Raw genomic sequence first — 230,686 nt, forward strand, 5'->3', positions numbered from 1 at the left:
TTTCACCAAGTTGCTCACTCGCAGTTATCTAATAGTGAACTGCCGATCAGCTTAGAGGTGTATCATGCTATTACAGCATCAGATGTAGAAGGGCTTGAAAAGTTATATCAAGAAAATGGTTCTTTTGATTTTAGAGTACAAATACCTGATTTAGCCTCACCAGAAGATAGCTTCTTCACTATCGTAAATGCTGCCCCTTTAGCTGACTATGGACACACACTTGGTGAAAGCTGTGCGATGAAAGAAGCCTTTAATCATATGCTGTTTGATACGCAAACCTTGCAAACACTCAGTTGGCAAGACGGCAATAAGTGGAGTTTGATCTTACCTCGTCCTCAAGAATTTGGGCTGCAAACAGCCATTGGTTTGAGTTTTGAGTTATCGCTATTGCTTGAGGGGTTGTTTAGCCAAGTGTATCAAAATACTCAGCAGCATCTGAGAGTATTAACTGATGAGCGTGTGGTGTTTAACAGTGACTGGCAAGATAATTATCAACTCGCTGATCTAATGCCGAAAGTGTCTAGAGATATTGATTTTAATGGTCGAACTTTAACGTTACAGCTTTATACAAAGAAGCAGTTGAATCCCAATTTCCTAACAAGTAGGCAACTCATTATTATTGGTTTTGTTTTTGTTGCCAGCATTTGTGGGATCTTAGTATGGCTACAACTGAGAGCACTCGCTAACCGAAATCAGACTATCAATAATCTAGTCATAGAGCGCACCGCCAGTTTAGACCAAGCGAACCAAAAGGTGTTACGAGAATCAGACAAACGCTTACAAGCATTACAGCAGCAAGTTATGGCAGAGCGAAAATATAAAAGTTTGTTCGTGAACAGCCGAGAAGGGTTATTTGTACTCAATCATCGAGGTCAGATAATCGAGGCCAACCCTGCCTTTAAGCAGCTGCTCATGGGGGAGTCGGCATCGTTAGAGGGGGTCGCGCTAGAAGACTTTATACTTGATGAAGATGTAAAAGCTTTATGGCAGCAAGTGGTTGTAGATAAACAACAGCATAAAGAGTTAGATTGGTTAGCACGCAGTGATCAGCATGGCACGATTTGGCTAAGACAGAGCGGACATTGGTTACATCACCCTGATGCCGTACTGTACGAAGGCAGGATCACCGATATCACTCAAGATAAGCTATTTAATGAGCAGCTTAAGTATAAAGCGCGTCATGACAGTTTGACCGATCTGCTAAATCGTTTGGCTTTTTTGAAGTTGGTAGATGAAGCCAGAGAAAGTAGAGGAAAGACATTCATCTTACTCTATATCGACTTAGATAGGTTCAAACTCATAAACGATACCTTAGGGCATTTAGCGGGTGATAAATTGCTGGTGGAGTTTGCGGGTCGTATGCATCTATTGCTCGGTAGTTTTGCAGATATCGCTCGTCTTGGTGGTGATGAGTTTGCAGTGTTATTTGATTTAGAAAACTTAGAAAGACCACTCGAAGGCATACTTGAAGATATGCTGTCAGAGATCCGTAAGCCATTTACTTATAAACAGCATACCCATAGCGTAAGCGGCAGTATCGGTGTGCGCACATTCACAACGCCTTGCACTAATGTTAAAGCTGAAAAACTGTTACATGATGCCGATATTGCGATGTATGAGGCGAAGAAACGTGGCAAAAATGCGTTTCATATCTACACCCGAGATATTGCATGCCAGGCTGCGCGCAAAATTGAGATAGAGCGCGCACTTCAAGATATCAATTTAGATCAAGAGTTGTCTTTAAACTTCCAGCCAATCTATTGCCAAAGAGGCAAAATATTAAAAGGCTTTGAAGCTTTACTAAGGTGGCAAAGTCCTAGTTTGGGCTTTGTGAGTCCAGCAGAGTTCATTCCAATTGCAGAAGAGTGCGCCAAGATCACTATGTTAGGTCAATGGGTGTTTGCAAAAGCCATGGCGTTTATGAATCAACATAGTGGCAGCAATATATTTATGAGTGTGAATGTTTCGCCGTTACAATTACAGAGCCCGCAATTTATGGCTTGGTTGACCCAGAAATTTACTCACTCAGCATTGCAGCCTGAGCAGTTTAAAATTGAATTAACTGAGTCTGCGATGATGGCTACCGAAGATAACCTGGTAGAGCCACTCGAAGTACTGCATGAGCAAGGGTTTGGTATTTATATTGATGATTTTGGCACGGGTTACTCAAGCTTAGCACGTTTAAATCATTTACCTGTTGATGGTCTAAAAATAGATAGAGCGTTTATAGAAGGGATAGAAAGTGGTGAAAAACCAAGACAATTAATTGAAGCCATTTGCGCTATCGCCAAAAGTTTTAATTTGGTTGTGACTGCAGAAGGCATTGAACAATCCGAGCAGCTAGATGTGTTGGTGCAACTACACTGTCAACAAACCCAAGGATATTATATGAGTCGCCCATTAAATATTGATGACGCCAGTTCATTGTGTGCTCAGCAAAGGTTAGCCATAGTTAGTTAAACTGGGCATTCAACTTAGGCTGATATATATTTTGCGGTGCAAAGAACGATTTTGAGCGATGAGCTTGGCTAGAATAAAGGGAAGAGAATGAAAGTATCACAGATATCTATCGGGCTGGTGGCAGCGCTGATGCTCTCGGCCTGTACAAGTTTGGTTGAGAAAGGTGACAAGCTGTATGGCAAAGGCATGTACCAACAGGCAGCAGAATTCTACGAAAAAGCGCTTTTAGAGGACCCTGAAGACGTAGAAGCAAAACAGCGTCTTGCAGAAACGCGCAGTAAAATCATCGACCGAGGCTTGATTGAAGTACGCATGTTGCGCTTGGGCGCGAACTATAGAGGTGCAGCGAGTAAACTAGAGTCATTGTTGGCTAGTCAAAACCAATGGCATGTTGAGACTATGGGGGCGCAGGCAGCAACACAGCGTGAAGAAGTGCTAGCCGTAGAAGGGTGGTTAAAAACCGAAGCCAAGCAACTTGCGGGTTTATCGCAACCAGATCCATTTAAGTGGTTTGAGCATGAGTATCGTAATTTAATTGCCAATGCACAGCTTGCAGGTGAATTGCAGCAATACAGAGACACTTTAGATAAAGCCGGTAAACAACAATGTCTAGCTTTGGCAGAGCAAGTACAAGGTCAACGCTTTTATTTACATGAGTTGACGCAGCGATACTGTGCTCTGTGGCAACAACCTGTGAGTTTAACATTAGATAAATCTGATAAATCACGCTTTACTGGTTTGAAAGTGAGTAAGCGAGAACGTTTTAAAACATCCAATGCTCAGGCCCATCGCTATGCGCTGCGTAATACGCAAGCAGAGCTTGAGCAAGCCTTTCAATCTAGTCCTTGGTTTAGTCACGCAGGCACTGCCGCTTTATCTCTCACCTTGGAGGGCAAAGCACAATACCGCAAACAAACGTCTTACCGACAGGTTGAAAAGCGATATGTAGTAACTGAACTAAAGCCAGATCCAAAAGATGCAAATAATAAGTTGGCGACCGATGTCGAAAAGGTATTCGCCTATCAGCTAAAGGAACATCAAGAAACCTACTCAGTGAATGTAAGCTACTCGGGTAACTTGCTAGAACTGCGCTTATCTAACAGTGAATCAGGCTCTTACGATAATCTCACCCGCAGTCATAATATTGAGTTTGCAGAGGCTGATGTCACTCCGCTCAGTGCTGATTATCTCAATCAAATACAAAAGTTTGAACAGCACTTAACGCAATTAAGTACAGACTTTAGTGGAGATCTGAATAAGCTTTGGCAGCAAAAGTATTGCTCTATGGTCAATCAGTCATTTGTCGCTGAGCAAGCTTTACGCTGTGCTCAGATTGAACCAAATAATGACTTTGTGAACCGCTGGGTTAAGCAAACATTTGGGGTGGACTACAAAGCGATGCAGGTGCTGTACGGAATTTAATAGGATTGTTGTCTAATACAACTAAAAAAGCGAAGCCTTGTTACAAGTGCTTCGCTTTTTTATTTAGTTTGTACAAGTTCAGCAAGTACGTTTAAGCCTCTAACCTCGATACAATAAAGTAAGGGTTAAGGTAACTTTCTTTTTGATTGTACGTCAGTGCTGAACCATCAACTTGGGTAATGGTCGCGCCTGCAATTTCAGCCACAGCATGACCCGCACCTGTATCCCACTCAGACGTAGGACCTAAACGCGGGTAAACATCTGCTTCGCCTTCTGCGACAAGGCAAAGCTTTAGAGAGCTGCCTTTCGGTACCATTTCTACTTCATTAAACTGCTCAAGATAAGCGGCTAAATCAGGCGATGGATGTGAGCGAGAGCCCACTACTTTGATAAGACCAGTATTGGCTTTCTTAGTGACTTTGAGTTCTATACGTGCTTCGTCGCATTGCTTGAATGCTCCAACGGCTTCTGCAGCAAGGTAACTGACATTTAAAGCAGGTGCGTGTACCACGCCTAAAATAGGTTTACCAGCTTTGATAAGCGCGATATTAACGGTGAATTCGCCATTCTTTTTAATGAACTCTTTGGTGCCATCAATTGGGTCAACTAGCCAATACTGGTTCCAAGTTTGACGTGTTGCCCAATCAATACCAGCACTTTCTTCACTTAATACCGGAATATCAGGGGTAAGCTGTTGCAAACCAGCCGCAATGACTTTGTGTGCAGCCAGATCCGCATCGGTCACTGGACTTTCATCTTCTTTGTACTCAACGTTAAAGTCTTTCGCATAGATGCCCATAATGGCATCGCCTGCTTCAACGCTCAGTTGTAAAATTTCTTCTAACAGATCCGTTTGATTCATTACTTATCCAATTACTTGCTTGTCTTTCAGATACGCTACCAGTTGTTGTACTGATTGTTCAAGGCTATTCGCGCTGGTATCGATGCGGATCTCAGGATTAACAGGTACTTGGTAGTCTGAGTCTATGCCAGTGAAGTGTTTAATTTCACCTGCGCGGGCTTTCTTGTATAAGCCTTTCGGGTCGCGTTGCTCACAAACATCTAACGGTGTATCTAAAAAGACTTCGATGAATTCACCGTCACCGACAAGGTTACGTACCATGTCGCGCTCAGCTTGGAATGGCGAGATAAACGCGGTGAGTACCACAAGTCCAGCGTCTACCATAAGCTTGCTTAGCTCACCAACACGGCGAATATTTTCGACGCGATCTGCATCGCTGAAGCCTAAGTCTTTGCACAAACCATGGCGCACGTTGTCGCCATCAAGTAGATAAGTGTGTACGCCTTGCTGGTGAAGGGCACTTTCTAGTGCGCCTGCAACGGTACTTTTACCTGAGCCTGAAAAACCGGTGAACCATAAAATCACTGGTTTGTGACCTTTTTGCTCGCTGCGTTGTGACTTATTTACGGCATAGTTATGCCAAACGATATTTTCATCCATTGCATCACCTATTTAAAAAGGGAAAACCAGCGGTATTAAGGTCAACACCGTGATTGAATAAATAATTGAAAGCGGTAAGCCGACCGTAACATAATCTTTAATACGGTAGTTACCTGCACTGTACACCATGAGGTTGGTTTGATAGCCAAATGGTGAAATAAAACTCGCCGATGCGCCAAATGCCACCGCCATTACAAAGGGTAATGGACTCACATCAAAACCAATGGCGAGTGCAAAGGCCACTGGGAAAGAAAGCGCTGCCGCTGCGTTATTGGTAATGAGCTCAGTGAAAATCACGGTCATTACAAAAATAGCGATAAAAGCACCATAAGGACCGAAGTCGCCAAGCAGATAAAACAGCGCATCTGATATTTGTGATGCCAGCCCGGTATCTATCATGAGCTTGGCCAAACCAATGGCGCTTCCGACAATGGCAAGTAGTTCAATTGGGAAGCGACGTTTTAGCTCTGTCACTTTTATCGCGCCCATTGCAAATAGCGCGATTAAGAATACCAGTAACCCCTTAACCAGTGGTACCACATCAAAAATGCTTAACCCGATAACGGCCACAAAACCCGCTAATACCAAATTAGATTTTTTCGACTTAAGATGGGTTTGTAAATCAAGACCAGAAATATAAACGAACTCGCGCTTCAAGTTAGGCAACTGATAGAACTCAGCACCCGGTGCTAATATAAGTGAATCACCTGCTTGCAAGCGCACTTGTCCTAAACCACCTTGCAGTCGGTCATGACCTCGGCGGATAGCAATTACGGCTGCATGTACTTGTTCACGAAAGCGCACTTCTTTGACAGTTTTACCGACAAAGCGAGACGACTGGCTGATCACCACTTCGACTAAATGCTCGACGTCTTTTTCATGCTTGTCATGGACGATTTTTAAACCATCAAAACGTTGTAATAAAGGTACTGATTTGATGTCGCCAACAAACAATAAGATGTCGCCTTGTTGAATAACTTGCTGAGGCGTCACGGCACAAATACGACGGTCACCATGAATGATTTCAGCTAAGAATAAATCTTTTAAATCACGCAGACCGTTTTCTTCTACGGTGCGGCCAATCAGTTTTGAACCAGCTTCGACTTTGCCTTCAAGGTAAAAAGGCACCACTTCTTGGTCTTGTTTACCGTGATCAGGTAAATACTTTAGTAGCACGATAATGGTGATCAGGCCGACACTGAGTGCGCCTAAGCCCACTAAAGTAAAATCAAAAAAGCCCAGTGGTTGCATGCCTGCTTCGACGGCAAAACCATTGACGATTAAATTTGTAGAGGTGCCGATAAGGGTTAAGGTGCCCCCTAAAATGGCGGTATAAGACAGCGGTAATAATAATTTAGAAGGCGAGTGGGTTGGGCTGTCTTTTATCGCTGAAATTAACGACGCCACCACTGCGGTATTATTAGTAAAAGACGATAAAAACGCAGTAGATAAGCCAAGCTTCATCACTGATTTAGAAAGACTGCCTTTTGCTAACGATTGTGCAAGGCCTTGCACTAGGGTTGTTTTCTCGATGGCAATCGACACCAAGATCAACAGAATAAGGGTAATGAGAGATGGGTTAGCATAGTTTGCTAACATCTCTTCTAACTCAATGAGACCAGTTAAATAGCCGGTGCCAATGGCACCGACAAATAACCAAGCTGGATTGAGGCGAGTGCCAAAGAGGCAGCCCACCAATGCCAGCATAATACCTGTTAATATGATCTGTTCGTACATTATTTAAAATTCCACATAACAGGCATAAACAGCTTATTTAAGCTTAGTAATGTCAAGCGCTTGCCAATGCGGGAAGTGCTTGCGAACTAGGGCATTAAACTCAACTTCAAAGTCGCTAAACTCAGAGTTTTGCGTTGCTTGCTCTGAAAGAAGCGCTTCAATCATACCAGCACCAATCGTCAGGTTTGATAAACGGTCGATCAGAATGAATGCGCCAGTTTCGTGGTTGTTGCGGTACACATCAGCAACAATGCTCTCTGTCAGCTCAAGCGTTACAATAGCAATTTCGTTTAACTGTAGGCTGTCAGCTTGACCTTGCTCTAATGTATTTACATCAATAGTGTGGTCAATTTTCTTCACGATAGCGGCGGTGTTTTTGCTACCTAACTTGAAGTTATAGCTCTTACCTAGCACTAATGGTTCTTCGTGCATCCACACAAGCTTTGCTTGCACTTGGTTTGTTACAGCAGCTGTTGAGTCAGCAGGCACGATCACATCACCACGGCTTACATCAACTTCATCGTTTAATGTAATTGTGAATGCTTGACCTGTTTGCGCTTGCTCTAAGTTACCGTCAAAGGTCACTAGCTCTTTGATGCTAGATTGCTTGCCAGATGGTAACACCTTAACCGCTTGACCAACCGTTAATGAACCCGATGTTAATGTGCCTTGGAAGCCGCGGAAATCAAGGTTTGGACGAACCACATACTGAACAGGGAAGCGCGCTTCAAAGTCTGTGTTCGCTTGTGCTGCTGGAGAATCTTCAAGTAGCTCAAGCAGTGGCTTATCTGTGTAATACGGTGTGTGCTCAGAACGCGTTACGACGTTGTCGCCTTTAAGCGCAGACATAGGCACAAACTTGATGTCAGATACATTTAACTGCTCAGCAAACTTTAAGTAGTCAGCTTTGATTTTTTCAAATACGGCTTCGTCAAAGTCCACGATGTCCATCTTGTTGATGGCAACAACGAACTGCTTGATACCTAATGAATCACAGATAAAGCTATGACGCTTAGTTTGAATTTGCACACCGTAGCGCGCATCAACTAAGATGATAGCCAAGTCACTCGTAGACGCACCCGTTACCATGTTACGTGTGTATTGCTCGTGTCCTGGTGTGTCCGCAATGATGAATTTACGCTTAGCAGTCGAGAAATAACGGTAAGCAACATCAATTGTAATACCTTGTTCACGCTCAGCTTGAAGACCGTCAACCAGTAGTGCTAAATCTAGCTCTTCACCTGCGTTACCCACTTTTTCGTTGTCTTTATGAAGTGCTGCCAGCTGATCTTCATAAATCTGGTGGCTGTCGTGTAATAGACGACCGATAAGCGTTGATTTGCCGTCATCTACGCTACCACAAGTCATCATGCGTAAAAGGCTTTTGTCTTGTTGGCGCGCTAGATAAGCGTCGATACCTAATTCTCTTACTTCATTTGCCGTAGACATTAGAAATACCCCTCACGTTTTTTCTTCTCCATCGAGCCTGATGAATCATGGTCAATTACTCGGCCTTCACGCTCAGAAGAGGTAGAAAGCAACATTTCTTCGATGATGCCAGTCAGAGTGTTTGCTTCTGACTCAACCGCACCAGTTAGTGGGTAACAGCCTAACGTACGGAAACGCACTGATTTCATCTCAGGCACTTCGCCTTCGTTTAATGGCATACGCTCATCGTCAACCATGATTAACGTACCGTCGCGCTCAACAACAGGGCGCTTTTCAGAAAGGTACAATGGCACGATTTCGATATTTTCTTGATAGATGTATTGCCAAATGTCTAGCTCAGTCCAGTTAGATAGTGGGAATACACGGATTGATTCGCCTGGGTTAACCTGACCGTTGTAGGTGTTCCAAAGCTCAGGGCGTTGGTTCTTAGGGTCCCAACGGTGGTGCTTATCACGGAATGAGTACACACGCTCTTTCGCACGTGACTTTTCTTCGTCACGACGCGCACCACCAAAAGCAGCATCAAAGCCGTATTTGTCTAATGCTTGTTTTAAGCCTTGTGTTTTCATCACGTCAGTGTGCTTAGCTGAACCGTGCGTAAACGGACCCACGCCCATGGCAATACCTTCTGGGTTTTTGTGGACGATTAAGTCAAAGTTATATTCTTTTGCTAAGCGGTCACGGAATTCGATCATCTCGCGGAATTTCCAATCTGTGTCTACGTGTAGTAGAGGGAAAGGAATTTTCGCTGGGAAGAATGCTTTACGCGCTAAGTGTAAAAGTACCGATGAATCTTTACCGATAGAGTAAAGCATCACTGGGTTTTCAAACTCGGCTGCGACTTCGCGAATAATCTTTATACTTTCAGCTTCTAATTGCTGAAGGTGTGTTAAAGCCATTGTCGTCGTCCTACTTAAAAATTAAAAAATAAAATCGTTACGCCACATCGGTCAGTGGCTGAGCAAAACTGCTGATCTGTGCACTTTGCCCAAACCAAGCTAACTCTTCATGTAAAGCAGCTACCTCTCCGATAATCAGTAGTGCTGGTGAGACAATCTCATGTGCCTCAATTTGTTCGGCCAATTGACCTAATTCGGTTCTAACCACGCGTTGATTCTTACGGGTACCATTTTCAACGATTGCAACTGGGGTGTTAGCACTGCGGCCATGTTCAAGTAATTTAGCCTGAATATGCGGTGATTTGATCACACCCATGTAAATTGCCAGTGTTTGGTTAGGCTTAGCAAGCCCTTGCCAATCTAACTCTTGGCCGTCTTTTTTACAGTGACCTGTTACAAACTGGATTGCTTGTGCATGATCTCTGTGCGTCAAAGGAATACCTGCATAAGCGCTACACCCAGCTGCGGCAGTAATGCCCGGTACGATTTGATAACGTACATCATGGGCTTTCAGTACTTGTACTTCTTCACCACCACGGCCGTAAATAAACGGATCGCCACCTTTGATACGGCAAACTTTTTTGCCTTGTTTCGCAAGGTCGACCAACATTTGATTGGTGTCTTCTTGCTTAACACTGTGGTAGTTAAGGCGTTTACCGACACAAATTAAATCTGCATCGCGACGTACTAGATCCATAATCTCATCAGAGACGAGGTAGTCATACACCACAACATCGGCTTGTTGCATAAGTTGAAGCGCTTTGAGTGTTAGTAGCTCAGGATCGCCTGGGCCTGCACCAATTACATATACTTCACCTTCCGGCTCAGCTTTAGCGTCGAGCATTTCGTGTAGCTGTTCGGTCGCAGCCTCGGTATCGCCTACCTGTACTTTACTCACCACGCTTGAATCGAACACGCTTTCCCAAAACTGGCGGCGATCGGCAAAATGCTTAAAGCGTGCCTTTACCTTATCTCTGAAGCTGCCTACTAAGGTTGCTAATGGGCCAATGTGCTGTGGAATAAGCGTTTCTAACTTCTCACGTAAACGTCGTGCTAAAACTGGCGCAGTGCCTGCGCTTGAAATAGCAATGGTAATAGGGTCACGGTCTACAATAGACGGGAAAATAAACGAGCACTTAGGCTGGTCGTCTACCACGTTGACGAAAATATTATGCTGGTTTGCTAATTCAAATACGGTGTTATTAACAGACTCAACATCAGTAGCGGCAATAACAAGCATTTTGCCTACAAGATGTGACTCATTAAAATAGTCTTGAATGAGTGTTACTTCGCCTTCTAGCTCGGCATCGAGTAATTCATGGCAGAACTCAGGGGCCACAATCGTTACATCCGCACGTGCTTTTAAAAATGCACGCGCCTTACGAAGTGCAACATCACCACCGCCGACAACCAGCACCGGTTTGTTATCAAGTTTGGTAAAGATAGGTAAGTACTGCACCATTTGCCCCTTAGTTATATTCATATTCTGCTATTTTTATCGTGCAGAACATTACAGAGCAGCAGAATATAGCGGCTTTGAAACAGGAAAAAATAATTAAAACCTAGTCTATATAACTAAAAGTTATAGAAGGGGGTTTAATTTGGTTTAAGGCTTTATTTACAAGCCCTTGAGCTAAGTTTCAGCTATTTAATTTAGCTTATTATGTTTGGTTATGAGATATGCTAAACAGATAAATTTGATTTTGAGCAGAGTCTTTAGCGGACATATGCCCTAGGATTGAGAGGATACATTCACTTAACTATGGTGAATGACTGATACATACACGGGAAAGTACCATGACAATACAACAAGATGCAGCACAAGCATTGTCCCTAATGGACCTCACATCTCTAAATGAAAACGATACAGAGCAATCTATATTGGCATTGCTAGATAGTGTGCGCCCTGAGATTGGTCTGCCAGCTGCCATTTGCGTCTATTCACAATTTGTTGGTTTAGTAAAAAAAGAGCTGGCAAGAAGAAACTGGCAGTCAGTTAAAGTTGCAACAGTGACAAACTTTTATGATGGCGAGCAGTCATTAGACTTGGTGCTTAATGAAACAAAACAAGCTTTATTAGACGGGGCTGACGAAATTGATTTAGTGATCCCATATAAAGAAGTGATACAGGGCGAGCTAGAGAATACCAAACTGTATGTTCATAAGAGCAAGCAGTTATGCACAGAGCATGATGCTTGTCTCAAAGTAATCATAGAAAGTGGTGAGCTAAAAGCGCCTGAGCTTATTTGCAAAGCAAGTAGCTTAGTGATAGAAGCGGGTGCAGACTTTATTAAAACTAGCACCGGAAAAGTGCCTGTTAATGCCACTTTAGAAGCAACTGAAATTATGCTTGATGCAATTAATTCATCAGGCCGAGAAGTGGGCTTTAAAGCGGCGGGTGGAGTAAGAACAGTGGGAGATGCGAGTGCTTACTTACGACTTGCTGAACAAAAACTCGAATGCGATAGTTTGACGCCAGCGCAATTCAGATTCGGCGCATCAGGCTTACTAAAAGATATTCATAACACCTTAGATGCATAGATACAGTGAGCAAGAAAAAATAGAACTTGAGCATGAAGCGGCCAAGTTATTTTTAAAATGTTACGAAAAGGCGTATGGCACCCCTATGCGCCATATCTGGCATAATGAACCACGAAAACCCGATGTCAGCTGTTACCAAGGTGATCAGAAACTCGACATTGAAGTGGCGCATTTGTATGCCAGTGAAACCGAAGCTATGGCTGTACTTGGCAGACCGCTATCGTTATCGATGCAACAAGAATTGGCTGTGATGTCTCAGGCACCGTCTGAACAGCAGCTCAAAGTGGCATTAGGACGGTTGTTGAATCAAAAAGCCAAGAAAAGCTATCAATCAGAGCGGACATGGTTGTTGATCCGTAACGCCAGTCCGATTTGGCATTACGATAATTTTAAAAATGTGCAGGCACAATTAAGCTTTCCAGATACCCACCCATTTGAGCAAATCTGGTTATTGTGTGATTTTCATCATGGTGACTTGTTACAGCTGGCATAATCGTTAAAATGCGTGAATGTTTTTGTTTGATTTATAACCATTGCTGGCGTGAGATTAGCGTAAGATTTGACAAAATTAAAATTTGCGCATCTTTTACTCTTGTTTTCGCTTTGTTCGTCAGTATAATGGGCATCCACTTTGCAGGGGCGTAGTTCCAATTGGTAGAACAGCGGTCTCCAAAACCGATGGTTGCGGGTTCGAGTCCTGCCGCCCCTGCCAATTCATACAGCTAGTCTAAACCTAAAATAATGTGGCCGTTCAATGAACCTCTCGCTTATTTGTAGATTTGGATTAATGGATTTACCCTGCCATATGCAGGGTCGTTGTGTCTGTATTTAAGGTAAATTTTTTATGAGCACGAATGTAGAAACTCCGTCAAACTCGATGGATACGGTTAAGTGGCTAGTATCAATTGCATTGCTATTAGGTGCAGTGATAGGTAATTACATGTACGCTGACCTATCTGTGTTAGTGCGTGCGGTAGGTGTTGTTGTTGCAGTAGCAGCTGCTTTAGGTCTACTGGCAACTACTGAAAAAGGTCGTACTTTTATTGCTTTTGCAAAAGAGTCTAGAATTGAAGTACGCAAGGTTGTTTGGCCAACGCGTCAAGAAACAACGCATACAACTTTTATCGTAATGCTAGCAACAGTAGTTATGGCGTTAATCCTTTGGGGTTTAGACGGCATTTTATTCCGTATTGTTGGCTTTTTAACTGGATTGGAGATCTGATCCCATGTCGGATGAGAACAAAGAAAAGAAATTACGCTGGTACGTAATTCAAGCGTTTTCGGGTTTCGAAAAGCGCGTTGCTCAAACAATCATTGAGCACATTAAGATCGAAGGCTTAGAAGATAGCTTTGGTGAAGTACTAGTCCCTACTGAAGAAGTAGTTGAAATGCGTGCTGGTCAAAAGCGCAAATCTGAGCGTAAGTTCTTCCCAGGTTATGTTCTAGTTGAAATGGACATGAACGATGCGAGCTGGCACTTAGTAAACAGCACGCCACGTGTAATGGGCTTCATTGGTGGTACGTCTGATCGTCCAGCACCAATCAGCAAAAAAGAAGCTGACCGTATTCTTAACCGTATTCAAGAAAATGCTGAAGCGCCTAAGCCTGCAACATTATTTGAAGTGGGTGAAGTGGTACGCGTGAACGATGGTCCATTCGCAGACTTCAGTGGTGTAGTTGAAGAGGTTGATTATGAGAAGAGCCGCTTAAAAGTGTCTGTTCTTATCTTCGGTCGTTCTACACCAGTTGACCTAGAATTTGGTCAGGTAGAAAAAGACAAATAATTTCTTTTCGAAGAGATTGAAAAAGGCCGCTGGTTAATCTATAATCAGCGGCCTTTTGTTATCTGGTATAGCAAAAGCACAGATTTTTTTAATTTGGGAAGCCGCTTGAGTACGCGTCCTCGCGCGCACAAGGCAAAGACCCAACTAACGAGGTTATTTAAAATGGCAAAGAAAGTTGAAGCTCTAATCAAGCTACAAGTTGCTGCTGGTATGGCTAATCCTAGTCCTCCAGTAGGTCCTGCACTAGGTCAACACGGTGTAAACATCATGGAATTCTGTAAAGCGTTCAACGCACGTACAGAGTCTATCGAGAAAGGCGCTCCGGTTCCTGTAATCATCTCTGTTTACAACGACCGTTCATTCACTTTCGACATGAAAACTCCACCTGCTTCTTACCTTCTTAAGAAAGCAGCTGGCATCAAGTCTGGTTCTGGCCGTCCTAACACAGAAAAAGTTGGTACAGTAACACGTGCTCAACTAGAAGAGATCGTTGAGACTAAACGTCCTGATCTTACTGCTGCTGATATGGATGCAGCTGTACGCACGATTGCAGGTTCTGCACGTGCAATGGGCTTGAATGTAGAAGGGTAATTGAGAATGGCTAAATTAACTAAGCGTATGCGCGTAATCCGCGAAAAAGTTGACGTAACTAAAGAGTACGAAATCAACGAAGCTGTTGCTCTTCTTAAAGAACTAGCTACTGCTAAATTCACTGAAAGTGTTGACGTTGCTGTTAACCTTGGTATCGATGCACGTAAATCTGACCAAAACGTTCGTGGTGCAACTGTACTTCCAAACGGTACTGGCCGTGAAGTTCGCGTTGCTGTATTCACAGCTGGCGCAAACGCTGAAGCTGCTAAAGAAGCGGGTGCTGATTTAGTAGGTATGGAAGAGCTTGCTGAGCAAGTTAAGAAAGGCGAAATGAACTTTGACGTTGTTGTTGCTTCTCCAGATGCAATGCGCGTTGTTGGTCAACTAGGTCAAATCCTAGGTCCACGTGGTCTTATGCCTAACCCTAAAACTGGTACTGTAACACCTAACGTTGCAGAAGCAGTTAAAAATGCTAAAGCTGGTCAGGTTCGTTACCGTAACGACAAGAACGGTATCGTTCATACGACTATCGGTAAAGTTGACTTCACTGCTGAACAGCTACAACAAAACCTTGAAGCACTACTTGTTGCGCTTAAGAAGGCTAAGCCTTCTCAAGCGAAAGGTACTTACTTGAAGAAAGTAAGCATCTCAACAACTATGGGCGCAGGTGTTGCTGTTGACCAAGCTACTCTAAACACGCAAGTAGCGTAATTTAGAAATTAGCATTTACATGGCGTAAAATTTGAACTATAATTTTGCGCCATTTCGTTGAGAACGTGTTCTCTAACGAAGTAAAGAATTCGGGTTGAAGCGCATAATTTCGTGTATTGTTAACCAGTTGGTCTACAATCAAACGATAAATTGCGTTTCCGTCCAAGACCGTAGGTGGTGAAAGCCTTAATAATTCCTACGTAGACGGTGTGAATCCCAGCTAGATTTTCCTAATCTTCTGGCTCTCGCCGTAAAAAGCACCTCAGCAATTTTGTTGAGGTAAGAGTAGAACTGAAAACCATTAGGTTTTTAATTAACCAGGAGTAACACCCATGGCTTTAAACCTTCAAGACAAGAAAGCAATTGTTGCTGAAGTTAATGAAGTTGCCAAAGGTGCTCTATCTGCAGTAGTTGCAGATTCTCGTGGTGTGACAGTTGATGCTATCACTGCTCTTCGTAAAGAAGCTCGTGAAGCAGGCGTTTGGATGAAGGTTGTTCGTAACACCCTAGCTAAACGTGCTGTTGAAGGTACTGATTATGAGTGTCTTAACGAGTCTCTAGTAGGCCCAAGCCTAATCGCTTTCTCTTCAGAGCACCCAGGTGCTGCTGCGCGTATCTTCTCAGATTTCGCGAAAAAGAATGAGCTATTCGAGCTTAAGTCTGCTGCATTCGAAGGCAATATCGTTGACGTAGATATGCTTGCTAAGCTACCTACTTATGACGAAGCTGTTGCACGCTTAATGAGCGCTATGAAAGAAGCGTCTGCTGGCAAATTGTGTAAAACAATTGAAGCAGTTCGCGTTAAGAAAGAAGAAGAAGCTGCTTAATTTTAAGCCTTTATTCACTTTCTCATTTAAAAATTTTTTTGAACCTCATGGGTTCGTAATTAATTAGGAAATTTACAATGTCTGTAACTAAAGACCAAATCCTTGACGCGATTGCTGAAATGTCAGTAATGGAAGTTGTTGAACTAGTTGAAGCAATGGAAGAAAAGTTCGGCGTAACTGCAGCTGCTGCTGTTGTTGCTGCAGGTCCTGCTGAAGCTGCTGAAGAAAAGACTGAGTTCGACGTAATCCTAGCTGCTGCTGGCGGTAACAAAGTTGCTGCTATCAAAGCTGTACGTGGTGCAACTGGTCTTGGCCTTAAAGAAGCAAAAGCTCTTGTTGAGTCTGCTCCTGCGCCAATCAAAGAAGCTGTTTCTAAAGAAGAAGCTGAAGCACTTAAGAAAGATCTTGAAGAAGCTGGTGCTGAAGTTGAGATCAAGTAATCTAGCTACGGCTAGGTTCGCTGCCTGAGCAATCAGGCAAGGGCTGGTGATTATTTAATCACCGGCCCTTTTGCGCTCTAGTATGATCATATTTACTAGACGTAAAAAACTCTAAATTTCACTTTTATTTCAATAACTTAAGTTTTTGCTAATAGCAGTGGCATTTAGTGCAACAATGAGATGTTGTTATCATGGCTTAGATGCCAGTAATGCTGTTCTTACAAGAACAGGTTGGGTCAAAGATCAGCAAGCTGAGGAACCCCATGGCTTACTCTTATTCTGAAAAGAAACGTATCCGTAAGGATTTTGGTAAACGTCCACAAGTTTTGGATATACCTTTCTTACTGTCTACACAGTTAGAATCGTTCAAAAAATTCTTGAATCCTGACGCTGTAGGCGACTATGGACTGGAAGCTGCATTCCGCTCTGTTTTCCCTATTAAAAGCTACTCGGGTAATTCTGAGCTCCAATACGTAAGTTACCGTATTGGCGAGCCAGTATTCGATGTAAAAGAATGTCAAATTCGCGGCGTGACTTATTCTGCTCCACTTCGCGTGAAATTACGTCTTGTGCTAATGGATAAAGAAGCACCAGGCACAGTTAAAGACATTAAAGAGCAAGAAGTTTACATGGGCGAAATCCCGCTCATGACCGATACCGGTACTTTTGTAATCAATGGTACAGAGCGTGTTATCGTTTCTCAGCTACACCGTTCTCCTGGTGTATTCTTTGATAACGACCGTGGTAAGTCACACTCTTCAGGTAAAGTACTTTATAACGCACGTGTTATTCCTTACCGTGGTTCATGGTTAGACTTTGAATTTGATGTAAAAGATAACCTATATGTACGTATCGACCGCCGTCGTAAGTTACCGGCGTCTATCATTCTACGTGCTTTAGAGTTTACATCTGAAGAGATCTTAGCAATGTTCTTCGAAACGACAACGTTCGAAGTTGCTAACGGTAAAGTATTAATGGAGCTTGTTCCTTCACGTCTTCGTGGTGAAACAGCTGCATTTGATATTAAAGACAAAGACGGTGACGTGATCGTTGAAGCCGGTCGTCGTGTTACTGCTCGTCATATCAAGACTCTTGAAAAGAAAGAAATTACACAACTTGAAGTACCACATGAGTACATCATTGGTCGTGTAGTAGCTAAAAACTACATCGATGAGTCTACTGGTGAAATCATCGCAGAAGCGAATGCTGAACTTTCACTAGAACTAATGGCTGAGCTTGTTAAAGCAGGTCACGCGCAAATCGACACACTTTACATCAATGATGTAGATAGTGGTGCTTACATTTCAGATACATTACGTATCGATTCTTCTACAAACCGCTTAGAAGCGCTTGTAGAAATCTACCGTATGATGCGCCCTGGTGAGCCACCAACGAAAGAAGCTGCAGAAGCTTTATTTGAAAACTTATTCTTCACTGAAGAGCGTTATGACCTATCAACTGTGGGTCGTATGAAGTTCAATAGCCGTGTAGGTTATGATTCAGATACAGGCCCAGGTACACTGAGCAAAGAAGATATCGTATCAGTAATGAAAGTATTGATCGATATTCGTAACGGTAAAGGCGAAGTGGACGATATCGACCACCTAGGCAACCGTCGTATCCGTTCTGTAGGTGAGATGGCTGAAAACCAATTCCGTGTTGGTTTAGTACGTGTTGAACGTGCTGTTCGTGAGCGTTTAAGCTTAGGTGATCTTGACAATGTAATGCCTCAAGACCTAATCAACGCGAAACCTATTTCAGCAGCAGTTAAAGAATTCTTTGGCTCTTCACAGCTGTCACAGTTCATGGACCAAAACAACCCGCTTTCAGAAGTAACGCACAAGCGTCGTATTTCTGCATTAGGTCCGGGTGGTCTTACACGTGAACGTGCAGGCTTCGAAGTTCGAGACGTACACGTAACGCACTACGGTCGTGTTTGTCCTATCGAAACGCCTGAAGGTCCAAACATCGGTCTGATCAACTCACTTTCTACATACGCACGTACTAACGACTATGGTTTTTTAGAAACACCATACCGTAAAGTTGTTGATGGTGTAGTAAGCGACGAAGTTGATTACCTATCAGCTATCGAAGAAGGTCAATTCGTAATCGCTCAGGCGAACACGAACCTGAACGACAGCAATGAATTTATTGATGAGTTAATCCCATGTCGTCACAAAGGTGAATCGACATTTATGGGTCGTGATGACATCCAATATATGGACGTATCACCTCAGCAGGTTATCTCAGTTGCAGCAGCACTAATCCCATTCCTAGAACACGATGATGCTAACCGTGCACTAATGGGATCGAACATGCAACGTCAAGCAGTACCAACACTACGCGCTGATAAGCCGTTAGTAGGTACAGGTATCGAGCGTACACTAGCAAAAGATTCTGGTGTAACAATCGTTGCTAAGCGTGGCGGTGTTGTTAAGTACGCTGACGCAAGCCGTATCGTAGTTAACGTAAATGAAGAAGAGCGCATCCCAGGTGAAGCGGGCATCGACATTTACAACTTAACTAAATACACACGTTCTAACCAAAATACGTGTATCAACCAGAAACCAACTTGTATGGTTGGTGAGCCGGTTGTACGTGGTGACGTATTAGCAGATGGTCCTTCGACTGACTTAGGTGACTTAGCACTAGGTCAAAACCTTCGCGTGGCATTCATGCCATGGAATGGTTACAACTTCGAGGATTCAATCTTACTATCTGAGAACGTTGTAAAAGAAGATCGTCTAACAACAATCCACATTCAAGAACTTCAGTGTATCGCACGTGATACTAAGCTTGGTCCTGAAGAGATCACAGCTGATATTCCAAATGTAGGTGAGTCTGCACTTGGTAAACTGGATGAGTCTGGTGTTGTTTACATCGGTGCTGAAGTAAAAGGTGGCGACATCCTTGTAGGTAAAGTAACACCTAAAGGCGAAACGCAACTTACTCCTGAAGAAAAGCTACTACGTGCTATCTTCGGTGAAAAAGCATCTGATGTTAAAGACAGTTCACTACGCGTACCAAACTCTGTAACTGGTACAGTGATCGACGTACAAGTATTCACTCGCGACGGCGTTGAAAAAGACAAGCGTGCGTTAGAAGTTGAAGAAATGCAGCTTCGTGAAGCGAAGAAAGACTTCAACGAAGAGTTCAGAATCCTTGAAGGCGGTATCTTAACACGCGTACGTACATTACTTGTACAAGCGGGTCTAAGTGAAGAGAAAGTAGCTGAATTAAGCACTGACAAGCTACTAACTCAAAGCCTAGCTGATGAACAGCAACAAGCTGATCTTGAGCAACTTGCTGCACAGTACGATGAGCTTAAAGCTGAGTACGACAAGAAGTTTGAAAACAAACGTCGCAAGATCACTCAAGGTGATGACTTAGCACCAGGCGTACTTAAGATTGTTAAAGTATACCTAGCTGTTAAACGTCGTATCCAACCAGGTGATAAGATGGCTGGTCGTCACGGTAACAAAGGTGTTATCTCGACAATCGTACCAGTAGAAGATATGCCATACGATGACAAAGGTCGTACTGTAGATATCGTACTTAACCCGCTGGGTGTACCATCTCGTATGAACATCGGTCAGATCTTAGAAACACACATGGGTCTGGCTGCACGTGGTATCGGTGAAACGCTAGAAGAGATGATGAAAGAGCAGCGTGAAATTCACGAAATGCGCGATTTCATTGCAAAAGCTTACGCTGTAGGTGATTGCCGTCAGAAAGTTGATATTGCTAGCTTCTCTGATGATGAAGTTCGTCGTCTTGCGAACAACCTGAAAGGTGGTCTACCTATCGCGACTCCTGCATTCGATGGTGCACGCGAATCAGAGATCAAAGACCTTCTTGAGCTAGGTGGTTACCCACGTAGCGGTCAGGTAACGCTATATGATGGTCGTACTGGTGATGCGTTTGAGCGTCAAGTAACCGTTGGTTACATGTACATGCTGAAACTAAACCACTTAGTAGACGACAAGATGCACGCGCGTTCTACTGGTTCTTACAGCCTAGTAACTCAGCAGCCGCTGGGTGGTAAGGCACAGTTCGGTGGTCAGAGATTCGGTGAGATGGAGGTATGGGCATTAGAAGCATACGGTGCTGCTTATACACTTCAAGAGATGCTGACGGTTAAGTCAGATGACGTAAATGGTCGTACTAAGATGTATAAGAACATCGTTGACGGTAACCACAAGATGGAACCGGGTATGCCAGAGTCATTCAACGTATTGTTGAAAGAAATCCGCTCACTAGGTATCAACATCGAGTTGGAAGAAAATTAATCCGACAGCCGCAGCTAAGCTGCGGCTCCCCGGACTGAAAGAATGTAGGGGCAAGCATTGCTTGCCCTCGAGATTAACTCCGACAGGAGAGCTAAGGTGAAAGACTTACTTAAGTTTTTGAAGCAACAAAATAAGACCGAAGAATTTGATGCGATCCGCATCGGTCTTGCTTCACCAGACATGGTACGTTCTTGGTCTTACGGCGAAGTTAAAAAGCCTGAGACAATTAACTATCGTACGTTCAAGCCTGAGCGTGACGGCTTATTCTGTGCCCGTATTTTCGGCCCAGTAAAAGATTATGAGTGTTTATGTGGTAAATATAAGCGCTTAAAGCACCGTGGTGTTATTTGTGAAAAGTGTGGCGTAGAAGTTACTTTAACTAAAGTACGTCGTGACCGTATGGGTCACATTGAGCTAGCTAGCCCAGTTGCACACATTTGGTTCCTTAAGTCATTACCGTCTCGTATCGGCCTAATGCTAGATATGACACTTCGTGACATCGAGCGCGTACTTTACTTCGAATCATTCGTAGTAACTGAGCCAGGTATGACTACGCTAGAGCGCGGTCAGCTATTAGGCGAAGAAGAGTACCTAGATGCACTTGAAGAGCACGGTGATGAGTTCGAAGCTAAGATGGGTGCAGAAGCTGTACTTGATCTACTTAAAGAACTAGACCTAGGTCAGCTTATCGCAGAAATGCGTGAAGAGTTACCAACAATCAACTCTGAGACTAAGCGTAAGAAGATCACTAAGCGTCTTAAGCTGATGGAATCTTTCCACCAGTCAGGTAATAACCCTGAGTGGATGATCATGAGCGTGCTTCCGGTTCTTCCACCAGATCTTCGTCCTCTAGTACCACTAGATGGCGGTCGTTTTGCAACGTCTGATCTGAACGACCTTTACCGTCGTGTTATTAACCGTAACAACCGTCTTAAGCGTCTACTTGACTTAGCTGCACCAGACATCATCGTACGTAACGAAAAACGTATGTTACAAGAAGCGGTTGATGCGCTACTTGATAATGGTCGTCGCGGTCGTGCGATCACAGGTTCTAACAAGCGTCCACTTAAATCGCTTGCAGACATGATCAAAGGTAAGCAAGGTCGTTTCCGTCAAAACCTTCTTGGTAAGCGTGTTGACTACTCAGGCCGTTCTGTAATCACAGTTGGTCCTACGCTTAAACTTCACCAGTGTGGTCTTCCTAAGAAGATGGCACTTGAGCTATTCAAGCCATTCATCTACGGTAAGCTGGAGCGCCGTGGCATGGCGACAACCATCAAAGCTGCGAAGAAGATGGTTGAGCGTGAAGTACCAGAGGTATGGGACGTACTAGACGAAGTAATCCGTGAACACCCGGTTCTACTTAACCGTGCACCAACACTTCACCGTCTTGGTATCCAAGCGTTTGAACCTGTTCTAATCGAAGGTAAAGCAATCCACCTACACCCACTAGTGTGTGCGGCATATAACGCTGACTTCGATGGTGACCAAATGGCGGTACACGTACCGTTAACATTAGAAGCACAGCTAGAAGCACGTGCCCTAATGATGTCAACGAACAACATTCTATCACCAGCGAACGGTGAGCCTATTATCGTTCCTTCACAGGACGTTGTATTAGGTCTTTACTACATGACGCGTGATCGCATCAATGCCAAAGGTGAAGGCATTGTATTTAAAGATGCGAAAGAAGCTGAAAAAGCTTACCGTACAGGTGTTGCTGAACTTCATGCTCGCGTTAAAGTTCGTATTACAGAAACTGTTATCGATGAAGAGACTGGTGATCGTTCACAACAGACTTCTGTAGTAGATACGACTGTTGGTCGTGCGATCCTTTCTCTAAGCACACCTGAAGGCTTACCATTTGAGCTTATCAACCGTGCATTAGGTAAGAAGCAGATTTCTGCACTTCTAAATGAGTGTTACCGTCGTCTAGGTCTTAAAGACACAGTAGTGTTTGCTGACCAAGTGATGTATACAGGTTTCCACTACGCGATGAAGTCAGGTGTATCTATCGGTATTAACGATATGGTAATCCCACCGACGAAAGCAGGCATCATTGAAGCGGCTGAAGCGGAAGTATCTGAAATTAACCAACAGTTCCAATCAGGTCTTGTAACTGCGGGTGAAAAGTACAACAAAGTAATCGATATCTGGTCACGTGTTAACGAAAACCTTTCACGTGAAATGATGGCGAACTTATCAAAAGATACAGTTGTGAATGCTCAGGGTGAAGAAGAAGAGCAACCTTCTTTCAACTCTGTATTTATGATGGCCGACTCAGGCGCACGTGGTAGTGCTGCTCAGATCCGTCAGTTAGCGGGTATGCGTGGTCTAATGGCACGTCCAGATGGTTCAATCATCGAAACGCCAATCACGGCTAACTTCCGTGAAGGTCTAAACGTACTACAGTACTTCATCTCGACGCACGGTGCGCGTAAAGGTCTAGCCGATACGGCACTTAAGACAGCGAACTCGGGTTACCTAACTCGTCGTCTAGTAGACGTTGCACAAGACTTAGTTATCACAAACGACGACTGTGGCACGTTAGACGGTCTAACAATGAAGCCGCTAATCGAAGGTGGTGACGTTGTTGAGCCACTTCGCGAGCGTGTATTAGGTCGTGTTGTTGCTGAAGACATCTTAAAGCCAGGTACTGAAGAAGTACTTGTTGAACGTAACATCATGCTTGACGAAAAACTGTGTGACCTTTTAGAAGAGCACTCAGTGGACGAAGTACGTGTACGTTCTGTTATCACATGTGATAACGATTACGGTGTATGTGCTAAGTGTTATGGTCGTGACCTAGCACGTGGTCATATCATCAACGCAGGTGAATCAGTAGGTGTTATCGCTGCTCAGTCAATCGGTGAGCCGGGTACACAGCTTACGATGCGTACATTCCACATCGGTGGTGCTGCATCAAGAGCGTCAGCAGAAAATAGCGTACAAGTTAAGAATAACGGTAGCCTGAAGTTACATAATGCAAAATATGTATTAAACACTGACGGTAAGATTGTTATCACTTCACGTTCAACTGAGATCACAATCATTGATGATCACGGTCGTGAGAAAGAGCGTTATAAGGTGCCTTACGGTGCTGTACTTTCTGTACAAGATGGTGCAGAAGTTAAAGGTAACGATATCGTTGCAACATGGGATCCGCACAGTCACCCAATCATTCTTGAGCATGAATCAAAAGTGTCATTCTCTGACATTGATGATAGCAACACAGAAGCGCAGACTGATGACCTTACAGGTTTAACACGTGTTGTTGTTAAAGACCTATCTAAGGTTAATGCGAAAGAGCCTAAACTAATCATTGAGAACGAAGAACGTGGTCTTCAAGAGATCCGTCTACCTTCATTCACAACGATTGAAATCACAGATGGCGCAACAGCGGCACCTGGTCAGGTTCTAGCGCGTATTCCGCAGGAAGGTTCGAAGACTCGTGACATCACGGGTGGTCTACCTCGAGTTGCTGACTTATTCGAAGCGCGTAAGCCAAAAGATCCTGCAATCCTTGCAGAAATCACAGGTGTTGTGAGTTTCGGTAAAGAGACAAAAGGCAAGAAACGTCTTGTTATCACTCCTGAAGAGGGTGATGCATACGAAGAGATGATCCCGAAATGGCGTCAGCTTAACGTGTTCGAAGGTGAGATGGTTTCTAAAGGTGAAGTTATCGCCGATGGTCCAGAGTCTCCGCACGACATCCTTCGTCTTCGTGGTGTAACTGACGTATCTAACTACATCGTAAACGAAGTACAAGAAGTTTACCGCTTACAGGGTGTAAAGATTAACGATAAGCACATCGAAACGATCATTCGCCAAATGCTACGTAAGTGCATCATCCTAGACGGTGGTGATACTGAGTTCTTAGCTGGTGAACAAGTTGAAGTGGCGCGCGTTAGTATTGCAAACCGTGATTTAGAGAAGCAAGGTAAGATCCCAGCTAAGTATGAAATTCAGCTGATGGGTATTACTAAAGCGTCTCTTGCAACAGAATCTTTCATTTCTGCAGCATCATTCCAAGAAACAACTCGTGTTCTTACGGAAGCTGCAGTAAATGGTAAGAGCGATGAGCTACGTGGCTTGAAAGAGAACGTAATCGTGGGCCGTCTGATCCCAGCCGGTACAGGTTTCGCGTATCACCAAGAACGTATGAATCGTCGTAAGCAAGCTGAGCTTCCAGTTGAAGAGCAAACAGTAAGCGCTGAAGAGGCAACTCAAGCACTAACTGATGCACTGAACGCTGACCTATTAGGTGGCGAAGAGTAATTCTTCCCACTAAATAGCTAAAGATAATACGGGCAAGTCTGAGAAATCAGGCTTGCCCGTTATTTTTTGGTTGACAGCTCAATCTTTGCTCATTAAAATTCCGCCACCCATTTATTCGTTCGAATAAAAGAATGTTTAAATAGGGCAGATTTTTTCATTTTTCAGTAGTAATTAATCAGGAGCTATTTAATGGCAACTATTAACCAGCTAGTGCGTAAGCCACGTCGTAGCAAGGTTACAAAGAGCAACTCTGCTGCTCTTAAAGCTTGTCCACAGAAACGTGGTGTATGTACTCGTGTATATACAACAACACCTAAGAAACCAAACTCTGCATTACGTAAAGTAGCGCGTGTACGTTTAACTAACGGTTTCGAAGTAACTTCATACATCGGTGGTGAAGGTCACAACCTTCAAGAACACAGTGTTATCCTAATCCGTGGTGGTCGTGTTAAAGACTTACCGGGTGTACGTTTCCACACTGTTCGTGGTGCACTTGACTGTGCAGGCGTAAATGACCGTAAACAAGGTCGTTCTAAGTACGGTGCTAAACGCCCTAAGGGCTAATGGTTCTCCGTTAGTAAGGCCAAGCACTTAAATTTTTAATTTTTATATTTTGTTTTGGGAGTCGCTGAAGTAAAGCGAACCTGAAGATACCGGAGAAATAAAATGCCTAGAAGACGCGTTATAGGTCAACGTAAAATTCTTCCAGATCCTAAGTTCGGATCAGAACTTCTTGCTAAATTCGTTAACGTAGTAATGTTAGACGGCAAGAAATCTACTGCTGAAAAAATCGTTTACGGTGCGTTAGACGTGGCTGCTGAGAAATCAGGCAAGTCGCACCTAGAAATCTTTGAAGCTGCACTTGAAAATGTACGTCCAGCGGTTGAGGTTAAATCTCGCCGTGTTGGTGGTTCTACATACCAAGTTCCAGTTGAAGTACGTCCAGTACGTCGTAACGCATTAGGTATGCGTTGGTTAGTTGACGCTTCTCGTAAGCGTGGCGAAAAGTCAATGGGCCTTCGTCTAGCTCAAGAGATGCTTGATGCAGCTGACAACAAAGGCACTGCGGTTAAGAAACGTGAAGACGTTCACCGTATGGCTGAAGCGAACAAAGCATTCGCTCACTACCGTTGGTAGTCTGCTAACACCTTTTAAGAGGATATTATGGCACGTACAACTCCTATTGAGCGTTACCGTAACATCGGTATTTGTGCTCACGTAGATGCAGGCAAAACCACCACAACAGAACGAGTTCTGTTCTACACGGGTCTTTCTCATAAGATCGGTGAAGTTCATGATGGTGCTGCAACTATGGACTGGATGGAGCAGGAGCAGGAGCGTGGTATTACTATTACTTCTGCTGCCACAACGTGTTTCTGGAAAGGGATGGATGCTCAGTTTGATGAGCATCGTATTAACATCATCGATACGCCAGGACACGTAGATTTCACCATCGAAGTAGAGCGTTCATTACGTGTACTTGATGGTGCAGTCGTGGTTTTATGTGCTTCATCAGGTGTACAACCACAAACGGAAACAGTCTGGCGTCAGGCCAATAAATACGAAGTTCCTCGTATGATCTTCGTAAATAAAATGGACCGTACAGGCGCTGACTTCCTAGCAGTTGTGGATCAGGTGAAGAACCGTTTAGGTGCGACACCTGTGCCAATTCAGTTACCAATTGGTGCTGAAGACGAATTTAAAGGTGTTATCGATCTAATCAAAATGAAAGCAATCAACTGGAACGAATCGGACCAGGGGACGACTTTCACTTATGAAGAGATCCCAGCAGACCTTCAAGACCTAGCAGAAGAATGGCGAGCAGAAATGCTTGAGTCTGCTGCTGAAGCGACTGAAGAGCTAATGGACAAATATCTTGAAGAAGGTGACTTAAGCGAGGCTGAGATTAAAGCTGCGCTACGTCAACGCACACTGGCCAATGAAATCGTGCCAATGACCTGCGGAAGTGCATTCAAGAACAAAGGGGTTCAAGCAGTGCTTGACTCGGTTGTTGAATACATGCCTTCGCCTACAGAAGTAAAAGAGATCCAAGGTATCCTCGAAGACGAAACCGAAGGAACTCGACCAGCTGACGACAATGCACCTTTTTCTGCATTAGCATTTAAGATTGCAACTGACCCGTTTGTTGGTACATTGACTTTCTTTAGAGTTTATTCAGGTACAGTGAAGCAGGGTGATGCAGTTTTTAACCCTGTTAAATCGAAAAAAGAGCGTTTAGGCCGTATTGTACAAATGCATGCTAACTCTCGCGAAGAAATTAAAGAAGTTCGCGCGGGTGACATTGCAGCCGCAATCGGTTTGAAAGATGTGACTACGGGTGACACGCTTTGTTCGAGTGACTCAGTAATTACCTTAGAGCGTATGGAGTTTCCTGAGCCGGTAATTTCTGTAGCGGTTGAACCGAAAACTGTAGCTGACCAAGATAAAATGGGTATTGCACTAGGTAAACTAGCTGCAGAAGATCCATCTTTCCGTGTTGAAACAGATGAAGAGTCTGGCCAAACCATCATCTCTGGTATGGGTGAGCTTCACCTTGATATCATTGTTGACCGTATGAAACGCGAGTTTGGTGTTGTGTGTAACGTGGGCAAACCTCAAGTTGCATACCGCGAAACAATTCGTGCTTCAGTGGAAGCTGAAGGTAAATTTGTACGTCAATCCGGTGGTCGTGGTCAATACGGTCATGTTTGGCTTAAACTTGAACCAATGGAAATTACGGACGACGAATCTCCAACTTACGAATTCGTAAACGAAATCGTAGGTGGCGCTGTTCCGAAAGAATATATTCCAGCGGTTGATAAAGGTATTCAAGAACAGATGCGCCAAGGTGTCTTGGCTGGTTATCCGTTACTTGGTGTTAAAGCAACGTTATTCGATGGTTCTTTCCACGATGTTGACTCTAACGAAATGGCCTTTAAGATCGCAGGTTCTATAGGTTTCCGTGATGGTGCACTGGACGCAGATCCAGTTATCCTAGAACCTGTTATGAAAGTTGAAGTAATCACTCCTGAAGAGAACATGGGTGATGTAGTAGGCGACTTAAACCGTCGTCGTGGTATGATCGAAGGTATGGAAGAAGCGTTTGGCGGCTTGAAGCAAGTTAATGCTCAAGTACCACTTTCTGAAATGTTCGGTTATGCAACTGATCTTCGCTCTGCAACGCAGGGTCGCGCATCATACTCTATGGAATTTTCCAAGTATGCTGAAGCAGCCAAAAACGTTACAGAGGCAATAATTGCAGCTCGCGCTGTAAGATAATTTTAGTTCGGTCCGATTCATACTGGATCGGACTTTAATTTCTTTTATAGGAAATTTTTAAGATGGCAAAAGAAAAGTTTGAACGTTCGAAACCGCACGTAAACGTAGGTACAATCGGCCACGTTGACCACGGTAAAACAACTCTAACTGCAGCAATCACTAACGTACTTGCAAAAGTATACGGTGGTGACGCAAAAGACTTCGCATCAATCGATAACGCTCCAGAAGAGCGTGAGCGTGGTATCACAATCTCAACTTCACACGTTGAGTATGACACACCAACTCGCCACTACGCACACGTAGACTGTCCAGGACACGCTGACTATGTTAAAAACATGATCACTGGTGCTGCACAGATGGACGGCGCGATCCTAGTAGTTGCAGCTACTGACGGTCCTATGCCTCAGACTCGTGAGCACATCCTACTTTCACGTCAGGTTGGTGTACCTTACATCGTTGTATTCATGAACAAATGTGACATGGTTGACGACGAAGAGCTACTAGAGTTAGTAGAGATGGAAGTTCGTGAACTTCTTTCTGAGTACGACTTCCCAGGTGATGACCTACCTCTAATCCAGGGTTCAGCGCTTAAAGCACTAGAAGGCGAGAAAGAGTGGGAAGACAAGATCGTTGAGCTTGCAGAAGCACTAGATTCTTACATCCCAGAGCCAGAGCGTGACATCGATAAGCCATTCATCATGCCTATCGAAGACGTATTCTCAATCCAGGGTCGTGGTACAGTAGTAACTGGCCGTGTTGAAGCTGGTATCATCAACGTGAACGACGAAGTTGAAATCGTAGGTATCAAAGAAACTACGAAGACAACTTGTACGGGTGTTGAAATGTTCCGTAAGCTTCTAGACGAAGGTCGTGCTGGTGAGAACATTGGTGCACTTCTACGTGGTACTAAGCGTGACGAAGTTGAGCGTGGTCAGGTTCTATGTAAGCCTGGTTCAATCAACCCACACACTAAGTTCACTTCAGAAGTATACGTACTTTCTAAAGACGAAGGTGGCCGTCATACTCCATTCTTCAAAGGCTACCGTCCACAGTTCTACTTCCGTACAACTGACGTAACAGGTAACGTTGAGTTACCAGAAGGCGTAGAAATGGTAATGCCTGGTGACAACATCAAGATGACTGTTGAGCTAATCGTTCCAATCGCGATGGACGAAGGTCTACGTTTCGCGATCCGTGAAGGTGGCCGTACAGTTGGTGCTGGTGTTGTAGCTACAATCGTAGAATAATCTACAGATTGCAGTAACACTGTGAAAAAGGTCACTTCGGTGGCCTTTTTTAATGCCTGAGATTTGGTAAAACCAATGAAGATGGCGTACTTTACCAGATAGGTGCTGGTGTTGTAGCAACTATCGTTGAGTAATATCGACTTTAGTTAATGCCACAAAGCATTAAAAAAACCCGAGCTTAGGCTCGGTTTTTTTGTTTTTAGGGGTATAAAACTAGGAAATTTTAGAAGCTGTGAAACTTGCTCCAGGCTAGTTCTAAATTGTAATTCATCCATGAAGCTGGGTTCCATCGCGCATCCATGCACACACCTGTTCCTGCTTCGAAGCTTCACTTCGGTCAGTCATCGCCCTTGCGCAAAAGGAATGAGAGTGCTGCGCACTCTGTCATTAAATATTTTCACTTTAATGTCTGATATTTGCTAAAACCAGTGAAGGTCACGCACTTTACCAGATAGGTGCAGGTGTTATAGCAACTATCGTTGAGTAATATCGACTTTAGTTAATGCCACAAAGCATTAAAAAAACCGAGCTTAGGCTCGGGTTTTTTGTTTTTAGGGATTAGAAAACTTAGAGGCTTAAGTCGTTGTGAAACTTACTTCAATCTAGTTCTGAGTTGTTCTTCAGCCATGAAGCTGGGTTCCTCTAGGCCTCTTATAAATCTGATAGCAGGTTAACTATTGTTAAATTGGCTTGATTCACCTTGCGCAAAAAGACCTCTCAGTTCGTTCGCTGTCGGTAACCTTTTACACCACTCTTGCGTCAAAGGAATAAAGTACAGCTATCAGCATGCCCACAAACCTTAGCTACTAAATTAGTATTCAGAACTCTTTATATAAACTCTTACCACTAGATGCTCTAATAATGCTACCAAACATAAAGTAGATACAGCATGAATGAACAAAATAGAGCTGTAAGCATTCTTCCTTGATAGGTATTAAATCCAAATATGGGTATAAATCGAATTTATTACTCTAAATAGTGCAATAAAGCAGCGTTAAAGTATCAAAAACAGACGTTTCGTTTAAAATGCACGCGAACAGTCAGTTTTTTGCATTTTTCTTTAAAAAAGGGGTTGCGTAATTTTCTGCTCTCCCTATAATGCGACCCCACTGACACGGGGCGAGACGCTGAAAAGCAAATCAAAGCGATGTCGAGTCAAATAAAACTTAATCTTTAAAAACTATTTAAAATTAAGTGTTGACATAAAAAGTGAAGTCGTTATTATGGCGCTCCACTTCGCAGCAAGGCTGCGGTAACTCATCGAGTTACACTGTTCTTTAAAAATATGAAGCAATCATCTGTGTGGGCACTCGTACAGATTGAGTTCTAACAGCTCTTGATTCAGGAGCAAAAAAATTTAGAGTCTCAATTTCTTATGAGTGACTATATAGTCAATTTATACAGAATTCATTGAGCACGAATCTTCGGATTCAAAAACTTTTAATTGAAGAGTTTGATCATGGCTCAGATTGAACGCTGGCGGCAGGCCTAACACATGCAAGTCGAGCGGTAACATTTCTAGCTTGCTAGAAGATGACGAGCGGCGGACGGGTGAGTAATGCTTGGGAATATGCCTTAGGGTGGGGGACAACAGTTGGAAACGACTGCTAATACCGCATAACGTCTACGGACCAAAGGGGGCTTCGGCTCTCGCCCTTAGATTAGCCCAAGTGGGATTAGCTAGTTGGTGAGGTAATGGCTCACCAAGGCGACGATCCCTAGCTGGTTTGAGAGGATGATCAGCCACACTGGAACTGAGACACGGTCCAGACTCCTACGGGAGGCAGCAGTGGGGAATATTGCACAATGGGCGCAAGCCTGATGCAGCCATGCCGCGTGTGTGAAGAAGGCCTTAGGGTTGTAAAGCACTTTCAGTAAGGAGGAAAGGTTAGTAGTTAATACCTGCTAGCTGTGACGTTACTTACAGAAGAAGCACCGGCTAACTCCGTGCCAGCAGCCGCGGTAATACGGAGGGTGCGAGCGTTAATCGGAATTACTGGGCGTAAAGCGTACGCAGGCGGTTTGTTAAGCGAGATGTGAAAGCCCCGGGCTCAACCTGGGAACTGCATTTCGAACTGGCAAACTAGAGTATGATAGAGGGTGGTAGAATTTCAGGTGTAGCGGTGAAATGCGTAGAGATCTGAAGGAATACCGATGGCGAAGGCAGCCACCTGGGTCAATACTGACGCTCATGTACGAAAGCGTGGGGAGCAAACGGGATTAGATACCCCGGTAGTCCACGCCGTAAACGATGTCTACTAGGAGCTGGGGTCTTCGGACAACTTTTCCAAAGCTAACGCATTAAGTAGACCGCCTGGGGAGTACGGCCGCAAGGTTAAAACTCAAATGAATTGACGGGGGCCCGCACAAGCGGTGGAGCATGTGGTTTAATTCGATGCAACGCGAAGAACCTTACCTACACTTGACATACAGAGAACTTACCAGAGATGGTTTGGTGCCTTCGGGAACTCTGATACAGGTGCTGCATGGCTGTCGTCAGCTCGTGTTGTGAGATGTTGGGTTAAGTCCCGCAACGAGCGCAACCCCTATCCTTAGTTGCCAGCGATTCGGTCGGGAACTCTAAGGAGACTGCCGGTGATAAACCGGAGGAAGGTGGGGACGACGTCAAGTCATCATGGCCCTTACGTGTAGGGCTACACACGTGCTACAATGGCGCATACAGAGTGCTGCAAGCTCGCGAGAGTTAGCGAATCACTTAAAGTGCGTCGTAGTCCGGATTGGAGTCTGCAACTCGACTCCATGAAGTCGGAATCGCTAGTAATCGCGGATCAGAATGCCGCGGTGAATACGTTCCCGGGCCTTGTACACACCGCCCGTCACACCATGGGAGTGGGTTGCTCCAGAAGTAGGTAGCTTAACCTTAGGGAGGGCGCTTACCACGGAGTGATTCATGACTGGGGTGAAGTCGTAACAAGGTAGCCCTAGGGGAACCTGGGGCTGGATCACCTCCTTAACGATTTAGAACAGATTTGTTCGTAGTGTCCACACAGATGATTGTTAGTTAGCTTTATAGCTAATTAATATTGCTCTTTAAAAATTTGGAAAAGCTGATAATTAATTCTTTTAGAAGAAATTCTAAAAAGAGTTTTCAAAAGTAAAACAATGCCGATAAACATTCATTTGTTTATTAGCGTCTACTTTAGTATTCAATATTAACTTCTGGCGAAGTTAAAACTGTCTTTGACGATACAAACCATTTTGGGTTGTATGGTTAAGTGACTAAGCGTACACGGTGGATGCCTTGGCAGTTGGAGGCGATGAAGGACGTACTAACTTGCGATAAGCCTAGTCAAGCCAGTAAGAGGCGCTTGAGACTAGGATTTCCGAATGGGGAAACCCACCTGTTTACAGGTATCGTTAACTGAATACATAGGTTAACGAGGCGAACGCGGAGAACTGAAACATCTAAGTACCCGTAGGAAAAGAAATCAACCGAGATTCCGAAAGTAGCGGCGAGCGAAATCGGACTAGCCCTTAAGCTTTAGTGTAGTTAGTGGAACATTCTGGAAAGTTTGACGATACAGGGTGACAGTCCCGTACACAAAAACTTATCTAAAGTGAAATCGAGTAGGTCGGAGCACGTGAAACTTTGACTGAATATAGGTGGACCATCATCTAAGGCTAAATACTCCCAACTGACCGATAGTGAACCAGTACCGTGAGGGAAAGGCGAAAAGAACCCCTGTGAGGGGAGTGAAATAGAACCTGAAACCGTGTACGTACAAGCAGTAGGAGCCCTTCGAGGGTGACTGCGTACCTTTTGTATAATGGGTCAGCGACTTATATTTTGTAGCGAGGTTAACCGTTTAGGGTAGCCGTAGCGAAAGCGAGTCTTAACTGGGCGTTGAGTTGCAAGGTATAGACCCGAAACCCGGTGATCTAGCCATGGGCAGGTTGAAGGTTGAGTAACATCAACTGGAGGACCGAACCCACTAACGTTGAAAAGTTAGGGGATGACCTGTGGCTTGGAGTGAAAGGCTAATCAAACCGGGAGATAGCTGGTTCTCCCCGAAATCTATTTAGGTAGAGCCTCGGACGAATACTTACGGGGGTAGAGCACTGTTAAGGCTAGGGGGTCATCCCGACTTACCAACCCTTTGCAAACTCCGAATACCGTAAAGTAATATCCGGGAGACACACGGTGGGTGCTAACGTCCATCGTGGAGAGGGAAACAACCCAGACCGTCAGCTAAGGTCCCAAAGTGTATGTTAAGTGGGAAACGATGTGGGAAGGCTAAAACAGCTAGGAGGTTGGCTTAGAAGCAGCCATCCTTTAAAGAAAGCGTAATAGCTCACTAGTCGAGTCGGCCTGCGCGGAAGATGTAACGGGGCTAAACATACCACCGAAGCTACGGCTGCATACTTTGTATGCGGGGTAGGGGAGCGTTCTGTAAGCGGCTGAAGCTCAATTGTAAAGTTGGGTGGACGTATCAGAAGTGCGAATGCTGACATGAGTAACGATAATGCGGGTGAAAAACCCGCACGCCGGAAGACCAAGGGTTCCTATCCCATGTTAATCAGGGTAGGGTAAGTCGACCCCTAAGGCGAGGCTGAAGAGCGTAGTCGATGGGAAACGGGTTAATATTCCCGTACTTGGAATAATTGCGATGGGGGGACGGAGCAGGCTAATCAAGCATGGCGTTGGTTGTCCATGTGAAAGGCTGTAGGCTGGTGACTTAGGAAAATCCGGGTCGCTAAGGCTGAGAGTCGAGACGAGCTACTACGGTAGTGAAGTTGATGATGCCCTACTTCCAGGAAAAGCCTCTAAGCTTCAGATTATTTCGAATCGTACCCCAAACCGACACAGGTGGTCAGGTAGAGAATACTAAGGCGCTTGAGAGAACTCGGGTGAAGGAACTAGGCAAAATTGTACCGTAACTTCGGGAGAAGGTACGCTCCTATCTGTGATGAGATTTACTCTCTAAGCGGACGGGAGCCGCAGTGACCAGGTGGCTGGGACTGTTTATTAAAAACACAGCACTGTGCAAAATCGTAAGATGACGTATACGGTGTGACACCTGCCCGGTGCCGGAAGGTTAATTGATGGGGTTAGCTTAGGCGAAGCTCTTGATCGAAGCCCCGGTAAACGGCGGCCGTAACTATAACGGTCCTAAGGTAGCGAAATTCCTTGTCGGGTAAGTTCCGACCTGCACGAATGGTGTAACCATGGCCACGCTGTCTCCACCCGAGACTCAGTGAAATTGAAATCGCAGTGAAGATGCTGTGTACCCGCGGCTAGACGGAAAGACCCCGTGAACCTTTACTACAGCTTGGCACTGAACATTGAGCCTACATGTGTAGGATAGGTGGGAGGCTTTGAAGTGGCGTCGCCAGATGTCATGGAGCCATCCTTGAAATACCACCCTTGTATGTTTGATGTTCTAACATAGGTCCCTAATCGGGATTGTGGACAGTGCCTGGTGGGTAGTTTGACTGGGGCGGTCTCCTCCCAAAGAGTAACGGAGGAGCACGAAGGTTGGCTAAGTACGGTCGGACATCGTACGGTTAGTGTAATGGTAGAAGCCAGCTTAACTGCGAGACAGACACGTCGAGCAGGTACGAAAGTAGGTCATAGTGATCCGGTGGTTCTGAATGGAAGGGCCATCGCTCAACGGATAAAAGGTACTCCGGGGATAACAGGCTGATACCGCCCAAGAGTTCATATCGACGGCGGTGTTTGGCACCTCGATGTCGGCTCATCACATCCTGGGGCTGAAGTCGGTCCCAAGGGTATGGCTGTTCGCCATTTAAAGTGGTACGCGAGCTGGGTTTAGAACGTCGTGAGACAGTTCGGTCCCTATCTGCCGTGGGCGTTTGAGAATTGAGAGGGGCTGCTCCTAGTACGAGAGGACCGGAGTGGACGAACCGCTGGTGTTCGGGTTGTGATGCCAATTGCATTGCCCGGTAGCTACGTTCGGAATCGATAACCGCTGAAAGCATCTAAGCGGGAAGCGAGCCTCGAGATGAGTTCTCACTTTAACTTTAAGTTAACTGAAGGGCCGTTGGAGACTACAACGTTGATAGGCTGGGTGTGGAAGTGTAGTGATACATTAAGCTAACCAGTACTAATTACCCGTGAGGCTTAACCATACAACGCCAAAGTGGTTTTAGCTAAGAAGCTAATATGAACTAGAGTAGAAGTTTTAGAAATTATCAGATTTTTTCCAGATTTTAAGTTAATTGCGAAAGCGATTAGCGCACCGAATTTCCTGGTGACTATAGCGTTTTGGAACCACCTGACCCCATGCCGAACTCAGAAGTGAAACGAAACAGCGTCGATGATAGTGTGGGCTTCCCATGTGAAAGTAGAACATCGCCAGGGCCTAATTAAAGAAACCCGTTGCAGCAATGCAGCGGGTTTTTTGCGTTTATGGTGCTAAATCGTCCTGCACGGTGATGAGGCAAAGCTCGGTGATAAAAAGACGAATTAGCGCAAGGTGAAGTGAGCAACCTTCACCGTACTTAATCTAGGCGCCCTCAACTCCAGCTAAACTAGTTTATCTCACCTTGCGCGAAAAGAATGTAAGCGCTACGCGCTTGTCATAAACCTTTCGCACTATAATTGCGCAAAAGAACCGAACTCACTACGTTCGCCGTCGGTAACCTTTTGCACCTTGCTTCAATATTTAAAAAATTAATTTATAATTCTTTTTTTATTAGCTTTTCATATCTATCTATTTTCAGGAATTTTAATGAGCGATCTCATCCATTGGTTCGACTTACTCGGTGTTATGGTTTTTGCTATTTCTGGGACCCTTATTGCCCATAAAAAGCATTTAGATGGTTTTGGTGTTGTCGTGCTAGCTGCGGTAACAGGTATTGGTGGCGGAACGCTGAGGGATATTATTTTAGATGAGCCTGTTTTTTGGCTGCATGATCCAAGCTATTTTATTGCTATTTTTAGTGCTGTGTTGATCAGTATTGTTGTTTTGAATCAGCAAAAGCAAATACCGAGTAAATTCTTACAGGTGGCAGATGCGTTCGGTTTGGCACTTTTTGCTGTGATGGGCACACAAAAAGCCATGTCTATCGGTATGCCAGCTACAACATCGGTGATTATGGGAGTGCTAACAGGGTGTTTTGGTGGGGTGATCCGTGATGTACTCGCAGGTGAAATCCCCTTGCTTTTAAAAGGTCAGCTCTATGCGATTACCTGTATTTTAGGTGGGATCGTCTATACTCAGTTGATGTCTTTTTCTATAGCGATAGAAGTAAGCATGTTGTTTGGTATGTTAACCACCTTGGTTGTTCGTTTGATGGCGATGCGTTACAACTGGGTGATTCACGTTTTTAAATATTAACTGATAGGGACAAGGATATGTCTTTAGCAAAAATTCTTACCCGTGCGCAAGTGGGTGTCAAAGCACCTAAAGTGACGGTTGAAGTGCATCTAAGCAATGGGCTTCCTGCTTTTATCATTGTTGGTCTTCCTGAAACTTCAGTAAAAGAGTCTAAAGAACGAGTTCGTTCTGCACTTGTTAATTCAGGCTTTCTGTTCCCAGACCAACGTATAACAGTAAACTTAGCGCCTGCAGATTTGCCAAAAGAAGGCGGACGATATGACCTCGCAATTGCCGTTGGGATCTTGGTTGCTTCTGATCAAATACAAAATACAGAGATAAGTAATTTTGAATTTTTTGGGGAGCTTGCATTAAGTGGTGAGCTTTCTTCTATTACTGCGATTTTGCCTTCGGTTATGGCGGCGACTGAAGAAAATCATGTTGCTTATATCCCGAGAGGTAACGATCAGCTTGCAAGTTTAGTATCTCAGTCAAATAGAAAAGCCGTCACCAGCTTGCAAGAAATTTGGCTGGATCTGCATGGGCAGCAATCACTCACTTTAAATATTATTTACGACCAAGTTTCTGAACAGGCTCTTGAGCAATTAGATATGAGTGATGTGAAAGGTCAGAAAATAGCAAAGAGGGTATTAGAAATTGCTGCTGCAGGTGGTCATAACCTGCTTTTCTTGGGGCCGCCTGGTACCGGTAAATCTATGTTAGCTCAACGTATTCCAACAATTATGCCTCAAATGACATCGCAGCAAGCACTTGAAACTGCTGCTGTGTACTCTCTAGTAGGCCAGTCGGTCACACATCAAAACTGGTTGAATCGTCCATTCAGATCTCCGCACCATACTTGCTCAGCAGTCGCATTAGTTGGAGGGTCATCAAACCCTAAGCCAGGAGAAATATCATTGGCGCACAATGGTATTTTGTTTTTAGATGAGCTGCCTGAATTTGATAGAAAGGTGTTAGATTCATTGAGAACGCCGATGGAGACGGGCCAAGTCACTATTTCTCGTGCTGCTAGGCAGGTCGACTTTCCTGCAAACTTTCAGTTGGTTGCGGCACTTAATCCCAGCCCAACTGGGCATCATAGCGATAAACGGGCAACACCTGATCAAGTGTTAAAATACTTATCAAAAGTATCAGGACCATTTCTAGATAGAATAGACCTGCAAGTTGAATTACCAAGGTTAACGACTGAAGAGCTTCAATCTACTCAGCCTGAAGAGTCGAGCACTGACATTCGTATGCGGGTAGAAAAAGCCGTTCAGTTTGCTTATCAACGACAAGAAAAAAACAATGCCGCGTTATCAACCAAAGAGCTGCAATTACATTGTGCATTATCAAAATCGGATGCTATGTTTCTGGGGAAAGCGGCCGAGAAATTGGCTTTGTCACCACGTTCATATCATAAGGTTTTGAAGGTGGCGCGTACTATTGCAGATTTAAACTTGCAGGAGGATATAGATTTAGCCTCTCTAAAGGAGGCACTAAGTTATCGCGCTTTTGAGCGATTACTCGCTCAGCTAACCACGTATTAAGTAGATAGCATGTAGCCTTTACCGCGAACCGTAACGATGCGTTTTTGTTCTTTTTCATCGCCTAGCTTCTTACGCAAGCGGCCAATGAGTACGTCAACAGTTCGGTCACTTGGACTCCAGTCTGGCTGGCCGATATCTTCTGAGATTTTTTCTCGAGAAGTTGCCTTACCTGCATTGGCGATCAAACAAATAAGTACTTTGTGCTCAGCTTCGGTTAATCGTGATTCTTCAGCTGCGCCATTAATCAGAGTGCGGTTATCTGGATGAAGCTTGAAATCTGAGTACTCAATAAACTCTTCAGACTCATCGTCATCATTTGCAATCGTTAAACGCTTACACAAAGCACGCATTCTCAATTCAAGCTCGAGTAGGTCAACTGGCTTACAAACATAGTCATCAGCACCTTGTGCTAAACCTGCGATCCTATCAGCTTGGGAGTCTCTGCTTGATAGCATGATGACGCCAATATCTGTCAAGGTATTGAGTTCTTTCGCTAATGCTAAACCGTCAGTGGCAGGCAAAACAATATCGACGATCGCCAGTACAAATCGTTCTTGAGCTTGCGTTGCTTGTTGTACTTTGGCTAATGCAGTTGCACCGGTACTATCAACTTCGATGCTAAATTCTGTTTCAGCAAAATGGCTTATAATGCGTTTTGCTAAAAGTTCATCATCTTCTACTAATAATACTTTGATACTCATAGGTCAGCTATCTATTCAATAATTATGTATATATTAGCACTGTGAAAACATTGCTGAGAAGGGAATAATGACAATTTGTAACAATTGCATAAACATTTATGCAATTGGTTCTGCTAGGCGTGATTAAAATGGTCCACCTTAGAGTGCTTACCCTAAGGTGGACATAATTTATGCATACTTATTTATAAATATACTGCCACCATTGTGGTTGGTCTTTCAAATGCATATCAAAATAAGCTAGCATAGTATCCCACCAGTGGAAGCGACGGTCACGGGCAAATACTTGGTGATCTGTGCCTTTATACTCAATCAATTCTACGTCTTTGCCAAGTAACTTAAGTGCCGTGTACATGTTGTGGCTTTCACCTGGAGGCACGTTGGTGTCAGCGTCACCATGGATAAGTAATAACGGTGAGTTTACTTTGTCAGCATGGAATACTGGGCTGTGATCAGAGTAAAGTTTTGGGTTATTCCATGGGAAACTGTTTTTCGAAGCTTCACCAGAGTATAGGTAGCCCCACCACCCTTGACCCCAATAAGAAGTAATGTTTGAGATGCCTGCGTGAGAAATCGACGCACTGAATAAATCCGTTTTAGTCGCAAGTAGCATGGTCATAAAGCCGCCGTAAGATGCACCTAAGTTACCTACTTTGTCTTTATTTACATAAGGGTGTGCAGCTAAGAACTTTTTAGTGCCTTCAATAATATCGTTTGCAGTGTACTCGCCCCATGCATTCACGTGCTTAGCAGAGAATTCTTGGCCAAAGCCTGTCGCGCCAGTTGGTTGTAGCACATACACGACATAACCTTGTGCTGCCCATAGGTTAAACGGATAACGACCTGTAAAGCCTCGAGAAACAGGAGATGTACCACCATAATAGTAAACTAGAGCAGGGTACTGCTTACTTTCATCTAGGTTATGAGGCGTGTATACACGACCCTTAATCTCAACGCCTTCTTTATTGGTGAAGTTAAATTCAGATAGGGTTGCGATTTCGCTATTTTCATAAGCCAGAGCTTTTGAATCCCACAGCGTTTTAGCGCGGTTTTTAGAAATATCTAAGCGCTTCAATTGCTGAGGGTGAGATGCTTGTGTGCCAGTCACGAGTAAGTCTGGGTTGCGCTCGTCAGAAATACTGAATCTGCCAACGACATCAAAGCCTGTTTTTAGCTTAGTGAATCGAGATTTACTTTCATCGTATAAATACAGTTGTTGCGTATCACGCTCAGTCACTTTGATGACGACATCATCATTGCGTAATACTTGCATTGAACCAATAGCAGGGTCGAATGATTTACTTAATGCCTGTGCATTTTTCCCCTGACGGTCTAGCTTATAAAGCTGGCCATCGTAATTGTTCGCAAGCATATTCTCAGGAATAGCACGGCCTAACCCATTTGCAAAGTCAGGACCTGCAACCACATAGATGCCGTCATCAGCATATTTTGCTGAGCTAAATGTACGGTATTGACCAAGTACAGTCTGCTGGTTGTCTTTTAAATTAACTTCTACAAGCTCTGTCAGCATGTGAGGCGGTTTAGCATAATCGCTAGGATTACGCGTCACTAAGATTGTGCCTGCTTCATTATCAAAATCGGCCAATGAGTGGCTTAACTTGCCTTCAGTGATTGGGTTAATAAAACCGGAGTTAATGTCTAACATGAAGATTTGGCTGTTATTACGTGCATAAGACCAGCGGTCTTCTAACCCTCTGAAGTGTTTAACTAATGTGTGCTTACTTTTATCTGACTTAGACCAAGCAAATACAAGCGTGTTGTTGTCGAAGTACTGGAAGCCATATGCGCCATCTAGTTGTTCAGCGACCACTTTCTCTTCTAAGTCTTTAAGGTTTAAAACTGTAACGGCTTTATTGCGAACAAATACAACCTGTTTGCTATCTGCACGCCATTTAATTTGATTTGCAGATAAGCCGTCAAAGCGGTAAAGCACTTTACCCTCTTCATCGGTTAACGTTGTTTTGTTAATGGCTTTATTACCATGATTACTCTGGTAATGACGCTCAGTAACAACATAGTATTCGCCGTTTGGAGAAATCGATACAGAACTGATCGTAGGTGCATCAAAAAGTTGCTTAGCTGAAAGCGCACGAGTTTCTTTTGTCGTCAGTGTAATAACATCATGTTCTGCTTTAGGTAGGTATTCTAGCGAGACTTTTTTCCAGTCATCAGCTTGTTCTACCACGATCACAACTTGATGGTCGCCCGTAACCGCATTGATGTTGTATTCTTTGCTGTCAGATAAGGTTTCACCATTTAAAAATACATGGGCTTTTTCGATACCATTAAGCTTTAACTTACCTTGCACAAAACGCTCTGCCGAGAAGTTGAACTTAATCGCTTGCAGGCCTGCAATCGTTAGTTCATTCACGTCACCAAGTGGTTGCCAAGTCACTTTTTTACCTAATACCGACAATGTTTTTGAATCACTTTGTAATTTAGGTAATAAGTTATTAATGATGGCAGCTTGGTAAGGCGTATTATTTGGCTTGATTGTTGCTGTATCAGCAAGGGGTCCAATAAACTTTACTTTATTTGTATCTAGCTCTGCAGCGACAAGTTGCGTAGACAGTGCCGAAAATAGTAAAGTGGCGACCGTTGTTAATTTCATTGATGCACCTATTGTAGGGAAAATAATTGCCCCAATATAGCACATCAAATTAAATCTTCAGCAGAGTTGCGATTAAGTCGCGAGAGTCTGCGAAATTAAGGAGTTTAGGTTGTTTCTGTTATTCAGTTACATGTTTTTGGCCATTGCCATTTCATTTTTATGTTCGGTGATGGAGGCGGTGTTACTCAGTATTACACCAAGTCATGTAGCGATACTAAAAAAAGATAAACCACTACTCGCACAGCGAGTACAGGGTTTAAAAGACAATATTGATAAGCCATTATCAGCGATCTTGACCTTAAACACGGTTGCGCACACTGCGGGGGCTGCGGGTGTTGGTGCACAAGCGGCCGCAGTATTTGGTGATGCTGCTGTGGGTATTGCGTCTGCTGTGATGACGTTATTGGTATTGGTACTTTCAGAAATTATTCCTAAAACGCTAGGTGCAACTTATTGGCGTGCACTAACGCCAATTGTGTCATTGGCTTTAACTTGGATGGTTCGAATTCTAAAACCGTTCGTGTGGTTGTCAGATCAGCTCACTAAACTAATTGGTTCAAAACAAGACGAAGCGCACTTTATTCGCCAAGAAATCGAGGCTATGGCAGAAATGGGCAGCGAAGCGGGTGCACTGCAACAAGAAGAAAGTGAGACTATTCGCAGCTTATTGCAGTTTAGACATGCCAAGCTTGAAAACGTTATGACGCCAAGAACTGTGCTTTTTAAAGTGCACAAAGATATGACGGTAAACGAGTATTTATCTGAGCATGGCTCGGTATCTTTCTCTCGTATTTTGGTCTATTCAGAGAATACCGATGATATTATTGGCTTCGTGCATAAAAACGACATTATGTTGGCCTTCCATCGCTTAGGGGAAGACTACAAAATCGGCAAGCTAGTAAAGCCGATTTATACTGTGCCTGAGACGCTAGGTGCGCCAGTGCTGTTCCAAGCATTATTAGAAAAGCGTATCCATATTGCGCTGATCATCGATGAGTATGGTGATGTGCAAGGTATCGTTACCCTTGAAGATATGATTGAGTCATTAATGGGTATGGATATTGTTGATGAGCGAGAGCAATCGACCAATATGCAGCAAGCCGCAAAACAAAAATGGCGTGATCGTGTCGACGGCCACTCTCATTTAATAGAAGCTGATCCAGAAGAACAGCCTAAGAATTAAAGTTTGTCATTCTAAGCCAAGAGTGGATCCAGCGAATAAGCTCATTCTTGGCTTTTGGGCGACTAATCAAAAAACCTTGCATTAATAAGTCATGTTTGTATCGCTCTAGATACTGTAATTCCTCTATTCTTTCTACCCCTTCAGCCACGACTTTAAAGCCTTCTTTGATTGCTAAATCGACCAAGCTTTTGGTGATAACTTGTGAAAAGTAATCTGTATCTATGTGGGTGATCAAAGAGCGATCTATTTTAATTTCTGTAAATGGCAGAGACTTTAGTTGGTTAATATTGGTAAATCCGGTGCCAAAGTCATCAAGAGAAATTTCAAACCCTTTCATTCTTAAGCGGTTTAGCGTTTCAAGCTGATTGGCACTTGATAGTGGTTTTTGTTCGGTGATTTCTAAAATAATATCACTAGGTTGAAGGTGATTTAACTCAAGTAACAAAGACAGCTTTGCCGGGCAATTCATATCTTCTAACTGGATCGGTGATAAGTTGAATGCCAATTTACATGGGTGAGGTAGCTCTTCTTTCAACGCTTCATATTCAGCCGTGGCTTTTTCAAACAACTGAAATGTCACTAAGTTTATTAAATCTAAATCTTCGGCAACATCAATAAATCTTGCCGGCAAAACCGTAAAACCATGCTGCTCAGAGATAATGCGAGCCAGCACTTCAAGGCTTTCAATCTGTTGGGTTGCACGGTTTACCTTAGGTTGATAGAAAGGGGTGATCTCACTATTACTTAACGCATGTAATAATTCTGCTTCACTGATGAGCTGGCCATCTTCTGTCTGAGGCCGAGAGAGGGTGCTGAGCTTTTTCAGCAGTCTTTCTACTTCAACAAGTTGTATTGGCTTAGCAATATTACCCAAGAGCAATGCGTGATTCTGTCTAGCTAGGTTTGACGCGAGGTCAATAATGCGACGGTCCATTTCTGAGATAATAATCACGCCGCCTTGATAGCCTTTCTGACCGACTTGCCTGATCAATTCCATACCATCCATTTCAGGCATGTTTAAATCTGTAAAAATGGCATCAAAGGCTTTAGGTTGTTGCTCTACGAGTGACAATGCGGCTTGTGCTGACTCGCAACAAGTCACGTGCTCAACGCCGAGCTCGGACAAAATTGCCTGCATGACCATGAGAATGGCCTGTGAATCATCAACAACCAAAATACGCTGTGTTTTAAAGCTCATAAATCACTCCCTGAAATTGGTTAGGATATTTAAGTTTAGAACAGCGAAATAAAAATGACCAAATCGAGATCAAAAAATGATGGTTTGTCACTGTTAGAGTTTGTTGGGATAATAGAAAAAAACTTTAGTTTTAGCGTCATGACTCGGATTGAACTTAACGTGGCTGGACAGCCAATTTCTCTGATTTTTAATCAACAACAAATCATTCAAGTTTTTCATCAACAACAAGCCTTAGTGCTTGAATCGGAATCTGAGCATCTACAAAGTTGTCAGATAAACGAACAGGCAGTGAACTTTAATACTTCACAGCTTGCACAAGGGCTGCTAGGTGTTGCTGTGAATGCACAACCGCCACAGTGGCTCGAAGTGCCTCATCAACAAGCCGAAAGTAAGCGAGGCTGGTTGGGTTTAGCGATGCTTAGCTTTAAAATTTTCAAGAGTGCTAAGGTCGTAAAGGCTGCGCTTGCGGGAGCGTCAGTAGCAGGCTATGCATGGTTATTCTCATTGGAGTTTGCCCTGATGATCATTGCCTGCTTGGTGGTACATGAATATGGTCATGTGCGTGCGATGAAGTACTTTGGTATCAAGACGAAGGGTATCTATTTAATTCCTTTCGTAGGTGGCTTAGCGGTCAGTGATGAAAAAATTACAACCCGTTGGCAAGATGTGGTGATCTCTTTAATGGGGCCTGCATTTGGCTTAATTACCTCCGTGTTGGGAGTGGTGCTGTATTACGCAACAGATATGGAAATCTTTGCCGGTGTCGCCGTGCTTAGTGCACTACTTAACTTATTTAATTTATTACCAATTCTACCTCTGGATGGCGGTCACGTACTAAAAAGTATCAGTTTCTCTATGCGTTCTTGGGTGGGACTATTGGCCTGTTTTGGTGGGGTGTTACTGGGGCTTTATATCAGTTGGACATTTGGTTTGATGCTACTGGTGTTTTTTATCTTTATAGGCAGTTTGGAGATAGTGTTTGAATGGCGTGAGCGTCATATTTCTCATCTGTTACCCCTTGATAGATATGGTCAGATTGTCTCAGCGCTGATGTATGTGGTTGTAGCTGTAGGGCACATTGCAGTGATGATGCACTTTGCAGATTCAGACAATGTGATTTTAAGCTTACCAATGAAGATCTTATCTAATTAATTAAGTATGTATGTCGCCGTTGATGATTTTAACGACGACATATTTTCAATCACTCTGTATTACTTAAGCGAAGGTGAGTATTGCGGCAATGATAATACCACTCACTGCTAACTGGATCAGACAAAAGCCCATGATATCTTTGGCCTTTAAGCCTGCAATTGCTAGCACAGGCAATGCCCAAAATGGTTGAATGAGGTTAGTCCAAGCGTCACCCCAAGCAACAGCCATCGCTACGCGATTTATCTCAGCGCCTAGCTCTATCGCTGCAGGTAAAACAATCGGGGCTTGCACAGCCCATTGACCGCCACCTGAAGGGACAAAAATATTCACCAAGCCGGCACTAATAAAGCTCCAAAATGGCAGTGTGTCAGCGTTACTCATTGAGACAAAGACATTGGAAACTTGTTGAGCGAGACCAGAGTCTTTCATGATTGCCATGATCCCAGCATAAAACGGAAATTGAATAATAATACCGGCACCACCGCTCACTGCTTCTTGCAAGCTTTTAAGTAGATTAGCTGGCGTTTGATGAAGCAAAATAGCTAAAAATAAGAATAAGCCGATCACACTATTTAGATTGAGCCCACCACCGAGCGCAATAAAGTAATAGCCCATATAACCACAGCCCAAGGTGCCAATGAGTATGCCGAGTAACTTACTGTGTTCTAGTTTTTCAGCTGGGGTATCGATATTAACAACCGTAGCCTTTTTTTCTTCAAGCTTTTCTTTATCAACAATGATTTGTTGGTCTTTAGGCGGAAGTAGTAAGGCATTTAGAAGAGGAAGTACAACCAGTAATACGGCCATTAAAATTAAATTAAAATGCGCAAACAGGGTATCTTGCGTTGTAATAACCCCAATACTGTCGATAGAAAAATGGCCTTCTGTTGCAATGGTTAAGGGCACTGAACCCGATAACCCACCATGCCACACAATAAAACCAGAATAGGCACTGGCGACTAATATGCGGTAATCGACTTGTACATGTCGAGCGAGCGCTTTGGCAAATAATGCTCCAACAACCAATCCAAACCCCCAGTTTATCCAACTGGCAAGCATAGATACTAAGGTCACCATGACAATTGCTGTAGAGCCTGAGCTGGCTTTTTGCGCGAGTTTATCAAGCAGAGACTTACAAACAGGCGTACTAGCTAGCATAAAGCCCGCTACGAGTACCATTAACATCTGCATCGCAAAGGTCAGCAATGCCCAAAAGCCTTGGCCCCAAGATGTGACGGCTTGCTCAAATGAAAAAGGAGTTAAGGTAATGCTGAGTGATAAAACAACCAGTGTTAATAAAAGTACGATAACGTAGGGGTCGGGTAAGTAACGTTCGACCAATTTAGTAACGGGCTGAGAGAGTTTAAAAAGCATGATGAAATCCTGTTATTATTCTTTTAGCTATCAAGACATTAATCTTGTGCTTTGTTATCTATTAAGCATAACTAAATATCGAATGGACTGCTTTACTATTTATATCTAAAATTCAGTATGTTAAATGACGCCCAATAAAGTGAGTAAAAAAACCAATAAATGGCTTATTAAACCACTTTTATAACTTTGAAATAGAAAGTGATTTACTTAACTATTTGATTTGTATGGGTTAATATTTTTGGCACGATTACTGTTTAGTTAATAACAGAAATCTTAAATAAGAGAGGTTACCATGGCAGAACAAGGTTCAGGCGGTAATGTAATCGCCGCAATTTGTAATATATTTTTTCCTGGTTTAGGCCAGCTGGTACAAGGTCGTATTATTCCAGCACTTATTTTTGCAATCATTGTGTTTGGTGGTTATGCGCTTTGGTTCTTAGTACTTCCAGCGATTATTGCAGCGGTTGCACACTTATGGGCAATCATAGATGCAGCGAAATACACTAGCTATCGTTCACGGTACGAGCGTTAGCAACCATATACTTAAAGTAAAGACGCTGAGCAGTGTTGAGAGCACAACACTGCTGGCAGCAACATCTTGTTTTACGGTTAATTGCCTTGCGACCAAATAAGCATTCACGCCCAGTGGCGATGCAGCCATCAGCGTGACAACGGCAACATGCGCTGCTGGTAGGTTAAACACCCAAGTCGCAAAAGAAAAGACAGCGGCGGGTAGCAGGCCGAGTTTAATAACGCTGATTATTAATGCGCCCTTCCAAGCTTCTTTCACCGAATATTGATTTAAACTTGCACCTAACACAAATAACGCCCCAGCAATTGCTGGCTCGCTTAGTAAATCTAGCCCATTGATGAGTGTTGTAGGAAGTGGAACTGACATGGCATTTGTCACAATACCTAAGCTTATACTCAGTACGACAGGATTGAGCAGTAAAGGCTTTAATAACTCAACCAAGCTCCCTTTCATATTACTACTTAAAGCAAAGGTCAATGCAAATAAGAGTGCACTATGAAAAGTGATCACCATAAACACTAATGCGCCATAATGCTCACCAAGTGCCATGATTATGATGGGCAAGCCAACTAATACCGTATTTGAATAACACCCAGAAAGCGAAAGAACCGCAGATTCAGCCACTGATAGCTTACCAAACACTTTAAAAGCAATGCATACTGTAAAATACACAAGCACCACAGGCAGATAAAAACTAAGCAGCAGGTTGAGTGACAATGCTTGTTGTAAATCGGCTTTGTACATACTAAGAAAAAGAAAAACGGGAATGGCCAAATTGAAAATAAAGGTGCGCAGCCCTTCAAAATGAGCTGAGGACAAGAATTGTATTTTGGCACAAATAAACCCAGCGGTGACCACGAAGATCAGCGGGAACAGAATATCAATTGGGTTCATATCTACTCTAAGTGGTGTCGGAGCGTGAATTATCCTGTTTACGCTATGAAAGCTCAAGTTGCTGGGCAGTTTATGCCATGCAAAGTATAATATTCTTGGTTTATAAGTTTATTAATTTTGAGAGACAGTCGTATGGAGTATCAATTTATTCGTGACCCAATTAGTGGTTTCAGGGTCAAGATCAGTGACGAGCAAGCTTTGATTGGTCGCTGGTTTAACGAAGAACTGGCTCACAATGAAGTTAAAGACTTACTCGCGCAATGTCGTAATATTAAGTCATTAAACACGCCTTTGATCAGACTGGGCAAAGAAGTACGCTTTAAGTTGTGTGAGCAAGAGGCGTTATTTGAAGCGCATAGCTTATTTCATAACAACGATGACTTAGCGCAATATCAAGATGATGCACTTGAGCTAGATGAGCATGGTCTAATGGCGGTTTGTGGTTTTGAAGATTTTGTTGAGCTGTTAGAAGATTGGAGCGAATTTATAGGAAGAAGCCACTAAGGCTTCTTCCAAGGTCAATCTTACATCGTAGCCTGCTCTGGTGGCACACCGTAGATTTGTTCTGCTCTGTTAAATAGCACCCAAGACGTCAATATATACTTATCGTTAGAAACTGGAATACAGCCTCGGTGTGTATGGGTGAAATAAGCCGGTGCGATAACCATAGCGCCTTTTTTAGGGGCTATTTTTTTATTCTGGTAGTGAAACTCAGTTTCTCCCCCTTCTTCAACATCATTCAAATAAAACATAAATAACAGCACGCGATGAAGTGCTTCATTATGACCGACTTGTGGGTAAACCTCACTGTGCCAGTATGGATAACCGCCTTTTCCTGCTTGATATTTTTGCGCTTGAATGTTGCCTAAACGAAATAGCTGTTGGGTAAGTACATGAATTTGTGGTTTACCAACTTCTTCGAAATTATCAACGGTTAAGTCGACTGGTTGTCCTGTTTTTGGGTGGTACACCTTTAAACCGAACGCACCAATCATCATAAAGAAGTGCTCTTCAATATACTTAAACACATGCTGTGCGGTGACTTGTTGAATGTGTTGTAAAGTCTGTGCGTACTCAGGGTGTGCATTTAAATACAGATCGTGACTAATTTTTTTGCTTAGATCGACACCACCAGACGTGACCCCTTGCTTTAGGTGAGGGCTTTGGTCAAACTGCTGCACAAATGTATCGCAAAAGTCAGTTGAGAGTGCGTTGTCGTAAACGCGAATAAAATCTGTCATCTGAGTACCTACAGGATATTAGAATTATTATGTTGTCAGAAAAACTCATGCCGCGTTTTAGTGAAACCGACGTGCTCGGACACATCAACAATACCGCACTACCGGTTTGGTTTGAAGCCGCGCGTGTGCCTATTTTTAAGATTTTTACCCCAGACCTAGATCCAAAACAATGGAAATTGATTGTTGCCAAGGTCGAAGTGACTTTTAAAGGCGAGTTGTTTTATGGTCAAGAAGTCGAAGTTAAAACTGCCATTGAGCGCATAGGGTCAAGCTCATTTGTGATTTTACAGCAAGCTTGGCAGCACGGAACGTGCTGCGCTGAGGGCAAGACCGTGATGGTACGTTATGATTTTGCGAATAAAAGCTCACAACCATTAAGTGAAGATGAAAAACAGCAGCTTACTGCTTTTCTTCTGTAGGAATTGAAGCCGAAGATTTAAATTGGTGGCCAATGGCCACCGAAATACAAGGTTTGACTTCGTATTTATAGGTACGCTCTTGCTCGGACAGTTGCGTGATCTCTAAAATCTCATAATCATTTAGCTCTACCATGCGGCTCCCCTCAGTGACCTGACAGCGAGAATAGCTATCAGCTTCTAGTTCGTAGATAAAATAAGCCAGAATGGTTTTGATTTTATTATCGTAAGCTTCAGCACGTTCAGAGAGTGAAATGGTTGCCGCGTCACCTTCTCCGATATTCAAAGATAAAATTGGGCTTTGATCTTTTTGAGCTTGAGCAATGGCTTGATCGACTTGCTCCGTATGCGCTTCTTTTGGCTTCGCTGGTTCAGACAGTTCTTTGTCAACCTCTTCGGTTACGTTATTACTTACAGTGGTATTGCTAAAACTTTCGATCACATTCGTGAACATGGTACTCATGCCACCAAACATACCCGACGTAAATGTGAACATAAGTACAAAAACAAAGAGCATGACACACAGTGTCATACGCACAAAGCTGGTGATAATTGGAAAGCGGTATTCAGGTGGGTGCCACATGGTGTGTAAACCAAAAGGGCGCATGAATAACAAAAGTAAGACATAAAAAGGCTGCAACAGTGGCACTAATAGTAAAATACTGAGTGTGCTGATGAAGAACCAAGACGGTAAAGACAGCATTAAACTGAGGTTATGGGTATACGGGAAGTGATCGGCACTGACTCCCGTAATATCATTGATTGCGCCTGCAGCATAAGCCAATGCATAGTTGGCGATAAATGCATAGAAGATCAATATGACGGCTTTGCCAGGCAGACTGTCCCAGAACTTCATTAATTTTGGCCACAGCTCACTCAGTAGTGCGATGATAATGATCGCAACCATTAAAAACGTCGAGGGCGAAAACAAGTCATTTAAAAATTGTTCGTTTTCAGAGACTCCAGGTACAGGCTCAGACTCGCTATTTAATAATAGAAAAAACAACGCAATGGCCGTGAAATATAAGCGTTGGGAAAACGTCAGTGACCGCCAGAACGTGAGCCACCGCGTTTTTAAGCTATAGTAAAAACCTGATAGGTGCTTGGGAGAAGGGAGCTTTTCCATGAGTTGGTCCGTTTTTTTATTATTTATCATTGTTAGCAGATCTTTATTCTTAACTAATATAGCGCTTTAGCTTGGCTAGACAAATGAAGTTTTATGCCGGGTGAAATACACGGCTTCACTTCAAAGTGATAGGCTTTTTCTTTACCTTCTATCGGCCAGATTTCCAAAATATCGTAATCATTGAGCTCTACAACACGTCTTCCTGGTGTGACCTGACATCGAGAGTAGCTATCGGCTTCTAGTTCATAAATAAAGTAAGCAAGAATTTGCTTTATACGGTTGTCGTAGTTATTAGCGCGTTCTTGATAGTTATTATTAGCACTTTCGTGTGCATCTACTTCAACTGTATTGCTTTTTGATTTGGTTACAGTTGTGGATATCGTTAAAGCATCTTCGTTTGATGTTTCATCAGCATCTTTAGATCTGCCATAGGCAAGATTTATAGAAGAGAAGTTACCAATAACTGTACTGAAAATGGTTTGCATACTGCCAGAAACCCCTGATGAAACACTGATTAATAAAAATACTATTGCAATAATGGTACATAAGAACATACGAATAAAGCTGGTAATGATTGGGAAGCGATAATCAGGTTTATGCCAACGGTATTGAAGGCCAAAAGGTCTTAGAAGCAAGAGAAAAACCATATAGGCTGGCTGTAATAAGGGGGTTAGTATAAGTATTATAAAAGTACTGATCATAAACCAAGTTGGAATTGACAACATCAGACTTAGGTTATGCGTATATGGAAAGTGGTCAGCGCTGACCCCAGTGATTTGGTTGATAGTACCAGCTGCATAGGCTAGTGCATAATTTGCTAAAAAAGCATAAAAAATAAAAATGATCGCTTTACCTATGGTGTTTTCCCAAAATTTTATTAATTTAGGCCACAGTTCAATTAGCAGGGCCGTAAGTACACACAGTATGTATAAAGCTCCTCCAACGCCAATTGAATCTGAATCATCAGAATGCTCCATTGAGCCTTGAGTATTTTCTGCGCTAGTGTCATGAAGCGTTTCTGCGACCATCTCAGGAATTGCACTTAAAGAAGCAATAAATGCAATTAAATAAAGTTTTTGTGCGAGGGTTAAAGAGCACCAAAAATGTATGATTCTTTCGGCAAAACGCCTAAAAAAACTTGATACTGCTTTGATGTGGTGAGTAGTAGCTTGCATGAATACATCCGTTATTCGTTTTTTTATTTTTATTCTGGCTTTTCAATCTTTCAAAGATAAGAAAAAGGCTTGCCCCTATTATGAAGGCAAGCCTTAAAAAATTAAATAAAATTTAACACTATGCTAATTAGTGCTGCGCCTCTTAAAGCAAGGGTTTTAAATATCTACCTGTGTGAGATGCGTCACATTCAGCTACCGCTTCAGGTGTGCCCGAGATAAGAATTTGACCACCGCCGGCGCCACCTTCAGGACCTAAGTCGACGATCCAATCAGCTGTTTTTATAACATCGAGATTGTGTTCAATCACTACTATAGTGTTGCCATGGTCGCGCAAGCGATGCAGTACAACCAGTAATTGTTGAATATCGTGGAAGTGTAAGCCTGTGGTCGGCTCATCCAAAATATAAAGGGTTTTACCAGTATCACGCTTAGATAATTCTCTAGCGAGTTTCACACGCTGCGCTTCACCACCAGAAAGTGTAGTAGCTGCTTGCCCTAAACGAATATAGGTTAAGCCAACATCCATTAGTGTTTGCAGTTTACGACTGATCGCTGGAATTTTATCGAAAAACTCACGGGCATCTTCAACTGTCATCTCTAGTACTTCATGGATGTTTTTGCCTTTATAAAGTACTTCTAAGGTTTCACGGTTATAACGTTTACCTGAACACACATCACATGGTACGTATACGTCAGGCAAGAAGTGCATTTCTACTTTGATAACACCGTCACCCTGACATGCTTCACAGCGACCACCTTTTACGTTAAAGCTGAAACGACCCACTTTATAGCCACGTGAACGCGCTTCTTGTGTACCCGCAAACAGTTCACGAATAGCCGTGAAAATACCAGTATAGGTTGCAGGGTTTGAACGCGGTGTACGGCCAATCGGGCTTTGGTCAATGTCGATCACTTTATCGAAATGTTCAAGGCCTTGAATGTCTTTGTGAGGGGCAGGCTCAGCCGTGGTGGCCCCATTTAGTGCTGTGTGAGCCAGCTTAAATAGCGTGTCATTAATAAGGGTTGATTTACCAGAGCCCGACACACCTGTGATACAGGTCATTAAGCCAAATGGAATACGCAGGTCAACATTTTTTAAGTTATTACCTGTGGCGCCAAAGAGCTCTAGCCACTTATCTTCTGGCTGGTGGCGTTGCTCAGGGACAACAATGGCTTTTGCACCACTTAAATACTGACCTGTTAAAGATTCAGGTGAATTAAGAATGTCGTCACGCGAGCCTTGTGCAACAACATGACCGCCATGAACACCCGCACCAGGGCCGATATCGATAATGTGATCAGCTGCGCGAATGGCATCTTCGTCGTGCTCAACCACAATTACGGTATTACCTAAATCGCGTAGGTGAGTTAACGTGCTAAGCAAGCGGTCATTGTCGCGTTGGTGAAGACCGATTGAGGGTTCATCAAGCACATACATAACACCGACGAGTCCGGCACCAATTTGACTGGCAAGACGAATACGCTGCGCTTCACCGCCTGAAAGGGTATCGGCACTACGCTCTAGTGATAAATAGTTCAAGCCAACATTGATTAAGAAAGATAAACGGTCGCGGATCTCTTTTAAGATTTTTTCAGCGATTTGTGCACGTTGACCTGTAAGTTCTAACTCATCGAAGAAAGTCATCGCATCACCGATGCTCATTAATGTCACATCTGGCAGCGTTGTTTTGCCAATAAAAACGTGACGTGCTTCTTCACGCAAACGCGAGCCATTACAGCTAGGGCAGGCTTGATTGGTTTGATATTTGGCAAGCTCTTCGCGCACTGAGCTTGATTCCGTCTCACGGTAGCGGCGACTCATATTATTTAGCACGCCTTCAAATTCGTGATTACGGGTGATCACATCACCGCGATCATTGCGATAGTTAAAAGCAATCTTAGTTTTACCTGAGCCCTCCAGAACAACTTTTTGCGCGTCTTTAGATAACTTCTCAAAAGGTACTTCTAAGTCAAAATCATAATGCTCAGCCACAGATTGCAGCATTTGGAAGTAATAGAAACTGCGTTTGTCCCAGCCTTTAATTGCACCACCGCTTAAACTAAGTTCAGGGTTTTGTACCACGCGACTTGGATCAAAGTATTGTCGTACACCTAAGCCATCACAGCTTTGACAAGCACCAGCCGGGTTGTTGAATGAGAATAAACGCGGCTCTAGCTCAGTCATGGCATAGCCACAAGTTGGGCAGGCAAAGTTAGCAGAGAAAGTAAGCTCTGCTTGTTCTGTGTCGTCCATATTCGCAACAACGGCCACACCACCCGATAATTCTAAGGCGGTCTCGAATGACTCTGCCAAACGTTGTTGCAAGCCATCTTTTACTTTAAAGCGGTCTACAACGACTTCAATAGTATGCTTTTTATGTAATTCGAGGGTTGGTGGATCGCTTAAATCACAGACTTCGCCATCAACACGGGCACGAATGTAGCCTTGAGCACTCAATTGCTCGAATAGTTTGACGTGTTCACCCTTACGATTTTTTACCACAGGCGCTAACAGCATCAGTTTGCTGCCTTCAGGTTGCTCCAAAACAGTATCGACCATTTGGCTGATAGTTTGTGCTGCAAGCGGTAAATCATGGGTCGGGCAGCGAGGCTCACCCACACGTGCGAATAGTAAGCGTAGGTAATCGTAAATCTCGGTAATAGTACCGACAGTAGAGCGAGGGTTGTGAGATGTTGATTTTTGCTCAATAGAAATCGCAGGTGACAGACCTTCAATATGGTCTACATCGGGTTTTTCCATCAAAGATAAAAATTGGCGCGCATAAGCTGAAAGCGACTCGACATAACGGCGTTGGCCTTCTGCATATAAAGTATCAAACGCGAGAGAGGATTTACCTGAACCAGATAACCCAGTGATAACAATTAACTTATCACGTGGAATAGTCAGTGAAATATTCTTCAGGTTATGGGTGCGGGCGCCTCTTACTTCTATATTATCCATGATGCTCCAGTAACTGCTTGAGGGTGTAATCAAACTTCGCCACAGTATCGCACATTTTTGTGAAAATTATCGCTTCTTTGTAAAAGCATCTACACTGAATAGGTGGTAAAAATGTGGCTAATAAATTTTGAAAAGACTATACGTACTCCTTCTCTTTTTGGTTTTCAGTCTCACTGTGCAGGCGCTTACGGGCACGCGCATTAACCCTGATTGTAATTTAGTGGTGCGGTTTGAAAATTTTGCCCGCTACAACAACCAAACTGATGCTTTGAGCTGGCATGGTCTAGATGTTGATTTTGCCAAAGCACTTCTAGAAGAAGCAAACTGTAGCTATAAATTTGTAAGTTTACCTTGGGGTCGTTCAATTAAAATGCTTGAGACGGGTGAGATAGCTATGATGTTGAGTATGTCACCAACCAAGCAACGTGAGCGGTTTGCTTATTTTATTGGCCCTCAACGCAACGAGACCATCGTATTTGTTAGTCATAAATCGCGGCCTTACACATTAAGTAGTTATCAAGATTTATTAACTTTGCCCGCGCCTGTCGCAATTCATCGAGATGCATTTTATGGACATGAGGTCGACGCACTGTTAAAAAACACGCCCAATATAGAAGAACGCTTTACAGTGATCACAAATAACAAATTACGAATTAGCATGTTAAAGCATGGTCGAATATCAGGCTTTTTTGCTGAGAAATATAATATGCTCTACCAATCAGAAAATAATCCTGATTATATGCAAGTAGAAATAAACCCTTTTGTGATAAATCAAGAACCGGTTTATATCGCTTTGAGCAAGCAAAGCGTCTCTCCGAAAATTAAAGTGCGCTTGGAGCAGGCTTTAGAGAGACTAAAGCAAACAGGCAAAATTAGAGAAATCTTAAAAAAATACAAATTAGATTAAGTTTTTTGCAACGGCTATTTTTTTGTTAAACTGTCGCGCGCATTTGCGAGTCAGTTATAACGAGAATTATGTCTAACCAATCATTAAACGCCTTAGAAAAACGCGCTGCTTTTTCGCTAGCCAGTGTATTCGCATTCAGAATGCTCGGTTTATTTATGCTGATGCCTGTACTCGCCATTTATGGTCAGTCACTTGAGCATGTCTCGCCAATGTGGATCGGTTTAGCAATCGGCGCATATGGTTTAACTCAAGCTTTATTGCAGATCCCGATGGGCTGGTTATCCGATAAAGTGGGGAGAAAGCCAGTCATTATTGGTGGCTTAGTCGTGTTTGCTATCGGCTCAGTGATTGCCGCTGTCGCAGATTCAATTTACTGGGTAACGGTTGGCCGAGCTTTACAAGGTATGGGCGCCATTGCCAGTGCTTTGTTGGCTTTAGCTGCAGATTTAAGTCGAGATGAACAACGCCCTAAAGTGATGGCCGTGATAGGTATGTGTATCGGCCTAAGTTTTGCGGTCGCTATGTTACTTGGGCCAATGGTGGCGTCATCATTTGGTATTGCAGGCGTATTCTGGTTAACGGCAGGGTTGGCAATTTTAGGCATTGTGATTGTGTCTTTTGTGGTCCCTAATGCATTAAATCGCGCCCCAAAAGGCGATACAGTCGCGTCAGCTACTGATATAAAACGACTGGCAAAGCATCCGCAGTTACTTCGCTTAGATCTTGGTGTGATGTTACTTCACCTCACACTCACAACTTTATTTGTGGTTTTGCCTGGTCAGTTAATCATTGGCGGCTTAGCGGCTGAAAGCCACTGGCAGCTTTATATTCCCGTTTTATTGGCTGCATTTATTTTAATGGCGCCTTTAATGATCATTGCCATCAAAAAACAAAAAGAAAAACAGGTCTTTTTACTTTCTATTTTCGTGCTAATTTTTAGTGTGTTAGGTCTTATTTTATTGCCAACGTCAATCATGAGTATTGCTTTGTGCATGTTGTTATACTTTATTGCTTTTAACTTCCTTGAAGCGACCATGCCGGCCTTGGTATCGCGCATAGCGCCGGCAAATCAGAAAGGTTCTGCAATGGGCGTTTTCTCATCGGGGCAATTCTTCGGTGCGTTTTTAGGTGGTGTTTTAGGGGGTTATCTAGCGCAAATCGGTGAAGCGAATACAGTGTTTGCGGCTGCAGCAGGAGTTGGGGTAATATGGCTATTTATTGCATGGCAAATGCAGATCCCTCCTAAGAGTAAAGTGATCAGTTTAATGGTTGATTTATCCGACCCACATAGAGCCGAGCAGTTAGCTGAGCAATTGGTGGCGCTACCGGGAGTGATCGAAGCAACAATGGTAAACGATGAGAATCGCAGTTACCTAAAAGTAAATGATAAAGAATTTGATATAAACCAAGCAAAGCAAATACTTGGCTTGAATTAGTGTGAGGAGAGTGCGTCATGGCACGCGGTGTAAACAAAGTAATTTTGGTTGGTAACTTAGGCCAAGACCCAGAAGTTCGTTACATGCCAAATGGTAACGGTGTAGCAAACATCAGCATTGCTACAACAGATAGCTGGAAAGATAAAAACACAGGGCAAATGCAAGAGCGTACTGAGTGGCACCGTGTAGTGTTGTTCGGTAAATTAGCTGAAGTTGCAGGTGAATATTTACGTAAGGGCTCACAAGTTTATATCGAAGGTCGCTTACAGACTCGTAAATGGACAGACCAAAGCGGACAAGAAAAGTATACAACAGAAATCGTTGTAGACATGGGCGGTCAGATGCAAATGCTTGGCGGTCGTGGCGAACAGCAAGGTGGTGGTCAGTATCAAGGTCAGCAGTCTGGTGGTTTTAATAATCAACAGTCTCAGTATAACCAAGCACCACAGCAACAGCAGGCTCCACAACAGCAAGGTGGTTTCGCACCGCAGCAGCCAGCGCAACAACAAGGCGGCTTTGCACCTCAGCAGCAATCGGGCCAACAGCAAGGCGGTTTTGCACCGCAACAGCAGTCGGGTCAACAGCAAGGTGGATTTGCACCTAAACCGCAATCAGCACCACAAGGCGGCGCATCAAACCCGATGGAGCCACCAATTGACTTTGATGATGATATTCCGTTTTAACGAGTAACTCGTTTATAAAACGAAATAGATTTAATAAAACCCTGCTTTTGCGGGGTTTTATTTTTTCTATCAGTTAATATTATTTGCCAGTCACCTAATACTAGGCTTTCCGTGCACTAAACTTGAGTTTTTAAGACTTGTGAACAACACTTAGTCAATGTTGATTGAGGTGTTGTATGGTGATGAAGCCGCTATTTAAACGCGTAACAGACACATTATCTAAGTGGTATTTAGCAATTGCCTCGATATTGCTCGTATGCTTTCTTAATGCATTACTCATTCATTTGTTCCACCTACAGATCCATCAAAAAGGCATGCAGTTTGTTCAGCAAGTGAGTTTACTGTCTGAAGTTGAACGAACAGACGACAAACTAGATATATTGGCGCGACAATTTAGCTTGAAGTTTGTTTCATTCGGCACAAAGCCAAGTTCAAATATAAAAAGCCTAGACACCTTTGAGTTTGCGGGCTCAACAATTTACGTACAACACCCAAAAGTATTGCAGGAGTATGCAAGCACTTTAGTGATGTTTAATTTGTTATTTATAGGTCTAATTGTGTTTGGCTATCGCTGGTGGCTGATATATAGAGTGAGACCAAAACCATTTCTTCGCCAACCACAGAAGTCTTTGCCTGTCGAAAGAGAAAATGTGCTGCCTTCAATCCAGCAACCAAGATGTACAGACGAGAATTTGTTTAGTATTTTTGCGTTGATCAAATGGAGTTATCACTTAGAAGAAGGTATCGACGCACAGCAGCATTTCGCGATTCAATTCCACAAGCACTTTTCTAAATATGCCAAATGCTCAGTTAAATACTTAAACTCAGGTGCTTTGGCGGTCACTATCGAGCAAGTTGCTTGGGGGGATGTCTCAGCTGTCAGTAAAAAAATGCACGAAGTGGTGTATCAGATCCTATTTGCCATTCGCGGCGACCTTTCACGTAAAGTGGTTAAATTAGGTGCTTGTTACTATCAGTCAAAATGTGATCAAACTCAGGTTTATCAGCTTGCACGCTCTGCACTGAGTGTTGCGACTAATAACGTGTGGCAGCATATTCACCTTACGCCACTCAATAAAACGCACGAAATATCTATGCAAAACTCAGAATCAGACTTCATTAAGTATATTGAGAATGGCCAGTTTATTCTCTTTTTCCAACCCTTATTCTGTTTTGCGACTCAAGAAATTACTCAGAGTGAAGCATTATTAAGAGTGAGGCATGAGAAGCTAGGTTTAATTGCGGCCAAGCAATTTGTTCCTCAGTTACATAGCAAGGAAAGCTTGTGGACATTAGACACTTTTATTGTTGAGCACACTTTTAAGGTATTGAGTAAAGATAAAAGCCATTTGTTAGCGAGTGTGAACATTCATACTATTAATTGGTGCGATCCCAAGTTTGCTAATTGGCTTTTGGAAAAGTTAGCACAAAGTCAGTTGGCAAAACGGGTGTTATTTGAAATGACCTTAGATGATTTTTGTCAGCAACGTGTATTACTTGAAGACATAGTGTTCAGACTTGAAACAGTTGGTACGGGGTTAGTACTTGATCAAGTATCAGAATCATTTAACGTAAAAGATTTAAAACAGGTTAAATGTATCAAAGCATTAAAGCTATCTTTTGATCTTGTTCATAACATAGATGAATCACATGCCCAGCAAAAGGTTGTACGTCATATCGTTAGGCAGGGCAAACAGCTTGGCTTACCTGTTTATGCTGTGGGGGTTGAAACACAAACCGAACTACAGTGCTTACAGCGCTTAGGTGTAAAAGGGGCTCAAGGATATTATTTTTCAGAGCCTCTTCAGCAGTTAGAGCTAGCGGGTTATTAAGCCGCGATATCTCAAACCATCAAGACCTTGCAAACCGCCAGTATGTATAGCCATGATACTACTGCCCTGTGGGAAGTAATCTTGGCTTATGAGTTGCCATACAGCAAAGAGCATTTTACCTGTATATATAGGCTCTAAAGGCAGTTGGTATGTTTGCCTCATAAGTTGACAAAATGTCCAAACATCCTCTGTGAATTTACCATACCCACCATAGTGATGATCTGTTAATAACTGCCATGGTGCGCCACTGTGGTTATCTGTCAGTAGTTGCGCGATTTCTTGATTTAGATAGTCAGCTTGCTTTAAGACAGCGATGCCCATAACTTGGGTATTGTGTGCGCACCCTTTGGCAAGCCCCGCGACAGTACCGCCACTACCTGTTGCACAAATCACATAGTCTGATTGAGGTAAACTTTTCGCTAATTCAGCCACACCGCTCAGTGCCGCTTTATTAGTACCACCCTCGGGTATGATGAAGCTGTTAGGAAATTCAGTTTGTAGGCTTTTCAGATAAGCAGAGTCATGGCGCATTCGATACGTTTTGCGGTTTACCGCATATAAGTTCATATCACAAGCACGGGCCATCTTAATGGTTGGGTTATTTTCATCGATGTCTGGCCCTCGAATAATTGCGTGACCAGTTAAGTTGAAAGTTTTACATGCCATTGCACTGGCATATAAATGGTTTGAGAAAGCACCGCCAAAGGTGACGAAAGAGTCATAGCCTTTGCTTTTCATATTGATCAAGTTGTATTTGAGCTTGCGCCATTTATTACCAGAAATGACAGGGTGCAGTAAGTCATCTCGTTTAATTGCGAGCTTGATCTTTTTTTGTTCAAGTAACGGATGTTGAATTTCTTGAACAGGAGATTCAGGCAATACAAACTGATTATTATCCATACTAATGATGATTGAGTGTAAAACCTCAGTCTAACAGCTGAGATCTTGAGATGAAAATATTTCTAGAAAGGTAGCAAGCGGGTGGATAATAGTTGTAAACTCACATATTAGTGTGTTCAAAGCTTGTGTTTTACTGTTTAAGTACATAGCATAAAGCATTAATTATAAAAAATAACAAAGACCAAATAATCGCCGCTTTTGGGAATGGAAAATATGCGAATCGCTCCTTTATCTCTCTTGATATCTGCTACTTTACTGGCAGCCAATGTATTTGCACAAGATACCGCGACCGTCACAGCAATTGAAGCTGAATTGTCAGTCAAGCAAAACGAATTAGAAAACTATACTCAGATTTTAGATAAGCATCTCAGTGAAGAAACACGTTTAGTGTCACAACTAGACTTACTAAGAAACCGTTCTACCGAGCTAGATAAAGAAAAAAACCAAGCGCTCGATGCAATGAACGAGTTATATCGTAGGCTTATCGATGATCCTTCTTTAAACATCTCAGCCGCTCAAACGCGATATCAAGAAGCGGTTGCTTTACATAAACAGAATAAAGAAGATATCACCATGCAATTGGCGGCGATTGCATCACATCGACAAGATATCAAACAGATTCGCATTACCAAACACACCTTAGTTAACACTCTTGAAAGCTTAAAAGACCAATTAAGCACCGCCCGAGTCGAGCGCTTAAGAAACGAATTTAGCCGTGAAGGCACGCTAGAAATCGAACATACCATTAACTGTAAGCGCACAGAAACGCTAGCGGCATGTGAGCAACGTGGTCAGCAGATGGGTCTGCAAAAGTCGACGCAACGTTTTATTGACCAGCTATTTGCAAACTTGACTGAGCAGCGTTTAGTTGAGCCAAAACGCAACTTAGCTGGTGCGCAAGTGAAGGTAGTGAGCAGTCATGTCACCGCAAGCTCTTTCAGTGGTCAAGGTAATTACAGCGTAAACTTGAGTGTAACGATGCGAGGCGATGTGAATGCTAGTCGCTTATGTGGCTTACTGAGCGTCGATAACCGCTTCTGTTCAGAATACGGCACGCCATTATCTGGTGGTATTGGGTATCAAAATAGTTACCCAACAACGTTCTCTGACACCCAGTTTAATTACGCAGAAGATAACACTGTGACGCAGCAACCGCGCACGGTTATGCCTGTGGTAGAGCGAGCGCCAACACCTGTTGCATCAGCGCCAGTTCAGAAACAAACAGATAAGCTGGTTGAGCTAACATTGCGCTCTAACGTTTACGACGATGAAGTATTTATTAATGGTGTGAGCTACGGCTCAACAAAACTGAATTTACAAATCCCGGTTGGCATGCATGAAATTGAAGTGCGTAAGTTGGGGTATGAACCTTATAAAACACGTGTGAACATTCGCCGTGCACAAACTATCCATGCGCAGCTTGTAAAAAAGCCTAGAGCGGCAAAGGTAGCTCAACCTTTGTCGTCGAACCCAAAAGTCGAGACTAAAAAGGTAGAGCAACCTGCAGTAAGTCTAGTTTCAGAGTCGCCAGTTACATCTCAGGCAGTGAGTTTGGTTAATCAGTCAGTGAACAACCAAATCAGTATTATTCCTGCGGGCTCATTTAAGATGGGTGACTTAACAGGCAATGGTTTGGCGAATGAAAGACCCGTTGTTGAAAAGGTGTTGAGCAACTCATACGCGATGCAAAGCAAAGAAGTGACGGTTTCTGAATTTCGACGCTTTGTACAAAGCACTGGGTTTACAACCGATGCTGAAAAAGCAAAAGGGTGCGCTTACTACCGAAACGGCGAACCAGTATGGGAGCTAGATTATAACTGGCAAAACCCAGGTTATGAGCAAAGTGAGAACTTTCCGGTTGTTTGTGTGTCTTATGAAGACGCAAAAGCTTATGCAAACTGGTTATCTGGGGAAGAAGGCAAACAATATCGTTTACCTAATGAGGTTGAGTGGGAGTACGCAGCGCGTGCAGGCACAACGTCAGAATACCCTTGGGGTAATGAGATTGGTAAAAACCTAGCAAACTGTGGTTGGTGTGGCAGTGAATGGTCAAATAAGAGTGCAGCCCCTGTTGGTGAGTTTGCACCTAATAACTATGGCCTATATGACACGGTAGGTAACGTGTGGGAGTGGACACAAAAACGTGCCTCTCAGAATGATGTAACTGTACGCGGTGGCGCTTGGAACTTTGCACCAAGTCTTGCGCGTGTATCGACACGTTTGGCGTTAGCACCCGATTTCAGAGCAAATTATATTGGCTTTCGTTTAGTACGAGAGCGCTAAAAATTATTAGTGGCAGCCTATTTGGCTGCCACTGTGTTTAAAAGAATTCTTTAAGGTTATTCAACCTCATGTTTAAAAAATTACGCGGATTATTCTCTAACGACCTATCAATCGATTTAGGTACGGCAAACACCCTTATTTATGTTAAAGAAGAAGGTATTGTACTAAACGAACCTTCAGTAGTGGCCATTCGTCAAGAACGAGCTGGTGGGCCTAAAAGTGTGGCGTCAGTGGGTACTGCGGCAAAGCAAATGCTCGGTCGTACACCTGGCAACATCAAAGCAATTCGCCCAATGAAAGATGGGGTGATTGCTGATTTCTATGTGACTGAAAAAATGCTACAGCACTTCATCAAGCAAGTGCACAATAATAATTTCATGCGCCCAAGCCCACGCGTACTAATTTGTGTACCTTGTGGTGCAACGCAAGTTGAAAAGCGTGCTATTCGTGAATCTGCAATGGGCGCTGGTGCACGTGAGGTTTACCTAATCGAAGAGCCGATGGCTGCTGCAATTGGTGCTGGCTTACCAGTATCTGAAGCAACGGGTTCTATGGTTGTTGATATCGGTGGTGGTACAACCGAAGTTGCGATTATCTCGTTAAACGGTGTGGTTTATTCATCATCTGTGCGTATTGGTGGTGATAAGTTTGATGAAGCGATCATCAACTATGTTCGTCGTAACTTTGGTAGCTTAATCGGTGAAGCAACGGCAGAGACTATCAAGCATGAAATTGGTTCGGCATTTAAGAGCGAAGAGCCTATTGAAATAGAAGTTCGCGGCCGTAACCTAGCGGAAGGTGTACCACGCTCATTTACTCTAAACTCACACGAAATTTTAGAGGCACTTCAAGAGCCGTTAATGGGTATCGTGAGTGCGGTAATGGTTGCACTAGAGCAATCTCCACCAGAACTTGCTTCTGATATATCTGCGCACGGTATGGTGCTGACTGGTGGTGGCGCGCTACTAAAAGACTTAGATAGACTACTTATGGAAGAAACAGGTATTCCAGTTGTGGTTGCTGACGACCCGCTAACTTGTGTTGCTCGTGGTGGTGGTAAAGCGCTTGAAATGATTGATATGCATGGTGGTGATGTATTTAGTTACGACTAATGAACTTATTATTTGGCCGTACGATATCACTACAATTTAGGCTGACCGTCGCGGTCATTTTAAGTATTTTACTAATACTTGGTGATCGCTATACGAGCGGCGGTACTGTGCTGCGTACCAGCTTGCATACACTGGTAAGTCCCCTGCTGTACTTTGCTAATGTGCCTTATGAGGTGTTGAGCCTAGGTGCGCGCAGCTTACAAACTCGAGATCAACTGCTTGACGAAAACCAAGCGCTCAGAGAAAAGCAGTTACTTCAGAGTGAGCAGCTGCAACAACTACAATTTCTACAAAAAGAAAATCAAGAGTTAAGAGCGTTATTAAATGCCTCTTCGCGTGAGAAAAGCTCGCGTCTTATTGGTCAAGTACTCTCTGTGCATTCAAATCGATATAGTCATCAAGTGGTGATAAACCGAGGCACTATAGATGGTTTGCAAGTAGGGCAAGCGGTTATTGATGAGCTTGGTATTGTAGGTCAAGTGACGCATACCGGTACCACAACTTCTCGCGTCTTACTCGTGACAGACACCACACACGCAACGCCAGTCCGTATTTTAAGAAATGATGTGCGTACGGTCGTTGAGGGTATGGGTAAATTAAATCAGTTAACCCTGTCACATGTACCTCATAGTTTGGATGTCAGAATAGGGGATGTATTGGTGACTTCAGGGCTAGGTGGTACTTTTCCTGAGGGTTACCCAGTTGCAGTTGTAACCTCCATTGATCGTGATGAAAGTGTGCCTTTTGCGAAAGTGTATGCGGAGCCAATTGCACAATTAGACCGAGTCCGCTTATTGGTGGTATTGGGCAAACAACGCTTGGAAAATCGTAATGATTAAGCGTCATTATTTATTGATTTGTTTTTCACTTTTTTTAGCATTAGTCATGGCACTGATGCCGTTACCCTTGTCTACAGATATCTTTCGACCTGACTGGGTACTGCTAGTGCTCATGTATTGGTCGTTGGCTTTACCCCACCGAGTTAACATTGGCTGGGCGTGGGTGACAGGGCTTATTATTGATTTAGCAACCGGCTCGCCGCTGGGGGTTAACTCATTGTGTTACTCGATATGTATTTATATTACCGTGAGTAACTTTCAAAAAATTCGTAACTTTTCGATTTGGCAGCAAGCAGTATTAGTTGGTTTGTTCTTAGCCTTATATCATTTGCTACAATTTTGGTTGAATCACTTCTTACTCGATATTTATTTTAATCCTGAGTATTTATGGCCCGCCCTGACGGGGATGTTTTGTTGGCCGTGGATCTTTTTACTACTGCGTAAATATCGAAGACAATTTAGGATCAGATAATGACCACGCTTTACCTCGCTTCAGCTTCAGCAAGACGTAAACAACTGCTTGCGCAATTGGGCTATGAGTTTACTCAGTTTTCAGTCGACGCAGATGAATCGCAACTCGCTGGAGAAACGCCAATACAATTAGTTGAACGTTTGGCGCGTCTTAAGGCTCAAACAGGTGTGGCTATGAGGTATGATGATAAACCCGTGTTAGGCAGTGATACAGTGGTTGTAGTAGATAATTTAGCGCTGGGTAAACCTGTTGATGAAGCCGATTTTATCGCCATGATGCAGCGTTTATCAGGTCGAACTCATCAAGTTTTAACCGCCATTGCCGTTGCCGATAATCACAAGGTATTGAGTCAAGTTGTGGCGACAGATGTGACGTTTAAAGCGCTTACAGATAAAGAAATTACCGCTTATTGGCAATCAGGCGAGCCGCAAGACAAAGCCGGTGGTTATGGGATCCAAGGTCTTGGAGGTCGTTTTGTTACCCAGATGTCGGGTAGCTATTTTGCCGTAGTCGGCTTACCTTTATATGAGACAGATGAATTAATAAAAGCATTTATAGCGGGGGCGCATGAGTAGTGAATTATTAATTAATGTGACACCAAGTGAGAGTCGTGTTGCATTAATCGAAAATGGCGTGCTGCAAGAAATACAAGTTGAGCGAGTGGGTAACCTAGGTATTGTAGGCAATATTTACTTGGGTAAAGTAAGCCGAGTGCTACCGGGTATGCAGGCCGCCTTTGTAGATATAGGCTTAGAAAAAGCTGCATTTCTACACGCTTCTGATATCGTCAACAGTGCATCTGTTGAGGAAGGCGTGGACGATCAGCCCGTCAAAAAAGTACAAGATATTCGTGAATTGGTTAAGCAAGGCCAATACATCATGGTACAAGTGGTAAAAGATCCACTGGGCACCAAAGGGGCACGTTTAACCACAGACATTACTATTCCTTCGCGTTATTTGGTGTTTATGCCAGATGCCACGCATGTTGGCGTAAGTCAGCGTATTGAAACCGAAGAGGAACGCAGTCGGCTTAAAAAGATTGTGGCGCAATACAATGATGAAAATGGTGGTTTCATCGTTCGTACTGCTGCCGAAGGCGCGACTGAGGCTGAACTGCAACACGATGCTGAGTTTTTGAAAAAACTATGGCAGAAAATCATTGGCCGTCGTCGAAAAACCAGTAAAGCAGCAATTTTGCATGAAGATCTGACTCTGGCATTTAGAACATTACGTGATTATGTTGGTGAAGACATGGAGCGTATCCGTGTTGATTCAAAGCTGACTTATCAAGAGCTTAAAACCTTCACCGAAGAGTTCGTTCCGCTGTTGTCTAATGCCTTAGAGTACTATCCAGGTGAAAGGCCGATTTTCGACTTATTTGACGTTGAGAGTGAAATTCAAAAAGCGCTTCATCGAAAAGTGGAATTAAAATCAGGCGGTTATCTAATCATAGATCAAACCGAAGCGATGACGACGGTTGACGTAAACACAGGAGCGTTTGTTGGTCATCGTAATTTAGAAGAAACCATTTTCAATACCAACGTTGAGGCTACATCTGCAATTGCGCGTCAACTAAGACTGCGTAACCTTGGTGGTATTATTATTATCGACTTCATCGATATGGTCTCAGATGAGCACAAGCGTCGAGTATTACATTCTCTAGAAACAGCACTAGCGAAAGACAGAGCAAAAGCCAATATTAACGGTTTGTCGGCTCTAGGCTTAGTTGAAATGACACGTAAACGAACGCGCGAGAGTTTAGAGCACATCTTATGTGATGTATGTCCATCATGTTCAGGCCGCGGCTCATTGAAAACCGTTGAGACAGTTTGCTATGAGATCCTACGTGAAATTGTGCGAGTAAACCGCGCATATGATGCTGATAAGTTCATGGTTTATGCATCGGCAGCGGTGAGTGAAGCGTTAATTAATGACGAGTATCACAACCTTGCAGAACTTGAACTGTTTATTGGTAAACAAGTTAGCATTCAAACAGAGAACTTGTATAGCCAAGAGCAGTTTGACGTTGTCATGATGTAAGGCGATTAAACACCCATGCAAGTCAAAGCGGTTTGTTTTTTTTGTTTGCGAAAAGTGTGGCAACTGATTGCTGTCACACTGGTTTTGCTTGCCGTTTTGGTTTCTGTTTTTCGCTATAGCTTGCCTTATGCGAATGACTATAAACATGACCTAGAAGTGCTCATTAATGAGCAGTTTAATGTCGACTTACGTATCGGCTCAATCACTGCAAGTTGGGAGGGCGTAGGTCCTGCCTTAGTGCTAGAAGACGTCACCTTTGACGATAACAACAACTCGCCAATTCGACTGCGTATCGATAACACCAGCTTACAAATTAACGTCATTGAGTCTTTGCGCTTTCTGCAGCTGAGATCTGACTATTTTGTTTTAGAAGGCTTTGCTGCAGATGTCGATTTAAATGCACTAGATATCTCAACTCAACAAAGCGATACCGAGTTTGAACAACAGGCCTTAATAGAAAGCTTATTTCTGGGGGAATCAGGGCACTTTGCAATCAAAAATAGTAGCCTTAACCTCACGATGCGCAATGGCAAAGAGCATACCTTGCTGCTTGAGGATGTTATTTGGCAAAACAATGTGTTGGCACACCGAGGCACAGGTGTGGTTGGGATCCCCGGACTTACCGAAGGGCAATTAAGTGCTGACTTACTCTTAACGGGTAAGAGATTGGCTGAATTAGCTGGAGAGGTTTACTTTCATGCATCCCAAGTAGATCTGCAAGATTGGCTATCGCCTTATTTAGACGAAAATAAACAAGACCTACACACCGATATTAATGGTCAAATGTGGATGTCATTGGCACATGGTAAGGTCAAAAACATTCAGTTGAATATGAAGCCGAGCCATATTCATTGGCAACAAGATAATCAGGCGCAGCAACTTAGCTTAATGCAGGCAAAAGGCTTGATGTTGCCAAACAAATCAGGGTGGTCGTTACAAAGTTCAGAGATTAATTTTACCCGTAATAATCTTGCTTACACTGATATTTCGATAGTTGCTGAATTGGCTGAGCGCCAATCTGTATGGTTTAAGGGGCTGGATTTACCACTTATTTCAGAGTTTATACAATTAACCAATTTACCAAATACTGACTTAATTGCTGAGTTAGCACCAGAAGGGGCACTACAAGGCAAGTTAGAATTTGAAACCAATACCGCACCAAAAGTGTGGCTCTACTCTGACAAACTAAACTGGCAATATGCCCGAGGTATTCCTGCTACTGAGCCACTGCGATTAGAAGTGAAAGCGATAGGTGAGCAGGCAGTCATAGAGCTATATTCGCAACAAGGGCAATTACATACTGCGGATATGTTTGCTAAACCGATTGCTTATGCGCAATTAGCAGGGCGTTTTGATATAGATAAGTTTAATGGTCATTGGCGTGTTACCAGTGACTCTATCTGGCTAGATAATCAAGACTTAACCCTCGCAGCAGAAATGCAGTTGCGGTTACTTGAGCAGCCTGAGCTTGATTTATACGTTGAAGTAAAAGGTGGTAACGGGCAAATCGCGAAGAACTATTTTCCACAGACGTTAATGGCTGAATCACTCATCAACTACTTAAACGGTGCCATCAAAGCGGGTCAGCATCTGGGTTCTCAAGTGTTGCTTTCTGGCAAGTTAACAGACTTTCCATATATTAATAAAACAGGTCGATTCGAAGTTTTATCTGAACTCAGCCAGACAGAGTTTGCCTTTGCGCCTGAATGGCCCGCAGTCAAAGAAGCGACTGCGACACTGCATTTTGTCAATGAGCGCATGGACATTTACGTTGAAGAGGGCAAGCTGATCAATCAGTCTATTGACGGTGGTGTGCAAGTGAGTCTGGCAAATTTAGAACAGGCAAATAACCTCATTGTCGATATCAAACAAACAACGCAAGCACAAAGCTTAGGTGCATTTTTTGCCAAAACGCCTTTAAAAGATCCCTTAACAAACGTCTTTGATGTGGTACGAGCACAAGGTGCGGTGACGGGAGATGTGTTACTTGATATTGACCTTAAAAGTCTCGCCGTAAACGCCACAGGTCGAGTGTTATTGGATGATAACTCTGTCTATTTAACTCAACCGGGCATGCAGTTAAATCAGGTAAGCGGGACATTAACATTTGATGATGAGGTTATAGATTTAAAAGCGGCGACCGCGTCTTGGCTAGAGATGCCTCTGACCTTGTCAGTACATGGCGCATCACAGGCGCAAGTTTACAAGGTTGAAATAGATACCTTACTTAAAGCGAGTACAGATAAGTTATTACCTTATGGGCATGGGATCATGGACGGTTACCTAGTAGGAACAACCGACTTAAACACGCAAGTTACATTAGATTTTGCACCACAAGGGTTCACATATAACGCCAAATTTACATCGGACTTAATCGGCTTAGAAAGTTCTCTGCCATTGCCTTACAGCAAAAAAGCTGAAACCAGTTGGCCTTTATCTGGTCAAGTACGTGGTGACGACATTTCAAACCTTATCACGGCGAGTATTCAAGAAAAGCTATTCTTTAATGCCATTTTAGAGAATGAAACAGGTCGCTTTAGCAATACCCATATCATTGCAGCACGACAAGACCGAGGTTTAGCGCAGCAAGATTTTCAGGTGTCTATCGAGCTACCTGAAATAGCATTGGTGCCATGGATAGATTTTATTGATCGATTAATCCAGATCAGCGCCCAGCCTTCAGACAATCCTAGTATGTTACCAAAGCTTCACGAAATTACTGCGCAAATTGATGCGTTAACAATTTCAGGCTTACCGTTTAACGATTTTGAAATGCGTTTAGAGCCAGTTGCAACAGGTACACAAATCCGTCTCAATGCTAAAGAGTTACGTGCGACGGTCGCGGTACCAGAAGGTGGTTCAAGTCGACCTATCCAGATAGACAGTGATTATTTACGTTTAAACGTGCCTGAAGCGGAACCGGATGATGCCCCCTCAAAACCAGACAGTGCTGAGTCGTTACAATGGCTCACCCGTATGCCTGCCATTGAGATGTTGTGTGCTGATTGCAAAGTGAAAACCTACCAACTAGATAAAGTGTCATTGTCTATGTTTGGTGATGGGGAAAAGTTTAATATTTCAGAGTTAGTGGTTGATAAGCAAGATCATGTATTTAGAGGTCAAGGTAGTTGGCAAGACGGCATGACTGAGATCAGCGGTATCATGAATAGTCGTGATATTGGTGAATTGCTTTCAGAGTTCGACTTAACCTCGTCAATTAAAGATTCAAAAGCCAATATGCACTATCAACTGAGCTGGCAAGGCGCGCCTTATAAAGTCCATGTGCCTAGCCTAGCGGGAGACATTCAATGGGAGTTGGGCGAAGGTCATTTATCTGAGATCAGTGACAAAGGCGCACGGGTGTTCTCATTACTGAGTTTAGACTCGCTAGTACGTAAACTAAAACTCGATTTTCGTGATGTCTTCTCAAAAGGCTTCTTTTACAACAGTATGGAAGGCAGCATACAAATCGCAGAAGGGATCGCGTACACCAAGGACACGAAAATGGATGGGGTTCCCGCTGATTTGACCATTCAAGGCTTTGCCAATTTAGACACCCAAGAAATTAACTATGATTTGGCGGTTGCGCCTCAGGTGACGTCGAGTTTGCCTGTGATTGTGGGGTGGATGGTGAACCCAGTAACGGGTATTGCCGCTTTGGCACTCGACCAAGTATTACACTCGGCAAGGGTTATTTCTGAAATTAAGTTTAAAGTCACAGGCACCATGCAAGAGCCTGTGGTGACGGAGATCGACAGAAAGAGTCGCGAAATCGAGATCCCTAAACCTGCACAAAGTGAACCCCCAGCACCGAGTGAGCAACCAGCCTCTCAGCCAGTTGTTGAAGGTGAGGCCGTTAGTGAGCCTTCTTCGAGTGCCACTTCGGTTAAGGCTGAGAAGTTAGAAGCAGGTCAAATCCCAGTAAAAACACAACAAAGCGAACAAAGCAAAAACAAAGATAAAGCGAACGAAGGAGGAAATTAATGCATCCTCAGGCCTTTATTGTGCAGATGTGCTCAACCATGAGCGCAGAGCAAAACTTCAACTATCTGCAACAGCAACTTACCCAAGCAAATTTAAAACAACCGACTTTAGTCTGTTTACCCGAAACTTGGTTATGTTTTAACAAAGACGGCGTAACAACGCTTGAACAGAGTAAAAGCAATTACCTTTGGGTTGAGAAGTTAGCGCAACTGTGTCGCCAATTTGGTATTTGGCTTGCTGCAGGCACCATAGCATTACCCTCTGAAAATACTGGTAAATACCATGCTGCCAGCCTACTCTTTAATGAGCAGGGTGAGGTTGTCGCGCAATACAACAAGATCCATTTATTTGATGCGCAAGTACAAGATGGTAGTGGTGGCTATCGAGAGTCCAAGTTTACCCAAGCGGGCAGTGATGTGGTAGTTGTCGATTCGCCTTTTGGCAGAATTGGTTTAAGTGTATGTTATGATGTGCGTTTTGCAGGCCTTTATCAGCAGATGATGGCACTGGGTGCAGATATTATTTTAGTCCCTAGCGCATTTACCACTGTCACTGGCGAAGCGCATTGGTTGCCTTTACTACAAGCCCGAGCCATAGAAACACAGTGCTATGTATTGGCGGCAGCACAAGTAGGGCAGCATGACAATGGCAGAGCGACTTACGGCCACAGTGTTGCTATCTCACCTTGGGGTGAGGTGTTAGCGAATGCCAAAACTGAGCTGACAAACATAGAGTGTCAGCTAGATTTATCAGAACTCCAACAAGTTCGTGCCAGTTTACCTGTGCACCAACATAACCGATTTAAGAGCACGTTTTATGAATAATGTTGAGCAGAACTTATTAACGGATAGCCAGCTTACCAGAGAGCAACTGGAGCAAACTCTAAGCTATATTCACCAACATCAAGTTGATTACGCAGATTTATACTTTCAATCAAGTTATAACGAGACTTGGGTGTTAGAAGATGGCCTCGTAAAAGAAGGCAGTTATAACATCGAGCGTGGTGTCGGTGTGCGTGCGGTATCAGGAGAAAAAACGGGTTTCTCATACTCAGATGCCATCAACATCGAAGCATTAAATAAAGCGGCAATGGCTGCGCGTAGTATTGCGCAAGCGGGCGAAAGCAAAACTGTACAAGTATTTAGTGATGTCTCAGCTAAGCAGCAATTTGCGCCACTGCAACCAATCACCAGCATGAGTGATAACGATAAGGTTGCACTATTAAAAGAGATTGAAAACTACATTCGTGAGCTTGCGCCTGATGCACAGCAGGTTGTCAGCTCGATGTCAGCGGTCTATGAAGAAGTTCTAGTAGCAGCCAGTGATGGCACCTTTGCAACTGACATTCGTCCGCTGATCCGCCTCAATTGCTCAGTATTACTTGAGAAGAATGGTCGCCGCGAACGTGGCGGTGCGGGTGGCGGTGCACGTCTAGATTATGGCTACTTTAAAGAGCTAGTCGACGGTAAGCCTCGCTGGATGGAATACGCCAAAGAAGCGGTTCGTATGGCAAAGGTAAACTTGGAGGCGATTGACGCGCCAGCAGGTGCTATGCCGGTTGTATTAGGTGCTGGTTGGCCGGGCGTGCTGTTGCATGAAGCCGTAGGTCATGGTTTAGAAGGCGACTTTAACCGTAAAGGCGCATCGGCATTTAGCGGTAAAGTAGGCGAACAAGTAGCTTCTAGCCTATGTACAGTAGTTGATGATGGCACCATGGCTGACCGTCGCGGCTCCTTAAATATTGATGATGAAGGTACGCCAGCGGGTTACAACGTGCTTATTGAGAATGGTATTTTGAAAGGCTACATGCAAGATAAGATGAATGCGCGGCTGATGGGCGTTGCCCCAACCGGTAATGGTCGTCGCGAGTCTTACGCGCACTTACCCATGCCGCGCATGACCAATACCTATATGTTACCGGGTGAGCACAGCCAAGAAGAGATCATCAGTACCGTGAAAAAAGGCGTGTTTGCGTCAAACTTCGGTGGTGGTCAGGTTGATATCACGTCGGGCAAGTTTGTATTCTCAGCCTCTGAAGCGTACTTAATTGAAGATGGCAAGATTACGCAACCGATTAAAGGTGCAACATTGATAGGTAATGGACCAGATGTAATGCATAAGATCTCTATGGTCGGTAACGATTTAGAGCTAGATCGCGGCGTTGGCGTATGTGGCAAAGATGGTCAAAGTGTTCCTGTTGGTGTGGGCCAACCAAGCTTGAAAATCGACGAAATCACAGTCGGCGGAACAGCTTAAGCAATAGTTTAGTTTCGAATTAAAGACGTAAAAAAACCGATATCATTGATATCGGTTTTTTGTAAAAGTAGTGTCTTATTGAAGACCTAGCTTTTTCTCTAGGTAATGAATGTTTGTGCCACCATTTTGGAAATGCTCATCCGCAAGGATGTCTTTATGTAATGGTGTGTTGGTTTTAATACCATCGATCACTAATTCATTTAAAGCATTACGCGCACGCGCGATTGCAACATCACGGTTCTCACCATAAGTGATAAGCTTACCGATCATTGAGTCGTAATGTGGTGGTACAGTGTAGTCAGCATAAATGTGGCTGTCCCAACGAATACCTAAGCCGCCTGCAGGGTGGAAGCGTGTGATTTTACCCGGTGAAGGAATAAAGCTCACAGGATCTTCTGCGTTAATACGACACTCAATTGCGTGGCCTTTAATCACAACGTCATCTTGTGTGATTGATAGAGGTTGACCCGCAGCGATTTTCAGCTGCTCTTTGATTAGGTCAACACCAGTAACCATTTCAGTTACAGGGTGCTCTACCTGAATACGTGTATTCATTTCGATGAAGTAGAATTCGCCATTTTCGTATAGGAATTCGAACGTACCCGCACCGCGATAACCGATTTCGATACATGCACGTGTACAACGATCACCGATGAACTTACGCATTTCAGCTGTGATACCTGGTGCTGGTGCTTCTTCAACAACTTTCTGGTGACGACGCTGCATTGAACAGTCACGCTCACCTAAGTGAATTGCATTACCTTGACCATCAGCTAACACTTGAACTTCGATGTGGCGAGGGTTTTCAAGGAATTTCTCCATGTAAACCATGCCATTACCAAAGAACTGTTTTGCTTCTTGTTGAGTTAATGCGATTGAATCAATTAACTCTTGTTCAGAGCGAACAACACGCATACCACGACCACCGCCGCCGCCAGCTGCTTTGATGATTACCGGGTAACCAATACGCTTAGCGATTTGAACGTTACGCTCGTTGTCTTCAGTCAGTGGACCGTCTGAACCTGGTACACAAGGTACACCCGCTTTACGCATCGCTTCGATGGCTGACACTTTGTCACCCATTAGACGAATTGTGTCGCCTTTAGGACCGATAAATACGAAGCCACTTTGCTCAACTTGATCTGCAAAATCAGCATTTTCAGATAAGAAACCGTAGCCCGGGTGAATTGCAACTGCGTCAGTTACTTCAGCCGCAGCAATAATACGAGGAATATCTAAGTAACTCTCAGCAGCAGCTGGTTTACCGATACAAATCGTTTCGTCTGCAAGTAGCACGTGCTTTAAGTCACGGTCTGCTGTTGAATGCACAGCAACCGTTTTAATACCTAGCTCTTTACAGGCACGCAATACGCGAAGTGCAATTTCACCTCGGTTCGCAATGACTACTTTGTCTAACATAGCATTTGCCTTCTATTGCGTGATTATTCGATGATGAATAGTGGTTGGTCGAACTCTACTGGCTCACCGTTTTCAACTAGGATAGCTTTAACTACACCTGCTTTGTCAGCTTCGATTTGGTTCATCATCTTCATCGCTTCAACGATACATAGTGTGTCGCCAACGTTTACAGACTGACCAACTTCAACGTACTTAGGTGCTTCAGGAGAAGCAGCTGCGTAGAAAGTACCAACCATTGGAGAAAGTACTTTATGACCCGCAGGCTCTGCCGTTGCTGCTGGAGCCGCTTCAGCTGCTGGTGCAGGTGCCGCCGCAGGTGCAGCTACAGGTGCTGGTGCTGCAGCATAATGCTGTGGTTGTGCTGCGATAACTGGAGCGCTGCTGTGACGGTTAATACGTACCGACTCTTCACCTTCAGTGATCTCAAGCTCTGCAATACCTGATTCTTCTACTAATTCGATAAGTTTTTTAATTTTGCGAATGTCCATGATGGCCCGCCTGTTAGTTAATTTGCGTTATTTTTGTTGTGCAGTAGATGATGTGCGGCATTTAATGCTGCTTCATAACCTAGTGCGCCTAATCCACATATCACCCCTTCGGCCACGTCAGAAAAATAAGACTTATGACGAAAAGGTTCGCGTGCATATACATTAGTAATATGCACTTCAAAAAACGGTATGCTGACACTTAACAGCGCATCGCGCAGAGCGATACTGGTATGCGTAAAAGCAGCAGGGTTAATGATAATGGCATCGATAGCTTGCCATGCATCATGAATTGTATTTATTAGCTCTGCTTCACTATTACTTTGAACATGTGTCAGCGTGATATTCAGTTGCTCAGCTTGCTTTTCAAGGTTGTTTACAATGTCAGACAAAGTTTGCGAGCCATATTTCTCAGGCTCTCTACGGCCTAACATATTCAAGTTTGGGCCATTGAGTACTAAAATCTTAAATTTTGCAGACATAATTCGCGAAATTCCTTAAAAGCTATAACAAACTAAAAATTCATTCTATTCAGTTCGTTAAACTAAGCCGTTCGATTGAAAATAGCAACTTTTTCTCACGTTCGCAGACTATTATAGAGAGTTCGTGTTAAATAGCAGCAAAATACTGGTCTAATCAGCAAGGTGATGAGATAGGTCAATAGCCTAGGCTGCTTGCTGAATTTATCAGCTCACAGCCTCAGATTTGTGTGTTTATTGTACCGTTTGGCGTACTTTTTCTAGGTGGGCGGTAAACTCTTCGGCGCTTTGAAAGCCGGTGATCCGCAAATTGCTTAGCTCGTTGCCTTGCGCATCAAAAAATAAGATGGCAGGTAAACCAACCACATTGAAGGTTTGGTAAATCTCTTTACTCACCTCATTGGTCACGGTCAGATCGAGCTTCAACAAAGAGAAGTCTTTAAACGCTTGCTTCACTTTGTCGTCTGAGAAGGTATATTTCTCAAACTCTTTACAGGCGACGCACCAATCAGCGTATAAATCGACCATGACAATTTTGCCTTGTTGGTTAGCTTGGGTGACTTCTTCACGCAGTGCAGCTAAATCAGGCAGCAGTTTAAACTTACCATCAGATGCCGTGGTAACCGCTGTTACTTTGGCTGGTGGCATTAATACATGTTTTGCCGTTAATACACCACCTATCATGAACAACACGGCAGCAGCCCAAAGTGTAGTTTTAAGCTTGCTGGCTTGCTCTTGGCTTTGCCAATGGTGTAAAAATAGTGCGGTAATAACCAGCCATACGCTGCCAAGTAAAAGAATGGTATTCCATTCAAGAATGCGTTCTAGCAAGACTAAAGGCACTACAAGCATCACGAAGCCAAACAGCATTTTCACTTGTTCCATCCAAGCGCCTGCTTTAGGCAGCAATTTACCGCCAGAAGTACCCAATAGTAACAGTGGTAGACCCATGCCAAGACTTAACACATAAAGGGTTAAACCACCTACAAGATAGTCGCCACTTTGCGCAACATACAGTAGTGCAGCAGAGAGCGGAGCCGTGGTACATGGTGAGGCGATTAAACCAGACAGCACACCCATAAAGAAGACGCCCGTGTAGTTACCGCCTTTTTGTTGGTTGCTGACGTTAGTTAAACGCGTCATAAACTTCTCTGGCAGTTTAATTTCGTACCAACCAAACATGGCAAAAGCTAATAAGACGAACAGTAGGCTGAAGCTAATCAGTACCGCAGGGCTTTGTAAGTAACCTTGAATTTGCCCACCAACCGCAGCCACAACCAGACCAAGCGCAGCGTAAGTGACGGCCATGCCTTGTACATACACAAATGACAGTGCGAATGCTTTTTTAGTCGATAGCTTTGATTGGCCAGCAATCAAGCTCGACAAGATAGGGAACATAGGAAACACGCATGGTGTAAATGCCAACAACACACCAACCCCAAAAAACACAGCTAAGTTGGTTAAAAAATCTTGCTCAGCGAGCTTATTGACGAAGTCGTTACTATTATTACCTGCTGATGCAGCCGTATCAGTGGTTTTACTTGGTTTATCTGATGCCTTGTTCAGCATAGAAAGCGGAATAGTGATCACTTCAGGTGGGTAACAGAGTCCAGCTTCGGCGCAGCCTTGGTAGCGAATTTTAACGACGGCATCTTCACCAATGTCACTCAGTCTAGAAACAACAGCCAGCTCATCAAAATACACTTCGGTCTTACCAAAGAACTCATCTTCTATTTCAACACCTGGGTCGAGTTGCGGCACTTTGATTTTGGCATTCTTAGCAATGATCTCGAGCTTATGCTTATATATGTAGTAACCAGGTGCAATTTCCCAGCCGGTGAATAAGATGGTGCCTTGTTGATCGAAATCGAACTGAAAAGCTTCGTTTACCGGTAAGAAGGTTTGTTGTTTTGGGGCTAAAAGGCTATTTAACACCGTGTTGTTCGCTGCCTGTGCGGGAAGCATAAACAGCAAGCAAAGCAAAAATGCCACTATGCGCATTAACTCAGTACCTCATTTATCCAATTAAAATAGTCAGGGTTGCCAGTCGATACATCAAGAACTTGGATCTCAGGCACATCATAGCTGTGGTGGCATTTAATACATGCCATTAATTCTTCCAAGCGTTGTACGTTGGTCTTAATGAAAAGTTTACTTTCGGTTTGCTGTTCAACTTTTCCTTGCCATACATACACAGACTCCACTTCGGGCAAAATGTTTACACAGGCAGCCAATTTTTTTTCAACGAGTATCGCAGCAAGTTTGCGCGCGTCATTTTTAGTCTCACATGAAGTGAGTACAATTTTATAATCGCTTGTCATAAGGTGTTTTTCTCTAAAACCTGTTCACCAAAACCACGTATCATACTAGCGCAATGAATGGGCTAGCCCAAACGCTCGTTTACGCAAACTTACAATATAGTTGCCATATAAAGGTGTATTTTGCGCCAGATTACTTGAAAATAGACCGAACTAGCCATATTTCTCTTTCATTGACTTTAGGAGACCCTATGTTCCGTATTTTATTTTTGCTTTTTATTGTGGTTCCCATTATTGAGATTGCGCTACTTATTCAAGTGAGTGATGTGATTGGTGGGTTTGCAACCATCGCATTAGTCATTATTACCGCCATCATCGGCGCTAAGTGTGTTAAACAACAAGGTTTAGGTGCGTATACCAATGTGCAGCAACAAATGGCACAGGGCCAGTTGCCGGGCGAGCACATTTTTACCGGTCTGTGTGTGATCATCGCAGGTGTTTTACTAATGACACCGGGTATCATGACTGACGTACTTGGTTTTCTTTTATTAACCCCAGCTGTGCGCCGCTCATTATCTAAAGCGTTATTGGCACAAGCATCAGTCAAAGTACAAACTGGCTTTGGTGGTGGTTTTGGCGCTGGTTTTGGACAAAGCGGCCAACAAAGCACGCAGCAAAACAATCCTTTTGAGCAGCAAGCAAATCGTCCATTTGAAGACGCACAATCTCGTCAACCAGAGCGTAACGTTGACGGCTCGAACACCTTTGAAGGTGAATATAAGCGTAAAGATTAAAAATTTTTAATTTTTTCTCTTGGGTTTTGAAAAATACATCCCCATAAAGAGTTGCAACAAAGATTTAAAGTTTTAGCCCAAGGCAATTGGGCTAATTGGTAGAAAATTAACATTCTGTCATTGTTCAAATTGTTAGGAGAACGACACACATGAACATTCGTCCTTTACATGATCGCGTTATTGTTAAGCGTCTAGAAGAAGAAACAAAGTCTGCTGGCGGTATCGTACTAACTGGTTCTGCAGCAGAAAAATCAACTCGTGGTGAAATCGTTGCTGTTGGTAACGGTCGCGTGTTGGACAATGGTGAAGTGAGAGCACTTCAAGTAAAAGCAGGCGACACTGTACTGTTTGGCTCATACATTGAGAAAACAGAGAAGATCGAAGGTCAAGAGTACCTGATCATGCGCGAAGACAATATCTTAGGTATTGTTGAATAAGTCGAACTTACGGTTTTTACATACAGAATTTAGAGGAATATAAGACATGGCAGCTAAAGAAGTATTATTCGCAGGTGACGCACGCACAAAAATGTTAGCGGGCGTAAACGTACTAGCAAACGCAGTAAAAGTAACTTTAGGTCCAAAAGGCCGTAACGTAGTACTAGACAAGTCATTCGGCGCACCAACTATCACGAAAGACGGTGTATCTGTAGCGAAAGAAATCGAACTAGAAGACAAGTTCGAAAACATGGGCGCACAGATGGTTAAAGAAGTTGCGTCTAAAGCAAATGACGCTGCAGGTGACGGTACAACAACTGCAACGGTACTAGCACAAGCTATCGTGAATGAAGGCCTTAAAGCGGTTGCTGCGGGTATGAACCCAATGGACCTTAAGCGAGGTATCGACAAAGCAGTCGTTGCTGCAGTTGAAGAACTAAAAGCGCTTTCGGTTCCTTGTGCAGACGCAACTGCAATCGCACAGGTAGGTACTATTTCAGCTAACTCAGACAAAGAAATCGGCGACATCATTGCAGAAGCAATGGAAAAAGTAGGTCGTGAGTCTGGCGTTATCACAGTTGAAGAAGGTCAATCTCTAGAGAACGAACTAGACGTAGTAGAAGGTATGCAGTTTGACCGCGGTTACCTATCTCCGTACTTCATCAACAACGCTGAAAAAGGCCAAGTTGAACTAGATAACCCACACATTCTTCTAGTAGACAAAAAAGTATCTAACATCCGTGAGCTACTGCCTACACTAGAAGCGGTTGCTAAAACAAGCAAGCCACTACTAATTATTGCTGAAGACCTTGAAGGTGAAGCACTAGCAACGCTAGTAGTTAACAACATGCGTGGCATCGTGAAAGTTGCTGCAGTTAAAGCGCCTGGTTTCGGCGACCGTCGTAAAGCAATGCTACAAGACATCGCAATTCTAACTGGCGGTACAGTTATTTCTGAAGAGATTGGTCTAGAGCTTGAAAAAGCAACGATTGAAGACCTAGGTACAGCTAAGCGCGTTGTTATCACTAAAGATGATACAACAATCATCGATGGTGTTGGCGAGCAAGCTTCAATCGATGGTCGTGTTGAGCAGATCAAAGCACAAATCGCAGAAGCAACCTCTGATTACGACAAAGAAAAGCTACAAGAGCGTATGGCTAAACTAGCTGGCGGCGTAGCAGTAATCAAAGTTGGTGCTGCAACTGAAGTTGAAATGAAAGAGAAGAAAGACCGCGTTGAAGATGCGCTACACGCAACTCGCGCAGCGGTTGAAGAAGGTGTTGTACCAGGTGGTGGTGTTGCACTAGTTCGCGTAGCCAGCAAAATTGCTGAGCTGTCAGGTGACAACGAAGACCAAAATCACGGTGTTAAAGTAGCACTTCGTGCAATGGAAGCACCACTTCGTCAAATCGTTTCAAACGCAGGTGACGAAGCATCAGTTGTTGTAAACAACGTGAAAGGTGGCGAAGGTAACTATGGTTACAACGCGGCAAACGGTACTTACAACGATATGATCGAAATGGGTATCCTAGATCCAACTAAAGTAACGCGTTCAGCACTTCAGTTCGCTGCATCAGTTGCGGGTCTTATGATCACAACAGAAGCAATGGTTTCTGAAATCCCGCAAGAAGCACCAGCTGCACCAGACATGGGTGGCATGGGCGGAATGGGTGGCATGGGCGGTATGATGTAATCACCCCCTAAGCACTAAACGCTTATAAAAAACCTCGCATTTGCGAGGTTTTTTGCGTTTAGAACTATGCTTAGCAACTCGTCGTAATGCGTTGAGTTATTGGAATTAAGTATTTAATCTAAGGCGATTTTAAATTCTAACAGCTGCTGAGAACCGGGCTCAGCACGTAAAGGATATTCTCATGAATAAAAGTGTATTGGTGTTTAGCATATTAGCCAGTTTAAGTGTGGCAGGGTGTTCGTTGAATCATTCAAACACCAATGAGTCGACTAGATTGTCATCTCAAGAAACACAAAGCCAAATACAAACCAGTGATTTGGGTGAGCCTGCCAAGCAAGGTGAGCTTCGAGTTGCGGTTTTTAACGCGTACTTAAATCGCAAAAATGCCGGCGATATTCTGGCCGACGTACAAAGCGGTAACGATACACAAATTAAAAAAGTGGCAGAGATCATCCAACGCGTTCGACCTGAGGTTTTATTACTGGCTGAGTTCGATTATGTGGCTGATGGCAGTGCGGTGAAAGCGCTGCTTAAAAATTACTTAAACGTCAGTCAAAATGGTGTGAAAGGCATTGATTACCCTTATTTTTACCTTGCAGAATCTAACACGGGCATTATCACTGAATTTGATTTAAACAATGACGGCAAAGCGGGTGTCGGCGGTGGGGACGCTTATGGCTTTGGGGTCTTTCCTGGGCAATATGCCATGGTGTTGTTGTCGCAGCATCCAATCATCACAGATGAAGTACGCACCTTCCAAAAGTTCTTATGGAAAGACATGCCCAATGCAACGCTGCCAGTAAACCCAGAGACGGGCGAAGCCTGGTATAGCGAAGAAGAGCTTGAAATATTTAGGTTGTCGTCGAAAAGCCATTGGGATGTGCCAGTTAAAGTGGGTGATGAAGTTATTCATGTCCTTGCCAGTCACCCAACACCACCCGTATTTGACGGTAAAGAAGATAGAAATGGCTTACGTAACCATGATGAAATTCGCTTTTGGTGGGATTATGTGGATCCAAATGCATCAGACTACATTTATGACGATCACGGTCAAAAGGGCGGGCTAGGCAAGAACAAGCGCTTTGTGATCATGGGCGATTTAAATGCCTCTCCTGATGAAGGTAACGGTACGGGCAACCCAATGGCTAAATTATTTGCCAGTGAATATATCAATGGCAAACTCACGCCTGTTAGCGTGGGCGGAGTTGAGAATGCACCCAATAATCAATTTTCTGCGACTCATACTGCCGATTGGAAAATGCGTGCTGATTATGTGATCCCATCAACATTTGGCATTCAGGTTGAGCAAACCGCGGTGTTTTGGCCGAGCAAAACGGATGCAAACTATCATCTAGTCGGGCCGGGTCTGCAAAGCTCAGATCATCGTCTGGTTTGGTCTGATATTACATTAAATAAGCTGGCAACTGATGATACTAAGTAAAGCGGTAAAATAATTTATTACACCGCATTATTTATTTTGAAGCTTTCTTGCAAACCGAAGCTCAAAGGCTTCGGTTTTTTATACCTGAAAACGTAAAATATGGCATCTTAGTTGGTAATTAATTTTTAGAATACAGCCTGTTATTCTCATAAAACTTGAAAAGTCGACTAGTATTAATGTCATGTAATTATAGTGATTTACATCCTGCCCTTTGAAATAACAACTACATCATGGTGATAAGACAATGAAAACAAGACAAACGCTTATGATGGTCGCAACTCTGACGATCATACTCACTGGCTGTTCTGAACCGCAAAGTGATATGGCCAACCAAGAACAACTAAGGCCAGTCAGAACATTGCAACTTGTTAAGCAAACAGAAGGACCATTACAGGAATTTCCGGCTGTTGTGGATGCGGCGAGCACCGCAGACTTGTCGTTTAAAGTGTCAGGCTCTATTACTGATTTATATGTAAAGCAGGGTCAACCGGTACAAGCGGGTGATCTGATTGCGCATATAGATGATACAGATTACAAATTAGCTGTAGACGAAGCACAAGCAAATTTTGATAAGGCCAAAGCCGATTTTGCTCGAGCTGAACAATTGATTGTCTCGGGTACCATTAGTCAGTCAGATTACGATAAATTAAAGTCGCAATTTACTAGCGCTAAAACCAAGTTAGCAAATGCGAAAAACAATCTTGCATATACCACCTTAAAAGCCTCATTTACCGGTGTTGTATCACGAACTCATGTAGAACAATTTGAAGAGATACAAGCCAAACAAGCCATTGCGACATTACAAGATATCGAACACATTAACTTAAAAGTGAATGTGCCTGAAAGCATCATGATCCGCGTCAGTAAAGAAGCGCCAAAACAGGTGTTTGCTGAATTTGCTGCGATAAATGAAGAGCGTTTTCCGCTGGAATTTGTCGAAGTCAGTACACAAGCTGATGAAGCGACAAAAACTTATGAAGTGACTTTTAGTATGTTACCTCCTGAGGGCTACAATATTTTACCTGGTATGACAGCAAAAGTGATGGCAGGTACGCCAAGTCGTACAGCAGCAAACCTGTATTTACCGTTGGCGACTGTATTAAAAGATAGCCAAGGTAATTATGTATGGACGGTCGAATCTCAAGGAGAAAACAAGGGTAAAATAACGAAAACACCAGTCGTCATTGGCGAAATTTCATCACTAGGCTTTCCTGTTATTTCAGGCGTAGAGCAGGGGGATTTTGTTGTTACCGCGGGTATGAGTAAGGTCACCGATGGGCAAATAGTGAAGTTTTCAGGAGGTAAGTAATGAATATTACTCGTCTCGCGCTAGAGAATAATCGCACCACATGGGTGCTGATCCTAGTGCTCTTATTATCGGGGATCACTGCCTTTGACAAAATGCCGAAAGACTATGACCCAGGCTTTATTATCCGTACTGCGCAAGTGGTGACTTACTTTCCTGGTGCTAGTCCGCAGCGTGTTGAAGAGCTGGTGACAGATAAAATCGAGAAAGTGGTACAGCAAATTCCTGAGCTCGACTTTGTCAGTAGTACCTCAAAAACGGGGGTATCGATTGTCAGTGTTAACATTAAAGAAAGTTACAAAGAGATGCGGCCGATATGGGATAACTTGCGCCGTAAAATTCAGTCGATAGAAAAAGATTTACCGAGCGACGCTCAAGCCCCCATCGTCAATGATGAGTTTGGGGATGTGTTTGGCGTTGTGATTGGGTTAACCGCCGAAGGTTACACCTATCGCGAAATGGAAGAAGTGGCAGAGCAAGTGCGAGATCAATTATTGCGCTTACCAGAAGCCGCCAAAGTCGACATTTTTGGGGTGCAAGAGCAGCGTGTCTTTATTGAGTTTGAAAATGCCAAAATGGCGGCATTGGGTATCACCCCGAATCAATTAAAAGATCAACTTGCGGCTCGTAACATCGTAAACCCTGGCGGTTCAATCTACATTGAAGATGAAACTTTGGCGTTAGAGCCTAGTGGTAATTTTGAGTCAGTGGAAGATATTGCCAATACCATCATTAATGTCTCGGGTAGTCAGCAAGTGATCTTGCTCAGTGATATTGCCCGTGTCTATCGCGATTACGTCGATCCTGCGAAGAGCAAGGTAAGAGTTGAGCAGCAAAGTGGCATGACTATCGCCATTTCTATGCGTCAAGGTGGTAACAATCTGCTACTCGGTGAGCAAGTCATTAATGCCCTGCACCATCTTGAATCGGTTTATCCGATTGGGGTTGAGTTTAAGCTGCTGTCATTTTTGCCCAAAGAAGTTGAAAAGAAAGTGTCTGACTTTGTGTCTAACCTTTTACAAGCTGTTTTAGTCGTGACTGTGGTCATGTTGTTTAGTCTTGGTCTAAGAACGGGTTTGATTGTCGCGAGCCTTATTCCAATGAGTATGGTGTTAGGCATTTTGGTGATGTCGTTTTTCAATATCAGCATCGACCAAATCTCTTTAGCTGCATTGATCATCGCATTGGGTATGTTAGTAGACAACGGCATCGTAATGTCTGAGAACATTATGGTTCAGATGGAGCGAGGGAAAGCGGCCATAGACGCAGCAGTTGATTCGGCACAGGAGCTGAAAATTCCATTGCTGGTGTCGTCTCTCACAACGGGCGCAGCGTTTTTACCTATCTTTTTAGCAGAATCGACGACGGGGGAATATACCGCCTCGCTATTTAAAGTGGTGACCATTACCTTACTATGTTCTTGGTTATTGGCGATGACCATGATCCCAATGCTATGTGTGTACTTCACTAAAGTGAAGAAAGAGTCTGCTAATTACGATACTGGTTTTTACCTGTTCTATAAAAACATTTTGGCTGGACTGATTAGGTATCGTTGGTTCACAGTACTCGGCTGTGTGGGTATGTTGTTTATTGCTATCCAAGGTATGCAGTACGTGCCTAAATTGTTCTTTCCTCCGTCAGATCGTGATTATTTTAAAGTTGAATTAGAGCTCCCTATTGGTACGCGCATTACTGCGACAGAGTCAGTTGTGCGTGATGTAGAATCGTTTATTGCTAACAACTTAAAAGTAAACGAACAAACAGAGCAAGGCGTTACTGATTGGGTAAGTTATATCGGTAACGGTGGGCCTAGGTTTTTGTTAACGCATAGCCCTGAGCCAACCAGCTCGAACTATGCCTTAATGATCATCACCACGACGTCGTACAAGCATATTGATAATGTGATGAAGCAAATTGAAGACTATGCGTTGGCACGCCACCCAGATCTGCTCTTAAAGCTGAGAAAAATCGAAAATGGCGCACCGATAGCAAACCCGGTTGAAGTGAGGTTGCTCGGTGATGACATCAATGTACTGATGGGGATTGTTGATGAGTTAAAAGCGAAAATGCGCGAAACAGCGGGCTTAAAGTCAATCAGCGACGATTGGGGCTTACCAATTAAAAAGCTACAAATCAAAATTGACCAAGCACGAGCTCGAAGAGCGGGCTTGTCGAGCCGAGATATCGCAAACTCTTTACAAACTGGCTTGAGCGGCATGGAGCTTACCAAGTACAGAGAAGGCGATGAGCTTATTCCGATTACCTTGCGTTCAATCGCAGGTGACAGACAAGATATTGGTAAGCTTGAAGCTATGGTGGTGTATTCACAAGCAACAGGTCGCTCTGTGCCTCTGAAGCAAGTTGCTGACATCGAAGTTGTTTGGGAAAGCGCACAAATTTTACGTCGTGATCGCCTAAAAGCCGTTAAAGTTGGGGCGCAAATTGAAGGTATTACCGCCAATGAAGGGTTTGCCCAGCTACTTCCTTGGCTTGAGGAGCAAAAAGCAAATTGGCCGTATGGCTATGACTATGAACTCGGTGGTGAAGCTGAATCATCGGGCAAAGCCAACCAGTCAATTGCCGATAAGATGCCGATAGCTGTCTTTATTATTGTGATTCTATTAATAGGCCAATTTAACTCAATTCGTAAGTCAGTCATTGTGCTCACAACGATCCCACTTGGTTTTGTCGGGGTTGTGGCTGCGCTGTTACTCGGTCAGTCATTCTTTGGCTTTATGACACTTCTGGGTGTAATTTCACTGGCGGGTATCGTGATCAACAACGCGATTGTATTACTTGAGCGTATTAAGATGGAGTTAGATGAAGATAGCAGTCATCCTATACAAGCCATTATTTATGCAGCACAACAGCGTATGCGACCGATTTTACTGACAACCGCGACAACAGTTTTGGGATTAATTCCTCTGTACTTAGGTGGCGGCGAAATGTGGGAGCCCATGGCGCTGACTATTATGGGCGGGTTGTTGTTCTCGACCCTTTTAACCCTAGGAGTCGTACCTGTGTTGTATGCGTTGCTATTTGGCATGAAAAAGTAGCAAGCTAGAACAGTTCGTGTCTAAGTGTAAAAGTGTAAAAGTGTGTAATTGTGGCCCTAAAAAGGTTCCCATTACGCATTTTTTTGCTCATTATAGAGACGAAAGTCTTTTAGGAGGTCATCATGAAAAAGTTATGTTTCACCTTACTCGCTTTGAGTATGCCATTTTTAAGTATCGCTGGAGAGGCGAAAGTTACTTGGAAAGACTTTAACGATTACCGCGATGTCTATCCAGGAAAGGAAGTGAAAGGCGCATATCACAAACGCGTCGCTAAGCAGTTTGAAAAGCATATCAGTAAATTGGCTGAACAGTTACCTGAAGGTTACAAATTAAATGTGACTTTTGATGACATAGACCTTGCTGGCGACGCGAGAATGAACATGCAAGATATACGTGTGATAAAGCCAATTTATTTTCCAAGGTTGACTATAAGTTATACCGTACAAGATAAATCAGGCGCGACGGTAAGTAGTGCTGAAAAGCTAGTATTAAAAGATATGAGCTTTATGGATCGCATTAAGAAAGGTCGTGAGACGTCTTTCTATTATGAAAAGAAACTATTGAGTGAGTGGTTTGAAGATAAGGTTTTGGTCAAAACCAGCGCTTAAACTTTTAACGCACTTAAAATTAAATAATAAAGCCTGCAGTTGCAGGCTTTATTATTGTTATGAGTAATTGTTTAATTACTCTGGTTGGTGTTTAACCCCATTTTTGATCCAATCAGCCGCAGGTTTTCCTTTCAGGTGATGATCAAAGTACTCCATCATACGAATTGAGAAATCCACTTGGTTGGGGAATTTCTTCAAGTGATGTGGCTCGCCCTCGTATTGTAAGAAAATGGCATCTTTATTGTGTCTACGAAGTGCTAAGTAGTATTGAATGCCTTCTTGCCATGGTACCGCGCCATCGTCATCACCAAACATGATCAGCACAGGTGTATTTACTTTGTCGGCAAAGAATACAGGCGAGTTTTCAATGTATAAATCGAGTGCTTGTGTCAGCGGTTTACCAATACGGCTCTGACCAGTTTCATACTGGAACTGACGGGCAAGGCCCGACTTTAAACGAATACCACTATATGCCGATGTCATATTCGATACAGGGGCACCTGATACAACCGCTTTAAACATATCTGTTTGCGTGATCATAAAGGCACTTTGGTAGCCTGCCCAAGAGTGACCTTGTAACCCAATCTTATCAGGGTGGGCAACTCCCATATCAATCAGCTTTTGCGCGGCGTTGATCATGGTTTGAGTTGATGATGGGCCCGGCTTACCAATTTCAAAACGAATATCAGGTAAGAACAATGCGTAACCGTTCGAGGTAAACATTGGGAAGTTCGGTCTGTGGTTTAACTCCATTTTCGGGAAGTTATACATACGTTGGCTCATATAGCGGTAGAAATAAATCACCGTAGGTACTTTATCACCTTCTTTATAGCCAGCAGGTTTGATTAGCACACCTTGTAAGTCTTCGCCGTTATAACCTTTATATTGCACTAATTCAGGTTTGCCACCCCATGCAAAGTTCTTCACTTGTGGGTTTAAGTCTGTCACTTTTTTAGTCTTTGCGAATGTGCTGGTGGTTTGCCAAAAATCAGGGAACTGATGATAGCTTTCTGTGGTGAAAATCAGTTTGTCGGCATGTTTAGCTTTAGCGACTAGTGCATAGCGGGCTTCGCCTTTTAGTACTGTTTTTACTTTACCTGTTGCTAGGTCCAGCGTTGCCACGCCCGACTGTTTATTTTCAGTGTTGTGGGTATGCAGCATTAAGGTGTCATTTGTAGCAAAACCAAGCTTATTTTGATCAAGATACTTTACGCGGTATTGGGTGTTTGTTTCGCGGCCCTTTGTTAATCGAGTCGCGTGTTGTGTATTGACGTCGAATGCCCAAATATCAAACTTCGAGTAGACATACACAATTGAACCATTAAGTTGCCAACCTGCAAAACCATAGCCTGGTTGCTCGCTCGGGTAGTCATGCTTGTCGTCGGCGAAAATCGCCTCTTTGATAGCTTTGGTTAGAGGTGACAGAGATTGCGATGATAAGTCTTTTAACCAAACCTGCTGGTCTTTAAAGAATGCAGCATGGCTACCAGTCGGAGACAGGCTTGGTCTAAACGGTGAACCTTCGATGATCTTGGTTTGATCGCCAGTTTTCACATTAATGGCAGCATAATCGTTGAAGAAGCCTTCATACATAATGCGTTCTAAATGTGGCTTATCGTTACTTGCGAGTAAGAAGTTCGCTTCGGTGTTTAAGCGAATATTTGGCGCTTGCTCGTTAGCAAGCTGCACAACTTGCTCACCATTTAGATGATAAACTGCTTGATAGTGGCGGTTTTTATTCGCTTGTTGCCATGTTTTGGCTTCACGGGTTTTAATTTCAGCATCGTTATTGTGCCAAACCTGTAGGCCTTTTTGTGCACGAATAGTGTCGAAGTCAGTGAGTGATGCTTCGTCTTTATACTTCAACTCTTTTTCTTTAGCTTCAAGCAGGGGGCGGTTTTGGAAGTATAAGCGCTCACCTTGCTCAGACCAGGTTAGTTTAGCTGTTTTACCTGTGAACCACCCTGTTGGGTTATCAATCTCTTTTAGGGTATTGGTATCACTGTGCCATAGAGTAATTTGATGGTCGCGACGACGTGTATCATCATTGACATAATTGGCCATGTTAAAAGCAACAATAGGCTTTTTAGGGTGCCAAATTGCTTGGCTTAAGGTGACCCCTGGCTCGTTGAACAAACTGCTTTGCGTTTGCGTGTTTAAATCAAAAAAACCAATGTGGTTTTTTGCGCCGTGTTCATCGTGAACATTAAATAGTACGCCATATTCTTTAGGGCTCAGCGCAAACTTACCAACATGTTCAATGGTCGTTTTGCTCATATCACGCAGGTTTACGATTACCAGTGAATAAAACTTGTCTTTTTTATCTGCCTTAATTTCGCTTTCAGGCTTGTCAGCTTTTTTGTCTTTTTTATCGTCTTGTAGTTTTTCTTTGGTGCGATAAGCAAGCCAGTTACCGTCATCACTGATTTGGTAATCAACTACTTCAGCAAAGGTGGTTTGCTTATGTGTGTTGGTATCAATCAGAATAAGCTGGTTATTTAGTTTTTTCTTATCTTTTTTCTTGGTGGTTTCTTTTTCTAATAGAGTAGGCACCTGCGTGAATGACACCCAGTTTGCAGCCTTATTGATATGTGGTTTAGTGCCTTGTGGAACTCGGGCAATGATTTTATTAGTCTGTAAATCGTAGACTAGGCCTTCGCTATTGCCGCGATAGGGCTTTGCAGAAAAAGTTAGAAATTGGCCGTTTTCAGATAATTGCTGACCTTGTGCATAGCGAAAGTCAAATACATCCTTAAACTCGAGATTTGATTTCGCCGCAACAGGCAAGCTGCACAGCACACTGGCTGCAATAAGAGAGTGGAACGCCTTCATGGTGCAAACCTAATTTTACTTATAAAGGTTTTTTTTATCACGCAGCAGGTAAAGACAAAAGGGCGATGCGGTCAATAACAGTAAGATACCAATCCTCAATAAGACTTAATCATTTTGAGGGATTAAAACTGACGTTAGCTTTGTTGAAAATTTCTTATTTAGAACAACTAAATAGCAAAATTTTCGCCTTGCCTTCATGGAAGTAAGTACCTCAGCGATAGCAGGACGCGTGAGCGGCCCTACCGACAAATTTTACTTGCCTCAAAATAGATCACTTAATTAAGAGGATTGGTATGAGAGGTGAAACAGTGATTTTGGGGCACAAAAAAAGCGACATCTGTCGCTTTTTAGAATTTAATTGGCGATTAAGCTAACCAGATTTTTTGCAACTCTTGCCACTGTGCTTCAAATTGACTGCTTGGGCGAGTTTTAAAATCACTGCGAACAAATTGGTTCATTTTGCCTTCGATGTAAGCCAAGAAGAAATTGGCCAATGCCGCTTCGTCGGTGGTAAAGGCTTTACCTTCACGAAGCTTGCGTTCACGTAGAACTTGTTTGAATTGGGTTTCTAACTTTTCAAACAGGCCTTGAATGCGCTCACGCAAACGCTCTTGTTCACCTTGTAGTGCATCACCCGTTAAAATACGTGTGATCCCAGGGTTCTTTTCTGCAAATGCTAGAATAAGAAGCAAGATATTATAAATACGACCCTGAGTTTCTTTCTCGTTATCTAAAATGATGTTGATACGAGAAAGTAGGGTGTCTTCAATGAATTCAATTAAACCTTCAAACATGCGTGCTTTGCTTGGGAAGTGGCGGTATAACGCCGCTTCAGATACGCCCACTTCAGCTGCTAATTTTGCAGTTGTGATACGTTGACCAGGGCTGGTTTCAAGCATTTGTGCGAGAGATTGTAGTATTTGCTCTTTGCGATTACTGCGCTTAGTCGCTGGCATGAATGGTCCTTTAATTTATCGTTATTATGTTCTATTTATACTTTGTATTATGCGGTGCATAATTTAGTGTAAGCCCCAACAAGCTCACACTTTGTTGGGGTTATGTTAATGGTTTATTCAGCTTGGTGCCAGTGTTTTAAAGTGACTTTCATTCATGTTTTGTACTGAAAAAAATACACCTTTGTAAGCCTTTGTTTTAAGGGTTTTTATAGCTTTTCGGCAAGTGCCTCTAGTAGAGACGTTGCTAGCTCAGCTTTACTATTAACCCCTAAATTGCGCTGATCATCATGCCAGAACAATGTTAACGCATTGTGATCGGAGTTAAAGCCAAGGCCTTCTCGAGAGACATCATTGGCGCAGATCATATTGAGGTTTTTCTTTTCTAATTTGCCTGTGGCGTATTTTTCAACATCTTGTGTTTCAGCTGCAAAACCTACCGTGTAAGGGCGATTATTTTGTAGTGCGGCAACTTCGGCAATAATGTCTGGATTTTTCACCATAGTGAGGGTGATCTCATCGCCTTGTTTTTTGATTTTTTGCTCGGCCACATTGGCTGCACGGTAGTCAGCAACCGCAGCACAACCAATAAAAATATCTGAGTTTTGCGCATGCTCAAGCGCGGCATCTCGCATCTCTAATGCACTACTGACTTTGATGACTTTAGCTCCTGTAGGAGGTGTTAAAGTCACAGGGCCAGAAATAAGGGTCACTTTTGCACCTAATTTAAGGGCTGCTTCTGCAATGGCATAGCCCATCTTGCCTGAACTGTGGTTGCTGATATAACGCACTGGGTCGAGAGCTTCGCGGGTTGGGCCTGCAGTAATTGAAATAGTTTTACCTGCCAGTACGGGTTCAATGTCATCGCGCGTACAAAGCTCAACGAGTTCCATTGGCTCTAGCATCCGACCCGCACCCACATCGCCACATGCTTGTTCGCCTTTACCCGGACCCCAAATATTCACGCCACGATTAGCAAGGGTTTTTAAGTTGGCTTGTGTTGCTGCGTGGGCGTACATTTGTTGGTTCATTGCGGGGGCAATAGCGATTTTAGCTGGCGTGGCAAGTAATAATGTGGTGAGCAAATCATCGGCAATACCTGATGCCATTTTCGCGATGATGTTTGAACTTGCTGGGGCAACGAGAATTAAGTCAGCCCATTTGGCAAACTCAATATGGCCCATGGCCGCTTCAGCACTCGGGTCGAGTAAAGAATCAGAAACAGGTTCTCCAGATACCGCTTGCATAGTCAGTGGAGTAATAAAATGCTTGGCAGAATCGGTCATAACCACTTTGACATTGCAGTTGCGCTCTTTTAATCGTCGAACTAATTCTGCACATTTGTAAGCAGCAATACCGCCACTGATCCCCAAAACAATATTTTTTGCCTGTTTCATAGCTTGTTAAATCCAGTAAAAACTTGCCTAAACTCTATCATAGAGAAGTGACTGAGGGGTAACCTGCTTTTGTCTTTTATGATCCTTTGACTACACTTTAGTGCCTAGGAACAAAGGAATTAAGGAATTAAGGACAAACTATGCAATTGAGTGCATTACCAAAACACACCCTACCAAGAGAAAAGTTATTGAAAAAAGGCCCGCATGCATTGAGTGATGCAGAGCTTTTGGCAATATTTTTAAGAACTGGTATCGCCGGCATGAATGCCATTGAATTGGCAGAATCACTACTAACCCAAAGTAGGTCATTACAAAATTTATTTAATGCCAGTCTAAAAGAGTTCTCAGCGTTGAAGGGGTTGGGGGAGGCCAAATATGTACAATTACAAGCTGTACTTGAATTGAGTAAACGCTATATGCGTGAAGCATGCTTGCGCGACACGGTATTCACTTCGCCTGATGCGGTGAATGACTACCTGTGTTTGCAATTAAAAGGGTTAGAGCACGAAGTGTTTATGGCACTGTATTTAGATAACCAGAACCAACTTATTCATGACGAGATTTTATTTAATGGCACAATAAACGCCGCGAGTGTTTATCCTAGAGAAGTGGTAAAAGCGGCATTGAAGCATAATGCGGCCTCATTAATTTTTGCGCACAATCATCCCAGTGGCATTGCTGAGCCGAGCGAAGCCGATAAGTTAATTACCCAAAAATTACAAAAAGCCCTCGCTTTAGTGGACATTCACGTATTAGATCACCTTATTGTCGCAGGGAATCGCTGCATATCTTTTGCACAGCGAGGCTTGATTTAAGTGATTTATAGAAAGAAAACGTTAAAAAACGCAGCTTTGCTCAAAATATTGCAAATTAGTTTAATTTAAATGCAGTTTTTACTTTCCTAAGCACGATTCGATCATTATAATTGGCCGCTATCAAATTTACATATGAGCTGATTGATAGGACTAGATCCTTGATCTTTGCCTGCTAATGCTGTATAAAGAGCGCCCTCTGATTTACCCCAGGGCAAACAGTTAAGGCCCAAGGGAAAATTAAGCTCGAGCGAAGTTATTGGAGATATATAGACATGTCTAAAGTCTGTCAAGTTACAGGTAAGCGCCCAGTGGTAGGTAACCACCGTTCACACGCGCGCAACGCTACTAAGCGTCGCTTCCTACCTAACCTACAAACGCACCGTTTCTGGGTTGAAAGCGAAAAACGTTTTGTTACTTTACGTACTACTACTAAAGGTATGCGTATTATCGATAAAAAAGGCATCGACGCGGTATTAGTAGATATCCGTGCTCGCGGCGAAAAAGTTTAAGGAGCTGAATCATGCGTGATAAGATCCGTTTAGTTTCAACTGCTGGTACTGGTTATTTCTACACTACCGACAAGAACAAGCGTAACATGCCTGAAAAAATGGAAATCAAAAAGTACGATCCTAAAGTACGTAAGCACGTGATTTTCAAAGAAGCTAAAATCAAGTAATTTTAGTTTTATAGAATTCAAAAACCCAGCCTCGGCTGGGTTTTTTGTTTTTAAATAAAGCGAGTTTCTAGATTAAAAAAGCCATCAATACAAAGTATGATGGCTTTTCTATTTATACCAATTAACTAAAGTTGAATTAGTATTATTTAATTGCTGCGAATGGCGTGCCCATACGAGTTACTGTTTCAGGCTGCTCGCTATCTAAGAAGTCAGCTTGATCTTTACCCCAAGCTAAAATGACCGTTGAGCCTAGCTTAAAGCGGCCCATTTCATCACCTTTCTTTAAATGGATCGCTTTGTCGCCCTCTGCAGGATAATTCCATGTCATGACGTCACGACCAGCCGGTGGTGTAACTGTCCCTGCCCAAATTGTTTCGATGCTTGCCACAATCGTTGCACCGACTAAAGTCATCGCAAGTGGGCCTACTTTGGTATCGAAAATCGCCACGACACGCTCGTTTCGCGCAAACAAGTTAGGTACGTTTCTCGCAGTGAGTGGGTTAACCGAGAATAGGTCGCCTGGTACATAAATCATCTTACGCAACGTGCCGTCAATTGGCATGTGGATACGGTGATAGTCTTTTGGTGCCAAATAAATACAGGCAAACTTACCGCCCATAAACGGGTCTGCATCGTCTTTATCACCACCGTGTAAGTCTTGTACGCTGTAGTTATGACCTTTAGCCTGAATAAGTTGACCATCAACAATATCGCCTAACTGGCTGATAGCGCCATCTACAGGGTGAGTAATGATGCTTTCGTCTTCTGTTAATGGGCGAATGCCTGGTTTTAATGGGCGAGTAAAGAACTCATTAAAGGTTTTATAGTGCGCAGGATCTTCGTAAAGTGCCTCGCTCATATCAATCTTATACTGCTTGATAAATGCCTTAATTAAAGAAGTTGTCACGGAGCCTGCTTCAGCAGCAGCTAACTTACCAACTAGGCGAGAGATCCCATGCTTAGGCATGGCGTATTGCATGGCAATTTTAAATTTATCCATGGGGACTATAAATTCCTAAAAATAATTAGCGCAGATACTAACATATAAACTGTAAATTTTTTAAACTCTTGGCGCACGAGCACCCGCGCGGCCATCAGCCATTGATTCTAGAATACGGTGGTAGCTGTCAAAACGTAGTTCTGTAATTTTTCCCTCATCAACCGCTTCGACCAGAATGCATCCAGGGTCATTGAGGTGCTTACAATCTCTAAAACGGCAGCCGCCTATATACTCGCGGAACTCTTTAAAGCACCAAGTTACGCGTTCAACATCTAGGTGCCATAAACCAAATTCACGGATCCCTGGTGAATCAATCAGATTTCCGCCGCTAGGTAAGTGATGTAATCGTGACACAGTCGTGGTGTGCTGACCGAGACCGCTATTTTCAGAGACTTCTTTGGTAAGAATATCCGCATCAGGGAGTACGGTATTTACCAGTGTTGATTTACCAACCCCTGATTGGCCTACAAAGATGTTATTTTTACCCACTAATACTTGCTTCAGCGCGTCAATACCTTCGCCGGTTTTGGTGCTGACAAGGTGAACTTTGTAACCTAATTCACGATAGATATCTAAAATCTCGTTAATGAACTCGAGACCTTCGTCATCAATCAAGTCGATTTTATTAAGCACTAAAATGGGCTCGATACCCATATCTTCACAAGCCACTAAATATCGGTCGATAATCTGTGGGGTGAACTCAGGTAAAATTGCAGATACCATCAGAATTTGGTCAATGTTTGCTGCAACGACTTTAACGCCATCATAAAAATCGGGTCGAGTAAGCTGTGAACGGCGTTCTTCAATGGCTTCTATAACGCCTGCTAAATCTCCATCACTGACCTTGGCACGACGAAAGAAGACTTCATCACCACATACTAAGCCGCCAACGGTTCTACGAATATTACAGCGTAAAACTTCGCCATCAGACGTTTCTATATCGGCATGTTGGCCGAAACGGCTGATCACCACTGCATTTTCAGTTGGACCTAAATTGTCGGTTTGCCACTGGGTATCTTGTTGCTCGCCATGCTGCTGTTTAGCTTTACGCAAGCGTTTTTGATGGTTGGCACTGATCCGACGGGATTGGCCTTTACTGAGTTTCTTTTGTTTTGCCATAGTTACTTAGCTTGTCACTGATCAAAATTGCAATTAATAAAATTGCCTAAAATCACCCTGTTTACTTTGTGAGCATGGCTTAAATGGGCTATAACTCAATTAAATTAAGCGCTTTTAAAAAAAAAGCTTTAGGTAAACAAGTGAAGCTAATATGATATATCTAATTGCATTGGATCTAAAGGAAGTACCGCTAAGGTAGTTTATGTCTTTTAATGAATCAAATTTGATCTGGCTAGATCTTGAAATGACGGGCTTAGAGCCTAAAACAGATAAAATCTTAGAAATTGCTACGGTTATTACTGACGGCGATTTAAATGTATTAGCTGAAGGCCCTGTTATTGCTATTCATCAAAGTGATGATCTGCTAGACAACATGGACGAGTGGTGCACTAATCAACACGGTCGTTCAGGTTTGACAGCACGCTGTAAGGCCAGCAAGTTCACTGAAGACGATGCCATTGCACAAACTTTAGAGTTTTTAAAAGAGTGGGTACCACCAGGTAGCTCGCCTATGTGTGGTAATTCAATTGGCCAAGACCGCCGCTTTTTAAATAAGTATATGCCTGAACTTGAGGCTTACTTTCACTATCGCAACCTAGATGTGAGTACAGTGAAAGAACTTGCACGTCGTTGGAAGCCTGAGCTACTAGGTCAAGTGAAAAAGAAAAGCTCACACTTGGCACTAGACGACATAAAAGATTCAATAATGGAATTAAAGGTTTATAAAGAAAAGTTCTTTAACCTTTAAAAACTGCTTGCAAAGCCCCTGCATTATTGTAGAATCCTGCCCCGCTTAAGAGAGTAACTCTGCGGGGTTTCTTATTTCTAGAGCAAATATTGTGATGCGGCACTAGCTCAGCTGGTAGAGCGCAACCTTGCCAAGGTTGAGGTCACGAGTTCGAACCTCGTGTGCCGCTCCAATTTCCAAAATTTTGTTTTACACAAGTTAATCATGTGATGCGGCACTAGCTCAGCTGCGTCGGGTAATAGACGCGACCTTTGCGATATTACAAACAAATCAAGAGCTAAATATGGAATGCGGCACTAGCTCAGCTGGTAGAGCGCGACCTTGCCAAGGTCGAGGTCACGAGTTCGAACCTCGTGTGCCGCTCCAATCTTCTGCTTCAAATATACCCTTACTCACTTATAATCTTGATTAATAATTAGTCTTTTCTTGCTTTTTTCATTGCCAAAACTCCCAACTCAACGTAGAATACGCGCTCATTTCGGCTATCACATTTAGTTCCTTGCCTTCCCCCGACTGGCCGAAACGGGACAAGGCTATATTAACCGTAAGGAATATCCATGCGTCATTACGAAATCGTATTCATGGTTCACCCAGATCAAAGTGAGCAAGTACCTGGTATGATCGAGCGTTATACTGGTTCTATCACTGAAGCTGGTGGTCAAATTCACCGTCTAGAAGACTGGGGTCGTCGTCAACTGGCTTACCCAATCGAAAAGCTTCACAAAGCACACTATGTTCTAATGAACGTTGAAGCACCAACTGAAGTAATCAACGAGCTTGAAACTTCTTTCCGCTACAACGATGCAGTGCTACGTAACCTAGTTATGCGTACTAAAAACGCTGTAACTGAAGCGTCTCCTCTTGTTAAAGAAGAGAAAAAAGAAGCAGCTTCTGCTTAATCGTTATTGAATCTGGATTGATTAAATAGGTGACACAGCCTGATCTGTATACAAATCAATATGTGCTCTCGGGTACGGTTTGTAAAACACCCAAATTTAGTCAAAGCCCAGCTGGTATTCCACATTGCACGTTTGTACTTGAGCACAAATCAATGCAAGTCGAAGCCGAACTAAACAGAAATAGTTATGTTCGTCTAAGTGTGGTTGCAAGCGGTGCACAATTACAGAATCAAACACAGCATTTATACGTTGGGCAGGCAATACAAGTACGCGGTTTTTTAAATCGTCACGAAAACCGAAATGGTTTAAGTCAACTTGTCTTACATGCACAACATATTGAAAGAATTAATTGAGGAAATTACTCATGGCACGTTATTTCAGACGTCGTAAGTTCTGCCGTTTCAAAGCGGAAGGCGTACAACAAATCGATTACAAAGATCTAGCTACTCTTAAAAACTATGTAACTGAAAGTGGCAAAATCGTACCTAGCCGTATCACAGGTACTAGCGCTAAATACCAGCGCCAGCTAGCAACTGCTATCAAGCGTGCTCGCTACTTAGCCCTTCTTCCATACACTGACTTACATAAGTAAGCAGCGGATTAACTCGTTTTTAAAAGGTGTAGAAACATGCAAGTTATTCTACTAGACAAGATCGCAAACCTTGGTAACTTAGGTGACCAAGTTGCAGTTAAATCTGGCTTCGCTCGTAACTTCTTATTCCCTAAAGGTAAAGCAGTTCCAGCGACTAAAGCTAACATCGAAACTTTCGAAGCTCGTCGCGCTGAATTAGAAGCGAAGATTGCTGAAGAACTAACAGCTGCTCAAGCACGCGCTGAGAAGCTAGAAGCATTAGCTGAAGTTACTCTAGTATCTAAAGCTGGTGACGAAGGTAAGCTATTCGGTTCTATCGGTACACGTGACATCGCTGACGCTATCTCAGCTGTTGGTGTTGAAGTTGCTAAATCAGAAGTTCGTCTACCTCTAGGTACTATCCGTGAGACTGGCGAATTTGACGTTGCAATCTCTGTACACTCAGACGTAACTGCTACTATCAAAGTAATCGTTATTGCTGAAGCTTAATCTCTGATTAAGTATTGAAAAGCCGCGTGTTATGCACGCGGTTTTTATATAAAAAATAAAAACTATCAAACTCCCTCTTCGTTTAAACATCTCACGGATCTGAGCAAACGGTACATTGTGTAATTACATGTAATCCGTTCCTTTTTCATAAACATATATTATGTGGTATTTTAACTGCGGGTTTTGTCATACCTAATAACAAGTTAAGCTTTTGTTCCTTGTTAGGTTTGTGTTAAAAATGACAGCGCTGTTTTGTTTTGGGTAGAGTATGAATTCTAGAGTAATTACAAAAGGTTTTACGCTAATTGAGCTGTTAATTGTGGTTGCAATTGTTGCGATTACAACGACACTGGCGTATCCATCTTATCAAAGGTATATCCAAGATGGGCATCGTTCAGATGCACAACATGGTATGTTGCAAACTGCGGCAATTTTAGAGCGAATTTACTCAAGAAACGGTGGTTATCCACATAGTAATAGCTTTACGGATTTACCTAAATCAGCAGTTTATACGTTCGAGTATAAACATGACCCAGATTTACCGGCAGGGTCACCTGACTTTAGAAGTTTAAAGTTCACCTTAAAAGCAAAGCCAAAAGCCGGTAGTGTCCAGTCTTCTGACAGGTGTGCCGTTTTAGAGATCGACCAAACTGGTAAAACAACAGCAAGTGGGAATGGCAATGACTGCTGGAAATAAGCAAAAGTCACGCGGCTTTACTATGATTGAGTTATTAATCACGCTTGGTTTAGTGAGTATTTTAGCCATGCTAGCCGCTCCATCATTTGCTCAGTTTATAAAACAAGAACGCCTGACTAAAACAGCCAACCAATTAAACGCTGTGTATCGTTACGCCAGAAGTGAAGCGGTAAAGCGAGCTCAAACAGTTATTCTTACTAAACAAGACACCTCTTGGTTAGTAGAAATTGAAGTCGCAGGTGGCAGGGAGACGTTACGACAGTTCGACTCTAATTACCCAACAGTCAGTGCAGAGCTAGTTGATCGTATGATACGTTCAACGGGTGAATTAAATTTACAAAGCAATATTTTAATCTCTGACAACGATACTAATACCGACGATTATCGTTTATGTATTTTGCGAAGTGGGCAAAGCTGGTTAGGTAAGGCAGAAGAAAATTGCGCGTAAATGCTGGTTTTTCATTGCTAGAAGTATTGGTGTCTATGTTTATTGCGAGCATAGCGCTGATTGGTTTGGGTGTAACACAGCTGAAGTCACTGCAGTTCGCCAATAATAGCTTTGATTATACCGTCTCTCTTGTGCAGGCGCAGAATGCGATCGAACGCATGTGGCCGGAGCTTTGTGAAATACAGCATAACGCGCCATCAAAGTTTACAGAGCAAGCATTTAGAGAGTCGTTACAGCCACCTGATAGCTTATCTTTTAGGTACGCTTTAACATTACCAGCGGCTTATAGTGGTGAGATGCCCATCACTGTGGCATGGCAAGATTTACGTGTGCCAGAGGAGGCTCAAAAGCAACTGCTTAATCAGGTCACATTGAATGCAAGTTTTGTCGAGGTGCCGAATGTGTGTAACCCATAAAGCGAGACAATCAGGATATACATTACTTGAGATGTTGGTGGCGATGGCGGTCGGCTTGTTTCTACTTGCTGGTGTTGCCATGTCTTATTCGGCGATAAAAAGTACAGTAAGAATGACCCAAGAGCTATCGGATGCGCAAGAGGTGATCCGTTATACCAGCCAAGTATTTACGCGTAGTGTTAAGCAAACAAACAGTGAGCCTATTATTAGCGCAGCCCCTTTGACGATTCAATTTCAGCAACTTGCCAATGTATTATCTTGCCAAGGCACGACCCCAGCTGTGGATTACACTGAAACTTATGCACTTGAAAATGGTTATCTAACCTGTGACATTGGCGATGGTAACGGCGCGCTACAACTACTCAAGGGCATAGAGGCCATTAACTTTGCATATAATAATAATCTAGTCAGCGTGACGGTCAAACCGATAAATATGCCAAGTCACTTTGGAGTAGGGCTGCAAATAGATATTGCCACCACGCAATTAATTCTGCTCGAAGCATTTAGGGAAAGCGTATGAAGCAGCAGTCAGGATTCACTTTAATCAAAGTCATGTTAATGAGCACGATGGCCAGTGTCGTGGTGTTTGGTGCACTTAAAGAAACAGTGATCCAAGAGCGTTTAACGGGTAACTTTCAAAAAGATATGAATGCACGTTTACTCGCTGAAAAAGGTATTTTTACGGCGGCTAAAAGTTTGCAAACAGCAGTATCAAATAACACCAACTTGACCGTTGATGAGTTAGTTAACCAATATGGTTTACACGCCGGAAACGGTGATATAGGCGATGACACGGCTTATAAAGCACACTTAAGTAAAAATGCTGATGGGTTACTTGAAATTACGAGTCTAGGTCAGCGCTATTATGGTGATGCGAATCAACAACTTGTTGCTCGTTTTGAATTAAAACCTGGAGATGTTAAATCACCCTTTCAACATGCTGTTACGGGTTGTAAAGGTGTTAATTTATCAGGTAGTGGTGTCGTTGATAGTTATGACTCTAGTAAAGGCCCATACTCTGAAACTAACCGCGATTCTTCTGGTCATGTAAATACTGTGATTGGTGACTCTAGCGTCACAATTACCGGTAACTCGCCGATTAAAGGCGATGTGAAAGCATCGGGAGTGATATATCTTAAAGGCTCTTCACCTATTATCGGAGATGTACACTCAAATACTGGTGTGGAGATCAGTGGAGGGGGCGGTACGGGTTATCGTGTTGAGGGCAATGTCTACTCTGGAGGTTTTTTCACACATCGCGGTGGTGAGGTAAAGGGATATGTTCGAGCGGCGGGCAATGTCGACATGAAATGGGGGAGTAAGATCATTAATGCAAACAATGATCCCTACGACATCATGTATGGGGGGACGGGTAAGTTCCCTGCGAGTTATCACGCACAAGATAGGGTTGAACTCGACGATGGTACAGTAAGGCGAGATGTTCGTTATACAGACGATTACTTCAGAAAAATGCCAGAGATAGAGCCTGTTAAAGTGTATGACCCAAGCTCTCCAGATTATGATCCTGCGAAGCCAAATAAAGAGTGTGACCCCTTTGAATTACCACTGAACATGCCGGACGTGATGGCTCAAAATCCAAAGCGAAGTCAAGATTTCGCTGTTGGAGCGACACAGAACTATCAATTTACACCAGATATAGGCCGCTTGATGACATCTCAAGTTGGCATCAAAAAGGCTGTTGCGTTAGATTCCGAAAAAGCAGAGATCTATTTGTTTGATAACTTAAGTCAACGACATGGCATTACAGGCACGACTGAAGAGCGCGTGTTTGGTATGAAAAACTTTAAGTTATACAGTGATGGGAAAATGACTATCACAGGGGGCGATGTCATCTTTTTAGTCGATGGTGATTTTGTGCTAAGTGGTAATGCCAAGTTAACCATTGAATCTGGCAGTAGTTTAACTGTATTTACTACCGGTAAAGTGATCTTAGGTGCAAGCGGTCAAGTGATCACAGAAAAAGAGGGGCTGACGGTAAGTGGTATCCCCAGTTTGAATTTCTTTTCTTCATATTCTGGCAAAGATGGTTTTCAGGTAAAAGGGGCATCAGATATGTATGCGACAATTTATGCGCCCTTAACACAAGTAAAACTCTCAGGAAGTGGACAACTCTATGGCACCGTTCGTGGCTCAATTATTGACTCTTCTGGTGGCAGTGGTGTGCATTTTGATTCGGCTCTGAAAGATGTGAATTTTGGCTCAGGCGGCGGTAGCAATGAGAAACCTCAGCTTATTTTCAAAGGTTGGTTCTTTGAGCCGGCCAAACCTTTGCCTGCTCTAGAAGAAGACGAAGGAGAGACCTCTAACACTGATAACTAACAGTGCAATATGTAACTAACAGCATTTCATTGCAAAACTAGTTTTGCTTTGTAATGCTGTCCCCTCAATTTTTTTAAATTTCTTTTAAACCTTTTTAAGCCAAGGTGGCGTCTTAGATAATAATAATGAAGCAAAACGCCAAACTGGGTAGAAACCCGATAAAGGAATAACGTCATGTTAATCGATGCCAAACAGGCATTTTCGAATACGAATAAAGATGAGCAAACAGATGACCTTGTATATAGAGTACAACAAGGTGATCAAGCTGCGTTTGCCCAGCTTTACCGTCAGCATGAAAAACCTGTATTTGCGTTATGTTTGAGGCTGCTTGCAGATCAACAGCATGCAGAAGATGTCTCACAAGAAGTGTTTGTACAGTTGTGGCATAAAATCTCACAGTTTCAGGGTCAGTCAAAGTTTTCAACTTGGTTGTATAGTGTAACGAGCAATATTGCCATTAGCTATTTACGCAAACATAAAAACTGGCTGCAAAAAGTCGTGAGCTTTGAACAAAGCGGTATGGATGAACAAAGCCTAGCCATGTGTAATGGCTTAAACGGGCTCGACAAGCTTATTTTGCGTTTACCTGAACGTGCACGTTTGGTGTTTGTACTTCATGCAGTTGAAGGCTATCGCCATGAAGAAATAGGCAATATGTTAGGCATGGCTGTTGGCTCAAGTAAATCGCAATATCATCGCGCAAGACAATTATTACAGGAGTGGTACGAGCATGAGTAAAGTCAACTTTGACGACTTCTTAAAAGAAGAGCTAACAAAACCAAGTGAAGTAGCGCCTAGTCGCGACTTATGGCCGGGTATTGAGCGAGCAATTGCAGAGCCAGCTAAAAGCAGTGTCAATGATAAACAGTATTGGCCCAAAGTGACCGGTATTGCAGCGTGTTTTATTGCGGGTTTACTCGCATGGAATGTCAGTGTAATGGGTCCTGAACAAAACACGATGAGAGATTTAAGTGCATTGTTTGAACAGCAAAAACAAGCATTACTCGTACAATATGAAGCACAGCCGGCTTTGACAAATGACTGGCAACAACAACTTGATGAACTAGAGCAGGCCGAGCAAGCTGTGAAGCTTGCCTTACAAAACGACCCTGAAAATGCAGCGTTGCTTAAGATGCTCGCGCAGGTTTATCAGCAACAATTAGATTTAATCAACCGTGTACATGCACCAAGTTGGCAACAAATTTAGGAGAAGAAAGATGAAAAAATTACTAACAGGACTGCTATTTTTCCCCATTGCTTGTATTGCCGGTGAAGCCATCGATAAGCAAATTTCAGTACCCGCCAATGGTAAGATTGTAATAGAAAACCAACGCGGTGAAGTAGACATTAAATCTTGGGACAAGTCAGAGTTTAAGGTTACGGGTTCACTCGATGATATTGCTAAAGGTTATAAACTTGAGAACAATGGCTCTGTCACCGAGTTTATTGTTGAAATGCCTAAGCGTTATAAAGGCTGGAATAAAGGCGATGGTTCTAAACTGACTATTTATATGCCAAAAAACAGTGAGTTGAGCTTTGAAGGCATAAATGTGAATATCTCTGCGACTGAATTATTAGCCGGTGCCCGTATTAAAACGGTTAACGGTGACATCAAAGCGACGCAGCTTGAAGGTAAAGTAAGCCTTGAAACGGTTAATGGCGATGTTGATGCAAACAATCTATCGGGTGATTTACGCTTTGAAACGGTCAATGGTGACATCAATGATACTAACTCTAAAGGTGAATTGCGATTCAATGCCGTGAATGGTGATATTGAAAGTGACACTGAAGCGACAGATATTCGTCTTGAAAACGTTAATGGCGAAGTAGACTTCAAAGTTGCCTCTTTAAGGGACTTGCGTCTAAATACAGTAAACGGCGAGATTAAAGTACAAGTTAAAGTGCTACAGTCTAATGCTCGCATTAATATGGATACTGTAAGTGGTGATGTTCGCTTGTATTTCCCGAGCGACGTGTCAGCTCGCTTTGATATTGATGCACACTCAGGCGGTCGCATAATCAATGAGTTAAGCAGTGATAAAGTAAAGAAAGCCAAGTATGGCCCGTCACGTGAATTAGAATTTATTCTTAATGGCGGTGATGCCGATGTTGAAATTGATACCGTCAGTGGTCGTATTGAATTAAAGAAAAACTAGGCACATCGTAAAGTTGATAAGAGGTCTCTATGTGAGGCCTCTTTTTATTTCAGCTATTCTAATAATTAGAAAGTCGCTTTACGCTTTTAAGTTGCTTCGCTAGGAGCTAAAATACTCCTCTTAATTCTTTCAGATTGTGTAGTGCTATGGCTAAACCAGATCATCAAGTCGATACCCTCAAAGTTCCTCCTCATTCAATCGAAGCCGAGCAGTCAGTGCTTGGTGGTTTAATGCTTGATAATCAGGCGTTTGACCGTGTTGCTGAGTTGGTTGTATCGCAAGACTTTTACACTCGCACGCATAAATTAATTTTTGAAGCGATGGAAAAGCTGGTTGAGCAAAGTCAACCTATCGACTTAATCACTATCTCTGAAAGCCTAGAAAAGAATAACCAACTGAGTGCAGTGGGTGGTTTTGCCTATTTAGCTGAAATTGCTAAAAATACGCCAAGTGCTGCTAACATCGATGCTTATGCTGCGATTGTACGTGAGCGTGCGGTTGTTCGTGAGATGATCACGGTTGCCAATGAAATTGCTGAAGCGGGCTTTAACCCTGAAGGGCGTGATAGCCATGAACTACTCGATTTAGCTGAAAGTAAAGTATTTAAAATTGCAGAGCAGCGCTCAAAAAGCACTGAAGGCCCACAAAGTATTCACTCAATCTTAGAAAAAACAGTCGATAAGATTGAAGAGCTTTATCAGTCACCGCAGGACGGTGTAACAGGGGTAAGTTCTGGCTATAACGACTTAGACCAAATGACAGCAGGTTTACAGCCGTCAGATTTAATCATCGTAGCGGCACGTCCTTCAATGGGTAAAACCACCTTTGCAATGAACTTGGCTGAGCATGCGGCGATGACCCAAGACAAGCCTGTACTGATTTACTCACTAGAGATGCCCTCAGAACAGATCATGATGAGGATGTTGGCTTCTTTAGGTCGAATTAACCAGACTAAGGTACGTACAGGTCAGTTAGATGACGAAGATTGGGCGCGTTTATCGTCAACCATGGGTCTATTGATGGAAAAAGGCAAGATGTACATTGATGATGCATCAGGCCTAACACCAACCGATGTGCGCTCTCGTGCACGCCGTATTGCTCGTGACCACGGCGGTATCAGCATGATCATGGTCGACTATTTGCAGTTAATGCGTGTACCTAGCTTATCAGATAATCGTACCCTTGAGATTGCCGAAATCTCTCGTTCATTAAAAGCACTAGCAAAAGAGTTACAATGCCCGGTTATCGCGCTGTCTCAGCTTAACCGTACCCTAGAGCAACGTGCTGATAAACGACCGGTAAACTCCGACTTACGTGAATCGGGTTCAATCGAGCAGGATGCCGACTTAATCATGTTCATCTATCGTGATGAAGTGTATAACGAAGACAGCCCAGATAAAGGCGTGGCAGAAATAATCATAGGTAAACAGCGTAATGGTCCAATTGGTAAGGTTAGGTTAACCTTCCAGGGGCAATTCTCTCGTTTTGACAATTACGCAGGCCCTGCATTTGATGATGAGTATTAAGCACTAGCAGCTTAATACTTTTGCAGGTCGCACACGAGAGGCAGTATGAGATTAGCAACCGCAGAAATTAACTTAACCGCGCTGGAACAAAACCTCGCACGTATCAAAAAAATTGCCCCAAACAGCAAAGTGATGGCAGTATTAAAAGCCAATGCATATGGGCATGGCTTGGTGACGATTGCACAGCATTTGCAAGGGGCAGATGCATTTGCTGTGGCCAGAATCGATGAAGCTTTGGCACTTCGAGCAGGTGGCCTGACCAAACCTATCGTCTTATTAGAAGGTTTCTTTGAAGCGAGTGACTTACCTATTTTACTGGCGAATAACTTCGAAACTATCATTCATGACGAGCATCAATTAACTGCACTAGAGCAGGCCAATTTAGATGCACCGATTGCTACTTGGCTTAAAATAGATACCGGTATGCATCGTTTAGGGGTTGAGCCTGAACAACTAGAGCAGTTTTATGCTCGTCTTAAAGCCACTAAAAATGCTAAGCGTAATGTGCGTTTAATGACGCACTTCCCCTGTGCTGACGATACTAATAACGAAAAAACGCTTTCTCAGATCCAACATTTTTCCAAATTAGTCGGTGATAAAGTCGAACAAACTTGTTTGGCCAATTCTGCGGGCATAATTGCTTGGCCAGATAGCCATGGCGACTGGATAAGACCCGGACTTATGCTATATGGCGTTTCACCTATGCTTGACTCAGTCGGCTCAGAGCATGGTTTATCAGCGGTGATGTCTTTAAAAACACGCGTGATAGCAAAGCGTGCTATTCCTGCGGGAGAGCGAGTAGGCTATGGTGGTCGTTGGCAGAGTCAAACAGCTACACAACTTGCTGTAGTTGCAATGGGCTATGGTGATGGTTATCCGCGTCACGCTCAAGAAGGCACACCGGTTGTGATCAATGGCAAACGATATGGTATTGTCGGCAGTGTGTCGATGGATATGATTACGGTAGACATTGGCGCAGAGAATGACTTAGTTCAGGTCGGTGACGAAGTTGAAATGTGGGGTGAAAACTTACCAGTAGAAGAAGTGGCACAGTGTGCTGGTACTATTCCTTATGAACTGCTGTGTAATGTCACGCCGAGAGTGAGTTACCAATACATAAAAGATAAAAAATAAGCGGCCAATGTGCCGCTTATTTTTTGATGTGAAATCAATAAAGTTCGCCAGACAAGGTGGCAATAATACTTCTGCCGCCGGCGCAGTCTCTATGCTCACCTAAATACACACCTTGCCACGTCCCCAACACGAGTCGCCCATGACTAATTGGAATGGTGATCTGGCAGCCAAGCGTGCTTGATTTGATGTGAGCAGGCATATCGTCGTCACCTTCATAGTCATGCTTATAGTAGGGCTGACGTTCAGGCACAAAACGATTAAAGTGGCTTTCCATGTCCATACGCACGGTCGGATCAGCATTTTCATTGATTGTTAAACTGGCCGACGTATGCTGCAAGAATAAATGCAAAAGGCCAACTTGATAGTTATGGATCTCGGGAAGTTGTTTGAGAATGTCATCGGTAATTAGGTGAAAGCCGCGAGACTTCGCGGCTAGGGTGAATTTAGCTTGCTGCCAACTCATAACTTATCGAAGCTCACCTCGATATTGGCATTACCGTCAGCCGAAGTGAATGGCATAATAATTTTAGCGCCTTCACATTTGTGCGTAATGGTGTGACCTGGGCCCGACACTACAATCGGGGTTGCCATATCAAAGTCATAGCCTTTTTCACCGAGTAAGTTTTTTGCGCCGCCAGTTACCATATTGGTGATTTCACCCACCATATCTGTCACTTCTTCATTTATTGCATCTGGGCGCTCGCCAAGCATGCGCTCCATGATTGTTAGCGCTAGTTGCTCATCAAAGGTAATAGAAAAAGAACCCTTAGTCTGTGGGCCTACCATACCGATCAAGCCCGATACATCGCCTTGCGCAACTTCACCTTTTTTGATTTTTGGTTTACCAGGTGTCAGCTCTGTTTGAGCCATGGTTGCTAAGACATTTATTAATGATGATAAAAAAGGGTTTATGAACTCTACTTTCATGTGCTGTTCCCTTGATTCTTAATTATTCAGTTCTAGGTTAAGTGTAGTGGTTTAATTGCATAACTGCACTTAGTCTTTACACTTTTCACACTTGCCATGTGCTTCTATTGTTTGGTTACTTACCTGAAAGCCTCGCTCAGACGCTAAGTTATTCAGTTCATGCGAAATTAAACTTGAATGAAGCTCGTCAACATGCCCACAATCATCACAGATCAACAACTGTACAGGATGAATATGGTCGAAATGATGACACAGCATAAATGCATTGGTGCTTTCAATTTTATGGATAAAACCAAGCTCAGATAAAAAGTCTAAAGCGCGATAAATCGTTGCTGGCTTAGCACCAGGCTCAGAGACTTTTAATTCTTCTAAAAGATCATAGGCACCCACGCCACCTTGCTTAGCAGCAAGTAGACGGAAGACTTTTTCACGGATCGCCGTAAAACGTGCGCCACGGTTATCACAGACTTGTTTTGCTTTATCGACTAATTGTTCAACATTCATACTTTAAAATCCTTACACTGCCAAACAATACTATCACATTCTTTAAAATAGTCTTGTTTTCGTGATGATTTATTCCGATATCTCAGCATGTTTAATCATCTTGAAGTGGTGACAAGAGGGCAAATAAAATACTTAAAGTGTTATTTCACAGTGGGCAAACTCTCAGCCTGCCAAGCATTCATATCACCGCTTAAGTGTAAAAGGTTAAATCTGTCTTTAGACAGCGCACGTTCAAAGATCCCCGCTCTACGACCTGAGCGACAGTATACAACAAGCGTTTTTTGTTTTAGTGAATTGAGTAAATCTTGGTGCTGTTCGATCTTATTAAAAGGAATGTTAATAGCCCCTTTTACATGTCCCGCTGCAAATTCTTCAGGGCTTCTGACATCGATAATTTGATGTGGTGTTGCAGACATTTGATTAATTAGTAGTGCCTGTTGGGATATTTGCTCAGTTTTACCTAAAGCAACGAAACTACATAACAGTATTGAAAGTAGTAGAAAAAAACGCATAGTTATCTCCTATTCATATATTGAGTAATCATACATATAAAATGAAGAAAAGGTTTAGAAGTTCAAGAAGAAAATCTATCAAAATAGGCTCAGTAAAGGGAAATACATTGGAAATGAGAAAGCCCAGTTCTTATATGTGAGCTGGGCTAAAGTATGAAATGAAATTACTTCTTCGCAGGGAAGATGCTGATTTCAACACGTCTGTTACAAGTGCGGCCAGCTTTGGTGCTGTTATCGCAAATAGGCAGAGACTCACCTAGACCTTCGGTGAATAAACGATTTGCTGCAACCTTCTGGCTTTGTAAGTAAGCTTTTACTGAGTTCGCACGCTTTTCAGAGAGAGTTTTATTTAAAGACTCGCTACCTGAGCTGTCAGTATGACCTTCGATTAATAGCTGCGTATCAGGATACTCAACAAGTACTTTCGCAACACCATCTAGTGTCTGATAAATTGAAGTACTTAACTTGTCTGAACCTGAATCAAAGCCGATACCGTTTTGCATAATTAATACGAGTTTATCTTCACCCACCCTTTTTACTTGAACGCCAGAGTTCATTAACTCTTCGCGAAGTGCAGCTTCTTGCTTATCGAAGTAATAGCCAACACCTGCACCGATTGCACCTCCGGTAGTTGCACCAATTAGCGCACGCTTTCTGCGATCATCAGCATCTTTACCGGTCGCTAGACCTACGATGGCACCCGATACTACGCCAATAATGGCGCCTCTTGTTGCTGAGTTTGTTTCGGTCTCACCCGTAGTCGCATTTTGACGCTGCGACATTTGACAACCTGAAACTAAAATTAATGCACTCAGTGCTACTGCTAATTTTTTCACGTAATGTTCTCGACTTGATGCTTAGGTTAAAATAAACGCATAGAGTTAGAAATGAGCTAGTGCCTAGATACTAGACTTTAAGCCATTAAAAACATGTATATTGTAATATGAGTAATGAGTTTAAAAAGCTTTGATTATAAAAAGATGAATTTGAATGAAGTATGAATATAGGAGTAAATGGTGGCCCCACCTGGACTCGAACCAGGGACCTAACGATTATGAGTCGTGTGCTCTAACCAACTGAGCTATAGGGCCATTTAGAAGTGCTTGAAACCGAATGGAATCGTAAAAAGCGCAGGCAGTATAAAAATTTTTATAAGGCTTGTCACCACTTAAAGTCGAAAAAATCTACTTATCTTGTTCAATTGCTTAATAAAGAATCATTTTTTAAAGAGGGGAGAAACTGCGGCTAACTGTTCAACCGCAGCAATCACACTCAGAGATTAAGGCATCATGACTTCTTTAAGATACTGAAATAGATCTTTGTGGCCTTTTGCTGGCTTTTCGGCTTTGGCTTCTTTCGCTGCTTGGCGAACTAATTGGCGAAGTTTTTGTCTTTCCAGCGACGGGTACTGTTCTAAAAGCGCGTTAATTAAGCTGTCACCATTATTGATTAACTCAGTTCTGGTTGATTCAATCTTGTTAAGTAAAACATCGGCTTGATTGTTTTTGTTCAGCATTAACTCAATAGCAGCTTCAATGTCAGCGACATTGTCTGTAAGGCGGAGTGTTTTACTGATGTAGTTAATATGACGGCGATACGCTTCAGATTTCGCTCTGATCTTGTCAGCAACAACCATGGCTTCTATAAGGTCATCACTTAGCGGTAACTTATCACGCTGCTTTTTACTCATAGCTGCTAAATCGATAGCTAGTTGTTGGTACTGCTGTGCGTCACGTTTTAGCTCGCTTTTTGAAACGTAAATAATTTCTTCTTCAATAACGGGTTTCTTTTTTTTAGCCATGGTGCGGAGTTTCTATAAAAATTTTGCGGATTATAACAATTATACGTCATAAATGCTGTGCCTTGATAAGGCGAAGTCGAATATGTGTGTTAGCATTTAGATATTAAAGGTGTTTTTAGAGAGCATAACTATGAAATCTGAGCAGCAAAGTGCGATTTTTACTCAAATAGATGAAGTCAAACAGGCCGTATCAGAGGCGTTGTCCCACGCAACAAAACTTGGTGCAACAGCAGCAGAAGCCGCAATGTCGAGCACTTCAGGCTTGTCTGTGAGTACGCGGATGGGTGAGGTTGAGACCATTGAGTTTAACCAAGATGGTGGTCTTGGGATCAGTGTATATGTGGGCAATCATAAAGGTTCTGCATCAACCGCTGACCTGAGCCCTAAGGCGCTTCGCTCTGTGGTTGAAAAAGCCATTGATATTGCGAAGTTTACTTCGGATGACCCATGTAATGGTGTCGCTGATAAAGCGCTGCTTGAGATGTCTCCGCCAGATTTAGACTTATATCACCCTTGGGAAGTAACGCCAGAGCAGGGTGTTGAGCTGTGTATTGAAGCTGAAAAAGCGGCATTAGAGTTTGATGAGCGTATTGTTAACTCAGATGGTGCGAGCTTCTCTAGTCATGAAGGCTTACGAGTTTATGGTAATACTCATGGTTTTTTAGCGGGCTTCCCGAGAACACGTCATAGCTTAAGCACTATGGTGATTGGTCAAGATGGCGAGCAAATGCAGCGCGATCATGCTTATACTCTCAGTCGTGATCAATCTGGTTTAAAATCGGCACAATCGGTCGGCCTTGAAGCCGCTGAGTCAACCATTGCTCGTTTGAACAGTAGAAAAATTGCCACCATGAAGACGCCTGTGGTGTTTCGAGCGGATATTGCGAATAGCTTGTTTGGGCATTTGGTTTCAGCAATCGGTGGTGGTGCGTTATATCGTAAGTCGAGCTTCTTGTTAGACTCTTTGGGTAAGCAAATTTTTAGTGACAAAGTAAATGTGTCAGAGCGCCCTCATTTATTGAAAGGATTAGCGTCTAGCCCATTTGATAGTGAAGGGGTAAAAACGCTGGATCGTGAAATCATTCATGGTGGCGAGTTGCAAACTTACTTACTCGCGAGTTATGCGGCAAGAAAAATGGGTATGACAGCCACAGGCCATGCTGGCGGTATCCATAATTGGTTAGTGCAGCAGACGCACGATGACCTAAAGGCTGTTCTTAAGGAAATGGGCACAGGGTTGTTAGTGACAGAATTAATGGGCCAAGGTGTGAATACAGTAACAGGAGATTACTCTCGAGGCGCAGCTGGTTTTTGGGTTGAGCAGGGCGAGATCCAATATCCGGTGAGCGAAATCACCATTGCTGGCAATCTAAAAGACATGTTCATGAATGTGCAGGCCATTGGTGGAGATATTGAAGCGCGTGGTAGTGTACAAACAGGGTCGATATTAATTGAGTCAATGCAGGTCGCAGGGGAATAGGCCTTAATTAAAGTAAAAGCCCGCGATATTGAGCGGGCTTTTTTGTGTTTGGAGGGGTCTAAACTAAGAACCAGGTCGCTGTGCCTAAGAAGGCAAAGATACCCACAATATCTGTGACTGTGGTAAGAACCACACTGCCCGCAAGGGCTGGATCTATGTTCATACGCTTTAAGATGATGGGGATACTGGCACCGGCTATACCGGCTGCAAGTAAGTTCATGAACATAGCAAAGGCGATCACGCCACCGAGTACGAAATCCCACTGCCATATGGCGACAACACCTGCGATTAACAGAGACCAAAGCACACCATTTAGTGCCCCGATGGCGAGCTCTTTACCAAGCAAGAACTTCTGGTTGGTGTTGTTGATATGGCCAAGGGCAATACCACGAATAACTAAAGTTAGGGTTTGGCTACCAGCCACCCCACCCATACTAGGTACAATGCCATTAAGTACCGCTAAAATAGGGAGTATATCTAGTGTACTTTCGAAAAAGCTGGCGACAAAGGCGGCAAGCAAAGCCGTTAAAAGGTTAATGCCAAGCCAGATAGAGCGGCGCTGGCTACTTTTCAAAACCGGTGCGAAGGTATCTTCTTCATCATCTAGACCCGCCATGCTTAACAAGCTGTGTTCAGCGTCTTCACGAATAACGTCTACGATGTCATCAATGGTGATTCGACCAAGCAGTTGTAAGTTATCATCAACAACCGCTGCTGAAATCCAGTTATGACGTTCGAAGAGTTGCGCCACGTCACTTTCATCCATTGAAACGGGAATAGTTTCTTTCTCATCATCCATGAGTTCTGCAACCACTTTATCGGGTGAGTTCGTTAAAAGGGTTGCGACAGGCAGCGCCCCGATAAACTGGTTTTCTTTATCGACGACATATAAATCGTCGGTGCCATCGGGTAACTCGCCTCGTAGGCGTAAATAACGCAGTACCACGTCGAGCGTCACATCAGGTCTAATGGTGACCGTATCTGTGCTCATTAATGCACCCGCAGAGCGCTCTTGATAAGAAAGCGCTTGGGTTGCCCTTGCCCTATCTTGTGCGTCCATTGCGCCGACAACGTCTTGATAGACGTCATCAGGTAAGCTTCTTAGTACTTCACCTAAGTCATCGTCATCCATATCCTCAGTTGCGGCTGCAATGAGCTCTGGATCCATTTGGTTGATAATACCAATACGAACGTCTTCAGATAGCTCTTCGAGTACATCACCTTGAATATCAGGGTCAACTAATTGCCATAGCTGTGTACGCACTTTGTGCGGGGAAGATTCAAGTAGTAATGCGGTGTCGCAGGGGGGAGTTTCAGCCAGAATACGCCTAACCTGAACAAACTGACCATTGTTTATTGCGTGCGTTACTTGTTGTAATTGTTGCAACGTATAGTCTTGTTCTAAGGCTTCTGGCATAGGCAATCCATTTATTAGGTGGTGTGCACCGAGAATAAAGGTTTAGGCAGTTACTGTGGGCGCCTAAAAGAGTGCCTTAAGTTTAACGTAATTTTTGCAGAGTTACCAAGTGCTTGGTTACTCATCTTCATGAAATTTTTGTGCAATTAACTCGCCAATGGCTGTGAGTGCAGGCTGGGCATCTGGACCTTCACAGCACACTCGAAGCTGCTTACCATGACTGCTTTCAAGCATGAGCAAAGCGAGTACACTATCACCAGGAGCTTCTTTGTCATCTTGGTAAAGGGTGATCTGCGCATCAAACTGTTGGGCTAATTGTGCAAGTACTGTGGCTGCGCGTGCATGCAGACCACACTTGTTTTGGATTAGAAAAGTATCTTCTGCCTTAACCATACTTTAGTCTACGTCTTGTTCGCGGTGACGTATTTGCACATTGTTATGAGTTTTAGCAAAGCTTTCACCAATGGTTTGTGCTAGGTAAACAGAGCGGTGTTGTCCGCCAGTACAACCAATTGCAATGGTTAAATAGCTGCGATTATTGCGCTCTAGATGAGGTAACCAAGTCTGGACAAAGGTTTGGATCTGCCACGTGAACTTTTGCACTATGCTGTGGCTTGCCAGATAATCTTTAACTGGTTGATCTAAACCTGTCAGTGGTTTTAGTTCAGGCTCCCAATGCGGGTTTGGTAAAAAGCGCGCATCAAATACATAATCGGCTTGTTTAGGGATCCCATGTTTAAAACCAAAAGATAAGAAAGTAATGATAAGTTGCTTATCTTTTTTGCCAAGGATCTGCTCTCGAATGGTTTCAGCTAGCTGGTGTACACTTAAATCTGTCGTATCGAGCAGCACATCTGCGCGTGTGATTAACACATCGAGTAATTTCTTTTCTTCTTTAATTGCTAAATCAAGCGGCAGGTTATTTAAAGAAAGCGGATGCAATCGGCGTGTTTCTGAAAAGCGTTTGATCAGTGCTTGGTCATCACTATCTAAATAGAACAGCGTGGGATTTGCAAAGCCTGGTAAGTATTCAAGAATATCATTAAATTCTTGTTGCTCTTTTGGCAGGTTACGAACATCGATACTGACGGCTATTTTGTCATAGTTATCAGAAACACTTCTAACCAAAGAAGGAAGGAGATTAACTGGAATGTTATCAACACAATAATAACCTAGGTCTTCCAATACCCTTAAGGCAACGGATTTGCCCGACCCTGAGCGACCACTAATGATGATCAGTTCCATGGATTCCTCTCTGTTAATTAATCTTGAAGTGCAATAAGTTGATAGAGTGCCTCATCGTCTTTTGCGTGACGAAGTTGCTTGCAAAACTCTTTGTTGTTTAGTTTATCAGCAATTGCAGCTAAGGTCTTTAGATGTTCTGCATTATTACCTTCAGGTACAAGCATTGCCAAGAGAATATCGACTGGTCGGTTATCTATTGCGTCAAAATCAATACCGTTTTGATTAGTCACTAAAATGGCAAAAATAGTATCAATGCCTGTAAGGCGGCCATGAGGAATAGCAATACCTTTGCCTATGCCTGTGCTGCCTAGTTTTTCCCGCGTTAGGAATGCATCTAATATTTCGTGGGCGTTATGCTCTGGAAGGTGTTGGCTCGCTAATTCACTGATGTACTCTAGCGCACGTTTTTTGCTATTAAAAAGGACCGCAGCTTTACTGCAGTCCTTGTTGATAATCGAGCTAAGTTTCATGGTTAGTGTCGAGTTAATTTCTCTTTGTGTTTGATAACTTGGCGATCGAGTTTATCAACGAGTTTATCAATGGCTGCGTACATATCAGAGTGTTCATCTGAAGCGAAAATTTCACCGCCATTTAAATGAACGGTAGCTTCGGCTTTTTGTACCAGCTTCTCAACATCTAAGATCACGTGAACGTTATTAATGTGATCAAAATGCCTTTCTAGCTTTGCAAACTTCGTGTTTACATAGTCTCTTAATGAATCTGTAATTTCTACGTGACGACCAGTTAAATTTAGTTGCATAAGCATTTTCCTTCTCTTGGTTTACGTCTTAAATCAAGCTCTTACGCTGATTTGACGGTGGAATAGAGAGTGACTCGCGGTATTTCGCAATTGTACGACGTGCCACTTTGATTCCCTGTTCTGCCAATATATCTGCAATTTTGCTGTCGCTCAATGGCTTAGCTGTATTTTCTGCAGCAATTAGCTTTTTGATCAATGCTCTAATCGCAGTCGATGAGCATTCACCTCCGTTTTCAGTGCTTACGTGACTTGAGAAGAAGTACTTCAACTCAAAAATGCCACGGGGTGTATGCATGTACTTCTGAGTGGTGACACGAGAAATGGTAGACTCGTGCATCTCGACCATCTCAGCAACATCATTCAAAACCATAGGCTTCATTGCCTCAGGTCCATGTTCAAAGAATGCCTGTTGTTGTTGCACAATGCAATTGGTAACTTTCATTAAAGTGTCATTACGGCTTTCTAAGCTCTTAATAAACCATTTTGCTTCTTGTAGGTGAGAGCGAATGAATTGGCTGTCAGTGCTTGATTTTACTGAGCGTGACATTGCCGCATAATGATCATTAACCCTAATTTTAGGCATACATTCAGGGTTTAGCTCAACAACCCAGCGGCCTTTTACTTTTTTCACCGACACATCAGGAATAACATACTCAGATTCTTCACGAATAATGCTGGCGGCAGGTTTAGGATTAAGGCTGTGAATGAGTGTCATCACTTCTTTTAACTCAGGCTCTTTGAGCTTGGTCTTTTTCATGATAGTGCGGTAATCACGGCTGGCCAGCAAATCAATATGCTCGCTTAACACCATTTTTGTTTCAGCTATGAAAGGCGTGTCTGCATCAAACTGATTGAGTTGAATACATAAGCATTCTTGTAATGAGCGAGCGGCAATACCTACAGGGTCAAAGAGTTGAATACGCTTTAATACAGCTTCTACTTCATCGAGTTCAATTAACTCTTCGTCATTGCCTTCATTAATACTTTCTAGGAGTTCTTCGGTACTAACAGTAAGTAAGCCTGCATCATCAACGGCTTCAACAATGGCAACGGCAATGGCTTTATCGGTTGGGCTGAATGGCGTGAGTTCTAATTGCCACATTAAATATTCGTGTAATGTTTCAGTGGTCTCACCCTGATAAACCGTTTCGTCTTCAGGCATAGGGCCGCTACTGGTGCTCGGTGCTGCACTCATGTACTCGTCCCATGTCACATCCATCGCGAGATCGTCACTGACAGTGTCTTTACTCAGTGCTGCATCGCTATCGAGTTCGTAATCGCTGGTCGGTTCATCACCGTGACCATCATCAGTAGAGTTAGAGAGTTGCTCGCTAGAGTCAGTGTCTTTGGTCGCTTTGTCTGAATCATTGCCATCAGTACTTGGCTCTAATTCCGACTCATCTACTTCGAGTAAAGGGTTGCTATCCAGCGCTTCTTGGATCTCTTGCTGTAGATCAAGTGTGCTCAATTGCAGCAAGCGAATTGCTTGTTGCAATTGTGGTGTCATGGTTAGTTGCTGCCCCATGCGCAGCTGTAGCGATTGCCTCATGTATTTCTAACAATCCTTTTTGTTATTTGGATTATGTCTTGCTTTAACTATAGACGGAATTGTTCACCTAGGTAGACGTCTCTTACGGTTTGATCAGCTAAAACTGACTCAGGCGTACCTGACGCGATTAATTCACCATGTGAAACAATATAAGCTTTCTCACAAACATCAAGGGTTTCTCTTACATTGTGATCTGTAATGAGGACACCAATGCCGCGGTTTTTTAAATGCTCAACAATTTTCTTTATATCTAACACCGAAATCGGATCAACGCCAGCAAAAGGCTCATCTAAAAGAATAAATTTAGGGTTTGCGGCTAAAGCGCGAGCAATTTCAACTCGGCGACGCTCACCACCTGATAAAGCCATGCCCTGACTGTCCCGAATATGTTGAATATTAAACTCATCCAGTAAGTCGTCTAAAGTTTGCTCTCTTTGTACTTTATTGAGGTCTTTACGGGTCTCTAAAATAGCCATTAAGTTTTGATAAACAGTCAACTTTCTGAAGATTGAAGACTCTTGAGGCAGATAACCAATGCCCATGCGTGCTCTACTGTGCATAGGTAGCAAAGTGATATCTTCATCATCTATGGTGACTTTGCCTTTATCGCTAGGCACAAGACCAACGATCATGTAAAAACTGGTGGTTTTACCTGCGCCATTAGGACCGAGAAGACCAACAATGCTTCCGGCTTCCACGCTTAGGCTGACATTTTTTACGACTTGGCGGCCTTTGTAGCTTTTTGCTAGGGCTGTGGCAGTTAACACACTCATGCTCATTGACCTTGTTCAGGGTTAGACTTTGATGCTTTTTTCTCTGGTATCAATACCGTGTGTACACGTTGCTGATTTTGTTCGTTTCGCTCAGCACTGATCAGTTGCTTCTCGATGTCATAAATAATCGCTTCAGCTTTTGTACTTTGACCTCCCAGGCTTATTTCAGCTTTGCCTTTGATGGTAAGTAGTCTATTGGCAACGTCATACCTAACTTCTTCTGCGCTGGCGCTTAATACTGTGCCATCCGGTTGCTTTTCGATAAAACGAGCTGGTTTGCCTGTTGCGACTAAAAGCTGCTTGTTTTCACCGAGCTCTTCACGCTGATGTACTTCTAATCTATCGGCATAAATTTCACGGTTGCCATGAATGATTTCAACATTTTCTTCAAAGATACCAATGTTTGTCTTTAATTGTGCTTGCTGCTTACCTGCTTTAATTGATACTTGTGACATAGGTGCTGTTTCAGCCAAAGCAAAGTTAGAAAAGCCGAGTAGTAGCAGTGAAAGAAGTAGTTTATTGGTCATAGTAAATGGTTCGCGTATGGTTAATGAGCTCAATAATTTCAGTATTGAGGTCGGCATTGAGGCCTTGCCCTTTTATATTTAAGTGAGGACCCACAATTTCTACGGGTAGATCTGAGCGCATGGCGCGCTGAGTTATATCTACTTGAATATGGTCTGCGCTGATTTGGTTTATCATAGCACCTTCAGTTAGATTTAGGGCTTTAACATCTCCCTCTAAGATCAGCATGTTATTTTCATATAAAGTGGCTTCATTGGCCGAAAGTTGCCAATTTTGTGGGCCATTAAACAGGGTGAATGTCGGTGATGTAAAATGGCTAAACCCGAGCTGCTGATAAAGCTCCATTTTATTCGCTTCAACTAGGTAATTTCGTATGCCGGCTTCAGAATATTTGGTTTGCTTTAGATCTGTAGCAACATAATCAGGGGTGGCGATGCTCTCTTCTTCGCTGGCACTTTGCTTTTTAGGCTGATCAAAATACGGTGACCATATCCAATACATGGTCAGTGCAAAAATAATTAATAATATGACGCGGTTGACCGTCATGCGCTTGTTCCTGATGTGCCGAGTGTATGACCCTGGCACAACATGAGTAAGTCAGTTAGTTCTCTCACTGCGCCAAATCCACCAGGCAGTAAAGTCGTGTAGTGTGAAAGATTGCGAATGATTGGGTGTGCATCATTTACGGCCACTGCAAAACCCACTTGCTCCATGACTGGCAAATCAGGACCGTCGTCACCAATATAAGCAATTTCGATATCTGTCAGGTTTAGGTTGGCTTTCAGCTCTTCGTAAGCTTTCACCTTGTCTTCTTGCCCTTGGTAAATATGTTCTACTGTTAAGCTAGTCATACGTTGCTGAACAATCAGTGAATGGCGACCGGTGATGACGGCAACTTCAACGCCTGAGTTGATCAGTGCTTTTATACCGAAGCCATCTTTGGTGTTAAATGCCTTTAATTCTTCGCCATTATTGCCAAGGTAAATACGGCCGTCAGAGAATACGCCGTCAATATCACAAATAAGTAACTTAATTTGCTTTGCTCTGGTTACTACATCCTGACTAATAGGCTGATATAAGTCGGCAAATTGCATTTAAATGACTCCTGCTTTTAATAAGTCTTGCATGTTCAGAACGCCAATTGGGCGATTAGTTTCATCAACCACGATCAAACCATTAATGCGTTTGTTTTCCATGATGTTTAACGCCTCAGCCGCAAGCATATCAGCTTTTGCGGTTGTACATTTGACTGTCATTGCATCATCAATTTTTGCGCTGTGCAAATCGAGTTTTTGCTCAATAATACGGCGTAAGTCTCCGTCGGTAAAAATACCGGCTAAGATTCCCTTTTCATCGACGATTGCCGTCATACCTAAGCCTTTGCTCGATATTTCGAATAACGCATCTTTGATTAGTTTGCCTGTTTCGATGATTGGCATTTGCTCACCTTGATGCATGATGTCATCTAAGGTCAGTAATAAACGTCTACCAAGTGAACCACCAGGATGCGAAAGTGCAAAATCATCGGCAGTAAAGCCACGTGCTTCTAGTAGGGCAACGGCAAGTGCATCTCCCATTACCAGTGTTGCCGTCGTGCTCGCTGTTGGCGCTAATCCCAATGGGCAGGCTTCTTTTGAGACCGCGATACACAAATGAATATCAGAAAGATTAGCCATTGCAGAGTTAGGGTTACCAGTCATGGCAATGGTTTTAGCTCCAATGCGCTTTATAACAGGAATAATATTGACGACTTCGCTGGTCTCTCCCGAATTTGAGATCAGTAACACCACATCGTCTTTGGTGATCATACCCAGATCACCATGGCTTGCTTCACCTGGGTGAACAAAAAAAGCGGGGGTGCCTGTACTGGCGAGTGTTGCAGCTATTTTGTTGCCTATGTGCCCTGATTTACCCATACCAATGACTATGGTTCTGCCCTGGCAGTCAAAAATAGCTTGGCATGCTTCAACAAAGCTTTCATCAATATATTGTGCAATTTCATCTATGGCTTGTTTTTCAATATCGATGACATTTAAAGCCGTTTTAGTAAATTGTTCAGCAGTCATGTGCACTCCAGCAACTAAATAATGTAATACATATACCCGATGAACGCGGCAAGCAGCAGCCCCCCTTCAACGCGGTTGATGCGGCGAGTGCCTTTGAGGCTTAAGCTCATCGCGATTAAGGTGAACGTTGCACAAAGCATAATGTAAATGTCGCGTTGTGCGATGTTTGCGTCGATATCAGCTGGGTTTAAGATCCCCGCAATAGAAAGCACTGCGAGAATATTAAAAATATTTGAGCCAATGATGTTACCCATTGCTAGGTCATCTTCATTTTTTAATACGCCAGCAATACAGGCAGCTAGTTCAGGAAGACTGGTACCAACTGCAATGATTGTTAGGCCAATTAATAAGTCGCTCATACCAAAATATTTGGCAATATCAACGGCCGCATCAATAAGGTAACCTGAGCTAATAGGGAGCATAATCATACCCACGACTAACCATAAAACAGCTTTACTGGTTGGTACATTATTGGGTACTTCATCACATGCTTCAGTAACTAAAGGATCATCGTCTTGGTTGCCTGAACGTTTGGTTAAAATAAGTAAGGTCGCGAGGAAGGTGATAAAGCCAGCAAATAAAACCAGGCCTTCAGTGCGACTAAAGTGATTGTCACTGACGATGAACCAAGCACCTAAAGACACAATCACAAGCAATGGCATCTCGCGTTTTAAGATACCAGAGCCAACAGAAAGTGGGCGCAACAGTGCGGTAATACCTAATACTAGTAGTATATTGGCGATGTTCGAGCCCACCGCATTACCCACTGCGGTATCTGTTTTATCTGCAAAAGCAGCCTGCGCTGCAACCATCATTTCCGGGGCCGATGAACCCATTGCTACTATAGTTAAACCTACGATTAATGTCGGTACACCGAAATTTCTTGCCAATGCTGCCGCACCAAAGACAAAGCGGTCCGCACTCCAAACTAACGCGGCAAAACCAAGTATCAAAATGATGAAAGATAAAATCATAAAAAGAATATGCCAACAACGAAAACAAAATTGCGGCAAATAGTATCAAAAGCATAAAAAAAAGTATAAACAAAACGCTAGGTAAAAAGCTTTATTCATAGAAGTGAGCTATTACTAAAGCAGAGCTGTATCTACCGCTTACAAAATTTTACGAATTCTCTTTTCACACTAAAACCAAAAAAAAGTATGATATGCAAATTGGTGAACCAGAATGTGGAGCGCGACTTGTCGCAATCAATTATCGAAATCAAGGATGTAACTTTCTCCAGAGGTGATAGGACCATCTATAAGAACATGAGTTTCTCGGTACCAAAGGGGAAGATAACCGCAATTATGGGCCCGAGTGGTATTGGTAAAACTACTATGTTGCGCCTTATTGGCGGTCAATTAAAGCCAGATAGTGGCGACATTACATTTGAAGGGCAAAGTGTACCGGGTATGACCCGTGCTGAGCTTTATGAAGCCCGTACGAAAATGAGCATGCTCTTTCAAAGCGGCGCGCTTTTCACTGATATGTCAGTATTCGATAATATCGCTTTCCCGCTCAGAGAACATACGCAATTAAGTGAAGAGCTAATTCGCCTTGTTGTACTTATGAAGCTTCAGGCTGTTGGCCTTCGTGGTGCCAGAGATTTAATGCCGTCAGAATTATCTGGTGGTATGGCAAGACGTGCAGCACTAGCGCGCTCAATAGCTTTAGATCCTGACCTCATCATGTACGATGAACCGTTTGCTGGACAAGACCCAATTTCAATGGGCGTATTAGTACGTCTGATCAAGTCGCTTAATCAAGTGTTAGGTTTGTCTTCTTTAATCGTAACGCACGATGTAACAGAAGTACTGAGTATTGCGGATCATGTGGTGATTATTGCTGAACAAGGCGTGATTGGCACGGGCACGCCAGAGCAGATGTTGCAACATAGTTCGCCACTAGTGCAGCAATTCTTAAAAGGGTTATCAGACGGTCCAGTGCCTTTCCACTTTAAAGCTGCGCCTTACGAAGATGAATTGTTACTAGGAGCCCAGCAATAATGGATTTTTTACAAGCATTAGGCCATAAAACACTGAGTCGTTTTGCTTCATTAGGGCGTGCAACACGTATGTTATTGGGCGCCTTGCTAAGTATGCCTAATTTCAAAAAAGGCACGCCGTTGTTAATTAAGCAGCTGTACATGGTAGGTCATCAATCGTTATTGATCATCATGGTGTCGGGCTTATTCATCGGCATGGTACTGGCTTTACAAGGTTATACCGTTTTGGTGGGGTACGGAGCTGAAGACAGCTTAGGTCCTTTGGTTGCATTGAGTTTACTTCGTGAGTTGGGCCCGGTTGTAACTGCACTATTATTTGCCGGTCGTGCGGGCAGTGCATTAACTGCCGAGATTGGTTTGATGAAAGCAACCGAGCAGTTATCAAGTCTAGAAATGATGGCAATTGATCCGCTTAAGAGGGTCGTAGCCCCTCGTTTTTGGGCTGGTTTTATTAGTATGCCGCTGTTGGCATTGATATTTTCAGCAGTTGCAATTATTGGTGCGCACTTAGTGGGCGTTGATTGGTTAGGTGTCGATTCAGGCAGCTTCTGGTCAATCATGCAGTCTCAGGTGTCGTTCCAGCAAGATATTTTAAATGGCATGATCAAGAGCTTCGTTTTTGCACTGATCGTGACATGGATTGCGCTTTACAAAGGATACGACTGTGTTCCTACATCCGAAGGGATCAGTAAAGCGACCACTGAAACAGTTGTTCATTCGTCGCTGGCCGTTTTAGGTTTCGACTTTTTATTAACAGCGGTGATGTTTTCAAATTAAGGGTTTTGAGAAATTATGAATACACGGAAAATAGAAATTTTAGTTGGCTTATTTGTCGCACTCGGCGTTGCAGCCTTTGCTATTTTAGCGCTTAAAGTCGCAAACTCAGGGATCAGTGGTAATGGTGATACATACACGCTGAGCGCTAAATTTGAAAATATTGGTTCTTTAAAAACACGTGCGCCGATTAAAGTGGGTGGTGTTGTTATCGGTCGTGTTGAAAGTATTTACATTCACCCACAAGAATTTTTACCTGTTGTGAATATGAGTATTGATGCGAGCTACGAGTGTCAGTTTTCTGATACAACCTCTGTCTCTATTTTAACATCAGGTATTTTAGGTGAGCAGTACCTTGGCCTTTCTCCAGTTATTGCTGCTGAATCAGCGAAGCAAAGTTGTTTAGGAAATGAAGTGACAAGTAATGCAGGCTCTGAATTAGATGACCTATTCGGTGTTGAAAGTGTCGCGCTTAAAAATGGTGACATGTTAACTGATACTAAATCGGCATTGGTGCTTGAAGAGCTAATTGGTCAATTCCTGTTTAACCAAGGTGGGGAATAATCATGTTTAAGAAGTTTTTAATGGTTGCTGTAGGTTTAGTGATGTCTGCTCAGGTGCTCGCCGCATCACAGGTGGATTTAAGCGATCCGTATAAAATGGTTGAGCAGGTTGCTGACAATACATTTAAACGTGTAGCCAAAGATCAAGGCATCATCTCGACTGACAAAGAGCACTTACGTGTTATTGTTGAACAAGAACTGATGCCATATGTAGATTACAAGTATGCGGCTTATCGTGTGCTTGGTAGCTATATTCAAAAAGTACGTACCATGACAGATCCTGCTGAGAAAAAGCAGGCTGTTGAGCATATTAAAACATTCATCGATGTATTCCAGCGCTACTTAGTGGCAACTTATGCTGGCGTGTTTACCCAGTATAAAAACCAAAAGGTGGAGTTTGGAGAAGCCCGCAGTTTTGATGGCGATGATGTTGCAGTTGTAAAAACCCGCATTGTTGAGCCAGGTAAACCTGATATTAAGATTGACTTCAAGGTACGCAAAGGGAAAGGTAATGAGTGGCGTGCATATGACATGATGGCAGAGGGTATTTCATTACTTGATGCGAAACAAACTGAATTGCATGGTGTGCTGCGTCAACAAGGTATCGAACATGTTATCGATCTTCTAGATAAAAAGAGCCGTTTACCAGTTCAATTCAGAGGTGATGATGGCAACTAATTTGCAGTTTTCACCACAACAAGAAGGTGTAGTCGCGATTAAGGGAGAATTAACCCGAAATAGCTTAATAGATGAACGCCTTCTTAACCAACAGCTACAAAGTACGCAGTCAGTCCTATATTTTGACCTTTCTGAGGTTTCTAGGGTTGACACGGCGGGCTTAGCTTGGTTAATTCACTCTTTAGGTCTTTTGCAACGCCAAGGTAAGCGCCTTGAGCTGAAAAATATACCTGAGCAGCTGCATAAATTGATGGAGTTAGGTCAGGTATCTAACTTATTTGAGTGAATCTAATGGAAACAAACCAAGTCGAAGCGGTATTACAAGAAGCATTGTCACTAGAAGAAGTCATAGTTAAAGCCAATGGTAGTCACTATGAGGTGATTGCAGTTGGTGAATGTTTTGACGGGGCGAGTCGAGTTAAGAAGCAACAGCTAGTTTACGGGCCTTTGATGGATGTGATCAAAGACGGCACCATTCACGCTTTAAGCATTAAAGCCTTCACGCCAACAGAGTGGCAGAGAGAACGTAAATTCATCCTTCCTCAATAACGGAGCCACAATGGATCAGTTTGTTATCCAAGGTGGCACCACCCTAGCTGGTGAAGTCACAATTTCGGGCGCTAAAAATGCCGCCCTTCCTATTCTTTTTGCAGCCTTACTTGGGAATGGCAAGAGTATTTTCTCGAATGTACCTCAGCTTCGCGACATAGGCACAACTGAAGCGCTGCTAAAGACGCTTGGCGCAGAAGTTAAATGGCATGGAGATAATCTTGAAGTCGACGGAAGCACCGTTGATAAAGTGCTAGCCCCATATGAACTTGTAAAGCAGATGCGTGCATCTGTATTGGCATTAGGGCCTTTATTAGCCCGTTTTGGTCAAGCTCAAGTTTCTTTGCCGGGTGGTTGTGCCATTGGTGCTCGCCCAGTCGATTTACACATTCGCGGCCTAGAAAAAATGGGCGCAACCATTAATGTAGAAAACGGCTATATTAATGCGACGTCTTCGGGTCGTCTGCAGGGCGCTGACATCTACATGGAAACCGTGAGTGTAGGCGCGACAGAGAACTTACTGATGGCAGCAACGCTTGCTGATGGTAAAACGGTATTAGAAAATGCGGCACGCGAACCAGAAATAGTAAACCTTGCTGAATGCCTAGTGGCAATGGGGGCAAAAATCTCAGGTGCAGGTACTCATCGCATCGAGATTGAAGGGGTTGAACAGCTATCTGGATGCGAGCATAAAATCTTACCAGACCGTATTGAAACAGGTACTTTCTTGGTGGCTGCAGCAATGGCGAAAGGTGAGGTGTTATGTAAAAACACAGATTACCATAGTTTAGAGCCTGTGCTTGAAAAGCTGCGAGACGCCAATGCCTTAGTTGAAGTGCAACAAGACAGCATCTACATCGATATGCGTCAGCGCGAGTTAAAAGCTGTGAACATTAAAACCATGCCTCACCCTGGCTTTCCAACGGATATGCAGGCGCAGTTTACGGCGATGAATGTGGTAGCAAATGGCAGTGCAACAATCACAGAAACGATTTTTGAGAATCGTTTTATGCATGTGCCTGAATTACAGCGTATGGGTGCCAATATTCGTTTAGAAGGCAATACAGCGATTTGTGGCGATACTGATAAGTTATCGGGCGCACAAGTCATGGCGACTGATTTACGTGCGTCAGCGAGCTTAATTTTGACGGGTATTGTTGCACAAGGCGAGACTGTGGTTGATCGTATCTATCATGTTGATAGAGGGTATCAGCGTATCGAAGATAAGCTAAGTAAGTTGGGTGCGAATATTAAACGCCGTCACAATTAATCACGACTTATCTATTCTCATTTTAAAAAGCGACCTAGTTAGAGAGGTCGCTTTTTTGTATATGCTTTGGCTTGAATTAGCTGAGTTCACGAATTGAATTAGTTGGTGTTAATTTCTAGCTCAGCAACAGTCAAAGTAATAGTTCTGTGTTCACCATTTCTCAGCACCTCAAACTCAAGTTCAGTGCCAGGCTTTGTGTTACCAATGAACTGTAATGTTTTTTGTGGGTTAGAAATCGATTGGCCCGCAACTTTAACAATAATATCTCTATCTTGCATACCCGCTTGCCATGCTGGGCCCAACGGGTCCAGTTCGCTGATCAACAAGCCAACAATCGGAGTATATAAGTCGGTTACTTCATTGCCAGAACTATCAACGGCGGTGCCTCTAAAGCCTAAGTAGCCGCGAACCACTCGACCATCCGCGATAAGTCGTTGCATGACTTGTTTGGCTAACTGATAAGGTACAGCGAAAGATATTCCTTGTATGTCTATATTCAGTCGCGTTCTAAATTGTGCTGAGGTAATGCCAACGAGAATACCGTTTGAGTTAACTAAAGCCCCACCAGAATTGCCTACATTCACAGCGGCGTCCATTTGCAGCAAATTGTTATATTGACTATCAGTGAGTGTTTGCTTACCTGTGGCACTGATCACGCCTTGGGTAATGGTTTGACCTAAATTAAGGGGGTTACCAATCGCTAAAACTACATCGCCCACGCGAGGAATAAACTCATCGTCGGTTGGGATAACGGGTAGGTGCTGACCTGGGATTTTTAGCAAAGCGAGATCGGTGATGGTATCAAAACCGATCACTTGTACATCATAGAAGCGTCTACCGTCAGTCAAGATGACCATGATTTGGTCTGCGTCATTAACCACATGGTAGTTTGTCAGAATATAGCCATCGCTCGACATAATCACACCAGACCCGAGTTCTTGTGTGGTGTTACGCCTTTGGTATCGAGGCACGGATGAAATACTTTCAGAAAAAATCGTTACCACGGCAGGTGAGGCTTTAGCGACTGAGTCGGCAAAGCTCATATGGCTACTGGTGTAATGGCTTGGCATAGCGAGCTTTGGCAAAACGACGCTTTTTAGATTGGGTGAGAACCAAATCACTAAAAATGCGATCCCAAGGCCGACAAACAAAGGGGGAAGAATAAATTTAAAAAGTTTTAGCACGCCATCGCTCATTTTTATTCATTACACAACAAACAGTTATTTTATCTTACTGAAAGCAGAATAGTAATGATGGCACAAATAAAAATGCAGCGACAATAAGACGCTGCATTTTATTAGCTAAGACTTAAAACAAGTTATTGAATTAGAATAAACACAGAGTCTCGTCCGCGTTTAATTCCCAATACGATGTTGCCTTGAATGTCTTCGATTAAGTTGCTCATATCGCGAATGTTCTTAACGCGCTGACGGTTTACTTGCATGATCACATCACCTTCTTCAAGACCAACTCGCAGAGCTGGTGAGCGCTCTTCGATACTAGAGACAATGACACCTTGGTTGCCGTTACGCTCGCCACTTTCCAGCACAGCACCGCGTAGCATCGGGTGTACTTTATCTGCTTGAGCTTGCAGCTCGCCTTGGCCTTTAAGTGTCACTTCAATGGTACGTTTTCTACCGTCGCGGAATACACCTAGCTCAATGGTTCTACCTTCACCTATGGTGGCGATTTTGCCTCTAAGCTCTTCGAAGCTTTGGATCTCATCACCATTCAGACTGACAATCACATCATTGGCTTTAATACCGGCTTCGTTTGCCGCTGAGTCTTTTACTATTTGCATAACAAAGGCACCTTGCTGAACTTCTAAATCTTGCGCTTTTGCTAGGCCTGCATCTAGTGTACGGCCAATAATACCTAAAGAGCCTCGGCGTACTTGTCCAAATTCGATTATTTGATCAACGAGGTTCTTCATCATATTAGAAGGGATGGCAAAACCGATACCGACATTACCGCCCGAAGCGCCAAGAATGGCAGTATTAATGCCGATTAGCTCACCGTTTAGATTTACCAAAGCGCCACCTGAGTTACCTTGGTTAATAGCCGCGTCGGTTTGAATGAAGTCTTCATAGCCTTCAATATTTAAACCACTACGACCCAACGCACTGACAATACCTGATGTTACAGTGTGGCTCAGGCCGAACGGGTTACCAATGGCAACTGAGAAGTCACCGACTCGTAGCTTGTCAGAATTAGCCAGTTTCACCTCTGTGAGGTTGTCCGCGTCGATTTCTAGCAATGCGATATCAGATTCTTTATCGCGACCAACCAGTTTGGCATCAAACTCTCTTCCATCTTTCAAAGTAACGATAATTTTATCGGCTTCGTCGATAACATGGCTGTTTGTTACTACGTAACCTTCATTGGCATCAATAATGACACCAGAACCTAACCCACTGAAAGGACGCTTTTGGTTACGAGGTTGAGGATTACCAAAGAAGTAGTCAAAAGGGTCGACACGACGGCGAACCTCTTTTGCGCCTGATACACGAATACTCACAACCCCAGGTGTAACGCGTTCTAGCATTGGCGCAAGGGTAGGTAAAGACTGGCCATCGACCGCGACAGGGAGTTTGGCTTCAACTGCTGTAGGAGAAAGAAAAAGGGCTGTTGAAAAAATAGCAGCAGATAATAACGATAGTTTTAGTTTCATAGTCAATAAGTACTCCGAAAAGTAATAACGCCCATTTTCTTTTAATCATTAAAAAGCGGGCATATATCATTGATGATAGGTAAGTAAACTTTTTGCTTTCTTACCAGTTCGTCATTTTTGGTAACTGTACTTACTGACTATGGGGGCTAAAAAAAGTTCATCAAGAGACTTTTGATTGCTCAACTTCTGAGCTTTCGCCTGAGAAAATACCTGTTTCACCTTCAGCATAATCGCTTGGTTGTGCTGACAATGTATCATTTTTCGCTTCACGGCGGCGCTCAGGGCGACTTTGTAACGAAGCTTGTAGTTGCTCCGTGGTTTCTTTTGAGAAGAAAGGTTCATCAGGCATAGCAGGTTTAACATTTAGCAGTGCTTTATCTGTTTCTTCGACATGGATCAGAAGCTGAGAGTAACTGTCTTGCATTTTAGTCATTAACTTCTTAGTGCTTGCAAGGTGGTCTGCTACTTCTTGGCGGTATTGCTCTAATTCGTGCTTTGCAGATTGTACTTGTTGCTCTAAATCGTCATGCTTAAGTTGTTTCTTGGTGATCATTGAACCTAAGAAAAATGCAGCAATAGCAACTACCACAATTAATCCTAACCAAGCAAATGTTGTCATAGAGAGTCTCCTTAAAAATACGCGCTCTATAAGTGTAGCAATTATTCGGCTACGTAATAAAAAATGTAATTCAAACTATCAGCTAAATATACGCGGAGTTTTGATGCGTGTTAATATATGCCTCAAATAAAAACGTTTAGTTTGTGAAAAATGATGACACCTTGGGAAAAATATCAACAAGACCTACAACGAGATGACTTTCAATATGATGCGGCACAAGAAAACGCAGTAAGGCATTTACAGCGTTTGTACGATGATATCGTGAACCAACCAGAGCAGCCCCAAGGTTTCTTTTCTCGCTTATTTAATCGACAGCCACAGCAAAAAATTACTGGCCTTTACTTTTGGGGCGGCGTAGGACGCGGTAAAACATACTTAGTTGACACCTTTTATGAGGCATTACCAACAGATAGGAAAATGCGAGTGCATTTTCACCGTTTTATGCATCGTGTACATGATGAGCTTAAAAAGCTAAAAGAAGTAAAAGATCCACTGGAGACTGTGGCCGATATTTTTAAAAAAGAAACAGACATCATTTGTTTTGATGAGTTTTTTGTACAAGATATTACCGATGCCATGCTGCTGGGTGGCTTGATGCAGGCGCTCTTTGCACGAGACATTATTTTAGTTGCAACGTCAAATATTGTCCCTGATGAGTTATATCGTAATGGTCTTCAGCGTGCTCGTTTCTTACCAGCCATCGCCCTAGTGAAAGAAAATACCGAAGTCGTCAACGTCGATTCGGGCATTGATTATCGCTTGAGAACGTTAGAGCAAGCAGAGATTTTCCATAGCCCGCTTGACGCACAAGCAGATAAAAACTTGTTTGAATATTTTGATAAGCTCTCACCTGAACCGGGCAAACTTGATGAAGCCATCGAAATCGAAGGGCGCCTGATCAAAACCCGAAAAGTTGCCGATAGTATTGTGATGTTCGATTTCACACAAATTTGTGAAACGGCGCGTTCACAAGTAGACTATATGGAGATCAGTCGTATATACAACACTGTGATCCTTTCTAATGTAAAACAGATGGGGCAGCAGAATGATGATGCTGCCAGACGTTTTATCGCTTTGGTTGATGAATTCTATGAGCGTAATGTAACGCTTATTATCTCAGCCGCCGCACCGATCACAGAGTTATATACCGATGGCACACTTAATTTTGAATTTAGGCGCTGTATCAGTCGTTTACAAGAGATGCAGTCGCACGAATACCTCGCAAGAGAACATCTCGCCTAATAATACTTAATCATGTTTGAGGGACTAAAACTGACGCTAGCTTCGTTGAATAATTTCTTATTTAGAACAACTAAATAGCAAAATTATCGCCTTGCTATCGACAAGTTTTACTTGCCTAAAAATAGATTACTTAATTAAGAGGATTGGTATAAATTTCTCGCTCAAATCAACGCGATTATTTTTTTTGTAGAAAAAACAGTCGCACACTGGAAAAGCCTCTTCTGTGTTGCTATAATCCGCGGCCTGCCACGTTGCGTTCTATAGCCCTCGTCGGCTTAGCCACCGATTTGAGCGGCATAAAAGTCTTAAACTCGAAGGGGTTCAAGCACTCATAGTAAAGCGGTAACTTTTTGTTACCTGTGGTTTTAATTTGAAACATTGGATTTTATTTAATGAAAACGTTTGTTGCTAAGCCAGAATCTGTAAAACGTGACTGGTACGTAGTTGACGCTGAAGGTAAAACTTTAGGTCGTATCGCTACTGAAATCGCTCGTCGCCTACGCGGTAAGCATAAAGCTGAGTACACACCTCATGTTGACACTGGTGATTACATCATCGTAATCAACGCTGAGAAAGTTACTGTTACTGGTAACAAAACAACTGACAAAGTGTACTATGCTCACTCTGGTTTCCCAGGTGGCCTTAAGTCTATCACTTTCGATAAGCTTCAAGCTAAAAAGCCTGAAATGATTATCGAAAAAGCAGTTAAAGGTATGTTACCAAAAGGCCCTCTAGGTCGTGAAATGTACCGCAAACTAAAAGTATACGCAGGTTCTGAGCACGCTCATGCAGCTCAACAGCCTCAAGTACTGGACATTTAAGGAGCTAACTCATGGCAAATCAATACTACGGTACAGGTCGTCGTAAAAGTTCAAGTGCTCGCGTATTCTTACGCCCAGGTACTGGCAACATCGTAATTAATCAACGTTCTATCGAAGAATACTTCGGTCGCGAAACTTCTCGCATGGTTGTTCGTCAGCCTCTAGAGCTAGTTGAAATGACTGAAAAGTTTGACCTATACATCACTGTTGCTGGTGGTGGTTCAACTGGTCAAGCTGGTGCTATCCGTCACGGTATCACTCGTGCGCTTATGGAGTTTGACGAGTCACTACGTCCTACTCTACGTAAAGCTGGCTTTGTTACTCGCGACGCTCGTAAAGTTGAGCGTAAGAAAGTGGGTCTTAAGAAAGCACGTAAGAACACTCAATTCTCGAAGCGTTAATTTTTTACGTTTACAAGAATTCAAAAACCCAGCTTATGCTGGGTTTTTTGTTTTAAAAGTCCAAATATTTTTCATTTCCTATCCCAACCCACGTCAAACAATCTGTGTTCGACTTATTGTTTACCTAATATTTTCAATATTTATTGTAATTAGTGAAGATCTGACGATAAATCAGCGCTTTTTTTTGCTACAATTGCGGGGCAAGTAAAGTGAGTAAGGTTTGATGCCCTTTTGGGTACCCTCGTCTCCTCATAGATGGGGTTGATCTTGGTCAGTATATTGTGGTTATAAAAACGTTATCATAACTAACTAGCTTTCGAGGCTACGACTAAAATGGGTAGTAAAATCCATGCTTTATTAGTCTTGATACGGGTAATAACCTTGTTTTCATCAAGGTAATTATTTATGATCGCGTCTATTTTGTAGTTTCTTAATTTAACCTGCTGTAACTGATGTTCTCAATATAGCAAGTGTTGAGGATCATAGTGGAGATAAGTGGATGAGCAATGCGCCTGTAGACAACAGCCGACGTCGCTTTTTGACCATAGCTACCTCTGTTGTAGGTGGTGTTGGTGCGGCTGGAGCTGCTGTTCCTTTTATTGCGTCTTGGAATCCAAGTGAGCGAGCTAAATCTGCGGGTGCGCCTGTAGAAGTAGATATCAGCAAACTTGAGCCTGGACAATTAATTCGTGTTGAGTGGCGAGGTAAACCTGTATGGGTTATCAATCGTACGCCAAAAATGCTTGAGCAGATGAAAGCTCACGAAGGTCAACTTCGTGATCCGCAGTCTGAAGAGCCTCAACAATTAGATTCAGCTAAGAATGAATACCGTTCTAAGCGCCCTGAAATTTTCGTGGCGGTTGGTATTTGTACTCACCTAGGCTGTTCACCAAGCTTCTTTAATGGTGGCTTCGGTGAGTTCGTTGAAGGTACTGAATCAGGTTTCTTCTGTCCTTGTCACGGTTCTAAGTTCGACATGGCCGGCCGAGTATTCCAAGCGGTGCCTGCACCTCTAAACTTAGAAATCCCACCTTACACCTTTATTGATGATACAACCATTTTGGTTGGTGAAGAAGAGGTTGCATAATGGCTGGTAAACAAGATAACGCTTCAACAGGTGTTGTTGGTAACGTCATCAACTGGATTGATGACCGTATTCCAATGACGCGTGTTTGGAACATGCACATCGCGCAATATCCTGCGCCAAAAAACTTTAACTTCTGGTACTTATTTGGCTCTTTAGCAATTTTAGTACTTGTAAACCAAATTCTAACTGGTATCTGGCTAACAATGAGCTATGTTCCTTCTGCTGAAGGCGCATTTGCTTCAATCGAATACATCATGCGTGATGTTGAATATGGTTGGTTATTGAGATACATGCACTCAACGGGCGCCTCGGCATTTTTCGTGGTCGTGTACTTACACATGTTCCGCGGTATGATCTATGGCTCGTACCAAAAACCACGTGAACTACTATGGCTATTCGGTATGCTAATTTTCTTAGCATTAATGGCTGAAGCGTTCATGGGTTACCTACTACCTTGGGGTCAGATGTCATTCTGGGGTGCTCAGGTAATCATTTCATTATTCGGTGCTATTCCGGTAATTGGTGATGATCTAACTCAGTGGATCCGTGGTGACTACGTAATCTCTGGTGCGACGCTTAACCGCTTCTTTGCACTTCACGTAATCGCATTACCACTTGTACTCGTTATTCTAGTATTCCTACACATTGTTGCGCTTCACGAAGTGGGTTCAAACAACCCTGATGGTGTTGAAATTAAGCGTAAGAAAGGTTCTGTGGCTGAAGAAGATAAGCCTAAGTTCCAATTCCATGAATATTACACAAACAAAAAAGATATTGTTGATGCAATCCCGTTCCACCCTTATTACACAGTTAAAGATGTATTAGGTGTAGCTGGTTTCTTAATTTTCTTCTGTTGGGTTGTGTTCTTTGCACCAGAGATGGGTGGTTTCTTCCTAGAAGCGCCAAACTTTGAAGCAGCTAACCCGCTGAAGACACCAGAGCATATCTTCCCTGTTTGGTACTTTACGCCATTCTACGCAATCCTACGTGCTATCCCTGATAAGCTAATGGGTGTAATTGCAATGGGTGCATCTATCGTACTACTGGCATTACTGCCGTGGTTAGATCGTGGTAAGGTTCGTTCAATTCGTTATCGTAGTAAGTGGCACAAGCTGAACATTGCTCAGTTCGTTGTAACGTTCATCATCCTAGGTTGGGCTGGTGCGACACCTCAGACTGATTTGTCTACAGTTCTATCGAGAATTACGACAGTAACTTACTTCATGTTCTTCGTATTACTATTTGTATACTCGAAGAATGAGCAGACTAAACCATTGCCTGAGAGGTTAACGAAATGATGAAGAAGCTAATTATTGGTTTATTCGCATTGCTGCCTACTTTTGCAATGGCAGCAGGTCCTTCGGTACCACTACTAGAGTCAAACCATGACTTAACTGACAATGCGTCTTTACAGCGCGGTGCTAAGTTGTTCATGAACTACTGTCTTGGTTGTCACCAAATGCAGTATCAGCGTTATGAGCGTACTTTCCGTGACATAGGTATTCCTGTAGAGATCGGTCAAGAAACGCTTATATTTGATGGTTCTAAAGTTGGTAGTCATATCAATAATGCAATCAAGATCGAAGATGCTGCAACTTGGTTCGGTGCTCCACCGCCAGATCTAACACTAGTTGCACGTGTACGTGGCGCTGATTGGATTTACACTTACTTGAAGTCTTTCTATGTAGATGAAAGTCGTCCATTTGGTGTAAACAACTCAGTATTCCCATCAGTGGGTATGCCACACGTACTTCAAGAACTTCAAGGTGTGCCAACTGCACGTTTTGAAGAAGTTGAAGAGCACGGTGTTAAAGTTCAAAAAGTAGTTGAAATCACAACAGATGGTTCTGGTGAGATGAGTGCTGATGAGTACGACCAAGCAGTACGTGACTTAACGAACTTTATGGCTTATGTTGGTGAACCAACTCGCTTAAAATCAGAAGCGCTAGGTTATAAGGTATTAGGATTTTTAGTAATCTTATTTATCTTGGCCTTCTTCTTGAAGAAAGAGTACTGGAGAGATGTTCACTAATACAGTGATACATTCTTAAAGTAATTTTGTAATAGGGGCGCATGCCCCTATTGCTGTTTATAATGATTTATTACTTATTGTAATTTTAATGGAGGTAGGCATGGCCGTAGCTGCCAATAAGCGCCCTGTAATGACGCTTTTCTCAGGTGCTAACTGTATGTATAGCCATCAAGTACGTATCGTTTTAGCCGAAAAAGGTGTGAGTGTAGATATTCACTTAGCAGAAAAAGATAACCTGCCTGAAGCGCTTCACGAAATAAACCCATATGGCACAGTACCGACATTGATCGACCGTGAGCTTGGTTTATATGAAGCGAACATCATCATGGAATATTTAGATGAGCGTTTCCCGCACCCACCATTAATGCCTGTATACCCAGTAATGCGTGGTCGTAGCCGTCTAATGATGCACCGTATCGAAACTGATTGGTATACATTAGCAGCTAAAATCAAGCAAGGTGGCAGTGATGCCGATCAGGCTCGTAAAGAGTTAACTGAAGCCCTGCTTGCAATTGCGCCAATCTTTACTGAAGCTCCTTACTTCATGAGTGAAGAGTTCAGCCTAGTAGATTGTTACCTAGCACCACTATTATGGCGTTTACCTGAAATGGGTATCGACCTTAATGGTGCAGGTGCAAAAGAGCTTAAAGAATACATGCTTCGTTTATTTGAGCGTGATTCATTCCAAGCTTCTTTAACAGAAGCTGAGCGTGAGATTAGAGCATAATGACGCCAAATCGCCCATATTTGCTCAGAGCGTTTTACGATTGGATTGTCGATAATGAATGCACGCCGCACTTGGTCGTGAACGCTGAATATCCAGCGGTTCAAGTACCAACGCAGTTTGTACAAGATGGTCAAATTGTTTTAAACATTAGTCCTAGTGCAGTGACCCACTTTGATATGGATAACCAGCAGCTAAGCTTTAATGCCCGCTTTTCTGGTCAACCTATGCAGGTGTATGTGCCTATGGGCGCTGTACTGGCAATATATGCGCGTGAGAACGGTGAAGGTACCGTTTTTACTCAAGAAACTTTTCCTGAGTATGAAGAAGAGCCGCAGGTTGAACCAGAAGAGGTTGTTGAAACCACTGAAGAGAAGCCCAAAGAGCCTGAAAAGAAAAAAGGCGCTCATCTTCGCGTTGTTAAATAAGTACTTTAAAGTCGCTTATTTGTATTTTAAAAACCCGCTTCGGCGGGTTTTTTATTGCGGTGCAAACTAGCGTGCGAAGCACGCTAGTTTGCGCAAGGTGAGATGAACCATTCTAAAAAATGTTGAGGTCTGGAGTAGTGAGGGTGTTAGCTAATGGAGCTATAGAAGGTAGATATATGCTGATTACAAAGTTCTGAATCATACATTAGGGACACATGTTAAGGTGTTTAGCGTGACTTCATCACGAAATCAATTCACCTTGCGCAAAGGAAATGAGGTGCTTCGCACTTGTCATTAACCCTTTGCACGTAAACTCGCAATCGGAGGTGATTAGTATGACTCCATCACGAAATCAGTTCAAAGAACCGTACTCACTTCGTTCGCGGTCGGTAACCTTTTACACCACTCTAGCGCAAAGGAAATGAAGTGCTACGCACTTGTCATTAACCCTTTGCACGTAAACTCACAATCGGAGGTGATTAGCGTGACTTCACCACGAAATCAGTTCACCTTGCGCAAAAGAACCGTACTCACTTCGTTCGCAGTCGGTAACCTTTTGCACTATAAATATTCAAAAGCTTTTACGACTCTTTCTACACCGTTGACATGACGAGCAATCTCAACCGCCATATCAGCTTCTTCTTCTGATACTAAGCCCATTAAGAAAACTTCGCTGTTCTCTGTGACCACTTTGATGTTATTACCTGTGATGGTCTCGGCAGTAAGAAGTTTGGTTTTAACTTTTGAAGTCAGCCAAGTGTCGTGGGTTTGTGTGGCTATGCCAATGCGCGTACCAATACGAAGTTGGTTATGGATATTCTTGACGGTAACGGCATTTCTGACAGCTTGTGCAGCTTGCGACATTAGATTGTTAGACGGTACTTGGCCAACAAGTAAAATGGTGCCATTGACGCTGACGACACTAATGTTAGCTTGCTCACTTAGGTTAGGTACTTTTTTAAGTGCTAATGTCGCTTTTATCTCAATGTTGTTATCGTCAATTTGCGAGCCTATGGTACGTCTATCATTGGCGGCAGACACAGCACCGGCTGTACCAGCTACAACGGCGGCAGCGCAGCCTTGAAGGAGGATAAGAGCGGTAATAATTATTAGGTGTTTAAATGGCATTACTGATCATCCTGAGGGAACAAGGTGTTATCAATTAATTGACTAAGACAGTGCACATTGAATAAGTGTGACTCAATAATACGACTGGGGCGCTTACTTGGCGTCAATATTTCAACATCATTGGGGCCGAGCAGGCCAATTAACTCACCCCCTTCATCACCCACTAACGCAATGACTTTCATGTCTTTGGTAAGCGCAGCTTCTACTGCAGAAATAATATTCTTTTCATTGCCATCAATAGCGAATACCACCAGTAAATCGCCCTGTTGTGCAAAGGCACGAACTTGACGCGAAAACTTGTCGCTATCATGTTCATTATTGTGCATGTCTAAGTGAATATGATTTTGCGATAAAGCGATAGCAGGAAGGCAAGGTCGCTCTGTCTCATAGTGGTTTATAAGCAGACCAGCAAAGTGCTCAGCAAGCATATTACAGCTAGACTCACCGCAGCAGATTACTTTATTGCCATTAATTAAACCTTGCACGATTGTCATAGCTGCAGCTTCAAGAACATCAGGAAGGACTTCACCTGCAGCGATTTGTGCTTGAATACTCTCAGTGAAAATTGTTTTTATTGATTCTTGCATAATTAATATATGTTTTTAATCCACTTTATATTATCTGAACTCACCCCTTCGATAGCAATAAAGTCTATTCGTATAGGTAAATTCTTTAGTTTTTTGCACTCTAAGTAATGATAAATACTTCTCTGCAGCTTTTGAAGTTTAGACCGGCTTAAAGCTGCAATAGCGCCACCGTAGCTTTGGCTTTTTCTATATTTGACTTCAATAAAAACTAGGGTGCTTTGATCTTCCATGATGAGGTCTATCTCACCATATTTGCAATTATAATTACGAGCAACGGCTCTTAACCCTCGCGCCTGTAAATATTGCTCTGCTAGTTGCTCGTAGTGCATGCCTTTGGCACGCGTATTGGCAAACAATCCTTTTAGCATACAATCCCTTATTTAATATTGAATTAATCCCTTAAGCTTTCTTGGAAGCGATTATGATTTTGCATAAACAGCGGTGTTGGTTTTTGTTCTTCAAGTTGCACCAGTTGAATTTGTTTTTGTTTGTATTGTGCCCAGTTTAATCGCCTTTCAACGGTATTATTATTTTTAATGCTGAGTTTACCTGTTAGGCCAGAGTAAGCTTTACCAGGGATCTTAGCTAATTGTTTCAGTTCAGGGATAAGGTGAACTGCGTCAAAGGCCATGGCAAATAAGCGCTGCTCTATATCTGCTTGTTCAGGCCAGAGTGCATCGTATTGTGCTCTGAGATTAAACTTATCAACTGATTTGTTTAGCATCCAAGGCTGCTCAGTAAAGAATAAGCCTTCAAGGTCGCCTTTGTCAGTGTGATCCATACGCTTAGAGTAGCTTCTGGAGCTTGCGTATAGAGGAATGCGTTTGGCAAAAGTACTGACATTGACGTCAAGATAAGGCTTCAATAAACGTGTTTCGATGGCATCGCCCAGAATGTAGATGACATCAATATCCATGCGAGAACGCGTTTCACTCTCTACCTCTTTCCTGAATAGGCTTTTTACAGCTTTGATCCGCTCTTTAGAAGCGTCTACCTCAAGTAAGTTAGCTACGACTTTCGCCATATCTTTGCTATCTGTATATAGGCCTACTTCTGGTTCTATTAGGCTATAGTTTTGCCATTCATTTTTGAAATGATTAACGAGTCTTAAACCCGATAACGTATCTGGTGCCAATAACATAGGCTTTTGAAATTTCTGCGATAAGAAATGCACCATAGCTTGTTCGACTTCATGCTCAGGATTCAGGGCAAAAAAGTACTGCTCAGCATTTAAATTCGGCGTTTCTGAAGTATTTAAATGAAGCGTTGGTGTGCTTTGAATAGCACTACTAGTACTGACTTTCTCTATATTATCTTTAAGTAATGGACCTATGATGAAGTCAAATTGTTGAGAGGCGAGTTGCCGGTCTATGTCTTCGACACTGAGCTGCTCGTCAATGAAAGTGATTTCTTCAATTTCACTGTGATCCATTGCAGCTAAGAACCCATTTTTTAGGGCGCTACCTAGCCGTTTACTACTACCACTTTGGGGTAGTAGTACAGCGATACGTTTTGCCTGATAGGGGGCAAGATTTACCGCGTTTTGAACTTTCTTAGGCAAGATGTAAGTCGCGGGGTGATTAACAAAGCGACGCTGCCAATTATTAAGTGCTTGATGAAGTTGTATACCAGAACCGATATAAATTTGTTGGTATTTTGCTAATTTTACCCAGCCCCTTTGGACCACTGTACCTCGGTCGAAGCGCTCTAGCGCATAAGATGAAAGCTGTTGCAGTGCTTGCCATATTTCATCATTTAAATTTGCCACTTCTACTTTATCAGTGAAGCTTAAATCGGCCGCTTTAAAATAATAGGTAAGCGCTTTTTTAGGCATACCTTGAGAAGCATAAATACGGCCCATTAGATACTGATGCCACGCTTTATGCTCAGGTAGAGACAGTCGTTCTTTTAAAGTTTTAAGAATGTTGAGTGCTGTGCTGTAATTATTTAGCTCTGTTCTTGCTAGTGCGATATAAAGTTTATTTTGTACATAATCGACAGTTTCGTTTCGTTCTAGTGCGAGGCAGGCTTGTTCTAAAATAGGCCAGTTTTGCTCTTTTATGGCATTTTCTCGGGCACTATAAAGTAACTGAATACGAGAAGCTCCTTGCTTGGCTCGAGCTTTGTTCAGTAGTCCTTCTGCATTGAGGAGCTCAGGTGCTTGAGTTTGCGGCTGATTCTGCACAGCACGGGGTTGAGCTGGTGATTTTTCGGTTGTACTACACGCCGATAAACCCGACAATACACCTATTACAAGACAAATTACTTTCAGTCGCACCGCAACTTCCTAACGATAAACATTCCTCAAAGGGATATCTTACTGACTGAAACTGGAGAGCTCAATGACAAAAGCACAGAATACAGACAAAATTGGTACCCTTTACGTGGTCGCAACGCCGATCGGCAACTTGGCCGATATCAGTGAGCGTGCTTTAACAACTTTAGCAGAGGTTGACTTAATTGCCGCTGAAGATACCCGTCATACGGGTAAGTTATTGAGTCATTTCAATATCAAAGCAAAAACTTTTGCGCTGCATGATCATAACGAAAAACAAAAAGCACAGCAGATTTTAGATTGGCTAAATGAAGGGCTTGATATTGCATTAGTGTCAGATGCGGGCACACCGCTTATTAGCGACCCCGGTTATGCGGTTGTGAACTTATGCCGTAACGAGGGGGCAGATGTCACACCTGTGCCTGGCGCGTGTGCAGCGATCACGGCATTGTGTTGTTCGGGATTGCCGACAGATAGATTCCAGTTTATTGGCTTTACACCAGCAAAAAGCCAAGCCCGTCAGCAATTCTTTGTCGATGCATTTGAAAGCGGCATTACCAGCATCATGTATGAAAGCACTCACCGCATCATGGCTAGTCTTGAAGACATGCAAACTGCGTTAGGTGCAGAGCAACATGTGGTGTTTGCGAAAGAGCTGACTAAAACATACGAAACCTTCTTTAGTGGCTCGGTGGGCGAGTTAATTGAGTATTTGACCAATGAACCAGAGAAGCAGCGTGGCGAGCTCGTGTTAATGCTACCAGGCAAGGCCAAACAACAAGACGAAATACCAGCCGATGCTCGTAAAATGCTGAGTTTACTGGAGCCTGAAATGCCACTGAAAAAAGCTTGTGGTGTGGTTGCTGAGTACTTTGGTCTGAAGAAAAATGCGCTATATAAAGCAGTAATTGCTGATAAAGAAGATTAACCGCAAAAAAGCGTGTGATTTTACTGCATCTTGCGTATAATCGCCCGCCTGAGTCAGCCGGATAATCGCTGCCTGTGACGAAAATGATCAGGGGGAGGAAAGTCCGGGCTCCACAGGGCAGGGTGCCAGCTAACGGCTGGGAGGCGTGAGCCTACGACAAGTGCAGCAGAGAGGAGACCGCCAACTTCGGTTGGTAAGGGTGAAAGGGTGCGGTAAGAGCGCACCGGGCCACTGGTAACAGTTGGTTGCAAGGTAAACTCCACCCGGAGCAAGACCAAATAGGGTTCCTTATGGTGTGGCCCACATCGGAACCGGGTAGGTTGCTTGAGCCTAAGAGCGATTTTAGGCCTAGACGAATGATTATCACCTCGCAAGAGGGACAGAACCCGGCTTATGGCTGACTCACACTCATCATTTAAGCTAGCGTTTGTTTTTACAAGCGCTAGCTAATCCAAAACATTATTCTTCATAATACTTTTTGTGTTTTAGTGTGCTAATCACCGCATAGAAAGCTTGCTTCTCAATTATCTAATTATCCCAATTAGTTAAACTATATTTTTTGAGCGCATTCAAATATCGCAGCATTTTGTAGTGCTATTGGGAAATGCTTCAACTTCCACATTGTATCCATATTTAAATCTCATTTTCGTGTGATAAATGCCCCTCTTGGGCTGTATTTGCCGATTATCAAAGGGGTATGAATACTATGATGCGGAACAAACTGTACCTAGCATTGCTGACTCTGGGGGCTAGTTTCCCCAGTATTGCTCAGTCAAGCTTGGCGCCATTAACGATACATGTTGATGAAAATACCAAAACGAATACGACCATTGGCCGTGTTAATTTTCTTGATGGTGTATCGGATAAAACGGTGCGCTTAGAGGTTGGCACGACTGATATAAAAAACTGGATAACAAACGGTGAAGCGTTTGAACCTATTTCATTTGCTTCAACCTTTACACAAACGCCAATTGTGTTTGGTCAAATTCAGTCAAACAGTGACTATCAGGTAGAGTATGAAGTAAGTACTTATTCTTATTCTGGCTTAACAAGCAAGAATAATAACCGCTTGTTAATGCGTCATCGTCTAGACAATGTAACAGCCCTTGGTTTTGAAGCAGTATTAGAGTCAGAGTTAGACAAAAAAGGCACTAGTGTTATCCAAAGCTTCCTCGACACAGGCGAAGGTGAAACGCTAGGTTGGATTGCGTTTGCTGAGCCTATTTCAGCTTTCTGGAACGACAAGCCTATCGACGTGTCAAGCACAGGCATTTCGGTAACACACAATACTCACGGTCACGCGTTTAGTGTGCCGATGACAGACACTCCGAATATTTTAACTTCTTTATCGACCTACAACGGCACTTCGCAAAGTGGCGTGGCAGTTGATGAATTGTCTGCAAATAAAGTAAAAGTTCATATTGATAATCTTGATGATGCTTCACATGCTGCGGAAAACGTAAACGTATTTGCATTACAAGGGTCAGGTTTATTGTTTACTGAGACGATGGCTGTTGTTGGTGAAACAGGTGTTATCACGGTTGATGATACTGACATCGAAAATCCATTCTCAATTACTTTCTCAAAGGCGTATAACAACCCAGTTGTTTTTGTACAAGCAGTTGGTAAAGACAAACAGATCTTTGACGCTGCGGTGCGCTTAAATTTCGTTGCACCTATGATGCTAGAAGGTTACTTGCATGCAGATAATGAAAACCTTCTACCAAACCGTTTTGGTGAGTTTGAGCTGCATTATCAAATCTTCGAAGCTGGTCGTTGGGATATCCCCCTTGAGCATTACACCTATTCAATCGTGTCTGGTAATGACGCGGGTGTATTCTCAGTTGATCCGGTGAAAGGTGAAATTAAAGTTGCTGACCAAACGCAATTAGATTATGAACTTGGTAACAACCAGTATTCATTAACAGTTCGCGTTACAGATGGTGCGGGAAATCAGTACGACACCTTAGTGACAATTAATGTGAACGACATCAATGATTCATTAAATAATAACGCGCAATCCATTGATGGTCTTGCTGCGGATGACTGGGCTGGTTGGTCAGTAGCCCCTGCTGGTGACGTAAATGGTGACGGTTTCGACGATATCATTGTGGGCTCTCCTCAAGCAGATGTTTATAGAAATGATGGCACCTTCATGTACGAAAATAATGGTGCTGCTTACGTTCTTTTCAGTGATGCAACAGGTACATTCCCATCATTAACAGAAGTGATCGGTGGTACACGTGGTTTTGGTATCATGGGTGCTGCATCTGGCGACAACGCAGGTTTTGCTGTTGCTGGAGGCGTTGATATTAACGGCGACGGATTATCAGACGTTGTAGTCGGTGCACCTTATGCTGATATAAACGGCAAGAATTCAGGTTCCACTTACGTCATCTTTGGTAAAACTGGTACTAACTATGTGCCATTGTCTGATATGAATGCTGGCGGGAGCGATTATGGTTTTGCGATTCATGGTGCATACACAGAAGATTACGCAGGTGGTACGTTAGTCGTTGGTGACGTTAACGGTGACGGTCTGGGTGATATCGTTATTGGTGAAACGGTCACTCGCTTCTTAGCGGGCACGGGCTCTTTTGCATTAAGAAATTTACTTGAAGATGGTACGGCTGATCCAAACCTAGCGTATGTTGTTTACGGTAAAAAAGACAACAACGTTGTTCAGTTAGCTAACGTTGCGACTGACTACAACGAGCAAGGTTTTGCGATTACTCGTCCAAGCAGAAAGTTATTTAGCGACTGGTATTATGGCGCACAAGTTTTACCAACGGGCGACTTTAATAGCGATGGCTTAACAGACTTTATTGTTAGCCACGGTTTATTTGTTGATACCTCTGGTACAAGTTATGTTGTTCATGGCCGTATCGGCGGTGAAGCGATTAAATACAACAATATTTACAAAGACGAACATGGTATTAAGATCACGCCTGAAGGCAGCGGCAATTATGGTTTTGATTTTGGAAAATCAACCTTAAATGCACTTCCTTCTTTTACCACGTCTCACGTAGGTGATGTGAACGCTGACGGCGTTGACGATATCGCATTATTATTGACAGACACAGGGTGTTGCTCTGGTATTGATCACCCTCGAGCATACATCTTATTTGGCGGTGTTGACGTTGCTGACGAAATCAACCTAGCGGATATTGCCAATGGCAATGGCGGTTTTGTAATTCACAACGACGCTTCAAATATCGACCACAGTGACTTACAAGTTATTTTAGGGTCAATCGGTGGTGCTGGTGACTTAAATGGCGACGGCTTTGACGACATCATCATCGGTGATCCGTTTGCAGAGGACAACAAGGGTCGCGTATACGCTGTTTATGGCCGCGCAGGTACAGAGCCTGTTTATCTTAGTGAGATCATTGAAACTCAACAAGGTTTTTACTCAGAAGGTAATGGTGGTGAGCAACTGGGGCAATTCATAGCAAGCGCTGGTGACATTAATGGCGACGGTATCAAAGACATTCAATTTGGTACGCCTTCTGCGAACAAAAACAATTTAAACAACACAGGTGCTGTGTATGTTCTAAATGGTGACGGCAAGTTAGTAACGCTTTGGGGGACTGACGGTAACGACACAATCACAGGTACTGCGTCTGCAGATAATATTGCCACTGGTACAGGTGACGACGTCATTCGAACTAACGGTGGTACTGATGCCGTTTACGCAGGTCCAGGCCAAGATACCATTTATATTTCTGACAACACCTTCACTCGTATTGATGCAGGCGGTAACACAGATACATTAGTATTTGACGGTTCAGGTATCAATCTAGACCTTGCAACACAAGCTTCTCGTGTTCGTAACGTTGAAGTATTTGATATCCGTGGTTCAGGTGCTAACTCAATTACGCTTAATAAGAGTGTGAGTAGTAACTCAAACTTACGTATTCTAGGTGACAACGACGACTATGTTGGTGCCGCAAATAACCAATGGGTTGACTCTGAAACAACGCAGGTTATCGATAATATCACTTATAAAGTGTTCACATCTGGCTCAGCGACTATGTTAGTGCAAGATGGGTTAACAATTACGGTTAATAACGCCCCAACGATTGAAGACCAAACGTTTACAGTCAGTGAAATTGCTACCAGTGGCACAGGAATTGGCATACTTGCAGCCGATGCAAATGATGTTGGTGACTTCGTTACGTTCCAAATCTTGAGCGGTAATGAAGATGGTGATCTCGTATTGGATGCACAAACAGGTGTATTAAGTATTAGCCCGACTATCTCCCGTTTAGATTTTGAAAATACTGCAACTTACACATTACAAGTGATTGTGTATGACCAATACAATACGACAGACACTGCACAGATTACGGTTGATGTATTAGACATGGACTCAATGGAAATTACCTTAGCAGGTGATGTAAGTGGTGAAGGGAGTTACTGGGGCGAAAATACAGTACTTGAATTATTAGGTATGAGCTCTCCGCAATGGGCGTCAACTGAAACGAAGCATACTTGGACTGTGCCAGAAGAAAATCTGCCTGATGATCCTGCGATTATTCGAATTGAATCACACGGTAAAATCCATTACGTGGGTGGCATGGACCTATTCGGTGGATGGGTTGAAGCTGAGATCCCTCTTGAGATGGATTTACGGTTCCCAGATGAAATTGCAGCAGGCCAGCCGGTTAATTTAGCAACCAAGTTTACTGTAGGCGAAAACGCAAACTTCATTGCGTCGTCTCCTGGTGTACAAATCTCTGCTGAGTTAATTTTTGAGGACTATTTAATTAAATATGAATCAGCGCTGTTTGAAAAACTAAATGGTCAAACCAAAATCGATTATGCATCTTATGAGAAAGTCGTCGGCTCAGAATCGTTTGGTGTATACGGTGACAACTGTGCCAATGCACTTAACCGCTCTAAGTGTTACAAGTTAGATGACGGTGTCGAAGTTTACGATTTAACGCGTGAGTTGACCGATGAGAAATTAACTTCATTAATTGAAAATAACTTCTACGAGTTATCAGTTGTTACCGCTGAAGACCACGCAAGAGATGTGAGTGATAACATTACTCACGGCACCAGCATGGTTAATGGTGTGTATCTTATTGACGTTGTATACGCTCATAAAGGTGCCGTTGATGGTATTGAAATTATTAGTACTGATGTCTCAGACCCAACAGCCACAACAATCTCTTTCATTCCTGCAAACATGACGAATGAACAGATCATCTATTTCATTAAGAATCTAACACGTGATTCGTTAGCAGAGTTGCCTTCAAATGCGAGAAAGGCGATTGAAAAAGCGATTAACTTAGACGTAGACAAGTTGCGTTTCTTAGCTGGTCACGATTTAACTGACTGGGTATCTGAAGAAATTTACTGGGGTTCTAACTGGACAAAGTGGCATGCACAGGCAGGCATGGAGTCAATGGAAGGCACGTCTGAGCAATGTATTGAAGATTATTTCGCCCCTGCTGGCGATGACTTATATCGTAGATACAAATTCAGCACGTTAGATACTTTTGTAAGTGCAACGCTTGATTTGCATCAAGACTTTGAGTTGAACATTGAATCTACTGCTATTTTAGTTCTTGAAGATGGCACCGAGGTTTACTTTAACCCGGAAGAAGACATTACCTTCACTCCAGAGCTTGCACATGACGTAAATAATGACGGCATGATTGACGCAACGTTAACGGTTAATGCAGCGTCAAACTTTGTTAACAATACTAAAATGAACGCATTCTTTAGAATGCCATTCAAATTGCTTGAGTTTGAATACAATGTCCAAGAGGCCGTTTGTACCGCAAGTAATATCTACACTAAGGGCAATCAAGGCTTGATGTTTGAAAAAGGTTCTTATGGACCCTTGTTAGACAGCATGAAAGAGATCCAGTATGACACCACAGATTTCGGTGGGCCTACCGAAATCACAATCGCTCAAAACTCGTTCACGACTCAATTATCTTTTGACTTATGCAGTAACAGTGCAGCATGTGGTGAACCGGTACTGTCATACGGCAACAACGCTCCAGTGGCTTCTGAGGTAATATTAGCTGGCGATTTTATCGGTAAATCTACCTTAACAGCATCTTACACTTATACTGATAATGAAGGCGATATCGAAGAGGCAACAAATTACCAATGGTATCGCTCTGCGACAGGCAGCAACGGTGATGCGCAAGTTATTGCTGGTGGCTTATCTCAATCATATACCTTGTCGCTTGAAGACATTGATAGCTATGTTGCGTTCTGTGTAACACCACATGATGGCACGTTATTCGGTGCCCCTGAATGCTCTGAGTGGACGTATGTTGAAAGTCCGTTCCATCAAGATATGTCTATTTTGGGTGGTTTTGGTCAATCAATTGTGTTGAACGGTACAGATCAGAGCATGATTCAAACTATGGATTCAGGCTTTAATCCAAACAGTTCATACACGATTGAAGCGTGGGTAAAAGTGAACTCGTTGAATCCAGAAGAAAACTCTAATTTATTCACTTTTTCAGAAGACGCAAACTCTTCAAAAGCTGCGGTGAGAATATTCTCGGATGGTCGCTTACGTGTGAAAGCAACAAACACCACGTTTAAGTCAACTGAGACAATCACTGTTGGTCAGTGGCAGCACTACGCTGTGAGTTATGACCAGCCGACTCAACAGTTGTCTGTTTACTTAGATGGTGAGCTAATCATCTCTAAAGTGGATGCTGCACAAGATAGCAATGTTTACTTTGTGTGGGGTTCTGGCAACGACGGCGTGAGCAAAAAGTTAGATGCCAATATTGACGAGATCCGTGTGTGGAATTATGCGAAATCGCAAGATTCTATTGCTGCACAGCGAAATTTAAGTGCGTCGTTAAGTGAGTCAAGTTTGGTGTCTTATTATAGCTTCGACAATGAAGTAAACGGTGAAACTTCAGACTTAACAGGTGCAAGCACTATGGTACTTGTTAACACGCCAACGTTCGAAAAACACAATACTTATTTAACATTCGATGGTAATGGCGACTATGTAAATGTGCCCTATGAAGATCTAGACCTTAACTTCGGTAGTGAGAGCTTCACGATTAAAGCTAAGATTTATATTGAGCCGGGCACCAAAGGTGTAGATCGTTTAATTGCAACTAAAAAAGCATCAAATAATGAAGCTCATAAAGGTTGGCGATTCTTAGTAAACCATAATAACCGCTTGCAGTTTAACTACAGCACCTATAATGATGGTAAGCGAGAAATTGTCGCTTATGGTAATGGTCAAGACCTTCAAACAGGTCGATGGTATGACGTTGCAGCCATTGTAGAATGGGAAACTAAGGCGTTCAAATTGTTCATTGACGGTGTTAAAGCTAAGCAGATTAACTTAGGGAACCAGAAAAACATGAACAATACGTTGCCGCTTCGTATTGGTGCATACAGTTCAGGCGATACATCAACCAGCGCCTTCCAAGGACATATCGATGACGTAGCAGTTTGGAGACGTGCGTTAACGGATACTGAAGTTGCTGATTGTACTAGTGATATGGTGGTAGGGTGTGAGCAAGACCTATTCTTATATTATAACTTCGAACAAGACAGTGCGAAGAACTTAGCAAAGGATGAGTTTCACGGAACTATTCATGGCGCGGTTGAAGTAGATAACAGCCTTGATATTAAATTTACTACGACTGAGTATGCTGCTTTTGCTGGTAAGCTGCCAGGCGGTACTGGAGTCACATTCGGATTAGCAGATGAGCCTGCCTTCGGCGACGTAGCGATCAGCGAATACTCAGGTGAATTTATTTATACTCCAAATGGCAGTGCAAATGGCGCAAGCGATTCATTTAGTTATTACATTTATAGTAGTGACAATGGTCAAAGTCTGAAGCAGATTGTTACCGTTGAGTTTGAATAAGTTTATTCGTCAATAAAAATAAAAGCCGCGATACTTTTTGAGTATCGCGGCTTTTTAATAAATATGTTCAAAATAGCAATTGGCTATCAGTAAAGTTATCAACGTAGTTTTTTAAACGTCTTATTTAGAAGTTTTACTTTTATAATTAACCAAGCTTCAAAACGCGAGCTATCCACTATACTTAAAATACTTTTAGTATTTAAGGTGTGATCAGTGCTTATAAATTTGCTCAGTTTTGGTTTATTGACAAGCGTATTCAGTACCGATTCTGCCAATATTCAGTGGTATACTGAAGATTACCCACCTTTCAACTATCAAAGCCAAGGTCAGTTACATGGCCTAGCTTTTAATGTGCTCCGCACAGCGTATCAAAACCTTGATTGGCATATGGATGCGTCAAATATCATGCTAACCCCATGGCCGCGTGCTTATAAGGCGGTACAGCAACAAGAAAACAGCTGTGTATTTTCGATGACTTATACAGAATCACGAGCAAAGTTATTTAATTTTGTCGGTTTGGTGATACCTAATACAGTTGCTGTGATTGCACATAAAAATAGTGGCATCTCGATTGAACAGTTAAAACGAGATAAAACATTAACTTTTGGTGTTGTTAAAAACGATATTGGTCATCAGTCTTTATTGGATTTTGGCATCCCTGAATCTCAATTTGTTTATTTGAAAACAGGCCTTGAGCTAGTAAGAATGGTTGATTACAAGCGGGTTGATTTGATTGCATATGGTGATGCGATTGCGCGTTACCAATTTAAGCGCGCAAAAATAGACCCACAGAATTATCGTTTGTTACTCCCTTTACTCGAATCAAAGCTTGGGTATGCATGTAATAAGAGTGTGCCGAAAACACTTCTTCAGCAATTAGATAAAGCCATCAAAGCTGCTGTTTTAGCGCAACCTGAGTTATTGCAATATCATGATGTCGGTGAATGAAGAGGGAAGTTAAAAACCGTTTAACCTCTGAATACGACCACTTAATTATTTACATTAATAAAATATTTGCATCTGGTCAGTGATGTTGGCATATTCTAACAAGGTTACAAAGTTATAATGGAAGCATCTACCTTTACGGATTAAGGCCCACATAAATCGGAACACATGTGTCATTTCTTTGTGTCATTTTTTATTAGGATATGAATTAGGGTTCTAATTATGCTAAAGATGCCACACACTCTTCTTTCTATTTTTGCGCTTTCAGCAACATCGTTGGCTACTCAAGTCGAGGCTAATAGCTGCGAAGGCGAACTATTTTCTATTAACTCTGGTCGCGGTGCACCTGGGGTTTTATTTAGCCTACAAGAGCAAGATAAAACAGCTAAAGCGCTTTCAATGGCTGAATTTAGCTCAGCCGCTATGGCGTATGATTCTGCATTAAACCGCATGTACTATGCGTCTTCGCCAATCCCTTTTGAGTATAAAGTGGACCTGAGTGAGCTTAATGCACCCGAAGAAGTACTTGCGCAAATTCCGGTTCAAGGCGATCGCTTTAAATACAGCCGTCTGGCTTATTATGACTTTGCAACACAAACACACCACAGAGTTGAGGGCAAAACGAAGTCGGTTATTGGCATGGCGTATGATGCTGAAAACGATCAACTTATCGCGAATAGTTATAGTAAGTTGTATCGTATTGATAAATCAAATGGTAACGCGACAACGCTCATGCACTTTGATGACGTTGACGGGCAATATCGTGGCGACTTAGTGTTTAAAGATGGTGAGCTTTACCTAGTTACATCGAGCTCAACTTACCTAATTGATCGTTCAGATCCAGAAAACTACAGCATGAGTAAGTTATCTGATCACAACCTTATCGCTGTGACAGGTGCGACGCTGGCACAAAATGGTGATATGTTGATCAGTCGTACAGTTATTAACGACCATGGTCATAAAAACCAATCTGAATTGTATAAGTTGAACCCAGAAACAGGGGGCACCTGCTTAGTCGCTGCATTACCACTACGTATTAATGACTTAGCAACGAAAACAGATAGCGCAGTAGCATGTTACACGCAAGACCCTTGTGCATTAGACAACACGATTACGCTATTATCGAATACGATAGTGAACGACTTAGATCACACTTGGCGTACCTATGGTTTTGCTGATACGAACTTTTACGAGCCAGCAGTATTCACATCTGCACCAACGTTTAATGGCGGTCATGGCGGTGTGAATCGTCTGCAGAATGTTACGCCAACAAGCTTTGAAGTTGCTTTTAAAGAGTGGAATTACTTAGACCAAGTGCATCCAAATAAAGAGTCATTTGATTACATGGCCCTTGAGCAAGGTCGTTATACGATGGCTGACGGTACCATTCTAGAGGTGGGAAGCTTTGAACTAGATGGTACGAAAAAATTCAAAGACATCAGCTTTGCAGAAGGTTTCGCGAATAATCCATATGTCTTCTTGCAAGTACAAACTTATGAGGGTGGTCACACGATTGCGACTCGTGTGAAAGACATCTCAAATACCGGCTTTAAAGCTGCATTTTTCGAACAAGATACACTGAACGAAGGGCATACTACAGAAGTTGTGTCGTACATTGCCATTGTGCCAGGTACAGGTTCGACGGGGTCACTTGAAACGCAATCTGGCAGCAAAGCTTATAGTTTATTCAGTGCGGATATAGATCATAACGGTGGTCAAATTGGTGAACACTTCTATGTGTTAGCTGAAGAGACATCTAAAGATTCTGAAACAGCACATACCATGGAAACACTCCATGTTCTGGATGTTGCAGGCGTTAGCCTAGTTCAGCAAGTCAGTAGTAATGGTGGTGATAACTTAAGTATACGTCGTATTCAGCAGTAATAATCTCTCGTAACTTAAATGAAAAGCCAGTGTTTACACTGGCTTTTTTGTGTGCGCTTGTTAACTAAATAAATAAAGGGTTAGTCACTACGATGCTTGAAGCTAAAACTTTGCTCTTTTACTGGTTTGCCACTGCCATCGATTGGTGTTGAATAAAATTGTACTTTCAGTTCATCCACTTGATTATCTAGTTCTATATGGGCAAAGCCCCAGGTAAAACTCTTCGACCACACTAAGTCATATTCTGGATAGCGCTTTTCTTGCTGCTCGGCAAAGGGGGTATGCGTGCCACGCATTTTTGAAGCTGCGCCACTGATGATAAGTGGTAGCTTAGGTTTGCTATTACCCGGTAGTACGCGTGAGCAATCATCGGTCAGAAGCTCTAAGTCGTGCTCATGACCTGCAATATAAGCATCCGCGTACTGGCACAACTCTGGCAAAATTAAACGTCGCAAGACATGGCCTTCATCATACTTGGTGCCGCCGATTGACCATAAAATATGGTGGCCATAGACAATTTTCCATTTAGCTGTTGAGTTTTTTAAGCCTTTGGCAAGCCAAGCAAGTTGCTTGTGATCTTCTCCATTTACAGGCGCTTCATGTTTTTCAATATCTTCCACGCTGGCAGCACCGGATGCCAAAGCTGAGGCGAGTCCTTGCTCTGAACCATCAGGCAGCAGTGGCACTTCATAGAAGTGTTGACCCGACAGCAACATATTGGTGTCGAGTACAAAAAACTCCACATCATTACCTGGCGAGCCTTTTTTATAGCTGTAATAGCCACGCTCAGCCATGTAAAAGTTAGGCTGTGTTTTCATCCATTCTGTTTGCAGTGCAACGCCTTTACGAGAGGTTTTCCAATCGTGATTACCGAGCGCAGAGTAAACTACAAGATCTGGTTCTTGATCAAATAATGGCTGTAATGGTGCTTTGATCAGATCGTTCATACGTTGTTGATCGTCTTTACCATCCTTTGCATCAGCGCCATCGGGATAAATGTTGTCGCCCAGCTGAATGCCAAACTGACACTCTGCGGTCTGACAAAATTCAGCCATGGCTTTGCCGACAGGTAATGCACCACCTTGCTCTGTGGCTATATTTGTACCGGGATAAACATAAATAGGTGCATGGCCAAATTCGTCAATAGGGCGGTGCTCAGCAAGCCAGTCGGCTTTTTCTGCGGCGATAAACTCCTCTTTTGTTTTCGGTTTATCAATGTGCTTTTGTTTTGGGTAATCGACATGGTAGCCGCCATCTCCAAAAGCTAAAAAGGCGATATTTTGCTGTGTGTCTTGAGCGTGTAGCGCGACTGAGCTACAACCGACCGTAAGCAAAGTGGCTGTGATGAGTGAGGTTAACTGAGACTTTTTCATACTGCTGCCGCAAGCTTTTTACTTGCGGCTCCATAAAGTTAAAAATTTAAAAAGAGGTCAATGTGAAGCCCAGCTCAAACGAGCGACCATAGGTTTCGTATTGATAGTTATATTGACTCTGGCCGTGGTAAAGGTAGTAAGGCTCATCGGTTAGGTTGACCGCATTGAAGTAGATCTGCGTTTGGTCATTAAAATAGTACTTGGCGCTGAAATCTAACTGAGTGTGTGCGTCTTGCATCACGCGGGTATCGTTATCTTCATGAGAGAAGCTTTTGCTTTTATAGCTTGCGCTTAAACGCGTACTAAAATGATCGCTTTCATAGCCGAACATTAAATTCGCAACGGTGTCAGACTGGTTTGGCAGTTTGTCGTCGGCATCAATAAAAGTCCCATTTACTGACAGCATCAGGCCATTTTTGAAGTTCTTTGTATAAGCAAGCTCAACGCCTGAGAGGCTGGCCTCCCCCCCATTGACTGCTTGCATCACTTCTTTAAAGCCATCCCATTGTCCGTTATCTTGCACTTCTTCAGTGGCGATAAAGTTATCTATGTCTTTGTAGAACACGCCGGCTGAAATTACGCCAATATGGCCCGGGTAGTATTCAATTGACCAATCGAGGTTTGTCGATTCATATGGGTCTAAATGCGGATTACCGACTTCAGCTTTACGCTCGGTTTCAATCTGACCATCTTCTTCGGTGGTTTCTGATTCAATGATTTGAAATGCCGCAGAATCTGAGAAGCCCGGTCTTGCTAGGGTGCTGGTGTAGGCAAATCGCGTCACGAGTTTGTCATTAATATCGTAGCGAACCGTTAAGTTCGGTAATAAATGACTGTAGTCTTTATCAACCGCCCAAGGGTTAATCTCAACACGCTCATCATCGTTTACTTCGTCTTTAATTAGCTCAACTTTGTTACCTGATGTACTGTAATCAGTCGCTTCATAGCGCAGGCCGGTGATCACCTGCCAAGCACCCATATCGATGGTGAACATGGCGTAAGCGGCAAAAATATCTTCGTTGCTGGAGAAGCTTTTGCCCTTTGTTTCGATATCAGAATCTAATTGATTAACGTCAAACGCAGCGCGGTTGGTCGCGACAAATTGAGCAATCTCAGAGCGAGATAAACCCGGGCCAAAAGCACTGAGTGACCAATCGGGCGATGGCGCAGCAAATTGCGCTGCTGTGGCATCGTTAAAGCCACCATCGAACACTGTCGTGCGCACATCATTGAATTTCTCACGTTGCGCATATTTTGCCCCAAATTTGAGTTGGGTGTTGTAGCCAGCTAAGGTAAAGTCTTTGCTTAAATCGAGCTTTAAACTCAGGCTTTCATCTTCAGCATTGTTGTTTTCCCAAACTAACTCATCTAATTCGAAGTTTTCGAGCTGGTGGGCATTGGCTGATTGTGTCAGGGCAGGGGCTTGGCCTAAGTGGCTGTAGCCGAGTGTAAAGTCTTCTCCCGCAAAATCGGCATCAATGCGATTGGGCTCTTCTTCAGAAGACTTAGAATATCCCACGCTATACTCCACAAACCAATCGCTTAGTTGGTGTTCGGCACCTGTTACTAATGACAAAATGGTTTGCGACTCATATCTGTCTTTGGTGTCACGATCCATTTCTGCGCCACTAAACTGTGCGCTTGCGTCGTTAAATTGACCTGAGACTAATTCACCTTTATCAAACTTATACTCATTGCGCAGACGGAACTCATCATCTGAGAACTCGCTATACAGTGTACGCAGGTAGTATTTGCTGAAATCATTGCTGTGCAAATCAAGGTTTAGGGCTGCACCTAGCCGTTCTCGTTTAATTTTATAGTGACGTTGTTCAATTTCTTCAGCACCAAATAGTTCTACTTCTTCACCATTATCGGTTTCAAGCTCGAGCATTTGCCAGCCACCATCGGTTTCCATATTGTGTGAGCCAAACTCTCGCTCAGACCAAGACAGTGCAGTGGCTATACCCAGATCAAACTGTTTGCTAAGGGTATAAACGTCGGTAAAGCTGGTAGAGAGCTTAGGGCTGGTGGCTTCAACTTGTTCGTTGTAAGTGGCTTGTGCACTCACGCTGTAGCTTTGACCTTCACGGTCAAAGGCACTTAAGCTTTTTACTTCGATGCTGCCACCTATGGCACTGGCATCCATATCTGGGGTAACGGTTTTACTAACTTCAAGGCTTTGTACCAGCTCGCTTGGGATCACGTCCATGGCGACACTACGAACACCAGATTCAGGTGAGGGTACATTTGCGCCATTGATGGTGACATTATTCAAGCTGGGGTCGATACCACGAATGCCAACAAATCGGCCTTCGCCTTGGTCGCGTTGAATAAACATGCCGGGTAAACGCTGTAACGCTTCAGCCGCATTTTGGTCGGGAAGCTGGCCTATAGAGTCGCTGCTGACAATAGACTTTACGCCCATGGCATTTTTCTGGCGATTAAGCGCGCCAGCTTGTCCTGCGCGTTGACCCACCACAATGACATCTTCGATGTAGGCGTCTTGGTTCTCAAGTGCAATACGTTGAGTAAGTACTTCATTCTCTTTGATGGTGATTTGACGTTCGACACTTTTCGCGCCTAGATAATCCACGACCAAGGTATATTGACCAGCAGGTAGGTTTGTTAAGCGAAATCGACCATCTCGTTCAGAGCTGATGGTGCGGTTTAATTCTTTTATGCTGACCTTGGCCCCTTCAAAGTACACTGAATTATTGGCATCGGTAATACGACCTTCAAGGGTATTGGCAAAAGCGTGTGAACTTAATAATGCACAAGTGGTAGCTAATGCGATTTTAGAACGAGTAAATCTAGACGGTTTATGTGTTTTCATCTTTCTCTTCTCAGTTTGCACAGGAGTATTTAGGTTTATTGATAACGACGGCAAAAGTAGAGAACTCAGATTAAAGAAATATGTCACTACAAAAGCAAAGTAGCCAAAATTCGCTAAAAACGAGGTTTTTCGTCGGTATTTTTTGCCTTATTGAGCCAATATGACCCCCTACAATCTTGATGTGACTGTTTTAAGTGCCATAAAACATGAGGAAAAGTGCCGAGTTGTCATAATCGCAGCACCTTTGGTGAGCTAAAGTGACCCTACGATAAAACCTGCCAGCTTTGTAGCATGGTGATACATTTAAGCGCTTATTTGCTGTTATGACCGACTCATTTTTAAAACTTCACACGCGACTACTGCTATTGCTAGGAGTGTTTATTGCCGCAGCAATATGCATGGTGAGCCTTTTTGGTAGTGCCAAGCCTGCCAGCGAGATAGATTGGATTGACTGCTTTGGTGAGGGCGGTATCGCGGTGATGACCTTGATTTGGTTACTGGCCACCTTGCTCACCCGACCCAAAGGCAAGGTAACGAACTTATTGTTTCTTGGCTTGAGTGCTTTACATATTTCTTTGTTGCTCGACTTCTTAGATGAATTTTATCGCTTTGATCTTGAATATGACTGGTTAACGAGTTTAGAAGCGCTTCCTGCGACTTTAGGAATGGGGCTGATGAGCTTAGCAATGTATTTTTGGTATCACGAACAGCAGGTCTTAAATCATCTACTGCAAAAGAAAGAACGCTTTTATCGTGAGCATGGCTTAACGGACTTTATTACTGGTTTGTATCGCGCTGATTATATGAAAAAACAGGTAGCGCGCGAGTTACACGCTTACCGTGAGAGTGGAACTGGATTCTGTATGGCTTTACTTGATATTAAAGGGTTCAGTGAATTTAATCGTAAATATGGGGGCGTGCGAAGCAATAGTTTGCTCTCAGATATTGGTCAGATCATCACGCTTAACTTGCGGGAGTCCGATTTGGCCTGCCGTTATGCCTCTGATAGGTTTATTGTGTTGTTACCTGATACTGATTTAGTGGAAGCACATGCCGTGATTGAACAGGTGGCGCAAATGGTGGCCAGTCATACGCCGTATGATAATCATAATAGCGCACTGGGGTTTGAAGGTGTGCAATGGCAATGTATGGCAGCCCGTAAAGATGACGATCACAGCACCTTGTTACAACGTTTAAGCCAAAGCTTAAATGAACTCAAAGCGGTGGCGGCATGAGGCAGGTATTTGAAAGTGACAGCCCTATTTTGGCAATGCAGCCATTATTACTGCCTTTGATTGAGATGGCTGAACAAAGAGGTGTGAGTAGTCATAAGTTACTCAAAGGCAGTCGTCTGTTTAATGAAGACTTACATCAGCCAAACAAGCGAGTGAGTTTTAAACAGGTGGCGCAAATTTTTGACAATGCTCAAACGCTCCTACGTCAAGATGGCGTGAGCTTTTTAGTGGCGAGACATTGGCTATTTAGCCAGCCTGAAGCGGCCTTTCAGGCACTACTTAATAGCCGGAATTTGTTAGATATGAGTCGAGTCTTACAAGTTAGGCAAGCGCAAATTTGGCCATTGATGTTCTTTCAAAGTTATCGTAGCGCAAATGCGTGCCATTTTGTCGTGAACCCCGCGATAGCTCAGTTGTCAGCACCTTGCATGGAGTTTATGGCCGAATTTCTGATAGCGGTGATTGACCAGCTATGCCGATGGCGCTTTGACATGGTGTCGCATTTGACAGTCAAACTGCCCTATGCGCAACCTGAACATGTGGAACAATATCAATCGCATCTGCAGCTGCAATATCATTTTTCACAGCCTTGTTTTATGGTGAGTGTGCCCACTACTTACATGTATCGGCCACAAACTTTAGCGTTAACTTCTATGCGTGGTTTCTATCTTCAGCAATCAAAACATGCAGAAAATAATATTGGGTTTTTACAGTATGTCTGTTCATTACTTGCTCTGAGTCCTAAACAGTCTGCAACTGAGCTCAGTGAATGTTTAGGTGTGAGTGTGGCGACTTTAAAAAGGAAGCTAAAAGCCCACAATACCAGTTTGCAAGCTTTGAAAGATCAGCTGCAAAAGCAGCAAGCGGTGATCCATATAAGTGAGCGGGGTTGTTCAAATGAACAGGTTGCGCAACAGCTTGATTATGCAGATGTGACAAACTTTCGCCGCAACTTCAAACGCTGGACGGGCATGACACCCAGCGAGCTAAGGAAGTTGTTTAATTAAATTAATCCAGGTTCAGGTTAATGAAGTGCATCTGTGGCTTTACGCACCGCAAAAGAAAACTCGGTGCCTTTACCTAATTCGCTATCAACCTTGATCTCTGATTTTAACAAACGAATAAGGCGGGAGGTTATCGCCAGCCCTAGACCCGCATGGGTCTTTTTACAGCCTTGACTGTTGCTTGCCTTGTAGCGGGCTTCAAAAATATAAGGCAGTTCTTTGGCATTGATACCCAGTCCGGTATCTCGCACGGCCAAGGCATATTGTTTATTGTGTTCGCTGACTTCAATGGTGATGTTTCCTCCCGACGGCGTGTGTCGAATGGCGTTATCAATCAAGTTCGTTAGCACCCGCTCTAATTTGGCGATGTCAGAGTAAACTTGGGCATCAAAGGTTTTGGGTTGCACAGTTAAAGTAATATTGGCTTGCTCTGTTTTTAACGCGAACTTTGCCAAAATGTCATAAATCAACTCACCTAAATTAAACACTTCAAATTGTACATTGGCATGACCAGATTCAAGGTGTGCAAGCTCGAATATTTGGTCGATTAAGCTTTTCAATTGGGTGCAATTCTTAAGCGCAACTTGAAGGTAATGCATTTGTTGCTCAGGCTTAGCATGCTGTTTTTCAATTAACTCTAAGTACCCTTGCAATGAAGCAAGCGGAGTACGCAAATCATGAGATAGGTGGGCCAACAATTGACGGCGTTGTGAGTCAAGTTCTGTGAGTTGTGCCATCTGCTGATTAATGGTCACCAGCATTTGATTAACACTGTTGCCAAGCTGGTGGACTTCGTTATCAGAGTTTGACCACTGGGGCATAGTCAACTCAGTTAAATCAAATTTCGCTTCTTCTGCTTTGTGAATAAAGTCGCCAAGTTGTTTAAGAGGCGAAGTGATATAGCGAAACAATAACACCGCTACGAACATTAAAATGATCACTAAGATCAACAAACCAGCAGAATGTTGAAATAAATGATCTGAACTACTGATCTGGGTAAAAATAGAATCATAGGCTGAAGAGCCGATAATCACATATAAATACCCCTGAAGCGTGTCGTTGTTATAAACCGGTGCAACAGAGAAGATTTTTTGTTGATCAAAACTGCGCGGATCATCGCCAAAAATCGGTAAGTTGTGTGGCTCTTCTATTAGCTGTAACAGAGGGCGTAAATCGACACTCTGCTTTTTAACATCACCAGGTTTAGCGGAGTAGGTGACTAATTTGCCGCTAGGATCGACAAAGTAAAACTCAAAAGACGGGCCCAGTACCATTAAGGTATGAAATAGGCTTTCAAGGGCCTTATAATCGTAAACGCCTTGTTTTAGCAAGGGGTTGTCATTGGCGAGGTGTTCCGCAAGGCCTAAATGTAGTTTTTGCTCAGCTTGAGACCGAGACACTTCAGACACACATTGTGTCCAAGTCACAAACGAAATGAGTATGATGAAAAGCACCGTTGAAATGGTCAGACTGAGGCGCTGATAAAGAGATTGGATCATAATGATGCCTGTTGCAATGATTTGGCGTTAAGTTTGTAACCCACACCCCACACGGTTTCGATAATGTCTTGTTGGCATAAGTTACCTAACTTACTGCGAAGACGGTTTATGTGTGAATTAACGGTATGTTCGTAACCTGAGTGGTCATAACCCCAAACTGATTCGAGTAATTGGGCACGTGAAAATACTTGATTGGGGTGTTTGGCAAAGAAGTGGATCAGATCAAATTCGGTTGCTGTGAGGTCAATAAGTTGATCATTGATAAAAACTTCGTGACCCCCTGTATCTATTTGCAGCGCGCCTAACATCAAGGCAGTTGGCGCTGTTGCGATTGTATCGGTTGGCTGTTGCTGCATTTTGAGCAATTTGATATGGCGGATCTGTGCTTTGATCCTTGCTTGGAATTCTCGATAGCTAAATGGTTTGCAAATATAGTCATCGGCACCAATCTCTAGGCCAATTACTCTGTCCATCTCACTACTTTTAGAGGTCAGTAATACCACGCTGATATGAGGGAATAGAGATTTGATCTCTCGGCAAACACTAAGACCGTCCATGCCAGGCAACATAATATCGAGTAGCACGATGTCGAAATGGTCTTGCATTAATTTTGCCATGGCGCTTTCCCCATCGCTTACGTGTTCAACATCCAGTGCCAATTCTTTTAAATGCACTTGAACTAACCCTGCAATATCGAGATCGTCTTCAACGACCAATACTTTATGCTGCATATTTCAACCCTCTTAAAGTAAATCATGCCTTTAATAGGCTGTTATTTACTTTGCAATGCCCATTACACGCCGTGTAATGGGCATGTAGGGCTTATTTCATTCTTGTTATTGTGACCATCATTAGTGGGTTATCGAATTTATGCGTGCTATCTAACACTGAGCTAGAGAGCCCGTCATCATTACCGACAACGCCAGGATGCATTGCGACCTTATCCATGGCTTCTCGGGCACTATTGAAGCCTTCTCCGCCATCTGCAGGACCAGGAATAGTCCCTTGTGCTTCAGTATTAGCTTCGGTCCCTGCATCATACGCATGGGTACGCATAGAAATACTGTCGCCTTCTGCTAGGTTTGATACGTCCATAGCATTAAGACCGGTAAAACCATCATTTGTATTCACCATCATGGTGATTACAGACAATTTATAGTCTTCAAGACTTTCGGTAGTGAGCATTAACTCTTGGCTCGCGCCAGGTGCAAGTGGAGCATCTGCTGAGCTTGACATCATAACCACATCTAATCCGAGTAGCCCTGAATTATCCCCGCCTTCAGCTAAGGTTTCTAATTCGGCGCTGGCCGCCTCACCGATTTGCCAAAATTGTCCTTCTTTATGTAGTGCAATACCGATAGGAGAAAGAGGTTGGCCGTTAGTGAGGTTAACCGCTGTCACTTTTAGCATAATTTCTTCTGCGGCTGGTGGTGTTGGCATGGGTGTTTCTAACATCACATCATTGTCGTCACTGCCACAACCAGCGAGTAATAGGCCTGCAAATACAGGCGCACATAATTTGAGTGCTTTCATGTTAGGCCCCTTACTTTACTGTTACAGTCACTTTAGCTACTGGGTTTAACCAACGGTGTACTGTGTTGTGTAAATCGCTTTTACCACCTGTTGCTTCGTCATCACCTAAATTCCCGCGGTGAATATGGACCATCATGTTGGTTTCTTCACTGGTTACACCACTGCCTTGCGTACCAGGAGCCATACCCGGAGAGGCTGGAATACCCAATGAGCCAGGTGCACCAGAGCCATCAACAACCAGTTCGTTGTTTGCTTCTGTGCCTGCATCATAGGCATTTAGGTAGATATGATATGTGCCTGCTTCGGTTGGAATAGGCCATGCATCCAGGCCCACAAAGCCATCGTTGGTTGGTAACATCATTGCGACAATAGACAGGGTTGAATTAGTTTCAGAACTTTCAACCATTGCCATAGTAGATGCGGTAGGTGCTAATAACCCTTCAGCTGGGTTTGCTGCAGCGCTTGCATCGATACCTGACAGCACATCTGCAAGACCTGAAATATCGCCGCCTTCAGCCATTGCTTGTAATGGCTCAGACGCTTTACTGCCAATTTGGTAAAGGTGTGCGTCACTGCTATGTGCTGCGACAAGGAGCGGGGTGAAATAAATACCTTGTGTGAGATTGGTAATTTTTACTTCTACATCAGCGGCCATTGCTGTACCGCCTGCCATTAATGTTAGTCCTGCGATGAGTGCACTTGTTGCTTTGTTCATGTCTTGCTCTTTATAGTTTTGTTAAACACAAATCTAGTTTGCAAGACAGTTATCGCGAAACTATGGCTAATTATTCACAAATTTATCACAAGAGTGTGGAGAATTTTAAAACTCTAATTTTAAAGTTCAAAGAATAGTTTATGTGCTGGGCTATATTCGCGGTTTGTAATTTTTAAGAAATGAAATACTTCTTTCATAAAAGCAGAGTATAGATAAAGCGCTGTTTTTTATTTTATCTACCGTTGTATGACTAACCAATAGGGGGAAATATGAATACGACGATTCGAAAAGGTAAAACGTTATTCTATGGTCATCAGATGTTTACTCATGGATTAGCAAGAAGTGGGCATTTCACTCTAAAAGAAGCTGATGCATTAGAGGTATATGGAAAAACGTTAAGTGGATTAGCTGACCAAAGTTTATTGCCTGAAAATGAAGAAGAGCAAGTATTTGTCGAACAGCTCAGTCAAATAGGTGAATGCTCTTTATATGCTACAAAGCTATGGAAAAAGTATTTGAAAGTGATAGATAAGCAAAAGGTGTGTCATAGTTTTTCAAAAAGTAGTGGTCGAACATTTCACGATAATGGCAATGAATACAGCTTTTCCGAATAAAAACTATAGTAATGACGTCCACATTACGTGGGCGTCATCATTTTCAAATATTTTGACCATTAGTTTTTAAGGTTAGTTAAAAGCTTGTTTTTCAGTGCTTCAAGGTTAATAGGTTTAGCTATGTACTCGTCCATACCCGCCTCTAGGCATTTTTCTTTGTCGCCTTTCATCGCATTGGCTGTCATGGCAATGATGTAGGTAGATTGATGGTGTGAACCCGCTTCCCCCTGTCTGATGAGACGTGTGGCTTGAAAGCCATCCATTTCGGGCATTTGTACGTCCATCAAGATAACATCATATGGCGTTGCTTGTGACTTTAGTTGCGTTAAAGCTTGCTGCCCATTTTCAGCACAATCGCACTCCAGCCCTAAGTTTTTCAGCACACCTTTAGCCACAATTTGGTTCACAGGGTTATCCTCAACAAGCAAAATGTTTAACGATGGGAGCAGGCTTTGGTCATCTATCTCAGGGGTGTCATCAGTTTGCTGCAATTCATTAATATAATGATGTGTGACAAGTGGTTTGGCGTGTTCTAACGAGTCTCCCTGATCAGAGATAATTTTGAGTGCACCTAATAAATCTTGTGTCGTCGCAGGTTTTGGAAAATACCCTTTAAAACCCAAATTGGCAAAATACTTTGCGTCGCCTCGGGTTTGCATAGAGGTCATCATGATAAGTTGCATCTGCTCGCACTCAGGAATACTTTGCAAGAGTTGCGCAAGTTGAGCTCCATCCATATTTGGCATTTGCATATCTAAAATAGCGATATCAAACATCGCTCCCGTTTGGCTCTTACAAATAGTTAAGGCTTGCTCACCATTATGGCAGGTCGTGACTTTTGCACCCCATTGCGATAATTGCTTGTCTATAATTTCTCTATTGGTTTCGTTGTCGTCGACGACCAAAATATTCAGCGAGGAAATGTCTACATCAGGCACCTTAGTGTGATTTTTCTCACAGCTAGAGACTTGGAGTGAACAGGTAAACTCACTGCCTTCTCCTAGCGTACTCTGTAAAGAGATTGAGCCATTCATACGATTACAAAGCTTTTTAACAATGGCCAAGCCAAGGCCTGTTCCCCCATAGTTTCTGGTTGTAGAGGAGTCAGCTTGGCTGAAGGTTTCAAAGACGTGAGTTTGCTTGTCTTGCGCGATACCTATTCCGGTATCTTTAACCGTTAGGATAAGTGTTAGGTTATCTAATTCTGTGCCTTGTAAATGCGCAGAAATTAAAATCTCGCCGGTATGGGTAAATTTAATCGCATTACCGATTAGATTTGTGAGAATTTGCCTAATTCTTCCAGGGTCGCTAATAATCAGTTGGTTTGGTAATTCGGTTGTGTCGAGGATCAGTTCTAGCCCCTTGGCTTCGACCGTCATAGCGAATGACTCGCACAATTCACCAAGCAAAGTGGTAAGGTTAAAAGGAATATTTTCTAATTCGAGTTTATCGGCATCAATCTTAGAAAAATCAAGAATGTCATTGATCAGGGTCAGTAGGGAGTTTGCGCTACTTTGCGCAATTGAAACGCGGTGCTGCTGTTCATCCGAAAGTTCGCTGCTGCCGAGTAAATCAAGCATACCAATCACCCCATTCATCGGTGTTCTGATCTCATGGCTCATACTGGCCAAGAATTCATTTTTGGCTATAACAGCTGTTTCGGCATCATTTTTCGCCTGCTTCAAGGCATGTTCGTACTCTACGCGTTCGGTTACGTCATAATTCACACCTATCATGTTAGTTACTTGGCCTTCAGCATTTACTTTATTAATGGCGGAAGCTTTTACATGACGGATCTGCTTATTTGGTAAAATAATTCTAAATTGGGTATCAAACTTTTCGTCGAGTTCAATTGCGCGTTGTAATAATGTTTCTGTTGCGATTTTATCATCTGGATGCAAGCCGTTTCCCCAAGCATCATAGGCGCCTGAAAAGTCCGACTCAGCTACACCATACAATTTAAACATCCAGCTATCCCATGTTAGGGTGTTTTCGATGAGGTTATAGTCCCAGACACCAATACCAGCAGAGTCGGCGGCCAGTGCCATGCGCTCATTTTTATCCTGGATTTCTTGTTCGGCTTGCTTAGAGGCACTGATGTCTAAATGGGTACCTATCATACGCTTTGGCGAGCCATCAATGTGCCACTCAACTACACGGCCGGTGTCTAATATCCAGACCCAGTGACCGAGTTTGTGTTTCATGCGAATTTCACATAGATATAGCTCATTCTCTCGGTTCCAATGTTCTCGCAGAGCATGTTCTGAGTATTTAAAATCCTCAGGGTGTACTAGGTTGACCCAAGTTAACGTGTCAGTAGGCTCCAATTCGCTGAGCTTGTATCCCAGAATATTTGCCCAGCGTTCGTTATAGGTGGTTTTACCAGAGTCAATTTCCCAATCCCAAATACCGACACCGGTTGAATCTAAAACAAATTCGAGCCTTTGATTACTGAACTTCAGTTTGTTTTGTGCTTCGACCCGCTCGGTAATATCTTGGAATGAGCCAAACAGTCGAATACACTGTCCGTCTTTAAACTCCGTTTGCCCTTTCGCCTCAACCCAGACTTCATTGCCTTTGGCTGTGATAATTTGCAGTTCTTCTTGATAGGGTTCACCAGTTTGCATTGATTGGGCAACCAGCTCTGAAATGCGCTCTTGACTGAATCCAGGCTTATAAAAATTGATTGCGGTGCTAAGCTCTGGCTCAAAATCAGCCTCTACCTCGTGTATTTGTTTGGTCATGTCTGACCAATATACTTTTTCTGTGACTAAGTCGACTTCCCAAGCGCCTATATTGGCTTGTTCACTCATTTGTGTCATGAGTTGTTGCTGTAAAAGCAATTTGTTTTCTTGCTCTTCTCGCATAAACTCATGGCTGATCCAGTGAGCGAGTAATTGCACGATTTCGAGGTCTGATTGCGTAAAAGCATGTGGGGTGACTTCAGGGCTCGAAAAGTTCAGTGTGCCAATGCGCTTGCCTGATACAACGAGTGGACAGCCTATATAACTTTCTAAAGAAAAGTTTTCATAACATGGGTGTGTGGCAATATCGCTCTGCCCAACATGATGATAGGCAATGGCATGATTTGCTTTAAGCGTATGAAGACAATAAGAGTGTTGGTATTCGAAGACGGTGCCTGGAGTTATAGCCCCATTAGGGGTTGAGGCATATTTCACTAAATAAGTGTTCTTAGTTTCGTCTATGTTACTGACAATAGCTAAAGGTAAATTAAACACCTCTCTACCCAGCAACAATAAGCGTGCTATTTTTTCGTCTAAAGACTGCGCCGGGTCACTGGTGATCTTATGAATTTGTGTGAGCGTCTCTAAAGTTCGTTTCTTTTCAGTGATATCGTGTTGAATGATAATAGAGCTATCAACTTCATTTTCAATGTGTTTGATAGGCACTATGCTGGTATCAAACCAATAAAGCCGACCATCTTTGGCTTTGTTGCAAATTTCTCCTTGCCAAACGTTTCGATTCTTAATGGCATTGTCTACCTCTTGATAAAAGGCTTTGCTATGAATACCGCTATATAAGTTTTTAACACTTTGACCGAGTAGCTCTTCTTTGTTGAAGCCATATTGTTCGGTGAATTTGTTGTTATAAAAAAGCAGATTCGCTTGGCTATCAACACGCATGACAACCGCATGCTGATTGATTGCAAATTGCACGTCTTTTACGCGATTCTTTTCTAGCAATAGTTTTTGATAGGTTTCTGATAACCAGCGTTGCATCGGTTTAAAAATCGCAAACACCAAGAATAAAATCACCAGTAGTGACAGACCCCAAAGGGCTAGGTTTATTCTTTGTAATGTTAATTGTTGCGCAAGACTGGCTTGTTCAAACAAGGTGACGGTGTGGTTTAAATCAAGTAAAAGCTGCTCACTATCAAACTGTTCGAATAGCTTCAGGTCATTTATTAACTTTTTATTAGACGCTTCGACCGCTAAGCGGGTAAAGTGCTCTAAACGTGAAGTGAGTTGCGTATCTTTAAAATGTTGGACCAGCTTAGTCTGTGTTTCAGCACTTTTTGTTTTGAGTTTTTCTATTAAAAATTGCTGGTTGTCTAAAAGCTTAGCTGCGATGCGCTGAATTTCTTGCGCTCTTTCAGGTGCCTCCAAACGGTGCGTAAATAAGGCTAAACGCTGTGACAACATACGTTGCTCGCCTGCAATATTGATAATCTTTGCGCTATCTCGCTGTTTTATTTGCTGCTCGTTTAAAGTGACAAATGAGGTAGTTATGGCCAGTACGATAACTAAAAGAGCTAGTTTGTAGCGCCTTGAAAAAGTCGCAATAAATGACTCGGTACTGATCATATAAAGCACGCCCTTGTGGTTTTTATTTTCTTAGAATTACTTGCTTTGAGAGTAATCGCTGATACATCAACAACTATGATTATAAACTATCACAACAAATGTGCTGAGTTGCAGTAATTTATTTGTTTCTCTTATGAGCGGCGGTGGCTTTAAGGGTTTAATAGTTAAGCTTTATATTGCGCAATTAACCTTAAGACGCTTTGCTTGAATAGCTCACCTGCTTTATTTTGAGAAAGAGTATATTTTGTAATGGCATGGCCTAAATATAAACTATAAAGCTCGTAGGCTATGACGCTACTTGGGATGTCAGGTGAAAAGTACTTCTGCTCAATACAGCGCGCAATACGGTGCGTTAGGTAACCCAATAGGCGCTCTTGTTGGTCGATAACAAAGCTGCGTACCTGTGAGTCAGGTCGGTTTTGAAATTCAACCACAGCCTTGATAAACGGGCAACTCATTTTTGGATCGTTGAACATGTCATTGATCCAGGTGCTCCAGCAGTCTAGTAAGTTGATCAGGTGATCTAAAGGGTTTTCACAGCGAGCCGGGGTGATCACTCGGTCAATAAATAATGCTTCGCCATATTGTAAGATGGCAACTTGCATGTCTTCTTTATTTTTAAAATGAGAAATAACACCCGTTCGAGATAAATCACAGAGTTTAGCAACGCTGCCGATGGTGACATCAGCAAGGCCGTATTGACTGCTGTATCTAATACTTTGTTTGAGGATCTCGTTACGAGTGCGTTCGCCTTTGCTTATCAAGTAGTGATCACCTGAGTTATATGTTGTATGACTTTAGTATCTCCTAAAAGCCTTCGATGACCAAGCCCTTGAGTAGTAAACAGTGGTGATTTGTGTGTTTGCAGATAATCGGTGAGGCTTTGATAACTGGCGTATTTGTCTTGTTCATCATGAATAAAGTGGATGTGCTCAGAGAGTTTACTTGTATGCTGGCTGAGACATAGACTTTGCCACTGCCGATTAAACTCGGCGCCAATATTTTCTAGTACATGTGTGAGAAGCTTGGTAGAAATTCCCGCTTTACTGACTTTTTCGAACATGAGTTCAAAGAAATGAATTGGCGTAGCAATTAAGATCAGTTTTTTATTGGCTAGTTTGTCTTCAGGTAAATTTAGTGTTGCAACCGCGCCCATTGAGTGCGCCACAATGGCGTGTATGTGATGTCCTTTTTGCTCAAAATACTCGATGGTGGCGTTTAAAGTCTCAATGAAATTCAATAAATGAGTTTGTTTACCTGCGGACTTGCCATGGGCAATGTGATCAATGGCCGCGACTTTAAATCCTTGCGATAACAAATTGATAATCATAGCCTCAAACCCCGAGCTGTTATCTGCCCAGCCATGACTGACAATTACCAGATTTTGGCCTTCTCCAAACAGACTGATATGTGCTTTGCCCAAAGAGGTCTCTAGATTAATAACATCATCAGCTTCAACTTCATTAAAGGCGTAATGACGTTTACCAAATGGATTGAGTAGCAGCTTTTTACCAACAGTAAGGCTGAGCTTTGGCGCGACTTTTATTAGCCCGCCAGATAAAGCGCGCGTGACATTTTGAAAGCCAAAACGGTTCTGCTTGTCGTGAAAATAGTTGAATTTCATGTTTAAGCCAAAATAGTACAAGTGTTATATTTTAAAATAGTTCAACTGTACTATTTTGTAAAGTGGTTATTTTGATGGTAGGTGGTTAGGTATTATTGGGAGAAGTAAAAAAATAGACAGAAAAAAAGCTGCCACAGGCAGCCTTTAAAAAATCAAAATAAAAGCACCGCTATTGCATCATGCTTGCTGTTTTTGGGTTGGCAAGCAGTTCGCTAAATAGCGCCCAAACTTCATCTTGCGTACCTGTTTTTGTTTGCTTTTCAATGTAGTTCTTAACGATATCTTGGCCAAGATTGTAATTGATAACATATGCACGGTTAGCGTTTATAAAGCCCAGACGTTGTTGCGCTTTTTTCTCAGTCACTAGGGTGTATTTGACAAGTAACTCAATGGCTTTTTGATCGTCAATTTCATCATCTAAGTAACGCTTTGCGACCATGTTGTCGGCATATGATAGTTGCTGCTTCACAGCTTGCACTTGGTAGTACAACTCGACCTTGCTGGCATCTAGCCCTGCCAATGGGAATAAAACGTCTTTTTCAAATTGAATACGTTCAGCATGTGGGAAAACCACATCAACGCCGTAATTGGCGCTACCTTCAGCAAGCAATGACATTGGCGAAAACAGTGGATAAACCGAGTATTCAATCCAACCTTTACCATTCACTAAGTGTTTTTCCATGAGAGAATTAAACACATGGTGCCCCGGATAGCCTTCGTGACTGGCTAAATCTATCGCGCGGGCAATATAAATAGGGAAGTCAGTATTTACTTGAATTAAGCTATAACTGTTTCCTTGGTACCAGTTGTAGCCGCTCCACACTTTATCTTGCACATATTCAATGGTGAAGCTCTCTTGCGCTTCAAGCTCTATATACTGCTTGGTTCTTTTACGAGATTCAACCACTGCGGCTTTAAACACACTGTCTAGCTTGTCTTTAGGGATCACAAACTGCTCAATAAAGTCATTCATACGCTCACTCACTGAGCCTGTTCCTGGCAGCATTAAGTCTAATTCATTTAGTGCTTTGTCTAGCTCGGCTTCGGTAATGTTTGGAGAAACGGCGTCGTATAAACGTAAAGATTCTTCATCAAAGCTGACTTTTTCGTTATTGATAATTTGGATGAAGGTCAACATTGACTTAGTTTGTACTTGAAGAAACGCCTTACGCTGTGATTGCGCCTCTGAATTTTGTACTTGCTCTAATTGCGCTAGAAGCGTTGAAATATCTGTTTTTAGATCATTTAAAGGTCGCTTTTCACCCGTTCGCCATTCGCTAGGGCCATAATAAGCATCGATATAATAAGGGTGGTGTTCACCCACAGCCAAAGCTAATTTGACATACTGTTCTGCTAAATTATCTAGGGTCATGGGAGTGTCCTCTTCGGTGTTTAACATGTTTGACTGGCAGCCCATAAGTGTGGCTAACAAACAAAGAATAACGAGTGTGATACGCATGATGGAGTTCTGCTTGGTTAAATGGAATGCGGATCATAGCTGAAATAAATATTGTATACAATTTGAGTTTGGGCACTTTGGTGTAAAACACCGCTTAGTCTGATAACTTATGCTATGTTTTTAACATGTTTGAAATTATGTATTTATGGTTATGCTGAAAGCTGAGGGTATACAAGACGCTCCTTTTACAATCAAAAGTGGGTATTTTTCAGGTATCACCATTAGCTGCTTTGTATTGGGTTTGTTTGGCACACTGTTTAATATAGAGCCCGGTTTTGCGAGTGCTATTTGGCCCGCAGCAGGCTGGTCTGTTGCCTGTTTGTTGGCGTTTGGTCGATTTTCACTCCTACCATTATTCTTCGGAACACTATTAGCGAACCTATATAACTCAGGTTTTTTTGGCGTTCCCTTTGATTTCTCAAATCTCCTTTGGAATGCTTTACGTAGCGCCGCAGCCGTGCTGCAGTGTATTTTTGCTTATTCATTGATGAAACGTTTTTGTCGTTTTCCGCTAAATTTTCAAAATGCAGAAACACTCATTAAAGTGCTCTTATTTGCCGGGCCCATCGCCAGTACTGTATCGTCTTCATTCGGTGCATGGAGCTTATTGCAACAAGGGTTTATCCAGTCTGATAGTCTGCTGTTTGTATGGTTTACTTGGTGGGTAGGCGATACCGTTGGTGTATTATTTTTCTTACCACTATGTACCTTTTTGTTTAAAAGTCATCGCTATACCGAAGTCAGTCATAAATCATGGATATTAGCATCCGCATGTTTATTGTTCATTACTGTATGTTGGACCTTTAATTACTCTCGAAGTGTTTATTATGACAACCATTACACTCGCTTTGTGAATATCACTGAGCAAAAGCTAGTTTCGATGCAGTTATTAAAAAACTCTATTGAAAATGATTTGAAAGCACTCGGTGTATTAATGCAAACAGGTCATGCGATGAGTATTGATGAGTTTGAGCATTACAGCGATTTTTTAAGTGATGATTTTGAGTTATATCGAGCCTTAGGTTGGGTTGACTTTGTTCAAACTGACAACCTTGTTGCTTGGCAAAAGTCTTTGGCGCAGTCTGGCATTGCAGATGCAAAAATTAAACAAGCACCCGGTAGCAATGAGATTGAAGATATTTTATTACCTATCAGCTTGATAGCTCCTTATAAAGCCAATGCGCCAGCAGTTGGCTTAGATGTCATGAGCCACCCTATTGCAGGGTCGGCAGCGGTAAAAGCGATTAAGCAAAAAACGCCTATCGCAACTGCGCCATTAGTGCTGGCGCAACAAACAAACAAGGCAACAGGCAATGTGGTTTACTTTCCTGTTTTTGATAAAGATGACCCAGATAAGTTATTAGGGTTAAGTGAAGTAGTACTGGAAATTGATGTTATCGTTGAGCGAATTTTATCAACTAGCCGATATAAACATAGCTTCAGTTACACTTTAAGTGATTTATCAAAGCAAGACACTTGGTATAGCTATACGCCAGAAATTAAGCATGACCTTCATGATTTGCACTTTACTACAGAGTATCAAATAGATTGGTTTGGTCGTAGTTGGAAGCTGAGTTTTGAAAGTACCGAGAGCTTTGAGAACAACAATAAAGACTGGTTAAGTTGGTTAACCCTCACAATAGGGTTGATAGTTGCTGCATTGGGTATGTCGTTTACTATGATTTTAGCTGGGTTTAATGAGCAGCTAAGAGTTCGTGTCGATAAGCAAACTGCGCAACTAGAAGAGCTGGTGGTTGAACTAAAGCAAGCTGACAAAGTTAAGAGTGAATTCTTGGCAAATATGAGCCATGAAATTCGTACGCCGATGAATGGGATCTTGGGTACTTTGCAACTATTACTTAAGACGGCATTAAGTGAGAAGCACCATGAGCTGGTGGCCAGTGCGCTGAGCTCAAGCAGATCATTATTAGCGATATTAAATGACATTCTTGATTTATCTAAACTAGAGGCGGGTAAGGTCACGATAGAGAGTACACCATTGTCGATAAAAAGTTTAATTGAACAAGTGATCAGAAACCAATCTCGAGCAGCAAAAGTAAAAGATTTACAGTTAAGTATAGAGATAGCACCTGAAGTCTGGTTATTTAGACAAGGCGATGGCACTCGTATTAAGCAGGTGCTTGAGAATATTATATCAAACGCCATTAAGTTTACTTCAGATGGAGAGGTCAGAGTCACGGTCTCAGAGATGGGGGATGATCAGGTTGTCATTACAGTGAAAGATACAGGAATAGGGCTTAGTGACGAGCAAATAGCACGTCTCTTTAATCGTTTTGAGCAAGCCGATGCGTCTACAACAAGAAAGTATGGCGGTACAGGACTCGGTTTATCTATTTCTAAACAGCTAGTTGGCTTAATGGGTGGTGAGATCTCTGTATCAAGCCAACTTCACCATGGCAGCAGTTTTGAGGTTGTTTTACCGCTCATAAAAATACCTGCAGAGCAGGTTATTGAAACAGCAGAAGTTCATGCAGCTCTCCCTGATCTGCAAGAGTATAAGATCTTGGTCGCTGAAGATAATCAGGTAAACCGCTTGGTCATTAATGCAATGCTGGCACCAACACAAGCGAGCATAGACTTTGCTGAAAATGGCTTGCAAGCAACTCAGATGGCGACAAAGCAGCATTATGATTTAGTGCTGATGGACATTCAAATGCCTGAAATGGATGGTGTGCAGGCCTGCCAGATAATCAAAGAGCAACTCCCTAAATTGCCCATCGTTGCTTTGACAGCCAATGTAATGGAGCAAGATGTTAAAACGTATCTGAGCTCAGGTTTCACCGCTCATCTAGGTAAGCCGATAGAGATAGACGGCTTGATGAGTTTGCTTAAGCGACTTTTAGACTCTTAATCATATTTTGTATTTAGTTTTTTAATGAAGCTGTTTTAAACGCCTTTCATAAAGTCTAAATAAGCCTTTTCAGTCATAGGTTTAGCATAATAATAGCCCTGACCATAATCGCAGCCTGCAGCAAGTAATTGCAGGTGTTGCGCTTCGGTTTCAATGCCTTCAGCAATCACCTTTAAACCCAGTTGATGTGCCATCATGATCATGGCTTCGCATAATGCAAGATCATCAGGGCTTTCAGCAATGCCATCCACAAAGCGCTTATCGATTTTAATAAAGTCGGTATCCATCTGCTTTAAATAAGCCAACGATGAATAACCGGTGCCAAAGTCATCGAGTGCTAATGCAAAGCCTTGCTTCGATAATTGATTTAAACGCGACTGGGTACGTTGCTGGGCATTCATCATTAAGCCTTCAGTGATCTCAATGACAAATTGCTCAGCATTTAAAGACAGCTCATCAAGGTGTGTTTTCCAATCAACCAGACGGCTATGTTTAGAAGAAAACTGTATCGGTGAAACGTTAATACTTAATTGTACTTGCTGATTTGCAGATATGAGTTTCTTTTGAGTGCGGCAAGCTGATGCAAAAATAAATTCGCCAATTTCTAATATAAGCTGTGTTTCTTCAGCAAGCGGAATAAACATCGCTGGACTTATAATGCCCTTATCTGGGTGTTGCCATCTGATCAGGGCTTCGGCTTTGACTGCCTTACGTGATGACATCTCAACGATAGGTTGAAAATACAACTCAAATTGCTGCTTTTGTATGGCAATACGTAAATCTTTAAGCAGTTGCATGCGTTGTTCAGTGGCCTTACGCATCTGAGCGTCAAAAAAGGCAAAGCCATTACGTCCTTGTTGCTTAGCTAAATACATGGCTTGATCTGCTGCTTTGAGCAGTAGACCACTGCTGTTACCATCTTTAGGTGCGGTTGCAATGCCGACACTGGCACTAATATGGCAAGCCTCTTTGTCTAAATAAATAGCTGGCTTCAACAATGTAAGCACTTGCTCACCTATTTGCATCAGGTGCTCATGCTGAGTGCTTTCAGAAATCACTAAGACAAACTCATCGCCCCCAATGCGAGAAATTAAACTACATTTACCTGCCAGCTGGTTGAGTCGATTAGCAACTTCCCTGAGTAGTTTGTCGCCATGATAATGACCTAAACTGTCGTTAATATCTTTGAAGTGGTCGAGATCGAGTAGCAGGATGGCCAATGAAACTCCTTCACTGAGTTGCTGCTTCAAATGACGTTTCAGTTCTAAGCGGTTCGCTAGTTCAGTGAGTTGGTCGAAATGAGTACGACGCCAAATCAACTCATCTTGGCGCTTTTTCTCACTAATATCAGTGAAAATAGCGACCCTTCGGTAAGGGTTGCCTGAATCATCATAGACAGAGTTAATGGTTAGCCATTCGGTAAATAGCTCGCCATTTTTGCGTTTATTAATGATTTCACCTTGCCACGCACCTTTAGATTGGATCTGCTGCCACATGTCGTCATAAAACTGCTTTGTGTGCTTGCCTGAGCCCAGTAATGCGGTATTTTTACCCAAGACTTCAGCTTTTGAGTAGCCGGTGACTTTTTCGAAAGAAGGGTTCACATCCAAAATAATACCGTTAGCGTCGGTGATGGTCATTCCCTCGCTCGAGTTTTTATACACCATAGCTGCTAACTTCATCGCTTCTTCTTGTTGCTTACGCGCTGTAATGTCGCGCAGCACGATAATGGCTTGCTGGTGGGTATCTAAGAGGTTTGTTCGTGCTTCAAAGGTATGAAGATTGCCATCGACCTGCGCAGAAAATTCAAATTGATTTGTGTCACTGAGAGAATGGTTTTGTAATGTTTTAAGTAATTGATCACAGCTATGCTGAGGCAGTAGATCGAGTATATGCTTGGGCGGGCTCGAAAAGGTGACATTAGACGCCAATACTTTGCCTTCGTTATCAATACGCAAATAGGTATCGGGTAGCGCCTGGATCAGGCTAGCTAATTCGGCATGTTTATGTGCGAGCGCATTCTCAGCGGTGAGCCTTTGGGTTGCCATATTTTCAAAATTGCTCGCGATACTTTTAAATTCAGGAGATAAGCCAGTTTGTTGAAGGCGAGTTTTGTTTCCTTTCGCAAAAGCATCTAGTGCATCTTGGAGTGATTTTAAGGGTTGCAGGAGCACCTTATTGAGCTGTTTACGTGCTTGCCAAAACATAAGTAACAGCGCGGCAATAAATAAAGTAAAGATCAAGCTAACTTTTCGATTTGCGGCGGCAATAGCATGCTCAAAGGGAATAGATAAATGTAGCGTAAGCTGACTGTTTGAATTGCTTTCGACGATATGTTGTCGTAGGTAAATCCTGCGTTCACCAGTTGGGGCTTCAAATTGTAATACCCCTTGAAAGTGCATATTGGGCCAATGCTCATTGGCAGGCTGGCCTAGCTGTGCATAATCAAACGGATAATTGGCAACGATATTGTGATCAACATCGGTAATAATTGCTTGAGAATTAGCTGGTAGAGTCAATTGGTTTAGGCTTTGACTCCATTGCTCCAGTAATTTAGCTACAGCAAGTATATGAGTTAAGTTACCGTGATTATCAAAAACAGGCATCGCAAAGTTGATAGTTAAACGGTTAATAGAACGATCAACCTGAAACTGACCAATCGCAAACTGCTGTGTGTTTAAAGCGTTTTGAAAATAACGCCTGTCTTTTATGTTTATGCTTATGCTTTTATTGGTATTTTTTACTGTACATAAGACATCACCATTCAGATCTACCAAACCAATATTGGCAATGTTAGGGGTGATCAAACTCGCGTCTTTGAGCAGGCTGCTGCATTGGCCATTACTGGCTTTCAACAGTTCATCATGTTTCGCCAATTGTGAAAGCAATCTTTTGGTTGCGTTGAGCTCGGCGCGTTGCAGTTGTGATATCTGTAATGCGAGCGCGCGCGCTTGTTGCTCATGCTCTTTTAAAATATCCGTACGCTCTTCAAGTAACTGAAAGAGGATGACGGCTAAGCCAGGCAAGCAAAGCAAAAAGAGTAAGCGATTAAAGCGACGTGGTATTGATAAATTTAAAATAATAACGCTCGGTGATTTACAGCAGCAAGACTCTTAATTGTATAAAAAATCCAGTCTAGCGCCAAGTTTGGCGATGAATTTAACTGATTATTCTTTGCACAAGAAGATGAAACCCACTTTGCTCGTTACATCCAGTCGAAGGGCCATTTTTATAAAATCATAACTGTGCAAAAAATAGATGGATTTTTTGTTATAAAAAAGTTTAATTCTTGTCTTTTCGGGTTTTCTCAAGCATTTCATAGGCTTTCAGCAAAGCCGCATTTTATCTGGGTTTTTTGATATTTTCGGCTTAGTTTTCGGCTTGACAATAATACTAGTCAAGTCATAGACTGTGCAGTTGTGGGAAAAAGTGGTTTTTTGTGGATCAAATTGGATCTGAAGGGTTAAAAATACGATAAGGTTGGTTGCTCCATGTTTTCAGGTGCAAGTGCGCTAAATTTGGATGATAAAGGTCGATTTGCGATACCAACAAAGTATCGTCAACCGCTTTTGTCTGAAGAACAGGGCTCGCTAATTTGTACTATTGCGATTAATGAACCATGCCTTTGGTTATACCCTCGCAGCGAGTGGGATGAAATTGCCGCTCGACTTGTAAAGCTCTCCAGCATGAATCCAAGAGCGCGTCGATTGCAGCGCATGCTGGTCGGGCACGCCACTGAGTACCAATTAGATAAGAATGGCCGCATTTTACTTTCTCCGGCATTACGTAACTACGCAGGTTTGGGGAAAAAGATCATGCTCATAGGGCTATTAAATAAATTTGAGATTTGGGATGAGTCGAAATGGCACCAGCAAATGCAGCTTGATACAGAAATTGAGCGTGCAGGTGACTTTGAGATGACGCCTGAATTTGAAAACTTTTCGCTTTAGCAAACAAAAAGGCTTACATAACGCATGACTGCGCAATTTACCCATGTATCAGTTTTGATGAATGAAACGTTAGACGCGTTAGATATCAAAGCCGATGGTACCTATATCGATGGCACATTTGGCCGAGGCGGCCATTCGGGTCAAATTCTAAGTCGTTTGGGCGAACAAGGTCGTTTACAGGCTATTGATCAAGATCCGCAGGCGATCGAAGCCTCTAAGAAATTTGCTGACGATACCCGTTTTAATATCGCACATACGCGTTTCTCAAATATTGAACAAGTCGCCACAGAAGCCGGAATTCTTGGCCAAGTCGATGGCATTTTATTAGATATTGGCGTTTCTTCACCGCAATTGGATGATGCTGATCGCGGTTTCAGCTTTATGAAAGATGGTCCACTTGATATGCGTATGGATCCCACGTCTGGCCGCAGTGCTGCGCAGTGGTTAGCCGAAGCTGAGCTTGAAGACATCGCGTTTGTGATCAAAAAGTACGGTGAAGAAAAGTTTGGCCGCCGTATTGCACACAAAATAGTTGAAACGCGTGATGAAACACCTATCACTACCACTAAGCAGTTGGCTGATTTAGTTGATGAAGCGGTACCTGTGAAAGATAAGCACAAGCACCCAGCAACGCGCACTTTCCAAGCTATTCGCATTTACATCAACAGTGAGTTAGAAGAAATTCAAACTGCACTGCAAGCGTCATTATCGGTATTAAAGCCGGGCGGTCGTTTGGTAGTGATCTCATTTCACTCTTTGGAAGATCGCATCGTTAAGCAGTTCATCAAGAAACAAAGCAAAGGTGAGGCTGTCCCGCGTGGCTTGCCATTAACGGAAGCACAGTTGAATAAAAACCTGACACTGAAGGCGTTGGGCAAAGCCATAAAACCAACCGCTGAGGAAATAGCTGTTAACCCAAGATCACGTAGCTCAGTATTGCGAGTAGCGCAAAAACTATAATGAATAAACCACAAAGCCGACAGCCTAAGCTGTTTAATGAGATATTTGCAGGCCTTTTAGCGAATAAGCTAACGGGCTTTTTGCTTATTTGTATCTTTGCTTCGGCTTTGGGGGTTGTACAAGTCACTTATCTATCTCGTCAGCAAGTGATCCAGCAGGACAAACTCTTACAAGAGCGTGACGAATTGGACTTGCAATGGCGTTACTTACTGGTTGAAGAAGAATTCTATTCGCAACATGCGCGCATCGAAGAAGTGGCAACCACGCAGCTAGAAATGAAGCGCCCAACCAGTAAAGATGAGCAAGTGGTGGTGTTGCCATGAAAAAAGCAAAAGCCAATAGCTCAAAAACACTCATAACTTGGCGCTTTGCACTGGTGTGTACTGTGTTAGTCATGGTGTTTTTAACCTTGATGGCCCGTGCTGCCTATTTACAAGTGATTGAGCCCGATCATGCCCGTGAAGAAAGTGCAAAGCGCACGGTACGTGTTGAAACTCTTAAAGTGCAACGCGGTATGATTTTTGACAGAAATGGTAAAGAGCTTGCTGTCAGTGTGCCCGTTGTGAGTGTGTATGCCGATCCCCTTGCACTAGATAAAGCGCTTGGCAAAAGAGTCATTCGTGCCGCGCGAAAAAACAAAGAAGATCACAAAGCGCTGGCCGAAAATGAACAAGAAATGACATACCGCAAACAAGTACGGTATGACAATGATATTCGTTGGCGCGAGCTTGCAGACGTATTACAAATTGATCATGAAGAAGTGGATGAACGTTTACGTGACAACCCTGCACGCCGATTTGTTTACTTAAAGCGTCAAGTCACGCCCGCAGTTGCAAGCTATATCAGTCAATTAAAATTGCCCGGTATTCACTTACTAGACGAATCAAAACGTTACTATCCGAGTGGCGAAGTCACCGCACATGTGTTGGGCTTCACCAATATTGATGGTAAAGGCATCGAAGGCATCGAAAAGCTATTTGAGAATGCCCTTACAGGTGCAGAAGGTAAAAGAACCATTCGTAAAGACGCCCGTGGTCGTGAGATCCAAGTATTATCTGAAGAGCAACGTGTTGAGCCAGAAGATATTCAACTCAGCATTGATTTACGTATTCAGGCAATTGCTTATAAAGCCTTAAAAAGTGCGGTACTGAGCTATCAAGCGACTTCAGGCTCTGCCATGGTGGTGGATGTGAAAACCGGTGAAGTACTTGCTATGGTAAACAGTCCAAGCTTCAACCCGAATGATATGCGCGATGCACACCCTTACAAACGCCGAAATCGCGCCATTACTGATTTATTTGAGCCCGGCTCAACTCTTAAGCCGCTGGCTGTGTTAGCAGGGCTTGATCATGATGTGATTGAAGCCGATGACACCATCAATACTTTTCCGGGCTGGATGCGCCTAGGTGGCAGCTTAGTTAAAGACGAGCGTAACCACGGTGAAATGACACTCAGAGAAATTCTTAAAGTATCGTCGAACATGGGCGTGGCCAAAATTAGTCAAATGCTGCCAAAAGAATATCTCGTTGGTTTATATCAAAAAGTAGGCTTTGGTGAAGATACAGGCACCATGATGGTGGGTGAGAGTAGTGGTCTTTTTTACCCAAACCGTCGTTGGTCAGATTTTGAAATTGCAACTTTATCATACGGCTATGCGGTCTCAGTGAGTACAGCGCAAGTAGCGCGTTTGTATGCCACATTTGGCGCAGGTGGCATTTCTCGCCCTTTAACTATCTTAAAGCAAGATACGCCGCCAGAAGGTGAGCGTCTATTCAAAGAAGAAGACGTTAAAGCTGTTGTGGATATGATGGAATCCGTATTTGAAAAAGGCGGTACTGCGGCAAACGTCAAAGTCGACGGCTACCGTGCAGCGGGTAAAACCGGTACTTCTGAGAAAGCAGTCGCCGGTGGATATGGTGATGAATATGTCGGTTATTTTGCCGGTGTTGCCCCAGTTACGAACCCACGTTTAGCTGTGGTGGTGATGATCAATGAACCTGGCGGTGATGTTTATTACGGTGGTCAAACAGCTGGCCCTGCATTTGCAGAAATCATGTCGAACGCATTACGTATTTTGAATGTGGCACCTGATAAAGGCCGCGTTGCTTATTTGTCGGAGAAAAAAGATGCGCTTTAATTTATCTCACACATTAGCAGCGTTAAACATTGAGTATTCAGGAGTTGAACTCCCTAAACAAACTGCTGATTTACAACTTGATAGCCGAGCAGTGAAAACCGGTGATGTATTTATTGCTATTAAAGGCCATATAAGTAATGGCGAAAACTTTATTGCGGCGGCTTTTAACAATGATGCTAGCTGTGCCTTGGTTGACGCTACGAGTTTTGCGGCGCTGGATCACAGTTTAGGTTTGTTGATCCCGGTTGAGAATTTGACTGAGAGCATTGCTGAAATTGCCAAAATTTATTATCAGAGTCCGACCGAACGTTTAAAAGTAATTGGTGTAACAGGTACCAATGGTAAGTCAACGACGACAGCCATGATAGCAGCGCTTGCAGATGCCATTGATGTGCCGGCTGCGGTTGTAGGTACTTTAGGTTATGGCAAAGTAGATGAGTTAACGCCACTGCAAAATACCACACCGTCGGCTGTGGATTTACAACGTATTTTTGCAACCCTAGAAGAACATAATCAACTTGCAGCCATCGAGGTTTCATCTCATGGCTTAGTTCAAGGTCGTGTAAAAGAAACACAATTTAGTACGGCGGTTTTTACCAATCTGTCTCGTGACCATTTAGATTATCACGGTGACATGCACAGTTATGCCGAAGCAAAGCGTCTGCTGTTTACAGATTGTATGCCAAAACACTGTGTTTTAAATCATGATGATGCAGTTTCACAAAGCTGGATCGTACAATCTAGTTTTAGCAATTTAGTGGTATATGGCAAAAAGCCAACAGCACATAGTTTTTCTCAGTTTGTTTGGTTTGATGAGGTCGAATGTCATCAAGCGGGTATTCGTGCAACGCTCTTTACTTCTTGGGGTGAAGCGACCATTAATGTACCGCTATTTGGTCAATTTAATCTTTATAACCTAGCAGCTGCGATAGCGGCACTCTTGCTTGAAGGGTATGACTTTAGGGCATTGTGTAATGCGGTTTCTTCTCTGGAGCCAGTTGCGGGTCGTATGCAAGCATTTTCGGTTGAAGACAAGCCAACTTGCTTGGTTGATTATGCCCACACCCCTGATGCATTGGCGTTAGCGTTACAAGCTCTGCAACAACACGTACCCGGGCAAGTGACTTGTGTATTTGGCTGCGGGGGCGACCGCGATAAAGGCAAACGCCCGATGATGGCGCAAGCGGCTGAGCAAAACGCTGATAAGCTGGTGATCACCAGCGACAACCCACGCAGTGAAAATCCCGACGATATTATCGCAGACGTTAAGGCTGGGCTCAGTCAACCTGAGTATGCTTATTGCCAACCTGACCGAGCTAAAGCCATTGCCTATGCAGTTGAGCACACATCTGCTTCAGGCGTGGTACTGGTAGCTGGCAAGGGACACGAAGATTATCAAATTATCGGTGATCAAACGATCACCTTCTGTGACAGAGCATGGGTAATGAAAATTTTAAAAGGGGATAAAGCATGATCACAATGGATTTTGCTTGGCTTACAGCCGTATTAAACACCCCAGTAAGTTGTGGCGAGAATTTATCTGTCAGCAATATCAACACCGACACCAGAACAATAAAAAATGATGAGGTGTTTTTAGCGCTGAAAGGACCAAATTTTGACGGACATAAATTCGTCCAGCAAGCGTATGAAAAAGGCGCCATAGCAGCGATTGTCGACAAACCAGTGGAATGCGATATTCCTCAGTTTGTGGTAGCCGATACACGCTTAGCTTTAGGGCATATCGGTGCTGCCGTAATGGCACAAGTCGCGCCAAAAACCATTGCTATTACGGGTAGTGTGGGCAAAACCACAGTAAAAGAAATGTGCGCAGCGATTTTGTCACAAAAAGGCAAAGTACTGGCAACCAATGGCAATTTTAACAATGACATTGGTGTTCCGCTGACGTTAATTCGTTTGTCGGAAGACGACGAGTATGCGGTGATTGAACTTGGTGCAAACCATATTGGTGAGATTGCTTATACCACGCAAATGACTAAGCCAGACGTGGCTGCCATTTGTAATGTTGCACCTGCACACATTGAAGGTTTTGGTTCAATTGAAGGCGTGGCGCAGGCCAAAGGCGAGATTTTCTCTGGCTTAAAAGCAGATGGCTGTGCCGTTTTTAATTGCGATATTAATCCTGAATTTCGCCAGATGTGGGATAGCAGCATGTTTGATAAGCGCATCAAACGCATTGCCAGCCATGAACAGCTCGATATTTGGGCTGAACAAGTCACGCTAAACGACACCGCTCACGCCAGCTTCTTGCTTTGTGATGGTGAACAAAAAGTACCTGTGACGCTGGCGTTACCGGGCGAGCACAATGTCACCAATGCTTTAATTGCAGCGGCCCTGACAACTGAGCTTGGCGCTAGCTTACATGAAGTGGCAGCGGCGCTTGAAAGCATGAGCGCAGTTAAAGGTCGTGTGAACCTTATTAAGGTCAACGAAAATTTAACCGTGATTGACGATACCTATAATGCCAATGTGCGCTCGGTCAAAGCGGCAATCGATTTATTGACTAAAATGCCGGGCTATAAAGTATTTGCCTTAGGTGATATGGGGGAGCTTGGCGAACATGCTCGTGAGTATCATCAAGAAGTCGGTGAATATGCCAAGCAGCAAGGTATCGATGCGTTATTTACTTTAGGGGTACTGAGCCGTTATAGCAGTGATGTATTTGAAATTGCCGATAGACACTTTTCAACGCGTCCGCATTTATTGGCCGCAATTAATCAAACTTTAGCGGCGCAAAATGGTCCATGTACTGTGATAGTAAAAGGCTCTCGCAGTGCGCGTATGGAATTACTAGTAGAAGAATTAATAACAACAAGTGGTGAACAAGCAGCCACAGATGGAGTATCAGCATGTTAGTGTGGTTGGCTGAATATTTAACCCAGTATTACAGTGGCTTTAACGTCTTTTCTTACCTAACGCTGCGTGCGATTTTAGGTATTTTAACGGCATTATTGTTATCGCTTTATTTCGGTCCGATTTTGATCCGCGCTCTTCAGCGCATGCAAATTGGCCAAACGGTACGTGATGATGGTCCTGAATCACATTTATCTAAATCTGGTACGCCGACCATGGGTGGGGTGTTGATCTTAGGTGCCATTTTTACCAGCACTTTAATGTGGGGCGACTTAAGCAATAAATACGTGTGGGTGACGCTATTTGTTTTAGGTAGCTTGGGCGTCGTTGGTTTTGTTGACGACTATCGCAAAGTGATCCGCAAAGATTCAAAAGGCCTAATCGCTCGTTGGAAATATTTCTGGCAGTCAGTGATTGCCATGACTGTGGCGAGCTTCTTATATTTCACTTCACTGGACCCAAATGAAACTGTATTAGTCGTCCCTTTCTTAAAAGAAGTGATGCCGCAACTTGGTATTTTCTATTTGGTTATGAGTTATTTTGTGATTGTTGGTACATCTAATGCTGTAAACCTCACCGATGGTCTCGATGGCTTGGCGATAGTTCCGACTATTTTAGTGGCATCAGCCCTTGCGATTATTGCCTATTTAACTGGTAACGCAAATTTTTCGGAGTACTTACATTTACCGCATTTACCACTGGCCAGTGAGCTGGTCGTAGTGTGTACCGCCATTGTTGGTGCGGGCCTAGGGTTCTTATGGTTTAACACCTATCCTGCACAAGTCTTTATGGGTGATGTAGGTTCATTAGCGCTGGGTGGTGCGTTGGGTATTATCGCGATTTTAGTACGTCAAGAGCTTGTGCTGTTGATTATGGGTGGTGTGTTTGTGATGGAGGCGCTGTCGGTCATTTTGCAGGTCGGTTCATACAAACTGCGTGGTCAGCGTATTTTTAGAATGGCACCGATCCACCATCACTATGAATTAAAAGGTTGGCCGGAGCCGCGTGTGATCGTGCGCTTTTGGATCATTTCGATTGTATTAGTACTCGCTGGATTGGCAACGCTGAAGATCAGATAAATGCAGTATTTAAACGAGTTAAAAAATAAAAACATTACTGTGCTCGGGCTGGGAATTACCGGTCTGGGCATTGTGCGTTTTTTACTGTCTCACGGTATTACGCCACGCGTGGTCGACAGCCGCTCTGTACCGCCGGGTTCGCAATGGCTTGCCGATAATGCGCCTGACTGTGAAGCGGTGTTTGGTTCGCTGGCACAGGCGAGTTTACCGAGCGCTGAATTAATCATTATCAGCCCTGGCATTGCGTTATTTGAGCAAAGTGTTGCTGAGGCGATAGCACAAGGCGTTGAAGTGATTGGTGACATTGAGCTGTTTGCTCGGTTGAACACGAAACCTGTCATCGCGGTAACTGGCTCAAATGGCAAATCGACGGTGGTCAGTCTTGCCACCGAAGTGTTTACCCAAGCCGGTTACAAAGTGGGATTGGGTGGCAATATTGGTACCGCAGCGCTCGACCTTCTTGAACAAGACTTTGATGTGTTTGTCTTAGAGTTATCGAGCTTCCAGCTCGAAACCACGCAAAGTCTAGTGTGTACCAGTGCCATGATCTTAAATGTCACTGAAGATCATATGGATCGTTATCCTGATTTCGCCGCCTATTGCCAAGCAAAACAGCGAATTTATCAACATGCCAAGCATGTCGTATTTAACGCCATAGATAACAATACATTGGCCAATGCAGGTGTCGGTGTGAGTGTGGCATTAGCGCAAGCAGATTATTGCCTGCAGACTCATGATGGTGATTTGTATTTCGCTGCACATCAGCAGCCAGTTTTGCCTGTCTCTAGTTTGATTATGGTGGGTAAACACAACCAATTTAATGCGTTGGCTGTAATGGCATTGCTTGAGCCTTTTAACATTGATAAAGCGGCATTTGCAGCAGCATTTAAAAACTTCACAGGCCTGGCACATCGTTGTCAGTTAGTGGCTGATGTAGCGGGAGTTAAATACTTCAATGATTCTAAAGCAACCAATGTCGGTGCGACGGTCGCTGCACTTGAAAGTTTAAAAGATGATGTAAACAAAATCGTGCTTATTGCCGGTGGTGATGCTAAAGGCGCTGATTTATCGCCTTTAAGTGAGCCTTTGCAAGCAGCGTGTCGAGCCGTGATTTGTTTTGGTCAAGATGGTGCAAAGTTTTTGCCATTACATGAGCAAAGTCACCTTGTTGCTGATTTACAACACGCCATTTTAAAGGCGCAGTCACTGGCACAAAACGGTGATGCTGTCTTACTAGCACCAGCCTGTGCGAGCATTGATATGTTCCCAAATTATATGATTCGCGGCGAAGCTTTTTGTACAGCCGTAGCGGAGTTAGCGCCATGATGACGTTCGCTGAGCTAAGAATGCAACTCACACCAAAACAGTCAAATGCACTTTTTGATGTGCCTTTGATGTACGCCATGCTGTGCCTTATTGGCATTGGTTTTGTGATGGTAACCAGTGCTTCTATGCCAGTGGCTGAACGACTTTATAATAATCCTTATGGTATAGCGATGCGTCATGGGGTTTTCTTAGGACTTGGTTTTGTGCTCTTTTGGTTCAGCACCAGCGTGCCAATGAGTTGGTGGAAAAAGTGCAACCCGTATTTATTATTCTTCGGCTTATTTTTATTGTGTCTAGTTTTAGTCGTTGGCCGAGAGGTGAATGGCTCGAAACGTTGGATCCCCATTGGGCCGATAGGTTTTCAAGTGGCTGAAGCCGCCAAGCTTTACTTTTTTAGTTACATTGCCGGTTACTTGGTTCGTAAGCGTGAAGAAGTTCAAGAAAACTTAAAAGGCTTTGCTAAGCCCATTGCAGTATTCGCGGTTTATGCATTGCTTATTTTGAAGCAACCTGATTTAGGCACCGTGGTGGTGATGTTCGTTACGACGGTGGGTTTGCTATTTTTGGCGGGCGCTAAGTTATGGCAGTTTTTTATGCTGATCTTAACGGGGATCGGCTTGATAGTGGTACTCATCGTGTTCGAACCTTACCGCTGGCGACGTGTTACTGGCTTTTTAGACCCTTGGGATGATCCATTTGGTGCAGGCTATCAATTGGTCCAGTCTTTAATGGCTTATAGCCAAGGGGGTTGGTTTGGCCAAGGTTTAGGTAATAGTGTGCAGAAGTTGCAGTATCTACCCGAAGCACACAATGACTTTATTTTTGCGGTTATCGCAGAAGAGTTAGGTTTTGTTGGTGTAACCAGTATCTTACTCTTGCTCGGTGTTTTGGTATTTAGAGCCTTATTAATCGGCCAGAAAGCATTAAAGCATGGTAAAGAATATGAAGGCTATTTTGCCCTGGCCATTGGTATTTGGTTTGCGTTCCAAACCATGGTGAACATTGGAGCAAGTGCCGGCATTTTGCCAACTAAAGGCTTAACTTTGCCGTTTGTATCTTACGGCGGCTCGAGCTTTTTAATTATGGTTATTGCAGCGGGTGTGCTGCAGCGTATTGATTTTGAAACCAAGTTATCGAGCCGACAAGCAACGGCGAGGAGTGGGCGACGATGACAGTGAATAAGCATTTAATGGTGGTCGCCGGTGGTACGGGCGGTCATATTTTCCCAGGCATCGCGGTTGCAGAGCATATGCAGCAACAAGGTTGGACAGTGTCTTGGGTAGGCACTGCCGACAGAATGGAAGCGCAATTAGTGCCAAAGCACGGTTTCGAGATTGATTTTGTCGAAGTGCAAGGGGTGCGTGGTAACGGGATAACTCGTTTACTCAAAGCGCCATTTATGGTGCTAAAAGCCATTTTAGCAGCGAAGAAAATTATCAAACAGCGCAAGCCTGCGGTGATCTTAGCCATGGGCGGATACGTCACGGGCCCTGTTGGTATTGCCGCAAAATTATCTGGTGTGCCTTTGGTGATTCACGAGCAGAATGCAGTGGCTGGGTTTAGTAATAAGCTTTTGGCAAAAGTCGCTAATCAAGTATTGGCAGCCTTTCCTAATGCCTTTGAAAATAACGCTGAAGTGGTTGGCAATCCGGTTCGAGCCAGTGTCAGTTCAATTACTAAAAAGTCACAGACTGAACAATTGAATGTGCTAGTTGTTGGCGGTTCGTTGGGCGCGCAAGTTTTAAACGAGCGTTTGCCAGAGGTATTTTCGACATTGGCAAAAGACTTTTCGTTGAGTGTACGCCATCAAAGTGGGCGAAATAACCAAGATAAACTCAAAAGTGCTTATGTTGGTCGCGAATTTGATGCACAAGTTGATGAATTTATTCACGATATGGATGCAGCCTATGCATGGGCTGATTTAGTGATCTGTCGCGCGGGAGCTTTAACTGTCAGTGAAGTGGCTGCAGCAGGAAAAGCAGCTTTGTTTGTGCCATTACCACATGCGGTTGACGACCATCAAACAGCAAATGCTCGCTATTTAGTCGATCAACAAGGCGGCTTACTGATGCCGCAACATGATTTTACAACTGAGCGATTAGTTGAGTTATTAACACCGTATTTTGAACAGCCAAGTTTATTGTCTGAGATTGCTGATAAAGCAAAGCAGTTGGCGAAATTTGATGCCACCGAACGCGTCGCGAAGGTGTGTGGTGAGTTGGCAAAATAAATGAATTTAGAGAAAGAGACGCAAGTGAACGAAGCGAATAATCGAAGAGCAATGAGACGTATCAATACCATACATTTTATCGGTATTGGTGGTGCTGGTATGGGCGGTATTGCCGAGGTACTGGCCTATGAAGGTTATCGTATAACAGGCTCAGATATAGCTCAAAACGCGATGACAGAGCGTTTGATTAAAGCGGGCGCAGAAGTATTCATTGGTCATCACGAAAATAATATTAAAGATGCCAATGTGGTTGTGGTGTCGACAGCGATTGATGTCAATAACCCTGAGATAAAAGCAGCTAAAGCGGCACGCATTCCAATTGCTCGTCGTGCTGAAATGTTGGCTGAGCTCATGCGCTATCGTCATGGTATTGCCATTGCTGGAACGCATGGTAAAACAACGACAACCAGTTTGATCGCCAGTATTTTTGCTAAAGCAGAACTTGACCCTACGTTTGTCATCGGCGGCTTATTAAATAGCGCGGGTACCAATGCTAAGTTAGGGACCAGTGATTATTTAATCGCTGAAGCCGATGAAAGTGATGCTTCTTTCTTGCATCTACAGCCAATGGTATCGGTTGTCACCAATATCGAAGCGGATCATATGGATACCTACGAAGGTGACTTCGAGAAGATGAAAGACACTTATGTCGAGTTCATCCATAACTTACCGTTTTATGGTCTGGCTGTGGTGTGTATCGATTCAGACGTTGCCGCTGAGCTTATTCCTCGTTTTGCACGCCCGACTATTACTTATGGTGAGCATGAAGCGGCAGACTATCGCTTAGTGGACTTCAAGCAAACGGTAAATAGCAGCGAGTTTAAAGTGGTGACTAAGTCAGGCGAAGAGATCGCGGTGCATTTAAATATGCCGGGTAAACACAACGCGCTGAATGCGACTGCGGCAATTGCCGTGGCGAAAGATCACAATATCAGCAACGCTGCGATCTTAGCCGCGCTTACTGAGTTTGAAGGCATTGGTCGTCGTTTCCAACATTACGGCACATTTGATAATGAACAAGGTAATGTGATGCTGGTTGATGATTATGGTCACCACCCATCAGAAGTTGATGTCACCATTGAGGCAGCAAAAACAGGCTGGCCTGAGCGTCGATTAGTGATGATTTATCAGCCGCATCGTTTTACACGTACTCGTGATTTATATGAAGATTTTGTCAAAGTACTTTCTAAAGTTGATCAACTTATTTTGTTAGATGTATACAGTGCTGGCGAAGCCCCAATTGTAGGTGCTGATAGTAAGAGCTTATGCAGAAGTTTACGCCAAAGAGGTGTTGAGCCAATTCATGTTGCAGACAATGAAGAGTTGGGCAAAGTTCTTTCGAATGTTTTACAAGACAGCGACCTTGTGATCACGCAAGGTGCCGGCAACATTGGTCAAATCGTTAAGAAGTTGGCAGCAACAGAGATGTCACTCGCTGCGTTAAAAGGTGAATCATGAAACAGTTTGGTAAAGTAGCAGTATTACTAGGCGGAACGTCTGCTGAACGTGAAGTGTCATTAAACTCAGGTAATGCGGTGTTGAATGCACTGATTGCAGCTGGCGTTGATGCGTTTGCGTTTGATCCTGCTGAACGTGCGCTTTCAGAGTTACAAACCGCAGGCGTTGATCGTGTATTTATCGCTTTGCACGGACGTGGTGGTGAAGATGGTACCATCCAAGGTGCGCTTGAATTTATGGGTATTCCTTACACTGGCAGTGGCGTATTAGGCAGTGCTTTGGCAATGGATAAAATTCGCTGTAAGCAGCTGTTCCAGTCAGCACAATTAAGCACTGCGGCATTTGTGGTTGTTGATGCGAAAGCGGGCTTTGATGCAGCCAACATCATCAATGAGTTTGGCAAAGTCATGGTGAAGCCAAGCCATGAAGGCTCAAGCATTGGTATGGCTCAAGCCGAAACGGCAGAGCAATTAACCGATGCCTTAAATAATGCCTTTAAGTATGACGACCAGGTTTTAGTTGAGCAGTGGATCACCGGCCGTGAGTTTACTGTTGCCATGTTAGGTAATGAAGCATTACCTGTTATTGAAATGGTGACCCCGCGTGGTTTTTATGACTATGAAGCCAAATACAAAGTAAATAGTACTGAATACCATTGCCCAGCAGCATTGAGTGACGCACATACGCAGCAATTACAAATTATGGCGACGCATGCTTTTGCTTTAGTTGGTGCGCAAGGTTGGGGTCGCGTTGATGCAATGCAAGATGAAAATGGCCAATTTTACTTATTAGAAGTGAATACTGTGCCAGGCATGACGGAGAAATCTTTGGTGCCAATGGCGGCCAAAGCGGTTGGCGTAACTTTTGAGCAATTAGTTGTTCGCATTTTGGAGCAAACGCTTTAATATGCGTGCTCTTTTTGAGAAAGCTCAAATAGTTAATTCACAGCTCAATTGGCAAAAAATATTGAGCGTGGGCTTTTTCGTATTGGTTACTGGTCTTCTTATTCGTGGCGGATATTGGATCTCTGATTGGCTAGTTGAAAACCAAGATGCACAAATAAAGAAAATAGTGGTGTTAGGCAAACCTAAATACACCACTGACAAAGAGGTCGTTGCTGCTATTAAACAGGTTGATTTAAGTAGTTACTTTCAACTGAATGTGAAAGCAGTACAGCGTTCGGTGCAGGATTTACCTTGGGTCGCAACGGTATCGGTGAGAAAACAATGGCCTGACGAATTACAGGTTTACATTGTTGAGCACAAACCCGTGGCTATTTGGAACAGCGACTTGTTATTAAATGCCAAAGGCCAAGTGTTTCAGGCAGACAACGAAGCCTTACAGGCTTACTTGCCCCAGCTATACGGGCCGGAAGGCAGTGAGCTAGAGGCTTGGCAAGCATTCTTACAGTTTAAAGATATGCTGGCAGTAAACGATTTTAATTTGGTGAGTTTGGCCCTTTCTGAGCGTTTTGCTTGGCAATTATGGCTTGAAGATGGCGTGCGGCTTAACCTCGGGCGTGAAGAAAAAGCCAAACGAGTACAAAGATTTATAGACGTGTATCCGAGTATGCAAATCCCAGAAGGTGGTGTACTTGATACGGTAGATTTAAGGTATGACACCGGCCTTGCGGTGAGCTGGAAGTTTCCAGCACAAACAGAACAACAAAATAAGAGTGAAGCATGACTAAGTCAGTAGAAAGAAACTTAGTAATCGGCCTCGATGTTGGTACTTCAAAAGTGGTAGCAACTGTAGGTGAGATAACAGCAGACAATCAGCTCAGTATCGTTGGCGTGGGGTGTCAGGAATCTCATGGAATGGATAAAGGGGGAGTAAACGATCTCAACCTAGTTTCTGATTCCATTCGCCGCGCAGTCGACGAAGCCGAATTAATGGCTGATTGCCGAATAGGTTCAGTTTACCTTGGTATTTCAGGTAAGCATATTCAGTGTCAAAACGAGAGTGGTGTTGTTGCGATTAATAACGCAGAAGTGACAGAAGACGATATGGACAATGTGATGCATATTGCCCGTTCGGTGCCTATTTCTGCAGAGCGCAAAATGCTTCATTCATTGGCGCAAGAATATAGCATCGATATGCAAGAGGGCATTAAAAACCCACTTGGCATGAGTGGTGTGCGTATGGAAGCAAAAGCCCATATCATCACCTGTTCAAATGATATGGCTAAAAACATTGAGAAGTGTGTTGAGCGTTGCGGTCTTCAGGTGGACCAATTAACGTTTGGCGCATTGGCATCAAGCTATGCGGTTTTAACCGATGATGAAAAAGAGTTAGGCGTCGCAGTACTTGATATTGGTGGCGGTACCATGGACTTAGCCATTTATGTCAATGGTGCATTGCGCCATACAGCAGTGATCCCTGTAGCTGGTAACCAAGTTACTGGTGACATCGCAAAAATTTTCAGGACGCCAATCTCACACGCTGAGTCACTAAAGGTGCAATATGCTTGCGCCAGCAGCCAAATGGCCAGCAGTGAAGAAACCATTGAAGTACCAAGTGTTGGTGGCCGTCCAGCGCGATTAATGTCGCGCCATACATTATCAGAAGTGGTTGAGCCAAGATTCAGAGAATTATTTGAATTGGCGTTAGAAGAAATTCGTCGTTCTGGTTTTGAAGATCAAATTGCCGCAGGTTTAGTCGTAACAGGTGGTACTGCAAAGATGGCTGGCGCATTAGAAGTGGCTGAAGATATCTGCCAGATGCCAGTTAGAATAGGTAAACCTGTAAATATCACAGGTTTAACAGATTATGTTGACGATCCTGCATATGCAACAGCCGTAGGTTTGTTACAATACGGTCGTTCTCTACATTCGGTTAATGCACAAAAGTCGAGAGTAGATGCGGACGTGAGTTGGTGGAGCCGCGTTTCAAAGTGGTTCCAAGGTGAGTTTTAAACTCGAGTCGGAGAGTGAATGATGTTTGATATTATGGAACAACACAGCGAAGAAGCTGTGATCAAAGTGATTGGTGTTGGCGGCGGCGGCGGTAACGCTGTTGAGCACATGGTAAAACAAGAAATCGAAGGTGTGCGATTTATTGCTGCTAACACAGATGCGCAAGCGCTACGTAAATCATCTGCAGATGTAACTGTACAATTAGGTACGCAAATTACATCTGGTCTAGGTGCGGGTGCAAACCCAGAAGTTGGCCGTAAGTCTGCGGAAGAAGATATTGAAACGATCAAAGAAGCGTTAGATGGCGCAGACATGGTCTTTATCGCAGCCGGTATGGGCGGCGGTACAGGCACGGGTGCAGCACCTGTTGTTGCGCGCGTAGCAAAAGATTTAGGTATTTTGACTGTAGCAGTGGTAACACGCCCATTTGACCTTGAAGGTAAAAAGCGTATGGCTGCGGCTGATCAAGGTATCGGTGAGTTGTCAGAAATTGTAGATTCACTTATTACAATTCCTAACAACAAATTACTTAAGGTTTTAGGTAAAGGCACTACACTGTTAGACGCATTCGCGAAAGCGAACGATGTACTATACGGTGCGGTTCAAGGTATCGCTGAACTTATTACCCGTTCAGGTCTTATCAACGTTGACTTTGCAGACGTACGTACAGTTATGTCGGCAATGGGCACTGCAATGATGGGGACAGCGTCAGCGTCTGGTCCAGATCGTGCGCAAGAAGCTGCAGAAGCGGCTATCTCAAGCCCACTATTAGAAGACGTCGATTTAACTGGTGCAAAAGGTATTTTGGTTAATATCACAGCAGGTATGGATATCACCATCGAAGAGTTTGAAGTGGTTGGTAACCATGTTAAGGCCTTAGCGTCTGAAAACGCGACTGTGGTAGTGGGCGCAGTAATCGACCCAGAAATGAGTGATGAGCTGCGTGTAACTGTTGTTGCAACTGGTTTAGGTGGCGACCGTCGTCCTCAGTTTGGCATTATTGATAACGGTATGCAGCAGGTTTCGGGCAGTGATGCACAAACAGCTGCGCCGGCGTCAAGCCAGCCAGGTATGTTTGTACCAAGCTTTACGCAAACGAGCACTGAGCAGCCGACAAGTGCACCGGAGCAAACACAGAGTCAAGGTACTCAAGCTCCTAAGACTCCGGCTCCTGAGAGTAAACCAGCAGCATCTGGTGAGACTGAAAAAGGCGATTACTTTGATATTCCAGCCTTTTTACGTAAACAGTCTGACTAACAAACTGGTTACATATTAAACGATTGGCAGCTGGTCGTATCTGTGATATAATCCGCGGTCCAAGTGACATGAATAGGCGAAGTTATGATTAGACAACGTACAATTGCTGAAGTTGTTAAAGCGACAGGTGTCGGTCTACATAAAGGTGAAAAGGTTACCATTACTCTCCGACCAGCGAGCGAGAATACCGGTGTTGTATTCCGTCGTGTCGACCTTGATCCTGTTGTTGATTTTGAAACTACACCAGAAGCTGTTGGCGACACACAGTTATGTACATGTTTAACTAACAAAGATGGTGTGCGCTTATCGACCACTGAGCATCTGATTGCCGCTGTTGCTGCACTGGGTATTGATAACCTTGTTGTTGAATTAGATAGTGCTGAAGTACCGATTATGGACGGCAGTGCATTACCGTTCATTTATTTATTACAAAAAGGCGGTATCAAAGAACAACAAGTTGCTAAACGTTTTATTCGTATTAAAGAAACTGTGCGTGTTGAAGACGGCGATAAGTGGGCTGAAATTACCCCTTACGATGGGTTTCACATTGATTTTGAAATTGACTTTGATCACCCAGCAATCAATGACAGCCGTCAGCGTATCGGTCTTGATATTACGGCACAGAGTTTTACTGAAGAAATTAGTCGCGCACGTACGTTTGGTTTTATGAAAGACATCGAATATATGCATGCCAACAACCTAGCACTAGGTGGTAGCATGGATAACGCGGTTGTTTTAGATGAGTACAAAGTACTTAACCCGAACGGCTTACGATACGATGATGAGTTTGTAAAACACAAGATCTTAGATTGTGTGGGTGATATGTTTATGGCTGGCCATAACATTCTAGGTAAAATCACCTGTTACAAGTCAGGCCACGGTTTAAATAACAAACTGTTACGTCAAATTATGGCGACTGAATCAGCGTGGGAATGGGCGACATTTGAAGAGCCAATTCATATGCCTGCACCAGGTATGGAGCTTGCGAAAGCTTAATACAAATTGATTTTAAAAAATGACGCTTTTGAGCGTCATTTTTTTTGCTTGTTTTTTGCCGCGTGGGTGGCGAGCTTGAGCAGTTTTGCTTGTAAACTCGGCGGTGCATGCGCTGCAAGCTCTGTTAATTGCTCAGCAGTACTTTCGCTCATGGTTCGACTACTTTTTTGTGGTTTAATACTAGGTTTGGGCTCACTTAATCTTAACTGTGCATTGGGGTTAGAAGTGACTTTCACTTGTCCGCATTCAGCAAACCCGTTTTGTCTAAGATGAGACAAAATATCTAATTTCAGATAGTTAAGTCGAGTTGCTAATGTTGCAGAAACGGCTTCAATCACTAAAGTGCCATCTCGATAATTTGCCACGCGACACTTTTTACTCAAGATAGGACCCAGCGCTTTATCAAGCTCGGTTTGTAAAACTTGCAGACTATCGGTTTTTGCACCGAATTGGGTGATCTTGTTTGACCATTTGCCCATCAATTCATCTATGGATTTTGGATCATAGCGATTTTTAGCCATACAGCAGATACCACTTCAAAATTAACTTACCCAAGTATACCAGTATAACGACAGACGAGAAGTGATTCTTGTCAGTGAAAATGCTTGAAATTTATGCCTGTCGTCACCATATAAAGAGAATTACCAGTTGGACCATCTTGCGGAACAAATGAATTGCCAAGGCTTTTTTGCTTGATTGCATTTCAAAGGTTTGCAGACAGCGTGAGTCTGGTATGATAGGGGCAATTTTATATTCGGCATTCAGTAGGGCTTGATTGCTTTTACTGCCAACAGGACGCAGGGTGGCCATTGATATCCAATGCTAAAAGTGGATATGCGGTCAGCCATCACTAGAGTGAAATGGTTTAAACATGATAGCGAACATTTTTACCAAAATTTTTGGTAGTCGTAACGACCGAACGATTAAAAAACTAAGAAAGACGGTCGCATTAATTAATGCATTAGAAGAACAACTTAGCGCACTTTCTGATGAAGAATTAAAAGCAAAAACAGCAGATTTCAGAACGCGTTATGAGCAAGGTGCTAGCCTTGACGATTTATTACCTGAAGCATTTGCGACGGTACGTGAAGCTTCAAAGCGTGTTTATGGTATGCGTCACTTCGATGTACAGATGATCGGTGGTATGGTGTTGCACCAAGGTCGTATTTCTGAAATGCGTACCGGTGAAGGTAAAACGCTTACAGCAACGCTACCTGCCTACTTGAATGGTTTAACAGGTAAAGGTGTTCACGTTATTACTGTGAATGATTACCTAGCAAAGCGTGATGCCGAAACAAACCGCCCGCTATTTGAATTCCTAGGTCTAACTGTTGGCTGTAATGTGCCAGGTATGATGCCAGATGCGAAGAAACAAGCGTACGCTGCAGATATCACTTACGGTACGAACAACGAATTTGGTTTCGACTACCTGCGTGACAACATGGCATTTAGCATTGAAGAACGTGTACAACGTCCATTGCACTTTGCCGTTGTGGATGAGGTTGACTCAATCCTAATCGATGAAGCTCGTACGCCACTTATCATCTCTGGTCCTGCTGAAGATAGTTCTGAACTTTACGCTCGTATTAACACCATAGTGCCATCACTGACACTTCAAGAGAAAGAAGATGAAGAAGGCGTTGAAGGTGACGGTGATTACACCCTTGATGAAAAATCAAAGCAAGTACATCTTACAGAACGTGGTCAGTTAAAAGTTGAAGAGCTTCTTACTGAGAATGGCCTGATTGAAGAAGGTGACTCACTGTATTCGGCAGGTAACATTTCGCTGTTAAGTCATGTGTATGCAGCACTTCGTGCACACAAGCTATATCAAAAAGACGTAGACTACGTTGTAAAAGACAACGAAGTTATCATTGTTGACGAGCACACAGGCCGTACAATGGAAGGTCGTCGTTGGTCTGAAGGCTTACACCAAGCTGTTGAAGCGAAAGAAGGTGTGCGCATTCAAAACGAAAACCAAACACTTGCGTCTATTACTTTCCAGAACTACTTCCGTATCTACGAAAAACTATCTGGTATGACAGGTACTGCGGATACTGAAGCGTTCGAATTCCAGTCAATTTATGGTCTTGACACTGTTGTTATTCCAACTAACCGCCCGATGATCCGTGATGATCGTGCTGATTTAGTTTATCTAACTCAAGATGAAAAGTTTGAAGCCATTCTTGCAGATATCAAAGACTGTCAAGAACGCGGTCAGCCAGTACTAGTGGGTACGATTTCAATCGAAAGTTCAGAGTATTTATCTCAGTTCTTACGTAAAGAAAAAATTGAACACAACGTACTGAATGCGAAATTCCACGCCCAAGAAGCAGACATCGTTGCAGATGCAGGTTTACCGGGTAAAGTAACCATTGCAACTAACATGGCTGGTCGTGGTACCGATATCGTATTAGGTGGTAACTGGCAGAGCGAAGTGGCTAAGCTAGAAAACCCTTCTGAAGAACAAATCGCTGAAATTAAAGCGAAGTGGCAAGAAACTCACGATGCCGTTATTGCGGCTGGTGGTCTTCATATCATTGGTACAGAGCGTCACGAATCTCGTCGTATCGATAATCAGCTACGTGGTCGTTCTGGTCGTCAAGGTGATGCAGGTTCAAGCCGTTTCTACCTATCGATGGACGATGCACTAATGCGTATCTTCGCGGGTGAGCGCATGACAAACATGATGCGTAAACTGGGTATGCAACGTGGTGAAGCAATTGAGCACCCTTGGGTTAACCGTGCCATTGAAAACGCACAACGCAAAGTAGAAGCACGTAACTTCGACATTCGTAAGCAGTTACTTGAGTATGATGATGTTGCAAACGACCAGCGTCGTGTTGTGTACGAGCAGCGTAACGAGCTTCTTGAAGAAGGCGATATTTCAGAAACAATTACAGCTATCCGCAGCGATGTTGTAAATGGCATGATTGATCAATACATCCCGCCGCAAAGCTTAGCTGAAATGTGGGATATTCCAGCGCTTGAAGAGCGTATTAAAGCAGACTTCTTAATTGAACTGCCAATTTCTCAGTGGCTGGCAGATGACGATAAGCTTTACGAAGAGACATTACGTGAGCGTATCACTGAAGAGATCGACAGCGCATACAAGCAAAAAGAATTGATGGTAGGCCCAGATGTACTGCGTCATTTCGAAAAAGCCGTGATGTTACAAAGCCTAGATCAACATTGGAAAGATCATCTAGCTGCAATGGACCATCTTCGTCAGGGTATCCACTTACGTGGCTATGCTCAGAAGAATCCGAAGCAAGAATATAAGCGTGAATCTTTCGAACTATTCTCTGCAATGCTTGAAAACCTTAAAACTGACGTAGTGGGAATTCTTGCGAAAGTACAAGTTCGTGCAGAAGAAGATGTTGAGAAAGTAGAAGAGCAACACCGTCGTGCAGAGCAAGCTCCGCGTGAATATCAGCATGCTGAAGCTGAGCATGTTGGTGGTGACGTACCTGAAGGTGCAGTTGTGGCTTCACGCACAGAGCCAAAAGTTGGCCGTAATGAGCCTTGTCCTTGTGGATCAGGTAAAAAGTTTAAGCAGTGTTGTGGCAAGTTAAAATAATCACACACGCGTAAATTATTAAAAAGCGACTTTATAGTCGCTTTTTTTATCGGAGAAGAAAATGGCAAAAAAAGTAGTCGAAGTCGCGGTTGGCGTAATTAAGCGTGATGATCACATATTTATTACTAAGCGTGGTGAGTCTCAACATCAAGGTGGTCTTTGGGAATTCCCGGGCGGTAAAATTGAAGCAGGTGAATCAGTTACAGAGGCGCTGGCGAGAGAATTAAAAGAAGAAGTGAATATCGACGTGCATAGCTCACAAAGTTTGCTTGATATTGAACATGACTATGGTGACAAGTGTGTGAAGTTGTTTATTCATATTGTTGAAGACTTCTCTGGCGAAGCAACAGGACTTGAAGGGCAGGCATCACAGTGGGTTGCAATAAATGAGCTGAACAACAGGGCGTTTCCTGCTGCAAATGTTGCCATTATTGATGCGTTACAAAAAACAGCAACTAGTTAATAAAAGAGTGATGACTTTAGCGTTTTGAATTGACAGTAGCAAGAAAGCGCTTTTATAAAAAGTGATGAAATAATCCTGCCTCAGAAAGCTGAAAAGTCAGATAAAACCGCAATTTAATAAAATTTAATTTATCTAAACCCGCGAAATTGCGGGTTTTTTTATTTTATGAGTCGCTTATGGAAAATATTTGATAGCGCTGTCATTTTGCATTTACTATGATGAAATTATTGAACTGGAAATCGCACTCGCAATAAACATAGGCGTGCAGTTCTTACTTTGTCGTCCTAAGCTAATTGTAGTGGCGAGTCGACCGTATTTTACGTTTACCAAGGAGCTAAAATGATAAACAAGAAATTTGCTCTAGCGGGTATTATGGCTGCAATGCCATTATTTGCTCAAGCTGGTTTATCTCAACAACAAGTAGATAATTTCGCAAAAGGTACAGAATTGACTTTTGCAGTTGAAGACAACTTTCATAACGGTGCAGCCAGCTTTATCGGCTCTATGCGTTTACAAAATAATTCGTCGGTTGCTTTGCCAAAAGGCAAAAGTGATTGGCAAATTTACGTGCATTCAGTGCGTAAAATTTCACAGGTAAATACCCAAGGTATTGCTATTGAACACATCAATGGTGACTTACACCGATTTGTACCAACAAACGAGTTTAAAGGCCTAAAGGCTGGAGAAAGTTTAGCTGTTGAGTTTGAAGCGGGGGCTTGGGTGGCTTCTTACTCTGATTTTATGCCACGTGCTTTCTTAGTCAGTAACAAACAAAAACCAGCAATTTTTGCTAATACTGACACCGAAGACCTCACAACATTTATTGCGCCATTTGAACGTGATAATCAGCTTTATCGTTACAATGAGCCAAAAGATCAAACAAAACTTGCTACTCCAGCGCTTCGTTTTGAGCGTAATCAAAGCAATATTGAAGTAAGCAAAGAAGATGCGCTAAAACGTATTATTCCAAAGCCTCACTCGGTTGATTTCAACCGCGGTACTGCAGAGCTTGATAGCAATTGGCAAATTCGTTTCGCAGGGCGATTAAAGTCAGAAGTGGCCGTTTTCCAAGAAGATCTTGCTGACTATGGGTTGGCCCTTAAAGCTGAAGCCGATCATATTTCAGCAGGCAAAACGCCGACTATCTTCTTGAAAGTGAATGATGCACTAAAAGTCGATGGTAAAGTGGCTTCTGAGAGTTATCACCTAGAAATTGATGATGACAAAGTGGTTATCACAGGTAGCGACAATGCGGGTGTATTTTACGGTATTCAAAGCTTCTTAGCGCTAATCCCTGCAGATGCAAAAAATACAGTGTCAGTGCCAAACGTAGAGATAGAAGATACGCCACGTTTTGCTTGGCGTGGTATGCATTACGACAATGGCCGAAACTATCATGGTAAAGATGCGCTGTTCAAAATGGTTGAACAGATGGGTCGTTACAAAATGAATAAGTTCCACTGGCACTTCTCTGAAGATGAGGGCTGGCGCTTAGAGATCCCAGGGTTGCCAGAGCTAACAGACATAGGTGGTTATCGTTGTTTCGATTTAGAAGAGCGTAGCTGCTTGTTAACTCAGTTAGGTACTGGGCCATTTAAGTCGGGCACTGGTAATGGTTATTTAAGCCGTGAGGACTTCGTTGAGTTACTGAAGTTTGCTAAAGCGCGCCATATTGACATCATTCCTGAAATTGAAGGTCCTGGTCACGCTCGAGCTTCAATTATCGCGATGGAAGCACGCTATGATCGCTTAATGGCAGAAGGTAAACCTGAAGAGGCTAAAGCGTATCTATTATCTGACCCTAAAGACACGTCTCAGTACTTAACGGTTCAAAATTACACAGACAATTCAATGAATGCGTGTATGGATTCGACTTACGCATTTATTGAAAAAGTTACTTACGAGCTGCAAAACATGTATCGCGAAGCCGGTACGCGTTTAACTAATCTTCACTTTGGTGGTGATGAAGTTGGTGCTGGCTCTTGGGTTGGTTCACCGGCGTGTCAAGCGATGTTCGCTGATCCGAATAATGGCGTAGCAGGTCCAAATGATTTAAAACCTTACTTCACTCAGCGTGTTGCAACTATGTTTGCTAAACGTGGCATTGCACCAGGTGCGTGGGAAGATGGGTTAATGTACGACAAAATTAACCCGTTTAAGCGTGATGAATTCCCTAATGAGGTATTTACTGCCAATGTATGGGATAACATCTGGGAGTGGGGTGTGGCAGATAGAGCACACCGTCTAGCAAACAATGGCTATCAGGTTATTTTATCTCATGGTACGCACTTGTACTTTGATCACCCTTATGAAGCGCATCCTGAAGAACGCGGCTACTATTGGGCGACGCGTTATACAGATACGAAGAAAACATTTAGCTACATGCCAGATGATGTCTATGCTAATGCCGACTATACCCGCAGCCGTGAGCCAATTGTTAATTTAGAAGCATTAGTAGGTCGTGAGCTACCGAAACTTGAGAAGCCAGAAAATATTTTAGGTATTCAAGGTCAGGTGTGGAGTGAAACTATCCGTACTGAAGATCAAGTTCTCCGCATGGTATTCCCACGTATTCTTGCTGTTGCTGAGCGTGCTTGGCACAAAGCAAACTGGGAAGGCAGTAAGATTGAAGCAAAGGCATTTGCTAAAGACTGGCACACTTATGCTGCTGCATTGAGTGTGAAAGAGCTTGCTAAGCTTGATCGTGATGGTGTGAATATCAATTTACCTGTACCAGGCGCAAAAGTAGAAAATGGCCAGCTAGTGGCTAACTCTGCGTTCCCACACTTAGTGATTCAATACAGTACAGATGGCGGCCAATCTTGGTCAGAGTACACCTCGCCTGTTTCTGTAAGTGGTAAAAATGCGGTGCAATTACGCACAACATTAAACGGCAAAAAGTTTAGCCGTGTTACGCAGTTAACACTTTAGTAAAGAGTCTACCCATCAAACAAAGGGCCAAATGGCCCTTTTTTAATTAGCTGGTAAGGCTAGTAATAGAACAAATTTTAACGTAAAGTTAAATGTCAGCGCTGTCATTTTTGTTTACATGATGTAAAAAGCTGAAAAATTTTATGGCATTGTGCCAATCTGACATAATTAAAATCACACAACGAGTAGAAGTTTATGGAAGCAACTGTGTCAAATTCAACGACGACTAAAAGCAATGCCATTCCTTTGGCTATCGTTGCGGCGATGTTCTTTATTCTGGGTTTTGTTACCTGGTTGAATGGTTCATTAATGCCGTATCTAAAGCAACTTTTTGATCTGACACCTATTCAGGCGTCTTTGATCTTATTCTCTTTTTATATTGCAGTGACATTTACTGCTATCCCATCGGCAAAATTTGTTAAGAAAGTGGGATACAAAAACGGTATGGCCATCAGTATCGGTATGATGATGGCAACAGCTCTGTTATATATCCCTGCAGCCAAAACTCAGGTGTTTGCGCTATTTTTAGTGGCGCAGTTTACTATGGGTATCGCGCAAACTATTCTACAAACCGCAGTTAACCCTTACGTAGTGCGTTTAGGGCCAGAAGAGTCGGCAGCTGCGCGTGTAAGTATCATGGGTATTCTTAACAAGTTTGCCGGTGTTATTGCGCCATTAGCATTCACCGCACTTGTTTTAGGTGGCTTTAGTGAAGCGGCTTCAAGCGCGCCTTTATCACAAGTTGAAAAAGATGCTATGGCAGGCAACTTAGTGATGCCTTACCTAGGTCTTGCTGCATTTATTGGTTTGTTTGCATTGGGTATTAAATTTGCGCCACTACCTGAAATTGAAGAAGAAAGTGAAGACAAGTCGTCAGGTACCGTAAAAGAAGCATTAGCTCACCCAAATTTAGCCCTAGGTGTAATAGCTCTATTTTTATATGTAGCCGTTGAAGTAATTGCAGGCGATACTATCGGTTCTTTTGCATTAGAATTTGGTGCATCTAATTATAGTATTATGACATCAGTAACCATGACATTTATGGTTACTGGTTACATACTAGGTATTTTCCTAATCCCTAAAGTTATTTCCCAGGAAAAAGCCTTAACTATTTCAGCAGTCTTGGGCTTGTTATTGACAGTTTGCATTGTTTTTGCCGACTCTTCAGCTGTAATTGGATTACCAGCCACAATTACACTACCAATCTTTGGAACTGTTGCGTTTGTAGGTGATGTGCCTCTTGCCGTTTTCTTTTTGGCATTGTGTGGTTTAGCAAATGCAATCATGTGGCCGGCAATTTGGCCATTAGCTTTGTCTGGACTTGGCAAGCTAACTAGTGTAGCTTCTGGTTTATTAGTTATGGGTATTGCTGGTGGTGCTTTTGGTCCACTTTTCCTAGGTTTAGCAAAAGGTTCTGAAGCAACAGTTGCATCTAGCCAAACAGCATACCTGGTATTATTACCATGTTATCTATTTATCCTCTTCTATGCCCTAAAAGGTCACAAAATGAGAAGTTGGAAGTAAAGCATTTCTATCTAAAAGTAGAAATAATCCCGTGTGTAATGCCACCGTAAGGTGGCATTTTTTTGTCTAAAATTTGTTCTCAATATCTTTCCTACTTTCAACACCCTAGCCGTTACTAACAAACGTAGCGAGCTCACTGCGACTGTTTCAGATTCCAGCATGGTTCGATATGCGGTATAATCGGCGCCTTTTTTCTATTGGGGCAATTTACATGAACGCGTTAAAAGCGGAACGAGCACTGTTTTCCTATCCCAAATATTGGGCGGAATGTTATGGCAATGCACCTTTTCTTCCGACAACTCGACAAGAGATGGACGAACTAGGCTGGGATAGCTGTGACATTGTGTTAGTAACCGGTGATGCGTATGTAGATCACCCAAGTTTCGGCATGGCCGTCATTGGTCGTGTACTTGAAGCACAAGGTTTTAGAGTCGGCATTATTGCGCAGCCCGATTGGTCAAATAAAGATGCCTTTATGTCACTGGGCAAACCGAATTTATTCTTTGGTGTAACCGCTGGCAACATGGATTCGATGATCAACCGTTACACAGCCGAAAAACGTATGCGTCACGATGACGCTTACACGCCGGGTAATGTCGGTGGTAAACGTCCAGATAGGGCGGTTGTGGTATATAGCCAACGCTGTCGCGAAGCTTATAAAGATGTACCTCTGGTAATTGGTGGTATTGAAGCCAGCTTACGTCGTATTGCCCACTACGATTATTGGCAAGAAAAAGTGCGCCGCAGCATTATCTTTGATGCTAAGGCTGACATTCTTATTTATGGTAATGCTGAGCGTCCGTTAGTCGAAGTGGCACATCGTATTGCTGCTGGTGATGATATTAGCCAGATCCAGAATATTCGCGGTACTGCGGTTATCCGTAAAGAGCCGTTAGATGGATGGCGCGGTAGTGATTCAACAGCCATCGATAAAGTAGGTAAGATAGATCCAATTCCAAACCCATACGGTGCTGATGATGTGGGCTGTAGTAAATCTGAGTTTGCTAAAGCTGGCATAGACTTAAAAGCAGAAGAAGCCAAACCTATCGTGGTTCAACCGCCAAAATTAAAACCATGGGAAAAAGCGTATGTAAAGCTGCCTGCTTTTGAGCAAGTAAGTGTGAATAAGCCGCTTTATGCTCATGCTTCACGTATTTTACACCAAGAAACCAACCCAGGCTGTGCCCGTGCGTTATATCAGCGTCATGGCGACCGTTATGTGTGGGTGAACCCACCTGCTTTTCCATTAGAAACTGAGGAAATGGATATGGTATTTGGTTTACCATACCAGCGTGTGCCTCATCCTAAATATGGTAATGAAAAGATCCCTGCCTACGATATGATAAAAACTTCGGTAAACATCATGCGAGGGTGTTTTGGTGGTTGTAGTTTCTGCTCTATTACAGAGCATGAGGGGCGAATTATTCAAAGCCGTTCAGAAGAGTCGATTCTAGATGAAATTGAACAAATTCGTGACAAAGTACCCGGCTTTACCGGCGTTATCTCAGACTTAGGCGGCCCAACAGCTAATATGTACAAGCTGCGTTGTAAGAGCAAAAAGGCAGAGAGTACATGTCGACGTTTATCCTGTGTGTTCCCTGATATTTGTAAGCATATGGATACTGATCACACGCCAACGATTAACTTGTATCGTAAAGCGCGTGATGTGAAGGGCATCAAAAAAATCCTTATTGCATCCGGTGTGCGTTACGACTTAGCGATTGAAGATCCTCGCTATGTAAAAGAGCTGGTGTCACATCACGTTGGCGGCTATTTGAAAATTGCGCCTGAACATACCGAATCGGGTCCACTTTCAAAAATGATGAAACCGGGGATGGGGGCATACGACAAGTTCAAAGAGCTGTTTGATAAGTACTCCAAAGAAGCGGGCAAAAAGCAGTACTTGATCCCGTACTTTATCTCGGCTCACCCAGGTACGACCGACGAAGATATGGTGAACATGGCGCTATGGCTAAAAGCCCATGATTTTAAACTCGACCAAGTGCAAAACTTCTATCCCTCTCCAATGGCAAATGCGACGACGATTTACCATACAGAGATGAATTCGCTGCGCAATATAAAGAACAACAAAGAAATGGTGAGTGTGCCGAAAGGGGCTAGACAGCGCCGCTTACACAAAGCCATTTTACGTTACCATGATCCTGCAGGTTGGCCGATGATCCGTGAAGCGCTTCGAAACATGGGTAAAGCGAATTTAATCGGCGGTGGGCCAAATTGTTTGGTGCCAGACGAAACAAGACAAGAAAAAGCGCAGCGTGGCAAAAAAGGTACAGGTCATGGGCAACAAGCTCGTAAGGGCGGCAAACCAGCACTGACGCGTCATACCGGGTTTAGTCAGTTTAAAAAAGCCAATACCAAGCCGAGAGTTGGGGCGAATAAGCAAAGGGCCAACAAGCCTAAATAATCGGTGTAATCAAAGAAGCTGTCGTAAGACAGCTTTTTTGTAACTATTAAGAAGGGAAATCGCGAGGCTTATGCCGATCTCTCTTAATTAAGAGATCTATTTTTAGGGTTGGTATTATTTAAATGTAGCCAGCAATTGAATCAGGTTTTGGATCTTAAACACCACGGCTTTTAATTTCTCTTCGTCTAAATTTTCCATTTTGCTGAGTGCTTCAACATCAGCGGCGGTATCTAACACATAAGGCTTGAAGCGTTTTGCTTCAAAATCAAAGCCCGCATTTTTATCGAATAATGCAGTGAATTTTCCATGCCCTTGTTGCTGTAATTCATCTAATTTTTTATCAGCATCAAGTGCTTGACGGTAAACGACTTTTAGATTTTCATTGAGTTTTTCAATAACAGCTTGCATGTTTTTCCTAAAGTTGTCGGTAAATCGGCCGATAGTGTACGAGGATTCAACTAAAAAGTCAGGTATATGCTTATGAATATTTCCGGAAGTAACCTACCTGCTATGTTTGGTGCGGGCGAGAGTGGCGAAGTATACAGCGCTAAACTTGCCAAGTCGCAACAACAAGCAGATGGTAAAGCTGCACTTGCTTTGATTGAAGCCGCAGGGTCGAGCGCTGCTGCGCAAAGTCCTGCAAAATCAACCACAGCAACTTTAGGCAATAATATTAACGTGTACGTTTAATCGTACTTTTTGATATTAGCGCAGCTGTAAATCAATCGGTGTCTTACTTGTTTTGCCGCCGATTTCTCTTACTAACTTGGGTACCAAAAAGCCAGGTAGCTCAGCCAGCATACCCGCCATCAAAGTAAGCGCAGCCTCTTCTGAGATATCAAAATGACTTGCGCCTTCGACTTTGTCTAATAAGTGTAGGTAATAAGGCAGAATATCCGCCTCAAATAGGCGTTCGCTCAGTGCCACTTGCGCTTCTACAGTGTCATTTATCCCTTTTAACAAAACCGCTTGATTAAGTAGTGTTACATTCGCTTGTTTGAGCATTTGCATGGCGCGTTCAAAGTCATCGTCAATTTCGTTGCCGTGATTAATATGATTCACAAAGATGATTTTTAGCGGGCTCGCTTTAAAGCGCTCGCATAACTCAGGCGTAATACGTGCAGGGATCACCACAGGCAAGCGGCTATGAATACGCAGGCGTTTAATTTGTGGTAGTTGCTCTAATTGTTCTATAAACCAGCTAATGGCGTTGTCTTTGGCCATTAAAGGATCGCCGCCACTTAAAATGACTTCATTTACATGCGTGTGATTTTTTAAGTACTCAAGCACTTCGAGCAAAGCTTGCTTGTTTACTTGGTTATCTTGATACGGGAAGTGACGCCTAAAGCAGTATCGACAGTTCACCGCGCAGCCAGTTTTAAACATCACTAGCACGCGAGAGCGATATTTATGCAATAAGCCTGGTATGGCACTTTGTTGTTCTTCTAAAGGATCTTTGTTGTAGCCAATTTGAGTAATAAACTCTTGGTGCTGAGGTAGCACTTGAAGTAATAATGGGTCATTGGGATCGCCAAAACGCATCTTCTTTATAAACGGAAGTGGCACACGCATCGGGAATAAACGACGCGCTTCGAGGTCTTTTTCACTGAAATGACTGTTGATGCCAAGCATTTTTACTAGAGTTTTAGGGCAAGTGACCACATTTGCCAATTCTTTTTGCCAGTTACTATGCAAATTTACTTCATTTGTTTGTATCATTAGCAGGTTTATTACTCGATAAAAGAAGATTAGAGGATACCGATGGCGAATTATAGCACCAACGAGTTCAAGGGCGGCCTAAAAATTATGATCGATGGCGAGCCGTGCACCATCTTAGAAAATGAAATGGTTAAGCCGGGTAAAGGCCAAGCGTTCAACCGCGTTAAGATCCGTAAACTGATCTCAGGTAAAGTACTTGAGAAGACATTCAAGTCTGGTGATTCAGTAGAAGGTGCTGACGTAATGGAAACTGAGCTAGCTTACCTATACACAGACGGTGAGTTCTGGCATTTCATGAACAACGACACATTTGAGCAGATCGCGGCTGATGAAAAAGCAATGGGCGACAACGTAAAATGGTTAGTTGAAAATGACGTATGTACAATTACACTTTGGAACGGTAACCCAATTGCGGTAACTCCACCAAACTTCGTAGAGCTAGAGATCACTGATACTGATCCAGGTCTTAAAGGTGACACAGCGGGTACTGGTGGTAAGCCTGCAACACTCACTACAGGTGCTGTAGTACGTGTGCCACTATTCGTTCAAATCGGCGAAGTAGTGAAAGTAGATACGCGTAGCGGTGAATACGTAGGTCGTGTGAAGTAGCATTCAGTTATTTCTGAGACCAAATAATCCCAGCTTAGGCTGGGATTTTTTATGGTTAGAATATATTTATAAAAGAGTTAGATATTATGTCTGAGAACAACTGGGCACCGAGTGCGGATATTCAAACACTTAAGCAACGGGCAGTAATTATCGCGAAAATTCGTCAGTTTTTTGCTGAGCGTGATGTAATGGAAGTTGAAACGCCAAGCTTATCTGCTGCCAGTGTGACAGATGTTCATCTAGCGACTTTTTCGACTGAGTTTGTGGGGCCAGGCAATGCCAAAGGGCTGCCTTTGTACATGCAAACCTCTCCTGAGTTTGCCATGAAGCGCTTGCTTGCCGCTGGCAGTGGCGCCATTTATCAATTAGCTAAAGCATTCCGTAATGAAGAGTCGGGTCGTCATCACAATCCTGAATTTACGATGTTGGAATGGTATCGTCCTGGATTTGATGAATTTGACTTAATGAACGAGATTGATACGCTGATGCAGCTTATTTTAAATTGCAAAAAAGCCACTTCAGTCAGTTATCAACATATTTTTATTGATGTACTAGGGCTAGACCCCCTTGAAGCTTCTTTGAGCGAGCTGCAGCAACTTGCAACAGATAAAGGCTATGGCGATATTGCTGCAAACGAAACTCACAAAGACACGCTTTTACAATTGCTATTCTGCATGGAAGTCGAGCCTAAGGTAGGCATTGAAGCACCTTGTTTTGTATATCACTTTCCAGCCTCGCAAGCAGCATTGGCGCAATTAAATCCTGATGACACTCGCGTAGCAGGGCGCTTTGAGTTGTATTTTAAAGGCATGGAATTAGCTAATGGCTTTAATGAACTCACCGATAGCAAAGAGCAAGCAGCGCGTTTTGACGAAGATAACCAGCTTAGAGTGCAAATGGGCTTGCCAGAAGTGGCATTAGATGAGCGCTTTTTAGCGGCGCTCGCACATGGTTTGCCACAATGTTCGGGTGTAGCGCTAGGCATAGACAGGTTAGTGATGCTAGCGACGGGCAAGTCGTCAATTAAAGAGGTGATAGCCTTTGATGTCACACGTGCCTAAGACATGTGACATCTGACTTTAATCATCTCACAAAGCGGCGTAATTCCTCTTGCGTCGTTTGAGTAAGCTTTTGAGCTTGCTGGCACTGCTCTGAAGCCGCATCTATTTGCTGTTTTGCTTGTTGTGCAAGTTCAACAATATTAAGTACTGTTTGATGGGTGTGGTTTTGTGTTGTTTCAAGTTGATGTACTTCACCGACGATGGCTTCGAGTTGTGTTTGGTTATGCTCAAAGTCACTACACATGCTAGCAAATCCACCCGACGTCTCACTGATGGCTTTTTCAGCCGAGCTTGAATGACTAATCAACTGTTGTGACTCTTGATGTGTCTCACCGACTAACACATCCATTTGGTTGATGAAGTCGCTGATCTGACGCGTCGCATCGTTTACTTTAACTGATAGGTTTCTAACCTCATCGGCAACCACCGCAAAACCTCGACCAGCTTCACCGGCACGTGCAGCTTCAATTGCAGCATTCAGCGCCAGCAAATTAGTTTGGTCCGAAAACTCTTCAACCATCTTCAGGATGCTGCGTATATTGTCGCTGTTCTCTTTTAGGCCTGCGACAGTATTGGCAAAATTGCCAAGTAATTGCGTGATGTGCTGAATTTCGCCCACTAAGGTAGATAAAGATTGTGATGAACCCCGCACAAAGTGCAGACTTTCGGTATTGGCTTGATATACATGATCGGTATTACCAACAATACTTTGTAAGCTATGGGTCACCTGGTCGCTGGCAGCAATGATAGAGTCACTACTAGAAATTTGTTGCGCACCTAATTCAGAGGTTTGCTGCATAGAGCGAGTGACTTCTTGGTTAGAGTTAGCTGCGACTTCAGCACTATGATAAGTGGTGTTGAGCAGCTCACTTAAGCGGCTAGTAAAGTGATTGTATTGCTCACTGACTTCACGAAACTCGTCGTAAGTAAACTGCGGTAACTTAGCCTCTAGATTGCCATCATCTCTATTTATTTGTTCTAACGTATCGCGCATAGCTTTGATTGGACGCACGATAAGAAAACGCATATAAAATAATGTGAAGATAAATCCACCGATAGCGCCAAGTGCCATTAACCAAAATAGTCCTGTGCCTTGTTTATCTTCAGTTAATTCAGCATACAGCCAAAATAAAGTGATGAGCTGGAAAGCAAATAAAAAGCTCAGGTTGCCGAAAATTTTTCTCGACAGAGTAAAAAAGAAACTCTGTTCAATTTGATTATATAAACTCATGTATAGACTCATATTTTGGCTCTTGATTTGCCAATTTCTTTTAATTTTAGAACATACTAGAGATTTCTTGCATTATCGCGACAAAATCATTTTTGCATAGCACGGATAATTACTAAAAATACCATCTACGCCTAAGTTCTGCATTTCTTCTATTTCTTGTTGTTTATCGACCGTATAGGTCATGACCTTTAGGCCTCTTTGCTTGGCATCTGCCACAAACTCATGGTTTATAAAGTTCTTATCTAAATGCACACTGTAGGCATGCAAGTTTTCTGCAAAGTAGGCGTAGTTAAGTGGAATAGACGCGGTTAAAGCACCTATTTTAACCCAAGGCAGATTCTGCTTAAGCCATTTTAGCTGGTGGTGATCAAACGAGGAAAGCAAAAGCTGTTCACGCTCAATAATGCCTTCAGCCACATTTTGTTCGAGGATTTGAACCAATTTATCTAAACCAAAGGTGTGTTTAAGCTCTAGGTTGATTTGAGTTTGTGTGCCAACTAGCTCGAGTACCTGTTGTAAATTAAGGACTTGCTGACCATCTCCGGCATCAAGCTTACTGATTTCTGAAAATGGTGTATCAACCACTCGGCCATTACCATTGGTTGTTCGATCTAACCAAGAATCGTGAATGATTACAAAGTTATCGGCGCAACTTTGTACGTCGAGTTCTATGCCATCAACTTGGGCTTGCAAAGCTGCAGTAATGGCAGAAGCTGTATTTTCAGGATAGTTACCACTGGCACCTCGGTGCGCAAAGATCTGCATTAGGCTTTTTTCCTTGTGATTGACCAAGTTTCAAAACAGGCTGCACTGACGACCAGCAAACCACCGATTAAAGTCATCATATTTGGTTGTTCTGACAATAGCATAAAAGCCAATACGGTCCCGTACAAGGGTTGTAAACAAGAAATTAACCCAGCTGTTGTTGCAGATAAAAATCTTAAACTGCTTGCAAAAAGCGCATGCGGCGCCGCGGTAAAAATAATACCTGCTAATAGCAGCAACCAAATATCTTGTTCGGGTAAGTCTGTCGGCCCAACATCAACGAAAGCACACAGCATTAAACTAGCCACAATAGTTTGATAAAGCATAGTCTGCGGGCCGCCATAAGATGAGAAGTATTGCTTTTGCAGCAAATTTCTTAACGCAAATAACAATCCTGAGAAAATGCCTGTGACTATCCCTAATGTAACGTCATTACCCAGGTTAGCTTCTGGCACTAATAAGTAAATTCCGAATAAAACCGTCACTGCACTAATGATGTCTTTACTTTTAAGTTTCTGTTTACTGAAGAAAGGTTCTAGAAACACAGTGATCACCGGGTAAGTAAAGAAAGCAATAATGCCAGTCGCAATGCCTGCTAGTTGCATACCGGCAAAGTAAGTCACCCAGTGTAAGCCAACCACAATGCCTAAAATTATGGCGATGCCGTAATCTTTTTTGTGATTTAGGGCGATGGCTTTGCCTTGAAACTTGAGTAAGCAAACGAGGGCAATAAAGGCGATGGCTGTACGGTACACCGTAATATCAAGCGCGGATAAGGCAATGAGTTTAGAAAATAGTGCAGTACCACCGAAAAGCAGGACGGCGGTATGGAGCTGAATAAGTGCAGATTGTTCTGAGCGCATGGTCGTTGGATGTTGTCTTTTTTTTGAGTCTATCATTGATGACACTTGTCACTAAACAAATTATGAATAGCAGTTAGTCTATGTAAGTATATGTACCTATTATGTTTTCGAGACTACTCCAATAACAGACTGACCGGAACTGGAATGAACATGCTGAACAAACCCCACAATATGGCATTAGCCCACCCCAATAAAAAGTTTTGGAATTGGGGACCACTATTTTTCTCAAGCTTTTTCTTTTTTCCTTTACTGACTAATTGGCAGTCGTTATCAGTGGGTGATATTACGGCGCAGCTAGCTATCTATGCGTTTTTTGTTTTTCTATATGGTATTGCTCTGTATAAAAAAGGTGAGTCAGTAACCCGGAGTCTAGCTGCCATGGCTTTACTTTGTTGCTTAGGTACTTATGTGACCTATGGCACTCACTCTTTATTTGGCTTTATCGGCTTTTTCTGTGGCTTTAATTATCGCCGAAAGCAAAGCTTTATGATGATGGCAGCATTGTTGGCGGTTATTTTCATTAGTGCGTTTTTATTTGTGCCAGTGAAATCATTGTATTTTATCTCCCCAGCAGCGATTGTCAGTATCGGTTTGTTTATCTTTGGCATGATGGAGCAAAGAGAGCGACTCTATCGTGACCAACAAGCCAAAGACCAGCAACAAATTGAGCAGTTGGGGGCGATTGCAGAGCGAGAGCGAATTGCTCGAGACTTGCATGATTTATTAGGTCATTCTTTATCATCAATTGCATTAAAAGCGGAGTTGGCGAGTAAACTCACTGCGGCTGGAGTAAATGAACAAGCCTCACAAGAATCGGAGCAAGTGGCACAATTAGCCCGAGACTTGTTAAGTGAAGTTCGGCAAGCTGTTTCTGGTTTAAAGCAAGTGGGTTTATATGCGCAGATTGATGTATTAGTCGCACGTTTGCAAGATGCAGGCTTTAATGTTGAGCAATCAATTGAGCATGTGATATTGAGTGCAGAACAAGAATCTAACTTGTGTTTTATTTTTAAAGAAGCAGTGACTAACATTATCCGCCACAGCAAAGGAAAGTATGTTAAATTACAAGTTAGTTCCCAAAATGGGGTTATTGAGGTGCTTATTAAAGACGATGGTATCGTTAAAAAGTATCAGTGTGGTAATGGTGTTGAAGGGATCAAAGATAGAGTAGCGACACTGCAAGGTCAATGTGACATTAGTACAGATTCGGGTATGGCCATCAACATTCAGTTTAAGGAGCACATTGCATGATCAAAGTATTAGTCGTCGAAGATCAAGGGTTAGTTCGAGGGGCTATTAGCGCCTTGTTAGGATTAGATGTGCAAATAGAAGTGATTGCACAAGCTCAAGATGGTTTAGAAGGGTTAAATGCGCTTCAAGAGCATGATATCGACATTGTGCTCACTGATATTGAAATGCCAAACATGACTGGGCTCGAACTAGCTGAGCAAGTCATAGAAAAGTATCCGAATAGTAAAGTGGTCATTATGACGACTTTTTCTAGGGCGGGATATATTCGCCGTGCCATGGCCATGGGGGTGAAAGGGTTTGTGCTTAAAGAAGCGCCCAGTGAGTATTTGGTTAATACCCTCAAAAAAGTCATGGTGGGGCAAAAAGTCATTGACCCTGAGTTGGCCATGAGTGCGTTAGAAGATAATGATCCTCTTAGTGATAAAGAGAGAAAAGCATTACGTTTTGCTAGTGAAGGACTAAAAACCGCTGAAATTGCTCAGAAATTGTTCTTGAGTGAAGGCACTATAAGAAATTATTTGTCAGAAGCGATTGCGAAACTAAATGCAACAAATCGAGTGGACGCGGCCCGAATAGCTAAACAAAAAGGTTGGTTATAAATCTGTACACAGTATACTGTATTGAGAATTGCTGAATAATATTAGTGTAGAGTAAGGTTTTTACTCTATTAAATAGCTTTTAAATCATGTTTTTAAAGCTTAAACTCATCCTAATTTCCTAGTTCAAAATAAGTGGATTATGCAAGAGCTACATTTCGCGATGCCAATTATGTCGTTAACAGCGATTATTTCTGCTGGTGTGATGACCCTTAATTGGTTCATGTATCAGAGTGCCGATGGCGTTAAGCAATGGATGTACTCTATGCAGTTGATGGCACTGACCTGTTTGCTATTAATAGGGATTAGCTATCAGCCGGAAACCATTACTTTTGCAGCCCTTATTTGTTTATTTACGACTTTCTACTTCTTTGTTTCCGGTACCGAAAAATTCTTTAAAGTGGCACACTCTCCAAAATTATGGCTCGTGATAGGTGTGGTGTATTTTGGATTAACAATTTGGTTTAGCTTTATAGATTCAAATAGAGCAATGCGTTATATCGCCTCCTATTCTCTGGTATCAATAGCCATGGGCTTGTCTATTCGTTCATTGATGATTTGCATGCCTAGCCAACATCAGCGCACTAATTTGTCGCGTTGGGGGTTTTTGGTTTCATGCTTGTGTGTGTTTGCCGTTTTATCTATTCATTTATTAACATTAGATGCGCAGCCTGCGACAGCAGCATTAACGACTTTAAATACCAGTCAGGTGTTAGTGATTGCCGCAACGGTATGTTTGCCGATTATTTTATGTGTGGCGTTTAGTCTTTTATGTGGTGCACAGCAGCTTGAGAAAATGGCTGTTTTAGCGCAAAAGAATAAACAAGCCAGTTTGTTAAAAGGGCGTTTCTTAACCATGCTCAGCCATGAACTTAGAACCCCTCTGAATGCCATCGTCGGTCATGCTGATATGTTAAAACGCATACCGCGTGAACCACAAAAGCATGCGCAATTGTGTGATGTGATCAGCGAAGCTGCGCTTTCGTTGTCAGATTTGGCAAATCAAGTGCTACTTCAAGCCAAAGGCGAGCAAGTCACAGCTTTACTTAAGCCGACAAGCCTAGCTGAGCAAGCACAAACTGTGCATGAATTACTTTTGCCACTTGCTAAAAACAAAGACTTGAACTTTAAACTCCGTGTTGATGAACGCTTGAGTGAGCTTTACTTTCTAACAGACAAAGAATCTCTTCCGCTGATCTTAAAGAACCTTGTATCAAATGCGATTAAATACACAGACCATGGTGAGGTCGTTCTATCCGTCAGTATGCATGAGCAAAAAGTGCAAGCAGACGATACTCAGCAAGTCGTTAGGTTTTCAGTTTCAGATACGGGCGTAGGCTTAAGTCAAAGCGCACTAGATTATATTTTCGAGCCTTTTGCGAGTAGCCAACTTGAGCATAACATCAGTAATAGTGCAGGTTTTGGTTTGAGCTTGTGTAAGCAACTTGTAGAAAACTTAGGTGGAGAATTAACGGTGAACAGTGAGCTAAGTAAAGGTACTGTTTTTACTTTTGACTTAGTTCTGTCTTGTTGTGAGGCGCCAGAGCGAAGAGTAGAGCTAAGTAGCGTAAAGTCGCCTGCACAGCTCGCATCCAACCGCATTCTGATTGTTGAAGATAATCTATTGAATCAAGAGGTGCTTAAGCACTACTTACAAGATACCAAGATGCAGTGTGAGTACGTGAGAACGCTCAAAGCCGCGAGTGAGAGCATGGTTGATAATCAGTTTGATGTTATTTTACTCGATATGCATTTACCTGATGGTCACGGCCTAGAGTGGTGGCAAAGTTTACAAAGCCAGTATGAGCCAGCTCAGGCTCCGACTGTGATTGCACTGACAGGTGATGCTGATGAACAAGCACAACAAAGATATTTACAACAAGGTATTGCTTACTGCTTAGAAAAGCCGGTATCAGGCTCGACACTTTTATCTGTGCTGGAGCATGTGGGTACTGCACATACAACACAAATAAACTCTTTGCAGTTATTAGACGAAGCATTAATACACCGCTTGAATCAGCAATTTGATAGTCACTTTTTAAATACGAAATTAATGTATTTAGCGGATACTTTTGATTACGAGTTTGCTCAGTTGCAAGGTTTAGCAGATATTCAAGCTATCGATCAACTTGAAATAAAATTACAGACCTTAATACAAGAATGTATTGAGTTGGGCCTTAAAGCCCTCGCTCAGGCGCTTGAAGAAACCAATCAGGCCGTAAAGGCGAAGCAAGTAATTGATTGGCGCGCTTTACATCATTACGCAAAACAAAATGCACTTGCATTGCAAAATTATCAACAGAGAGTTGTTTCAGGTATAGGTAATTAGTCGACTTTTATGGTTAGAAACTTTGCTATATTCTGTTTTTTAGAAAGTATATAGAGCAGAGTCCACTGCTTTTTTCGGTTAAATAATGGCTAAATTACATATATTACAGCGTATTACATATTTATTAAAAAGTATTGCTTTTAAAGTTAACCCTCATCTCTAAATATTACTTAAAAATCAATTCCTACATATTATTTCCATAATTATCTGAAATTGTTTTAATTTTGTGCATATTACACTGGATTACACCCTCCTTTATCATTAGACTTTCCTGCTCGAATTGCGTTGTGTTTAATTTAGGTAAATTTGGTTCTAGGGATGTTCAGTAAGCTATTAAAGTTAATGTTATTGCCGCTTTTGTTTTTAGCGAGTTCGGTGTGGGCAGTAGATATTCAAATATCTACGTTTGAAGACATAGATACCACAGTGCCTCGTGGCGGAGAAGTCAGATATAACATCGAGTTTACTAACAGTGAAGAAGACACTGCAGAAAATGTTGTGGTTGAGTTCTTCATTCCAGAAACAACCAATTTTGTCTCGAGCACCAGTAGCTGCCAAGTGCAAGCCTACCTTGACGCGGGAAAATCACGAAATAAATTACGATGTGAGATGGGAAGCATAAGAGGGCGAACATCTGGCTCTTTGCAAATAACCATAATTACTACTGCTGCAACAGGCTTAACCATTGAACCTAGCGTACGTATTACTGCAGATAATGAAGACCCCTCTAAATTACTAAACAACGAAGAAACACAAAATACGTCAATCGTCGCGGGTGTTGATTTGGCTGTCACAACACTGACATCAGATCCATCGGATGTATACCTCAATCAAACTTACCAATATCGTGTTCAAGTTAAAAATAATGGGCCAGATGATGCTGCTAACGTGGTGTTAAAGCATACTTTACCAAGCTTTGCACAGTGGAACTCAGGAAGCAGCCAGACTTCAGGATGGGGCTGTAGTCGAACGAACCAAGTGATCACTTGTACTAAAGGTGCCTTGTCATCAGGGGAGAGTGCTTCACTAAGCTTCGCATCAAGTGTGACACAACTGGGGAGCGGAGTAGTAACGGCGAGTTCCGCGGTTTCAAGTGATACAGCCGAACTTGATAGCAGTGATAATAGTAAAACAGTTAACACAAGGCTAAAAGAGCATGCAGATCTTGCTGTATCTGTTGCAACAAAGATCCCAGGTTATTGGGGCATAGATCCAAATACGGCTCACAGTTATGAAATTACAGTTAGAAATTTAGGACCAAGCAGAGCATTAAAACCAATTATGACGTTCACTTTGAAAGATGGCGTTACCTTTCAGAGTGTTACACCTGCGACTGGGTGGAGTTGTAATCGGAGCGGGCAACAAGTTTCTTGTAGTGCAACTTCTTTAGATATTAATGACAGCGATGTCATCATTGTGCGTGCATTATCTCCTCAAGTTAAAGGTCAGTATGTCTCGACAGCTAAGATTGCTACTGACAGCAATGGCGGCTCTGTAGACCTAAATAGCCGTAATAACTCAGCGAATGGCACGATTAATGTTGTTATTCCACAGACTCTCAGTGTCAGCAAAACAATTGATGGGGGTAGAAACTCTTTTGTAAGTGGTGAGCAATTTACCTTTAAGATTACTGTGACTAATAGTGGAGATACGAAAGAGTTAATCAACTTAGAAGATACGCTACCTAACCAAGTGGCTTTAATTTCTCCACTAAGTTCAGCCGTTACTTCAGATGACTTTAATTGTTCTGTGTCTGGCCAAAAAGTAACTTGTTTGCCAAAAGTCGCATCAATAGCGAAAGACCAAACTAAACAAGTTCAATTAACGGTTAGGGCTGTTTCTGTTGGGAATAGTATTACTAATACAGCTACTGTGACACCAAAGACAGGAGATGCTGCAACAGGCAGTGTTTCTTTTAATGTCGCCTCAAGCGCAGCGAAACTTGTGTTACAAAAGACCTCTAACTTGGCTTGGAATAATAAGAATTACATGGGCCAAACATTCAACTATTATCTGCAAGTTGAAAATACGGGGGCAGGCGCAGCGTCGAATGTTGCGCTTCAAGATACGCTAAGCGACGGTTATATCCCGGTTAGCTTTATATCTCAACGCAATGTGAATGGTACATGGCAAACATCCAGTGATTGGGTATGTTCAATCGCTTCGCCAACATTGAATTGTACTGCAAGTTCTATTGCGGCTTATACCAAGACGCGTGTCGTGTTAACTGTAAGAGCGCCTTATAACAATCAGCTTCCTCGAAATACTTTTTCCGTAGGGTATGGCGGTAATAACTTCCAAACTTCATACACGGGTTGGGGCTTTCAACCAATTAACCCTGTTAAATTAAGTGTTTCTAAAACAAAGCGTGCGAAAGATACTAAGAATACTAAGTTAGTCGCTAAAGGCGCTTTGATAGAGAGCATTATTAAAGTAAAAAATAATGGCGAAGGTGCAACACAAGGTACATTAACACTCGAAGATGCGCTTAAAGACGGGGAACAGTATGTCAGTGCCAGTGGTAGTAATTGGTCGTGTACACATCGAGAGCCATTAGCGAACGGGACTGGTGGCATTGTTTCTTGTGTGTTTAGTAATAAATTACAGGCCGGTACTCAAACCAACAAGGTGACCATTACCACTCGGGCTGTGGCTGAAGGCACATTAACTAACATTGCGACAGCCAAAGATGTGGGTGGTTCAGAGGTTAGTGCACAAAAAACTAAATCAATAACAAGTTCGCAAACTGCAGACCTTGCAATATCAAAAACAGTAGATAAAACATCACTGTCAGCAACTGAGAGTGAGCTGAATTATACGTTAACAGTGAGTAATCTTTCAGGTTCAAATATCACTGGAAACGATATAAAAATTAGTTCAAATACAGGCAAAGCAGCCGTTTTGATAACGGATGACTTTACCGCAACGTTTAAATCGAAATACGACAGTCAAGTAACCGCTATTCGCTTTCCTAGCACAGTAACCAGTTCACGCGGTAGTCAATTTAGCTGTCAAAGCAAAGAGACAGGTAGCTTTGAAAATACCAAGACACAAATCTTATGTCATCTAGTCAAAAATGAAGTGTTTGCTGTTGGTGATCAAGTTCAAGTCCCAATTACTGTGGCGCGTCCATTTGTATTGACTAATGGGCAGGTTACCAATGAAGCCTCAGTATCATCAAATACTCATTTAGATCTTGAAACGGCAAATAATACGGCCCAAGTTGCAAGTAATGTTGCAGCTAAATTTGATGTCGCAGTCACTCAAGTGAGCTATGCGCAAAACCCTGTTAGCACAGGTGATAACGCCATCATGACCATTGAGTTGGCTAACCTTGGGGCGAGTAAAGCGTCAGGTGTTGAGCTAGTTCATACATTTACTAAACCGGCAGCGAATACATTTACTTTTATTAGTAGCCGCTTTTCAAGAAGCGGACAAAGCAATGTCTGTAGTTTTAATTCTGCGGTGAATAGGCTGACTTGTAATATCGGGGAGCTGGCAAGTAACGAGGCGCAAACAGTGGTTGTGACAGTTTTACCAAAAAGTGCTTCTAATCGAATGGATTGGCGACTTGATGGGACATCTGTGATCAGTGCTGACAATATGCAGTTTGATAATTTATCGGGTAACAACAGCAAATCTAAGGCCTTGCAAGTAAACACACGTACAGCAAACCTAAAAATTGAAAATAATGATATTGATGATCCGCTAGGTTGGTACCCAAGCCCAAGAGGATTTCCAGGCTCTCTTGATAACATTGTGGTGTATAAAGTTGACCTAGAATACTTAACTGATAACGATGGTAATACATCTGTTGCTAGTGGCGTAGGGTATGACTTTCAAGTAACCCCTAAGGGGGTCAATCAAACCCTTAAATTTTTATGTGATAGCGGTGCCAATAATACTTGCTCAGTCTCTCAAGCACGCTGTAGTAATACTGGGCAAAGTTTCACAGGGCAAACAACGTTTAACTGTAAAGGGCCAGAAAACAGCAGTGATAGCAGCTTAGAAGAGTATGAGCTTCGAGAAAATACCGCTGGCAATAATGCAATTTATACTCGCTATATGTTTTTTGAAGTGATCTCTCGCCCTTCGACTACCGGTGAAGTAGCAGAAACGTTGGCCACTATTTTCTCAAATGAAAAAGACAATGTATCTGCTAATAATAGCGAAGCTGAGAAAACCTCTATTCGAGTGGCTGTAGACTTATCCCTCACTAAAGAAGCATCTGTGCCTCAAGTTGCAGTGGGGAGTGAGTTTGAATATATCATTAAAGTAAGTAATGCAGGCCCGGGTGATAGCGCAGGCAACGTTGTTTATGATTATCTGCCAACTTACTTGAGCTTAAATGGTGCAGTCAGTACTTCTAAAGGGGTATGTACTGCAAGTCGAGCTACCGCACCTAGCAGCAGCCAAGTAACTGACTTTATTCGTTGTGATATTAATCTGATTGCGATGAATGAAACGCCAATTGAAATTCGTGTTCCCGTTAAGCTCAATAGTATGCCGAGTGGTGAACAAGTCGTGAATGAAGCATGGATTGAAACAAAAGGCTTTGATACCAATAAGACGAATAATCGAAACTCTGCGACTACGCCTGTAGTCAAAGGCATTATCTCAGGTAAGGTGTTTTTCGACTTACAAAATGATGGCGTATTTTCGAGTACAACAGACAATGGGTTAGCAAATATTCAAATCTTATTGAATGGTAACCTAGATGCTGGGGGCAGTATCACGCAAAAAAGTGTGATGACGAACGGAACTGGTGAGTTTTCTTTTACTGATCTTGCTCCAGGCACTTATACACTGACGCAACCTACCCAATCAGCCTTAAATCAATACCTAGATGGTAAAGATAGCCGCAGCGGTGAAATTTTAGCGAACAGTGAGAATAGCGATCTAATCTCAAATATTCGCCTTACAGCAGGTAGCTCATCATTAAATCATACATTTGCAGAGCGTGGCACTGCATCAGTAAGTGGTTATGTTTGGGTTGATGAAAATGATAATGGCTTTAAAGAGGCTACAGAAACTAGCGGTATCGAAAATGTCACCCTGACTTTAACTGGTACAGACATACGCAGTAAAAGTGTGACTTTAACTACTCAAACCAATGCGCAAGGCTTTTACCTTATTGATGGCTTTACTGGCGGTAATTACCGTCTGACACAAACTCAACCAAGCGAATACAATGATGGTTTAGAAAGTGAGGCAGGTGCTGTTATCGAGAATACGCGCGGCACAGATGTTATCCAGTTAGGAACGGTTACAAATAAAGCTAAGTTAGAAAATCGAAATTTTGCTGAATTATTAAAAGTGCAGCCTGCGAGTTTATCGGGTCGTGTATTTGTAGATGCTAATGAAAACAATATGTTTGATGGTGCAGAAGCTGGTATTCAGAATATTGTTATCCAATTAACAGGTACTGATCATACTGGTGCCACGATTGATAAGCGTGAAACAACCGACGCAGATGGCACTTATAGATTTAGCGATATTCAGCCTAGTAATGCCAGTGGTTATACACTAACGCAGCTATCACAAGATATTTTGGTCGCTAATTATGAAGATGGCGCAGAAAGTATCGCTTCATCTGTTGTTGCGCAACCAAGTGCGGGTGACAGCTTGAGTGTTAACCTTGCTTCAGGACAGACGCTATCTGAATATAACTTTGCCGAATTAACGCTTTCTAAAGAAGGCATTATCGCGGGTTACGTTTATATCGACAGTAATGATGATGGTATAAAAGCAAGCAAAGAGCAGGCACTAGAAAACGTACAGTTTACGCTTTCTGGTATAACCATCAGCGGTAAAGCAATCAGTAATGTTCAGGTTGTGAGTAATGCCTCAGGTCGATTTGAATTCACGGGTCTTGAACCTAGTAACTCAGAAGGTTACAAGGTGACGCAAACATCACCGCAACACTATGTAGATGGCCTTGAGCGTTTTAATCGCACAGAAGTGGCAGGGTCTCGCAGCACAGATGAAATCACGAAAATTACATTAACTCGTAAACAAACTCGTGAAGATCTGTATTTTGCTGAATTGATCCCACCGACCAATAAAAAGATCGTGGCGAAAGTGCTGTTTGATATTAATCAAGATGGTACTTTCAATGGCGAAGATACATGGCTACAAGGTGTTAATGTAACGCTTACTGGCACAAACGTGTTCGGTCAGCAGTTAAATATTACCCGAGCAACAGATCAAAATGGTGTTGTTGAATTTACTGAGTTACACCCTGCAAAAGTTGCTGCGCAATACACGCTAACGCAAGCTGTTGTTGCTGCGTATGCGGATGGTAAAGACTATTTAAATAGCATCGAAGTAGCTGATCATAGCGTTGATAAAGTTGTGATCACGACACTAAATTCAACACCGACTGTATTATTTACTGAAAAACCGAAAGTTGGTGATAGACAGGTATCCGGTCGCGTATTCCTAGACACGTTACAAGACGGTGAACTTGAAGATGCTGAGTTAGACAAAGCGCTTGAAAACATCACAGTTACGCTGACTGGTAAAGACAAGTTTGGTCGCGTGGTGTCACTAACGCGCACCACAGATGTGAACGGCCAATATACGTTCGAGAACCTAGTCGAAGCAAATGCTGATGGTTACTCTGTAGCTGCAACTTTCTCAGGCAAAACTGAAAATGAGAACGGTAAAGATTACCTTATCATTGGTGCAAACCGCACTGAGTCAAATACAGCAAACAGCATAGTTAAAGTTGACTTAACGGGTGCAAACAAATCAGCAACCGTAGATTTTACTGAAAAACTGAAGCCAGTTAATTACGAAGTATCTGGCCGTGTCTTCCTAGATACTTTACAAGATGGTGAACTAGAAGCTGCTGAGCTTGATAAAGCGTTAGAAAACATCACAGTGACCCTGACAGGTAAAGACAAGTTTGGTCGCGCTGTGTCACTAACACGCACCACAGATATTAATGGTCAGTACACGTTTGCAGACTTAACAGAAGCAAACAAAGATGGTTACAGCGTGACAGCGACACAGTCAGGTCTTGCAAACCACCAAGACGGTAAAGACTACTTGGTTATAGGTGCAAGTCGCACTGAATCGCAAACAGCAAGCAATACGGTTGTAGTTGATTTAACTGCTAATACACGTTTAGCAACCGTGGACTTCACCGAGCAGCTAGGCACAATTCCTTATTCGATCTCAGGTCGCGTATTCTTAGACACGTTACAAGACGGTGAACTAGAAGCAGTTGAACTAGATAAAGCACTTAAAAACATCACGGTCACGCTAACTGGTAAAGACAAGTTCGGCCGAGCGGTGTCACTAACGCGCACTACTGATGTGAATGGCCAGTATGCATTCGATAACCTAGTCGAAGCCAATGCTGATGGTTATACCGTATCAGCCGCATTCTCAGGAAAGTCAGAAAATGAGAACGGTAAAGATTACGTAATCATAGGTGTTAATCGCACAGAATCAGATACTGCAAACAGCACAGTTAAAGTAGATTTAACGGGTGCAAACAAATCAGCAACCGTAGATTTCACAGAAAAACTGAAGCCAGTTAATTACCAAGTATCAGGTCGCGTATTTCTAGACACGTTACAAGACGGTGAACTAGAAACGGCTGAACTAGATAAAGCACTTAAAAACATCACGGTCACGCTAACTGGTAAAGACAAGTTTGGTCGCGCTGTGTCACTAACACGCACCACAGATATTAATGGTCAGTACACGTTTGCTGATTTAACCGAAGCGAATGCTGATGGTTACAGCGTGACAGCGACACAGTCAGGTCTGACAAATCACCTAGACGGTAAAGACTACTTGGTTGTAGGTGCAAATCGCACCGGATCGAAAACGGCAAGCAATACGGTTGTAGTTGATTTAACTGCGAATACACGCTCAGCAACAGTGGACTTTACAGAGCAGTTAGAGCCTGAATCGCGCAGTATTTCCGGTCGCGTATTCCTAGACACGTTACAAGATGGTGAACTAGAAGCTGCTGAGCTTGATAAAGCACTTAAAAACATCACAGTCACGCTGACTGGTAAAGACAAGTTTGGTCGCGTGGTGTCACTGACGCGCACTACAGATATTAATGGTCAGTACACGTTTGCTGATTTAACCGAAGCGAATGCTGATGGTTACAGCGTGACAGCGACACAGTCAGGTCTTGCAAATCACCTAGACGGTAAAGACTACTTGGTTGTAGGTGCAAATCGCACCGGATCGAAAACGGCAAGCAATACGGTTGTAGTTGATTTAACTGCGAATACACGCTCAGCAACAGTGGACTTTACAGAGCAGTTAGAGCCTGAATCGCGCAGTATTTCCGGTCGCGTATTCCTAGACACGTTACAAGATGGTGAACTAGAAGCTGCTGAGCTTGATAAAGCACTTGAAAACATCACAGTTACGCTGACAGGTAAAGACAAGTTCGGTCGCGTGGTGTCACTTACACGCATCACAGGTGCGAACGGTCAGTACACGTTTGCAGACTTAACAGAAGCAAACAAAGATGGTTACAGCGTGACAGCGACACAGTCAGGTCTGACAAATCACCTAGACGGTAAAGACTACTTGGTTATAGGTGCAAGTCGCACTGAATCGCAAACAGTAAGCAATGCAGTTGTGGTTGATCTAACAGCGAATACACGCTCAGCAACAGTGGACTTTACAGAGCAGTTAGAGCCAGAATCGCGCAGTATTTCCGGTCGCGTATTCCTTGATACCTTGCAAGATGGTGAACTTGAAGCTGCGGAGTTAGACAAAGCACTTGAAAACATCACAGTGACTCTGACAGGTAAAGACAAGTTTGGTCGCGCGGTGTCACTAACGCGTACCACAGATATCAATGGTCAGTACACGTTTGCAGACTTAACAGAAGCAAACAAAGATGGTTACAGCGTGACAGCAACGCAGTCAGGTCTGACAAATCACCTAGACGGAAAAGACTACTTGATTGTTGGTGCAAATCGCACCGGATCGAAAACGGTAAGCAATGCAGTTGTGGTTGATCTAACAGCGAATACACGCTCAGCAACAGTGGACTTTACAGAGCAGTTAGAGCCTGAATCGCGCAGTATTTCCGGTCGCGTATTCCTAGACACGTTACAAGATGGTGAACTAGAAGCTGCTGAGCTTGATAAAGCACTTAAAAACATCACAGTTACGCTGACAGGTAAAGACAAGTTCGGTCGCACGGTGTCACTAACACGCACTACAGATAGGAACGGCCAGTACACGTTTGCTGATTTAGCTGAAGCGAATGCTGTTGGTTACAGCGTGACAGCAACACAGTCAGGCCTGACAAATCACCAAGACGGTAAAGACTACTTGGTTGTTGGTGCAAATCGCACTGAATCGCAAACTTCAAGCAATACAGTTGTAGTTGATCTAACGGCTAATACACGCTCAGCAACCGTGGACTTCACTGAGCAACTTGGCGCAATTGCTTATTCGATCTCAGGTCGCGTATTCTTAGACACGTTACAAGACGGTGAACTTGAAGATGCTGAGTTAGACAAAGCGCTTGAAAACATCATAGTCACGCTGACTGGTAAAGACAAGTTTGGTCGCGTGGTGTCACTAACGCGCACCACAGATATCAATGGTCATTACACGTTTGCAGACTTAACCGAAGCAAACAAAGATGGCTATTCAATCACAGCTACATTCTCGGGTAGCGCAGCGCATAAAGTTGGTAAGTACTATGTTGCCATTGGCACAAATCGCACTGACTCAAAGGTTGATAGTAGTACAGTAACTGTCGATCTTACTGGCGCGAACAAGTCAGTGATCATAGATTTCACAGAAAAGCTAAAACCAGTTAATTACGAATTATCAGGTCGCGTATTCCTAGACACGTTACAAGACGGTGAACTTGAAGCTGCTGAGCTTGATAAAGCACTTGAAAACATCACAGTGACCCTGACAGGTAAAGACAAGTTTGGTCGCGCTGTGTCACTAACACGCACCACAGATATTAATGGTCAGTACACGTTTGCAGACTTAACAGAAGCAAACAAAGATGGTTACAGCGTGACAGCGACACAGTCAGGTCTTGCAAACCACCAAGACGGTAAAGACTACTTGGTTATAGGTGCAAGTCGCACTGAATCGCAAACAGCAAGCAATACGGTTGTAGTTGATTTAACTGCTAATACACGTTTAGCAACGGTGGACTTCACCGAGCAGCTAGGCACAATTCCTTATTCGATCTCAGGTCGCGTATTCTTAGACACGTTACAAGACGGTGAACTAGAAGCAGTTGAACTAGATAAAGCACTTGAAAACATCACAGTTACGCTGACAGGTAAAGACAAGTTCGGTCGCGTGGTGTCACTTACACGCATCACAGATGCGAACGGTCAGTACACGTTTGCAGACTTAACAGAAGCAAACAAAGATGGTTACAGCGTGACAGCGACACAGTCAGGTCTGACAAATCACCTAGACGGAAAAGACTACTTGGTTGTAGGTGCAAGTCGCAATGAATCGCAAACGGTAAGCAATACAGTTGTGGTTGTTCTAACAGCGAATACACGCTCAGCAACAGTGGACTTTACAGAGCAATTAGAGCCAGAATCGCGCAGTATTTCCGGTCGTGTATTCCTTGATACCTTGCAAGACGGTGAACTTGAAGCTGCTGAGTTAGACAAAGCGCTTGAAAACATCACAGTGACTCTGACAGGTAAAGACAAGTTTGGTCGCGCGGTGTCACTAACGCGTACCACAGATATCAATGGTCAGTACACGTTTGCAGACTTAACCGAAGCAAACAAAGATGGCTATTCAATTACAGCTACATTTTCGGGTAGCGCAGCGCATAAAGTTGGTAAGTACTATGTTGCCATTGGCAAAAATCGCACTGGCTCAAACGTTGATAGTAGTACAGTAACCGTCGATCTTACTGGCGCGAACAAGTCAGTGATCGTAGATTTCACAGAAAAATTGAAGCCAGTTAATTACGAAGTATCAGGTCGCGTATTCCTAGACACGTTACAAGACGGTGAACTAGAAGCAGTTGAACTAGATAAAGCTTTAGAGAACATCACAGTAACTTTAACGGGTAAAGACAAGTTCGGCCGCGCGGTGTCACTTACACGCATCACAGATGCGAACGGTCAGTACACGTTTGCAGACTTAACTGAGGCAAATGCTGATGGTTACAGCGTGACAGCGACACAGTCAGGTCTGACAAATCACCTAGACGGTAAAGACTACTTGGTTATAGGTGCAAGTCGCACTGAATCGCAAACAGTAAGCAATGCAGTTGTGGTTGATCTAACAGCGAATACACGCTCAGCAACAGTGGACTTTACAGAGCAGTTAGAGCCAGAATCGCGCAGTATTTCCGGTCGCGTATTCCTTGATACCTTGCAAGATGGTGAACTTGAAGCTGCGGAGTTAGACAAAGCACTTGAAAACATCACAGTGACTCTGACAGGTAAAGACAAGTTTGGTCGCGCGGTGTCACTAACGCGTACCACAGATATCAATGGTCAGTACACGTTTGCAGACTTAACAGAAGCAAACAAAGATGGTTACAGCGTGACAGCAACACAGTCAGGTCTGACAAATCATTTAGACGGTAAAGAGTACTTGATTGTTGGTGCAAGTCGTACTGAATCGCAAACAGCAAGCAATACGGTTGTAGTTGATTTAACTGCTAATACACGCTCAGCAACAGTGGACTTTACAGAGCAGTTAGAGCCAGAATCGCGCAGTATTTCCGGTCGCGTATTCCTAGACACGTTACAAGACGGTGAACTTGAAGCTGCTGAGCTTGATAAAGCACTTGAGAACATCACAGTTACGCTGACTGGTAAAGATAAGTTCGGTCGCGCGGTGTCACTAACGCGAACCACAGATATCAATGGTCAGTACGAGTTTGCAGACTTAACCGAAGCAAACAAAGATGGCTATTCACTCACAGCTACATTCTCGGGTAGCGCAGCGCATAAAGTTGGTAAGTACTATGTTGCCATTGGCACAAATCGCACTGACTCAAAGGTTGATAGTAGTACAGTAACTGTCGATCTTACTGGCGCGAACAAGTCAGTGATCATAGATTTCACAGAAAAGCTAAAACCAGTTAATTACGAAGTATCAGGTCGCGTATTCCTAGACTCGTTACAAGACGGTGAACTTGAAGCTGCTGAGCTTGATAAAGCACTTGAAAACATAACCGTTACGCTGACTGGTAAAGATAAATTTGGTCGCGCAGTGTCGCTAACCCGCACCACAGATGTGAATGGACAATATGCGTTTACTGATTTAACCGAAGCGAATACTGATGGTTACAGCGTGACAGCAACACAGTCAGGTCTGACAAATCATTTAGACGGTAAAGACTACTTGGTTGTAGGTGCAAATCGCATCGGATCGCAAGCTTCAAGCAATACAGTTGTGATTGATTTAACTGCTGGTACACGTTTAGCAACAGTGGACTTTACAGAGCAGTTAGAGCCAGAAGAACGCAGTATTTCTGGCCGTGTATTCCTAGATACCTTACAAGATGGTGAACTTGAAGTAGCAGAGCTAGACAAAGCCCTTGAAAGCATCACAATCACGCTGACAGGTAAAGACACCTTTGGTCGCACTGTATCGCACACTCAAGTGACTAAAACAGACGGTACTTATTCATTCATAGGTTTAACAGCGGCGAATGATGACGGTTACACGGTAACAGCAGCGCAATCAGGAATTTCTAAACAACTAAATGGTCAAGATTATTTAATCTTAGGCGCTGCGAAAACAGCCTCAAATACAGCTAACAATTCAGTCATTGTGGCATTGTCAGGTAACACAGAGACAGCAGGCGTTGATTTCACTGAGATGTTAGCTGATGAAGATCGTCGTATAACTGGTCGTGTGTTCTTAGATACTCAACAAGACGGTGAGCTTGAAGCGGCAGAGCTAGATAAAGCACTCGAAAATATTACAGTCACACTGACAGGTAACGACATCTTTGGCCGCTCTGTATCTCGCACTCAAACAACCCAAACGGATGGTATTTACACATTCACAGGTTTAACGGCGGCTAATGATGCAGGTTATAAGCTTCAAGCGAGTTCTGGCGGTTATGTGAATGGTAAAGATTATCTAACCACATCAGGTGTAACGACTATATCTGACATGTCTGACAATGCCGTTCTAGTAAAGTTAAGCGGTTCGAATGAGCAAGCAACGGTTGATTTCACTGAATTACCAAAAGCAGGTGAAGGTAGTATTACCGGCCGTGTATTCTTTGATGCTCAGCAAGATGGTGAGTTAGAAGCTGCTGAATTAGATAAACCGCTATCGGCTGTGTCAATCTCACTTGTAGGTACAGATATTTATGGTCGTACCGTAACGTTCCAGACGCAAACCAATGAGCTAGGTCAATTTAACTTCACCAACTTAACTGCTGCGAATGATGCAGGCTACACAGTTACAGCGGGATATGGTGGCTTTAGCAATGGTCTTGATTACTTAACCATCGCAAGGTCAACAACCCAGCTAGATGCAGGGAATAACGCCATTGTAGTTAAGCTAACTGAAACAACGCTGACAGCAAATATTGACTTCACTGAGCAACCTAACGATGGCGCTAAAACGATCCGTGGCTCTGTGTTTGTTGATACCGAGCAAGATGGTCAATTAGAGGCTGCTAAAGGCGATACCGCATTAGCACAGGTAATTGTGACTCTTACAGGTCGAGATCAATATGGCCGTGACGTCAATCAAACTGCGCAAACTGATGCCGAAGGTAGCTTTGAATTTACCCGCTTACATGAAGCAGATAGCGCAGGTTATGTGATCACACATGCACTTGTGTCGCCATATCGTGATGGTTTTGATTACCAAGATGGCGCACGCACAGCGAAACAACCTGACACTGAGCACACCCATGGTATTCGCTTTGAGTCACAAGAGACGGTTGTGTATGACATGACAGAGCGCTTACCTGCCAATGAAGGGGTTATTTCTGGACTATTGATTGTCGATATTAATCAGAACGGTCGTTTCGATGAACAAGATATTGCTATTAGTGATGCTCAGATCACGTTAACGGGTAAAGATCTATTAGCGCGTGATGTGTCTCTATCGGTGCAAACAGATGCACAAGGTCGTTTTGAATTTACGCAATTATTTGCATCAAATAATCAAGGTTATCAAGTCGCGCATCAACAAGTTGCGCCTTACTTAGACGGGCTTGATTACCTAGACGGAAAGCAAGTTGACTCAACAGATG

Annotated in this window: 181 protein-coding genes, 4 tRNA genes, 3 rRNA genes and 1 other RNA gene (2 of these 189 cut by a window edge); 120 read left to right on the forward strand and 69 right to left on the reverse strand. The window is 43.1% G+C overall.

Going from position 1 to position 230,686, the window contains the following annotated elements; translation table 11 throughout:
• Nucleotides 1–2,460, forward strand: the 3' portion of a protein-coding gene (locus tag ACXAC4_RS00570; RefSeq protein ID WP_475158328.1) for a putative bifunctional diguanylate cyclase/phosphodiesterase. 270 nt of this gene lie to the left of the window's left edge; 2,460 of the gene's 2,730 nt are visible here — the last part of the coding sequence; its start codon lies off the left edge, out of view; its stop codon occupies nt 2,458–2,460.
• 87 nt (nt 2,461–2,547) lie between these two features.
• Nucleotides 2,548–3,882, forward strand: coding sequence for a tetratricopeptide repeat protein (locus tag ACXAC4_RS00575; protein WP_475158330.1), 1,335 nt, complete (start codon nt 2,548–2,550; stop codon nt 3,880–3,882).
• 91 nt (nt 3,883–3,973) lie between these two features.
• Here the strand turns inward: ACXAC4_RS00575 and cysQ are convergent, their stop codons facing one another.
• Genes cysQ through cysG form a run of 6 tightly spaced genes read right to left on the reverse strand, consistent with a single transcriptional unit; the run spans nt 3,974 to nt 10,888 of the window.
• Nucleotides 3,974–4,744 (reverse strand): 3'(2'),5'-bisphosphate nucleotidase CysQ, encoded by a 771-nt coding sequence (cysQ, locus tag ACXAC4_RS00580; RefSeq protein WP_475158332.1) that lies wholly within the window; start codon nt 4,742–4,744, stop codon nt 3,974–3,976.
• A 3-nt stretch (nt 4,745–4,747) separates the two neighbouring features.
• The gene (gene cysC, locus ACXAC4_RS00585; RefSeq protein ID WP_421965662.1) at nt 4,748–5,344 is read right to left on the reverse strand and encodes an adenylyl-sulfate kinase; all 597 of its coding nucleotides are present in this window, start codon (nt 5,342–5,344) and stop codon (nt 4,748–4,750) included.
• A 12-nt stretch (nt 5,345–5,356) separates the two neighbouring features.
• Nucleotides 5,357–7,081 (reverse strand): SLC13 family permease, encoded by a 1,725-nt coding sequence (locus ACXAC4_RS00590; RefSeq protein WP_475158334.1) that lies wholly within the window; start codon nt 7,079–7,081, stop codon nt 5,357–5,359.
• Nucleotides 7,082–7,114: 33 nt separating this feature from the next.
• Complete coding sequence (cysN, locus tag ACXAC4_RS00595) at nt 7,115–8,530, reverse strand: sulfate adenylyltransferase subunit CysN (RefSeq protein ID WP_058028503.1); 1,416 nt, start codon at nt 8,528–8,530, stop codon at nt 7,115–7,117.
• Nucleotides 8,530–9,429, reverse strand: coding sequence for a sulfate adenylyltransferase subunit CysD (gene cysD / locus ACXAC4_RS00600; protein WP_058028504.1), 900 nt, complete (start codon nt 9,427–9,429; stop codon nt 8,530–8,532). The genes cysN and cysD overlap by 1 nt, the downstream gene beginning before the upstream one ends.
• Nucleotides 9,430–9,466: 37 nt before the next feature.
• Nucleotides 9,467–10,888: a siroheme synthase CysG gene (gene cysG, locus ACXAC4_RS00605; protein WP_475164004.1), complete on the reverse strand. Its 1,422-nt coding sequence runs from the start codon at nt 10,886–10,888 to the stop codon at nt 9,467–9,469.
• A 338-nt stretch (nt 10,889–11,226) separates the two neighbouring features.
• Between cysG and deoC the strand changes: the two genes are divergently transcribed.
• From deoC to ACXAC4_RS00705, 20 genes are all read left to right on the forward strand, one after another.
• Complete coding sequence (gene deoC, locus ACXAC4_RS00610; protein WP_475158337.1) at nt 11,227–11,970, forward strand: deoxyribose-phosphate aldolase; 744 nt, start codon at nt 11,227–11,229, stop codon at nt 11,968–11,970.
• The gene (locus tag ACXAC4_RS00615; protein ID WP_475158338.1) at nt 11,963–12,463 is read left to right on the forward strand and encodes a hypothetical protein; all 501 of its coding nucleotides are present in this window, start codon (nt 11,963–11,965) and stop codon (nt 12,461–12,463) included. The genes deoC and ACXAC4_RS00615 overlap by 8 nt, the downstream gene beginning before the upstream one ends.
• A 142-nt stretch (nt 12,464–12,605) precedes the next feature.
• Nucleotides 12,606–12,682: transfer RNA gene (locus ACXAC4_RS00620), tRNA-Trp, on the forward strand.
• Nucleotides 12,683–12,814: 132 nt separating this feature from the next.
• Complete coding sequence (gene secE, locus ACXAC4_RS00625; protein WP_475158339.1) at nt 12,815–13,192, forward strand: preprotein translocase subunit SecE; 378 nt, start codon at nt 12,815–12,817, stop codon at nt 13,190–13,192.
• A 4-nt stretch (nt 13,193–13,196) separates the two neighbouring features.
• Nucleotides 13,197–13,754, forward strand: a complete 558-nt coding sequence (gene nusG / locus ACXAC4_RS00630; RefSeq protein ID WP_130256507.1) for a transcription termination/antitermination protein NusG — start codon at nt 13,197–13,199, stop codon at nt 13,752–13,754.
• Nucleotides 13,755–13,916: 162 nt separating this feature from the next.
• Entirely contained in the window at nt 13,917–14,345 is a 429-nt protein-coding gene (gene rplK / locus ACXAC4_RS00635) for a 50S ribosomal protein L11 (RefSeq protein ID WP_010387320.1), read from the forward strand.
• Nucleotides 14,346–14,351: 6 nt separating this feature from the next.
• Complete coding sequence (rplA, locus tag ACXAC4_RS00640; protein WP_058028509.1) at nt 14,352–15,056, forward strand: 50S ribosomal protein L1; 705 nt, start codon at nt 14,352–14,354, stop codon at nt 15,054–15,056.
• Between the two features lie 332 nt (nt 15,057–15,388).
• Nucleotides 15,389–15,883, forward strand: coding sequence for a 50S ribosomal protein L10 (gene rplJ / locus ACXAC4_RS00645; protein ID WP_058028510.1), 495 nt, complete (start codon nt 15,389–15,391; stop codon nt 15,881–15,883).
• 77 nt (nt 15,884–15,960) lie between these two features.
• On the forward strand, nt 15,961–16,323 hold the full coding sequence (gene rplL, locus ACXAC4_RS00650) for a 50S ribosomal protein L7/L12 (protein ID WP_058028511.1): 363 nt from the start codon (nt 15,961–15,963) through the stop codon (nt 16,321–16,323).
• Nucleotides 16,324–16,586: 263 nt separating this feature from the next.
• Entirely contained in the window at nt 16,587–20,612 is a 4,026-nt protein-coding gene (gene rpoB, locus ACXAC4_RS00655) for a DNA-directed RNA polymerase subunit beta (protein ID WP_130256504.1), read from the forward strand.
• Between the two features lie 96 nt (nt 20,613–20,708).
• A complete protein-coding gene (rpoC, locus tag ACXAC4_RS00660) occupies nt 20,709–24,890 on the forward strand; it encodes a DNA-directed RNA polymerase subunit beta' (RefSeq protein WP_475158341.1) in 4,182 nt (1,393 codons plus the stop codon).
• A gap of 189 nt (nt 24,891–25,079) precedes the next feature.
• Nucleotides 25,080–25,454, forward strand: a complete 375-nt coding sequence (gene rpsL / locus ACXAC4_RS00665; protein WP_010387308.1) for a 30S ribosomal protein S12 — start codon at nt 25,080–25,082, stop codon at nt 25,452–25,454.
• A gap of 102 nt (nt 25,455–25,556) precedes the next feature.
• Nucleotides 25,557–26,027 (forward strand): 30S ribosomal protein S7, encoded by a 471-nt coding sequence (rpsG, locus tag ACXAC4_RS00670; RefSeq protein WP_058028514.1) that lies wholly within the window; start codon nt 25,557–25,559, stop codon nt 26,025–26,027.
• 27 nt (nt 26,028–26,054) lie between these two features.
• Nucleotides 26,055–28,169, forward strand: coding sequence for an elongation factor G (gene fusA, locus ACXAC4_RS00675; protein WP_475158344.1), 2,115 nt, complete (start codon nt 26,055–26,057; stop codon nt 28,167–28,169).
• Nucleotides 28,170–28,231: 62 nt separating this feature from the next.
• Complete coding sequence (gene tuf / locus ACXAC4_RS00680) at nt 28,232–29,416, forward strand: elongation factor Tu (RefSeq protein WP_058028464.1); 1,185 nt, start codon at nt 28,232–28,234, stop codon at nt 29,414–29,416.
• A gap of 1,441 nt (nt 29,417–30,857) precedes the next feature.
• Nucleotides 30,858–32,390: ribosomal RNA gene (locus tag ACXAC4_RS00685) — 16S ribosomal RNA — on the forward strand.
• 256 nt (nt 32,391–32,646) lie between these two features.
• Nucleotides 32,647–35,527, forward strand: a 23S ribosomal RNA gene (locus ACXAC4_RS00690).
• Between the two features lie 118 nt (nt 35,528–35,645).
• Nucleotides 35,646–35,759, forward strand: a 5S ribosomal RNA gene (gene rrf / locus ACXAC4_RS00695).
• Together the 16S, 23S and 5S rRNA genes form the textbook arrangement of a ribosomal RNA operon.
• A gap of 370 nt (nt 35,760–36,129) precedes the next feature.
• Nucleotides 36,130–36,738, forward strand: coding sequence for a trimeric intracellular cation channel family protein (locus tag ACXAC4_RS00700; RefSeq protein ID WP_475158345.1), 609 nt, complete (start codon nt 36,130–36,132; stop codon nt 36,736–36,738).
• A gap of 17 nt (nt 36,739–36,755) precedes the next feature.
• Nucleotides 36,756–38,267, forward strand: a complete 1,512-nt coding sequence (locus ACXAC4_RS00705) for a YifB family Mg chelatase-like AAA ATPase (RefSeq protein WP_475158346.1) — start codon at nt 36,756–36,758, stop codon at nt 38,265–38,267.
• On the opposite strand, the gene ACXAC4_RS00710 is transcribed toward ACXAC4_RS00705, so the two are convergent.
• Both ACXAC4_RS00710 and ACXAC4_RS00715 read right to left on the reverse strand, forming a co-directional pair.
• Entirely contained in the window at nt 38,264–38,968 is a 705-nt protein-coding gene (locus tag ACXAC4_RS00710; protein ID WP_475158348.1) for a response regulator transcription factor, read from the reverse strand. The genes ACXAC4_RS00705 and ACXAC4_RS00710 overlap by 4 nt on opposite strands.
• 178 nt (nt 38,969–39,146) lie before the next feature.
• Entirely contained in the window at nt 39,147–41,597 is a 2,451-nt protein-coding gene (locus tag ACXAC4_RS00715; protein WP_475158349.1) for an alpha/beta hydrolase family protein, read from the reverse strand.
• Between the two features lie 109 nt (nt 41,598–41,706).
• Here ACXAC4_RS00715 and ACXAC4_RS00720 point away from each other — a divergent pair, with 109 nt between their 5' ends.
• On the forward strand, nt 41,707–42,780 hold the full coding sequence (locus tag ACXAC4_RS00720) for a hemolysin family protein (protein ID WP_475158351.1): 1,074 nt from the start codon (nt 41,707–41,709) through the stop codon (nt 42,778–42,780).
• Here the strand turns inward: ACXAC4_RS00720 and ACXAC4_RS00725 are convergent.
• The gene (locus tag ACXAC4_RS00725; RefSeq protein ID WP_475158353.1) at nt 42,770–43,978 is read right to left on the reverse strand and encodes an EAL domain-containing response regulator; all 1,209 of its coding nucleotides are present in this window, start codon (nt 43,976–43,978) and stop codon (nt 42,770–42,772) included. The genes ACXAC4_RS00720 and ACXAC4_RS00725 overlap by 11 nt on opposite strands.
• Before the next feature lie 138 nt (nt 43,979–44,116).
• Between ACXAC4_RS00725 and ACXAC4_RS00730 the strand changes: the two genes are divergently transcribed.
• A complete protein-coding gene (locus tag ACXAC4_RS00730; RefSeq protein ID WP_475164005.1) occupies nt 44,117–45,130 on the forward strand; it encodes a site-2 protease family protein in 1,014 nt (337 codons plus the stop codon).
• Nucleotides 45,131–45,193: 63 nt separating this feature from the next.
• On the opposite strand, the gene ACXAC4_RS00735 is transcribed toward ACXAC4_RS00730, so the two are convergent.
• A complete protein-coding gene (locus ACXAC4_RS00735; RefSeq protein ID WP_475158355.1) occupies nt 45,194–46,504 on the reverse strand; it encodes a short-chain fatty acid transporter in 1,311 nt (436 codons plus the stop codon).
• A 292-nt stretch (nt 46,505–46,796) separates the two neighbouring features.
• Here ACXAC4_RS00735 and ACXAC4_RS00740 point away from each other — a divergent pair, with 292 nt between their 5' ends.
• Complete coding sequence (locus ACXAC4_RS00740) at nt 46,797–47,036, forward strand: hypothetical protein (RefSeq protein ID WP_130255620.1); 240 nt, start codon at nt 46,797–46,799, stop codon at nt 47,034–47,036.
• Here ACXAC4_RS00740 and ACXAC4_RS00745 read toward each other — a convergent pair.
• Entirely contained in the window at nt 47,019–47,930 is a 912-nt protein-coding gene (locus ACXAC4_RS00745) for an AEC family transporter (RefSeq protein WP_475158356.1), read from the reverse strand. The two genes, ACXAC4_RS00740 and ACXAC4_RS00745, sit on opposite strands and share 18 nt — an antisense overlap.
• A gap of 132 nt (nt 47,931–48,062) precedes the next feature.
• Here ACXAC4_RS00745 and ACXAC4_RS00750 point away from each other — a divergent pair, with 132 nt between their 5' ends.
• Nucleotides 48,063–48,434: a YacL family protein gene (locus ACXAC4_RS00750; protein WP_475158357.1), complete on the forward strand. Its 372-nt coding sequence runs from the start codon at nt 48,063–48,065 to the stop codon at nt 48,432–48,434.
• Nucleotides 48,435–48,454: 20 nt separating this feature from the next.
• Here the strand turns inward: ACXAC4_RS00750 and ACXAC4_RS00755 are convergent, their stop codons facing one another.
• The gene (locus ACXAC4_RS00755; protein WP_475158359.1) at nt 48,455–49,171 is read right to left on the reverse strand and encodes a 2OG-Fe(II) oxygenase; all 717 of its coding nucleotides are present in this window, start codon (nt 49,169–49,171) and stop codon (nt 48,455–48,457) included.
• Between the two features lie 29 nt (nt 49,172–49,200).
• Here ACXAC4_RS00755 and ACXAC4_RS00760 point away from each other — a divergent pair, with 29 nt between their 5' ends.
• A complete protein-coding gene (locus tag ACXAC4_RS00760; protein WP_475158360.1) occupies nt 49,201–49,590 on the forward strand; it encodes an acyl-CoA thioesterase in 390 nt (129 codons plus the stop codon).
• On the opposite strand, the gene ACXAC4_RS00765 is transcribed toward ACXAC4_RS00760, so the two are convergent.
• The 3 genes from ACXAC4_RS00765 to uvrA all read right to left on the reverse strand — a co-directional run bounded on the left by ACXAC4_RS00765 (nt 49,571) and on the right by uvrA (nt 54,850).
• Entirely contained in the window at nt 49,571–50,713 is a 1,143-nt protein-coding gene (locus tag ACXAC4_RS00765) for a hypothetical protein (protein ID WP_475158362.1), read from the reverse strand. The two genes, ACXAC4_RS00760 and ACXAC4_RS00765, sit on opposite strands and share 20 nt — an antisense overlap.
• Before the next feature lie 53 nt (nt 50,714–50,766).
• The gene (locus ACXAC4_RS00770) at nt 50,767–51,888 is read right to left on the reverse strand and encodes a hypothetical protein (protein WP_475158363.1); all 1,122 of its coding nucleotides are present in this window, start codon (nt 51,886–51,888) and stop codon (nt 50,767–50,769) included.
• 142 nt (nt 51,889–52,030) lie between these two features.
• The gene (gene uvrA / locus ACXAC4_RS00775; RefSeq protein WP_475158364.1) at nt 52,031–54,850 is read right to left on the reverse strand and encodes an excinuclease ABC subunit UvrA; all 2,820 of its coding nucleotides are present in this window, start codon (nt 54,848–54,850) and stop codon (nt 52,031–52,033) included.
• A 127-nt stretch (nt 54,851–54,977) separates the two neighbouring features.
• Between uvrA and ACXAC4_RS00780 the strand changes: the two genes are divergently transcribed.
• The 4 genes from ACXAC4_RS00780 to ACXAC4_RS00795 all read left to right on the forward strand — a co-directional run bounded on the left by ACXAC4_RS00780 (nt 54,978) and on the right by ACXAC4_RS00795 (nt 59,708).
• Nucleotides 54,978–55,757, forward strand: a complete 780-nt coding sequence (locus ACXAC4_RS00780; RefSeq protein WP_475158366.1) for a substrate-binding periplasmic protein — start codon at nt 54,978–54,980, stop codon at nt 55,755–55,757.
• A gap of 68 nt (nt 55,758–55,825) precedes the next feature.
• The gene (locus ACXAC4_RS00785) at nt 55,826–57,193 is read left to right on the forward strand and encodes an MFS transporter (RefSeq protein WP_475158367.1); all 1,368 of its coding nucleotides are present in this window, start codon (nt 55,826–55,828) and stop codon (nt 57,191–57,193) included.
• A gap of 17 nt (nt 57,194–57,210) precedes the next feature.
• Nucleotides 57,211–57,876, forward strand: coding sequence for a single-stranded DNA-binding protein (gene ssb / locus ACXAC4_RS00790; protein WP_475158369.1), 666 nt, complete (start codon nt 57,211–57,213; stop codon nt 57,874–57,876).
• Nucleotides 57,877–58,052: 176 nt separating this feature from the next.
• Nucleotides 58,053–59,708 (forward strand): EAL domain-containing protein, encoded by a 1,656-nt coding sequence (locus ACXAC4_RS00795; protein WP_475158371.1) that lies wholly within the window; start codon nt 58,053–58,055, stop codon nt 59,706–59,708.
• Here the strand turns inward: ACXAC4_RS00795 and ACXAC4_RS00800 are convergent.
• Complete coding sequence (locus ACXAC4_RS00800; protein WP_475158372.1) at nt 59,694–60,608, reverse strand: 1-aminocyclopropane-1-carboxylate deaminase/D-cysteine desulfhydrase; 915 nt, start codon at nt 60,606–60,608, stop codon at nt 59,694–59,696. The genes ACXAC4_RS00795 and ACXAC4_RS00800 overlap by 15 nt on opposite strands.
• A gap of 213 nt (nt 60,609–60,821) precedes the next feature.
• Here ACXAC4_RS00800 and ACXAC4_RS00805 point away from each other — a divergent pair, with 213 nt between their 5' ends.
• The 9 genes from ACXAC4_RS00805 (at nt 60,822) to tldD (ending at nt 73,594) form a co-directional block, all read left to right on the forward strand.
• The gene (locus ACXAC4_RS00805; protein WP_475158373.1) at nt 60,822–62,891 is read left to right on the forward strand and encodes an SUMF1/EgtB/PvdO family nonheme iron enzyme; all 2,070 of its coding nucleotides are present in this window, start codon (nt 60,822–60,824) and stop codon (nt 62,889–62,891) included.
• A gap of 68 nt (nt 62,892–62,959) precedes the next feature.
• Entirely contained in the window at nt 62,960–64,003 is a 1,044-nt protein-coding gene (locus ACXAC4_RS00810; protein WP_058028534.1) for a rod shape-determining protein, read from the forward strand.
• Nucleotides 64,003–64,842, forward strand: a complete 840-nt coding sequence (mreC, locus tag ACXAC4_RS00815; protein WP_475158375.1) for a rod shape-determining protein MreC — start codon at nt 64,003–64,005, stop codon at nt 64,840–64,842. The genes ACXAC4_RS00810 and mreC overlap by 1 nt, the downstream gene beginning before the upstream one ends.
• Nucleotides 64,835–65,314, forward strand: a complete 480-nt coding sequence (gene mreD, locus ACXAC4_RS00820) for a rod shape-determining protein MreD (protein WP_138481646.1) — start codon at nt 64,835–64,837, stop codon at nt 65,312–65,314. Before mreC ends, mreD begins: the two co-directional genes overlap by 8 nt.
• Nucleotides 65,311–65,889: a Maf family protein gene (locus tag ACXAC4_RS00825; RefSeq protein ID WP_475164008.1), complete on the forward strand. Its 579-nt coding sequence runs from the start codon at nt 65,311–65,313 to the stop codon at nt 65,887–65,889. Before mreD ends, ACXAC4_RS00825 begins: the two co-directional genes overlap by 4 nt.
• Nucleotides 65,882–67,354 carry a ribonuclease G gene (rng, locus tag ACXAC4_RS00830; protein WP_421965186.1) on the forward strand — a complete coding sequence of 491 codons (1,473 nt, stop codon included), beginning with the start codon at nt 65,882–65,884 and terminating at the stop codon, nt 67,352–67,354. The genes ACXAC4_RS00825 and rng overlap by 8 nt, the downstream gene beginning before the upstream one ends.
• A 15-nt stretch (nt 67,355–67,369) precedes the next feature.
• Nucleotides 67,370–71,338: a YhdP family protein gene (locus tag ACXAC4_RS00835; protein ID WP_475158377.1), complete on the forward strand. Its 3,969-nt coding sequence runs from the start codon at nt 67,370–67,372 to the stop codon at nt 71,336–71,338.
• A complete protein-coding gene (locus ACXAC4_RS00840) occupies nt 71,338–72,162 on the forward strand; it encodes a carbon-nitrogen hydrolase family protein (RefSeq protein ID WP_475158378.1) in 825 nt (274 codons plus the stop codon). Before ACXAC4_RS00835 ends, ACXAC4_RS00840 begins: the two co-directional genes overlap by 1 nt.
• Entirely contained in the window at nt 72,155–73,594 is a 1,440-nt protein-coding gene (gene tldD, locus ACXAC4_RS00845) for a metalloprotease TldD (RefSeq protein WP_475158380.1), read from the forward strand. Before ACXAC4_RS00840 ends, tldD begins: the two co-directional genes overlap by 8 nt.
• 75 nt (nt 73,595–73,669) lie before the next feature.
• Here tldD and accC read toward each other — a convergent pair whose 3' ends face one another.
• From accC to cutA, 5 genes are all read right to left on the reverse strand, one after another.
• Entirely contained in the window at nt 73,670–75,013 is a 1,344-nt protein-coding gene (accC, locus tag ACXAC4_RS00850; protein WP_058028542.1) for an acetyl-CoA carboxylase biotin carboxylase subunit, read from the reverse strand.
• Nucleotides 75,014–75,036: 23 nt separating this feature from the next.
• Nucleotides 75,037–75,501: an acetyl-CoA carboxylase biotin carboxyl carrier protein gene (accB, locus tag ACXAC4_RS00855; RefSeq protein ID WP_475158381.1), complete on the reverse strand. Its 465-nt coding sequence runs from the start codon at nt 75,499–75,501 to the stop codon at nt 75,037–75,039.
• A 17-nt stretch (nt 75,502–75,518) separates the two neighbouring features.
• Nucleotides 75,519–75,980: a type II 3-dehydroquinate dehydratase gene (gene aroQ, locus ACXAC4_RS00860; protein ID WP_475158384.1), complete on the reverse strand. Its 462-nt coding sequence runs from the start codon at nt 75,978–75,980 to the stop codon at nt 75,519–75,521.
• Between the two features lie 231 nt (nt 75,981–76,211).
• Nucleotides 76,212–77,978, reverse strand: a complete 1,767-nt coding sequence (locus tag ACXAC4_RS00865) for a protein-disulfide reductase DsbD (protein WP_475158385.1) — start codon at nt 77,976–77,978, stop codon at nt 76,212–76,214.
• Entirely contained in the window at nt 77,978–78,298 is a 321-nt protein-coding gene (cutA, locus tag ACXAC4_RS00870) for a divalent-cation tolerance protein CutA (protein ID WP_475158387.1), read from the reverse strand. Before cutA ends, ACXAC4_RS00865 begins: the two co-directional genes overlap by 1 nt.
• Before the next feature lie 188 nt (nt 78,299–78,486).
• Here cutA and ACXAC4_RS00875 point away from each other — a divergent pair, with 188 nt between their 5' ends.
• From ACXAC4_RS00875 to ACXAC4_RS00905, 7 genes are all read left to right on the forward strand, one after another.
• Nucleotides 78,487–79,029 carry an FxsA family protein gene (locus ACXAC4_RS00875; RefSeq protein ID WP_475158388.1) on the forward strand — a complete coding sequence of 181 codons (543 nt, stop codon included), beginning with the start codon at nt 78,487–78,489 and terminating at the stop codon, nt 79,027–79,029.
• Nucleotides 79,030–79,178: 149 nt separating this feature from the next.
• The gene (locus tag ACXAC4_RS00880; RefSeq protein ID WP_058028548.1) at nt 79,179–79,466 is read left to right on the forward strand and encodes a co-chaperone GroES; all 288 of its coding nucleotides are present in this window, start codon (nt 79,179–79,181) and stop codon (nt 79,464–79,466) included.
• A 46-nt stretch (nt 79,467–79,512) separates the two neighbouring features.
• On the forward strand, nt 79,513–81,159 hold the full coding sequence (gene groL, locus ACXAC4_RS00885; protein ID WP_349284784.1) for a chaperonin GroEL: 1,647 nt from the start codon (nt 79,513–79,515) through the stop codon (nt 81,157–81,159).
• Nucleotides 81,160–81,340: 181 nt separating this feature from the next.
• Nucleotides 81,341–82,600, forward strand: a complete 1,260-nt coding sequence (locus ACXAC4_RS00890; protein WP_475158389.1) for an endonuclease/exonuclease/phosphatase family protein — start codon at nt 81,341–81,343, stop codon at nt 82,598–82,600.
• Nucleotides 82,601–82,844: 244 nt separating this feature from the next.
• Nucleotides 82,845–83,909, forward strand: a complete 1,065-nt coding sequence (locus ACXAC4_RS00895; protein ID WP_475158391.1) for an efflux RND transporter periplasmic adaptor subunit — start codon at nt 82,845–82,847, stop codon at nt 83,907–83,909.
• On the forward strand, nt 83,909–86,962 hold the full coding sequence (locus ACXAC4_RS00900; RefSeq protein WP_475158392.1) for an efflux RND transporter permease subunit: 3,054 nt from the start codon (nt 83,909–83,911) through the stop codon (nt 86,960–86,962). Before ACXAC4_RS00895 ends, ACXAC4_RS00900 begins: the two co-directional genes overlap by 1 nt.
• A gap of 122 nt (nt 86,963–87,084) precedes the next feature.
• Nucleotides 87,085–87,570 carry a DUF3016 domain-containing protein gene (locus tag ACXAC4_RS00905; protein ID WP_349284780.1) on the forward strand — a complete coding sequence of 162 codons (486 nt, stop codon included), beginning with the start codon at nt 87,085–87,087 and terminating at the stop codon, nt 87,568–87,570.
• A 75-nt stretch (nt 87,571–87,645) separates the two neighbouring features.
• On the opposite strand, the gene ACXAC4_RS00910 is transcribed toward ACXAC4_RS00905, so the two are convergent.
• The 3 genes from ACXAC4_RS00910 to coaBC form a co-directional block, all read right to left on the reverse strand.
• On the reverse strand, nt 87,646–90,402 hold the full coding sequence (locus tag ACXAC4_RS00910; protein ID WP_475158393.1) for a S9 family peptidase: 2,757 nt from the start codon (nt 90,400–90,402) through the stop codon (nt 87,646–87,648).
• 365 nt (nt 90,403–90,767) lie between these two features.
• Nucleotides 90,768–91,358, reverse strand: a complete 591-nt coding sequence (gene slmA, locus ACXAC4_RS00915) for a nucleoid occlusion factor SlmA (protein ID WP_130254124.1) — start codon at nt 91,356–91,358, stop codon at nt 90,768–90,770.
• Between the two features lie 206 nt (nt 91,359–91,564).
• Nucleotides 91,565–92,752 (reverse strand): bifunctional phosphopantothenoylcysteine decarboxylase/phosphopantothenate--cysteine ligase CoaBC, encoded by a 1,188-nt coding sequence (gene coaBC, locus ACXAC4_RS00920; protein WP_475158395.1) that lies wholly within the window; start codon nt 92,750–92,752, stop codon nt 91,565–91,567.
• 140 nt (nt 92,753–92,892) lie between these two features.
• On the opposite strand from coaBC, the gene radC reads away from it, so the two are divergent.
• From radC to rpmG, 3 genes are all read left to right on the forward strand, one after another.
• Nucleotides 92,893–93,567, forward strand: a complete 675-nt coding sequence (gene radC / locus ACXAC4_RS00925) for a RadC family protein (protein WP_058028556.1) — start codon at nt 92,893–92,895, stop codon at nt 93,565–93,567.
• 272 nt (nt 93,568–93,839) lie between these two features.
• Nucleotides 93,840–94,076 carry a 50S ribosomal protein L28 gene (gene rpmB / locus ACXAC4_RS00930; RefSeq protein WP_058028557.1) on the forward strand — a complete coding sequence of 79 codons (237 nt, stop codon included), beginning with the start codon at nt 93,840–93,842 and terminating at the stop codon, nt 94,074–94,076.
• Between the two features lie 11 nt (nt 94,077–94,087).
• Nucleotides 94,088–94,243 carry a 50S ribosomal protein L33 gene (rpmG, locus tag ACXAC4_RS00935; RefSeq protein ID WP_005493124.1) on the forward strand — a complete coding sequence of 52 codons (156 nt, stop codon included), beginning with the start codon at nt 94,088–94,090 and terminating at the stop codon, nt 94,241–94,243.
• 142 nt (nt 94,244–94,385) lie between these two features.
• On the opposite strand, the gene asd is transcribed toward rpmG, so the two are convergent.
• A complete protein-coding gene (gene asd / locus ACXAC4_RS00940) occupies nt 94,386–95,243 on the reverse strand; it encodes an archaetidylserine decarboxylase (RefSeq protein ID WP_475158396.1) in 858 nt (285 codons plus the stop codon).
• Nucleotides 95,244–95,303: 60 nt separating this feature from the next.
• Complete coding sequence (gene rsgA, locus ACXAC4_RS00945; protein WP_475158398.1) at nt 95,304–96,362, reverse strand: small ribosomal subunit biogenesis GTPase RsgA; 1,059 nt, start codon at nt 96,360–96,362, stop codon at nt 95,304–95,306.
• A 202-nt stretch (nt 96,363–96,564) separates the two neighbouring features.
• On the opposite strand from rsgA, the gene orn reads away from it, so the two are divergent.
• From orn to alr, 17 genes are all read left to right on the forward strand, one after another.
• Nucleotides 96,565–97,110 carry an oligoribonuclease gene (orn, locus tag ACXAC4_RS00950; RefSeq protein ID WP_475158399.1) on the forward strand — a complete coding sequence of 182 codons (546 nt, stop codon included), beginning with the start codon at nt 96,565–96,567 and terminating at the stop codon, nt 97,108–97,110.
• Between the two features lie 96 nt (nt 97,111–97,206).
• Nucleotides 97,207–97,282 (forward strand) — tRNA-Gly (locus tag ACXAC4_RS00955).
• A 118-nt stretch (nt 97,283–97,400) separates the two neighbouring features.
• Nucleotides 97,401–97,476 (forward strand) — tRNA-Gly (locus tag ACXAC4_RS00960).
• A gap of 191 nt (nt 97,477–97,667) precedes the next feature.
• Nucleotides 97,668–98,009, forward strand: a complete 342-nt coding sequence (gene rpsF / locus ACXAC4_RS00965) for a 30S ribosomal protein S6 (protein WP_058028561.1) — start codon at nt 97,668–97,670, stop codon at nt 98,007–98,009.
• 29 nt (nt 98,010–98,038) lie between these two features.
• Nucleotides 98,039–98,362, forward strand: coding sequence for a primosomal replication protein N (priB, locus tag ACXAC4_RS00970; RefSeq protein WP_130254141.1), 324 nt, complete (start codon nt 98,039–98,041; stop codon nt 98,360–98,362).
• Between the two features lie 11 nt (nt 98,363–98,373).
• Nucleotides 98,374–98,601, forward strand: coding sequence for a 30S ribosomal protein S18 (rpsR, locus tag ACXAC4_RS00975; RefSeq protein WP_010386263.1), 228 nt, complete (start codon nt 98,374–98,376; stop codon nt 98,599–98,601).
• Nucleotides 98,602–98,637: 36 nt separating this feature from the next.
• Complete coding sequence (gene rplI / locus ACXAC4_RS00980) at nt 98,638–99,090, forward strand: 50S ribosomal protein L9 (RefSeq protein WP_138481601.1); 453 nt, start codon at nt 98,638–98,640, stop codon at nt 99,088–99,090.
• Nucleotides 99,091–99,358: 268 nt separating this feature from the next.
• Nucleotides 99,359–99,787, forward strand: coding sequence for a type IV pilin protein (locus ACXAC4_RS00985; RefSeq protein ID WP_475158401.1), 429 nt, complete (start codon nt 99,359–99,361; stop codon nt 99,785–99,787).
• Nucleotides 99,771–100,235 (forward strand): GspH/FimT family pseudopilin, encoded by a 465-nt coding sequence (locus tag ACXAC4_RS00990; protein WP_349284773.1) that lies wholly within the window; start codon nt 99,771–99,773, stop codon nt 100,233–100,235. The genes ACXAC4_RS00985 and ACXAC4_RS00990 overlap by 17 nt, the downstream gene beginning before the upstream one ends.
• Nucleotides 100,226–100,651 carry a type IV pilus modification PilV family protein gene (locus ACXAC4_RS00995; RefSeq protein WP_475158403.1) on the forward strand — a complete coding sequence of 142 codons (426 nt, stop codon included), beginning with the start codon at nt 100,226–100,228 and terminating at the stop codon, nt 100,649–100,651. The genes ACXAC4_RS00990 and ACXAC4_RS00995 overlap by 10 nt, the downstream gene beginning before the upstream one ends.
• Complete coding sequence (locus tag ACXAC4_RS01000) at nt 100,635–101,171, forward strand: prepilin-type N-terminal cleavage/methylation domain-containing protein (protein ID WP_475158405.1); 537 nt, start codon at nt 100,635–100,637, stop codon at nt 101,169–101,171. The genes ACXAC4_RS00995 and ACXAC4_RS01000 overlap by 17 nt, the downstream gene beginning before the upstream one ends.
• Complete coding sequence (locus ACXAC4_RS01005) at nt 101,168–102,991, forward strand: DUF7305 domain-containing protein (RefSeq protein ID WP_475158407.1); 1,824 nt, start codon at nt 101,168–101,170, stop codon at nt 102,989–102,991. The genes ACXAC4_RS01000 and ACXAC4_RS01005 overlap by 4 nt, the downstream gene beginning before the upstream one ends.
• A gap of 174 nt (nt 102,992–103,165) precedes the next feature.
• Nucleotides 103,166–103,729 carry an RNA polymerase sigma factor gene (locus ACXAC4_RS01010; RefSeq protein ID WP_475158409.1) on the forward strand — a complete coding sequence of 188 codons (564 nt, stop codon included), beginning with the start codon at nt 103,166–103,168 and terminating at the stop codon, nt 103,727–103,729.
• On the forward strand, nt 103,722–104,198 hold the full coding sequence (locus ACXAC4_RS01015; RefSeq protein WP_475158410.1) for a hypothetical protein: 477 nt from the start codon (nt 103,722–103,724) through the stop codon (nt 104,196–104,198). The genes ACXAC4_RS01010 and ACXAC4_RS01015 overlap by 8 nt, the downstream gene beginning before the upstream one ends.
• A 10-nt stretch (nt 104,199–104,208) precedes the next feature.
• Nucleotides 104,209–105,147, forward strand: coding sequence for a DUF4097 family beta strand repeat-containing protein (locus tag ACXAC4_RS01020; protein ID WP_475158412.1), 939 nt, complete (start codon nt 104,209–104,211; stop codon nt 105,145–105,147).
• 146 nt (nt 105,148–105,293) lie between these two features.
• Nucleotides 105,294–106,673 (forward strand): replicative DNA helicase, encoded by a 1,380-nt coding sequence (dnaB, locus tag ACXAC4_RS01025; RefSeq protein ID WP_058028570.1) that lies wholly within the window; start codon nt 105,294–105,296, stop codon nt 106,671–106,673.
• 45 nt (nt 106,674–106,718) lie between these two features.
• Entirely contained in the window at nt 106,719–107,807 is a 1,089-nt protein-coding gene (alr, locus tag ACXAC4_RS01030; protein ID WP_475158413.1) for an alanine racemase, read from the forward strand.
• 34 nt (nt 107,808–107,841) lie between these two features.
• Here alr and ACXAC4_RS01035 read toward each other — a convergent pair whose 3' ends face one another.
• The 7 genes from ACXAC4_RS01035 to yjgA form a co-directional block, all read right to left on the reverse strand.
• The gene (locus ACXAC4_RS01035) at nt 107,842–108,270 is read right to left on the reverse strand and encodes a secondary thiamine-phosphate synthase enzyme YjbQ (protein ID WP_475158414.1); all 429 of its coding nucleotides are present in this window, start codon (nt 108,268–108,270) and stop codon (nt 107,842–107,844) included.
• On the reverse strand, nt 108,267–108,734 hold the full coding sequence (locus tag ACXAC4_RS01040) for a chemotaxis protein CheX (RefSeq protein WP_138481578.1): 468 nt from the start codon (nt 108,732–108,734) through the stop codon (nt 108,267–108,269). Before ACXAC4_RS01040 ends, ACXAC4_RS01035 begins: the two co-directional genes overlap by 4 nt.
• 69 nt (nt 108,735–108,803) lie before the next feature.
• Nucleotides 108,804–109,238, reverse strand: coding sequence for a transcriptional repressor (locus ACXAC4_RS01045; RefSeq protein ID WP_058028574.1), 435 nt, complete (start codon nt 109,236–109,238; stop codon nt 108,804–108,806).
• Between the two features lie 140 nt (nt 109,239–109,378).
• Nucleotides 109,379–109,750 carry a rhodanese-like domain-containing protein gene (locus ACXAC4_RS01050; RefSeq protein ID WP_475158417.1) on the reverse strand — a complete coding sequence of 124 codons (372 nt, stop codon included), beginning with the start codon at nt 109,748–109,750 and terminating at the stop codon, nt 109,379–109,381.
• Between the two features lie 164 nt (nt 109,751–109,914).
• A complete protein-coding gene (locus ACXAC4_RS01055) occupies nt 109,915–110,586 on the reverse strand; it encodes a YiaD family glycine zipper/OmpA-like lipoprotein (protein WP_475158419.1) in 672 nt (223 codons plus the stop codon).
• A 178-nt stretch (nt 110,587–110,764) separates the two neighbouring features.
• A tRNA-Ile gene (locus ACXAC4_RS01060) sits at nt 110,765–110,841 on the reverse strand.
• 188 nt (nt 110,842–111,029) lie between these two features.
• Nucleotides 111,030–111,551, reverse strand: a complete 522-nt coding sequence (gene yjgA, locus ACXAC4_RS01065) for a ribosome biogenesis factor YjgA (protein WP_138481572.1) — start codon at nt 111,549–111,551, stop codon at nt 111,030–111,032.
• A gap of 130 nt (nt 111,552–111,681) precedes the next feature.
• Here yjgA and pmbA point away from each other — a divergent pair, with 130 nt between their 5' ends.
• Entirely contained in the window at nt 111,682–113,031 is a 1,350-nt protein-coding gene (pmbA, locus tag ACXAC4_RS01070) for a metalloprotease PmbA (RefSeq protein ID WP_475158420.1), read from the forward strand.
• A gap of 58 nt (nt 113,032–113,089) precedes the next feature.
• On the opposite strand, the gene mgtE is transcribed toward pmbA, so the two are convergent.
• From mgtE to ACXAC4_RS01130, 12 genes are all read right to left on the reverse strand, one after another.
• Nucleotides 113,090–114,448 carry a magnesium transporter gene (gene mgtE, locus ACXAC4_RS01075; RefSeq protein WP_349284760.1) on the reverse strand — a complete coding sequence of 453 codons (1,359 nt, stop codon included), beginning with the start codon at nt 114,446–114,448 and terminating at the stop codon, nt 113,090–113,092.
• A gap of 117 nt (nt 114,449–114,565) precedes the next feature.
• Nucleotides 114,566–114,841, reverse strand: a complete 276-nt coding sequence (locus tag ACXAC4_RS01080; RefSeq protein ID WP_138481566.1) for an HPr family phosphocarrier protein — start codon at nt 114,839–114,841, stop codon at nt 114,566–114,568.
• 3 nt (nt 114,842–114,844) lie between these two features.
• Complete coding sequence (rapZ, locus tag ACXAC4_RS01085; RefSeq protein ID WP_138481564.1) at nt 114,845–115,693, reverse strand: RNase adapter RapZ; 849 nt, start codon at nt 115,691–115,693, stop codon at nt 114,845–114,847.
• 17 nt (nt 115,694–115,710) lie between these two features.
• Entirely contained in the window at nt 115,711–116,163 is a 453-nt protein-coding gene (gene ptsN, locus ACXAC4_RS01090) for a PTS IIA-like nitrogen regulatory protein PtsN (RefSeq protein WP_390448007.1), read from the reverse strand.
• 2 nt (nt 116,164–116,165) lie between these two features.
• Entirely contained in the window at nt 116,166–116,453 is a 288-nt protein-coding gene (gene hpf / locus ACXAC4_RS01095; RefSeq protein ID WP_130255587.1) for a ribosome hibernation promoting factor, read from the reverse strand.
• Between the two features lie 28 nt (nt 116,454–116,481).
• Complete coding sequence (locus tag ACXAC4_RS01100; protein ID WP_475158424.1) at nt 116,482–118,002, reverse strand: RNA polymerase factor sigma-54; 1,521 nt, start codon at nt 118,000–118,002, stop codon at nt 116,482–116,484.
• Nucleotides 118,003–118,049: 47 nt separating this feature from the next.
• Entirely contained in the window at nt 118,050–118,775 is a 726-nt protein-coding gene (gene lptB, locus ACXAC4_RS01105) for an LPS export ABC transporter ATP-binding protein (RefSeq protein ID WP_138481556.1), read from the reverse strand.
• Nucleotides 118,776–118,777: 2 nt separating this feature from the next.
• The gene (lptA, locus tag ACXAC4_RS01110; RefSeq protein ID WP_349284757.1) at nt 118,778–119,302 is read right to left on the reverse strand and encodes a lipopolysaccharide transport periplasmic protein LptA; all 525 of its coding nucleotides are present in this window, start codon (nt 119,300–119,302) and stop codon (nt 118,778–118,780) included.
• On the reverse strand, nt 119,292–119,846 hold the full coding sequence (gene lptC, locus ACXAC4_RS01115; protein ID WP_475158429.1) for an LPS export ABC transporter periplasmic protein LptC: 555 nt from the start codon (nt 119,844–119,846) through the stop codon (nt 119,292–119,294). Before lptC ends, lptA begins: the two co-directional genes overlap by 11 nt.
• Nucleotides 119,843–120,394: a 3-deoxy-manno-octulosonate-8-phosphatase KdsC gene (kdsC, locus tag ACXAC4_RS01120; protein WP_475158430.1), complete on the reverse strand. Its 552-nt coding sequence runs from the start codon at nt 120,392–120,394 to the stop codon at nt 119,843–119,845. The genes lptC and kdsC overlap by 4 nt, the downstream gene beginning before the upstream one ends.
• Complete coding sequence (locus ACXAC4_RS01125) at nt 120,395–121,366, reverse strand: KpsF/GutQ family sugar-phosphate isomerase (RefSeq protein WP_475158432.1); 972 nt, start codon at nt 121,364–121,366, stop codon at nt 120,395–120,397. It abuts the gene before it with no gap.
• A 14-nt stretch (nt 121,367–121,380) separates the two neighbouring features.
• Nucleotides 121,381–122,340, reverse strand: coding sequence for a calcium/sodium antiporter (locus ACXAC4_RS01130; RefSeq protein WP_475158434.1), 960 nt, complete (start codon nt 122,338–122,340; stop codon nt 121,381–121,383).
• Nucleotides 122,341–122,565: 225 nt separating this feature from the next.
• Between ACXAC4_RS01130 and ACXAC4_RS01135 the strand changes: the two genes are divergently transcribed.
• The 7 genes from ACXAC4_RS01135 to murA are packed head-to-tail and all read left to right on the forward strand — an operon-like array spanning nt 122,566 to nt 127,205.
• A complete protein-coding gene (locus ACXAC4_RS01135; protein WP_475158437.1) occupies nt 122,566–123,372 on the forward strand; it encodes an ATP-binding cassette domain-containing protein in 807 nt (268 codons plus the stop codon).
• Nucleotides 123,369–124,148, forward strand: coding sequence for a lipid asymmetry maintenance ABC transporter permease subunit MlaE (gene mlaE / locus ACXAC4_RS01140; protein ID WP_475164013.1), 780 nt, complete (start codon nt 123,369–123,371; stop codon nt 124,146–124,148). Before ACXAC4_RS01135 ends, mlaE begins: the two co-directional genes overlap by 4 nt.
• 15 nt (nt 124,149–124,163) lie before the next feature.
• Nucleotides 124,164–124,709, forward strand: a complete 546-nt coding sequence (gene mlaD / locus ACXAC4_RS01145; protein WP_138481544.1) for an outer membrane lipid asymmetry maintenance protein MlaD — start codon at nt 124,164–124,166, stop codon at nt 124,707–124,709.
• A 2-nt stretch (nt 124,710–124,711) separates the two neighbouring features.
• Nucleotides 124,712–125,386, forward strand: a complete 675-nt coding sequence (locus ACXAC4_RS01150; RefSeq protein ID WP_475158438.1) for an MlaC/ttg2D family ABC transporter substrate-binding protein — start codon at nt 124,712–124,714, stop codon at nt 125,384–125,386.
• Nucleotides 125,373–125,672, forward strand: a complete 300-nt coding sequence (locus ACXAC4_RS01155) for an STAS domain-containing protein (protein WP_138481540.1) — start codon at nt 125,373–125,375, stop codon at nt 125,670–125,672. Before ACXAC4_RS01150 ends, ACXAC4_RS01155 begins: the two co-directional genes overlap by 14 nt.
• Nucleotides 125,673–125,677: 5 nt before the next feature.
• Nucleotides 125,678–125,935 carry a BolA family iron metabolism protein IbaG gene (gene ibaG / locus ACXAC4_RS01160; RefSeq protein WP_058028609.1) on the forward strand — a complete coding sequence of 86 codons (258 nt, stop codon included), beginning with the start codon at nt 125,678–125,680 and terminating at the stop codon, nt 125,933–125,935.
• A 10-nt stretch (nt 125,936–125,945) separates the two neighbouring features.
• Nucleotides 125,946–127,205, forward strand: coding sequence for a UDP-N-acetylglucosamine 1-carboxyvinyltransferase (murA, locus tag ACXAC4_RS01165; protein ID WP_475158440.1), 1,260 nt, complete (start codon nt 125,946–125,948; stop codon nt 127,203–127,205).
• 98 nt (nt 127,206–127,303) lie between these two features.
• On the opposite strand, the gene ACXAC4_RS01170 is transcribed toward murA, so the two are convergent.
• The 3 genes from ACXAC4_RS01170 to ACXAC4_RS01180 all read right to left on the reverse strand — a co-directional run bounded on the left by ACXAC4_RS01170 (nt 127,304) and on the right by ACXAC4_RS01180 (nt 130,495).
• A complete protein-coding gene (locus ACXAC4_RS01170) occupies nt 127,304–128,389 on the reverse strand; it encodes a trypsin-like peptidase domain-containing protein (protein WP_475158443.1) in 1,086 nt (361 codons plus the stop codon).
• Nucleotides 128,390–128,523: 134 nt separating this feature from the next.
• Nucleotides 128,524–129,876, reverse strand: a complete 1,353-nt coding sequence (locus ACXAC4_RS01175; protein WP_349284748.1) for a Do family serine endopeptidase — start codon at nt 129,874–129,876, stop codon at nt 128,524–128,526.
• Between the two features lie 160 nt (nt 129,877–130,036).
• Entirely contained in the window at nt 130,037–130,495 is a 459-nt protein-coding gene (locus ACXAC4_RS01180) for a Z-ring associated ZapG family protein (protein ID WP_349284747.1), read from the reverse strand.
• A 153-nt stretch (nt 130,496–130,648) separates the two neighbouring features.
• On the opposite strand from ACXAC4_RS01180, the gene zapE reads away from it, so the two are divergent.
• From zapE to ACXAC4_RS01220, 8 genes are all read left to right on the forward strand, one after another.
• Nucleotides 130,649–131,737 (forward strand): cell division protein ZapE, encoded by a 1,089-nt coding sequence (gene zapE / locus ACXAC4_RS01185; RefSeq protein WP_475164016.1) that lies wholly within the window; start codon nt 130,649–130,651, stop codon nt 131,735–131,737.
• A gap of 392 nt (nt 131,738–132,129) precedes the next feature.
• A complete protein-coding gene (gene rplM, locus ACXAC4_RS01190) occupies nt 132,130–132,558 on the forward strand; it encodes a 50S ribosomal protein L13 (protein ID WP_058028614.1) in 429 nt (142 codons plus the stop codon).
• Nucleotides 132,559–132,569: 11 nt separating this feature from the next.
• Complete coding sequence (gene rpsI / locus ACXAC4_RS01195; protein ID WP_058028615.1) at nt 132,570–132,959, forward strand: 30S ribosomal protein S9; 390 nt, start codon at nt 132,570–132,572, stop codon at nt 132,957–132,959.
• Between the two features lie 499 nt (nt 132,960–133,458).
• Nucleotides 133,459–134,046, forward strand: a complete 588-nt coding sequence (gene petA, locus ACXAC4_RS01200; protein ID WP_138481527.1) for a ubiquinol-cytochrome c reductase iron-sulfur subunit — start codon at nt 133,459–133,461, stop codon at nt 134,044–134,046.
• On the forward strand, nt 134,046–135,344 hold the full coding sequence (locus ACXAC4_RS01205; RefSeq protein ID WP_058028617.1) for a cytochrome b: 1,299 nt from the start codon (nt 134,046–134,048) through the stop codon (nt 135,342–135,344). The genes petA and ACXAC4_RS01205 overlap by 1 nt, the downstream gene beginning before the upstream one ends.
• Complete coding sequence (locus ACXAC4_RS01210; protein WP_058028618.1) at nt 135,341–136,078, forward strand: cytochrome c1; 738 nt, start codon at nt 135,341–135,343, stop codon at nt 136,076–136,078. Before ACXAC4_RS01205 ends, ACXAC4_RS01210 begins: the two co-directional genes overlap by 4 nt.
• A 100-nt stretch (nt 136,079–136,178) precedes the next feature.
• Nucleotides 136,179–136,805 carry a stringent starvation protein SspA gene (gene sspA, locus ACXAC4_RS01215; protein ID WP_058028619.1) on the forward strand — a complete coding sequence of 209 codons (627 nt, stop codon included), beginning with the start codon at nt 136,179–136,181 and terminating at the stop codon, nt 136,803–136,805.
• The gene (locus ACXAC4_RS01220) at nt 136,805–137,230 is read left to right on the forward strand and encodes a ClpXP protease specificity-enhancing factor (protein WP_475158448.1); all 426 of its coding nucleotides are present in this window, start codon (nt 136,805–136,807) and stop codon (nt 137,228–137,230) included. The genes sspA and ACXAC4_RS01220 overlap by 1 nt, the downstream gene beginning before the upstream one ends.
• Nucleotides 137,231–137,791: 561 nt before the next feature.
• On the opposite strand, the gene dolP is transcribed toward ACXAC4_RS01220, so the two are convergent.
• Genes dolP through ACXAC4_RS01240 form a run of 4 tightly spaced genes read right to left on the reverse strand, consistent with a single transcriptional unit; the run spans nt 137,792 to nt 141,223 of the window.
• Nucleotides 137,792–138,358 (reverse strand): division/outer membrane stress-associated lipid-binding lipoprotein, encoded by a 567-nt coding sequence (dolP, locus tag ACXAC4_RS01225; protein ID WP_475158450.1) that lies wholly within the window; start codon nt 138,356–138,358, stop codon nt 137,792–137,794.
• Entirely contained in the window at nt 138,358–138,945 is a 588-nt protein-coding gene (locus tag ACXAC4_RS01230; protein WP_475158451.1) for an SIS domain-containing protein, read from the reverse strand. Before ACXAC4_RS01230 ends, dolP begins: the two co-directional genes overlap by 1 nt.
• A gap of 2 nt (nt 138,946–138,947) precedes the next feature.
• Nucleotides 138,948–139,313: a YraN family protein gene (locus ACXAC4_RS01235; RefSeq protein WP_138481517.1), complete on the reverse strand. Its 366-nt coding sequence runs from the start codon at nt 139,311–139,313 to the stop codon at nt 138,948–138,950.
• 23 nt (nt 139,314–139,336) lie between these two features.
• The gene (locus ACXAC4_RS01240) at nt 139,337–141,223 is read right to left on the reverse strand and encodes a penicillin-binding protein activator (RefSeq protein WP_475158453.1); all 1,887 of its coding nucleotides are present in this window, start codon (nt 141,221–141,223) and stop codon (nt 139,337–139,339) included.
• 64 nt (nt 141,224–141,287) lie between these two features.
• Here ACXAC4_RS01240 and rsmI point away from each other — a divergent pair, with 64 nt between their 5' ends.
• The 5 genes from rsmI (at nt 141,288) to ACXAC4_RS01265 (ending at nt 152,850) form a co-directional block, all read left to right on the forward strand.
• Nucleotides 141,288–142,148, forward strand: coding sequence for a 16S rRNA (cytidine(1402)-2'-O)-methyltransferase (rsmI, locus tag ACXAC4_RS01245; protein WP_475158454.1), 861 nt, complete (start codon nt 141,288–141,290; stop codon nt 142,146–142,148).
• Between the two features lie 49 nt (nt 142,149–142,197).
• Nucleotides 142,198–142,557: RNase P RNA component class A (gene rnpB, locus ACXAC4_RS01250), an RNA gene on the forward strand.
• A gap of 297 nt (nt 142,558–142,854) precedes the next feature.
• Nucleotides 142,855–150,021 carry a LamG-like jellyroll fold domain-containing protein gene (locus tag ACXAC4_RS01255; RefSeq protein WP_475158456.1) on the forward strand — a complete coding sequence of 2,389 codons (7,167 nt, stop codon included), beginning with the start codon at nt 142,855–142,857 and terminating at the stop codon, nt 150,019–150,021.
• Between the two features lie 213 nt (nt 150,022–150,234).
• Nucleotides 150,235–150,969 (forward strand): substrate-binding periplasmic protein, encoded by a 735-nt coding sequence (locus ACXAC4_RS01260; RefSeq protein ID WP_475158457.1) that lies wholly within the window; start codon nt 150,235–150,237, stop codon nt 150,967–150,969.
• A gap of 219 nt (nt 150,970–151,188) precedes the next feature.
• Nucleotides 151,189–152,850, forward strand: a complete 1,662-nt coding sequence (locus ACXAC4_RS01265; RefSeq protein ID WP_475158459.1) for an H-type lectin domain-containing protein — start codon at nt 151,189–151,191, stop codon at nt 152,848–152,850.
• A gap of 80 nt (nt 152,851–152,930) precedes the next feature.
• On the opposite strand, the gene ACXAC4_RS01270 is transcribed toward ACXAC4_RS01265, so the two are convergent.
• Entirely contained in the window at nt 152,931–154,223 is a 1,293-nt protein-coding gene (locus ACXAC4_RS01270; protein WP_475158461.1) for a metallophosphoesterase, read from the reverse strand.
• Between the two features lie 46 nt (nt 154,224–154,269).
• Nucleotides 154,270–157,056, reverse strand: a complete 2,787-nt coding sequence (locus ACXAC4_RS01275; RefSeq protein ID WP_475158462.1) for a TonB-dependent receptor — start codon at nt 157,054–157,056, stop codon at nt 154,270–154,272.
• A gap of 398 nt (nt 157,057–157,454) precedes the next feature.
• Here ACXAC4_RS01275 and ACXAC4_RS01280 point away from each other — a divergent pair, with 398 nt between their 5' ends.
• Together ACXAC4_RS01280 and ACXAC4_RS01285 are read left to right on the forward strand one after the other, a co-directional pair.
• Nucleotides 157,455–158,291 (forward strand): GGDEF domain-containing protein, encoded by an 837-nt coding sequence (locus tag ACXAC4_RS01280; protein ID WP_475158463.1) that lies wholly within the window; start codon nt 157,455–157,457, stop codon nt 158,289–158,291.
• Nucleotides 158,288–159,298: an AraC family transcriptional regulator gene (locus tag ACXAC4_RS01285; protein ID WP_475158465.1), complete on the forward strand. Its 1,011-nt coding sequence runs from the start codon at nt 158,288–158,290 to the stop codon at nt 159,296–159,298. The genes ACXAC4_RS01280 and ACXAC4_RS01285 overlap by 4 nt, the downstream gene beginning before the upstream one ends.
• Nucleotides 159,299–159,315: 17 nt before the next feature.
• Here ACXAC4_RS01285 and ACXAC4_RS01290 read toward each other — a convergent pair whose 3' ends face one another.
• The 4 genes from ACXAC4_RS01290 to ACXAC4_RS01305 form a co-directional block, all read right to left on the reverse strand.
• A complete protein-coding gene (locus ACXAC4_RS01290) occupies nt 159,316–160,794 on the reverse strand; it encodes a sensor histidine kinase (RefSeq protein WP_475158467.1) in 1,479 nt (492 codons plus the stop codon).
• Nucleotides 160,791–161,525 carry a response regulator transcription factor gene (locus tag ACXAC4_RS01295; RefSeq protein WP_138566159.1) on the reverse strand — a complete coding sequence of 245 codons (735 nt, stop codon included), beginning with the start codon at nt 161,523–161,525 and terminating at the stop codon, nt 160,791–160,793. The genes ACXAC4_RS01290 and ACXAC4_RS01295 overlap by 4 nt, the downstream gene beginning before the upstream one ends.
• A gap of 91 nt (nt 161,526–161,616) precedes the next feature.
• A complete protein-coding gene (locus ACXAC4_RS01300) occupies nt 161,617–162,327 on the reverse strand; it encodes a spondin domain-containing protein (RefSeq protein WP_475158470.1) in 711 nt (236 codons plus the stop codon).
• A gap of 10 nt (nt 162,328–162,337) precedes the next feature.
• Nucleotides 162,338–163,042 (reverse strand): spondin domain-containing protein, encoded by a 705-nt coding sequence (locus tag ACXAC4_RS01305; protein WP_475158471.1) that lies wholly within the window; start codon nt 163,040–163,042, stop codon nt 162,338–162,340.
• Nucleotides 163,043–163,311: 269 nt separating this feature from the next.
• Here ACXAC4_RS01305 and ACXAC4_RS01310 point away from each other — a divergent pair, with 269 nt between their 5' ends.
• Complete coding sequence (locus ACXAC4_RS01310) at nt 163,312–163,656, forward strand: MaoP family protein (protein WP_138481483.1); 345 nt, start codon at nt 163,312–163,314, stop codon at nt 163,654–163,656.
• 59 nt (nt 163,657–163,715) lie between these two features.
• Here ACXAC4_RS01310 and ACXAC4_RS01315 read toward each other — a convergent pair whose 3' ends face one another.
• The 4 genes from ACXAC4_RS01315 to ACXAC4_RS01330 form a co-directional block, all read right to left on the reverse strand.
• On the reverse strand, nt 163,716–167,981 hold the full coding sequence (locus ACXAC4_RS01315; protein WP_475158473.1) for a PAS domain-containing protein: 4,266 nt from the start codon (nt 167,979–167,981) through the stop codon (nt 163,716–163,718).
• A gap of 164 nt (nt 167,982–168,145) precedes the next feature.
• A complete protein-coding gene (locus ACXAC4_RS01320) occupies nt 168,146–168,745 on the reverse strand; it encodes a TetR/AcrR family transcriptional regulator (protein WP_475158474.1) in 600 nt (199 codons plus the stop codon).
• On the reverse strand, nt 168,742–169,605 hold the full coding sequence (locus ACXAC4_RS01325; RefSeq protein WP_475158475.1) for an alpha/beta hydrolase: 864 nt from the start codon (nt 169,603–169,605) through the stop codon (nt 168,742–168,744). The genes ACXAC4_RS01320 and ACXAC4_RS01325 overlap by 4 nt, the downstream gene beginning before the upstream one ends.
• 169 nt (nt 169,606–169,774) lie before the next feature.
• Nucleotides 169,775–171,064, reverse strand: coding sequence for a hypothetical protein (locus tag ACXAC4_RS01330; protein ID WP_475158478.1), 1,290 nt, complete (start codon nt 171,062–171,064; stop codon nt 169,775–169,777).
• Nucleotides 171,065–171,215: 151 nt separating this feature from the next.
• Here ACXAC4_RS01330 and ACXAC4_RS01335 point away from each other — a divergent pair, with 151 nt between their 5' ends.
• Nucleotides 171,216–173,936, forward strand: a complete 2,721-nt coding sequence (locus tag ACXAC4_RS01335; protein WP_475158481.1) for an ATP-binding protein — start codon at nt 171,216–171,218, stop codon at nt 173,934–173,936.
• A 35-nt stretch (nt 173,937–173,971) separates the two neighbouring features.
• Here the strand turns inward: ACXAC4_RS01335 and ACXAC4_RS01340 are convergent, their stop codons facing one another.
• The gene (locus ACXAC4_RS01340; protein WP_475158482.1) at nt 173,972–176,962 is read right to left on the reverse strand and encodes a bifunctional diguanylate cyclase/phosphodiesterase; all 2,991 of its coding nucleotides are present in this window, start codon (nt 176,960–176,962) and stop codon (nt 173,972–173,974) included.
• Between the two features lie 465 nt (nt 176,963–177,427).
• Here ACXAC4_RS01340 and mraZ point away from each other — a divergent pair, with 465 nt between their 5' ends.
• The 16 genes from mraZ to lpxC all read left to right on the forward strand — a co-directional run bounded on the left by mraZ (nt 177,428) and on the right by lpxC (nt 195,115).
• Nucleotides 177,428–177,886, forward strand: coding sequence for a division/cell wall cluster transcriptional repressor MraZ (gene mraZ / locus ACXAC4_RS01345; protein ID WP_058028651.1), 459 nt, complete (start codon nt 177,428–177,430; stop codon nt 177,884–177,886).
• Nucleotides 177,887–177,910: 24 nt separating this feature from the next.
• A complete protein-coding gene (gene rsmH / locus ACXAC4_RS01350) occupies nt 177,911–178,846 on the forward strand; it encodes a 16S rRNA (cytosine(1402)-N(4))-methyltransferase RsmH (RefSeq protein WP_475158484.1) in 936 nt (311 codons plus the stop codon).
• Nucleotides 178,846–179,169 (forward strand): cell division protein FtsL, encoded by a 324-nt coding sequence (ftsL, locus tag ACXAC4_RS01355; RefSeq protein WP_349284722.1) that lies wholly within the window; start codon nt 178,846–178,848, stop codon nt 179,167–179,169. The genes rsmH and ftsL overlap by 1 nt, the downstream gene beginning before the upstream one ends.
• Nucleotides 179,166–180,983: a peptidoglycan D,D-transpeptidase FtsI family protein gene (locus ACXAC4_RS01360; RefSeq protein WP_475158487.1), complete on the forward strand. Its 1,818-nt coding sequence runs from the start codon at nt 179,166–179,168 to the stop codon at nt 180,981–180,983. The genes ftsL and ACXAC4_RS01360 overlap by 4 nt, the downstream gene beginning before the upstream one ends.
• Nucleotides 180,973–182,457: a UDP-N-acetylmuramoyl-L-alanyl-D-glutamate--2,6-diaminopimelate ligase gene (locus tag ACXAC4_RS01365; protein ID WP_475158488.1), complete on the forward strand. Its 1,485-nt coding sequence runs from the start codon at nt 180,973–180,975 to the stop codon at nt 182,455–182,457. The genes ACXAC4_RS01360 and ACXAC4_RS01365 overlap by 11 nt, the downstream gene beginning before the upstream one ends.
• Entirely contained in the window at nt 182,454–183,857 is a 1,404-nt protein-coding gene (locus ACXAC4_RS01370) for a UDP-N-acetylmuramoyl-tripeptide--D-alanyl-D-alanine ligase (protein WP_475158489.1), read from the forward strand. Before ACXAC4_RS01365 ends, ACXAC4_RS01370 begins: the two co-directional genes overlap by 4 nt.
• Nucleotides 183,851–184,933: a phospho-N-acetylmuramoyl-pentapeptide-transferase gene (mraY, locus tag ACXAC4_RS01375; protein WP_349284718.1), complete on the forward strand. Its 1,083-nt coding sequence runs from the start codon at nt 183,851–183,853 to the stop codon at nt 184,931–184,933. The genes ACXAC4_RS01370 and mraY overlap by 7 nt, the downstream gene beginning before the upstream one ends.
• Nucleotides 184,934–186,259 carry a UDP-N-acetylmuramoyl-L-alanine--D-glutamate ligase gene (gene murD / locus ACXAC4_RS01380; RefSeq protein ID WP_475158491.1) on the forward strand — a complete coding sequence of 442 codons (1,326 nt, stop codon included), beginning with the start codon at nt 184,934–184,936 and terminating at the stop codon, nt 186,257–186,259.
• A complete protein-coding gene (gene ftsW / locus ACXAC4_RS01385; RefSeq protein ID WP_405127330.1) occupies nt 186,259–187,431 on the forward strand; it encodes a cell division protein FtsW in 1,173 nt (390 codons plus the stop codon). The genes murD and ftsW overlap by 1 nt, the downstream gene beginning before the upstream one ends.
• 2 nt (nt 187,432–187,433) lie before the next feature.
• A complete protein-coding gene (gene murG / locus ACXAC4_RS01390) occupies nt 187,434–188,489 on the forward strand; it encodes an undecaprenyldiphospho-muramoylpentapeptide beta-N-acetylglucosaminyltransferase (RefSeq protein ID WP_475164018.1) in 1,056 nt (351 codons plus the stop codon).
• Nucleotides 188,490–189,947, forward strand: coding sequence for a UDP-N-acetylmuramate--L-alanine ligase (gene murC, locus ACXAC4_RS01395; RefSeq protein WP_475158492.1), 1,458 nt, complete (start codon nt 188,490–188,492; stop codon nt 189,945–189,947).
• Nucleotides 189,944–190,852: a D-alanine--D-alanine ligase gene (locus ACXAC4_RS01400; protein WP_475158493.1), complete on the forward strand. Its 909-nt coding sequence runs from the start codon at nt 189,944–189,946 to the stop codon at nt 190,850–190,852. Before murC ends, ACXAC4_RS01400 begins: the two co-directional genes overlap by 4 nt.
• 1 nt (nt 190,853) lies before the next feature.
• Nucleotides 190,854–191,633, forward strand: a complete 780-nt coding sequence (locus ACXAC4_RS01405) for a cell division protein FtsQ/DivIB (protein ID WP_475158495.1) — start codon at nt 190,854–190,856, stop codon at nt 191,631–191,633.
• Nucleotides 191,630–192,862: a cell division protein FtsA gene (gene ftsA / locus ACXAC4_RS01410; RefSeq protein WP_130255531.1), complete on the forward strand. Its 1,233-nt coding sequence runs from the start codon at nt 191,630–191,632 to the stop codon at nt 192,860–192,862. Before ACXAC4_RS01405 ends, ftsA begins: the two co-directional genes overlap by 4 nt.
• A gap of 21 nt (nt 192,863–192,883) precedes the next feature.
• Nucleotides 192,884–194,119, forward strand: coding sequence for a cell division protein FtsZ (gene ftsZ, locus ACXAC4_RS01415; protein ID WP_475164020.1), 1,236 nt, complete (start codon nt 192,884–192,886; stop codon nt 194,117–194,119).
• Between the two features lie 84 nt (nt 194,120–194,203).
• Nucleotides 194,204–195,115: a UDP-3-O-acyl-N-acetylglucosamine deacetylase gene (gene lpxC / locus ACXAC4_RS01420; RefSeq protein ID WP_058028665.1), complete on the forward strand. Its 912-nt coding sequence runs from the start codon at nt 194,204–194,206 to the stop codon at nt 195,113–195,115.
• 35 nt (nt 195,116–195,150) lie between these two features.
• Here lpxC and ACXAC4_RS01425 read toward each other — a convergent pair whose 3' ends face one another.
• Nucleotides 195,151–195,636 carry a DUF721 domain-containing protein gene (locus ACXAC4_RS01425; RefSeq protein ID WP_475158498.1) on the reverse strand — a complete coding sequence of 162 codons (486 nt, stop codon included), beginning with the start codon at nt 195,634–195,636 and terminating at the stop codon, nt 195,151–195,153.
• 350 nt (nt 195,637–195,986) lie between these two features.
• Here ACXAC4_RS01425 and secA point away from each other — a divergent pair, with 350 nt between their 5' ends.
• The 5 genes from secA to ACXAC4_RS01450 all read left to right on the forward strand — a co-directional run bounded on the left by secA (nt 195,987) and on the right by ACXAC4_RS01450 (nt 206,038).
• Complete coding sequence (secA, locus tag ACXAC4_RS01430; protein ID WP_475158499.1) at nt 195,987–198,695, forward strand: preprotein translocase subunit SecA; 2,709 nt, start codon at nt 195,987–195,989, stop codon at nt 198,693–198,695.
• A gap of 61 nt (nt 198,696–198,756) precedes the next feature.
• Nucleotides 198,757–199,158 carry an 8-oxo-dGTP diphosphatase MutT gene (gene mutT / locus ACXAC4_RS01435; RefSeq protein ID WP_475158501.1) on the forward strand — a complete coding sequence of 134 codons (402 nt, stop codon included), beginning with the start codon at nt 198,757–198,759 and terminating at the stop codon, nt 199,156–199,158.
• Nucleotides 199,159–199,497: 339 nt separating this feature from the next.
• Nucleotides 199,498–202,089, forward strand: a complete 2,592-nt coding sequence (locus tag ACXAC4_RS01440; protein ID WP_475158504.1) for a family 20 glycosylhydrolase — start codon at nt 199,498–199,500, stop codon at nt 202,087–202,089.
• Nucleotides 202,090–202,284: 195 nt separating this feature from the next.
• Nucleotides 202,285–203,613, forward strand: coding sequence for an N-acetylglucosamine MFS transporter NagP (gene nagP / locus ACXAC4_RS01445; RefSeq protein WP_227009199.1), 1,329 nt, complete (start codon nt 202,285–202,287; stop codon nt 203,611–203,613).
• 211 nt (nt 203,614–203,824) lie between these two features.
• Complete coding sequence (locus ACXAC4_RS01450) at nt 203,825–206,038, forward strand: YgiQ family radical SAM protein (protein WP_475158507.1); 2,214 nt, start codon at nt 203,825–203,827, stop codon at nt 206,036–206,038.
• A gap of 114 nt (nt 206,039–206,152) precedes the next feature.
• On the opposite strand, the gene ACXAC4_RS01455 is transcribed toward ACXAC4_RS01450, so the two are convergent.
• Nucleotides 206,153–206,446, reverse strand: coding sequence for a prephenate dehydrogenase (locus tag ACXAC4_RS01455; RefSeq protein ID WP_349284707.1), 294 nt, complete (start codon nt 206,444–206,446; stop codon nt 206,153–206,155).
• A 72-nt stretch (nt 206,447–206,518) separates the two neighbouring features.
• On the opposite strand from ACXAC4_RS01455, the gene ACXAC4_RS01460 reads away from it, so the two are divergent.
• On the forward strand, nt 206,519–206,728 hold the full coding sequence (locus tag ACXAC4_RS01460; protein WP_475158508.1) for a hypothetical protein: 210 nt from the start codon (nt 206,519–206,521) through the stop codon (nt 206,726–206,728).
• A gap of 15 nt (nt 206,729–206,743) precedes the next feature.
• Here ACXAC4_RS01460 and epmB read toward each other — a convergent pair whose 3' ends face one another.
• Nucleotides 206,744–207,757, reverse strand: a complete 1,014-nt coding sequence (gene epmB, locus ACXAC4_RS01465) for an EF-P beta-lysylation protein EpmB (RefSeq protein ID WP_475158509.1) — start codon at nt 207,755–207,757, stop codon at nt 206,744–206,746.
• A 42-nt stretch (nt 207,758–207,799) separates the two neighbouring features.
• Here epmB and efp point away from each other — a divergent pair, with 42 nt between their 5' ends.
• Together efp and epmA are read left to right on the forward strand one after the other, a co-directional pair.
• The gene (efp, locus tag ACXAC4_RS01470; RefSeq protein WP_058028675.1) at nt 207,800–208,366 is read left to right on the forward strand and encodes an elongation factor P; all 567 of its coding nucleotides are present in this window, start codon (nt 207,800–207,802) and stop codon (nt 208,364–208,366) included.
• A gap of 86 nt (nt 208,367–208,452) precedes the next feature.
• Nucleotides 208,453–209,427, forward strand: coding sequence for an elongation factor P--(R)-beta-lysine ligase (gene epmA, locus ACXAC4_RS01475; RefSeq protein WP_475158511.1), 975 nt, complete (start codon nt 208,453–208,455; stop codon nt 209,425–209,427).
• A 22-nt stretch (nt 209,428–209,449) separates the two neighbouring features.
• Here the strand turns inward: epmA and ACXAC4_RS01480 are convergent, their stop codons facing one another.
• The 3 genes from ACXAC4_RS01480 to ACXAC4_RS01490 all read right to left on the reverse strand — a co-directional run bounded on the left by ACXAC4_RS01480 (nt 209,450) and on the right by ACXAC4_RS01490 (nt 212,286).
• Nucleotides 209,450–210,658, reverse strand: coding sequence for a methyl-accepting chemotaxis protein (locus ACXAC4_RS01480; RefSeq protein ID WP_475158512.1), 1,209 nt, complete (start codon nt 210,656–210,658; stop codon nt 209,450–209,452).
• A 72-nt stretch (nt 210,659–210,730) separates the two neighbouring features.
• Nucleotides 210,731–211,423, reverse strand: coding sequence for a glycerophosphodiester phosphodiesterase (locus tag ACXAC4_RS01485; RefSeq protein ID WP_475158513.1), 693 nt, complete (start codon nt 211,421–211,423; stop codon nt 210,731–210,733).
• A complete protein-coding gene (locus ACXAC4_RS01490) occupies nt 211,423–212,286 on the reverse strand; it encodes a DMT family transporter (protein ID WP_421965317.1) in 864 nt (287 codons plus the stop codon). Before ACXAC4_RS01490 ends, ACXAC4_RS01485 begins: the two co-directional genes overlap by 1 nt.
• Nucleotides 212,287–212,436: 150 nt before the next feature.
• On the opposite strand from ACXAC4_RS01490, the gene ACXAC4_RS01495 reads away from it, so the two are divergent.
• From ACXAC4_RS01495 to ACXAC4_RS01510, 4 genes are all read left to right on the forward strand, one after another.
• Nucleotides 212,437–213,537 (forward strand): sensor histidine kinase, encoded by a 1,101-nt coding sequence (locus ACXAC4_RS01495; RefSeq protein ID WP_475158514.1) that lies wholly within the window; start codon nt 212,437–212,439, stop codon nt 213,535–213,537.
• Nucleotides 213,534–214,136, forward strand: coding sequence for a response regulator transcription factor (locus ACXAC4_RS01500; protein WP_475158515.1), 603 nt, complete (start codon nt 213,534–213,536; stop codon nt 214,134–214,136). The genes ACXAC4_RS01495 and ACXAC4_RS01500 overlap by 4 nt, the downstream gene beginning before the upstream one ends.
• Nucleotides 214,137–214,275: 139 nt before the next feature.
• A complete protein-coding gene (locus ACXAC4_RS01505; RefSeq protein ID WP_475158517.1) occupies nt 214,276–216,462 on the forward strand; it encodes an ATP-binding protein in 2,187 nt (728 codons plus the stop codon).
• Between the two features lie 318 nt (nt 216,463–216,780).
• Nucleotides 216,781–230,686: the 5' portion of an SdrD B-like domain-containing protein gene (locus ACXAC4_RS01510; protein WP_475158518.1), read on the forward strand. Its footprint extends 4,049 nt past the window's final position; the window shows 13,906 of its 17,955 coding nt (coding positions 1–13,906); it begins with the start codon at nt 216,781–216,783; its stop codon lies off the right edge, out of view.

This window comes from Pseudoalteromonas sp. AWM4_233, from assembly GCF_056158285.1.

What these genes read in the sequence shown, in the direction of transcription:
- ACXAC4_RS00575 (WP_475158330.1), top strand. Translation starts at nt 2,548, where the DNA reads ATGAAAGTATCACAGATATCTATCGGGCTGGTGGCAGCGCTGATGCTC.
- cysQ (WP_475158332.1), bottom strand. Translation starts at nt 4,744, where the DNA reads ATGAATCAAACGGATCTGTTAGAAGAAATTTTACAACTGAGCGTTGAA.
- cysC (WP_421965662.1), bottom strand. Translation starts at nt 5,344, where the DNA reads ATGGATGAAAATATCGTTTGGCATAACTATGCCGTAAATAAGTCACAA.
- ACXAC4_RS00590 (WP_475158334.1), bottom strand. Translation starts at nt 7,081, where the DNA reads ATGTACGAACAGATCATATTAACAGGTATTATGCTGGCATTGGTGGGC.
- cysN (WP_058028503.1), bottom strand. Translation starts at nt 8,530, where the DNA reads ATGTCTACGGCAAATGAAGTAAGAGAATTAGGTATCGACGCTTATCTA.
- cysD (WP_058028504.1), bottom strand. Translation starts at nt 9,429, where the DNA reads ATGGCTTTAACACACCTTCAGCAATTAGAAGCTGAAAGTATAAAGATT.
- deoC (WP_475158337.1), top strand. Translation starts at nt 11,227, where the DNA reads ATGACAATACAACAAGATGCAGCACAAGCATTGTCCCTAATGGACCTC.
- ACXAC4_RS00615 (WP_475158338.1), top strand. Translation starts at nt 11,963, where the DNA reads ATGCATAGATACAGTGAGCAAGAAAAAATAGAACTTGAGCATGAAGCG.
- secE (WP_475158339.1), top strand. Translation starts at nt 12,815, where the DNA reads ATGAGCACGAATGTAGAAACTCCGTCAAACTCGATGGATACGGTTAAG.
- nusG (WP_130256507.1), top strand. Translation starts at nt 13,197, where the DNA reads ATGTCGGATGAGAACAAAGAAAAGAAATTACGCTGGTACGTAATTCAA.
- rplK (WP_010387320.1), top strand. Translation starts at nt 13,917, where the DNA reads ATGGCAAAGAAAGTTGAAGCTCTAATCAAGCTACAAGTTGCTGCTGGT.
- rplA (WP_058028509.1), top strand. Translation starts at nt 14,352, where the DNA reads ATGGCTAAATTAACTAAGCGTATGCGCGTAATCCGCGAAAAAGTTGAC.
- rplJ (WP_058028510.1), top strand. Translation starts at nt 15,389, where the DNA reads ATGGCTTTAAACCTTCAAGACAAGAAAGCAATTGTTGCTGAAGTTAAT.
- rplL (WP_058028511.1), top strand. Translation starts at nt 15,961, where the DNA reads ATGTCTGTAACTAAAGACCAAATCCTTGACGCGATTGCTGAAATGTCA.
- rpoB (WP_130256504.1), top strand. Translation starts at nt 16,587, where the DNA reads ATGGCTTACTCTTATTCTGAAAAGAAACGTATCCGTAAGGATTTTGGT.
- rpsL (WP_010387308.1), top strand. Translation starts at nt 25,080, where the DNA reads ATGGCAACTATTAACCAGCTAGTGCGTAAGCCACGTCGTAGCAAGGTT.
- rpsG (WP_058028514.1), top strand. Translation starts at nt 25,557, where the DNA reads ATGCCTAGAAGACGCGTTATAGGTCAACGTAAAATTCTTCCAGATCCT.
- fusA (WP_475158344.1), top strand. Translation starts at nt 26,055, where the DNA reads ATGGCACGTACAACTCCTATTGAGCGTTACCGTAACATCGGTATTTGT.
- tuf (WP_058028464.1), top strand. Translation starts at nt 28,232, where the DNA reads ATGGCAAAAGAAAAGTTTGAACGTTCGAAACCGCACGTAAACGTAGGT.
- ACXAC4_RS00700 (WP_475158345.1), top strand. Translation starts at nt 36,130, where the DNA reads ATGAGCGATCTCATCCATTGGTTCGACTTACTCGGTGTTATGGTTTTT.
- ACXAC4_RS00705 (WP_475158346.1), top strand. Translation starts at nt 36,756, where the DNA reads ATGTCTTTAGCAAAAATTCTTACCCGTGCGCAAGTGGGTGTCAAAGCA.
- ACXAC4_RS00710 (WP_475158348.1), bottom strand. Translation starts at nt 38,968, where the DNA reads ATGAGTATCAAAGTATTATTAGTAGAAGATGATGAACTTTTAGCAAAA.
- ACXAC4_RS00715 (WP_475158349.1), bottom strand. Translation starts at nt 41,597, where the DNA reads ATGAAATTAACAACGGTCGCCACTTTACTATTTTCGGCACTGTCTACG.
- ACXAC4_RS00725 (WP_475158353.1), bottom strand. Translation starts at nt 43,978, where the DNA reads ATGAGCTTTAAAACACAGCGTATTTTGGTTGTTGATGATTCACAGGCC.
- ACXAC4_RS00730 (WP_475164005.1), top strand. Translation starts at nt 44,117, where the DNA reads ATGACTCGGATTGAACTTAACGTGGCTGGACAGCCAATTTCTCTGATT.
- ACXAC4_RS00735 (WP_475158355.1), bottom strand. Translation starts at nt 46,504, where the DNA reads ATGCTTTTTAAACTCTCTCAGCCCGTTACTAAATTGGTCGAACGTTAC.
- ACXAC4_RS00740 (WP_130255620.1), top strand. Translation starts at nt 46,797, where the DNA reads ATGGCAGAACAAGGTTCAGGCGGTAATGTAATCGCCGCAATTTGTAAT.
- ACXAC4_RS00745 (WP_475158356.1), bottom strand. Translation starts at nt 47,930, where the DNA reads ATGAACCCAATTGATATTCTGTTCCCGCTGATCTTCGTGGTCACCGCT.
- ACXAC4_RS00750 (WP_475158357.1), top strand. Translation starts at nt 48,063, where the DNA reads ATGGAGTATCAATTTATTCGTGACCCAATTAGTGGTTTCAGGGTCAAG.
- ACXAC4_RS00755 (WP_475158359.1), bottom strand. Translation starts at nt 49,171, where the DNA reads ATGACAGATTTTATTCGCGTTTACGACAACGCACTCTCAACTGACTTT.
- ACXAC4_RS00760 (WP_475158360.1), top strand. Translation starts at nt 49,201, where the DNA reads ATGTTGTCAGAAAAACTCATGCCGCGTTTTAGTGAAACCGACGTGCTC.
- ACXAC4_RS00765 (WP_475158362.1), bottom strand. Translation starts at nt 50,713, where the DNA reads ATGGAAAAGCTCCCTTCTCCCAAGCACCTATCAGGTTTTTACTATAGC.
- ACXAC4_RS00770 (WP_475158363.1), bottom strand. Translation starts at nt 51,888, where the DNA reads ATGCAAGCTACTACTCACCACATCAAAGCAGTATCAAGTTTTTTTAGG.
- uvrA (WP_475158364.1), bottom strand. Translation starts at nt 54,850, where the DNA reads ATGGATAATATAGAAGTAAGAGGCGCCCGCACCCATAACCTGAAGAAT.
- ACXAC4_RS00785 (WP_475158367.1), top strand. Translation starts at nt 55,826, where the DNA reads ATGTCTAACCAATCATTAAACGCCTTAGAAAAACGCGCTGCTTTTTCG.
- ssb (WP_475158369.1), top strand. Translation starts at nt 57,211, where the DNA reads ATGGCACGCGGTGTAAACAAAGTAATTTTGGTTGGTAACTTAGGCCAA.
- ACXAC4_RS00795 (WP_475158371.1), top strand. Translation starts at nt 58,053, where the DNA reads ATGGTGATGAAGCCGCTATTTAAACGCGTAACAGACACATTATCTAAG.
- ACXAC4_RS00800 (WP_475158372.1), bottom strand. Translation starts at nt 60,608, where the DNA reads ATGGATAATAATCAGTTTGTATTGCCTGAATCTCCTGTTCAAGAAATT.
- ACXAC4_RS00805 (WP_475158373.1), top strand. Translation starts at nt 60,822, where the DNA reads ATGCGAATCGCTCCTTTATCTCTCTTGATATCTGCTACTTTACTGGCA.
- ACXAC4_RS00810 (WP_058028534.1), top strand. Translation starts at nt 62,960, where the DNA reads ATGTTTAAAAAATTACGCGGATTATTCTCTAACGACCTATCAATCGAT.
- mreC (WP_475158375.1), top strand. Translation starts at nt 64,003, where the DNA reads ATGAACTTATTATTTGGCCGTACGATATCACTACAATTTAGGCTGACC.
- mreD (WP_138481646.1), top strand. Translation starts at nt 64,835, where the DNA reads ATGATTAAGCGTCATTATTTATTGATTTGTTTTTCACTTTTTTTAGCA.
- rng (WP_421965186.1), top strand. Translation starts at nt 65,882, where the DNA reads ATGAGTAGTGAATTATTAATTAATGTGACACCAAGTGAGAGTCGTGTT.
- ACXAC4_RS00835 (WP_475158377.1), top strand. Translation starts at nt 67,370, where the DNA reads ATGCAAGTCAAAGCGGTTTGTTTTTTTTGTTTGCGAAAAGTGTGGCAA.
- ACXAC4_RS00840 (WP_475158378.1), top strand. Translation starts at nt 71,338, where the DNA reads ATGCATCCTCAGGCCTTTATTGTGCAGATGTGCTCAACCATGAGCGCA.
- tldD (WP_475158380.1), top strand. Translation starts at nt 72,155, where the DNA reads ATGAATAATGTTGAGCAGAACTTATTAACGGATAGCCAGCTTACCAGA.
- accC (WP_058028542.1), bottom strand. Translation starts at nt 75,013, where the DNA reads ATGTTAGACAAAGTAGTCATTGCGAACCGAGGTGAAATTGCACTTCGC.
- accB (WP_475158381.1), bottom strand. Translation starts at nt 75,501, where the DNA reads ATGGACATTCGCAAAATTAAAAAACTTATCGAATTAGTAGAAGAATCA.
- aroQ (WP_475158384.1), bottom strand. Translation starts at nt 75,980, where the DNA reads ATGTCTGCAAAATTTAAGATTTTAGTACTCAATGGCCCAAACTTGAAT.
- ACXAC4_RS00865 (WP_475158385.1), bottom strand. Translation starts at nt 77,978, where the DNA reads ATGCGCATAGTGGCATTTTTGCTTTGCTTGCTGTTTATGCTTCCCGCA.
- cutA (WP_475158387.1), bottom strand. Translation starts at nt 78,298, where the DNA reads ATGACAAGCGATTATAAAATTGTACTCACTTCATGTGAGACTAAAAAT.
- ACXAC4_RS00875 (WP_475158388.1), top strand. Translation starts at nt 78,487, where the DNA reads ATGTTCCGTATTTTATTTTTGCTTTTTATTGTGGTTCCCATTATTGAG.
- ACXAC4_RS00880 (WP_058028548.1), top strand. Translation starts at nt 79,179, where the DNA reads ATGAACATTCGTCCTTTACATGATCGCGTTATTGTTAAGCGTCTAGAA.
- groL (WP_349284784.1), top strand. Translation starts at nt 79,513, where the DNA reads ATGGCAGCTAAAGAAGTATTATTCGCAGGTGACGCACGCACAAAAATG.
- ACXAC4_RS00890 (WP_475158389.1), top strand. Translation starts at nt 81,341, where the DNA reads ATGAATAAAAGTGTATTGGTGTTTAGCATATTAGCCAGTTTAAGTGTG.
- ACXAC4_RS00895 (WP_475158391.1), top strand. Translation starts at nt 82,845, where the DNA reads ATGAAAACAAGACAAACGCTTATGATGGTCGCAACTCTGACGATCATA.
- ACXAC4_RS00900 (WP_475158392.1), top strand. Translation starts at nt 83,909, where the DNA reads ATGAATATTACTCGTCTCGCGCTAGAGAATAATCGCACCACATGGGTG.
- ACXAC4_RS00905 (WP_349284780.1), top strand. Translation starts at nt 87,085, where the DNA reads ATGAAAAAGTTATGTTTCACCTTACTCGCTTTGAGTATGCCATTTTTA.
- ACXAC4_RS00910 (WP_475158393.1), bottom strand. Translation starts at nt 90,402, where the DNA reads ATGAAGGCGTTCCACTCTCTTATTGCAGCCAGTGTGCTGTGCAGCTTG.
- slmA (WP_130254124.1), bottom strand. Translation starts at nt 91,358, where the DNA reads ATGCCAGCGACTAAGCGCAGTAATCGCAAAGAGCAAATACTACAATCT.
- coaBC (WP_475158395.1), bottom strand. Translation starts at nt 92,752, where the DNA reads ATGAAACAGGCAAAAAATATTGTTTTGGGGATCAGTGGCGGTATTGCT.
- radC (WP_058028556.1), top strand. Translation starts at nt 92,893, where the DNA reads ATGCAATTGAGTGCATTACCAAAACACACCCTACCAAGAGAAAAGTTA.
- rpmB (WP_058028557.1), top strand. Translation starts at nt 93,840, where the DNA reads ATGTCTAAAGTCTGTCAAGTTACAGGTAAGCGCCCAGTGGTAGGTAAC.
- rpmG (WP_005493124.1), top strand. Translation starts at nt 94,088, where the DNA reads ATGCGTGATAAGATCCGTTTAGTTTCAACTGCTGGTACTGGTTATTTC.
- asd (WP_475158396.1), bottom strand. Translation starts at nt 95,243, where the DNA reads ATGGATAAATTTAAAATTGCCATGCAATACGCCATGCCTAAGCATGGG.
- rsgA (WP_475158398.1), bottom strand. Translation starts at nt 96,362, where the DNA reads ATGGCAAAACAAAAGAAACTCAGTAAAGGCCAATCCCGTCGGATCAGT.
- orn (WP_475158399.1), top strand. Translation starts at nt 96,565, where the DNA reads ATGTCTTTTAATGAATCAAATTTGATCTGGCTAGATCTTGAAATGACG.
- rpsF (WP_058028561.1), top strand. Translation starts at nt 97,668, where the DNA reads ATGCGTCATTACGAAATCGTATTCATGGTTCACCCAGATCAAAGTGAG.
- rpsR (WP_010386263.1), top strand. Translation starts at nt 98,374, where the DNA reads ATGGCACGTTATTTCAGACGTCGTAAGTTCTGCCGTTTCAAAGCGGAA.
- rplI (WP_138481601.1), top strand. Translation starts at nt 98,638, where the DNA reads ATGCAAGTTATTCTACTAGACAAGATCGCAAACCTTGGTAACTTAGGT.
- ACXAC4_RS00985 (WP_475158401.1), top strand. Translation starts at nt 99,359, where the DNA reads ATGAATTCTAGAGTAATTACAAAAGGTTTTACGCTAATTGAGCTGTTA.
- ACXAC4_RS00990 (WP_349284773.1), top strand. Translation starts at nt 99,771, where the DNA reads ATGACTGCTGGAAATAAGCAAAAGTCACGCGGCTTTACTATGATTGAG.
- ACXAC4_RS01000 (WP_475158405.1), top strand. Translation starts at nt 100,635, where the DNA reads ATGTGTGTAACCCATAAAGCGAGACAATCAGGATATACATTACTTGAG.
- ACXAC4_RS01005 (WP_475158407.1), top strand. Translation starts at nt 101,168, where the DNA reads ATGAAGCAGCAGTCAGGATTCACTTTAATCAAAGTCATGTTAATGAGC.
- ACXAC4_RS01010 (WP_475158409.1), top strand. Translation starts at nt 103,166, where the DNA reads ATGTTAATCGATGCCAAACAGGCATTTTCGAATACGAATAAAGATGAG.
- ACXAC4_RS01015 (WP_475158410.1), top strand. Translation starts at nt 103,722, where the DNA reads ATGAGTAAAGTCAACTTTGACGACTTCTTAAAAGAAGAGCTAACAAAA.
- ACXAC4_RS01020 (WP_475158412.1), top strand. Translation starts at nt 104,209, where the DNA reads ATGAAAAAATTACTAACAGGACTGCTATTTTTCCCCATTGCTTGTATT.
- dnaB (WP_058028570.1), top strand. Translation starts at nt 105,294, where the DNA reads ATGGCTAAACCAGATCATCAAGTCGATACCCTCAAAGTTCCTCCTCAT.
- alr (WP_475158413.1), top strand. Translation starts at nt 106,719, where the DNA reads ATGAGATTAGCAACCGCAGAAATTAACTTAACCGCGCTGGAACAAAAC.
- ACXAC4_RS01035 (WP_475158414.1), bottom strand. Translation starts at nt 108,270, where the DNA reads ATGAGTTGGCAGCAAGCTAAATTCACCCTAGCCGCGAAGTCTCGCGGC.
- ACXAC4_RS01040 (WP_138481578.1), bottom strand. Translation starts at nt 108,734, where the DNA reads ATGAAAGTAGAGTTCATAAACCCTTTTTTATCATCATTAATAAATGTC.
- ACXAC4_RS01045 (WP_058028574.1), bottom strand. Translation starts at nt 109,238, where the DNA reads ATGAATGTTGAACAATTAGTCGATAAAGCAAAACAAGTCTGTGATAAC.
- ACXAC4_RS01050 (WP_475158417.1), bottom strand. Translation starts at nt 109,750, where the DNA reads ATGCGTTTTTTTCTACTACTTTCAATACTGTTATGTAGTTTCGTTGCT.
- yjgA (WP_138481572.1), bottom strand. Translation starts at nt 111,551, where the DNA reads ATGGCTAAAAAAAAGAAACCCGTTATTGAAGAAGAAATTATTTACGTT.
- pmbA (WP_475158420.1), top strand. Translation starts at nt 111,682, where the DNA reads ATGAAATCTGAGCAGCAAAGTGCGATTTTTACTCAAATAGATGAAGTC.
- mgtE (WP_349284760.1), bottom strand. Translation starts at nt 114,448, where the DNA reads ATGCCAGAAGCCTTAGAACAAGACTATACGTTGCAACAATTACAACAA.
- ACXAC4_RS01080 (WP_138481566.1), bottom strand. Translation starts at nt 114,841, where the DNA reads ATGGTTAAGGCAGAAGATACTTTTCTAATCCAAAACAAGTGTGGTCTG.
- rapZ (WP_138481564.1), bottom strand. Translation starts at nt 115,693, where the DNA reads ATGGAACTGATCATCATTAGTGGTCGCTCAGGGTCGGGCAAATCCGTT.
- ptsN (WP_390448007.1), bottom strand. Translation starts at nt 116,163, where the DNA reads ATGAAACTTAGCTCGATTATCAACAAGGACTGCAGTAAAGCTGCGGTC.
- hpf (WP_130255587.1), bottom strand. Translation starts at nt 116,453, where the DNA reads ATGCAACTAAATTTAACTGGTCGTCACGTAGAAATTACAGATTCATTA.
- ACXAC4_RS01100 (WP_475158424.1), bottom strand. Translation starts at nt 118,002, where the DNA reads ATGAGGCAATCGCTACAGCTGCGCATGGGGCAGCAACTAACCATGACA.
- lptB (WP_138481556.1), bottom strand. Translation starts at nt 118,775, where the DNA reads ATGAGTGTGTTAACTGCCACAGCCCTAGCAAAAAGCTACAAAGGCCGC.
- lptA (WP_349284757.1), bottom strand. Translation starts at nt 119,302, where the DNA reads ATGACCAATAAACTACTTCTTTCACTGCTACTACTCGGCTTTTCTAAC.
- lptC (WP_475158429.1), bottom strand. Translation starts at nt 119,846, where the DNA reads ATGACGGTCAACCGCGTCATATTATTAATTATTTTTGCACTGACCATG.
- kdsC (WP_475158430.1), bottom strand. Translation starts at nt 120,394, where the DNA reads ATGCAATTTGCCGACTTATATCAGCCTATTAGTCAGGATGTAGTAACC.
- ACXAC4_RS01125 (WP_475158432.1), bottom strand. Translation starts at nt 121,366, where the DNA reads ATGACTGCTGAACAATTTACTAAAACGGCTTTAAATGTCATCGATATT.
- ACXAC4_RS01130 (WP_475158434.1), bottom strand. Translation starts at nt 122,340, where the DNA reads ATGATTTTATCTTTCATCATTTTGATACTTGGTTTTGCCGCGTTAGTT.
- mlaD (WP_138481544.1), top strand. Translation starts at nt 124,164, where the DNA reads ATGAATACACGGAAAATAGAAATTTTAGTTGGCTTATTTGTCGCACTC.
- ACXAC4_RS01150 (WP_475158438.1), top strand. Translation starts at nt 124,712, where the DNA reads ATGTTTAAGAAGTTTTTAATGGTTGCTGTAGGTTTAGTGATGTCTGCT.
- ACXAC4_RS01155 (WP_138481540.1), top strand. Translation starts at nt 125,373, where the DNA reads ATGATGGCAACTAATTTGCAGTTTTCACCACAACAAGAAGGTGTAGTC.
- ibaG (WP_058028609.1), top strand. Translation starts at nt 125,678, where the DNA reads ATGGAAACAAACCAAGTCGAAGCGGTATTACAAGAAGCATTGTCACTA.
- murA (WP_475158440.1), top strand. Translation starts at nt 125,946, where the DNA reads ATGGATCAGTTTGTTATCCAAGGTGGCACCACCCTAGCTGGTGAAGTC.
- ACXAC4_RS01175 (WP_349284748.1), bottom strand. Translation starts at nt 129,876, where the DNA reads ATGAAACTAAAACTATCGTTATTATCTGCTGCTATTTTTTCAACAGCC.
- ACXAC4_RS01180 (WP_349284747.1), bottom strand. Translation starts at nt 130,495, where the DNA reads ATGACAACATTTGCTTGGTTAGGATTAATTGTGGTAGTTGCTATTGCT.
- zapE (WP_475164016.1), top strand. Translation starts at nt 130,649, where the DNA reads ATGACACCTTGGGAAAAATATCAACAAGACCTACAACGAGATGACTTT.
- rplM (WP_058028614.1), top strand. Translation starts at nt 132,130, where the DNA reads ATGAAAACGTTTGTTGCTAAGCCAGAATCTGTAAAACGTGACTGGTAC.
- rpsI (WP_058028615.1), top strand. Translation starts at nt 132,570, where the DNA reads ATGGCAAATCAATACTACGGTACAGGTCGTCGTAAAAGTTCAAGTGCT.
- petA (WP_138481527.1), top strand. Translation starts at nt 133,459, where the DNA reads ATGAGCAATGCGCCTGTAGACAACAGCCGACGTCGCTTTTTGACCATA.
- ACXAC4_RS01205 (WP_058028617.1), top strand. Translation starts at nt 134,046, where the DNA reads ATGGCTGGTAAACAAGATAACGCTTCAACAGGTGTTGTTGGTAACGTC.
- ACXAC4_RS01210 (WP_058028618.1), top strand. Translation starts at nt 135,341, where the DNA reads ATGATGAAGAAGCTAATTATTGGTTTATTCGCATTGCTGCCTACTTTT.
- sspA (WP_058028619.1), top strand. Translation starts at nt 136,179, where the DNA reads ATGGCCGTAGCTGCCAATAAGCGCCCTGTAATGACGCTTTTCTCAGGT.
- ACXAC4_RS01220 (WP_475158448.1), top strand. Translation starts at nt 136,805, where the DNA reads ATGACGCCAAATCGCCCATATTTGCTCAGAGCGTTTTACGATTGGATT.
- dolP (WP_475158450.1), bottom strand. Translation starts at nt 138,358, where the DNA reads ATGCCATTTAAACACCTAATAATTATTACCGCTCTTATCCTCCTTCAA.
- ACXAC4_RS01230 (WP_475158451.1), bottom strand. Translation starts at nt 138,945, where the DNA reads ATGCAAGAATCAATAAAAACAATTTTCACTGAGAGTATTCAAGCACAA.
- ACXAC4_RS01235 (WP_138481517.1), bottom strand. Translation starts at nt 139,313, where the DNA reads ATGCTAAAAGGATTGTTTGCCAATACGCGTGCCAAAGGCATGCACTAC.
- rsmI (WP_475158454.1), top strand. Translation starts at nt 141,288, where the DNA reads ATGACAAAAGCACAGAATACAGACAAAATTGGTACCCTTTACGTGGTC.
- ACXAC4_RS01255 (WP_475158456.1), top strand. Translation starts at nt 142,855, where the DNA reads ATGATGCGGAACAAACTGTACCTAGCATTGCTGACTCTGGGGGCTAGT.
- ACXAC4_RS01265 (WP_475158459.1), top strand. Translation starts at nt 151,189, where the DNA reads ATGCTAAAGATGCCACACACTCTTCTTTCTATTTTTGCGCTTTCAGCA.
- ACXAC4_RS01270 (WP_475158461.1), bottom strand. Translation starts at nt 154,223, where the DNA reads ATGAAAAAGTCTCAGTTAACCTCACTCATCACAGCCACTTTGCTTACG.
- ACXAC4_RS01275 (WP_475158462.1), bottom strand. Translation starts at nt 157,056, where the DNA reads ATGAAAACACATAAACCGTCTAGATTTACTCGTTCTAAAATCGCATTA.
- ACXAC4_RS01280 (WP_475158463.1), top strand. Translation starts at nt 157,455, where the DNA reads ATGGTGAGCCTTTTTGGTAGTGCCAAGCCTGCCAGCGAGATAGATTGG.
- ACXAC4_RS01285 (WP_475158465.1), top strand. Translation starts at nt 158,288, where the DNA reads ATGAGGCAGGTATTTGAAAGTGACAGCCCTATTTTGGCAATGCAGCCA.
- ACXAC4_RS01290 (WP_475158467.1), bottom strand. Translation starts at nt 160,794, where the DNA reads ATGATCCAATCTCTTTATCAGCGCCTCAGTCTGACCATTTCAACGGTG.
- ACXAC4_RS01295 (WP_138566159.1), bottom strand. Translation starts at nt 161,525, where the DNA reads ATGCAGCATAAAGTATTGGTCGTTGAAGACGATCTCGATATTGCAGGG.
- ACXAC4_RS01300 (WP_475158470.1), bottom strand. Translation starts at nt 162,327, where the DNA reads ATGAAAGCACTCAAATTATGTGCGCCTGTATTTGCAGGCCTATTACTC.
- ACXAC4_RS01305 (WP_475158471.1), bottom strand. Translation starts at nt 163,042, where the DNA reads ATGAACAAAGCAACAAGTGCACTCATCGCAGGACTAACATTAATGGCA.
- ACXAC4_RS01310 (WP_138481483.1), top strand. Translation starts at nt 163,312, where the DNA reads ATGAATACGACGATTCGAAAAGGTAAAACGTTATTCTATGGTCATCAG.
- ACXAC4_RS01315 (WP_475158473.1), bottom strand. Translation starts at nt 167,981, where the DNA reads ATGATCAGTACCGAGTCATTTATTGCGACTTTTTCAAGGCGCTACAAA.
- ACXAC4_RS01325 (WP_475158475.1), bottom strand. Translation starts at nt 169,605, where the DNA reads ATGAAATTCAACTATTTTCACGACAAGCAGAACCGTTTTGGCTTTCAA.
- ACXAC4_RS01330 (WP_475158478.1), bottom strand. Translation starts at nt 171,064, where the DNA reads ATGCGTATCACACTCGTTATTCTTTGTTTGTTAGCCACACTTATGGGC.
- ACXAC4_RS01335 (WP_475158481.1), top strand. Translation starts at nt 171,216, where the DNA reads ATGCTGAAAGCTGAGGGTATACAAGACGCTCCTTTTACAATCAAAAGT.
- mraZ (WP_058028651.1), top strand. Translation starts at nt 177,428, where the DNA reads ATGTTTTCAGGTGCAAGTGCGCTAAATTTGGATGATAAAGGTCGATTT.
- rsmH (WP_475158484.1), top strand. Translation starts at nt 177,911, where the DNA reads ATGACTGCGCAATTTACCCATGTATCAGTTTTGATGAATGAAACGTTA.
- ftsL (WP_349284722.1), top strand. Translation starts at nt 178,846, where the DNA reads ATGAATAAACCACAAAGCCGACAGCCTAAGCTGTTTAATGAGATATTT.
- ACXAC4_RS01360 (WP_475158487.1), top strand. Translation starts at nt 179,166, where the DNA reads ATGAAAAAAGCAAAAGCCAATAGCTCAAAAACACTCATAACTTGGCGC.
- ACXAC4_RS01365 (WP_475158488.1), top strand. Translation starts at nt 180,973, where the DNA reads ATGCGCTTTAATTTATCTCACACATTAGCAGCGTTAAACATTGAGTAT.
- ACXAC4_RS01370 (WP_475158489.1), top strand. Translation starts at nt 182,454, where the DNA reads ATGATCACAATGGATTTTGCTTGGCTTACAGCCGTATTAAACACCCCA.
- mraY (WP_349284718.1), top strand. Translation starts at nt 183,851, where the DNA reads ATGTTAGTGTGGTTGGCTGAATATTTAACCCAGTATTACAGTGGCTTT.
- murD (WP_475158491.1), top strand. Translation starts at nt 184,934, where the DNA reads ATGCAGTATTTAAACGAGTTAAAAAATAAAAACATTACTGTGCTCGGG.
- ftsW (WP_405127330.1), top strand. Translation starts at nt 186,259, where the DNA reads ATGACGTTCGCTGAGCTAAGAATGCAACTCACACCAAAACAGTCAAAT.
- murC (WP_475158492.1), top strand. Translation starts at nt 188,490, where the DNA reads ATGAATTTAGAGAAAGAGACGCAAGTGAACGAAGCGAATAATCGAAGA.
- ACXAC4_RS01400 (WP_475158493.1), top strand. Translation starts at nt 189,944, where the DNA reads ATGAAACAGTTTGGTAAAGTAGCAGTATTACTAGGCGGAACGTCTGCT.
- ACXAC4_RS01405 (WP_475158495.1), top strand. Translation starts at nt 190,854, where the DNA reads ATGCGTGCTCTTTTTGAGAAAGCTCAAATAGTTAATTCACAGCTCAAT.
- ftsA (WP_130255531.1), top strand. Translation starts at nt 191,630, where the DNA reads ATGACTAAGTCAGTAGAAAGAAACTTAGTAATCGGCCTCGATGTTGGT.
- ftsZ (WP_475164020.1), top strand. Translation starts at nt 192,884, where the DNA reads ATGTTTGATATTATGGAACAACACAGCGAAGAAGCTGTGATCAAAGTG.
- lpxC (WP_058028665.1), top strand. Translation starts at nt 194,204, where the DNA reads ATGATTAGACAACGTACAATTGCTGAAGTTGTTAAAGCGACAGGTGTC.
- ACXAC4_RS01425 (WP_475158498.1), bottom strand. Translation starts at nt 195,636, where the DNA reads ATGGCTAAAAATCGCTATGATCCAAAATCCATAGATGAATTGATGGGC.
- secA (WP_475158499.1), top strand. Translation starts at nt 195,987, where the DNA reads ATGATAGCGAACATTTTTACCAAAATTTTTGGTAGTCGTAACGACCGA.
- mutT (WP_475158501.1), top strand. Translation starts at nt 198,757, where the DNA reads ATGGCAAAAAAAGTAGTCGAAGTCGCGGTTGGCGTAATTAAGCGTGAT.
- ACXAC4_RS01440 (WP_475158504.1), top strand. Translation starts at nt 199,498, where the DNA reads ATGATAAACAAGAAATTTGCTCTAGCGGGTATTATGGCTGCAATGCCA.
- nagP (WP_227009199.1), top strand. Translation starts at nt 202,285, where the DNA reads ATGGAAGCAACTGTGTCAAATTCAACGACGACTAAAAGCAATGCCATT.
- ACXAC4_RS01450 (WP_475158507.1), top strand. Translation starts at nt 203,825, where the DNA reads ATGAACGCGTTAAAAGCGGAACGAGCACTGTTTTCCTATCCCAAATAT.
- ACXAC4_RS01455 (WP_349284707.1), bottom strand. Translation starts at nt 206,446, where the DNA reads ATGCAAGCTGTTATTGAAAAACTCAATGAAAATCTAAAAGTCGTTTAC.
- ACXAC4_RS01460 (WP_475158508.1), top strand. Translation starts at nt 206,519, where the DNA reads ATGAATATTTCCGGAAGTAACCTACCTGCTATGTTTGGTGCGGGCGAG.
- epmB (WP_475158509.1), bottom strand. Translation starts at nt 207,757, where the DNA reads ATGATACAAACAAATGAAGTAAATTTGCATAGTAACTGGCAAAAAGAA.
- efp (WP_058028675.1), top strand. Translation starts at nt 207,800, where the DNA reads ATGGCGAATTATAGCACCAACGAGTTCAAGGGCGGCCTAAAAATTATG.
- epmA (WP_475158511.1), top strand. Translation starts at nt 208,453, where the DNA reads ATGTCTGAGAACAACTGGGCACCGAGTGCGGATATTCAAACACTTAAG.
- ACXAC4_RS01480 (WP_475158512.1), bottom strand. Translation starts at nt 210,658, where the DNA reads ATGAGTTTATATAATCAAATTGAACAGAGTTTCTTTTTTACTCTGTCG.
- ACXAC4_RS01485 (WP_475158513.1), bottom strand. Translation starts at nt 211,423, where the DNA reads ATGCAGATCTTTGCGCACCGAGGTGCCAGTGGTAACTATCCTGAAAAT.
- ACXAC4_RS01490 (WP_421965317.1), bottom strand. Translation starts at nt 212,286, where the DNA reads ATGCGCTCAGAACAATCTGCACTTATTCAGCTCCATACCGCCGTCCTG.
- ACXAC4_RS01495 (WP_475158514.1), top strand. Translation starts at nt 212,437, where the DNA reads ATGCTGAACAAACCCCACAATATGGCATTAGCCCACCCCAATAAAAAG.
- ACXAC4_RS01500 (WP_475158515.1), top strand. Translation starts at nt 213,534, where the DNA reads ATGATCAAAGTATTAGTCGTCGAAGATCAAGGGTTAGTTCGAGGGGCT.
- ACXAC4_RS01505 (WP_475158517.1), top strand. Translation starts at nt 214,276, where the DNA reads ATGCAAGAGCTACATTTCGCGATGCCAATTATGTCGTTAACAGCGATT.